This is a genomic window from Pseudoclavibacter sp. 8L, from assembly GCF_902506465.1.
In the GTDB taxonomy this organism is placed as follows: Bacteria; Actinomycetota; Actinomycetes; order Actinomycetales; family Microbacteriaceae; genus Pseudoclavibacter.
In genome coordinates, this window is record NZ_LR733186.1 from 287546 (window position 1) to 508119 (window position 220574).

At 66.5% G+C, this 220574-nt stretch carries 238 protein-coding genes, 5 tRNA genes and 1 other RNA gene (1 of these 244 cut by a window edge); 76 read left to right on the forward strand and 168 right to left on the reverse strand.

The genetic code is table 11. The features are described 5' to 3' along the window. The first annotated feature begins 101 nt into the window (after positions 1–101). The gene (locus tag GV007_RS08005; RefSeq protein WP_104241289.1) at positions 102–1334 is read left to right on the forward strand and encodes a DUF349 domain-containing protein; all 1233 of its coding nucleotides are present in this window, start codon (positions 102–104) and stop codon (positions 1332–1334) included. Positions 1335–1374: 40 nt separating this feature from the next. Beyond that, positions 1375–1950, forward strand: a complete 576-nt coding sequence (locus GV007_RS08010; protein WP_160071803.1) for a hypothetical protein — start codon at positions 1375–1377, stop codon at positions 1948–1950. Here GV007_RS08010 and GV007_RS08015 read toward each other — a convergent pair. The 14 genes from GV007_RS08015 to GV007_RS08080 form a co-directional block, all read right to left on the reverse strand. Beyond that, positions 1937–4171: a RelA/SpoT family protein gene (locus GV007_RS08015; protein WP_104241291.1), complete on the reverse strand. Its 2235-nt coding sequence runs from the start codon at positions 4169–4171 to the stop codon at positions 1937–1939. The genes GV007_RS08010 and GV007_RS08015 overlap by 14 nt on opposite strands. 85 nt (positions 4172–4256) lie before the next feature. Beyond that, on the reverse strand, positions 4257–5327 hold the full coding sequence (secF, locus tag GV007_RS08020; protein ID WP_160071804.1) for a protein translocase subunit SecF: 1071 nt from the start codon (positions 5325–5327) through the stop codon (positions 4257–4259). After that, the gene (gene secD / locus GV007_RS08025; protein ID WP_228502687.1) at positions 5327–7090 is read right to left on the reverse strand and encodes a protein translocase subunit SecD; all 1764 of its coding nucleotides are present in this window, start codon (positions 7088–7090) and stop codon (positions 5327–5329) included. Before secD ends, secF begins: the two co-directional genes overlap by 1 nt. 58 nt (positions 7091–7148) lie before the next feature. Further along, on the reverse strand, positions 7149–7544 hold the full coding sequence (gene yajC / locus GV007_RS19185) for a preprotein translocase subunit YajC (protein WP_160071806.1): 396 nt from the start codon (positions 7542–7544) through the stop codon (positions 7149–7151). Positions 7545–7669: 125 nt separating this feature from the next. Next, on the reverse strand, positions 7670–8704 hold the full coding sequence (gene ruvB, locus GV007_RS08035; RefSeq protein WP_104298771.1) for a Holliday junction branch migration DNA helicase RuvB: 1035 nt from the start codon (positions 8702–8704) through the stop codon (positions 7670–7672). After that, on the reverse strand, positions 8701–9324 hold the full coding sequence (gene ruvA, locus GV007_RS08040) for a Holliday junction branch migration protein RuvA (RefSeq protein ID WP_160071807.1): 624 nt from the start codon (positions 9322–9324) through the stop codon (positions 8701–8703). Before ruvA ends, ruvB begins: the two co-directional genes overlap by 4 nt. Positions 9325–9328: 4 nt before the next feature. After that, positions 9329–9955 carry a crossover junction endodeoxyribonuclease RuvC gene (gene ruvC / locus GV007_RS08045; protein ID WP_160071808.1) on the reverse strand — a complete coding sequence of 209 codons (627 nt, stop codon included), beginning with the start codon at positions 9953–9955 and terminating at the stop codon, positions 9329–9331. 5 nt (positions 9956–9960) lie between these two features. Next, entirely contained in the window at positions 9961–10725 is a 765-nt protein-coding gene (locus GV007_RS08050) for a YebC/PmpR family DNA-binding transcriptional regulator (protein ID WP_104241297.1), read from the reverse strand. 128 nt (positions 10726–10853) lie between these two features. Continuing rightward, a complete protein-coding gene (locus GV007_RS08055; protein WP_160071809.1) occupies positions 10854–12158 on the reverse strand; it encodes a M18 family aminopeptidase in 1305 nt (434 codons plus the stop codon). Positions 12159–12204: 46 nt separating this feature from the next. Further along, a complete protein-coding gene (gene pdxT / locus GV007_RS08060) occupies positions 12205–12801 on the reverse strand; it encodes a pyridoxal 5'-phosphate synthase glutaminase subunit PdxT (protein ID WP_160071810.1) in 597 nt (198 codons plus the stop codon). Between the two features lie 7 nt (positions 12802–12808). Next, positions 12809–13726: a pyridoxal 5'-phosphate synthase lyase subunit PdxS gene (gene pdxS, locus GV007_RS08065; RefSeq protein WP_104241300.1), complete on the reverse strand. Its 918-nt coding sequence runs from the start codon at positions 13724–13726 to the stop codon at positions 12809–12811. 118 nt (positions 13727–13844) lie between these two features. Beyond that, positions 13845–14417, reverse strand: a complete 573-nt coding sequence (locus GV007_RS08070) for an HIT family protein (RefSeq protein WP_104241301.1) — start codon at positions 14415–14417, stop codon at positions 13845–13847. Continuing rightward, positions 14414–16336: a threonine--tRNA ligase gene (gene thrS / locus GV007_RS08075; protein WP_160074150.1), complete on the reverse strand. Its 1923-nt coding sequence runs from the start codon at positions 16334–16336 to the stop codon at positions 14414–14416. The genes GV007_RS08070 and thrS overlap by 4 nt, the downstream gene beginning before the upstream one ends. A 200-nt stretch (positions 16337–16536) precedes the next feature. Next, complete coding sequence (locus GV007_RS08080) at positions 16537–16953, reverse strand: hypothetical protein (protein ID WP_160071811.1); 417 nt, start codon at positions 16951–16953, stop codon at positions 16537–16539. Positions 16954–17194: 241 nt separating this feature from the next. On the opposite strand from GV007_RS08080, the gene GV007_RS08085 reads away from it, so the two are divergent. The 5 genes from GV007_RS08085 to GV007_RS08105 all read left to right on the forward strand — a co-directional run bounded on the left by GV007_RS08085 (position 17195) and on the right by GV007_RS08105 (position 22004). Next, a complete protein-coding gene (locus GV007_RS08085) occupies positions 17195–18274 on the forward strand; it encodes a fatty acid desaturase family protein (protein ID WP_236558553.1) in 1080 nt (359 codons plus the stop codon). A 115-nt stretch (positions 18275–18389) separates the two neighbouring features. Next, on the forward strand, positions 18390–19232 hold the full coding sequence (locus GV007_RS08090) for a phosphoribosyltransferase family protein (RefSeq protein WP_160071812.1): 843 nt from the start codon (positions 18390–18392) through the stop codon (positions 19230–19232). A 51-nt stretch (positions 19233–19283) separates the two neighbouring features. Beyond that, positions 19284–20765: a nicotinate phosphoribosyltransferase gene (locus tag GV007_RS08095; RefSeq protein WP_236558419.1), complete on the forward strand. Its 1482-nt coding sequence runs from the start codon at positions 19284–19286 to the stop codon at positions 20763–20765. After that, on the forward strand, positions 20762–21391 hold the full coding sequence (locus GV007_RS08100) for a hypothetical protein (protein WP_160071814.1): 630 nt from the start codon (positions 20762–20764) through the stop codon (positions 21389–21391). The genes GV007_RS08095 and GV007_RS08100 overlap by 4 nt, the downstream gene beginning before the upstream one ends. Before the next feature lie 139 nt (positions 21392–21530). After that, positions 21531–22004 (forward strand): hypothetical protein, encoded by a 474-nt coding sequence (locus GV007_RS08105; protein ID WP_160071815.1) that lies wholly within the window; start codon positions 21531–21533, stop codon positions 22002–22004. A gap of 142 nt (positions 22005–22146) precedes the next feature. Here the strand turns inward: GV007_RS08105 and GV007_RS08110 are convergent, their stop codons facing one another. From GV007_RS08110 to GV007_RS08125, 4 genes are all read right to left on the reverse strand, one after another. Further along, positions 22147–23064, reverse strand: coding sequence for a hypothetical protein (locus GV007_RS08110; protein WP_160071816.1), 918 nt, complete (start codon positions 23062–23064; stop codon positions 22147–22149). Positions 23065–23140: 76 nt separating this feature from the next. Then, positions 23141–23215 (reverse strand) — tRNA-Val (locus tag GV007_RS08115). Positions 23216–23221: 6 nt separating this feature from the next. Next, positions 23222–23292 (reverse strand) — tRNA-Cys (locus tag GV007_RS08120). Positions 23293–23356: 64 nt separating this feature from the next. Next, positions 23357–23428, reverse strand: a tRNA-Gly gene (locus GV007_RS08125). A gap of 308 nt (positions 23429–23736) precedes the next feature. Here GV007_RS08125 and GV007_RS08130 point away from each other — a divergent pair. Further along, positions 23737–23809 (forward strand) — tRNA-Val (locus tag GV007_RS08130). A gap of 114 nt (positions 23810–23923) precedes the next feature. Here GV007_RS08130 and GV007_RS08135 read toward each other — a convergent pair. Then, positions 23924–24400: a hypothetical protein gene (locus GV007_RS08135; protein WP_160071817.1), complete on the reverse strand. Its 477-nt coding sequence runs from the start codon at positions 24398–24400 to the stop codon at positions 23924–23926. 239 nt (positions 24401–24639) lie between these two features. Between GV007_RS08135 and GV007_RS19445 the strand changes: the two genes are divergently transcribed. Together GV007_RS19445 and GV007_RS08145 are read left to right on the forward strand one after the other, a co-directional pair. Beyond that, complete coding sequence (locus GV007_RS19445) at positions 24640–24843, forward strand: HIRAN domain-containing protein (RefSeq protein WP_442960385.1); 204 nt, start codon at positions 24640–24642, stop codon at positions 24841–24843. Between the two features lie 3 nt (positions 24844–24846). Next, positions 24847–25080 (forward strand): hypothetical protein, encoded by a 234-nt coding sequence (locus GV007_RS08145; RefSeq protein ID WP_160071819.1) that lies wholly within the window; start codon positions 24847–24849, stop codon positions 25078–25080. Here the strand turns inward: GV007_RS08145 and GV007_RS08150 are convergent. The 7 genes from GV007_RS08150 to GV007_RS08180 form a co-directional block, all read right to left on the reverse strand. Further along, positions 25077–25271, reverse strand: coding sequence for a hypothetical protein (locus GV007_RS08150; RefSeq protein WP_160071820.1), 195 nt, complete (start codon positions 25269–25271; stop codon positions 25077–25079). The two genes, GV007_RS08145 and GV007_RS08150, sit on opposite strands and share 4 nt — an antisense overlap. Positions 25272–25604: 333 nt before the next feature. Next, the gene (locus GV007_RS08155) at positions 25605–26963 is read right to left on the reverse strand and encodes an FAD-dependent oxidoreductase (RefSeq protein WP_160071821.1); all 1359 of its coding nucleotides are present in this window, start codon (positions 26961–26963) and stop codon (positions 25605–25607) included. 43 nt (positions 26964–27006) lie between these two features. After that, positions 27007–27165, reverse strand: a complete 159-nt coding sequence (locus tag GV007_RS08160) for a hypothetical protein (protein ID WP_328809449.1) — start codon at positions 27163–27165, stop codon at positions 27007–27009. Positions 27166–27625: 460 nt separating this feature from the next. Next, a complete protein-coding gene (locus GV007_RS08165; RefSeq protein WP_160071822.1) occupies positions 27626–27943 on the reverse strand; it encodes a transcriptional regulator in 318 nt (105 codons plus the stop codon). Further along, on the reverse strand, positions 27940–28374 hold the full coding sequence (locus GV007_RS08170; RefSeq protein WP_160071823.1) for a hypothetical protein: 435 nt from the start codon (positions 28372–28374) through the stop codon (positions 27940–27942). Before GV007_RS08170 ends, GV007_RS08165 begins: the two co-directional genes overlap by 4 nt. 161 nt (positions 28375–28535) lie before the next feature. After that, positions 28536–30335, reverse strand: a complete 1800-nt coding sequence (locus GV007_RS08175) for an HSP90 family protein (RefSeq protein ID WP_160071824.1) — start codon at positions 30333–30335, stop codon at positions 28536–28538. Further along, on the reverse strand, positions 30332–31867 hold the full coding sequence (locus tag GV007_RS08180) for a hypothetical protein (RefSeq protein ID WP_160071825.1): 1536 nt from the start codon (positions 31865–31867) through the stop codon (positions 30332–30334). Before GV007_RS08180 ends, GV007_RS08175 begins: the two co-directional genes overlap by 4 nt. Here GV007_RS08180 and GV007_RS08185 point away from each other — a divergent pair. Beyond that, positions 31850–32764: a hypothetical protein gene (locus GV007_RS08185; RefSeq protein ID WP_160071826.1), complete on the forward strand. Its 915-nt coding sequence runs from the start codon at positions 31850–31852 to the stop codon at positions 32762–32764. The genes GV007_RS08180 and GV007_RS08185 overlap by 18 nt on opposite strands. A gap of 208 nt (positions 32765–32972) precedes the next feature. Next, positions 32973–34130, forward strand: a complete 1158-nt coding sequence (locus tag GV007_RS08190; RefSeq protein ID WP_268893487.1) for an MFS transporter — start codon at positions 32973–32975, stop codon at positions 34128–34130. Here GV007_RS08190 and GV007_RS08195 read toward each other — a convergent pair. Next, a complete protein-coding gene (locus GV007_RS08195) occupies positions 34121–34300 on the reverse strand; it encodes a hypothetical protein (protein WP_160071828.1) in 180 nt (59 codons plus the stop codon). The genes GV007_RS08190 and GV007_RS08195 overlap by 10 nt on opposite strands. Here GV007_RS08195 and GV007_RS08200 point away from each other — a divergent pair. Further along, positions 34299–35348, forward strand: coding sequence for an HNH endonuclease family protein (locus tag GV007_RS08200; RefSeq protein WP_160071829.1), 1050 nt, complete (start codon positions 34299–34301; stop codon positions 35346–35348). The genes GV007_RS08195 and GV007_RS08200 overlap by 2 nt on opposite strands. A 111-nt stretch (positions 35349–35459) precedes the next feature. Beyond that, entirely contained in the window at positions 35460–35792 is a 333-nt protein-coding gene (locus GV007_RS08205; RefSeq protein WP_160071830.1) for a hypothetical protein, read from the forward strand. 72 nt (positions 35793–35864) lie between these two features. On the opposite strand, the gene GV007_RS08210 is transcribed toward GV007_RS08205, so the two are convergent. From GV007_RS08210 to GV007_RS08230, 5 genes are all read right to left on the reverse strand, one after another. Then, entirely contained in the window at positions 35865–36947 is a 1083-nt protein-coding gene (locus GV007_RS08210) for a hypothetical protein (RefSeq protein ID WP_160071831.1), read from the reverse strand. A gap of 119 nt (positions 36948–37066) precedes the next feature. Then, complete coding sequence (locus GV007_RS08215) at positions 37067–38128, reverse strand: hypothetical protein (protein WP_160071832.1); 1062 nt, start codon at positions 38126–38128, stop codon at positions 37067–37069. Positions 38129–38223: 95 nt separating this feature from the next. Continuing rightward, the gene (locus tag GV007_RS08220) at positions 38224–39330 is read right to left on the reverse strand and encodes a hypothetical protein (RefSeq protein WP_160071833.1); all 1107 of its coding nucleotides are present in this window, start codon (positions 39328–39330) and stop codon (positions 38224–38226) included. Between the two features lie 1400 nt (positions 39331–40730). Further along, complete coding sequence (locus GV007_RS08225; RefSeq protein WP_160071834.1) at positions 40731–41270, reverse strand: hypothetical protein; 540 nt, start codon at positions 41268–41270, stop codon at positions 40731–40733. 1281 nt (positions 41271–42551) lie between these two features. Further along, positions 42552–43241 carry a hypothetical protein gene (locus GV007_RS08230; protein ID WP_160071835.1) on the reverse strand — a complete coding sequence of 230 codons (690 nt, stop codon included), beginning with the start codon at positions 43239–43241 and terminating at the stop codon, positions 42552–42554. A gap of 87 nt (positions 43242–43328) precedes the next feature. Between GV007_RS08230 and GV007_RS08235 the strand changes: the two genes are divergently transcribed. Further along, the gene (locus tag GV007_RS08235) at positions 43329–43535 is read left to right on the forward strand and encodes a hypothetical protein (RefSeq protein ID WP_160071836.1); all 207 of its coding nucleotides are present in this window, start codon (positions 43329–43331) and stop codon (positions 43533–43535) included. A 19-nt stretch (positions 43536–43554) separates the two neighbouring features. Here GV007_RS08235 and GV007_RS08240 read toward each other — a convergent pair whose 3' ends face one another. Together GV007_RS08240 and GV007_RS08245 are read right to left on the reverse strand one after the other, a co-directional pair. Continuing rightward, entirely contained in the window at positions 43555–43881 is a 327-nt protein-coding gene (locus GV007_RS08240; protein ID WP_160071837.1) for a hypothetical protein, read from the reverse strand. 68 nt (positions 43882–43949) lie between these two features. Next, a complete protein-coding gene (locus GV007_RS08245; protein ID WP_160071838.1) occupies positions 43950–44192 on the reverse strand; it encodes a hypothetical protein in 243 nt (80 codons plus the stop codon). A 165-nt stretch (positions 44193–44357) separates the two neighbouring features. Here GV007_RS08245 and GV007_RS08250 point away from each other — a divergent pair, with 165 nt between their 5' ends. Next, on the forward strand, positions 44358–45248 hold the full coding sequence (locus GV007_RS08250; protein ID WP_160071839.1) for a DUF5996 family protein: 891 nt from the start codon (positions 44358–44360) through the stop codon (positions 45246–45248). Positions 45249–45291: 43 nt separating this feature from the next. Here GV007_RS08250 and GV007_RS08255 read toward each other — a convergent pair whose 3' ends face one another. Continuing rightward, positions 45292–45510 (reverse strand): DUF3263 domain-containing protein, encoded by a 219-nt coding sequence (locus GV007_RS08255; RefSeq protein ID WP_160071840.1) that lies wholly within the window; start codon positions 45508–45510, stop codon positions 45292–45294. Positions 45511–45597: 87 nt separating this feature from the next. After that, positions 45598–46161: a hypothetical protein gene (locus GV007_RS08260; RefSeq protein WP_160071841.1), complete on the reverse strand. Its 564-nt coding sequence runs from the start codon at positions 46159–46161 to the stop codon at positions 45598–45600. A gap of 143 nt (positions 46162–46304) precedes the next feature. Here GV007_RS08260 and GV007_RS08265 point away from each other — a divergent pair, with 143 nt between their 5' ends. Then, positions 46305–46508 (forward strand): hypothetical protein, encoded by a 204-nt coding sequence (locus GV007_RS08265; protein ID WP_160071842.1) that lies wholly within the window; start codon positions 46305–46307, stop codon positions 46506–46508. A gap of 87 nt (positions 46509–46595) precedes the next feature. On the opposite strand, the gene GV007_RS08270 is transcribed toward GV007_RS08265, so the two are convergent. Then, a complete protein-coding gene (locus tag GV007_RS08270; protein ID WP_160071843.1) occupies positions 46596–48998 on the reverse strand; it encodes an ATP-dependent DNA ligase in 2403 nt (800 codons plus the stop codon). Between the two features lie 93 nt (positions 48999–49091). Here GV007_RS08270 and ku point away from each other — a divergent pair, with 93 nt between their 5' ends. Continuing rightward, entirely contained in the window at positions 49092–50075 is a 984-nt protein-coding gene (ku, locus tag GV007_RS08275) for a non-homologous end joining protein Ku (protein ID WP_160071844.1), read from the forward strand. 143 nt (positions 50076–50218) lie between these two features. Here the strand turns inward: ku and GV007_RS08280 are convergent, their stop codons facing one another. The 4 genes from GV007_RS08280 to zapE form a co-directional block, all read right to left on the reverse strand. After that, complete coding sequence (locus GV007_RS08280; protein ID WP_160071845.1) at positions 50219–51097, reverse strand: hypothetical protein; 879 nt, start codon at positions 51095–51097, stop codon at positions 50219–50221. Positions 51098–51209: 112 nt separating this feature from the next. Beyond that, positions 51210–51710: a DUF456 domain-containing protein gene (locus GV007_RS08285; protein ID WP_160071846.1), complete on the reverse strand. Its 501-nt coding sequence runs from the start codon at positions 51708–51710 to the stop codon at positions 51210–51212. A 123-nt stretch (positions 51711–51833) separates the two neighbouring features. After that, positions 51834–53066 carry an ammonium transporter gene (locus GV007_RS08290; protein WP_160071847.1) on the reverse strand — a complete coding sequence of 411 codons (1233 nt, stop codon included), beginning with the start codon at positions 53064–53066 and terminating at the stop codon, positions 51834–51836. A gap of 205 nt (positions 53067–53271) precedes the next feature. Beyond that, on the reverse strand, positions 53272–54258 hold the full coding sequence (zapE, locus tag GV007_RS08295; protein ID WP_160074154.1) for a cell division protein ZapE: 987 nt from the start codon (positions 54256–54258) through the stop codon (positions 53272–53274). 169 nt (positions 54259–54427) lie between these two features. Between zapE and GV007_RS08300 the strand changes: the two genes are divergently transcribed. After that, positions 54428–54871 (forward strand): SufE family protein, encoded by a 444-nt coding sequence (locus GV007_RS08300; RefSeq protein ID WP_160071848.1) that lies wholly within the window; start codon positions 54428–54430, stop codon positions 54869–54871. Here the strand turns inward: GV007_RS08300 and GV007_RS08305 are convergent. Further along, the gene (locus tag GV007_RS08305) at positions 54868–56049 is read right to left on the reverse strand and encodes an alpha/beta hydrolase (protein WP_160071849.1); all 1182 of its coding nucleotides are present in this window, start codon (positions 56047–56049) and stop codon (positions 54868–54870) included. The two genes, GV007_RS08300 and GV007_RS08305, sit on opposite strands and share 4 nt — an antisense overlap. A 104-nt stretch (positions 56050–56153) precedes the next feature. Between GV007_RS08305 and GV007_RS08310 the strand changes: the two genes are divergently transcribed. The 4 genes from GV007_RS08310 to GV007_RS08325 are packed head-to-tail and all read left to right on the forward strand — an operon-like array spanning position 56154 to position 61424. Beyond that, entirely contained in the window at positions 56154–56759 is a 606-nt protein-coding gene (locus GV007_RS08310; RefSeq protein WP_160071850.1) for a DUF3000 domain-containing protein, read from the forward strand. Then, a complete protein-coding gene (locus GV007_RS08315) occupies positions 56749–57975 on the forward strand; it encodes a ribonuclease D (protein WP_160071851.1) in 1227 nt (408 codons plus the stop codon). The genes GV007_RS08310 and GV007_RS08315 overlap by 11 nt, the downstream gene beginning before the upstream one ends. A 60-nt stretch (positions 57976–58035) precedes the next feature. Next, a complete protein-coding gene (locus GV007_RS08320; RefSeq protein ID WP_160071852.1) occupies positions 58036–59277 on the forward strand; it encodes a thiolase family protein in 1242 nt (413 codons plus the stop codon). 47 nt (positions 59278–59324) lie between these two features. Next, positions 59325–61424, forward strand: coding sequence for a 3-hydroxyacyl-CoA dehydrogenase NAD-binding domain-containing protein (locus tag GV007_RS08325; RefSeq protein WP_228503347.1), 2100 nt, complete (start codon positions 59325–59327; stop codon positions 61422–61424). Positions 61425–61502: 78 nt separating this feature from the next. Here the strand turns inward: GV007_RS08325 and GV007_RS08330 are convergent, their stop codons facing one another. From GV007_RS08330 to dut, 5 genes are all read right to left on the reverse strand, one after another. After that, a complete protein-coding gene (locus GV007_RS08330; protein WP_160071854.1) occupies positions 61503–62654 on the reverse strand; it encodes a glycerol dehydrogenase in 1152 nt (383 codons plus the stop codon). Between the two features lie 153 nt (positions 62655–62807). Next, positions 62808–65624 (reverse strand): aconitate hydratase AcnA, encoded by a 2817-nt coding sequence (gene acnA, locus GV007_RS08335; RefSeq protein ID WP_160071855.1) that lies wholly within the window; start codon positions 65622–65624, stop codon positions 62808–62810. A gap of 119 nt (positions 65625–65743) precedes the next feature. Next, positions 65744–66493 (reverse strand): DUF3159 domain-containing protein, encoded by a 750-nt coding sequence (locus tag GV007_RS08340; RefSeq protein WP_160071856.1) that lies wholly within the window; start codon positions 66491–66493, stop codon positions 65744–65746. Then, positions 66490–67245: a DUF3710 domain-containing protein gene (locus tag GV007_RS08345; protein ID WP_160071857.1), complete on the reverse strand. Its 756-nt coding sequence runs from the start codon at positions 67243–67245 to the stop codon at positions 66490–66492. The genes GV007_RS08340 and GV007_RS08345 overlap by 4 nt, the downstream gene beginning before the upstream one ends. After that, on the reverse strand, positions 67232–67693 hold the full coding sequence (gene dut, locus GV007_RS08350) for a dUTP diphosphatase (protein ID WP_201297641.1): 462 nt from the start codon (positions 67691–67693) through the stop codon (positions 67232–67234). Before dut ends, GV007_RS08345 begins: the two co-directional genes overlap by 14 nt. A gap of 75 nt (positions 67694–67768) precedes the next feature. Here dut and GV007_RS08355 point away from each other — a divergent pair, with 75 nt between their 5' ends. Continuing rightward, the gene (locus tag GV007_RS08355; protein WP_104241347.1) at positions 67769–68233 is read left to right on the forward strand and encodes a DUF3093 domain-containing protein; all 465 of its coding nucleotides are present in this window, start codon (positions 67769–67771) and stop codon (positions 68231–68233) included. Positions 68234–68346: 113 nt separating this feature from the next. On the opposite strand, the gene GV007_RS08360 is transcribed toward GV007_RS08355, so the two are convergent. Continuing rightward, complete coding sequence (locus GV007_RS08360) at positions 68347–68643, reverse strand: DUF4193 domain-containing protein (protein ID WP_104241348.1); 297 nt, start codon at positions 68641–68643, stop codon at positions 68347–68349. A gap of 214 nt (positions 68644–68857) precedes the next feature. Between GV007_RS08360 and sepH the strand changes: the two genes are divergently transcribed. Then, positions 68858–69958, forward strand: a complete 1101-nt coding sequence (sepH, locus tag GV007_RS08365) for a septation protein SepH (protein WP_160071858.1) — start codon at positions 68858–68860, stop codon at positions 69956–69958. 8 nt (positions 69959–69966) lie between these two features. Here the strand turns inward: sepH and GV007_RS08370 are convergent, their stop codons facing one another. Next, positions 69967–71115: an alkaline phosphatase family protein gene (locus GV007_RS08370; protein ID WP_160071859.1), complete on the reverse strand. Its 1149-nt coding sequence runs from the start codon at positions 71113–71115 to the stop codon at positions 69967–69969. A 52-nt stretch (positions 71116–71167) separates the two neighbouring features. On the opposite strand from GV007_RS08370, the gene GV007_RS08375 reads away from it, so the two are divergent. Continuing rightward, positions 71168–73705, forward strand: a complete 2538-nt coding sequence (locus tag GV007_RS08375) for a DNA gyrase/topoisomerase IV subunit A (RefSeq protein WP_236558421.1) — start codon at positions 71168–71170, stop codon at positions 73703–73705. 84 nt (positions 73706–73789) lie between these two features. On the opposite strand, the gene GV007_RS08380 is transcribed toward GV007_RS08375, so the two are convergent. Continuing rightward, on the reverse strand, positions 73790–75889 hold the full coding sequence (locus GV007_RS08380) for a DNA gyrase/topoisomerase IV subunit B (RefSeq protein WP_160071860.1): 2100 nt from the start codon (positions 75887–75889) through the stop codon (positions 73790–73792). 220 nt (positions 75890–76109) lie between these two features. On the opposite strand from GV007_RS08380, the gene GV007_RS08385 reads away from it, so the two are divergent. Beyond that, positions 76110–76790: an alanine racemase C-terminal domain-containing protein gene (locus GV007_RS08385; RefSeq protein ID WP_160071861.1), complete on the forward strand. Its 681-nt coding sequence runs from the start codon at positions 76110–76112 to the stop codon at positions 76788–76790. Next, entirely contained in the window at positions 76787–77839 is a 1053-nt protein-coding gene (locus tag GV007_RS08390; RefSeq protein WP_160071862.1) for an alanine racemase, read from the forward strand. Before GV007_RS08385 ends, GV007_RS08390 begins: the two co-directional genes overlap by 4 nt. Before the next feature lie 77 nt (positions 77840–77916). Here the strand turns inward: GV007_RS08390 and GV007_RS08395 are convergent, their stop codons facing one another. Next, positions 77917–78675 (reverse strand): type 1 glutamine amidotransferase, encoded by a 759-nt coding sequence (locus GV007_RS08395; RefSeq protein WP_160071863.1) that lies wholly within the window; start codon positions 78673–78675, stop codon positions 77917–77919. Further along, positions 78672–79955 (reverse strand): Mur ligase family protein, encoded by a 1284-nt coding sequence (locus tag GV007_RS08400; protein ID WP_228503356.1) that lies wholly within the window; start codon positions 79953–79955, stop codon positions 78672–78674. The genes GV007_RS08395 and GV007_RS08400 overlap by 4 nt, the downstream gene beginning before the upstream one ends. A gap of 228 nt (positions 79956–80183) precedes the next feature. Here GV007_RS08400 and GV007_RS08405 point away from each other — a divergent pair, with 228 nt between their 5' ends. Beyond that, entirely contained in the window at positions 80184–80423 is a 240-nt protein-coding gene (locus GV007_RS08405; RefSeq protein WP_160071864.1) for a DUF7455 domain-containing protein, read from the forward strand. A gap of 87 nt (positions 80424–80510) precedes the next feature. Here the strand turns inward: GV007_RS08405 and GV007_RS08410 are convergent, their stop codons facing one another. The 3 genes from GV007_RS08410 to GV007_RS08420 all read right to left on the reverse strand — a co-directional run bounded on the left by GV007_RS08410 (position 80511) and on the right by GV007_RS08420 (position 84381). Beyond that, positions 80511–81917, reverse strand: coding sequence for an RNA polymerase sigma factor (locus tag GV007_RS08410; RefSeq protein WP_160071865.1), 1407 nt, complete (start codon positions 81915–81917; stop codon positions 80511–80513). A 131-nt stretch (positions 81918–82048) separates the two neighbouring features. Further along, positions 82049–83365 (reverse strand): MFS transporter, encoded by a 1317-nt coding sequence (locus GV007_RS08415; protein ID WP_160071866.1) that lies wholly within the window; start codon positions 83363–83365, stop codon positions 82049–82051. Positions 83366–83466: 101 nt separating this feature from the next. Further along, positions 83467–84381, reverse strand: coding sequence for a proteasome assembly chaperone family protein (locus GV007_RS08420; protein WP_104298722.1), 915 nt, complete (start codon positions 84379–84381; stop codon positions 83467–83469). Positions 84382–84483: 102 nt separating this feature from the next. On the opposite strand from GV007_RS08420, the gene GV007_RS08425 reads away from it, so the two are divergent. From GV007_RS08425 to sucB, 3 genes are all read left to right on the forward strand, one after another. Continuing rightward, positions 84484–85950, forward strand: coding sequence for a leucyl aminopeptidase (locus GV007_RS08425; RefSeq protein WP_160071867.1), 1467 nt, complete (start codon positions 84484–84486; stop codon positions 85948–85950). Between the two features lie 91 nt (positions 85951–86041). Beyond that, entirely contained in the window at positions 86042–87442 is a 1401-nt protein-coding gene (gene lpdA, locus GV007_RS08430) for a dihydrolipoyl dehydrogenase (protein ID WP_442960374.1), read from the forward strand. A 32-nt stretch (positions 87443–87474) separates the two neighbouring features. Continuing rightward, on the forward strand, positions 87475–88956 hold the full coding sequence (sucB, locus tag GV007_RS08435; RefSeq protein WP_104241359.1) for a 2-oxoglutarate dehydrogenase, E2 component, dihydrolipoamide succinyltransferase: 1482 nt from the start codon (positions 87475–87477) through the stop codon (positions 88954–88956). Between the two features lie 5 nt (positions 88957–88961). On the opposite strand, the gene GV007_RS08440 is transcribed toward sucB, so the two are convergent. After that, positions 88962–90695: a hypothetical protein gene (locus GV007_RS08440; RefSeq protein ID WP_160071869.1), complete on the reverse strand. Its 1734-nt coding sequence runs from the start codon at positions 90693–90695 to the stop codon at positions 88962–88964. Between the two features lie 116 nt (positions 90696–90811). Here GV007_RS08440 and GV007_RS08445 point away from each other — a divergent pair, with 116 nt between their 5' ends. Continuing rightward, a complete protein-coding gene (locus tag GV007_RS08445) occupies positions 90812–91531 on the forward strand; it encodes a DUF4191 domain-containing protein (protein WP_104298719.1) in 720 nt (239 codons plus the stop codon). A 36-nt stretch (positions 91532–91567) separates the two neighbouring features. Here the strand turns inward: GV007_RS08445 and GV007_RS08450 are convergent, their stop codons facing one another. Then, on the reverse strand, positions 91568–91993 hold the full coding sequence (locus tag GV007_RS08450) for an RDD family protein (RefSeq protein WP_160071870.1): 426 nt from the start codon (positions 91991–91993) through the stop codon (positions 91568–91570). Positions 91994–92159: 166 nt separating this feature from the next. Between GV007_RS08450 and glnA (GV007_RS08455) the strand changes: the two genes are divergently transcribed. Continuing rightward, positions 92160–93584, forward strand: coding sequence for a type I glutamate--ammonia ligase (glnA, locus tag GV007_RS08455; protein WP_068492563.1), 1425 nt, complete (start codon positions 92160–92162; stop codon positions 93582–93584). Here glnA (GV007_RS08455) and GV007_RS08460 read toward each other — a convergent pair. The 5 genes from GV007_RS08460 to GV007_RS08480 all read right to left on the reverse strand — a co-directional run bounded on the left by GV007_RS08460 (position 93572) and on the right by GV007_RS08480 (position 99721). After that, entirely contained in the window at positions 93572–94078 is a 507-nt protein-coding gene (locus GV007_RS08460) for a tyrosine-type recombinase/integrase (RefSeq protein WP_160071871.1), read from the reverse strand. The genes glnA (GV007_RS08455) and GV007_RS08460 overlap by 13 nt on opposite strands. 566 nt (positions 94079–94644) lie before the next feature. After that, complete coding sequence (locus GV007_RS08465; RefSeq protein WP_160071872.1) at positions 94645–94848, reverse strand: helix-turn-helix transcriptional regulator; 204 nt, start codon at positions 94846–94848, stop codon at positions 94645–94647. A gap of 493 nt (positions 94849–95341) precedes the next feature. After that, positions 95342–97483 (reverse strand): hypothetical protein, encoded by a 2142-nt coding sequence (locus tag GV007_RS08470; RefSeq protein ID WP_160071873.1) that lies wholly within the window; start codon positions 97481–97483, stop codon positions 95342–95344. Positions 97484–98094: 611 nt separating this feature from the next. After that, the gene (locus GV007_RS08475) at positions 98095–98790 is read right to left on the reverse strand and encodes a DUF4145 domain-containing protein (protein ID WP_160071874.1); all 696 of its coding nucleotides are present in this window, start codon (positions 98788–98790) and stop codon (positions 98095–98097) included. A gap of 328 nt (positions 98791–99118) precedes the next feature. After that, on the reverse strand, positions 99119–99721 hold the full coding sequence (locus GV007_RS08480; RefSeq protein WP_160071875.1) for a hypothetical protein: 603 nt from the start codon (positions 99719–99721) through the stop codon (positions 99119–99121). A 342-nt stretch (positions 99722–100063) separates the two neighbouring features. Here GV007_RS08480 and GV007_RS08485 point away from each other — a divergent pair, with 342 nt between their 5' ends. Beyond that, positions 100064–100378, forward strand: coding sequence for a hypothetical protein (locus GV007_RS08485; protein WP_160071876.1), 315 nt, complete (start codon positions 100064–100066; stop codon positions 100376–100378). 51 nt (positions 100379–100429) lie between these two features. Here GV007_RS08485 and GV007_RS08490 read toward each other — a convergent pair whose 3' ends face one another. From GV007_RS08490 to GV007_RS08530, 9 genes are all read right to left on the reverse strand, one after another. After that, a complete protein-coding gene (locus GV007_RS08490; protein WP_160071877.1) occupies positions 100430–100810 on the reverse strand; it encodes a hypothetical protein in 381 nt (126 codons plus the stop codon). Further along, the gene (locus GV007_RS08495; RefSeq protein ID WP_160071878.1) at positions 100810–101367 is read right to left on the reverse strand and encodes an ImmA/IrrE family metallo-endopeptidase; all 558 of its coding nucleotides are present in this window, start codon (positions 101365–101367) and stop codon (positions 100810–100812) included. The genes GV007_RS08490 and GV007_RS08495 overlap by 1 nt, the downstream gene beginning before the upstream one ends. Before the next feature lie 154 nt (positions 101368–101521). Continuing rightward, the gene (locus tag GV007_RS08500; protein ID WP_160071879.1) at positions 101522–101818 is read right to left on the reverse strand and encodes a holin; all 297 of its coding nucleotides are present in this window, start codon (positions 101816–101818) and stop codon (positions 101522–101524) included. Positions 101819–101822: 4 nt separating this feature from the next. Further along, on the reverse strand, positions 101823–102149 hold the full coding sequence (locus GV007_RS08505) for a hypothetical protein (RefSeq protein ID WP_160071880.1): 327 nt from the start codon (positions 102147–102149) through the stop codon (positions 101823–101825). Between the two features lie 7 nt (positions 102150–102156). After that, a complete protein-coding gene (locus GV007_RS08510) occupies positions 102157–102591 on the reverse strand; it encodes a hypothetical protein (RefSeq protein ID WP_160071881.1) in 435 nt (144 codons plus the stop codon). A 4-nt stretch (positions 102592–102595) separates the two neighbouring features. Next, the gene (locus GV007_RS08515; RefSeq protein WP_160071882.1) at positions 102596–103285 is read right to left on the reverse strand and encodes an N-acetylmuramoyl-L-alanine amidase; all 690 of its coding nucleotides are present in this window, start codon (positions 103283–103285) and stop codon (positions 102596–102598) included. A gap of 81 nt (positions 103286–103366) precedes the next feature. Further along, complete coding sequence (locus tag GV007_RS08520) at positions 103367–105508, reverse strand: hypothetical protein (protein WP_160071883.1); 2142 nt, start codon at positions 105506–105508, stop codon at positions 103367–103369. 268 nt (positions 105509–105776) lie between these two features. Then, positions 105777–106160, reverse strand: a complete 384-nt coding sequence (locus GV007_RS08525; RefSeq protein WP_160071884.1) for a hypothetical protein — start codon at positions 106158–106160, stop codon at positions 105777–105779. Between the two features lie 447 nt (positions 106161–106607). Then, entirely contained in the window at positions 106608–106949 is a 342-nt protein-coding gene (locus GV007_RS08530) for a hypothetical protein (protein WP_160071885.1), read from the reverse strand. 28 nt (positions 106950–106977) lie between these two features. Here GV007_RS08530 and GV007_RS08535 point away from each other — a divergent pair, with 28 nt between their 5' ends. Further along, entirely contained in the window at positions 106978–107820 is an 843-nt protein-coding gene (locus GV007_RS08535; RefSeq protein WP_160071886.1) for a hypothetical protein, read from the forward strand. Here the strand turns inward: GV007_RS08535 and GV007_RS08540 are convergent. The 7 genes from GV007_RS08540 to GV007_RS19195 form a co-directional block, all read right to left on the reverse strand. Beyond that, entirely contained in the window at positions 107810–108634 is an 825-nt protein-coding gene (locus tag GV007_RS08540; RefSeq protein WP_160071887.1) for a hypothetical protein, read from the reverse strand. The genes GV007_RS08535 and GV007_RS08540 overlap by 11 nt on opposite strands. Further along, the gene (locus GV007_RS08545) at positions 108634–109140 is read right to left on the reverse strand and encodes a hypothetical protein (protein ID WP_160071888.1); all 507 of its coding nucleotides are present in this window, start codon (positions 109138–109140) and stop codon (positions 108634–108636) included. Before GV007_RS08545 ends, GV007_RS08540 begins: the two co-directional genes overlap by 1 nt. Beyond that, positions 109065–109985, reverse strand: coding sequence for a hypothetical protein (locus GV007_RS08550; protein WP_160071889.1), 921 nt, complete (start codon positions 109983–109985; stop codon positions 109065–109067). Before GV007_RS08550 ends, GV007_RS08545 begins: the two co-directional genes overlap by 76 nt. A gap of 58 nt (positions 109986–110043) precedes the next feature. After that, positions 110044–110583, reverse strand: coding sequence for a hypothetical protein (locus tag GV007_RS08555; RefSeq protein WP_160071890.1), 540 nt, complete (start codon positions 110581–110583; stop codon positions 110044–110046). Positions 110584–111158: 575 nt separating this feature from the next. Beyond that, a complete protein-coding gene (locus GV007_RS19190) occupies positions 111159–111392 on the reverse strand; it encodes a hypothetical protein (RefSeq protein WP_236558422.1) in 234 nt (77 codons plus the stop codon). Positions 111393–111419: 27 nt separating this feature from the next. Continuing rightward, entirely contained in the window at positions 111420–112058 is a 639-nt protein-coding gene (locus GV007_RS08560) for a hypothetical protein (protein ID WP_160071891.1), read from the reverse strand. A 73-nt stretch (positions 112059–112131) separates the two neighbouring features. Next, positions 112132–112248 (reverse strand): IMP dehydrogenase, encoded by a 117-nt coding sequence (locus tag GV007_RS19195; protein WP_236558423.1) that lies wholly within the window; start codon positions 112246–112248, stop codon positions 112132–112134. A 36-nt stretch (positions 112249–112284) separates the two neighbouring features. Between GV007_RS19195 and GV007_RS08570 the strand changes: the two genes are divergently transcribed. The 4 genes from GV007_RS08570 (at position 112285) to GV007_RS08585 (ending at position 113637) form a co-directional block, all read left to right on the forward strand. Further along, positions 112285–112668: a hypothetical protein gene (locus GV007_RS08570; protein ID WP_160071892.1), complete on the forward strand. Its 384-nt coding sequence runs from the start codon at positions 112285–112287 to the stop codon at positions 112666–112668. A 376-nt stretch (positions 112669–113044) separates the two neighbouring features. Continuing rightward, on the forward strand, positions 113045–113248 hold the full coding sequence (locus tag GV007_RS08575; protein ID WP_160071893.1) for a helix-turn-helix transcriptional regulator: 204 nt from the start codon (positions 113045–113047) through the stop codon (positions 113246–113248). Next, positions 113245–113457, forward strand: a complete 213-nt coding sequence (locus tag GV007_RS08580) for a hypothetical protein (RefSeq protein WP_160071894.1) — start codon at positions 113245–113247, stop codon at positions 113455–113457. The genes GV007_RS08575 and GV007_RS08580 overlap by 4 nt, the downstream gene beginning before the upstream one ends. 42 nt (positions 113458–113499) lie before the next feature. After that, positions 113500–113637 carry a hypothetical protein gene (locus GV007_RS08585; RefSeq protein WP_160071895.1) on the forward strand — a complete coding sequence of 46 codons (138 nt, stop codon included), beginning with the start codon at positions 113500–113502 and terminating at the stop codon, positions 113635–113637. A gap of 152 nt (positions 113638–113789) precedes the next feature. On the opposite strand, the gene GV007_RS08590 is transcribed toward GV007_RS08585, so the two are convergent. Further along, positions 113790–114275, reverse strand: coding sequence for a hypothetical protein (locus GV007_RS08590; protein ID WP_160071896.1), 486 nt, complete (start codon positions 114273–114275; stop codon positions 113790–113792). A gap of 707 nt (positions 114276–114982) precedes the next feature. Then, a complete protein-coding gene (locus GV007_RS08595) occupies positions 114983–115528 on the reverse strand; it encodes a hypothetical protein (RefSeq protein ID WP_160071897.1) in 546 nt (181 codons plus the stop codon). A gap of 51 nt (positions 115529–115579) precedes the next feature. On the opposite strand from GV007_RS08595, the gene GV007_RS08600 reads away from it, so the two are divergent. Together GV007_RS08600 and GV007_RS08605 are read left to right on the forward strand one after the other, a co-directional pair. After that, positions 115580–115792, forward strand: coding sequence for a hypothetical protein (locus GV007_RS08600; RefSeq protein ID WP_160071898.1), 213 nt, complete (start codon positions 115580–115582; stop codon positions 115790–115792). A 291-nt stretch (positions 115793–116083) separates the two neighbouring features. Then, complete coding sequence (locus GV007_RS08605; protein WP_160071899.1) at positions 116084–116410, forward strand: hypothetical protein; 327 nt, start codon at positions 116084–116086, stop codon at positions 116408–116410. A gap of 37 nt (positions 116411–116447) precedes the next feature. Here GV007_RS08605 and GV007_RS08610 read toward each other — a convergent pair whose 3' ends face one another. After that, entirely contained in the window at positions 116448–119465 is a 3018-nt protein-coding gene (locus tag GV007_RS08610) for a bifunctional [glutamine synthetase] adenylyltransferase/[glutamine synthetase]-adenylyl-L-tyrosine phosphorylase (protein ID WP_160071900.1), read from the reverse strand. Positions 119466–119468: 3 nt separating this feature from the next. Continuing rightward, positions 119469–120806, reverse strand: coding sequence for a type I glutamate--ammonia ligase (glnA, locus tag GV007_RS08615; RefSeq protein ID WP_104241365.1), 1338 nt, complete (start codon positions 120804–120806; stop codon positions 119469–119471). Between the two features lie 75 nt (positions 120807–120881). On the opposite strand from glnA (GV007_RS08615), the gene panB reads away from it, so the two are divergent. Beyond that, the gene (panB, locus tag GV007_RS08620) at positions 120882–121709 is read left to right on the forward strand and encodes a 3-methyl-2-oxobutanoate hydroxymethyltransferase (RefSeq protein ID WP_228502331.1); all 828 of its coding nucleotides are present in this window, start codon (positions 120882–120884) and stop codon (positions 121707–121709) included. 33 nt (positions 121710–121742) lie between these two features. Here the strand turns inward: panB and GV007_RS08625 are convergent, their stop codons facing one another. Beyond that, positions 121743–121931, reverse strand: a complete 189-nt coding sequence (locus GV007_RS08625; protein WP_104241367.1) for a hypothetical protein — start codon at positions 121929–121931, stop codon at positions 121743–121745. A 12-nt stretch (positions 121932–121943) separates the two neighbouring features. Between GV007_RS08625 and map the strand changes: the two genes are divergently transcribed. Together map and ppgK are read left to right on the forward strand one after the other, a co-directional pair. Next, positions 121944–122816, forward strand: coding sequence for a type I methionyl aminopeptidase (map, locus tag GV007_RS08630; RefSeq protein ID WP_160071901.1), 873 nt, complete (start codon positions 121944–121946; stop codon positions 122814–122816). Between the two features lie 40 nt (positions 122817–122856). Further along, positions 122857–123639, forward strand: a complete 783-nt coding sequence (gene ppgK, locus GV007_RS08635; protein ID WP_104242077.1) for a polyphosphate--glucose phosphotransferase — start codon at positions 122857–122859, stop codon at positions 123637–123639. A gap of 91 nt (positions 123640–123730) precedes the next feature. Here ppgK and rnpB read toward each other — a convergent pair. Then, positions 123731–124096: RNase P RNA component class A (gene rnpB, locus GV007_RS08640), an RNA gene on the reverse strand. Positions 124097–124417: 321 nt separating this feature from the next. Here rnpB and GV007_RS08645 point away from each other — a divergent pair. From GV007_RS08645 to GV007_RS08655, 3 genes are all read left to right on the forward strand, one after another. Next, on the forward strand, positions 124418–125734 hold the full coding sequence (locus GV007_RS08645; RefSeq protein ID WP_160071902.1) for an ABC transporter substrate-binding protein: 1317 nt from the start codon (positions 124418–124420) through the stop codon (positions 125732–125734). A gap of 111 nt (positions 125735–125845) precedes the next feature. After that, entirely contained in the window at positions 125846–126976 is a 1131-nt protein-coding gene (locus tag GV007_RS08650) for a carbohydrate ABC transporter permease (protein WP_104241370.1), read from the forward strand. Continuing rightward, positions 126973–127935: a carbohydrate ABC transporter permease gene (locus tag GV007_RS08655; protein ID WP_104241371.1), complete on the forward strand. Its 963-nt coding sequence runs from the start codon at positions 126973–126975 to the stop codon at positions 127933–127935. The genes GV007_RS08650 and GV007_RS08655 overlap by 4 nt, the downstream gene beginning before the upstream one ends. 197 nt (positions 127936–128132) lie before the next feature. Here the strand turns inward: GV007_RS08655 and GV007_RS08660 are convergent, their stop codons facing one another. From GV007_RS08660 to GV007_RS08670, 3 genes are all read right to left on the reverse strand, one after another. Further along, positions 128133–129281: an ABC transporter ATP-binding protein gene (locus tag GV007_RS08660; RefSeq protein WP_104241372.1), complete on the reverse strand. Its 1149-nt coding sequence runs from the start codon at positions 129279–129281 to the stop codon at positions 128133–128135. Between the two features lie 149 nt (positions 129282–129430). Continuing rightward, a complete protein-coding gene (locus GV007_RS08665) occupies positions 129431–130165 on the reverse strand; it encodes a zinc ribbon domain-containing protein (protein WP_160071903.1) in 735 nt (244 codons plus the stop codon). A 101-nt stretch (positions 130166–130266) separates the two neighbouring features. Continuing rightward, complete coding sequence (locus tag GV007_RS08670) at positions 130267–131091, reverse strand: Nif3-like dinuclear metal center hexameric protein (RefSeq protein ID WP_160071904.1); 825 nt, start codon at positions 131089–131091, stop codon at positions 130267–130269. A 174-nt stretch (positions 131092–131265) separates the two neighbouring features. Here GV007_RS08670 and GV007_RS08675 point away from each other — a divergent pair, with 174 nt between their 5' ends. Continuing rightward, a complete protein-coding gene (locus GV007_RS08675; protein WP_160071905.1) occupies positions 131266–132252 on the forward strand; it encodes a LacI family DNA-binding transcriptional regulator in 987 nt (328 codons plus the stop codon). 2 nt (positions 132253–132254) lie between these two features. On the opposite strand, the gene GV007_RS08680 is transcribed toward GV007_RS08675, so the two are convergent. From GV007_RS08680 to GV007_RS08705, 6 genes are read right to left on the reverse strand one after another with little or no spacing between them, the layout of a single operon-like run. Beyond that, entirely contained in the window at positions 132255–133193 is a 939-nt protein-coding gene (locus tag GV007_RS08680) for an aldose 1-epimerase family protein (RefSeq protein WP_160071906.1), read from the reverse strand. 30 nt (positions 133194–133223) lie between these two features. Then, the gene (locus tag GV007_RS08685) at positions 133224–134651 is read right to left on the reverse strand and encodes a phytoene desaturase family protein (RefSeq protein WP_160071907.1); all 1428 of its coding nucleotides are present in this window, start codon (positions 134649–134651) and stop codon (positions 133224–133226) included. After that, positions 134648–135175, reverse strand: coding sequence for a hypothetical protein (locus tag GV007_RS08690; protein ID WP_160071908.1), 528 nt, complete (start codon positions 135173–135175; stop codon positions 134648–134650). The genes GV007_RS08685 and GV007_RS08690 overlap by 4 nt, the downstream gene beginning before the upstream one ends. Beyond that, on the reverse strand, positions 135172–136002 hold the full coding sequence (locus GV007_RS08695) for a glycosyltransferase (RefSeq protein ID WP_160071909.1): 831 nt from the start codon (positions 136000–136002) through the stop codon (positions 135172–135174). Before GV007_RS08695 ends, GV007_RS08690 begins: the two co-directional genes overlap by 4 nt. After that, positions 135999–137486, reverse strand: a complete 1488-nt coding sequence (locus GV007_RS08700) for a bifunctional PIG-L family deacetylase/class I SAM-dependent methyltransferase (RefSeq protein WP_160071910.1) — start codon at positions 137484–137486, stop codon at positions 135999–136001. Before GV007_RS08700 ends, GV007_RS08695 begins: the two co-directional genes overlap by 4 nt. Next, positions 137483–138553 carry an acyl-CoA dehydrogenase gene (locus GV007_RS08705; protein ID WP_160071911.1) on the reverse strand — a complete coding sequence of 357 codons (1071 nt, stop codon included), beginning with the start codon at positions 138551–138553 and terminating at the stop codon, positions 137483–137485. Before GV007_RS08705 ends, GV007_RS08700 begins: the two co-directional genes overlap by 4 nt. 209 nt (positions 138554–138762) lie before the next feature. On the opposite strand from GV007_RS08705, the gene GV007_RS08710 reads away from it, so the two are divergent. The 4 genes from GV007_RS08710 (at position 138763) to GV007_RS08725 (ending at position 143259) form a co-directional block, all read left to right on the forward strand. Continuing rightward, complete coding sequence (locus GV007_RS08710) at positions 138763–140571, forward strand: glycoside hydrolase family 15 protein (protein ID WP_160071912.1); 1809 nt, start codon at positions 138763–138765, stop codon at positions 140569–140571. Further along, entirely contained in the window at positions 140561–141451 is an 891-nt protein-coding gene (locus GV007_RS08715; RefSeq protein WP_160071913.1) for an SMP-30/gluconolactonase/LRE family protein, read from the forward strand. Before GV007_RS08710 ends, GV007_RS08715 begins: the two co-directional genes overlap by 11 nt. A 61-nt stretch (positions 141452–141512) precedes the next feature. Further along, positions 141513–142313 (forward strand): SDR family NAD(P)-dependent oxidoreductase, encoded by an 801-nt coding sequence (locus GV007_RS08720; RefSeq protein ID WP_160071914.1) that lies wholly within the window; start codon positions 141513–141515, stop codon positions 142311–142313. A gap of 52 nt (positions 142314–142365) precedes the next feature. Continuing rightward, positions 142366–143259, forward strand: a complete 894-nt coding sequence (locus GV007_RS08725; RefSeq protein ID WP_160071915.1) for an SDR family oxidoreductase — start codon at positions 142366–142368, stop codon at positions 143257–143259. 35 nt (positions 143260–143294) lie between these two features. Here the strand turns inward: GV007_RS08725 and GV007_RS08730 are convergent, their stop codons facing one another. After that, on the reverse strand, positions 143295–144326 hold the full coding sequence (locus GV007_RS08730; RefSeq protein WP_160071916.1) for a sensor histidine kinase: 1032 nt from the start codon (positions 144324–144326) through the stop codon (positions 143295–143297). A 64-nt stretch (positions 144327–144390) separates the two neighbouring features. Between GV007_RS08730 and GV007_RS08735 the strand changes: the two genes are divergently transcribed. Then, the gene (locus tag GV007_RS08735) at positions 144391–145071 is read left to right on the forward strand and encodes a Pr6Pr family membrane protein (RefSeq protein ID WP_160071917.1); all 681 of its coding nucleotides are present in this window, start codon (positions 144391–144393) and stop codon (positions 145069–145071) included. A gap of 90 nt (positions 145072–145161) precedes the next feature. Here the strand turns inward: GV007_RS08735 and GV007_RS08740 are convergent, their stop codons facing one another. Next, positions 145162–145368 carry a hypothetical protein gene (locus tag GV007_RS08740; RefSeq protein ID WP_160071918.1) on the reverse strand — a complete coding sequence of 69 codons (207 nt, stop codon included), beginning with the start codon at positions 145366–145368 and terminating at the stop codon, positions 145162–145164. Positions 145369–145715: 347 nt separating this feature from the next. Between GV007_RS08740 and GV007_RS08745 the strand changes: the two genes are divergently transcribed. From GV007_RS08745 to GV007_RS08770, 6 genes are all read left to right on the forward strand, one after another. Further along, complete coding sequence (locus GV007_RS08745) at positions 145716–146378, forward strand: hypothetical protein (protein ID WP_160071919.1); 663 nt, start codon at positions 145716–145718, stop codon at positions 146376–146378. An 84-nt stretch (positions 146379–146462) separates the two neighbouring features. Beyond that, the gene (locus tag GV007_RS08750; protein ID WP_194676990.1) at positions 146463–146921 is read left to right on the forward strand and encodes a MarR family winged helix-turn-helix transcriptional regulator; all 459 of its coding nucleotides are present in this window, start codon (positions 146463–146465) and stop codon (positions 146919–146921) included. 2 nt (positions 146922–146923) lie between these two features. Next, complete coding sequence (locus GV007_RS08755; protein WP_160071920.1) at positions 146924–147346, forward strand: organic hydroperoxide resistance protein; 423 nt, start codon at positions 146924–146926, stop codon at positions 147344–147346. A gap of 2 nt (positions 147347–147348) precedes the next feature. After that, on the forward strand, positions 147349–148326 hold the full coding sequence (locus GV007_RS08760) for a zinc-binding dehydrogenase (RefSeq protein ID WP_160071921.1): 978 nt from the start codon (positions 147349–147351) through the stop codon (positions 148324–148326). A gap of 109 nt (positions 148327–148435) precedes the next feature. Then, on the forward strand, positions 148436–149482 hold the full coding sequence (locus tag GV007_RS19025; protein WP_201297643.1) for a hypothetical protein: 1047 nt from the start codon (positions 148436–148438) through the stop codon (positions 149480–149482). A 6-nt stretch (positions 149483–149488) separates the two neighbouring features. Next, positions 149489–150001, forward strand: coding sequence for a DUF1990 family protein (locus GV007_RS08770; RefSeq protein ID WP_160071922.1), 513 nt, complete (start codon positions 149489–149491; stop codon positions 149999–150001). Positions 150002–150188: 187 nt separating this feature from the next. Here GV007_RS08770 and GV007_RS08775 read toward each other — a convergent pair whose 3' ends face one another. Continuing rightward, positions 150189–150728, reverse strand: a complete 540-nt coding sequence (locus GV007_RS08775; protein ID WP_160071923.1) for a hypothetical protein — start codon at positions 150726–150728, stop codon at positions 150189–150191. A gap of 150 nt (positions 150729–150878) precedes the next feature. Here GV007_RS08775 and GV007_RS08780 point away from each other — a divergent pair, with 150 nt between their 5' ends. Next, positions 150879–151661, forward strand: a complete 783-nt coding sequence (locus tag GV007_RS08780) for a hypothetical protein (RefSeq protein ID WP_160071924.1) — start codon at positions 150879–150881, stop codon at positions 151659–151661. An 83-nt stretch (positions 151662–151744) separates the two neighbouring features. Next, the gene (locus tag GV007_RS08785; RefSeq protein ID WP_160071925.1) at positions 151745–151993 is read left to right on the forward strand and encodes a hypothetical protein; all 249 of its coding nucleotides are present in this window, start codon (positions 151745–151747) and stop codon (positions 151991–151993) included. Positions 151994–152017: 24 nt separating this feature from the next. Here GV007_RS08785 and GV007_RS08790 read toward each other — a convergent pair whose 3' ends face one another. Both GV007_RS08790 and GV007_RS08795 read right to left on the reverse strand, forming a co-directional pair. Further along, a complete protein-coding gene (locus tag GV007_RS08790; protein WP_160071926.1) occupies positions 152018–152539 on the reverse strand; it encodes a hypothetical protein in 522 nt (173 codons plus the stop codon). Between the two features lie 52 nt (positions 152540–152591). Further along, on the reverse strand, positions 152592–153122 hold the full coding sequence (locus GV007_RS08795; RefSeq protein ID WP_160071927.1) for a hypothetical protein: 531 nt from the start codon (positions 153120–153122) through the stop codon (positions 152592–152594). A 100-nt stretch (positions 153123–153222) separates the two neighbouring features. Here GV007_RS08795 and GV007_RS19450 point away from each other — a divergent pair, with 100 nt between their 5' ends. Then, complete coding sequence (locus GV007_RS19450; RefSeq protein WP_442960375.1) at positions 153223–153366, forward strand: variant leucine-rich repeat-containing protein; 144 nt, start codon at positions 153223–153225, stop codon at positions 153364–153366. Positions 153367–154046: 680 nt separating this feature from the next. Continuing rightward, positions 154047–154253, forward strand: a complete 207-nt coding sequence (locus GV007_RS08800) for a hypothetical protein (RefSeq protein ID WP_160071928.1) — start codon at positions 154047–154049, stop codon at positions 154251–154253. A 229-nt stretch (positions 154254–154482) separates the two neighbouring features. On the opposite strand, the gene GV007_RS08805 is transcribed toward GV007_RS08800, so the two are convergent. Then, complete coding sequence (locus GV007_RS08805) at positions 154483–155265, reverse strand: hypothetical protein (protein WP_236558424.1); 783 nt, start codon at positions 155263–155265, stop codon at positions 154483–154485. Between the two features lie 654 nt (positions 155266–155919). After that, the gene (locus tag GV007_RS08810; protein WP_160071930.1) at positions 155920–156288 is read right to left on the reverse strand and encodes a hypothetical protein; all 369 of its coding nucleotides are present in this window, start codon (positions 156286–156288) and stop codon (positions 155920–155922) included. Between the two features lie 1198 nt (positions 156289–157486). On the opposite strand from GV007_RS08810, the gene GV007_RS08815 reads away from it, so the two are divergent. The 4 genes from GV007_RS08815 (at position 157487) to GV007_RS08830 (ending at position 159798) form a co-directional block, all read left to right on the forward strand. Then, entirely contained in the window at positions 157487–157744 is a 258-nt protein-coding gene (locus GV007_RS08815) for a hypothetical protein (RefSeq protein ID WP_160071931.1), read from the forward strand. Between the two features lie 395 nt (positions 157745–158139). Continuing rightward, complete coding sequence (locus tag GV007_RS08820) at positions 158140–159018, forward strand: tyrosine-type recombinase/integrase (RefSeq protein WP_160071932.1); 879 nt, start codon at positions 158140–158142, stop codon at positions 159016–159018. After that, positions 159015–159200 carry a hypothetical protein gene (locus GV007_RS08825; protein ID WP_160071933.1) on the forward strand — a complete coding sequence of 62 codons (186 nt, stop codon included), beginning with the start codon at positions 159015–159017 and terminating at the stop codon, positions 159198–159200. The genes GV007_RS08820 and GV007_RS08825 overlap by 4 nt, the downstream gene beginning before the upstream one ends. A gap of 115 nt (positions 159201–159315) precedes the next feature. After that, positions 159316–159798: a hypothetical protein gene (locus GV007_RS08830; protein WP_160071934.1), complete on the forward strand. Its 483-nt coding sequence runs from the start codon at positions 159316–159318 to the stop codon at positions 159796–159798. A gap of 121 nt (positions 159799–159919) precedes the next feature. Here the strand turns inward: GV007_RS08830 and GV007_RS08835 are convergent, their stop codons facing one another. The 58 genes from GV007_RS08835 to GV007_RS09120 all read right to left on the reverse strand — a co-directional run bounded on the left by GV007_RS08835 (position 159920) and on the right by GV007_RS09120 (position 199485). Continuing rightward, positions 159920–160393, reverse strand: coding sequence for a hypothetical protein (locus GV007_RS08835; RefSeq protein ID WP_236558425.1), 474 nt, complete (start codon positions 160391–160393; stop codon positions 159920–159922). 4 nt (positions 160394–160397) lie between these two features. Beyond that, positions 160398–160721: a hypothetical protein gene (locus GV007_RS08840; RefSeq protein ID WP_160071935.1), complete on the reverse strand. Its 324-nt coding sequence runs from the start codon at positions 160719–160721 to the stop codon at positions 160398–160400. A gap of 4 nt (positions 160722–160725) precedes the next feature. After that, the gene (locus tag GV007_RS08845; protein ID WP_160071936.1) at positions 160726–161163 is read right to left on the reverse strand and encodes a hypothetical protein; all 438 of its coding nucleotides are present in this window, start codon (positions 161161–161163) and stop codon (positions 160726–160728) included. Between the two features lie 2 nt (positions 161164–161165). Next, positions 161166–162515: a GH25 family lysozyme gene (locus GV007_RS08850; RefSeq protein ID WP_160071937.1), complete on the reverse strand. Its 1350-nt coding sequence runs from the start codon at positions 162513–162515 to the stop codon at positions 161166–161168. A 66-nt stretch (positions 162516–162581) separates the two neighbouring features. After that, the gene (locus tag GV007_RS08855) at positions 162582–163424 is read right to left on the reverse strand and encodes a hypothetical protein (protein WP_160071938.1); all 843 of its coding nucleotides are present in this window, start codon (positions 163422–163424) and stop codon (positions 162582–162584) included. After that, positions 163421–163756: a hypothetical protein gene (locus tag GV007_RS08860; protein WP_160071939.1), complete on the reverse strand. Its 336-nt coding sequence runs from the start codon at positions 163754–163756 to the stop codon at positions 163421–163423. The genes GV007_RS08855 and GV007_RS08860 overlap by 4 nt, the downstream gene beginning before the upstream one ends. A 13-nt stretch (positions 163757–163769) precedes the next feature. After that, on the reverse strand, positions 163770–164630 hold the full coding sequence (locus GV007_RS08865; protein ID WP_160071940.1) for a hypothetical protein: 861 nt from the start codon (positions 164628–164630) through the stop codon (positions 163770–163772). A 3-nt stretch (positions 164631–164633) separates the two neighbouring features. Next, positions 164634–165122: a hypothetical protein gene (locus tag GV007_RS08870; RefSeq protein ID WP_160071941.1), complete on the reverse strand. Its 489-nt coding sequence runs from the start codon at positions 165120–165122 to the stop codon at positions 164634–164636. Further along, complete coding sequence (locus GV007_RS08875; RefSeq protein ID WP_160071942.1) at positions 165122–165979, reverse strand: hypothetical protein; 858 nt, start codon at positions 165977–165979, stop codon at positions 165122–165124. The genes GV007_RS08870 and GV007_RS08875 overlap by 1 nt, the downstream gene beginning before the upstream one ends. After that, positions 165976–166548, reverse strand: a complete 573-nt coding sequence (locus GV007_RS08880; protein ID WP_160071943.1) for a hypothetical protein — start codon at positions 166546–166548, stop codon at positions 165976–165978. Before GV007_RS08880 ends, GV007_RS08875 begins: the two co-directional genes overlap by 4 nt. Then, complete coding sequence (locus GV007_RS08885) at positions 166545–167003, reverse strand: hypothetical protein (protein ID WP_160071944.1); 459 nt, start codon at positions 167001–167003, stop codon at positions 166545–166547. Before GV007_RS08885 ends, GV007_RS08880 begins: the two co-directional genes overlap by 4 nt. Then, complete coding sequence (locus GV007_RS08890) at positions 166996–167208, reverse strand: hypothetical protein (RefSeq protein WP_160071945.1); 213 nt, start codon at positions 167206–167208, stop codon at positions 166996–166998. Before GV007_RS08890 ends, GV007_RS08885 begins: the two co-directional genes overlap by 8 nt. Further along, complete coding sequence (locus GV007_RS08895; RefSeq protein ID WP_160071946.1) at positions 167186–167647, reverse strand: M23 family metallopeptidase; 462 nt, start codon at positions 167645–167647, stop codon at positions 167186–167188. Before GV007_RS08895 ends, GV007_RS08890 begins: the two co-directional genes overlap by 23 nt. Continuing rightward, complete coding sequence (locus tag GV007_RS08900; protein ID WP_160071947.1) at positions 167647–168993, reverse strand: M23 family metallopeptidase; 1347 nt, start codon at positions 168991–168993, stop codon at positions 167647–167649. Before GV007_RS08900 ends, GV007_RS08895 begins: the two co-directional genes overlap by 1 nt. Beyond that, positions 168994–170160: a hypothetical protein gene (locus GV007_RS08905; RefSeq protein ID WP_160071948.1), complete on the reverse strand. Its 1167-nt coding sequence runs from the start codon at positions 170158–170160 to the stop codon at positions 168994–168996. Positions 170161–170193: 33 nt separating this feature from the next. Then, positions 170194–171000, reverse strand: a complete 807-nt coding sequence (locus GV007_RS08910) for a phage tail domain-containing protein (protein WP_160071949.1) — start codon at positions 170998–171000, stop codon at positions 170194–170196. 8 nt (positions 171001–171008) lie between these two features. Then, positions 171009–174707 (reverse strand): tape measure protein, encoded by a 3699-nt coding sequence (locus tag GV007_RS08915; protein WP_160071951.1) that lies wholly within the window; start codon positions 174705–174707, stop codon positions 171009–171011. An 18-nt stretch (positions 174708–174725) separates the two neighbouring features. Then, a complete protein-coding gene (locus tag GV007_RS08920) occupies positions 174726–175058 on the reverse strand; it encodes a hypothetical protein (RefSeq protein WP_160071953.1) in 333 nt (110 codons plus the stop codon). 26 nt (positions 175059–175084) lie between these two features. After that, complete coding sequence (locus GV007_RS08925) at positions 175085–175423, reverse strand: hypothetical protein (RefSeq protein WP_160071955.1); 339 nt, start codon at positions 175421–175423, stop codon at positions 175085–175087. A gap of 81 nt (positions 175424–175504) precedes the next feature. Continuing rightward, a complete protein-coding gene (locus GV007_RS08930) occupies positions 175505–176320 on the reverse strand; it encodes an IPT/TIG domain-containing protein (RefSeq protein ID WP_160071957.1) in 816 nt (271 codons plus the stop codon). 67 nt (positions 176321–176387) lie between these two features. Continuing rightward, a complete protein-coding gene (locus GV007_RS08935) occupies positions 176388–176807 on the reverse strand; it encodes a hypothetical protein (protein WP_160071959.1) in 420 nt (139 codons plus the stop codon). Continuing rightward, positions 176800–177081 (reverse strand): hypothetical protein, encoded by a 282-nt coding sequence (locus GV007_RS08940; protein WP_160071961.1) that lies wholly within the window; start codon positions 177079–177081, stop codon positions 176800–176802. The genes GV007_RS08935 and GV007_RS08940 overlap by 8 nt, the downstream gene beginning before the upstream one ends. Continuing rightward, a complete protein-coding gene (locus GV007_RS08945; protein WP_160071963.1) occupies positions 177074–177427 on the reverse strand; it encodes a hypothetical protein in 354 nt (117 codons plus the stop codon). Before GV007_RS08945 ends, GV007_RS08940 begins: the two co-directional genes overlap by 8 nt. Beyond that, positions 177424–177795, reverse strand: coding sequence for a hypothetical protein (locus GV007_RS08950; protein ID WP_160071965.1), 372 nt, complete (start codon positions 177793–177795; stop codon positions 177424–177426). The genes GV007_RS08945 and GV007_RS08950 overlap by 4 nt, the downstream gene beginning before the upstream one ends. Before the next feature lie 16 nt (positions 177796–177811). Beyond that, positions 177812–178186, reverse strand: a complete 375-nt coding sequence (locus GV007_RS19030) for a hypothetical protein (protein WP_201297645.1) — start codon at positions 178184–178186, stop codon at positions 177812–177814. Then, complete coding sequence (locus tag GV007_RS08960) at positions 178186–179106, reverse strand: phage major capsid protein (RefSeq protein WP_236558427.1); 921 nt, start codon at positions 179104–179106, stop codon at positions 178186–178188. The genes GV007_RS19030 and GV007_RS08960 overlap by 1 nt, the downstream gene beginning before the upstream one ends. An 8-nt stretch (positions 179107–179114) precedes the next feature. Next, complete coding sequence (locus GV007_RS08965; protein ID WP_160071967.1) at positions 179115–179480, reverse strand: DUF2190 family protein; 366 nt, start codon at positions 179478–179480, stop codon at positions 179115–179117. Between the two features lies 1 nt (position 179481). After that, the gene (locus GV007_RS08970) at positions 179482–181188 is read right to left on the reverse strand and encodes a head maturation protease, ClpP-related (protein ID WP_160071969.1); all 1707 of its coding nucleotides are present in this window, start codon (positions 181186–181188) and stop codon (positions 179482–179484) included. Beyond that, positions 181185–182675 carry a phage portal protein family protein gene (locus GV007_RS08975; RefSeq protein WP_236558429.1) on the reverse strand — a complete coding sequence of 497 codons (1491 nt, stop codon included), beginning with the start codon at positions 182673–182675 and terminating at the stop codon, positions 181185–181187. The genes GV007_RS08970 and GV007_RS08975 overlap by 4 nt, the downstream gene beginning before the upstream one ends. A gap of 9 nt (positions 182676–182684) precedes the next feature. Next, positions 182685–184367 (reverse strand): terminase, encoded by a 1683-nt coding sequence (locus GV007_RS08980; RefSeq protein ID WP_160071971.1) that lies wholly within the window; start codon positions 184365–184367, stop codon positions 182685–182687. A 17-nt stretch (positions 184368–184384) separates the two neighbouring features. Further along, positions 184385–184744, reverse strand: coding sequence for a terminase small subunit (locus GV007_RS08985; protein ID WP_160071973.1), 360 nt, complete (start codon positions 184742–184744; stop codon positions 184385–184387). A gap of 149 nt (positions 184745–184893) precedes the next feature. After that, a complete protein-coding gene (locus GV007_RS08990) occupies positions 184894–185253 on the reverse strand; it encodes a hypothetical protein (protein WP_160071975.1) in 360 nt (119 codons plus the stop codon). Continuing rightward, positions 185250–185396, reverse strand: a complete 147-nt coding sequence (locus GV007_RS08995) for a hypothetical protein (protein ID WP_160071977.1) — start codon at positions 185394–185396, stop codon at positions 185250–185252. The genes GV007_RS08990 and GV007_RS08995 overlap by 4 nt, the downstream gene beginning before the upstream one ends. A gap of 99 nt (positions 185397–185495) precedes the next feature. Continuing rightward, the gene (locus GV007_RS09000; protein WP_160071979.1) at positions 185496–185924 is read right to left on the reverse strand and encodes a hypothetical protein; all 429 of its coding nucleotides are present in this window, start codon (positions 185922–185924) and stop codon (positions 185496–185498) included. A 34-nt stretch (positions 185925–185958) separates the two neighbouring features. Further along, positions 185959–186609 (reverse strand): hypothetical protein, encoded by a 651-nt coding sequence (locus tag GV007_RS09005; RefSeq protein ID WP_160071981.1) that lies wholly within the window; start codon positions 186607–186609, stop codon positions 185959–185961. 17 nt (positions 186610–186626) lie between these two features. After that, the gene (locus GV007_RS09010) at positions 186627–186950 is read right to left on the reverse strand and encodes a hypothetical protein (RefSeq protein WP_160071983.1); all 324 of its coding nucleotides are present in this window, start codon (positions 186948–186950) and stop codon (positions 186627–186629) included. A gap of 131 nt (positions 186951–187081) precedes the next feature. Further along, a complete protein-coding gene (locus tag GV007_RS09015; protein WP_160071985.1) occupies positions 187082–187942 on the reverse strand; it encodes a hypothetical protein in 861 nt (286 codons plus the stop codon). An 88-nt stretch (positions 187943–188030) separates the two neighbouring features. Then, on the reverse strand, positions 188031–188180 hold the full coding sequence (locus GV007_RS09020; protein WP_160071987.1) for a hypothetical protein: 150 nt from the start codon (positions 188178–188180) through the stop codon (positions 188031–188033). Between the two features lie 80 nt (positions 188181–188260). Beyond that, positions 188261–188677, reverse strand: coding sequence for a hypothetical protein (locus GV007_RS09025; protein ID WP_160071989.1), 417 nt, complete (start codon positions 188675–188677; stop codon positions 188261–188263). A gap of 80 nt (positions 188678–188757) precedes the next feature. Next, positions 188758–189039, reverse strand: a complete 282-nt coding sequence (locus GV007_RS09030) for a hypothetical protein (RefSeq protein ID WP_160071991.1) — start codon at positions 189037–189039, stop codon at positions 188758–188760. A gap of 498 nt (positions 189040–189537) precedes the next feature. Then, the gene (locus tag GV007_RS09035) at positions 189538–190140 is read right to left on the reverse strand and encodes a hypothetical protein (protein WP_160071993.1); all 603 of its coding nucleotides are present in this window, start codon (positions 190138–190140) and stop codon (positions 189538–189540) included. After that, complete coding sequence (locus GV007_RS09040; RefSeq protein WP_160071995.1) at positions 190133–190627, reverse strand: hypothetical protein; 495 nt, start codon at positions 190625–190627, stop codon at positions 190133–190135. Before GV007_RS09040 ends, GV007_RS09035 begins: the two co-directional genes overlap by 8 nt. A 28-nt stretch (positions 190628–190655) precedes the next feature. After that, complete coding sequence (locus tag GV007_RS09045) at positions 190656–191045, reverse strand: hypothetical protein (protein ID WP_160071997.1); 390 nt, start codon at positions 191043–191045, stop codon at positions 190656–190658. A gap of 32 nt (positions 191046–191077) precedes the next feature. Then, positions 191078–191341: a hypothetical protein gene (locus GV007_RS09050; protein ID WP_160071999.1), complete on the reverse strand. Its 264-nt coding sequence runs from the start codon at positions 191339–191341 to the stop codon at positions 191078–191080. Further along, positions 191334–192173 (reverse strand): hypothetical protein, encoded by an 840-nt coding sequence (locus GV007_RS09055; RefSeq protein WP_160072001.1) that lies wholly within the window; start codon positions 192171–192173, stop codon positions 191334–191336. Before GV007_RS09055 ends, GV007_RS09050 begins: the two co-directional genes overlap by 8 nt. Then, positions 192170–192799: a hypothetical protein gene (locus GV007_RS09060; protein ID WP_160072003.1), complete on the reverse strand. Its 630-nt coding sequence runs from the start codon at positions 192797–192799 to the stop codon at positions 192170–192172. Before GV007_RS09060 ends, GV007_RS09055 begins: the two co-directional genes overlap by 4 nt. Further along, on the reverse strand, positions 192796–192996 hold the full coding sequence (locus tag GV007_RS09065) for a hypothetical protein (RefSeq protein ID WP_160072005.1): 201 nt from the start codon (positions 192994–192996) through the stop codon (positions 192796–192798). Before GV007_RS09065 ends, GV007_RS09060 begins: the two co-directional genes overlap by 4 nt. A gap of 101 nt (positions 192997–193097) precedes the next feature. Beyond that, on the reverse strand, positions 193098–193622 hold the full coding sequence (locus GV007_RS09070) for a hypothetical protein (RefSeq protein WP_160072007.1): 525 nt from the start codon (positions 193620–193622) through the stop codon (positions 193098–193100). Continuing rightward, positions 193622–194251: a molecular chaperone DnaJ gene (locus GV007_RS09075; protein WP_160072009.1), complete on the reverse strand. Its 630-nt coding sequence runs from the start codon at positions 194249–194251 to the stop codon at positions 193622–193624. The genes GV007_RS09070 and GV007_RS09075 overlap by 1 nt, the downstream gene beginning before the upstream one ends. Further along, complete coding sequence (locus tag GV007_RS09080; protein WP_160072011.1) at positions 194251–194454, reverse strand: hypothetical protein; 204 nt, start codon at positions 194452–194454, stop codon at positions 194251–194253. Before GV007_RS09080 ends, GV007_RS09075 begins: the two co-directional genes overlap by 1 nt. Then, a complete protein-coding gene (locus GV007_RS09085; protein ID WP_160072013.1) occupies positions 194451–195806 on the reverse strand; it encodes a ParB/RepB/Spo0J family partition protein in 1356 nt (451 codons plus the stop codon). The genes GV007_RS09080 and GV007_RS09085 overlap by 4 nt, the downstream gene beginning before the upstream one ends. A gap of 24 nt (positions 195807–195830) precedes the next feature. Then, the gene (locus tag GV007_RS09090; protein ID WP_160072015.1) at positions 195831–196634 is read right to left on the reverse strand and encodes a helix-turn-helix domain-containing protein; all 804 of its coding nucleotides are present in this window, start codon (positions 196632–196634) and stop codon (positions 195831–195833) included. 259 nt (positions 196635–196893) lie between these two features. After that, the gene (locus GV007_RS09095; RefSeq protein ID WP_160072017.1) at positions 196894–197517 is read right to left on the reverse strand and encodes a hypothetical protein; all 624 of its coding nucleotides are present in this window, start codon (positions 197515–197517) and stop codon (positions 196894–196896) included. A 338-nt stretch (positions 197518–197855) separates the two neighbouring features. Beyond that, positions 197856–198200 carry a hypothetical protein gene (locus GV007_RS09100; RefSeq protein WP_160072019.1) on the reverse strand — a complete coding sequence of 115 codons (345 nt, stop codon included), beginning with the start codon at positions 198198–198200 and terminating at the stop codon, positions 197856–197858. Beyond that, on the reverse strand, positions 198193–198588 hold the full coding sequence (locus GV007_RS09105; RefSeq protein WP_160072021.1) for a hypothetical protein: 396 nt from the start codon (positions 198586–198588) through the stop codon (positions 198193–198195). The genes GV007_RS09100 and GV007_RS09105 overlap by 8 nt, the downstream gene beginning before the upstream one ends. Further along, entirely contained in the window at positions 198585–198995 is a 411-nt protein-coding gene (locus GV007_RS09110) for a hypothetical protein (protein WP_160072023.1), read from the reverse strand. Before GV007_RS09110 ends, GV007_RS09105 begins: the two co-directional genes overlap by 4 nt. Further along, the gene (locus GV007_RS09115) at positions 198992–199201 is read right to left on the reverse strand and encodes a hypothetical protein (RefSeq protein WP_160072025.1); all 210 of its coding nucleotides are present in this window, start codon (positions 199199–199201) and stop codon (positions 198992–198994) included. Before GV007_RS09115 ends, GV007_RS09110 begins: the two co-directional genes overlap by 4 nt. Beyond that, the gene (locus GV007_RS09120) at positions 199198–199485 is read right to left on the reverse strand and encodes a hypothetical protein (protein ID WP_160072027.1); all 288 of its coding nucleotides are present in this window, start codon (positions 199483–199485) and stop codon (positions 199198–199200) included. Before GV007_RS09120 ends, GV007_RS09115 begins: the two co-directional genes overlap by 4 nt. A gap of 471 nt (positions 199486–199956) precedes the next feature. Here GV007_RS09120 and GV007_RS09125 point away from each other — a divergent pair, with 471 nt between their 5' ends. Further along, positions 199957–200184 (forward strand): hypothetical protein, encoded by a 228-nt coding sequence (locus GV007_RS09125; RefSeq protein ID WP_160072029.1) that lies wholly within the window; start codon positions 199957–199959, stop codon positions 200182–200184. 436 nt (positions 200185–200620) lie between these two features. Here the strand turns inward: GV007_RS09125 and GV007_RS09130 are convergent, their stop codons facing one another. Beyond that, a complete protein-coding gene (locus tag GV007_RS09130; protein ID WP_236558431.1) occupies positions 200621–200890 on the reverse strand; it encodes a MerR family transcriptional regulator in 270 nt (89 codons plus the stop codon). A 117-nt stretch (positions 200891–201007) separates the two neighbouring features. On the opposite strand from GV007_RS09130, the gene GV007_RS19455 reads away from it, so the two are divergent. Continuing rightward, positions 201008–201262, forward strand: a complete 255-nt coding sequence (locus GV007_RS19455; RefSeq protein ID WP_442960386.1) for a helix-turn-helix domain-containing protein — start codon at positions 201008–201010, stop codon at positions 201260–201262. Here the strand turns inward: GV007_RS19455 and GV007_RS09140 are convergent. Both GV007_RS09140 and GV007_RS09145 read right to left on the reverse strand, forming a co-directional pair. Next, positions 201222–201294, reverse strand: a tRNA-Val gene (locus GV007_RS09140). The two genes, GV007_RS19455 and GV007_RS09140, sit on opposite strands and share 41 nt — an antisense overlap. Next, entirely contained in the window at positions 201285–201827 is a 543-nt protein-coding gene (locus tag GV007_RS09145; RefSeq protein WP_236558434.1) for a redoxin domain-containing protein, read from the reverse strand. The genes GV007_RS09140 and GV007_RS09145 overlap by 10 nt, the downstream gene beginning before the upstream one ends. A 120-nt stretch (positions 201828–201947) precedes the next feature. On the opposite strand from GV007_RS09145, the gene aceE reads away from it, so the two are divergent. The 6 genes from aceE to GV007_RS09175 all read left to right on the forward strand — a co-directional run bounded on the left by aceE (position 201948) and on the right by GV007_RS09175 (position 209697). Then, positions 201948–204692, forward strand: a complete 2745-nt coding sequence (gene aceE, locus GV007_RS09150; RefSeq protein ID WP_160072033.1) for a pyruvate dehydrogenase (acetyl-transferring), homodimeric type — start codon at positions 201948–201950, stop codon at positions 204690–204692. 40 nt (positions 204693–204732) lie between these two features. Continuing rightward, positions 204733–205977, forward strand: coding sequence for a PucR family transcriptional regulator (locus GV007_RS09155; RefSeq protein WP_160072035.1), 1245 nt, complete (start codon positions 204733–204735; stop codon positions 205975–205977). A gap of 78 nt (positions 205978–206055) precedes the next feature. After that, complete coding sequence (locus GV007_RS09160; RefSeq protein ID WP_160074172.1) at positions 206056–206979, forward strand: ACP S-malonyltransferase; 924 nt, start codon at positions 206056–206058, stop codon at positions 206977–206979. A 39-nt stretch (positions 206980–207018) separates the two neighbouring features. After that, complete coding sequence (locus tag GV007_RS09165) at positions 207019–208029, forward strand: beta-ketoacyl-ACP synthase III (protein ID WP_160072037.1); 1011 nt, start codon at positions 207019–207021, stop codon at positions 208027–208029. A gap of 90 nt (positions 208030–208119) precedes the next feature. Next, positions 208120–208365, forward strand: coding sequence for an acyl carrier protein (locus GV007_RS09170; protein WP_068479114.1), 246 nt, complete (start codon positions 208120–208122; stop codon positions 208363–208365). A 90-nt stretch (positions 208366–208455) separates the two neighbouring features. After that, complete coding sequence (locus tag GV007_RS09175) at positions 208456–209697, forward strand: beta-ketoacyl-[acyl-carrier-protein] synthase family protein (RefSeq protein ID WP_104330882.1); 1242 nt, start codon at positions 208456–208458, stop codon at positions 209695–209697. Positions 209698–209831: 134 nt separating this feature from the next. Here the strand turns inward: GV007_RS09175 and GV007_RS09180 are convergent, their stop codons facing one another. From GV007_RS09180 to GV007_RS09210, 7 genes are all read right to left on the reverse strand, one after another. Then, on the reverse strand, positions 209832–210338 hold the full coding sequence (locus GV007_RS09180; protein WP_104241409.1) for a DUF3145 domain-containing protein: 507 nt from the start codon (positions 210336–210338) through the stop codon (positions 209832–209834). A gap of 177 nt (positions 210339–210515) precedes the next feature. Then, complete coding sequence (gene glgP / locus GV007_RS09185) at positions 210516–213065, reverse strand: alpha-glucan family phosphorylase (protein WP_160072039.1); 2550 nt, start codon at positions 213063–213065, stop codon at positions 210516–210518. Positions 213066–213117: 52 nt separating this feature from the next. After that, positions 213118–213588: a hypothetical protein gene (locus GV007_RS09190; protein WP_160072041.1), complete on the reverse strand. Its 471-nt coding sequence runs from the start codon at positions 213586–213588 to the stop codon at positions 213118–213120. 94 nt (positions 213589–213682) lie between these two features. After that, positions 213683–215002: a glutamate-5-semialdehyde dehydrogenase gene (locus GV007_RS09195; RefSeq protein WP_160072043.1), complete on the reverse strand. Its 1320-nt coding sequence runs from the start codon at positions 215000–215002 to the stop codon at positions 213683–213685. Positions 215003–215034: 32 nt separating this feature from the next. Then, positions 215035–216180 carry a glutamate 5-kinase gene (gene proB / locus GV007_RS09200; RefSeq protein ID WP_160072045.1) on the reverse strand — a complete coding sequence of 382 codons (1146 nt, stop codon included), beginning with the start codon at positions 216178–216180 and terminating at the stop codon, positions 215035–215037. A 104-nt stretch (positions 216181–216284) separates the two neighbouring features. Then, positions 216285–220010: an efflux RND transporter permease subunit gene (locus GV007_RS09205; protein WP_236558436.1), complete on the reverse strand. Its 3726-nt coding sequence runs from the start codon at positions 220008–220010 to the stop codon at positions 216285–216287. Positions 220011–220198: 188 nt separating this feature from the next. After that, positions 220199–220574 carry the 3' portion of a ScbR family autoregulator-binding transcription factor gene (locus tag GV007_RS09210; protein ID WP_160072049.1) on the reverse strand. The gene runs 236 nt beyond the window's last position, so the window shows 376 of its 612 coding nt (coding positions 237–612); its start codon lies off the right edge, out of view; its stop codon occupies positions 220199–220201.

Consider the following 220574-nt stretch of genomic DNA (forward strand, 5'->3'; position numbering starts at 1 on the left):
GAGACTGGGCATGCCCTGGTGAACGAAACGCCCGCAGTGTCCTAGCATGGGGAGTCAGTCGCGCAAGCTGCGCAAACGCCTACCGTGAGGGAATACTCGCCATGTCTGCACTCCCCCAGAATCCGTGGGGCCGCGTCGAAGAAGACGGCACCGTGTACGTGATCGAAGATGGAACTGAGCGCAAGGTCGGCCAGTACCCCGATGGCACGACAGAGGAAGCCCTCGCGTACTTCGTTCGCAAGTTCTCCGACCTCGAAGGCCAGGTGTCTCTCCTCGAGCAGCGCGTCAAGAACGGAGCTCCGGCCTCTGACATCGCCAAGTCCGCCAAGCACCTCAGCGCACAGCTGAGCGACGCGAACGCGGTCGGCGACCTCGCCGCACTCCGTTCGCGTCTCGAGGCGCTCGGCGGCACCGTCAGCGAGCTCACCGAGCAGCAGCGTGAGGCGCAGCAGGAAGAGATCGCAGGTGCGCTCCAGGAGCGCGAAGCGATCGTGGTCGAAGCCGAGCGCCTCGCCGCCCAGCCTCCTGCCTCCATCCAGTGGAAGCAGACGACGGCCAGCATCGACGAGCTCTTCGCGAAGTGGAAGACCCACCAGCAGGACGGGCCCCGACTGCCGAAGGCAGAGGCCAACGCACTCTGGAAGCGCTTCCGTGGCGCGCGCAGCACTCTCGAGCGCGAGCGCCGAGCTTTCTTCGCGGAGCTCGATGCCAGCCACAAGACGGCTCGCGATGCCAAGACGAAGATTCTGGAGCGGGCGGAGGCGCTTGCCCCCCGCGGCGCCGACGGCGTCGCTGAGTATCGCAGGCTCCTCGACGAGTGGAAGGCCGCGGGCCGTGCTGGCCGCAAGTACGACGACGCGCTCTGGAACCAGTTCAAGGCCGCCGGAGATGTGCTCTTCCAGGCGAAGGGCGAGGTCGACGCAGCAGAGAGCGTCGAGTACTCCGCCAACTACGAGGCCAAGGCTGCGCTGCTCGAAGAGGCGACCCCGATCCTTCAGCTGACCGACCGCCGGGCGGCGCGAGAGAAGCTCGCCGATATCCAGCGTCGCTGGGATGAGATCGGTCGCGTGCCCCGCGAGAACTTCAAGGCCACGGAAGACCGCCTTCGCGCCATCGAGCAGCACGTCCGCAAGCTCGACGACGATCACTGGCAGAAGTCCAACCCCGAGCGTCAAGCCCGGAGCCAGGGCATGCACAGCCAGCTGACCGAGGCCATCGAGAAGCTCGAGGCCGAGCGTGCAGACGCCGAGGCGCGAGGTGACAAGCGCGCAGTCAAGGAGGCCGAAGAGGCCCTCGAAGCCCGCCGCGTCTGGCTCGCCGCCATCGGCAGCTGAGCTTGAGCGTCACTCCACAGCGGTCGAGACCGTCTGCCGTGTGAGCCGTGAAGTGGGGCAGGATGCGAGCGTGCATCCTGCCCCACTTCGTCTTCTGCCCTTCGCCGAGCTCCAGGTCATGGAGCGAGACGGTGAGATCTTCCGCTTCGGGCATGCGTGTGCCGTGGGATACGCCTCCATTTCTGGGCAGCTCACGGCGGAGGACCGGGCTTCGACGCTCGCGCGTCTCGTGACCGGCAGCTGCGCTGTGGGTGGCGCGTCAGCGATCTGGGTGCATGCGGGCGGACGTCCGCCGCAGCAGGTCACGCTGGCATCCCCGCGTGGTGCGCGACCGCCGCGGCGTCAGCGATCGGGCGTGAGGTACAGGTCCACTGCTCCGCCGGAAGAGGCTGTCGTGCTCGTCGGTGGGGTCCGGGTCGTCGGAGCCGATCTCGCGCTCCTGGATCTCCTGTATGACCCGGAGAGCAGCCAGGTGTCGATCGACCACGCGGTGCAGCTGCTCGCCAGGGACCCGGTGGAGCTCCTCGCTGACTATCCCAGCCACCGGAGACCATTCGTCTCCCTCGCGAGGCACCGCGCGACACTGGCGCGCTCTGCGAGCGCTACTGCGTCTTGACCCGATACACGTCGTAGACACCGTCGATCCTGCGGACGGCGTTGAGCACACGGTCGAGGTGCGTCGTGTCGCCCATCTGGAACGAGAACTTGCTGATGGCTAGGCGAGCCTTCGAGGTGTGCACGGTTGCGGACAGGATGTTGACGTGGTGCTCGCTCAGCACGCGAGTCACGTCGCTGAGCAGTCCGGAGCGATCGAGCGCCTCCACTTGAATGTTCACGAGGAACACGCTCGAGGAGCTGGGGGCCCACTGGACCTCGATCATGCGCTCGGGCTCGCGCCGGAGGCTCGCGACGTTGTTGCAGTCCGCGCGGTGCACGGAGACGCCCTGGCCGCGTGTGACGAAGCCAAGGATGTCGTCACCTGGCACGGGGGTGCAGCACTTCGCGACCTTGACGAGGATGTCCGGTGCACCCCGGACGAGGACGCCGGAGTCGCTCGTGGTCGGGATCGTCGTGCCGGGGGTGAACTGCGGCGCTTCATCCGCGGCGGGGACGTCCTGCTCCTGGCGGAGGGCGGCCTGCAGCTTCTCCATGACCGACTGGGTCGAGACGTGCCCGTCGCCGACTGCGGCGTAGAGGGCGGTCACGTCGAGGTAGCGGAGGTTCGAGGCGACCGAGGAGAACGCTTCTTGGACGTGGTCTTTGTTGAGCGGGAGACCGGCCTTCCGCAGCGCCTTGGCGACGGAGTCCTTCCCCTGCTCGATGGCCTCGTCTCGGCGCTCCTTCGAGAACCACTGCCTGATCTTGTTCTTGGCTCGGGCGCTGGCGACGAAGGTCAGCCAGTCCTGCTTCGGCCCGGCATCCGGATTCTTGGAGGTGAAGACCTCGACGACATCGCCGTTCTGCAGCTTCGAGTCGAGGGGCAGGAGGCGCCCGTTGACCTTCGCGCCCATGGTCCGGTGACCGACGTCGGTGTGGATCGAGTACGCGAAGTCGACGGGTGTGGCACCCGCGCTCAATCCGATGACCTTGCCCTGGGGCGTGAAGACGTAGACCTCTTTCGCGCCGAGGTCGAAGCGCAGGGAGTCGAGAAACTCTCCGGGGTCGGTGGTCTCCTGCTGCCAGTCGCTCAGGTGCTTGAGCCACGCCATCTCGGTGCGGGTCTCGTCAGCCTTGTCCTGCTTGCCGGACTGGGCGTTCTGCTTGTACATCCAGTGTGCCGCGACGCCGAACTCTGCGCGCCGGTGCATCTCGATCGTGCGGATCTGGATCTCGACGGGTTTGCCGTCCGGTCCGATCACCGTGGTGTGGAGCGACTGGTACAGGTTGAACTTCGGCGTCGCGATGTAGTCCTTGAAGCGCCCCGGCATGGGCGTCCACCTGGCGTGGATGGCACCGAGGACGCCGTAGCAGTCCCGCACCGAGTCGACGATGAGGCGGATGGCCGTGAGGTCGTAGATCTCGTCGAAGTCGCGGCCCCGCACGATCATCTTCTGGTAGATCGAATACAGCTCCTTGGGGCGCCCGTAGACGTCGCCCCGCATCTTCAGCTGCCGGAGGTCCGACTGCACTTCGGCGATGACCCGCTGCACGTACTTCTCGCGCTCGGGCTGCCTGTGGGCGACGAGATTCTTGATCTCGGAGTAGATCTTGGGATTGATGACGGCGAAGGAGAGATCCTCGAGCTCGTTCTTCATCGCCTGGATGCCCATGCGGTGCGCGAGGGGCGCGTAGATCTCCAGCGTCTCCTTGGCCTTGCTCTTCGCCTTCTCCGGGGACATAAAGCCCCACGTTCGAGCGTTGTGCAGGCGGTCGGCGAGCTTGATGACGAGGACACGGATGTCCTTCGACATCGCCACGACCATCTTGCGCACGGTCTCTGCCTGCGCGTTGTCGCCGTACTTGACCTTGTCGAGCTTCGTCACGCCGTCGACGAGCATCGCGATCTCGTCGCCGAAGTCGGATCGAAGCTCGTCGAGCGTGTAGTCGGTGTCTTCGACGGTGTCGTGGAGGAGCGCGGCGGCTACGGTGATCGAGCCGATGCCGAGATCGGCGAGGATCTTGGCGACGGCGACCGGGTGCGTAATGTAGGGCTCGCCGCTGCGGCGGAACTGCCCCTCGTGCGCGTCCTTCGCCACCTCGTAGGCTCGCTGCACGAGTGCCGTGTTCGCTCGCGGGTCGTGCTTCCTGAGCGACTTGAGAATCGGCTCGAGGACGTGCACCGGCTGCTTCGCGAACATTCGCGGCATTCGCCAGCGCAACGAGGAGACCTCACTCATGCAGCACCTCCATATGCATCATCACCCTGGCCTGCGTGGGTACGCGGACCAGGGTGATGACAAGTTATCACCGTGCGGGGTGTCCTCAGGACGCGGAGGCCCTGGGTGCCGGCTCGGACTCCGAAGCGGCTGCCTCTTCGTCGTCTTCGGCATCCGCATCGGCCTCGTCGCGCTCCTTGAGCGTGCGTGCGCGAGCCGCGAGGATGCGCTTGTCCGTGCGCGCGATCTCCGGTTCGCGTGAACGCAGCCCCGCGTACAGCGGGCCCGCGACGAAGATCGTCGAGAGCGCTCCGACGAAGATTCCGATGAACAGTGCGAGGGCGATGTCCCGCAGCGTGCCTGCGCCCATCAGGAAGGCGCCGATGAACAGGATCGCTCCGACCGGGAGCAGTGCCACGACCGAGGTGTTGATCGAGCGCACGAGGGTCTGGTTGATGGCCAGGTTCACGAGCTCGCCGAAGGTCCGGGAGGATTCCGCGTTGTAGTCCTCGGCGTTCTCACGGATCTTGTCGAAGACCACGACGGTGTCGTAGAGGGAGTAGCCGAGGATGGTGAGGAAGCCGATCACGGCCGCGGGGGTGACCTCGACGCCGGTGACGGCGTAGACGCCCGCTGTCACGACGAGGTCGTGGGCGAGGGCGACGAGTGCCGCGATCGACATCTTCCAGGTGCGGAAGTACAGCGACATGAGGATGGCGGCGATCGCCACGAATACGCCGAGGCCGATCACCATCTGACGGGTGATGTCCTGCCCCCACGATGGACCGATCGTGGAGAGGTTGACGTCCTCGACAGGCACGGAGTACGCCTCCGCGAGCTGCGCACGCAGCTCCGTGTTGGCGTCCTCGGAGAGGGCGTCGGTCTGCACGCGGATTCCGCCGTCGCCGAGGACGGCGACCTTCGCGGGGGTTGCCGTGAACTCGGCGGCGGCCGCGATGGCCGGCTCCTGCTCGTCGGTCGCCGGCTGCGAGACCAGGAACTCGGAGCCACCGGTGAACTCGATGCCGAGCTCGAGGCCTCCGCGAAGGATCGGCACGAGGATCGAGATGAGCACCGCGATTCCCGCGATGGAGAACCAGATCTTCCGTCTGCCGACGAAGTTGAACGAGCGCTCCCCCGTGTACAGATCGTTGCCCAGGGTCTGGAACTTGCTCATCAGGCCTTCTCCCCATTGCTCGTGGTCGACGTCTGATCGGCATTGGCCGACCCGGCCGCCACGAGGTCATCGCCACCGGCCTTCTTGGCGGCTTCTGCCTTGCGCTCGGCGAGCGTCTGTCGTCGCTCAGCCTCGCGTGTTGCGCCGCGCTTCTTCTGCTCCGGGGTGCGGAACGTGCCGCGCCCGCGGTACACCGCGCCAAGAGATCTGGGATCGAGGCCCGAGGCGGGGTGTCCGTCCGCGAAGAACGGGGTCCGAGCGAGCAGGCGCATGAGGGGGTGGGTGAAGAGGGTGACCACGATGATGTCGATGATCGTCGTGATGCCGAGTGTCAGCGCGAAGCCACGCACGTTGCCGACGGCCACGAACAGCAGCACGATGGCGACGAGGAAGTTGACGGCGTCGGATGCGAGGATCGTTCTGATGGCGCGTGTCCAGCCGCCTTCGACGGCCGAGACCAGCCCCTTGCCGTCTCTCAGCTCATCCTTGATGCGCTCGAAGTAGACGATGAACGAGTCTGCCGTGATGCCGATGGCGACGATGAGGCCCGCGACACCCGCCAGCGAGAGCCTGTACCCCTCCTGGTTGGAGAGATACGTGACGACGATGTAGGTCAGGGCCGCAGCGATCACCAGCGAAGCCACCGTCACGAGTCCGAGCGTCCGGTACTGGAACAACGAGTAGACGACGACGGCCGCGAGGCCGATGAGACCGGCGATGAGGCCGTTCACGAGCTGCGAGCTGCCCAGGGTCGCCGAGATCGTGGAGGTCGACTGCGCGACGAAGTTGAAGGGCAGCGCACCGAACTTGAGCTGGTCCGCGAGGGCCTTGGCGCTCTCCTCGTTGAAGTTTCCGGAGATCTGCGGCTTGCCGTCGGTGATCGCCGCGTTGGTGGTCGGAGCCACGATGACCTGGTTGTCGAGCGTGACGGCGAAGCGGTTCTGGTTCTCCGTCAACCCGACGAGCCGCTCGGTCACGGCAGCGAACTCCTGCGTGCCCTGTGCATCGAACTCGATGTTCACGGCCCACTGGTTGGTGGTCGCGCCGGTGCTCGTGGTGGTGAGGCCGCTGGTGGCGTCGGCGATGCGCTCACCGGTCACCTCTACCGGCCCCAGGACGTACTTCTCCGTCCCGGAGTCGTCACAGGTGATGAGCGGCTGGGTCGGGTCGATGTCGGCAGCGGGTGCGAGGTCGGCGCAGTTGAACTGCAGGAAGTCGACGTACATCTGCTCGGTGACCCAGTTGATGTCGCTCGCGTTCGTCGGCTCCGCTGTGGGCGTCGTCGAGAGCTCCTCCGGCAGCTGGTCAGCCGGGATGGCCTGGCTGTTCGCGGCCTGGTCGGCGACGAGCACGGCACGGAACTCGAGCTTGGCCGAGTTCTCGATGCGGTCTCGCGTGAGCTGGTCCATCTCACCTGGGACGGAGACGACGATGTTCCGTCCGCCCTGGGTGGTGATCTCCGCCTCCGAGACGCCGGACGCATCGATGCGCTGGCGGATGATCGAGACCGCCTGCTGCATCTGCTCGGACGACGGGTCTGCCTGGCCCTCCGGCAGCTGCGCCGCAAGGACGACCTGGGTGCCACCCTCGAGGTCGAGCGCGAGGCGAGGCGTCCACTGACCGCCCTGCGTGGCGACGGCCAGCCAGTTGAGGCCCACGAGGGCAAGGATGAGGATCAAGAGCCACGTAAGCGTGCGCCAGGCGCGCTGGACGATGCCAGCACCCCGACCACGACGCGCCGATGACGTTGTCGACTTCGCCAAGAGAGTTCTGCCTTCTGACCTCAAGACGAGGCCCGTGCGTGAGAGGTGAGGGAGTCGCCTACGCCTTGTTGATGTTCGGTCCGGACTCGGAGCCGTTGTCGCTGTCGCGGCGCTCGGACTCTGCCTCGGCCTCGAGCTCGGGACGCTCTTCGACGGCCTCGTGCTCGGCGAGCGCGGAAGCATCGTCCGGAACAGCCGGCGTGAGGATGTTCGCGACGGTCATCGAGTGGACGCGCAGACGGGTGCCCGGCTCCGACTCGATCGTCGTGATGTTGTTCTCCTCGTCGATGTCGACGATCGTGCCGTAGACGCCGCTCTGCGTCATGACATCCGCGCCGATGACCGCGCTGCTGCGCATCTCCTGCTGCTGCTGAGACCTCTTCTTGTTGCTGCGCCACATGAAGAAGATCATGACGCCGAGGAGGACGAGGGGAAGGAGAAGCGTGAGATCCATTGTGGGTGCCTTTCTGGCAGTCCGTACTACGACTATGCACGCCCGGAACGACGGCAAACGCATCTAGTGTACGTCGCGGTCGTCCGGTTGTCGCTCAGCAAGAGCTGGAGGGTTGATGGTGGTTCCTAGATGTCGAGAGCTGACCGCTGGGGTGCTCCCCCGCCAGGAAGGGTGCGGCCGAGATGCGCGTAGGCCTGCTGCGTCGCGACGCGGCCCCTCTGCGTGCGGGTGACCAGGCCGGTCCGGACGAGGAAGGGCTCGACCACGCTCTCGACGGTTTCCGCCTCCTCGCCGACGGAGACGGCCAGCGATCTCACGCCGACCGGTCCCCCGGCGAAGCGATCGATGAGCGCCTGCAGGACGGCGCGGTCGAGGCGGTCGAGGCCAAGCGCATCCACGTCGTAGACCAGGAGTGCGTGCTGCACGGCCTGCTCGTTGGCGTCGGTCTCGTGGACCAGGGCGTAGTCGCGCACTCGCCGGAGGAGTCGGTTCGCGATTCGCGGTGTACCCCTGCTGCGGGTCGCGATCTCGGCGAGGGCCGCATCGTCGACGCGGAGATCGAGCAGGCGGGCCGCACGGGCGAGGACACGTTCCAGCTCGGCGTCCTCGTAGAACTCGAGGTGCGCGGTGAAGCCGAAGCGGTCGCGAAGTGGGTTCGGGAGGAGGCCCGCTCGGGTGGTGGCGCCGATGACGGTGAACGGGGCCAGCTCGAGCGGAACGCTCGTGGCGCCTGCACCCTTGCCGACCATGATGTCGATGCGGTAATCCTCCATGGCGAGGTACAGCATCTCCTCGGCCGTGCGCGCCATGCGGTGGATCTCGTCGATGAACAGCAGCTCACCCGGCACCAGGCTGGAGAGCACGGCCGCAAGGTCGCCCGCGTGCTGCAGCGCCGGACCGCTCGTGAGCCGAATGGGCTGCCCCGTCTCCTCGGCGACGATGAGAGCAAGCGTCGTCTTTCCGAGGCCTGGGGGGCCCGCGAGCAGGATGTGGTCGGGGGTGCGACTCTGCAGGGCGGCGGCCTTGAGGAGCAGCTCCAACTGCACCCGCACCTTCGCCTGGCCGACGAACTCGGCGAGGTTCGCCGGTCTGAGGGCTCCCTCGAAGGCGATCTCCGCCTCGGACTCGGGTGCTTCCGGGATGTGCGAGGCGTCGGTCACGACCGGCTCCCAGCTGGCCCGAGCAGCTTGAGGGTGGCCCGCAGCAGCTTCGCGACGTCCTGGTCTTCGCCCTCGAGGGCCTTGGCGGCGTCTCCGACCGCAGGCGCAGCCTGCCGTTCTGCGTAGCCGAGGCCGAGCAGCGCTTCGACGACGTCGCGGCGCACCGCTGCGGCCCCGCTGTCGGAAGAAGGCTCCCCCGTGGTCGTGCCCGGTGCAGGCGCGAGCGCGATCTTGCCCGCGAGCGAGAGGATGATGAGCTTCGCGGTCTTGGGGCCGATGCCGCTCACTGCCGTGAAGGCCTTGACATCCTCTTCACCGACCGCGCGGGCGACCTGCTCCGGCTCGAGATGCGCGAGCACGCCGAGCGCGGACTTGGGGCCGACTCCGGTGACCGTGATGAGGTGCTCGAAGATCTCGAGCTCCTCGGGTCGCTGGAACCCGTACAGGGTCCAGGCGTCTTCGCGGACGACGAGGTGCGTGCGCAGCAGCACCTCGGTGTCGAGGCGGAGCTGCATGGCATGGGCTGGGGTCACGAAGACCTGGTAGCCGACACCCGCGGCCTCGATCGTGACCGTTGTGGCGGTCCGGTACAGCACCTGGCCGCGGAGGGAAGCAATCACCGGTCTACCGTACGCGGCGGCCGCGAGATTTCGCGGCACGCTCGGCGGCGAGCCACGCGCTCTGCGCGGTTGTCGGCGCGTCCGAGGGCCGCCCGGCTGACGCGACGGCTCGCTGCGCTGGCGTCTGGCGCCCCGCGGGCTTGAGCGCGTCGAGCGGGGATTTCCATGCCGAGCAGATAGCGAGCGCCAACGCGTCGGCGGCGTCGGCCGGTTTGGGGATGTCGTCGAGTCGGAGGATGCGCTGCACCATCGTGCCGACCTGCTTCTTCTCGGCTGAGCCGTAGCCGGTGACGGCGGCTTTGACCTCCGACGGGGTGTGCAGGACAGCTGCGATGCCTCGACGTTCCGCTGCGACGAGGATCACTCCGGAGATCTGGGCGACCCCCATGACGCTCGGCAGGTTCTGCTGGGCGAAGACGCGCTCCAGGGCGATGGCATCCGGCTTGAACTCGTCGAGCACGGCCTCGATGCCGTCTGCGAGGAGTCGGAGGCGCCGCTGCAGCTCATCTCCGGGAGCTGAGGTGACCACCGAGACGTGCACGAACTCGACACGCTGTCGGCCGTGCGCGTCGACGATGCCGAGGCCGCAGCGCGTGAGGCCGGGGTCGATGCCCAGGATTCGCCGCGGCACTCGGACTACTCGTCGTCTTCGGAGAGCTGCTGCTGCACCTCGGCGGAGACGTCGATGTTCGTGAAGATGTTCTGCACGTCGTCGCTGTCCTCGAGTGCGTCGATGAGGCGGAACACCTTGCGAGCGGTGTCGGCGTCGGCCTCGACCTTGACGTTCGGCACGAACTCGGCGTCGGCGGAGTCGTAGTCGATGCCCGCGGCCTGCAGGGCCGTGCGCGCGCCGACCATCTCGCTGGCCTCCGTGCGGATCTCGAACACGTGCCCGTGGTCGATGACCTCCTCGGCGCCGGCGTCGAGGACGACCTCGAGCACGTCGTCCTCGGTGGGGGTCTCCTCATGAGGCACGACGATGACGCCCTTGCGCTCGAAGTTGAACGCAACGGAACCCGGGTCCGCCATGTTGCCGCCGTTGCGGCTCATGGCCGTGCGCACCTCGGCCGCAGCGCGGTTCTTGTTGTCGGTCAGACACTCGATGAGCAGCGCGATACCACCGGGGCCGTAGCCCTCGTACATGATCGTCGTGTAATCGATCGACTCGCCGGTGAGGCCCGCGCCGCGCTTGACGGCCCGATTGATGTTGTCGATCGGGACACTGGTCTTCTTCGCCTTCTGGATGGCGTCAGCAAGCGTGGGGTTGCCAGCGATGTCGGCGCCGCCGATCTTCGCCGCGACCTCGATGTTCTTGATGAGCTTGGCGAACGACTTCGCGCGACGCGAGTCGATGATGGCCTTCTTGTGCTTGGTCGTCGCCCACTTGGAATGTCCGGACATCTGTTCTCCGTTGTTCTCGCGCGTCTCACCTACGGTGGGCGCCTGCTGCTGGTCGTATGCACGCTGACACCGTGGCCCGAGAGGTGGACGCCACTGGTCGCCGTCGGCGAGCGGTCTCTTCGTCTAGTTTACGCGTGCTCCGGCCAAGCACCCGCGAGGAACACAGCAAGTGCGCGTTCGAGGGCCTCGATGTCGGCGATCGCTGCCAGCTCGCGGGCCGAGTGCATGGAGAGGATGGGGATGCCGACGTCGACGGTCGAGATGCCGAGCTCTGTGGACGCGATCGGGCCGATCGTCGAACCGCACGGGAGCGAGTTGCTCGACACGAAGGCCTGCACGGCCACGCCCGCGTTCTGGCAGACGCCGGTCCAGAGTGCGCTTCCGCGCGCATCCGTCGCGTAGCGCTGGTTCGCGTTCAGCTTGAGGAGCGTCCCCCGGCCCGCGATGGGCCGGGTCTCGTCGTCGTGCTTCTCCGGGTAGTTCGGGTGCACGCTGTGGCCCAGGTCGCTCGAGACGAGCCACGAGGCGGCGAGTGCGCGCCGCTGCTGGGCGGGCCCCGCGCCGAGGCCCTCTTGGATGCGTGCGAGCACGTCGCCGAGGAACGGGCCGGCCGCGCCGGAACGGCTTGCGGAACCCACCTCTTCGTGGTCGAAGGCCGCGATGACGGGGATCACGCCGCTCGGCACGGTCTCGACGAGTGCCGTCGTCGCGGCGTGGACGCTGACGAGGTTGTCGAGGCGTGCCCCGGCGAACAGCGCCTCGCCGTGTCCGAAGAGCTGGGCGTCCTGGGCATCTGCGAGGAAGAGGTCGAAGCCCGTGATCGAATCCGGGTCGACCCCGGCGTCGGATGCGAGCGCCGCCACGACGCCTCCCGCTGCCTCGAGACCGAGGACGGGGTGGGTGTGGCGCTGCGGGTCGAGGACGAGTCCGCGCTCGTTGACGCCCCGGTCGAGATGGATCGCGAGCTGCGGGATGCGCGCGATGGGCCCGGAAGCAGCGAGCACGGCGGTGCCGTCAGCGAGGGCGAGACGGCCCGCGACACGCAGCTCGCGGTCGAGCCAGGAGTTCAGCAGTGGCCCGCCGTAGACCTCGACCTCGAGGCGCTGCCATCCCTGCGACGTCGACTCGGGGGTCGGCTTGAGCTTGAACCCAGGCGAGTCGGTGTGCGCTCCGACGATCGCGAACGGCGTGGTCGGCGACGTGGACTCCGGCACTCGCCACGCGATGACCGCGCCGTCGCGGACGACGACGTAGCCACCGGCCTCCTCGGGCCACTCGTCGCGCTCGTCGAGTGACGTGAAGCCGGCGTCCTCGAGCCGCCTGGCGACCTCAGCCGCCGCGTGATACGAAGAAGGGGCGTCGCGGATGAAGGCCGCGAGGGACTCGCTGACCTGCTTGCTCCTTGCTGCCTTGCTCGGACGGCGTCTCGCCATGTTCTGCTCCTGGTTCTCTGTCGAATCGGTCGGTGCGTGGCGTCGTTCAGCCGGCTTGCTCGGCGACCCGGTCGAGGAAGTACCTGTGGAACCGGGTCTCGCCGTTCATCTCGGGGTGGAACGACGTCCCGAGGAGATTGCCCTGCGCGACGGCGACCACTCGACCGTCCGGGAGAGCCGCCATGACGCGAGCACGGCTCCCGACGGCATCCACGACGGGTCCGCGGATGAAGGTGGCGTGCACGGCCGGCCCGCCCAGCTCCGGAACCTCGATCTGCGTCTCGAACGACTGGTTCTGGGAGCCGAAGGCGTTCCGCCGCACCGACACATCGAGGCCGCCGAAGCTCTGCTGCCCCCTGATCGCGTCGACGACGGTGTCGGCGAGCATGATCAGGCCGGCGCACGTGCCGAAGACCGGCATCCCTGCTGCGATTCGCTCCCGGATGGGCTGAGCGATGTCGAAGATCCGAGACAGCTTGTCGATGACGCTCGATTCGCCTCCGGGGATCACGAGTCCCGAGACAGCCTCGAGCTGCGCCGGGGTCCGCACGAGCACCACCTCGGCGCCGAGGTCCGTGAGCACCTGCTGGTGCTCACGGACGTCGCCCTGCAAGGCGAGGACGCCGACTACGGGAGTCGCCAACGCCTCGCTACCAGCCGCGCTCAGCGAGACGGTGCGGGGCCGCGAGGTCGGAGACGTTGATGCCGACCATGGCTTCCCCGAGGCCCCGCGATGCGGCAGCGATCACGGCAGGGTCGTCGAACGCGGTGGTCGCCTTCACGATGGCGGCGGCGCGCTGGGCCGGGTTGCCCGACTTGAAGATGCCGGAGCCGACGAAGACACCGTCTGCACCGAGCTGCATCATCATCGCGGCGTCGGCCGGGGTCGCGACGCCACCCGCGGTGAACAGCACGACGGGCAGCTTGCCGGTCTCGGCGATCTCGCGCACGAGCTCGTAGGGAGCCTGGAGCTCCTTCGCGGCGACGTAGAGCTCGTCGCGGGTCATGGAGGTGAGCGCGGCGACCTCGCCGCGGATCTTGCGGATGTGCTTGGTCGCCTCTGACACGTCGCCCGTGCCGGCCTCGCCCTTCGAGCGGATCATGGCGGCGCCCTCGTTGATGCGGCGCAGCGCCTCACCGAGGTTCGTGGCACCGCAGACGAACGGCGTCGTGAACTGCCACTTGTCGATGTGGTTGACGTAGTCGGCGGGGCTCAGCACCTCGGACTCGTCGATGTAGTCGACGTCGAGCGCCTGAAGCACCTGCGCCTCGACGAAGTGCCCGATGCGAGCCTTCGCCATGACGGGGATGGAGACCTCGGCGATGATGCTCTCGATGAGGTCGGGGTCGCTCATGCGGGCGACGCCGCCCTGCGCGCGGATGTCGGCCGGGACGCGCTCGAGGGCCATGACGGCGACAGCGCCGGCATCTTCGGCGATGCGCGCCTGCTCTGCGGTGACGACGTCCATGATCACGCCGCCCTTGAGCATCTCCGCGAGGCCGCGCTTGACCCGGTTGGAGCCTACGGTCCCGTCGGCGGCGACGAGGGGTGCAGTGCTTTCGCTCATGATGTCCTTACTTTCCGCGTGCAGAGAGTGCATGGCGGTTCGGAGGTGAATTGGCTCAAGTGTAGACGCGCGTGCGTCCTGGCTTGATTGGGCGACTGCCCAATCGAATCGCGGTCCGTCAGGCCTTCGGCCAGGCGTCGGCGAGGGCTTGGCGGGTCTCGCCGAGCAGCGATGGGAACGCCTTCGTCTTCGCGATGATCGGGAAGAAGTTGGCGTCGAACTGCCAGCGCGGCACGATGTGCTGATGCAGATGACCGGCGATGCCAGCTCCGGCCAGGCGTCCCTGGTTCATCCCGATGTTGAAGCCGTCGACGTTCGAGACGGCGCGGAGCACGCGCATCGCTGTCTGCGTCAGATGCGCGATCTCGAGCACCTCGGCCTCGGAGGCCTCGTCGTACATCGCCACGTGCCGGTACGGGCACACGAGCAGGTGACCGGAGTTGTACGGATAGAGGTTCATGACCACGAACGCGTGCTCGCCCCGGGCCACGATGAGCGACTTCTCGTCGTCCATCGTGGGCCCGACGCAGAACGGGCAGGCATCCTGAGCGGGGTCCTGGCCATCCTGGATGTAGGCCATCCGGTGCGGCGTCCAGAGCCGCTGGAAGGAGTCGGGCACCCCGGCGAAGTCAGCCGAGCGCTCGATATCGAGGCCGTCGAGCTCGCCTTCGGGGAACCCGAGCGCGCTCATGCCAGGTCTTCTGCCGTGTTCACGAGCAGGTGCTCGTCGACGGCGCCGCGGACGAGACGGATCGCGTCCTCGATCGGAACGCCGTTGCGCTGGGTTCCATCGCGGAAGCGGAAGGACACCGTCTTCGCGGCGCGGTCATCCTCGCCAGCGATGAGCTGGAACGGCACCTTCGCCTTCGTGTGGTTGCGGATCTTCTTCGGCATGCGGTCGTCGGACGCGTCGAGCTCGGCTCGCACGCCGTGGGAGCGCAGCTCATCGACGATGCCCTGGAGGTAGTCGCCGTACTGCTCGGCAACCGGGATGGCGACGAGCTGCACGGGCGAGAGCCAGACCGGGAAGGCGCCGGCGTAGTGCTCGACGAGCACGCCGAAGAAGCGCTCGATCGAGCCGAAGAGGGCGCGGTGGATCATGACGGGACGCTGGCGCGTGCCATCCGGAGCCGCGTACTCCATGTCGAAGAGCTCTGGCAGGTTGAAGTCGAGCTGGATGGTCGACATCTGCCAGGTGCGGCCGATCGCGTCGCGCGCCTGAACGGAGATCTTCGGGCCGTAGAACGCGGCTCCGCCCGGATCGGGGACCAGGTCGAGTCCGGACTCGGTGGCCACCTCCTCGAGCGTGCGCGTCGCTTCCTCCCAGGTTGCGTCGTCGCCGACGAACTTCTCGGGGTTCTTCGTCGACAGCTCGAGGTAGAAGTCGTCGAGGCCGTAGTCCTTGAGCAGCGAGAGGACGAACTTGAGGGTGCGGGTCAGCTCGTCCCGCATCTGGTCGCGCGTGCAGTAGATGTGGGCGTCGTCCTGGGTGAAGCCGCGTGCGCGGGTCAGGCCGTGCACGACGCCGGACTTCTCCATGCGGTAGACCGTGCCGAACTCGAACATGCGCAGTGGCAGCTCACGATAGGAGTGCGCGCCCTGGTTGTAGATCAGGTTGTGCATCGGGCAGTTCATTGGCTTCAGGTAGTAGTCCTGGCCCTGCTTGGTGACGTTGCCCGCCTCATCCACTTCCTCGTCGATACGCATGGGCGGATACATGCCGTCTCGGTACCAGTCGAGGTGCCCGGAGATCTCGTAGAGACGCCCCTTCGTGATGTGCGGGGTCGAGACGAAGCTGTACCCCTCCTGCACGTGGCGCTTTCGCGAGTGCTCTTCCATCTCGAGCTTGATGATCCCACCCCTGGGGTGGAAGACCGGGAGCCCGGAGCCGAGCTCGTCCGGGAAGCTGAACAGGTCGAGTTCGCGGCCGAGGCGCCGGTGGTCGCGCTTCATGGCCTCCTCGATGCGCTCCTTATAGGCCCGCAGCTCGTCCTTCGTCGGCCAGGCCGTTCCGTAGATGCGCTGGAGCTGCGGGTTCTTCTCGGACCCGCGCCAGTAGGCGGCCGCCGAGCGAAGGATCGAGAAGCCGTTGCTGAGCATCCGGGTCGAGGGAATGTGCGGCCCCTGGCAGAGGTCCTTCCAGTAGACCTCTCCTGTCTTCGCGTCGACGTTGTCGTAGATCGTGAGCTCACCAGCGCCCACCTCGACCGATTCGTGGTCGGCGTTCGCGCCGCTGCCCTTGAGCCCGATCAGTTCGAGCTTGTAGGGCTCGTCGGCGAGTTCGGCCCGTGCCTCATCGTCGGTCACGACCCGGCGAACGAAGCGCTGCCCCTGTCGCTGGATGCGCTGGGCTTCCTTCTCGATGGCCTTGAGGTCTTCCGGCGTGAAGGGGGTCTCGACGTCGAAGTCGTAGTAGAAGCCGTCGGTGATGGGCGGGCCGATACCGAGCCGTGCATCTGGGTTGATCTTCTGCACGGCCTGCGCGATGACGTGGGCGGCCGAGTGGCGGAGGATGTTGAGCCCGTCGGCGCTGTCGATCGTCACTGGTTCTGCGATCGCCCCGTCCGGCACCGCCGTGGCGAGGTCGACGAGCACACCGTCGAGCTTCATCGCGACGACGGAGCGGTCTGTGAAGAGCTCGAATCCGGTGGTCGTCGCGCCGCCGTTCTCGTGCGGGCGGGTTTCGGTCTCGAGGTCAACGGGATCGCTGGTCACGATGCTCCTTGTCGTTAGGCATGAACAAGCGACCACTTTATCGCGCGACTGCCTCCGCTCGGCGCAGAGAACCCGCTCCCTGAGGAGCGGGACGCCTACTTCTTCCGACGCCCTTCGCGGGGCGTGAACGTGCCGATGTCCTCGGGTGCGTCAGAATCGGAGGGTGTCGCGGAGGGGCGGGGGCCTCCGCTTGCCGACTTCGCGTCGCCGGCGCCGGCTGAGGCCTTGGATTCCGACTCGGCCTTGCCATCCTTGCCGAGCGTGTCGACCAGGCTGTTCAGGGCGAGGAGCGCCAGGCGGATCTTCTGGTGGTGTCGGCCCTCGGTCTTGACGTCGAGCTTCTCGGCGAGCTTCACTGCCTGATTCTTGATGACGCTCTCTCGTCCGGTCACGACCTTCTTCAGCCCCGTGTGCACGGCCTGGACTCGCGCGCCCGAGTTCGCAGACTCACGCATCCGCTCGCCCCTCGCTGAACCCGTGCTGTCGCCTGCGCCGCTGCCCGTCGAAGCCATGATTCCTCCAAGTGCGCCGACCGGCGCGATCCGTGATGGCATCAAGATACGCGCAATCGCGATACATCGCGTGTGAAGACGCTGGGTGACGACTCGCACAGATACACAGCCAACAAAGCAGCTCATCCCGCTAGCCTGAAGTCAGCGATCGGCGCACTGCCTTTGGCGAACGAAACAACCAAAGGTTGCCGACCGAGGGGATCCTCACATTACGACTTCATCTTCTGCGCTCCCCCAGGGCATCGGCCGGATCCGCACCACCAAGCCCCGCACCCCGGGAGCGAAGTCCGTAACACAGAGCTACAGCGCCGTGTCGAAGGTCATCCGTGAGATGGGCCTGCTCAAGCGCACTCGCTGGTTCTACGGGATGCTGGCCGCTGGTCTCATCCTCGCACTGGGCGGAGCCATCACCGGGTTCATCCTGCTCGGCGACAGCTGGTTCCAGCTGCTCATCGCTGCCGCCCTCGGCGTCATCTTCACCCAGTTCGCCTTCATCGCCCACGAGGCCTCGCACCGACAGGTGCTCGAGTCCGGCCCAGGCAACGACCGCCTCGGTCGCTTCCTCGCTGCTGGCGTCGTCGGCATGAGCTACAGCTGGTGGATGACGAAGCACACGAAGCACCACGTGAACCCGAACAAGATGGGCAAAGACCCCGACATCGACTTCGACACGATCTCCTTCACGGAGGAGGATGCTCGGAAGCAGACCGGCCTTCTTGCACTGATCACGCGGAAGCAGGGCTACCTGTTCTTCCCGCTGCTCACCTTCGAGGGCTACAACCTGCACTTCCGCTCGATCAAGTCCCTCTTCACTCGCCAGCCCATCAAGGGACGCTGGGTCGAGTTCACGATGATCACGGTTCGCTTCGCGATCTACCTCGGGGCCATCTTCTGGCTGCTCCCCCTCGGCATGGCGTTCGCCTTCATCGCCGTCCAGATGGCCGTCTTCGGCGTCTACATGGGCGCATCGTTCGCCCCGAACCACAAGGGCATGCCGATCATCCCCGCCGACGTGAAGATGGACTTCTTCAGCAAGCAGGTCCTCACCTCGCGCAACGTCAGCGGTGGCTGGTGGGCGAGCGCGCTCATGGGTGGCCTCAACTACCAGGTCGAGCACCACCTCTTCCCGAGCATGCCCCGCCCGCACCTCGCCAGGGCTCGCGAGATCATTCGTGAGCACTGCCAGAACCTCGAGGTCCCGTACACCGAGACGACGCTGATCAAGTCCTACGGCATCGTGATCGACTACCTCAACAGGGTCGGCCTCCAGGCTCGCGACCCCTTCGACTGCCCGCTCGTCAATCAGTTCCGCCGCGTCTGACCTGACACGTGCGCAGAGGCCCATCCGGTTTATCCGGGTGGGCCTTTCTGCGTGTTGCCTGCATCTCCCGAAGAGAGCTATTCGTAAATCTACGAATAGCTGATACAGTCGACGCATGAGCATCCACTTCCAAGCACAGATGCCTTCCGGCTGGAAGGCCACAAGCGCCATCCGAATCCTGCGATTTCCCGGAGGCGAGATCACCCTCGTCGTCCCCGCGGATCTCGACGAGAAGCCCGCCTACGCCACCGTCACGGGCGCCGATCCGAGTGACCTCATCACCCTCGGGCTCTGGGCCGACTACGCGCACCAGCTCGGCCAGCGCGCGATCGCAGTCCTCCCCTACCTCCCGGCGGCACGTGCCGACCGAGGCATGCCCTTCGGCGCCAAGGTCTACGCCGAGCTGATCAACAGCTTCGGACTCGACCAGGTGATCGTCTTCGACCCCCATTCCTCGGTCGCTCCCGGCCTGATCGACAACGTCAAGGTTGTCGGCTCGGCCCCCTACGTGCGGCGAGCGACGATCGGACGCGTCGGATCAGCACACGACTACGTCGGTGTCATCGCACCGGATGCAGGTGCCGTCGGCCGAGCGCAGGCCGCCGCGTCCGCGCTGCACCTCCCTCTCTTCCGCGCCGAGAAGCACCGTGACTTCGAGACCGGGAAGCTCTCCGGCTTCAGCTGCGAGGCTCTCCCCCGTGACGGGCGCCTCCTCGTCGTCGACGACATCTGTGACGGGGGCGGCACCTTCAGGGGCTTGGCAGAAGCCACCCGACTGCCGAAGGAGCGCCTGACGCTCTACGTGAGCCATGGGGTCTTCTCGGGTGATGCCCCCGCCCTCCGACAGCACTTCGGCGAGATCATCACCACCGACTCGCACCCCGGCTCCGCACGCGAGGGCGTCGCGACCAAGGTGCTCTCGATCCGGAACATCCTCGCCCCCTACGTCGAGTACTGAGTCGCGGCCGACGCGATCTCGACGCCACAAGCTCCCCCGAAAGGAATGACCATGGACTACACATCTGTTGCTCCCCTCTTCCAGACCGATGCCTACAAGCTCGGCCACCTCCAGCAGTACGGCCTTGCCGGCGACGTCACCGGCGTCTACTCCAACTACACCAACCGCGGTTCCCGCATTCCGGACATCGGCGCGGTCGTGCACTTCGGACTCCAGGCGTTCCTCGAGCGATACGCGCACAGCTTCCGCGTCTTCTTCGCCGCCGACGAGGATCAGGTCTGCCAGGCCTATGAGGCTCGTCTCGCGAGCATCCTCGGGCCGAACACGATCGGCAGCGCCCACATCCGCGCGCTGCACCGCCTCGGCTTCCTCCCCCTGCGGTTCTGTGCCGTGCCGGAGGGCACAGCAGTACCGCTCCGTGTTCCGAGCTTCACGATCGAGAACACGCACCCCGACTTCTTCTGGCTCACCAACTACATCGAGACGGTGCTCAGCGCGGAGATCTGGCAGGCATCGACGACCGCGACGATCGCCAAGGCGATGCGCGAGACGCTCGAGATAGCGGCGACGAGAACGGGGACACCCCTGGCAGCTGTCGACTGGCAGGGCCACGACTTCTCCTACCGAGGGATGTCCTCCAACGAGACCGCCGCGATGAGCGGCGCCGCGCACCTGCTCAGCTTCACCGGCACCGATTCACTCGTCTCCATCGACTGGATCGAGCGTCACTACGGCGGAGCCTTCGTCGCCGGCAGCGTGCCAGCCACGGAGCACTCGGTCATGTGTGCGGGTATCGCGACGGTCGGCGAGCGTGAGCTCTTCGAGGGGCTGCTCGGCCTCTACCCGAGCGGCATCGTCTCCGTCGTCTCCGACACCTTCGATCTCTGGCGAGTGCTCACCGAGTACCTGCCGGCACTCCGAGAAGAGGTCCTTGCTCGGGACGGGAAGCTCGTCGTCCGGCCGGACTCCGGGAACCCCGTCGACATCCTCTGCGGGGTGGAGGAGGGTGCTCCGGATGCCGGTCCGGCCGAGCGGAAGGGTGTCATCGAACTGCTCTGGGACACGTTCGGCGGAACGGTGAATGCGGCTGGCTACAAGGAGCTCGACCCCCACATCGGGGCCATCTACGGTGACTCCATCACCCGCGAGCGGGCGGTGCTGATCACCGAGCGGCTGGCCGCGAAGGGCTTCGCTTCTGGAAACGTCGTCTTCGGCATGGGAAGCTTCGGATACCAGTACCAGACCAGAGACACGTTCATGTCGGCGATCAAGGCGACGTGGATTCAGGTCGACGGTCGCGGAGTCGACATCCGGAAGGACCCTGTGACTGACAGCGGAACGAAGAAGAGCGCGACGGGCCGCCTGGCGGTGGTGACCGACGCCGATGGCCGCATGCGCCTGATAGAGCGGGCCACGCCTGCTGAGGAGGCGGAGTCCCTGCTGCAGCCCATCTGGGAGGATGGCTCCTTCGTGCGGCGGCAGACGTTCCCCGAGGTTCGGGCGGTGCTCGCGAAGCAGACGGTGCTGCGTTGACCGAGTCCTACGACCAGCCGCTCGTCGCGATGGATGCACTCGCTGTGCGCTATCGCGACGAGCGGCTGGAGTTCGGCGTCGCGGTGCGCGAGAACGCGCCACACGCCGGCGTGGAGGCCATCCCCGGCGTGCTGCTGCTGTCCGGGGAGCACGGGGCTGGCCCCGTGCTGCGTGCAATGCGGACGAAGGCTGGGATACCGGACGATGATGTGCGGCTGACGCGCCAGCTCGGCTGGTTCGATGGCACGATGCGCGACCCGCGCAGTGCCACCATCTCGCTCGCCAGCCTCGTCTTCCTGCGCGCGGAGGCGGGCGACGGGGAGCTGCGCTGGCATCCGCTCGACAGTGCGCCCCACCTTCCCTTCGACCACGCGCAGATCGTCGAAGCGGCCCGTGTGCGGCTCGGTGAGATCGTCTGGCGCGACTGGGCCGTCACCCGAGCCCTGCTCGGCGAGAAGTTCACCTCAGGGATGGCTCTGGCGCTCGGGGCAGCGCTCGATGCGGAGCCCTTCGACCGACCGAACTTCCGCCGGTGGCTGGAGGGGACGGGAGTCGTGCGTGTCACCACTGACACCACTGGGGTGAAGCTCCGAGGTCGGACCACAGTCTGGGAGTGGAACAGCTGAGGTTCGGCTGTGACCGCTGTTCGTCCGCTGGTGGGGAGAACTCCCCCGTTTCGAATCACGGCCTGTCCGCGCTGTCCTCCTAGGCTGGCGAGAGTCGGACGAGCAGAAGGCTCGGGCCATCGCTGTCGAAGGGACCCCCATGAACCGCCGTATCGCCGTATTGACCATCGCCGCAGCCGCCATGCTCGGCCTCAGCGCCTGCTCGGGGTCACCCGCTTCGGAGCCCGGCGGCACGGCAGACTCCGGCACGGCGGCCGAGAGCACCACGAGCGACCAGTCGGTTGCAGATGCCTGCGCCGTCGTGCAGACCAAGATGCAGGCGGCCTCGACGGCCCTGTCTGAGATCGACATCACCTCGACCACTTCGGACCCGCAGACCACGATCGACGCGTTCAGCGAGACAGTCGACGGTATCGGCGACGCCGCCGAGTCGGTCTCCAATGACGAGGTCAAGACAGCCACCACGGCTGTCCACGAGGACTTCGTGACCGTGCGCGACCTGATGCAGAAGGTGCTCATCGACCAGGACACCTCGGTGGCTGAAGAGCTGAGCACTGCAACCGCGGAGATGCAGACCTCTGGGAACGAGCTCAACACGCTCTGCACCAGCTGACGCGACGCAGCCACGAGGCGCCCCTCGACTGCAGCCTTCGCTGCGGACGACGGGGCGCTTCTCTGTCCGGCAGCGACTGCGCACCCCACGAGACTGGGGGTCGCTGGCTCGCGCCGGGCGGACTCCGCCACCGTGGCGACGATCAGGCGTTTGGCGGGATTTGCGAGGCCGCCTTCTCGAAGACCCAGATGGCTTTCGTCTCCGGGAACCACGGGGTGCCGTCTTGCTCGAGCACGGACCAGGCGGCCAGGTGCTGTCGGTACCCGGGCTGCACCCAGGCCTCCCGGTGCACCGGCGTCAGGCCGGCACCAAGCGCTTCGACGACGTCGACCAGCTCGTCCAGCTCGAACTGACAGTACTGCTCCTGCGTCTCGCGCGGCAGCGACTCTGCGCCCCAGTTCACGGTCAGCAGCGCCTCCGTCACCACGCGAGCTGTGCCGGCGAAGCGATGCTGGCCGAGGCTCTCGAGGCGCCTCAGCTCGAGGAGGGGAACGCGGTCGAGGTAGGCGCTGAGGAGCTCGTCGCCGTCGTGGCCGGGGGTGACGAGCGTCGTCAGGCGATCCGGTCGAGCGGGTGTCACGAAGTCGCGGATGACGAGAACCCCGCCTGGGCTGAGCGCCTCGGCGATGATCGCGAGATTCGCCGCGATGGTCTGACGCCCGTTCTCCGGCCCGTTCGGGCCGTACGACGCGATCTCGTGCAGGACCGAGCTCATCACGATGCCGTCCAGATCGCGCAGGCCGAGCACCTCCAGTTGGTCCGCGGAGCCTGAGAGCACCGTGATGCCGGGCATCTGCTCGAGATGCGCGATCGCATCGGCGGAGTCGTCGAGTGCGATGGTCTCTTCGATGTCAGGGAGCACTGCGATTCTCGCCGCGAGCTCTCCTCCCCCGGCACCGATGTCGAGGACCCGGCCGCCGCGCAGCCAGTCCGTGAGCTGAGTTTTCTCGTCCACGGCGGCAGCCATGCGGCGGAAGTAGCGTTCCTCGAGTTCGGGGCGGGCAGTGCTGGTGCCGGCCGCCGAGAGCACCCGGGTCGCTGCGTGTTCGGGATTCATCACGGGCCTCACGCCTTCCGATCAGGACTTCGACGAGACGCGAAGAAGGCCCCTGATTTCTCAGGGGCCTTCTCCTCAATGGTGGGCGATACTGGGATCGAACCAGTGACCTCTTCCGTGTCAGGGAAGCGCGCTACCGCTGCGCCAATCGCCCATTGCGAGGTGACGACGGGATTCGAACCCGTGTGGACGGCTTTGCAGGCCGCTGCCTCGCCTCTCGGCCACGTCACCGTGTTGTGGGTTGAAACCCGTGCAAACTCCTTCTGGTGTTTACCACCAGACTGAGTCACACTCGAGCGGATGACGAGATTCGAACTCGCGACCCTCACCTTGGCAAGGTGATGCGCTACCACTGCGCCACATCCGCATTGCGCTTGTCTCGGGAACTTCCGTTCCGGCTTGACCAGCGCGAGAATGACTCTATAGGAACTCGGGCCGCGATACAAAATCCACCGGTGTAATTCGAGGAAAGTCCTGGTCAGGTCGGCAGGTCGCGATTGCGCCTGCGCAGCTGCACCGCTCTCCCGCTGCTTGCACGATGGGGCGAACGCCGTCGTAAGGCGTCGCGAGCTTGCCGTGCGGGTCAGAGCCTGCCGGAGTAGCAACACGCAACACCCGCGCGCGCGTGGGTGATCATCCACAGCCCGAATCTGTGGCATGATTAGTCCTCGTCGCGGGTGATTGGCGCAGTTGGTAGCGCGCTTCCTTCACACGGAAGAGGTCGTGGGTTCGAGTCCCGCATCACCCACTAGAGAAAGCCCCGATCTGACGCGTAAACGTCGGATCGGGGCTTTCGTCTTGCTCGGGAAGTTGGCGCAGAGTTGGCGCAAACCTGTTTCGGTGCCGGCTCGCGAGGCCTGAACTAAGACACGTCGGCCGCTTCGTAAACGTCGACACAGGCGCCGAGGAGTGCAGTGGCATCCGGGCCCACCGACGTCGTGATCGTCGTGTTCACGCCTGTGTCGTAGATCTGCTGCAGCGCGTGGATTGGCTCGTGATACGCGACGAGTGCTGTCCTGAGTTCGGGAGACGCCCACCCCTCGAAGCGGAGCAACTTCTCGTCCAAAACTGCGAGCTTGAGGGGATCGATCCCTCCCCCGCTGGGGTCATCGGTGATGGACTCGACCATGGCGTCACTCTCGAGAGCGACTTCGCCGGAAGCAGGGATCATCAGCTCGCAGATCTCAACATCCGTGAGCGGTTCAACCGTCGGTGTCGGCGTCGGTGTCGGCTGGGCTGACGCCGAGGGAGCAGTCGCGTCGCTGGTATCGGCGGCGCAGCCGGTGAGGGCCAGGGCAAGTGCAGCCGCGGCGACGATGGGGAAGATCCTCCTGCGCATGCGCGAATCTTACGGTCGACCACGGACATATGGTGCCCCGGTGTGGTGCCAGAGAAGGCCAGCACTGGCATGATCAGCCCACGACGCATCAGGCAGGTGTCCACCGAACGGACCGCGACTCGATCTACCTGCACTCTTCACGTTGGGATGAGCTCCTCAAGTCCGTGGATGCACTCCGAGTCGGGCCGCACGGAGGCGAGCGGTGGCTCTACGAGGTCACTACGAGGAAGCTCGTCAACATGGGGTGCCGGAACTTGCTCGCTTTGGAGCTTTGGACTGCACAACTTCGGGGCCTCAAGTACTACCAAGAGCGTCGCGCTGACACACGGCCGGGCCGAATCGCGACTCTCGTGCGCGAGCCAGACAATGAGCACGACCCCTTCGCGGTAGCTGTCTTCGCTGACGCCGTGAAAGTTGGGTATCTGCCCAAGATGATGGCGTGACGAGTGGCCAAGCAACTCGACGTGGGCATCGTCTTGCATGCGATTTTCATTGCTGGCGCGCGTTCAGCAGTGGAAGCCGGTCGCGTACGCGTGATTGCCGCGAAGCGCGAAACTCTCGAGTTGCTGCAAAGTACTCCCCCACGAGCGCAACTGACAACCTCGATGGCTACTCAAAAGCACGTGCCGGAACCTGAGGGAGATTTCTGGTCCCGCGTCAAGCGCGCGTTCTTAGGCTAGAACGACGTCAGTCTGTCGGTGGCCTGTGCGAGCATCCACGGCATGAACGAGCCAGCCATCAAGGTCACTGCCGAAGTCGCCCTCGAGTCGCTGGCGTTGCGCTGAGAGACGGTCCGGGAGCGGGTCGACTCGCAGTGGACGAAACGCATCGTCTGCTGGCGTCCGGTGGCGACGAGGCCCGTCGACGGCATGACCTGGCTTCTCTGGGGGTGGCTCTCCCCCGCTGCGGGACGTCGACGTCGAACTCGTCCCGGCGCCGGACACAGTCGACGGCGACCGTCTGATGCTTCGGGCGTATCCCACCAGCCAGACGAGTCGACCCAGTCGATTCTGCTCGGAGTGGAGCAGAAGGCGATCGCAGCTTGGTATGGCGGCGGCCCGCACGCCCTCAACCGAGGCTCCGTTCGACGCTGTGTGCCCCACGCGGCGTCCGAGATGGTGCCGTAGTGATCCCGACACCGGCGGGGTGCGTGCGGAACGCCCCCTTGGGTCCATCGCGAACTGCAGTCGGCACGGGTATGCGGTCACCGGAGGCCTTCCATCGTCTGGTCCCGCTGCGCATGCGTGAGCATCTCCGCGCGGTTGACGATTTTCGTCCGCTCGCGCCCGCGTTCAGCACCGGCCGCACGCTCGGCAGCATTGATGCGCAGCCAGCCGTCGAGGTCGACCGCGTGAGCAAGATGCGCGGTCGGATCGTCTTCGCGCGGGGCATGCTCGACAATGGCGAGATCGTCGATGAGGTGGCGGACGGTCTGCCCCGCGTCGGACTTCGTCGCGCCGATGAGTCCGACTGGTCCGCGCTTGATCCAGCCCGTCGCATACAGCCGCGGGATCGGGACACCTTCGGAATCCACGACGCGGCCCTCGACGTGCGGGACCACGCCCTGGGTGGTATCGAACGGCACGCCTGGCACGGGAGTTGCACGGTATCCCACCGCACGATAGACCGCACCAACGTCGTACCGCAGTAGCTCGCCGGTGCCGACCATGCGGCCAAGTTCATCGGATGCGGTGCGCTCCATCTCGATGCCGGTCACTCGTTCGGTGCCGAGTACCCGCACGGGCCGCTGCCGCAGGTGCAGGTGGATGCGGCGAGAGGCGGTGCGCTCCGAAGGATCGCGCGCACCCCACTCAGTGAGCGTGCGCACGATAATGCGGCGCTGCGAGAACTGGGCAATCATCCGTTCGGCGTGATCGTCCAGGGCGAGTTCCTTAGGGTCCACGATCACGTCGACGTCGTCCTGCTCGGCGAGTTCGCGCAGTTCCATCGCGGAGAAGCGAACATCTGCAGGACCGCGCCGAGCGAACAGGTGCACGTCGCGCAGCGGGCTGGCGGCGAGCGGCTCGAAGACGGAATCGGGTGTGTCGGTGTCTGTGAGCGCCGAGGCGTGCTTGGCGAGAATCCGGGTAACGTCGAGCGCGACGTTACCCGCGCCGAGCACGGCAACCGACTCCGCTTCGAGCGGCCAGGTGCGTGACACGTCGGGATGCCCGTCGTACCAGGCCACGAAGTCGGCGGCGCCGAACGATCCGGGCAGGTTGATGCCGGGAATGTCGAGGCTGACATCGAGGTCGGCGCCGGTTGCCACGATCACGCCGTTGTACGCCGCACGGAGTTCGTCGATCTCCATGTCGACTCCGATCTCGACGTTGCAGCGGAGGCGGATGCGCGGGTTCACGAGCACATCATGGAGGGCATCGACGATCTTGCGGATGCGCGGATGATCGGGAGCGACGCCGTACCGGACCAGGCCGTAAGGCGTAGGCACCTTTTCGAACAGGTCGATCGAGGCTGACGGTGCAAGTCGGAGGAGGATGTCGGCAGCGTAGATACCAGCCGGCCCAGCCCCGACGATGGCGATCCGCGGTTCGATAGCGGTCAAGAGTCTTCCTCCTGAGGTGCGAGTGCCGCGATGACCGGCTGGTCTAGAGCGACCATCTCGCCTTGGCGGCACATATTCCTGAACCGAATTCGTCGAACGACTCGACGTTGGCCTTGTAGCCGTCCTGCAATTCATCGGGCAGGACGTTGTCGGAGGAGATGCCCCAGACGGGATATTCATCGATGATCGCCGTGTCCTTCACGTCGACGCGATCACGTACGTCATCGCAGGGTCATAATTCGGGTCACGATGTCCTCGCTCGTCTCGACGGGCCACGCCGGGGCCACTCCACGACCGTAAAACCTCAACTGGACTTGAGGTCAAATCCAGGAGACGGGCAGGCAGCCGATGAACCGTCATAGACCAGAGGAGTCGGTGGCGACCGGCGAGATACCCCGAAGCGCGTGAGTTGCCGCATCCGCCCAGCACTTTCCGAGACCCGCGGCCTTATCGCCTCTACCCCCACGTCAGGCAATTAGTGTCGCTATACCCGGTACATGCCTGCCACCCACGCCCATCACTGATTATCGGGTCGCCGACTGGCATGGCGGCTCAACTACGAATCGGCACTCGGCTCAGCTCAGCCCAGCTCGGCCGATCAGGGCAGTTGGCATCTGCATCCGCGGCGCCGCCGACGTCCAGCCTCAAGCAGAGAAAGGTCCTCACCCTCGAGCTGATCGGACGATTTCTTCAAGGCGCCGTAGGTAGGCGTCGAAGGACTCCCGTCCGGTACCGGTGAGTGCAATGCGCCGGGCTCGCCTATCGGCAGGGCTGTTCGTGACGGCGACGACCCCGGCTTCAGTCAGAGCGGACACATGCTTCGACAACGCCGATTTGCTTACCCCGACGAGGCCGAGGAGCACGGAAAAATCGATGTAATCCGTTGGGGCAAGGGCAGCAAGGATCGCCAACCGCACCGGCTCATGCAGCAGCGGGTCAAGACGGAGAGCTGCAGCATCTCCCGCTGGCACGTCGCTCATCGCCTCTTCCTGGATTCCACCACCGTGGAGGCGCTCGCGAGGCGCTGCAGGCCAGCTCGGCAGAAGACAAGGATCACGATCACGGCAGCGAGAGCACCGATCGTGTTCGGGGCAATCCATCCCGCCGCACGTACCGGAAACTGCACGGCGATGTATGCCGCGAGAGCCAGGGCGGCGCCGCCCCAGACCAGCCACGCACCGCGCCTGTCGGTCCACGTCAGCCGCGGCCGAATCGACCGGATCGACAACAATCCCACCGCGGCCAGCACAACGAGTCCCGATAGATAGATCATGTCAAGATCGAGCACTGCCCCGATGAGCAACGCGGCGCCAGACACAAGGAGGGACGTGACCCATGCGCCCTTCTTGGATGACAGACGATTGACTCGATGTACCTCAGCGAGGCGGTCTGCAGCTTCGTTGCTATCCATGGTTCCCTCCATCGTTTTGTTTCCTTACTGGAAACTAACATTTAGTTTCCCGATGGGCAACCACCTGTGCGAGGTGACGTGAGCTCCCAGCGCACGACGGACGTAAGAGGATGACGACTTCGACCAACTCTGGGGTGTCCCACGCGGCAGCGACGGTTTGTTCACTCGGTCTCGGTATCTCCCGCCGCGGTCATCAGCGCCTGCAGGGCCCGGTTGAGGAGCACCGCATCTTGTGGCTGGAGGCGCTCCCCCGCGGTGAGCCTGCCGATGACGTAGAGGCCGGCGATCGCCTCCTCTCGGACGTAGCGATCCTTGATCGTCCCGAACGCGCGCACAGAAGTGCTTCCGACGTTGACGACCAGGCGTGGGCCGTGCGGCGCAGACGACTCAGCTGGCGTGACGAGATCGCTGAGGAGGTCGCCCCAGGCGTCATCGCCGTCGGCTTCGTCTTCGCCGGCTGCGCCGAACTCAGCGTCCCCGGAGGCGCCGACGAACAGCACCGGCACCGTGACGGGCGAGAACTCTCGGAGGTCGAGCGCGACCCCGAGTTGTTGCAGCACCGGGCGCGCCTGCTCCTCAAGTAGCTGGGCCGCAGTGTCCCCGGCAAGCGGACGCTGAAGCTCATCGATGAAGCGCCCCGCATCGAAGGCTCGCAGCCGTGCCCCTCGAAGCGGACGCTCGACCAGACGTCGCAGGATTTCACGTCCGTAGACATAGGAGGCGTTCACGAGTGGTGTCCCGCGCGCGGCGAGAATCGGAGCGAAAGCCGTGAAATCGGTCATCGAGGTCGTATAAAGCACCACCTCCGTGCGGCGCCGCATCTGCGCCAGGGTCTGGTAGCCCTCGTTGGTCTCCCACTTCACGCTCTGCGACACGAGATCGAGCATGTCGTCGTCGCTGACCGCCATCGCCATCAAGCCTTTGGCGTGAACATCCAAGAACCTAGAGAACCCGGCAGGATCGTTCTCGGCGAAACGCTCGATGCCTTCCCGGATCTGTATGCCCACCTGCTCTTTGACGGCGTCGATGGTGACCGAATCTTGAAGGGCCTCGCGGGATGCCGTGAGCGGCAGATCACCGGCTTCCACGACGAGGCGCACAAAGTACGCCCAGGATGGAACCAGCTGCACGCTGCTGTCGGTGACGAACATGCCCTTCGAGTAGACAGTGTCACCTCGACGCGTGCCAACCTGACCGGGGCTATCAGCGATGAACGCGAGCCCACGCAACCCCGCGCCGGGCACAGCGACCGGGAGGATTGCGAGTGGCCGGAATCCCAGCTCCTGGTGCGCCCAGTCCTCCATCTCCTGTGCGCTGCCCCGCCAGGGCTGCGTCCGCTGGCTGACGATCTCAGCGGGCAAGATGGGGCCGCGATGGAGCGCGACGGGCAGCTCGAGCAGTCCCGCGAAGCGCTCTGCAAGCAGTCGCACTCGATGCGGTTGGGTCCATTCCCACTCGTCGGGTCGGGCCTCTACGCGCACCTCCGTGCCTGGCTCAGCGAGGGGTTCGGTGGCGGGGCTGATGGTGAACGTGCCGTCCGCGCTTCCTACCCAGCTGATCGTGGCCGCATCCGCAGTCCGGGCGCTGCGAGAACGCACCTCGATGCGGTCCGCGATCAGGAAGCAGGACAGCAGCCCGATGCCGAACTGTCCGAGGTACTTGCGCCGGGTCCGAGCGAAGTCCTCGCGCTTGCTCGACGCGCCGATGGTCGCGAGTACGTCGCGCATTTCCTGTTCGGTGAGGCCAATGCCCTGGTCTCGGACGATCACCGCCCCGGAAGCTTCGTCGACGGTGATGCTGATCTGCTCTGGTGAGTCCGGATCAATCTCGTGCCGTGCAACCACCGCATCCCGAGCGTTCTGTATGAGCTCACGCAGGTAGACCCTCGGGCTTGAGTACAAGTGGTGGGACAGGATGTCGACCAGTCCGCGGAGGTCGACGAGGAAGCGCTCGTCGCTCATGCTCGCGCCCCGAAGACCCGGTCCTCGTTCAGCCAACGGTCGTGAAGATGCGTGCTCCACCCGTTGTGGCCGTTGCGCTCGTCGAGACGGCGTGCGATTCTCTCGACGTCATTCCTCAGTTTCGCTCCCCGCGGGTCAGTCGGGGCTCGGTCTTGGAGCACTCGGCTCGCGGCCGCGAAGAGTTCGATTTCCGTGCAGTCACCCTCAACTGCCTCGGTGAGGAGCGCGTCCACGACCGAGACGAGATCGACATCTGCGTCTGTCAACGCCTCGAGCATCGCCCAGCCGGGCAACTGCTCGATCTCCTCGGTGGCACCACCGACCGACTCGAGCAGCGCAGCCAGTTCAGTCGCGCCGGAAGGGTCACCGTCGCGCACCCGCATCCAGCACAACCAGCCTGCCGCACCGCGGCGCTGCAGCTCGTTGCCTGCTTCCGCGACGCGGGTAGCCGCCTTCCGGGCGATGTCGGGGAGGGGCAGTGCGGTCTGCCGGACTGCGACGAGGTCGAGGATGTTCCGATCAAAGGGCTCCTCATCGGCAGCGAGGCTGGCGAACATGCGGTCGGTGCGTTCGCGCAGCTCCACTAGGTCGCCGTTGTGGGCGGCGATCTCGGCTCGAGCGAAGTGGACTCGAGCCTCGGAGCCGCCGGTCCACGTCCGGAGCTGATCCTCGACTTCGATGACCGCGTCGACCTGCGCCCATGGCACGCTGGGCGTGGAGACACCGTCGAGGAGCGCGAGGAGGAAGGCCGAGGGCGCGAACCCGCGGTACGTGGCGTTCACCGCCGTCGGGTCGGTCGCCAGGGAACGCTGCGCACGATGGTAGAGGTCGACGACCTGGCCGTTGGCGCCGAGCATCGACGACTGCAGTGAGTGAAACAGCGGGACACAGAAGCGTGTGGTTGCGCAGTGAAGGCGTTCTCCTTCAGCCTCGAGCTCGGCAGCCAGCGCATTCGTCTCTTCCATACTCGCTGTTGCCATGAGCTCACGGAATCTGTCGAACAGAGCCGTGTATCTCTCCCATAGGGACAAGGGGATGCGGTCTTCGCGCACCGAGCCTTCCCTTGTGAGCCACCCAGCGGAGAGGATCAGCAGCGCACGCTCACTTGGGTCTCCCCAGGTCTCGTCGTCCTGGACCGCACTCGGCGTGGGCCGGGACTCAAGGCCCGCCCACCAGAAGTCTGCGAGCTCACGGATGTGCATGTCGGTCGCACCGCGCCGGTCGAGGGCAGCTGCAGCCTGCTGCGCGAGAAGTCGGATCAAGCCGCCCTCGTCCCCATCAGGGTCGGCGAGGAGTCGATTTCGCGCCACCGCGGCCAAGGTCTCCGCGTCGCTCTCGTCCAACGACAGATTGCGCAAGACGTCGTCGACAACGAAGAGGGCTGCGTCGGGACGATGCTCCAGGATGGGGATGAGCTGGCAGGCCACTGCCTCGCGGACGAGGACCTCGATGCCGACGCCATCGAGTAGTTGATCGGCGATGGCGCGGGCCTCAGCGACGTTGCCGGAGCGGAGATGGAAGAACGCGAGCATAGCGAGCACAGGAATCGCTTCGATGCGCTGCTGAATGTCGAGTCGATCACGGTCGATGCCCACCATCCGAAGTCGCTGCTCGAGTGTCTCGGTGGCGCGCTTCAGGTCGAAACTCGCAATAAGCGGCAACTCGATTTGGATGACACCGAGATCGTCCGCTCGCCATTCCTCACTCGCCTCGGAACGCCACCGCTCGATCCAGTCGGCTGTTTCGCGGCCATCGCCGCGGGCCGAGGCAATCGCTGCTCTGGCGACCAGGACGCCAACCGGGTCGGTGCCTCGCCTGCGAACTTGAGCCTCGACCAGATCGATGACTCGCGTGAGCTGCTCGAGTGGCAGTGTCGGATCGTTCAGCATGGTGAGGGTACTCGTGGCCACTGCGTTGAGCATGCGGGTGACGTTGCTTGGATGAACCAGGTCGCCGTAGCGGTCGAGGTGACGCATGAGTCGAGCGAAAGCTGTCAGCGCTTCGCGTGTGAGACCGCCGTCACCGTAGGTGACGTGCAGGTCGAAGAGCGCGCTGGCGATGAGGGGCGGCAACTGCGCACGTTCACAGTCACCGATGAACTCCTCAAGGGCGTCAACCTTGCCCATATCGTTCGGGAGCGCCCAGAGGCGATGACTGCGATCGTAAAGCGCCTGAACGCGCTCGCGCTGCTCCCCCTGAAGATCCTGCAGGTCTGCGTAACCGATCATGTGGTCCTCCGAGTACGAGTACGTTTCGACGCGTTCCTTGAGCCGAATGAGATGCCTCGGATCAACCTAGCCGCTGTCGACGAGGCCACTCATCATCCGAAACCAGTCGGCCACTCCTCACGCATCGTCGAGTGGTCACGCGACCTTCGGGGCCCCGACCACGGACGGCCCCCGAGGCGCCATGTCGACCTCGAGTCATGAGGGCAAGGGCGGTGGTGCGAGAACCGCGGGGCGCTGGGATGACGCTGCAGGCGGAGCGCAAGGATCGACTGCTCGCGGGCGATTGCCAACGTCGATCTGCGATTCTCGGAACCATGTTGAGCAGCAGGCTGCCCCGCGCACGAACGACTCCCCCAAGACGATGAGTGACTTCTCTGACGCGGAGCATCGGCAGGTCTATCGGAGATTGATGCGAGACCGGCGAGTGGTCGGTCAGCTCGCCTCGGTGTTGTTCTCAACAGTGCCTCTGGGAATGTTCCCGGTCGCCGTGGTCATCACCGTTCACGCCTGGACCGGGTCCTTCGTCATCGCGGGTTGGACGAGCGCCGCGTTCACGTGCGGTACCGCAGTCGGCCTGGTCGGCCAGGGATACCTCATCGATCGGGTCGGACCACGCAAGACCATCACCGCCGCAGCTGCGACGTTCCTCATCGCGGTCCTCGCGCTCGTCCTCTCTGGCCGCTCCGCTTCTTCCTCGACTGCGGCGTTGCTCATCGCAGCCCTTGTCGCAGGGGTCTCACTCCCGGAGGTCATGACGGCGGTCCGAGTCTGGCTCGCAAGATCCTCGCTCGGTCCAAGAGAACGCGTCGCGAGCTACTCGCTGCTGGGGGCCTCCTTCCAGACGGGCCTGGTCTTCGGGCCGCTCCTCGTGAGCATGTTCGTTTTCGTCGCCAGCCCGGACGTCATCATCTTGATGATCGGCGGTATCGGCGTGCTCGGCGCCGGGTACTTCCTGCGCATCGCTCGTCGTGACAGCGTGATCACGGCAAGCGATGGATCACGCGGACCTCTGAAGTGGCAGCACGGCCCGATGCTGTCGATCCTCACCGTCGCTGCGGCTACGGGAGTCGTCGGAGGAGTGTTGATTCTTGCCATCCCCCGGGTTGCCGAGGCAAACGGCTCCATCGACGCATCAGGATTCTTGTTCGCCGCGTTGGCCATTGGTGAGGTGGTCGGTGCGGTCGCGTACGGCGCCGTCCGATGGTCCGTACCTCCGAGCGTGCAGCTGATGTCGGCTCTTGCGTTCACCGGAGTGATGCTCACGTTGTCCGCATTGACGCTCGAGAACCTGTGGCTGTTCGGGCTGCTCCTCTTCTGCATCGGCGCGGCTGCCGGCCCCATCGCCGTGCTCCTGGCGTCAGCGACGGAGAACGCCGCCGACGCGGGCTCCATCGGAAGAGCCTCCGGTCTTCGGATCAGTGTCTCGCTCGCGGCTTCAGCCGCAGGAAGCGCGTTCGCTGGCGGCACCAGCGCAGCACTCACGGCCCCTGCAGTGCTCCTCATTCTCGCTTTGGTGCTGGCCGTCTCGGCAGCACTCCCCCTCTTCGCTCGACGGGTCTACGTGTAGGCCCAGGTCTTGGTCGCACGCCACGGGGACCTCACACGGAACGAGCACGCCTCGCCGAGCAGGCAGGTCCACGCAGCGAGACTTGCGAGCTGCGCCGGCGCCTCCTGTCCCACTCCGCGCGCGTCCGCCGCGAAGAGCAGTGAGCCGCCCATATTCTTGCTGACAAGCATGCCTTTCTCCTCCCTCCTCCGCTCGGGCGCCGCTAGCGCGTTGCTCGCCATAACCGCAACCACCGCCGTCGCCTCCCCCGCTCTGGCCGCACCGGACACCGTGCACGTTCCGGTCGCGCTCGACGTGGCGAAGAGCAACGTCGCGCCGCTCATCGACGCGGAATTCGCGTCTCAGGTGGACGACGCCTGGTACGTCGACGGTGCTGCGGTCGCGGCTGCCGCCGAGGGGCTGCGGACGGTGAACTCGTCACAGACGGGCTACGACCGCGACCTGTTCAAGCACTGGTCCGACCCGGACGGCAACGGCTGCGACGCCCGCAACGACATGCTCCAGCGCGACCTCACGAACGTCGTCCTCCGCGACGGCAGCGACTGCATCGTCGAGCGAGGAACCCTCAACGACCCGTACACGGGCGAGGCGATCCCCTTCACCCGCGGCGTCGCCACGTCCGGTGCCGTCCAGATTGACCACATCATCCCGCTCGCAGCGGCCTGGACCGGTGGCGCGAACGAGTGGGACGCGACTCAGCGTGAGGCCTTCGCGAACGACCCGATGAACCTGCAGGCCGCCGAGGGTCGGGCCAACTCAGCCAAGGGCATGCGGCTCGCGTCCGAGTGGATGCCGACCAACACCGCCTTCCACTGCACGTACCTGGCCCAGATGACGAACGTGCTCAAGGCGTACGACCTCGGGATCACCCCCATTGACCAGGACGCCATCATCAACGGCGGCACCATCAACGGCGTCTCGTTCGCCGGGGTGAGCTCGTGCGCCCTGCCTGCGGGCGCGGTCGTGACCGCGCCGTCGGCCACGACCGTCGAGACGGTCCAGGTTACCGCCGCCCCTGAATCGACCAGCACTACAGTTCCGGTCGGGGCTGAGACACCCGCCGCCGTCGCGCCCACCGAGGCCGCGCCCGAGGTCGAGGCTGAGTCCCCCGTCCTTGCGACCACCGGCGATGCGGCACTGCCCTGGACGCTGGGGCTGGCCGGCGCAGCGCTCGTCGCGCTGACCGCGCTCGTGCTCCAGCACCGCCGCAGGGCGTAAAAATGCTGGACAACGCGTTCGTCTCGTCCCGTCGCTTCATGCGCCTGGCGGGGTTCGCCGTCGTCCCCGCATAGGTAGTCACAACGACCAACCAGACCTTCGGAGCCTCCGATGACCACCGCGACACGCAGAATCCCAGCTCTCAATATACCAATCGAGCTCGAACCTACTGTTGATCACGAGTTCGCAGAGTCCGTCTCATTCGGACGGGGGCTGGCGTTCGGGCTAGTTGTGGCTATCGCGTTTTGGACGATGGTGATCGAAGTTGAACGGCGACGCGCTGACGGTTGCGGACTCCGCCGTGATCTGCGTTTGCCCGGTCGCTTCCACGCCAGCAAGCAGTCGAAGAAGGCTCTCACGAACCCGCTATTCGTAAACCTGGAGTTTCCGGACTCGGGGTTCGGGTTCGAGTTCGAGTTCGAGTTCGAGTACACACTGGAATGATGTGATGTCGCTTCAACGGCAACGACCGAGGCATCAGGCATCCCCGACACCTCGGTCGTTCTTCGTGTGGCGTTACCCGACTGACTTACCGTAGACGTACTGAGCCGTCGCGGTGGGCGTGAAAAAGCTGACCCCGTAGACGTAGTTGCCGCCAGTGATGCTCCCGACAGCCTTGACGTCCTGTGAACCGGCGATCCAGCTATAGGCGGGTCCTCCGCTGTCACCTTGGTCTGTGACCTTGCCGTTTCCATTGTTGCCGACCTGCCACAAACTGCAGATGGTGATCCACTTCGCAACCGTCTTCTTTGGCTGGAACACGAAACAGCCGGCACACATCGTCGAGGATCCAGGTACCTGACTGATACCGTGTGCGGTCCATGATCCGGTCCAGTTGCCGCTGAATCCGATATCTGCTCCGGTAGAAACTCCCGTGGTTCCGCGCGTATTCGTCACGTTGCTGCCGACTGCCTGGGGGCCGCGGTACATCTTCGTGGCGAAGTCGCCGAATATGTTGACCGGCTTCAGAACCATGAGGTCGATGGCAGCAGCAGAGCTCAGCAGATTTGAGCTGCTGTCGCCGATTGTCGCAGCGATTACGGAATTCGTGAACCTAAAACCGTTCATGCCCTGGTAGTTCCCGTTCATCGCGCAATGTCCAGCGCTCAGGCCTCCGACTCCGTGGACCTTGGAGCCCAAGCTGTAAGGAAGCCCGGCGGAATCTGTCAATCCCGCTCCTGCTTTGAACGGCGTAGTGTCGTGGCCCCTGTCGTAGTGGAGTTCACCGATCAGCCCAGTGATGACAGCGTCCACCGGCGGCGTTGCGTAGCCGGCCTCGCGGGTGCCAGCGGTGACGACCACCTGTGCCCGAGCTGTCACTGCTTTCGAATCTGCGGTTTCATTGATTGTGACCACAACGCTGCCGCGGACGATGTCGATGTTATAGCCGAGAATTTCTGGAGGGGTCTCCCGTTCCGGGGGGAACAAGGCCGATGTCGTCGATTGCGAGCAGACCCTGACACAGGGGCCCAAGAACCCACTCGAGATGGGCAGGTAGATCCGGTTCTTCGAATCGAAGTTTCGGGCCTGGCTCAGGACGTTGTTATCCGGAGCCAACGAGGGCGAGGCACGATCACCAGGCTCAGGAATGGTAAGCATCGCTCACGAGACGAGGCTGCGACGTCCTCTCCGCAATGCTCCGAGACAGCAGCATCGACAAACCATTCCTTGTCATTGCCGCTTGGCAAGAATCATAGGGACACCCTTCACAGAGTGTCCTACGGCAGCAGGTGAGCCAGCAGCTGCGATGCGGCCGTTCCGACGTAGATCGTGTCCGCGGACACTGCAAGCGACGTTGGTGCTGGCGCGTCGACCGTGACGACTCGCTGGAAGGTCACTGCGCCGTCCTCAGATCGGAACACCGCCCCCCGCGTGAGCGTGAACAGCTCGGAGCCTCGCACGTCAAGGTCCAGTACCGGTAACCCGTCTGGCATCTGCACTGCGCGAAATGCCCCGTTCTCGGTGTCGAGAATTCGCAACCCCGAACCGCTCGCGCTGACAATCTGTGTCCCGAGCACCTGCAGGTGCTGCGGATTTCCCGACGCGTGCAGCTCGCTCACGCCCCCGGGTAGTGAACGCCAAGCGCCTGACGTGGAGTCGAAGAAGCGGAGGGGTTTGACCGTGGATGACCCCCGCGCCTGGATGTAGGGCACACCGCCCACCACGGCGATCCAGTAGTAGCGATCATTGCCGATGGCAGGATCGTTGTCTCCCTGGAATGAGACCTGCCAAGGGCCCGCGCCAACGCGACGCCAGACGGTCGGGGCCCCATTCCCGCCCCCCGCTGCCGCTCCGACAGCCCACTGACCAGACGACGATTGCATGGCAACGTCATAGACGTGGTACGACGGCCCAATCGGTGACTGGTTCCAGGTGAGCCCGCCATTGTCCGTCCAAGAGAACCCTCCGTTGGGGTCCAACGGGTCCAGCGGAACGTCCTGGAGCGGGTCGATGTTCGGAGCGACCAGCCCCCAAGGGGCTGGCCGGTAGACGGCGATCTGGTGCGTGTAGGCGTTGTGGCGGACACCGAGGAACATTCGCGAGTCGAGGTCAAACGGATTGATTGAGATCGGCCCGGTATTCGCGTTGTAGTCGCCGAATCCGGCGTAGAGGGCATTCTCGAAAATCTCCAGCTCGATGATCCGTCGTCCAAGCGACGTCGGCTGAGCAGCTGCCTGCGGGTGGACTCCGAGGAGAGTCCACCCTGCAGAGGGCTGCGACGCCGACGCCGCAGGGACAGCGGTCGCCGATGCGATGATCGGCACGGACCAGATCGCCACGCCGCCCATCGTTCGCCTGGTAAGAGTGCTCGGCTGGTGCGTCCGCAGGGGCCCGCGACCGGTCGTTTCACGCCTACCGTGACCCGCATCGTGCACTAGACGCACCAAACAACGCGGACATACCCGGGGTGCCCGCGGCCGGTCCCGGGCGCCAGTCCGGCGGAGATCAAGCTGGCCTGCGTGACACTCAGCGTTCCGCCATTCCCAGTCGGGTCGCTGCCGGGGCGCGCGAAGGAGGAGCCTGCTGCGCCGCTGCCAGAGCCAATCTGAAGGAAGGTTGAACCCTGGAAGTTCGCACCAGCGAGGCCGCCTCCGCCGCCGCCTGCGAACCCACCGCCACCTCCGCCGCCCGCTGCACGGAACTCGTCCCCGTTGCTCAACCGAGCAGAGCCATTGCCGCCGTTGCCGCCGCCTTGCGCGCCCGTGCCGTTGTTGCCGCCGGCACTGCCTGCGTTGCGCACGACGCCGGTCCAGTTGCTGTTCGCCGCGTAATTGGATGCCCCGCCGCCGGCACCGCCCGTCGCGCCCGACCCGCCCAGAGCTGGACTGACGGCGAAACCGACCCCCGCTGAGGCGGTGCCTCCAAGGCCAATGGCCCGCCCGTTGCGGTTGACGCCGTCGGCGTGTCCGTAGGCGAACCCGAACTCGGGGGCTCCAAGTGCTCGCTTCATGTCAGTAGTCCCCACCGTGAATTGGCTGACGCCGCCACCGCCACCGCCGCCTGCGACTACGATCGGGGAGTTCGTGGAGAACAGGATCGCCGAGCCACCGCCACCTCCACCGGGGCCCCTATCTACTTCATTGCTCCGGGGACCAGGTGTTGAGTTCCCACCGTTCCCGTATCCCGTTCCGCCGGCCGCAGTCGTGCCGTCGGTGGTGATGGCCCCACCCTGCCCTACCACGATGCGCAGTGAGAGGGTCGAGGTGAGACCGCTGAGGTTGATTCGGCCCACCGATCGAGCGCCGGGATTCGGTCCGCCGCCGCTCGCACCGCGCACCTCGAAGTCGAGATACCCGGTCCCCGGCGACACTTCGAGCGTGTAGGTGCCAGGTACGCTCCAGTCCAGAGCACCCGGTGTGCAGCCCGACGCAGAAGCAAGCGGGGCTGCGACGGCGGCGGCAAAGACCGGCACACTCCACGCTGCGCTCTGCACCATCGTGCGACGGTCGATGTTGCGTGTTCTGCCCTGATGTTGATTCATGAGGATTCCTTGCTTTCATGCTCTGTGTGGACAGACCGGGAAAGAGCATCGGTTGCCGCTCGTTGAGCCGGGTCCGTCGTGGCGATATCGGCGAGGATTTTCCCCGCCTGTGGGCCCACGCTAGGGGCCGAGGAATCCCGCGCATCATCCGAACGCACATCGAGGCCGCTTCTGCGTCCTATCGCCCAGACTGTGCGTTTTCCGTAATCTCCGACGGCCGTCGCAGGCCCGAGCAGGCCCCGTCAGCGGCCCGGCTCAGTGGCCAGCTGCGTGGGTCGCGACTGCGCGGTGGTGGTCCTGGGATGCCAGGCGCGGATGCTCCGAGTCGTTCGAAACCTCGGTTCTGAAAGCTCAGGCCATCGCGGACACACGCGGATGATTTCCGCCACAGAGACTCACTCGAGGGTGCGCGCCCAGAGGGAGCGAACTCGGTCAGTGGCCTCACTCCGGGATCGCCAAGCGGCGGGTTCAGCCCCGAATGCTCACGGGAGAGCAGTCCTGGCTCGTGCACCTGCCCGCAATCGACCATCCGCAGCAACCTGAACGACGACCACACGACGACTTCGAAGCGTCGGCACTCGATGGGAGTCGACCCCTTGCGACCGCCCCCTCTCCACGCGCGCAGCAGACTTCCTCAGCTCTTCCAGCACTGCGGCACCCGCGAGGGAGGGATCACAGGCAGCACCCTCAGCGAGGTCCGAACGCGAGTCAGTGGAATTCACCCGGACGGACAACGCGCGCTCGACGAACGCATCGTCTCTCCCCTCAAGCGCCTCGACCCCGTATGGGGCGAGAGCTCTCAGACCGAAGCACGTCATCGTGCCAGGCCTACGGAGCGCTGCCCAGAGGTGCCCGCGGCTGAGCTGCGCCGACGCGACCGGAGACGCGCTTTCGCCTCCCTCCTTGAGGGCGCCGACGGCCCCAGCGAGGAACGCAGAACGCGATCTGCTGGGGCCTGTGGTGAGAGGCAGGAATCCTTGTCGAACTCGACGGCCCAGGCCCCTGTGGGACAGTGCGAAGCACCGGTCCGCTGTCCGCGGACTGAGCGTGTCCGTCTCGCGGACACCGGATACTCCAGCGGCGGCCCCATTGCATCAGATGTCACCAGGCGCGCTGCGAACGGCTGCTGCGAGTCGACGACGACGGTAGCCCAGGTGTGCTCAGGAGAACGCAACGATCAACTTCCGCAGAGCCGAGGCAGCTTCGGCAGAACCGGCTCGGACCGAGACATCGTTCACCGCTGCAGATTCCGGTGTCTCGAGAACGCCTCATTCGCTTGGGTTCGAATGTAGCCCTCGCTTCCCGGGATTGAGAGATGCTCACTGTTCGCTCGGGCCGCACCCCCTGCAGTACCACAAGGGACGTTGCTCAGCACGCCGAGCACGCCAGGTGACCTGTCTCTAGCAGGCTCCCGGAGCGGTGAAGGAGAGCGCGCTGATGGTCACGTACTGCCATCCGAACGGGTCGCCACCCACGTAGTCCAGGCGCGTTCCGGTTGCCGGGACCGCGCCCAGGTCGAAGGTGTCACGGTAGAACGTCGTGGGGCTGCCAGCTGGAACGTCATTCGTGTTCACTCGACGGAATGGATCCCCGATCGTTCCCGTGCCCGACGAGTTGCCGTAGCTCGCGACCACGGTTGCGGGCGAATCCACGAACGCGATCTGGTCGTCGTGATTCGGGGACTTATTGATGTCGTCGAGCGTGATGCGGAAGTTCGTGACGTCAACGGCCACGCCGGCCGCGTTGATGATCTCGAAGCTGATCCGTTGGAACACCGGAAGTGCAGTGCTGCCTGCTGGGCGTCGCTGGTTCAAGATGAGCTGACCGGCCGGGCCGGGGACCGTGGACAGCTGATCATTGTTGGTCCAAGTACGGGCGCTCTGCGAGAAGTTGTAGAAGCTGGATGCAGTTCCGAACTGGGCGTTTGCGGACTGTGCCATCGTGACCCGCACACGGTAGGCCGGGGTTCCGGTTGCGAGCGTCACGCTATTGACCGCCGACGGGAAGCCAGTCGAAGAACTGGTGCCATTCGTGGCAACCCTGGTGAAGTCAACGCTGGCGTTGCACAGCTGACTCGCCGAGGCATGAGGCACTGCGACTGCGGCCGCAATGACCGGCAGAGACCATGCCACGCTCCCGACCACGGTGCGGCGGGGGATCTGGTTTGAAGATGATTCGGACATGGGTTCCTTCTGGTTGCGAAGAGGGGGACGACCGGGCAGGGCACACGCCCAGGTCAAAAAGTGGCACTCAGCAAGAGGTGTCGTCCAGACGATAGGTGTTTGGCTCGGTATCCGAGCAAAAAACTGGCACGTTTGCGCTTTAGTGCACCAATCGTTCGTAAATCGGTCGACCAGACTTCGCGCCAGTTGATACCCGGGCGTGAGAACGGGTTTCGGGTCCTGGTTCGGCCCGGACCTCGCATCGAGCTGGGCAGCCTCGCACGCACAACCACACACTGCGGCGGTGTTCACCCTTGCCACCGGACGACAGGACTCGAAACTCGGTGTCTCGTCAGATCACCCGCCGTCCCCGGCGATCACCGGCCAGACATCGGAAACGACGCCGACTTCGGCAGACTCGGCCGACGCTCGTCGCATGACACACGGAAGAGAACCTCGATCCTGCCGTCACTGCAGTTGACGGCAGGGATGGGTTCTGGGCTTGCAGGGCATGCGCAATCGATATCGGCTGCGCCTGATGTCGGCCACGATCGTGTCACTTTCAGCGCTGAAGCGCAGTTGCAGTCTGCGTTGCGACTCCGTGAGGCGCTTGGCCACGGTCCCGGCTTCAACTCCGGATCGGCGGCGTAAGACGAACGTGCGCCCTGGGACGCCAGGTCTTGGGGACCGGCCGTATCGGATGGCAGGCCGATGGGCACGAGGACGACGTTGTCCCGCTCTGCTTCTGCCACGGGCTCGATCGTGGATACCCGGGTGCAACCGCTGCGATGTCGTCCCGGGAGAGCGACGCGGTGCTCGGCCCGCACTCACAGTGCGGGTTGCACTGTTCGAGAACACGAAGGACGTGCGCGACGCCGAATGGGCTTCGACCCGCAGCAGGCTGCAGCTGGTCGGCGCAACGTTTGCCGAGACGGCGACGAAGGAGGGAGCTCGCAGTGCGGTGAAGCTGACTGGCTGGTCGCGGTCGGTGCGGTTCACGGGGACGCAGCTGGAGACTCTGCGGGCGACGCCGGCCAGCGGCTCGGTCGACGACGAACTTCAGGTGAGCTCCTGGAGGATCCTCAAGAGCAGAAGGACAAGCGTCACGATAGTCCCGAGCACGGACACGCTCGCTGCGGCGATACCCAGTCGGCGCCCACGACCGCGCGGCACGATCGCGAAGACAGCCATGATCGATGCGGCGAATTGGAACGGCCAACCGAGGACGAATACCGGCGGAATGCAGCTGAAATAGAGGCCGGTCAACGCCAGGAAGAGTGCGGCCAGCGCGAGGCGGGTTCTGTCCGGACCGAGTCCTCGGCTGGCCGTCGCGAGTTCACCCCTCGGCGCATTCAAGGGCTGCAGATGAGCAGGGTAGGGGTTTCCGGGTCGAAGGGCTTGCAGGGCGCGGATTCGATCGGCGTCGAGGGTGCCGTCACGTGCCCGTGCAGCATCGCTCATCGCAAGAGCGTCGTTCCCGTGTCCTGCTGCCTCATGCTGCATGATCGCCCAGGCGAAGAGAGCTCGCTCGAGAGGGGTCGACCTTGTCGCCGTGTCGAGGGTCCACCCGAATGTCGTGAGGAGCGCGATGCCGATGAGTGCGAGGAGCACCGCCCCTCCCGGCTCATCCGGCTTGACGACAAGAAGGACATAGCTGGTGCCAACACTCCCGGCACCAAGCAACGCGCTCACGGCGATCTGGGTGCTCCAGTACCCGTTCCCCGTTCGTGCGTTCGCAACTTTTGCCATGGCGCGATCCTAGGCGGATGACGCGGCGGGACAGCGTCCCCGTAGTGCTCACAGCCACGAGGTTTGCTGCCGAGCAAAGATACGTGGATGACCTTCCCGTTATTCGGCCTCATCCTCGGCGCCGTGGTGCTTCTGAGTGGTGTTCTGCTCCTCACGCCGCTCGGACGAAAGCGCCGAGCTGTCGTGACGGTCGCGATCGTCCTGTTGAGTGCGGGAGCACTCGCCGGCCTCGAGGTCACGGCAATGCTCTTCGACGTCGTCTTCAGCTCGGATTGGCTGCCCGATCAGGGTTAGCGACTCGGGGCGGAGAGAGTCAGAACACCGGTCGGTCAGCCGTGGAGACGACAACGGCTGCGACCACGGCAAGAACTGAGACTGCGCCAGACGCAGCCCAGGTCCACCGCGGCACGGTGCGTCGCGCGACAAGCAGGAGCTGCGCGAGAAGCGCTAGGGCGGCGAAGGCAGCAACCACGGTCCCGACAATCGCCGGCTCGAACACCGCGAGCTGCTTCGTGGCGACCCCAGTGGCACCGGGCGCCGAATACCACGTCACGCCGATCTGGCTCGCGACGACGACCAGCGAAAGCGCAGCGATGAGAAGCAGGCCGAACGAGAGGATGACGCGCTGGGCCCGGGGCATGGCCTCAGTATGCAGATGTCCATGCCCGGCGTGCAACGGCGCGCAGGAAAAGACGTGCGCGCATTCGCTCATGCGCCGGTGTCAGTACCAGCATCTCCGTCATCGTCCGCGCCGGCCTTGCCGCGGACCGCAAGAGACCAGACGATTCCGATGAGGATGCCGGCCAGAGCTCCGATGCCGAGACCGATGGACCAGCTGTCCAGGATGAGTGCGAGAGTCACGCCGATCAGGAGGCCGAGGGATATGCCGACGCTCATCTGCGTCGATCCGTTCACACCACTTCTGGCACTTCCGCGTTCTGCGTCGTCCATGTCGTCTCCCTTCGTTGCTCTCCAAGCTATGCGCTCCCAGCCGGCCCACCATCGCCTGTGAGGGGGAGATCACTCACCCCTCTGCATGAGACTCTGCTCACCCCGAGAGGGAGGTCAGTCGCATGCGTCTGGCCGCGGCGCGGTCGCCTCGGCTATCGTCATGGCGTGACCGACAGACCTCTGCTCACCGTCGACAGCTGGACCGACACCCGAGACACCCTCCATCGTTGGCTGCAGATCGTCGGAAAGATCCGAATGGTGAGCACGCCACATGTCAACCACTGGTGGAACGTGACACTGCACGTCACCCCGCGCGGGCTGGGCACGGGCTCGCAGGTGCACGGTGACGCGATCTTCGACATCGAGTTCGACTTCACTGCGCACCTGCTCGTCATCCGTCACAGCGACGGTGCCGAACGCAGGCTGCCGCTCGTGCCGATGACGGTGGCTGAGTTCTCGGCTGGGCTCTTCGAGCTGCTCGCCGAGCTGAACCTGCACCCTCGCATCCACGGGGCCCCGAACGAGGTCGAGCTCGCGATTCCGTTCGCCGAGGATACGAAGCACTGCAGCTACGCCCCAGACGCGGCGCACGCGTTCTGGCGGCAGCTCGTCGACGCCGACCGCGCGCTCTCGCGATTCAGGGCCGAGTTCACCGGGAAGGTGAGCCCAGTGCACTTCTTCTGGGGTGCCATGGACCTCGCCGTCACGCGTTTCTCCGGACGAGAAGCCCCCGAGCATCCGGGCGGCGCTCCGAACTGCCCCCACGAGGTCATGATCGAGGGCTACTCGCACGAGATCTCGAGCGCGGGTTTCTGGCCCGGTGGCGGGCGCGAGGGCGCCTACTACTCGTACGCGTACCCCTCACCAGCAGGCTTCGCCGAGGCGCAGGTTCCGGACGGCGCGTACTGGGACGACACGCTCGGCGAGTTCCTCCTGCCCTACGAAGCGGTGCGGGCATCCGCTGACCCGGATGCGCTTGTGCACGCCTTCCTGACCGCTACCTACAACGCTGCGGCTGCGCTCGCCGAGTGGGAGAGCATCACTCAGAACGCGTAGCCTCGGGCACCAGTGCGTCGGAGCACGGGCCCAGCTGTGGATCTCAGCGGCGGGATGCCTGCCCGCGCCGCTGGTTCCAATAGCGGTAGACGAGCTCGGGATACTCGGCCATGACGTCGACGTCGGCGACGAGCTGTTCGAGTCGGGCCTCGTAGCCGTCAGGGGTCAGGCCGAGCGCTCGGATCTTCTCCAGCTTCGAGACGTTGCGCTCAGGATTCGCGGTCTCGAAATCGAGGAGCGCCCTTGCTCGTGCGGTGATCATCTCCGCAGGATAGGTCACCACATAATCAAGGCTCCAGTTCTTGATTTCCGCCAGCGTTTCGTGCATGCGGGGAACCGGCAAGCAGTCCTAACCCGCGACGGGACGAACGCCGACGAACTGCATCCGGTCTTCGCCGTAGAAACACGACTGCAACGCGAAATCGCCTTGCAGCCCGATGAGGGCCTCAGTCGTCTCCCAGTGCTTTGCCGTGTGCCGCACGTCGACGACCTCGAACGTTCCGGGTTGCCCTTCGACCTCGAACTGCGTGCCGACCTCCCAGTTCAAGACGACGTCGCCCCCGCAGTTGTTGTGCGCCGCGTAGACGGCTGGTACTCCGACGGTGTTCCGGTACGAGGTCATCTCGATGAAGGAGCCGTCGCACACGTCGAGTTCGGCTTGTCCGCCCTCGACGCCGAGTCGCACCGCCGGGAGCTGCACCTCAGCCGCGACGTCGTTCACTGCAGCTTTGACCTGACCGTATCCGCGTTCGACCGTGGTCGGTGCGAAGAGCGACGCCGCGAGCACAGCCGCCCCAGCGAAGATGAGGGCCGTGCCGAGCACGCCGAGCACGATATTGCCGAGTGAGCGTCGCCGGCGTCGCTGCGACGCCGCTCGTGCGTGGGCAGGCGGCGCGGGCCGGGTGCTCGTCATAGACAGCGGTCTCCTCAAGGTCGGGCGATGCCGATTCTCCACCAGCACCTTATGGTCTCCGTGTGAACGGATGCGCGACCAGCGCTGGAGGGGCCCGTCGCGCACTCATCTTCGTCTCGGCTGGTATGCGTACGGTCGATGTCATGTCAGATCAGCACGCGAACCCAGAGTCCGAGAACGACGCCGCCCTCGAAGAGACCAACGAGCGGCTCGAAGCCGAGTCGATCCAGGGCCTCGGCACCGGCGAACCGAACCAGGAACGACCCGACCAGCCGCCGACGCAGGTCCGCGACGACGCCGCACAGCACCGCGACGACACAATTCCGCCCGCCGGCGTCAACGGCTGAACGGTCACGAAGGCCGGGTCCGCGTTGGCGGGCCCGGCCTTCGTCGTCCTCAGCCCAGTTGTCACCGTGCCGTTTCACAAGCGGAGCTCAGTCCCCCGCAGGCTCCACGTCGGCGGGTGATTTGTCGGGTCGCCATCCTCGCCAGCTCGGCTGCCGGAGCCGTCCGCCAGTGGTCCACTCAGCGAACTCGACCTCGCCGACGAAGACCGGAGCTACCCAGACGGCACCCCTCGCGTCCGACGCCGGAATTCCCTCGAACGGCGGCGTATCTCTCACCTCCGGGTCGAGCTTGCCGAGCGCTCGCTCCAGGTCTTGGTCGCTGAAGCCGGTGCCGACCCGTCCGATGTAGCGAAGCCCGTGGGCCCCGGGAACGCCCAGGAGCAGTGAGCCGATTGCACCCGACCGGCGGCCGCGCCCCGGTCGCCACCCGCCGACGATCACCTCCTGGGACCTGTGGTGCTTGACCTTGATCCAGCTATCTGAGCGCCGCCCTGGCTGGTAGACGCTCTCGAGACGCTTCGCCATGATGCCCTCCAGCCCGAGCTCTGCACTGCTGGACAGGGCGAGTCGGGCGTCGCCCGTGATCGCCGGTGGCACCCGAAGGCCGTGCACTTCCCGCACGGCCTCCTCGAGCAGTGCACGGCGCTCGACGTATGGCCGACGAAGCAGGCTCTGAGAGTCGACTTCGAGCAGGTCGAAGGCGAAGTACTCGACGGGCACGTCTTTCGCACCCTGTTCGATGTCCCTCGGCGTTCGCAGGCCCATCCTCGCCTGCAGTCGACCGAAGTCCGGTCGTGCCCTACGGTCGAGCGCCACGACCTCGCCATCCACAACCACCGACCGGCCCACCGTGCTCGCCCTCAGCGCATCGACGACTTCCGGATAGACCGTCGTCACGTCGTTGCCGTTCCTCGTGCGCAGACGGATGCCATCCGGCTGCACGGTGGCGACGATGCGGATGCCGTCCCACTTCATCTCGAAGGCCCACTCCTCCTCGTCCTCGAAAGTGCCCTTCTCGCGAGGCGTTGCGAGCATTGGCGCTATCGAGCTCCCGGCGCCACCTTCCTTACCGGGGCCGTGTCGCTTCGTCTTCGGAGTCTTCGTCGAAGGGCTTTCACGCTCCATCCGGTGCAGCAGCCAGGTGTCCTTCTCGTCGTTGCTCCCCCGTGTGCGGATGAGGGCCACCCGTGTCGGCTGGCCGAGCCCGCCCGCGGCCGCGCCGTGGAGCGTGACGATGACCTCCTCGCCGTCCCGCCACTTCTCGAGATCGTAGGTGCCGGAGTCCCAGAGATGCACCTCGCCTGCCCCGTACTCGCCTCTCGGGATCGTACCTTCGAACGTGGCATATTCGAGCGGGTGGTCCTCGGTCTGGACCGCGAGGTGGTTGCGCGTGGTCTCGGGGGGAATGCCTTTCGGGACTGCCCAGGACACCAGCACGCCGTCGCGCTCGAGGCGGACGTCGTAATGGAGCCGCCGCGCGTGGTGCTCCTGGATGACGAAGCTCCGCCCGTCCGAGGACGGTGGGGCTGCCTTGGGCATGGGCTCGGTCGTCTTCGCGGCATCGCGCATCGATCGGTAGCGCAGCAGCCGGTCCTCCTGGCCCGCCTCGGCAACTGGGGCGAGGGGATCCGGGCTCGTGCGCATCCGCTCCAGCACCTCGGCGAACTCCAGCTGCCTAAGCCTGCCGGAGGTGAGCTCTCGCCACGTGCGCGGAGCGGCAACCGTGGGGCGTGCGCGCCCGCGAAGCGAGTAAGGAGCGATCGTGGTCTTCGCTGCACTGTTCTGGCTCCAGTCCACAAGCACCTTGCCCGCCCTCAGAGCGGTTCTCATCTCGCTCACGACAAGCTCGGGGTGGTCAGCCTCCAGCGCTCTCGCGAGCTCGTGCGCGACCTGCGATACCTGTTCGGAAGTGTGGGTTCCGTCAAGGGCCGTGTAGAGGTGGATCCCCTTGCTGCCGCTTGTCACCGGGACCGGGTCGAGCCCCATATCCCTCAGGATGCGGCGCGAGAGTCGCGCAACCTCGGCGCACTCCAGGAGTCCAGCGCCCTCCCCCGGATCGAGGTCGAGCACCATTCGGTCCGGATTCAGAACTGCGCCGTGAGCCGAGAAACGCCACTGCGGCACGTGGATCTCGAGCGCCGCGACCTGGGCGAGCCACGTCAGCGTCGCGACATCACGGACGATCGGATACTCGTTCCTGTGGTCCCGGTGATCGATAGCCTCTCGCGGCACCCAAGCCGGCGCGCTCGCCTCGAGGTCCTTCTGGAAGAAGACCTTCCCGGGATGCTCTGCCGTGCCGACGCCGTCCACCCACCGCTTCCGAGTCACCGGTCTCTGCCGGATGTGCGGAAGCATGAAGGGCGCGATCTCCGCGTAGTACGCGAGCACCTCGGCTTTTGTCGTGCCCGACTCGGGGTACAGGACCTTGTCGAGGTTCGTCAGGGTCACCCGGTGCCCCTCGACCACCACCGTCTGCTGGGACGTCGCCATCGGCCCAGGATGCACCCGACTCCTGAATCGCGGAACGGTGAATACACAGCCTCGACCCGGTTTCCGGCGTGACTCGTCGGCTGTACTGGGCGCATGAGATCCATCTGGAAAGGCTCGATCGCCTTCGGCCTCGTCAACGTGCCCGTGAAGCTGTACAGCGCCACCGAGGGCCACGACGTCCACCTGCACCAGGTCCATGACAAGGACGGCGGGCGCATCCGCTACCAGCGACGTTGCGAGGTCTGCGGGAAGGTCGTGGACTTCGAGCACATCGACAAGGCCTACGCCGAGGAGGACAGGACCGTCGTGCTCACGGAGGAGGACCTGAGCTCGCTGCCGGAAGAGCGTAGTCGTGAGATCGACGTCGTCGAGTTCGTGCCGAGCGAGCAACTCGACCCGATCATGTTCGACCGCAGCTACTTCCTCGAACCCGATTCGAAGTCGGCGAAAGCGTACGTGCTGCTGCGCAAGACACTGGAGAAGACCGACAGGACCGCCATCGTGCACTTCTCGCTCCGGCAGAAATCACGACTGGGCGCGCTTCGGACCCGAGGCGACGTGCTCATGCTGCAGTCCCTGCTCTGGGACGACGAGGTGCGCGAGGCGAAGTTCCCGGCCCTCGACGAACGTGTGAGGATCTCGGCGAAGGAGCTGAAGATGTCGGCGTCGCTCGTCGAGTCGTTCGCGGCCGACTTCGCGCCGGATCGCTTCACCGACGACTACCAGGAGCAGCTGCAGCAGCTCATCGACGCGAAGCTCGCGGAGGGGGACGCCCTCGACACGGCGGCGACCTTCGGCGAGTCCGAGGACTCGGAACCAGGCGGCGAGGTGATCGACCTCATGGAGGCGCTTCGCAGGAGCATCGACAAGGGCAAGACGACACCTGCGAAGAAGGGCACCACGGGGAAGGCGAGGTCGGACGCGGCCTCGGCGGGAAAGAGCGGCACGAAGAAAGCAGCCGCGAGAAAGGGCGGTGCCAGCAAGACGACTCCCAAGAAGGCTGCTCCCAGGAAGTCGAAAACCACCAGGTCGAAGCCCAAGAGCTCTGTCACAGCGAAGAGCTCGAAGACCGGGTAGGCGGGTTCCTCGTCAACCGGAGCGGCGCACGTGCCTGATTTGGCAGACGCGCACCAACTCGGCCGTGCTCGGCACGGAGGGCCGGCGGCAGTGCATCACCGCAGTGCCGCTGGCTCTCCGGCATCCGGGCGTGCGCCCGAACGTCAGGTGCTCGGTGTGCTCCCCGATTCGGAGGTGGGCGTCGGCTCCCCCGTCGGTTGCGGCTCGCTGGGACCCTCGGTCGGCTCCGGAACGGGAGGATCCGTCGGCGCCGGCGTCTCTTCGGGCTCCGTCGGGGGCGTGCTGCCACCAGGACCGTCCGGGACGGGCTGGGCCGTCAACGCCGGTGGTACTGGCTCGGACGGTGCTGGGGCCTGGGTGGGCTCGTCTTCTCCAGAATCGTCCAGCGGAGGCTCCGGTGCGTTGGTGTCCTCCCCCTGCTGGGAGTCGACAGCTGCGCTGTGGGAGCTCTGAGCTGCGGTGCCCTGGCGCACGACCGCTGAGATGCCGCTCGTCCGGGCACGGTCGTCGGCGGCGTCACCCAGTTCGATGAGCGCTGCGTCGTAGGCCGTGAGGATGTCCGCCGATGCGAGCGTCACCTGCAGGCGATGCTCACGACCCAGCGCGAGCGTGCTCGTGGCCATCCCGCCCACTGCGTTCTGGAGCGCCGTGTATGCCGTCTGCAGCGAATCTGCTTCCGAAGTGGTCGCACTGAGCGCGTCCTTGACCTGCTTGAGGGCGTCCTCCAGAGCAGTCTTCTGCGCAGATCCCACGCGCTCAGCGGGCAGGCTGGCAAGCGGCTGCGCGAGCATGTGCAGGTTCACGACATCGCTCGAGTTCGCCGTCGATGCAGCCATACTCGTCGTATCAGGGACAGCGACGGTGTCGATCGGCTCGGCGACGTTGGCACCCTGACCGCTCGAGACCGTCAGCGCAGCGACCACTGCCCCCACGGCGATGACGCTCATGGTCGCCGCGGCGAGCTCACCAGGGCGCTTCTTCACGAACGCCAGTACGGCGTTCGAGGTCTCCCCGTTCGACATACGGCTCCTCCGAACACGATCTGCTCTCGCGCTCAGAACGCGGACAGCTTCACCCAGGGTATGGGGATCTGCGCAAAAGGCGAAGTCAGACCTGCCCGCGAGTTCAGGAAACTCAGAGCCAGACGAAGTGGACGAAGATCGAGATCGCGAGAATCGTAGTGGCGACGAGCGCGCACATGAGCTCGATGACCATGCCGAGGCCCAGCGCCTTCACTGCGGTCCAACTCGAGTCGAGGGCTGCGCGGAACTCCCGCACCCTCCAGTACTCCGACGCCACGAGACCGACGGCGAACCCGATCGGAAGCCCGAACGCCGGCAGCACGAACAGCCCGATGATGCCGACGCCGAGCCCGATGAGCACGGAGCGATTCGGGACCTGCTTCTTGCGCAGGCCGCGCCCTGTGAGCACCCAGCCGATGATCATGCCCGTTATGAGCAGTGCGGCGCCGACCGCGAACGCAGCCCAGACCGGCCAGGAGCCGGCGAAGATCGCCCAGACGAGGAAGCCGATGACGATCGTGATGCTGCCTGGCAGCACGGGAACGATGATGCCGATGATGCCGATGATGGCGAGGATCACGGCGACGATTGCTGCGATCACAGGTGCGCTCATGCTCTCAACCGTATCGGGTCGCCGAGCCCCTCCCTTGGGAGAGCAAGCCCCGGGCGAGAAACGAGAACGGGGGCCGTGCATCCACAGCTGTGGATGCACGGCCCCCGAAGGCCGTCCGCGTGATCAGCGGGACAGCGCGTAACCGGTTTCGCCGTGCACGACCACGTCGACGCCGGCCACTTCGTCCTCGTGGCGCACCCGGAAGCCGATGGTCTTCTGGATGACCCAGGCCACGAGGAAGCTCACTCCGAACGAGTAGAGGAGGACGCCGAGGGAAGCGATGAGCTGGACGATGAGCTGCTCGAATCCGCCACCGGTGAAGAGACCGGTGTCGAAGGCGAAGAGGCCAGGCCAGATGGAGCCGACGAGGCCGCCGACGAGGTGCAGGCCCACGACGTCGAGCGAGTCGTCGAAGCCGAGCTTGAACTTCAGCTCGATCGCGAAGGCGCAGAGGACACCGGACACGAGGCCAAGCAGCAGCGCCCAGCCTGGCGTCAGCACGGCGCAAGCCGGTGTGATCGCGACGAGGCCTGCGATCGCACCCGAGGCGGCGCCGATCGAGGTCGCCTTGCCGTTGCGCAGCTTCTCGACGATGATCCAGCCGAGGATACCCGCGGCGGGAGCCGCGATGGTGTTGATGAAGAGCAGTCCGGGTCCCGGGAACTCGGTGCCCTCAAGGTCGCCCCAGGCCGCGCCGACGTTGAAGCCGAACCAGCCGAACCAGAGGATCGCGGTTCCGAGGAGGACAAGAGGAACGTTGTGGGGCTGCGTGATGCCCTTGCCGAAGCCGACGCGCTTGCCGAGGACAAGAGCGAGGGCCAGCGCGGCCGCTCCGGCGTTGATGTGCACCGCCGTGCCACCCGCGTAGTCGATGACCTCGACGCCCTCGAAGCCGAGCTGCGCACCGAGCTGCATGATCCAGCCACCGCCCCAGACCCAGGCAGCAACTGGGAAGTACACGAACGTCGCGAAGATACCGGCGAAGAGCATCCAGGCACCGAACTTGGCTCGGTCCGCGATGGCTCCAGAGATGAGGGCTGTGGTGATGATGGCGAAGGTGCCGCCGTATGCCGCACCGGCGGTCGCGTTGCTGTCCTGGATCAGGTTGGTCAGCGCGAAGTCGGAGAAGGGGTCACCCGCGAACTGGAAGAAGGAATCTCCCGAGACAGCGGACATGTTGTAGCCGTACAGGATCCAGAGCACTGCGACGAGGCCAAGGGCCCCGAACGAGAGCATCATCATGCTCACGACGCTCTTTTCCTTCACCATGCCGCCGTAGAAGAGGGCGAGTCCTGGTGTCATGAAGAGCACAAGCGCTGCGCTGATCATCAGCCAGGCGGTTCCACCGGTATCCATTGCATCCTCGCTTTCGCCACCCGTGCTGCGACCTGGAGGTCGCGTCGTCGTGACACGGGGTGGGGAGATGCAATGAGTCTGCGCAAGGCGCGTGTCAGCAATGGGGCGGGACCGTTTCCATCATGTTTCGGAGCGGCCAGGCGTGTTACGAGTCTGTGTCGCGAGCGTCGATGCCCCACCGGAGGCGCGGCAGGAGACGCACCCGTCACACGGAGGCGGTCTGCTCCTGCGCGGTCGAGGCGATGAGCCTGGAGACGCAGCGCAGGTACTTCTTGCGGTAGCCGCCGTCGATCATTCCACCGCCGAAGATTCGGTCGAGGGCGAGACCAGATGCTGCGATGGGGATCTGCGCGTCATAGACGCGGTCGATGAAGGCGACGAAGCGGAGGGCCTCAGCCTGGTCGGTCAGCTCGTGCACATCGCGGAGGGCGAGGAGGTCGACGTCCTCGACGAGCCGGACGTACTTGGACGGATGCACGGTAGCGAGGTGCTGCACGAGATCGTCGAAGCCGTCGTACGCGACAGACCTGCCGTCGGCGACCGCGTCGTCCACCAGCGAGTCGAGGCGCTCCGGCGGCGTGACGGCGGCATGGCCGGACATGTCGCGGCGACGGTAGTCGGTTCCGTCGATGCGGAGAGTGTCGAAGACGCCAGCGAGCTTCGTGATCTCGCGGAGGAAGTCCGAGGCGGCGAAGCGCCCCTCGCCCAGTGCGTTCGGCGGGGTGTTGCTCGTCGCGGCGACGCTCGTACCCGAGTCGACGAGCTCACCCAGGAGTCTGGACATGACCATCGTGTCGCCCGGGTCGTCGAGCTCGAACTCATCGATGGCGATGAGGCTGGTTCCGCGCAGGGAACGGACGGCTTCGGCATAGCCGAGAGCGCCGACGAGCGCGGTGTACTCGATGAAGGTGCCGAAGTACTTGCGGCCAGGATGCGCGTGCCAGATCGAGGCGAGCAGGTGCGTCTTGCCGACGCCGAAGCCACCGTCGAGATAGATGCCGGGCTTGACCGGCGGTGCCTTCTTGAGGAACCCGAAGAGGCCCTTGCTCCCGGAAGCGGGGGCCGCCTTGACTCCCGCGAACCGCTCCCCCGCCTCGACGGCGGCGGCCTGGGATGGATACTCGGGATCGGGCCGGTAGGTGGCGAACTTGGCGGCGTCGAACTGCCTGGGAGGCACGAGGTCCTTCACCATCTCTGCCGCCGTGACGGTCGGTGAGAGTTCGGTCAGGTGCAGCAAGCGGCCTACGCCCACGGAGTCCTCGTACTTTCCAGTGAGTAATGCCCGGTGCGGGCTCCTGCAGATCCTACCGCCAGCCGCTCAGCTGCGCGTCGCCAGGGCACCTGCCCGGTACCGTGGTGGCATGCACGACGTCACGCTTCCGGAATCCCTCGATCTGCTCCGCGAGGAGCTGCTCGAGGTGTCGCCCCGTGATCGCCTCGAGCTCCTTGCCGAGATCGGTGCAGAGCTCCCCGGCGTCGACCCCGGCGACGCCGAGTCGTTCGAGCGCGTGATCGAGTGCCAGTCACCGGTCTTCTTCGACGTCTCACTGACGCCGGAGCGGCGTGTGCACCTGAGGATCTCAGTTCCACCCGGCGCGCCGATGACGCGGGGCTTCGCGGCTGCGCTCGTCCAGGGCGTGGATGGGCAGGAACCGGAGGCTCTCCTGCGACTCCCCGAGGACCTCCCGAGCGCTCTCGGTCTCACGGACCTGGTCTCGCCGCTGCGACGAAGCGGCATGGTTGCCCTTCAGGCGCGGGCGAAGCGCCAGCTGCTCGAGCGCCTCTCCGCGGCCGGACTCTCCTAGAAGGTCGCTAGCCACTCGTCCAGCGACTGCTCCCATCTTCCGCTGTCGACGTTCCAGAGCCGCGTATGCAGCGCTCGTTCGAACTCCCGATAGGTGACGAGGTCGGGGCGCCGCCTGGCGAGCTCGCGGCTCGCCTCGACCGGCACCACCGTGTCACCGCTCGAGTGGAAGAGCAGGATCGGCACCGTCAGCTCTGCGAGCCGATCGAGGATCTCCAGCTTCGAGAGCGGAATCGGCGCCTCCAGTCCGAGGAGCGGCCGGGCGAGCGGGCTGCCGATGAGCCAGATGCCGAGGGCGGTGACGAATCGAGGGAGCCGCATGGCCGACCCTTGATATCGAAGGATCGATCGCCAGCTCAACGCCGGAGACTCGAGGAAGATGCCCGCGATGAGCTCCCGGTGTCGCGCGTTGAGGGCCGCCTGCATCACCGTGCCCCCGCCCATCGACCAGCCGACGAGGATGATGCGCCGTGCACCCCTGGACACGGCCCAGTCCATCGCCGACTCGACATCGCGCCACTCCGTGGCTCCCAGACCGAACTTGCCGTCTGGCGAGGGCGGCGCCAGAGCGTCGTTGCGGTAGCTCACGACGAGCGAGTTCCAGCCTCGACCGCGGAAGAGCGGAACAGCGCGAAGGGGCTCCGTCATGACCGCGCCTCGACCGTGGACGTGGATCGCCCACGAGTCGCTGGCCTGGGCCGCGGGAATGAGCCAGGCTGGCATCGCACCGAGCGGCGTCTGCACATCCACCCAGCGCCAGGGCAGGTTGAGGTCTCGAACCCAGAGCTGCGGAGCAGATGCCAGACGCACGGACCGCACGCGCTCGAGCTGCGCACCCTGCTCGCCCCAGAAGCGCCTCGTCACGGTGCGCTCCGACTCGTCGACCACGGCACCCACGTTGGCGCGACCCGTCTCGGCCGCGAAGACGAGGCTGTAGTGCCCGGGAGCGGCCGTCTCCGGCGTGCGCGCGAGCGTGACGGTCCCCGCCTGCTTGTCGACGCCGAGCAGACGGACCGGATCCTTGCGGCGGCGCGGCGGGGTGACGACTGCGCGCGCGACCATGGTCGACGCGGTCGCGACGACGGCCCCGAGTCCCACGACGAGAGCGCCGAGCGAGGCTGCGGCGAGTTTCGTCGCCGACGACGACGACTCGGTTGAGGCACGTTTTGCGGCACACATCACGTCGATGATGACGCAACCCGGCCGTGAACACGCCGGACGGGCGACGTTCCGACACGGCGCGCCTGATCTGCGGAGCCGAGGGCCAGGCCTAGTCTCGTCGCGTGGTTGTCCCGTTGCATCGATCCGCCCCGGAGTTCGAGGCCGCCGTAGAGGCGGTCCGTGCGGCCGAGTTCCGCTCTGCCCTCACGGTGAGCGAGATCCGGCCCCCGGCGAACCTGGCCCCCGAGTCGCTCGCTCTCTCCGGAGACGTGCGACCTACTGCTCACGCGAGCGATTCCGAACTCGGAACCGGCAGGTTCATCCTGCTGCACGATGAGAGCGAGCCAGAAGCCTGGCGCGGCGCCTTCCGCGTCGTGTGCTTCGCACAGGCTCCCCTCGAACCCGAGATCGGCGTCGACCCCTTCCTCGCACCCGTTGCCTGGTCGTGGCTCATGGATGCCCTCGAGTCCAGAGGTGCGGCCTTCGAGCACCCGTCCGGCACGGCAACGACCATCAACGGTCGGGGCTTCGGCGAGCTCGAAGAGCAGGGCGAGGGTGCCCAGATCGAACTCCGAGCATCCTGGACTCCACGGGAGACGGACCTCGCGGCTCACGCCGAGGCCTGGGGCGAGCTGCTCTGTCTGCTGGCGGGCATGCCCCCGGAGACCGAGGCCGACGACGGGGTCCAGGTTCTTCAGCACTTGAGGAAGGCGAAAGATGGGGCTTGATGCCGACCGTCTGAAAGCTGGCGGACTGGAGGTGATCGAGACCGAAGCGCAGCTGCAGGCGGCACTCGATCGTCTCGCCGCCGGCACGGGACCCGTTGCTGTGGATGCGGAGCGCGCATCCGGATACCGATATTCCGAGCGCGCCTACCTGGTGCAGCTCTACCGGCGAGGGAGCGGCACGCTCCTCATCGATCCGATCGCGACGGGATCACTCGCGCGGCTGCAGGAGATCATCGGAGACGAGGAGTGGATCTTCCACGCCGCGACACAGGATCTTCCGTGCCTCCGCGAGCTCGACCTCGACCCGAGCCTCATCTTCGACACCGAGCTGGCCGCGAGGCTCCTGGGGTACGAGAGAGTCGGGCTCGGCGCCGTCATCGAGCGCCTGCTCGGCATCTCACTCGAGAAGGCGCACTCAGCGGCCGATTGGTCGACTCGCCCATTGCCGGAGACCTGGCTCGCGTACGCGGCGCTCGACGTGGAGCTGCTCATCGACGTCAGAGACCAGCTCCACCAGGAGCTCATCGACGCGGAGAAGCTCGATGCCGCCCGCGAGGAGTTCGCGGACATCCTCACTCGCGAGCTCGGGGTCAAGAAGCCCGACCCGTGGCGACGCATCGGCGGCATCAGCCGGCTTCGCAGCCCGCGGGCCCTCGCTGTGGCGAGGGAGCTCTGGCTCTCTCGCGACGATGCGGCGCGGACTACCGACACCGCTCCTGGCCGACTCTTCCCCGACCGAGCACTCGCAGCGGTCGCGACGGCCATGCCCCGCACTCGAGGCGAGCTGGCTCGTCTGAAGGAATTCACCGGACGCGCATCCCGAACCCAGCTCGATCGCTGGTGGGGTGCCGTCGAGCGCGGCCTCACGACCGAGGAGCTGCCTCCGCAGGCCCCACGAGACCCGGACCGGATGCCGCACCACCGCCAGTGGGAGCAGCGCTCCCCCGAGGCGGACCGCCGGCTCAAGCTCGCACGCGAGTTCCTCGTGGCCCACGCCGAGACTCTCCACATGCCCGTCGAGAACCTCCTGACTCCTGAGCTCCTGCGGCGAGCCGCCTGGGTCCCTCGCCAGCCTGTCTCCGCCGACGCCGTCGCGGAGCACCTGCGCGAGCTCGGCGCACGGGCCTGGCAGACCAGCGAGGTTGCACAGGGAATTGCCTCGGCTTTTGTAGAAGCTGACCAATTGACTTCCGGTCCGGACGACGAGGATTCGTAGCTTCACACGACGCATTGGCTTCCGATCAGGCGAGCATCCATAGGATGACCGAGTCAATAGATGCTTGGAGGCAGTGTGGCCAATCGAGAAGTGTTGTTCATCGACGGCGTTCGAACCCCATTCGGACGTGCGGGCGAGAAGGGCATGTACTGGAAGACCCGTGCGGATGACCTCGCAGTCAAGGCGATCAAGGGTCTCCTCGACCGGAACCCGCAGATCCCGCACGAACGCTACGACGACGTCGCCATCGCCGCGACAACCCAGCAGGGCGACCAGGGACTGACGCTCGGCCGATCCACGGCGATCCTCGCGGGACTTCCGAACACCGTTCCCGGCCTCGCCATCGACCGCATGTGCGCAGGTGCCATGACGGCCGTCACCACCATGGGGTCCGGCATCGGCTTTGGGGCCTACGACGTCACAATTGCCGGCGGCGTCGAGCACATGGGCAGGCACCCGCTCGGCATCGGCGCAGACCCCAACCCGCGCTTCGTCGCCGAGCAGCTCGTCAGCGGTGACGCCCTGAACATGGGCAAGACCGCCGAGCGACTCCACGATCGATTCCCGCAGCTCACGCGCGAACGCAGCGACCGCTACGCGATGCGCAGCCAGCAGAAGGCCGCTGCCGCCTACGAGAACGGCCAGCTGCAGCCGGACCTCATCCCCGTCGCCATCGAATCCGACGCCGGCTGGGGCCTCGCTACCCGCGACGAGACGCTCCGACCCGAGACGAACATGGCGACGCTCTCGACGCTGAAGACTCCATTCCGCCCGCACGGTCGCGTGACGGCCGGAAACGCCAGCGGACTCAACGACGGCGCGACCGCCGCGATCCTGGCCTCGAGCGCTGCCGCGAAGGAGTTCGGTCTCGCGCCGAAGATGCGCATGGTGACGTTCGCGTTCGCCGGAGTCCAGCCCGAGGTCATGGGTCTCGGGCCCGTGCCCTCGACCGAGAAGGCCCTCGACCGTGCCGGCATGACGATCGACGACATCGGACTCTTCGAGCTCAACGAAGCCTTCGCCGTCCAGGTGCTGTCGTTCCTCGACCACTACGGCATCGACGACGACGACCCCTCGGTCAACCCGTACGGCGGAGCCATTGCCATCGGCCACCCCCTCGCATCCTCCGGTGTTCGCCTCATGACACAGCTCGCGAAGCAGTTCGAGGAGCACCCGGAGGTCCGCTTCGGACTGACCGCGATGTGCGTCGGACTCGGACAGGGCGGCACGGTCATCTGGGAGAACCCGAACTGGAACGGCAAGTCGCACGCACGCCGAGGCTTCGGCAAGAAGGGACGCTGAGCACCATGGCAACCGATCTTCGAGCACGCTACGCTCCCCTGCTTGCAATGAGCACCGACGAGGTCGTGACGCACTCACTCGTCCGTGACGTCACACTGCCGAGCGGCCGCACGCTGGCCCTCATCACCCTCGACAACGGCCACGACTACACGCGCCCGAACACGCTCGGACCGGAGACCCTCGCCCAACTCGGCGAGGTCCTCTCCGGCCTGCGCGCTCGCGCCTCCTCCCATGACATCCACGCGGTTGCGATCACGGGCAAGCGATTCAACTTCGCAGCCGGAGCCGATCTCTCCAACGTGGGATCGATCCCGAGCCGAGAGGTCGCGCTCCTCCTCGCGAGGCTCGGACATGAGGTACTCGGCTCCCTCGGCAAGCTCGGCGTACCGAGCTTCACGTTCTACAACGGTCTCGCGCTCGGAGGCGGCGTCGAGATCGGGCTCAACTCCGACTACCGCACGGTCGACGCGACTGTTCCTGCGTTCGCCCTGCCCGAGACCTTCCTCGGTCTCGTTCCAGGCTGGGGAGGCGCGAGCATCCTCCCGAACCTCATCGGCATCGAGAACGCCCTCAAGGTCATCATCGAGAATCCGCTCAAGCAGAACAGGATGCTCAAGGGACCCCAGGTCGCGGAGCTCGGCATCGCCGACGCGATCTTCCCGAGCTTGAACTTCCTTGAGGACTCGCTGGCGTGGGCCGACAAGGTCATCGGCGGAGACATCGAGGTCAAGCGGCCGAATGCTCCCGGACGCCTCGAGCGCCTCGCGAAGTGGGATCTCGCGATCAGCATCGCGAGGAAGTCGCTCGAGGAGAAGCTCGGCACCGTCGCACTCGCTCCCTACCGGGCGCTCGAGCTGCTCAAGCTCGCGAAGGGCGACGACCGCGAGAAGGGCTTCCCCGCGGAAGACGAGGCCCTGGCCGACCTCATCTCCGGCGACCAGTTCGTGGCATCGATCTACGCCTTCAACCTCGTGCAGAAGCGCGCGAAGCGCCCCGCAGGAGCCCCGGACAAGGCGCTCGCTCGCCGCATCGACAAGGTCGGCGTCATCGGTGCCGGACTCATGGCGACACAGTTCGCGACGCTCTTCGTGCGTCGCCTCAAGGTCCCGGTCGTCATCACCGACCTCGACCAGGCCCGCGTCGACACGGGAGTCGCGGCCATTCGGCGCGAGCTCGAGAAGCTGCACGAGAAGGGGCGGATCGAGAGCGACGAATACGGCCGACTGATCGGCCTCGTCCACGGCACGACCGACCGGGGAGAGTTCGCGGACTGCGACTGGGTCATCGAGGCGGTCTTCGAGGAACTGGGCGTCAAGCAGCAGGTCTTCGCGGACTTCGAGAAGATCGTCGGACCGGAGACCGTTCTCGCTACGAACACCTCCTCGCTCTCGGTCGCGGAGATCGGCGCTCAGCTCGAACACCCGGAGCGCCTCGTGGGCTTCCATTTCTTCAACCCCGTGGCGCAGATGCCGCTCATCGAGGTCGTGCGGACCGACAGCACCGACGACGCGACGCTGGCGACGGCGATGGCAACCGCCAAGAATCTCAAGAAGACGGCCGTCATCACCAGGGATGCGCCAGGATTCGTCGTGAACCGCGTCCTCGCCAAGGTCCTGGGCGAGGCCATGAACGCGGTCGACACCGGCACCTCGTTCGAGACCGTGGACCACGCGCTCGACAGGATCGGCCTCCCGATGACACCGTTCGAGCTGCTCGAGCTGGTCGGGCTCAAGGTCGGCGCCCACGTGCTCGACACGCATCACAAGGCGTTCCCTGAGCGGTTCTTCGAGTCGGAGAACCTGCACAGGTTGGCCGACTACGGCAAGCTGTACGACCGCGACGGCAAGGGACGTGTGAAGGGCTTCGACAAGAAGGCCGTGCAGATCGTCGCCGGGGGCAAGACACCGATGACCGCCGCCTCGTTCGCGGACCGTGTCGAGGTCGGTCTCGCCGACGAGATCAAGCGGATGCTCGATGAGAAGGTCGTTGCGGCGCCCGAGGATATCGACCTGTGCCTCATCCTGGGTGCTGGCTACCCGTTCCAGGCAGGTGGCATCACGCCGTACCTCGACCGGGTCGGAGCCTCGCAGAAGGCGTTTGGAGGCACCTTCCACACGCCGCCCATCCGCGGAGCCGCGTCGCACTGATCGATCCTGCCAGCTGACGACGAAGGCGCCTCCTCCCCCGAAGCTCGGGTGAGGAGGCGCCTTCGTCGCGTGGCGTCGTCAGTGCTTGGCGTGGTACTTGACCGGCTCGGGGAGCCCGGCCTCAGCACGGATACGGCGCGAGAGCCGCTCGAGCGAGGTGAGCGCGGCGATGACATCGTCGGACGACACCGCGAACGGCATGTTGTGGATCGTCTCCCCCGCCACGGTCGCGGCCTCGGCGACGAGCCGCAACTCGTGCTTGTCGTCGGTGGAGAGCCCGATCTCCGTGAGCGTCGTCGGCAGTCCGAGCTTCGTGGTGAAGACGATGAAATCGCGGATCTCCTCCGCGGGCGCCCCTTCCAGGATGAGCTGAGCGATCGATCCGATGTTGACCTTCTCACCGTGCTGCAGGCCGTGCGTCTGCGGTGCGGCCGTCAGACCGTTGTGGATCGCGTGGGCGGCGGCGAGTCCACCGGATTCGAAGCCGAGCCCCGAGAGCAGCGTGTTCGCCTCGATGGCCCGCTCGAGAGCTGGCGTCACGACGCCGTCCTCGACGGCGTCGAGCGCGATCGCCGCGTTCTCCCAGAGGACGTCCCAGCTGAGCTTCGCGAGGGCCGTGCCGGTCTGCGTGGGCAGTCCGCCCGCCATCGTGCTCGCGTTGGAGCGGCTTGTCGCACGGGCCTCGAGCCACGTGGCCAGCGCATCGCCGAACCCCGCCACGAGGAACCGTGCGGGTGCATCCGCCACGAGCTGGGAGTCGATGAGCACGAGGTCAGGGTTGCGAGGGAAGAAGCGGTACTCCTCGAACTCCCCCGCCTCCGTGTAGATGACGGCGAGCGCCGAGGTCGGCGCGTCGGTGGATGCGACCGTGGGGACACTCACCCATCGGACGCCAGCGAGGTAGCCAGCGGCCTTCGCGGCGTCGATCGTGCTGCCCCCGCCGACGGCGACGATCACATCGCTGCCGCTCGCCTTGATGACCTCGACGATGCGATCGATCTCCCCCGAGGAGGCGACGCCATTGAAGCGCTCGCGCGGGACCTCGGCCTCTCCCCCCGTGAACGAGGTCGCGAGGCGCTCCCCGAGGAGGTCCCAGACGAAGTCGTCCGCGAGCAGCAGCGGGGTCGACCCGATCTGCGCGACGAACTCCCCGAGCCGTGCGAGCGCGCCCTTGCCCTGCACATAGCGGCCGGGGCTCAGTACGGTGCGGATGGGAATCTCAGTGCTCATGCGGAACTCCTTCGTCGTGGGAAATCGCTCCAACGGTATCGACCGGAGATGCATGCGCACAGCGACCGCTCTCAGCGAGTGAAAGCGCGAATCGTGTACGACGCCGAAGGGCGGAGCCTCTCGGCTCCGCCCTTCGGTTCTGCACTGCGCCTGCTACGCCGTGGCGAGTTGGCGGAGCACGTACTGCAGGATTCCGCCGTTGCGGTAGTAGTCGGCTTCACCTGGGGTGTCGATGCGAACGACAGCGTCGAACTCGATCGTCTGCTTGCCCTCGGGCGAGTCAGAGGTGGGCTCCGCGATGACGTGCACCGTCTTGGGCGTGAAGCCCTCGTTGAGCTGCTCGATGCCCTGGATCGAGATCGACTCCGTGCCATCGAGGCCGAGCGATGACCAGCTCTCGCCTGCCGGGAACTGCAGCGGGACGACACCCATGCCGATGAGGTTCGAGCGGTGGATGCGCTCGAAGCTCTCGACGATGACGGCGCGGACGCCGAGCAGGCTCGTGCCCTTGGCAGCCCAGTCGCGAGAAGAGCCGGAGCCGTACTCCTTGCCACCGAGGACGACCAGCGGCGTGCCGGACTCCGCGTAGTTCTGTGCGGCGTCGTAGATGAACGACTGCGGTCCATCGGGCTGCGTGAAGTCACGCGTGTAGCCGCCCTCGACGCCGTCGAGGAGCTGGTTCTTGAGACGGATGTTCGCGAACGTTCCACGGATCATGATCTCGTGGTTGCCGCGACGCGAGCCGTAGGAGTTGAAGTCCTTGCGACCGACGCCGTGCTCCGTCAGGTACTTTCCGGCGGGGCTGTCTGCCTTGATCGATCCAGCAGGGCTGATGTGGTCGGTCGTGACCGAGTCGCCCAGCTTGGCGAGCACTCGCGCGCTCTTGATGTCGGTGACCGGCGTGAGCTCCATGACCATGCCATCGAAGTACGGGGGCTTCCGGACGTACGTCGACTGGTCATCCCACTCGAACGTCGCGCCGGTGGGCGTGGGGAGCGAGCGCCAGCGCTCGTCGCCATCGAAGACCGCGCCGTACTCGCGCGTGAACATGTCCGTGTCGATCGACGTGTCGATCGTGGACTGCACCTCGTCTGCGGTCGGCCAGATCTCGCTGAGGAAGACGTCCTTCCCGTCCGAGTCCTTGCCGAGCGCCTGCGTCTCGAAGTCGAAGTCCATCGTTCCGGCAAGCGCGTAGGCGATGACCAGCGGCGGCGACGCCAGGTAGTTCATCTTCACGTCGGGGTTGATGCGACCCTCGAAGTTGCGGTTTCCGGAGAGAACGGCAGTGACGGCGAGGTCGTTGTCGTTGATCGCTTCGGAGATCTCCTCGTTGAGGGGACCCGAGTTGCCGATGCACGTCGTGCAGCCGTATCCGACCGTGTAGAAGCCGAGGGCCTCGAGCGAGTCGGTGAGTCCGGCCTTCTCGTAGTAGTTCGTGACGACCTTCGAGCCGGGGGCGAGCGTGGTCTTGACCCACGGCTTCGCCTTCAGGCCGCGCTCGCTCGCCTTCTTGGCGAGGAGGCCGGCCGCGAGCATGACCGAGGGGTTGGAGGTGTTGGTGCAGCTCGTGATGGCCGCGATGGCAACGGAGCCGTGGTCGATCGTGTAGCTCTGGCCATCCGCACCCTGCACCTGAACCGGCTTGCGGTCGTGCGAGAAGGTCGGCGCCGTCTGCTGCTCGCGGACGTCGGAGTCCTCGGAGGTCGGCGTGAGCTTGGCGGGGTCGGATGCCGGGAAGCTGTCCTCGCCGGCGACGTCGACGAGTCCGAAGTCTTCCGCCGTGTAGTCGTTGAGGTCGGCGCCGAACTGGCCCTTGGCCTTGGACAGCTCGATGCGGTCCTGCGGGCGACGGGGGCCGGCGATCGACGGGACGACGGTCGAGAGGTCGAGCTCGAGGTACTCCGAGTAGGAGAGCTCCTTGCTCGGGTCGTGCCAGAGGTGCTGCTCCTTGGCGTACGCCTCGACGAGCTTGACCTGCTCCTCGCTGCGGCCCGTGAGGCGCAGGTAGCTGAGGGTCTCGTCGTCGATCGGGAACATGGCGGCCGTCGAGCCGAACTCGGGGCTCATGTTGCCGATCGTGGCGCGGTTGGCGAGCGGCACTGCGCCGACGCCCTCGCCGTAGAACTCGACGAACTTGCCGACGACGCCGTGCTTGCGCAGGAGGTCGGTAATCGTGAGGACGACGTCGGTCGCGGTGACGCCCATGGGGATCTGGCCCTTGAGCTTGAAGCCGACGACCTTCGGGATGAGCATCGACACGGGCTGGCCGAGCATGGCCGCCTCTGCCTCGATGCCGCCGACGCCCCAGCCGAGCACGCCGAGTCCGTTGACCATCGTGGTGTGGGAGTCGGTGCCGACGAGGGTGTCCGGGTAGGCCTGCAGCACGCCGCCCACCTCGCGGACGAAGGTGACGCGCGCCAGGTACTCGATGTTGACCTGGTGGACGATGCCCGTTCCCGGGGGGACGACCTTGAAGTCTTCGAAGGCGGTCTGGCCCCAGCGGAGGAACTGGTAGCGCTCGCCGTTGCGCTGGTACTCGATCTCGACGTTGCGCTCGAGCGCGTCGGCCTGACCGAAGAGGTCGGCGATGACCGAGTGGTCGATGACGAGCTCAGCGGGCGCGAGCGGGTTGACCTTCTCGGGGTCACCGCCCAGCTGGGTCACGGCCTCGCGCATGGTGGCGAGGTCGACGATGCAGGGAACACCGGTGAAGTCCTGGAGGACGACACGCGCAGGCGAGAACTGGATCTCGGTGTCCGGGTCTGCCGAAGGCACCCACGAACCGAGCTTCTGGATCTGCTCTGCGGTCACATTCGCGCCGTCTTCGGTGCGGAGGAGGTTCTCGAGGAGAACCTTGAGGCTGAAGGGGAGTTTCTCGAACCCCTCAACCTTGTCGATGCGGAAGATCTCGTACTCGGTGCCGTCGACACTGAGCGTGTCTTTGGCTCCGAAGCTGTTGACTGCGGTCACGTCTCGGCTCCTTCTTTGCAACTCTGGGTGCGCGGCCCGCGCCCAGCAATCATCTCGCGTCTCGCCGTGGCTTGCCTCGAAGGTGATCCTGAGTTGATCGAGACGCTTTTATCTTGACATCAAGATACTTTACCTGGTTCACTCTGCGTTCCCGACCGTGACGCACTCAGGAGCGCCCGGACGAAGAGCACCGTCACGACGAGGACGACGGCATACATGGGGGTTCCCATGAGCAGTCGAGCGAGGCCGAGCGCCTCGACGTTGCCGGCGAAGTAGAGCGGCAGCTGCACGACGAGTCGCAGCGCGAAGAAGCCGACCCAGACGAGCGTTATGACGGACATCCACCGCAGCATCGCGCGGTCCTGGCGCCAGCTCGACCCCTGCCCGGTGATGAGCCCCGTGACCAGCCCGATGACGGGCCAGCGGACGAGGACCGAGACGAGCAGAGCCGCACCGTAGGCGGCGTTGGTGTAGAACCCGACGAGGTAGAAGTTCTCGCCTCTGCCCGTCGTCATAGCGAGGATGCCGGAGATCAGGAGCGCGACGAGGCCCGAGATCGCGGGCACGACGGGCTCCTTCTGCACTGCGCGGACCACGATGAACAGGAGACCGAGGACCGCCGGCGCGAGGACGGCGATCCACAGCTCGGTACCGAGGGTGAACAGCACGAGGAACACGATGCCAGGAAGGAGCGTCTCGATCAGGCCGCGCACGCCGCCCATGGCAGCGAGGAGCGACGCACCAGAAATGCCGCCCTCCGTGAGTCTGCCCAGCGACGACGACTTCGCGACGTCTTCCAGCTTGCGCCTGTTCGGCGCGTCGGCGGAGGGCTCCGCCTGCTCGGGCCGGTCGTCCTCGGGCAGCGTCATGCCTGCTCTGCCTCCCCGGATGCGGCGTCCTCGGTTGCCGTCTTCGACGTCGGGTCGGCCATTGCCTTGGGGACGACGAGCGTGAGGAGCTCGCGCGGAGGCAGCGGGGCTTCACCGCGGACGACGACGACGCTCCTGAACAGCTCCACGAGCTCGACACGGGTGGCCTCGTCGCGCAATGCCTTGCCCGTCAGGACGCCTCGGAGGAACCAGCGCGGACCATCGACGCCGAAGAAGCGCGCGGACCTGGTCTGGTTCGACGCGGCTCCCTTGATGACCACCGGGATCTTCGTGTCGAGGACGGGGCCGAGGATGCCCTCCACCTCTTCCGCCGTTCCGCCCTGCTTGCGGACCTGTTCTGCGAGCTGAGCCATGATCGAATGCCAGAGTCCGGTGGATCGAGGCGCAGCGAACGCCTGGATCTGCATGGTCGACTCCTTGTAGTCGAGGGCGACGGCGACGAGTCGCTTCGTCTTCTCCTCGACCTCGAGCCGGAGCCCGAGTCCTTCACGAGCCGGGATGCGCAGCGCGCCCAGGTCTACGTAGCGCTTCGCGGGGCTCGCCTCGGAGATGTCGAACGGTCCGCGGGTCTCGCGATCGTCAGGCGCGGACTTCGCATCCATGTCATCGTCGTCTTCGAGATCGACCGCGTCGTCGAGCTCTTCCTCTTCGATGCCCTCGTCGTCGACGGTGAGCTTGTCGGCCTTCTCAGGCTTCTCTTCTTCCTTCTTGAGGAAATCAAACAGTCCCATTGGGTGCCTCCTGGTCAGACGAATAGCCGGTGGAGCCGAAGCCGCCTTCTCCACGCTGCGAGGCGGAGAGCTGCTCGGTCTGGATGAAACGCACTGGCGCGAGCTGCATGACCACGAGCTGCGCGATCCGATCGCCTGCCGCGATGGCGTAGCTCTCGGACGAATCGGTGTTGAGCATGATCACCTTCACCTCACCCCGGTAGCCCGAGTCGATGGTGCCAGGCGCGTTGACGAGCGTGATGCCGTGCTTCGCGGCCAGCCCCGAGCGCGGCATCACGAAGCCGACGGTTCCCGCCGGAAGCTCGAGTCGAACCCCCGTGCCCACGACGGCGCGTTGGCCGGGGGCGAGAGTGACGGATTCGGTCGCGATCAGGTCGGCCCCGGCGTCGCCTGGCTGGGCGAACGTGGGGAGGACGCCCGAGACGGGCACATCTATGGCAATGCTCACCGTACGAGCCTAGCCGAGGCGTGACCGGATCGTGATCTGACAGCGGCGCACGACAAAGCGTGATGCAATATCTCCATGCCTGTCTTCCACGAGCGCTTGTGGCCAGCCGCCTGGGTGTACGCCGTCGGCTTCCTCATGGTGCCCGCCGTCATCCTCGTGTTCACGCCGATCAACTTCTGGATCGGCGCGGCCATCGCGGTGACGCTCTACGCCGCGTTCCTCACGCTCGTCCTGGCTTACTCGCCCATCATCGAGGTCACGGCGACCCAGGTCCGGGTCGCGGGCGCCCACGTGCCGCTGAGCTTCACAGGTCAGTGCCTCCCGCACACGACCCGTGAGCGTGCTCGTCTCGCCGCGGGTCCCCAGCTGGACCTGCGTGCATGGCTGTGCATCCGTGGCTGGATCCCGACCTCACTCACGATCGAGATCACCGACGACGCAGACCCAGTCCCCTACTGGCTGATCTCCACGCGTCGACCCACCGAGCTCGCGGCCGCCATCACCGAAGCCCGGGCTGTGAACAGACGTCAGACGAGCTGATGCGGAGAGACGCGCCGGTCGCACGACACTGAGCCGCGTTCCCCTGTCTCACCGACAAACGACCGAAGCCGCACCCCTCGGGATGCGGCTTCGGTCGTGTGCTCTGCCTACGATCAGGCGGTTGCGCAGTCGTGGCAGATCGGCCCGAGGGCCGAGCTCTTCTCGAGCTGCGAGCGGTGCTTGACGAGGAAGCACTCGACGCAGGTGAACTCGTCGGCCTGCGGCGGGATCACCACGGTCTCGAGTTCAACGTCTGCTAGGTCTGCCGCAGAGAGGTCGAAGCTGCCGGGGTTGTCCGCATCTTCGGCGTCAACGCTGCCGGAGAGACGATCCGGCACTCGCTCCTTCAGCGCCTCGATGGACTCTGCGTCATCGTCGGTCTTGCGAGGTGCGTCGTAGTCGGTCGCCATACCTATCCAAATCTCTTCAATGGGGGGGAACTCCCCCAGGCGCGGCAATTGTGCACGACTCAGGGGTGAAACTCAAACCGAAGTGAGCAGTGTTCGCGCGGAGCGAGATCGAATCCACGCCTGAGTTGGACGGCGCGCCCCGGGGCTCCCCGATTCCACCCTCGTCGCGTGTGATGCTGTGGCCCAGGAATCGGCAACGCCAAGGAGTACGAGCATGCATGAGCTCAGATTCATCGACCTGGATGAAGGTGCCCTCGTCGTGTCCGGAGATGACGGCCAGCGCTTCCGCGTCGTGATCGACGAAGCGCTCCGTGACGCGCTGCGCCCGCGCATCTCCACTCGCGTCGACGCGCCGAAGGTGCCTCCGCGCGCCATCCAGCAGCTCATCCGCGCCGGGAAGACCATCGACGAGGTCATTGAGCTCACGGGGGCAGCCCGTGAGGACGTGGTCCGCTTCGAGGGACCTGTTCGCGCCGAGCGCGACTACCTCGTGCGCCAGGCGCGCGCGGTCACCGTTCGATTGAAGACCGACACCGACCCCCTTGGCCAGGACGGAACGAGCTTCGGCGAGGTCATCGACGACCGCCTTGAGGCGTCCTCTGCTGCCGCAGTCATCTGGGATGCCTGGAAGGACGATGAAGAGGGCTGGAGAATCGGCCTGTCCTTCGCCGTCGACGAGATCTCACGGGAGGCGCTGTGGGGCTTCGAGCCGAAGACTCAGGCGCTCACCCCCCTGAACCCGACAGCGACGATGCTCTCGCAGCAGGGTGAACCCGCGTCGCTCGGCAGCCCGCGGCTCCGCGCCGTCATGGAGTCCCCGCAGCGTGAGCCCTCACCAGCTCCCTCCGTGGAGCCGGTGAGCAAGGAGCCGGTCTCCTGGATCGGTGCCGCGGCGTCGCGACTCGAGCGAGCGACCGAGCAGCAGCACCACGAGACGGCCGATCTCCTTGAGGCCCTCCGGCGGCGTCGCGGAGAGCGCGTCCCGCAGTCCTTCGAGGATGACGCCGAGGACGGCGACGACCAGGGCTCAGCGCAGGATGGTGACGATGATCAGTCGCCAGCGTCCGAGCAGACGCCCGTCAAGCTCTTCGCTCCCCGAGTTCGGGACGAGGACAGCTTCGAGACGGAGACCATCGAGCCGAGCGATCTCGGCTCAGGTGGGGTGCGGGCGGTCGACGTGCCGCTCGACGGACTCGATGACCCAAAGCACGAGGCGAACGAACCAGCACCGTCGAAGCACTCGCCGAAACGCTCAGGGCGCGCCGCGATGCCCAGCTGGGACGAGATCGTCTTCGGGACCCGCAGCGACGAGTAGGTGCGCGGCTAGCGGGTGAAGGCTCCGGCACGGATGAGCGGAACGATCGTCTCTTCCGGGGTGATCGATCCATGCTGTCCGACAACGAGCCTCGCACCTGACTGCATCGAGGTGGCGTAGAACGTGACTCCCTTCGTCGCCGCGACGACGACATCGCCGATGCGCTCGGCTGCGACGGGGTCGACGTTCGGGCCGTACCACCCCTCGGAGACCGCCTCCTGCCGCGTGACGATCGTGGCGCGTGCACCCTGGGATGCGGTCCACCTGTCGCGCAGTTCTCCCGCCGCGTCCGCCGGCGATCCCGGCTCGAGGTAGAGGTGGCGGAGCCGTGGCTCGCCGGCCATGGCGAGTACGCCGTCGAAGAGCGGGTCGTCGTCGTCGACATCGATCTGCCGATGCCTGGGGATGTCGATCATGCCGTGATCGGCGGTGACGAGGATGCCGGTGCCGGCATCTACTCCCCTGGCGAGTCCGTCGAAGGCCGCGTCGAGCTCCTCCAGGCGTGCCAGCCAGGCGTCCGACTCCCAGCCGTGGGCGTGCCCCGCCTGATCGAGCTCCGCGTTGTACAGGTAGATGAGCGCGCGCGGGTGGTCGTCGAGTGCCCGCAGCGTCACCTCGACCCGCTCCTGCATCGTGCCGCCCTCGAGGTAGAGGGCACCGCGAAGGGAGGCGTGCGTGAGGCCTGAGTCGCGGTATTGCGGCATACCCACGACGATGCTCTGCACTTCGGAGCCCCCGTCACGCAGCTCCTCGAAGATCGTGCGGCGCAGCTGCCAGGTCGCGGGGTCCATCCCGTCCCCCCAGCCCGAGAGCTGGTTGCGGATGACACCAGCAGCCCGGTCGAAGAGGGAGTAGCCGAGCAGCCCGTGCTCACCAGCTCGAGTCGCCGTCGTGAGCGAGGTGATCCCGGCGACGGTGGTCGATGGGAACGAGAAGGCGGTGTCCTTCTTGCGCCAGTCCGCCGTGAGGCGCCTGGCGTGCCCGGTGCGGGCGCGGAGCATCGAGGCTCCGAGCCCGTCGACGAGCATGACCACGACCGAGCGGGTCTCCGGCAGCCCGAGGGAACCGGTCTCACCCCGCAGAGAAGCGAGCGAATTCGGCAACACGTCGGAGAGCGTCGGGCGACCGCTCGCCGCGCTGAATAGCATGGACGACATCCGTCCCAGTCTCCCACAGGGGCGCCGAAGCACGACCCTCCCGACAGGTGACATGAGTACAACACGCAACGACAGCTCCGCTTCGATGAGCGAGCAGCGCATCGAGGACATCGACGTCTCGACAGAGATGCAGTCCTCATTCCTCGAGTACGCGTACTCGGTCATCTACGCGAGAGCGCTCCCGGATGCACGCGACGGCCTCAAGCCGGTCCAGCGGCGCATCCTCTACCAGATGGCTGAGATGGGGCTTCGACCCGACCGGGGGCACGTCAAGTCGGCGCGCGTCGTCGGCGAGGTCATGGGACGCCTCCACCCACACGGCGACACCGCTATCTACGATGCGCTCGTGCGCATGGCCCAGGGCTTCGTCCAGCGCGTGCCGACGATCGATGGGCACGGCAACTTCGGTTCGCTCGATGACGGCCCTGCAGCCCCGCGATATACGGAGGCGCGCCTCGATGCCGCCGCCCTCGCGCTCACCGCGGAGCTCGACGAGGACGTCGTCGACTTCGTGCCGAACTACGACAGCTCGACCACGCAGCCCGAGGTGCTTCCCGCGGCCTGGCCGCACCTTCTCGTCAACGGAGCGAGTGGCATCGCGGTGGGCATGGCCACGAACATGGCGCCGCACAACCTCGGAGAGGTGATCGCCGGGGCGTTGCACCTGCTCGAGAACCCCGGTGCGACGCTCGAGGAGATCATGCAGTTCATCCCGGGCCCGGACCTCCCGTCCGGCGCGCGGATCACGGGCCTCGATGGCATCCGGGATGCGTACGCGGGAGGTCGCGGATCGTTCCGGACGCGTGCCACCGCGAGTGTGGAACGCGTGACGGCCCGCAAATCGGGCATCGTCGTGACCGAGCTTCCCTACATGGTCGGCCCCGAGAAGGTCATCGAGAAGATCAAGGACGGCGTCCAAGCGAAGAAGCTCGCCGGCATCAGCGACGTCGCCGACCTCACCGACCGCAAGCACGGCCTGCGCCTCGTCATCGAGATCAAGACCGGATTCGACCCAGATGCCGTGCTCGAGCAGCTGTACCGGCACACGCCCCTCGAGGACATGTTCCACATCAACAACGTGGCGCTGGTCAACGGGGGTCCGCAGACGCTCGGGCTCATCGAGCTGCTCCGCGTGTACCTCGACCACCGCATCCAGGTGGTGCGGAGGCGAAGCGCCTTCCGGCTCGCGCGGAGGCTCGAGCGCCTGCACCTCGTCGAAGGCCTCCTCGTCGCGATCCTCGACATTGACGAGGTCATCCAGATCATCCGGTCGAGTGACGACGCCTCGGCGGCTGGCGAGCGACTGCGCATCGTCTTCGACCTCTCGGAGCTGCAGTCGGACTACATCCTGGAGCTGCGCCTGCGCCGCCTCACGAAGTTCTCGCGCATCGAGCTCGAGTCGGAGCGCGACCAGCTCAAGCAGGAGATCGCCGAGCTCGAGCGTCTGCTCGGCGACGAGAAGCTGCTGCGCGCGCGGGTCGGCACCGAGCTCCAGGAGACCAGCGATCGCTTCGCAACACCGCGACGCACGCTGCTCACCGAGGGTCAGGGCGCCCCGCCGAAGCGCGGCAAGGCGGTCGAGACCACGCAGCTGCAGCTCGCGGACTCGCCCACCCAGGTGCTGCTCTCGACCACGGGGCGGCTCCTCAGGGTCGACACGGCCGACGCCGATGCGCGCCTCCAGCAGCCGTCGCGGCGCAGCAAGCACGACGCTGTGCGCTCCCACGTCACCACGACGGTCCAAGGCGAGCTCGGCGCTGTCACGAACCTCGGGCGGCTGATCCGCGTACCCGTCGTAGCCCTCCCCTCCAGCCCCCAGGGGTCGGTGCTGCTCTCCGCCGGAGTCAAGGCACACGACTTCATCGGGCTCACGAGCCCCAAGGAGCAGGTCGTCGCGCTCGTGCCCATAGACCAGGAGACGCCGATTGCGCTTGGGACGAAGCTGGGCGTCGTCAAGCGGGTGACGGGCATCGACTTCGGCAAGAACCGTGAGCTCGAGATCATGACGCTCAAGGCAGGGGACGAGGTCGTCGGAGCCGCGCTCGCGTCAGACGAGGATGAGCTCGTCTTCGTGACCGATGACGCGCAGCTGCTGCGCTTCTCCGGGAAGCTCGTTCGTCCGCAGGGCCGTTCCGCTGCCGGCATGGCCGGCATGAAGGTCTCCGAGGGCGCCGTGGTCCTCGCGTTCTCCGTCGTCGCGGCCGCCAACGTCGAGATCTGCGAGGTCGCGAGCGTTGCGCGCAACGAGGACGCCCTCGAGGGCACCGACTCGGGCACGGCGAAGGTCTCCAGCCTCAGCGAGTTCCCGGCGAAGGGACGCGCGACCGGCGGGGTCCGGGCCCAGCGGCTCCTGCGCGGGGAGCGACGCCTCAGCGCTGCCTGGGTCGGCCCGGGCGCCCCGTTCGGCAACGCGCGTGACGGTGCGATCCGCGCCCTCCCGACGGGCGGCGCGAAGCGCGACGCGTCTGGCACGCCACTCGACCAGGTCGTCGACCTCATCGGACGCGGCATCGGAGACCCGACGCCGGTCGCCGACGCCGCCGACGCGTCGTCAGCCCAGAGCAGCCCCGAGACACCGGCGACAGACTGAGCTGCTGCGCGCAGTATGCATGAGGCCGGCCCCGATCGGGTGCCGGCCTCTTGCTCACGGCGTCCTGGCCGCCGAGACGTGCAGCTAGACGTCGATGTCCGCCCGAGCCACCTGCTCGGATCCTTCGATGATGAACTCCTTGCGAGGTGCGACCTCGCTGCCCATGAGCAGATCGAAGACCCGCTCGGCGTTGTGCGCGTCCGCGTTCGTGACGCGCCTGAGCAGGCGCGCGCTCGGGTCCATGGTCGTGTTCCAGAGCTGGTCCTCGTCCATCTCGCCGAGGCCCTTGTAGCGCTGGATCGGGTCCTGGTACCGCTTGCCCTGCTTCTCGAGCTTCGAGAGCAGCGTGTGCAGTTCCTTCTCCGAGTAGGTGTAGACCGTCTCGTTGGGCTTCCTGCCCGCATGCATGATGACCACCCTGTGCAGGGGCGGAACGGCCGCGAAGACGCGACCCGCGTCGAGCATGGGCCTCATGTAGCGGAAGAAGAGGGTGAGCAGCAGCGTCCTGATGTGCGCGCCGTCGACGTCGGCGTCGCTCATCAGGATGACCTTGCCGTAGCGAGCCTGGCCGATGTCGAAGCTGCGTCCCGACCCGGCACCGACAACCTGGATGATCGACGCGCACTCCGAGTTGGAGAGCATGTCGGAGACTGAGGCCTTCTGCACGTTGAGGATCTTGCCGCGGATGGGGAGCAGCGCCTGGAACTCCGAATTCCTCGCCGGCTTCGCGGTGCCGAGCGCGGAGTCACCCTCGACGATGAAGAGCTCGCTCTGCGCGACATCGTTCGATCGGCAGTCGACGAGCTTCGTCGGCAGTGAGGAGCTCTCGAGTGCGTTCTTGCGTCGCTGCGTCTCCTTGTGGGCGCGAGCGGAGAGGCGTGACTTCATCTCCTGCACGACCTTGTCGAGCAGGAGGTTGGACTCGGCCTTGTCCTGGCGCTTGGTCGACGAGAACTTCTCGGTCAGGCCTGCTGTTACGGCCTTCTGGACGATCGCCCTGGCCGCTGGCGTTCCCAGGACCTCCTTCGTCTGCCCCTCGAACTGGGGCTCCGGGATGCGGACCGTCACGACGGCAGTCAGGCCCGCCAGGACGTCGTCCTTGTCGAGCTTGTCGTTGCCGACCTTGAGGCGCCGCGCGTTCTTCTCCACTTCGGCGCGGAAGAACCGGAGCATCCCCTGCTCGAACCCGGCGAGGTGAGATCCGCCCTTGGGCGTCGAGATGATGTTCACGAAGCTCTTCACGGTGGTCTCGTAGCCGGTGCCCCAGCGCAGCGCGAGATCGACGTGCATCGTGCGCGCGACTTCCTTCGTCACGAGCTGAAGGCCCTCGTCGTCGAGCACCGGGATGGTCTCCGTGAACTCCCCGCTCCCCTCGATGCGCCAGGTGTCGGTCGTCGGAGCGTCCGGTGCCAGGAAGTCGGCGAATTCCGTGATCCCGCCGTCGAAGCGGAACTGCTGCGTCGTGGGCGCGACCGAATCGTCGCGGGCGTCCTCGATGACCATCTCGAGGCCCGGCACCAGGAACGCCGTCTGCCTCGCGCGCTCGGCGAGGTCGTTGGTCTGGAAGCTTGCCTCGCGGATGAACACCTGCGGGTCAGCCCAGTAGCGAACCCGCGTGCCGGTGACGCCGCGCTTCGCCTTGCCGACGACGCGGAGCTCGCTCGTGTCGGTGAAGGGGACGAAGTTCGACGTCGGGCTGGGCCCGCCGGCACCATCCTCGAAGATGCCGGGCTCGCCGCGGCGGAAGCTCATCGCGTAGGTCTTCCCACCCCGGTCGACCTCGACGTCGAGGCGCGCGGAGAGCGCGTTCACGACCGAGGCGCCGACACCGTGGAGGCCTCCCGCCGACCCGTAGTTGCTCGCACCGAACTTGCCACCCGCGTGGAGCTTCGTGAAGACGACCTCGACGCCGCTGAGACCGGTCTTCGGCTCGATGTCGACGGGGACGCCTCGCCCGTCGTCATCGACGCTGACGGATCCGTCGCTGTGCAGCTGGACTCGGATGCGTGAGCCGTGACCGGCAAGAGCCTCATCGACTGAGTTGTCGATGATCTCCCACAGGCAGTGCATGAGGCCACGCGAGTCGGTCGAGCCGATGTACATGCCCGGCCGTTTCCGGACCGCATCGAGCCCGTCGAGCACCGAGAGGTGTCTGGCTGAGTATGCGTCTCCGGAATTCGCCACCGAGGTCCTCGTCCTTCTTCTGCGTCATCGTGCCTGTGATCTCGGCCCAACCGCGTTCAGCGGCAGGCCACCTTCGAGCGTAGACCGGATGCGGGCTTTCTCGCGGCTCCCACACCACAGCGCCCCCCACGCGCGCCTCAGCGGCCCCCGGAACCGCCGGTGCTAGCCTGACCACGCCAGCGACGACCAGAGAGGGCACAACGTGCAGACTCCCGAGCCGGTGCGCAGACGCATCCACATCGACCTCCGCGCGATCCGCGAGAACTCGACCCGACTCCTCGGTTCGGAGACGGCGAGCTACGCCGACCTGCGCGCCGACGCCTACGGCCATGGTGCGCTCCGCGTCGCTGAAGCACTCGACGGCGAGGGATACGACGGCTTCATCGTCTCCCCTGGGCTCGACCGCGCCTCCCTGTCGCATCTGAGCACGAAGCTGCTCGACGCGGACTCCGTGAACTCCGACAGGATCACGGGCGGCTCCCTGTTCGGGCTCACCGATCGCGCCTACCGGCCCGCGATGCGCGTGAGCGCGGAGATCCTGGCCGTGAAGGATGTCGGAGCCGGCGAGGGCGTGTCCTACGGGTACAGCTACGTCACGACGGAGGCGACGCAGCTCGCACTCGTCGGCGTCGGCTACGCCCACGGGGTCGTCCGCCGCGCCTCGAACACCGCGTCTGTGCTCATCGGCGGGAAGACGCGCACCATCGTCGGCGCCATCTCGATGGACCAGTTCTCCGTCGACCTGCTCGGCGCAGAAGCGCAGCCAGGCGAGCTGGCGACCCTCTTCGGCGACCCGGCCGTCGGCGAGCCGAGCATCCTCGACTGGCAACATGCGACCGGCCTGAGAGCTGCAGCCATCGCGAGCCGGATGAGTTCCCGATTCGAACGGAGCTACACATGAGCCGCGCAACGGCGCACGTCGATCTCGAGGCCATCAGCCACAACATCCGCGCCTTGCAGAAGCTCGCCTGCGGCTCGCAGTTCATGCTGGCCGTCAAGTCGAACGCCTATGGGCACGGCCTCCACGAGGTCGTGCGCACGGGGCTGGAAGCTGGGGTCTCGTCGTTCGGCGTTCTGGAGTCGACCGCTGGCATCGACCTTCGCGCTGCAGGCGTGGAGGTCCCCCTCTTCGCGTGGATGCATGGCCAGGACACCGACTTCGCGGCCGCGGCAGAAGCGCGAGTCGACCTCGGCGTGCAGACGTTCTGGCAGCTGGAGGCGATTGCGGCGAGCGGCGCGGCGCGCACGCCGCGAGTCCACCTCAAGATCGATACCGGCCTGCACCGCGGGGGCGCCGACCAGCCACGCTGGGCCGAGTTCGTCACCGAGGCGCTCAGGCTGCAGTCGCTCGGCAAGCTCGAGGTCGTCGCCGCGTGGAGCCATCTCTCTGACACCTCGCACAGTGCCGACCTCGCGTCGGCGGCTCTGTTCGAGGCGGCCGTCGAGGAAGCCAGAAGCCTTGGCGCGGAGTTCGAGCTGCTCCATCTCGGAGCCAGCGCGGCCGTCATCGATCTTCCTGAGGCGCACTTCGACCTCGTGAGGGTCGGCATCGCCGCCTACGGCATCTCGCCGTTCGGCGATCGAAGTGCTGCGGACCTCGGGCTGAGGCCGGCCATGCAGCTGCGAGCCCCAGTCCTGGATGCACGCCACGGGCTGGCGAGCATCGCCGTGGGCTTCGGTGACGGGATCCAGTCCGACCCAGACTCAGGCGCCTACATGGTTGTCGACGGGCACGTCGCACCGGTCGTCGAGGTGGGCGTCGACGAGACGGTCGTCGCGCTCCCGAGCGATGCAGATGGCATCTCGGCGGGCGCACCGTGCCTCGTCTTCGGCGACGGCTCGCAGGGAGAGGCGACCGCGGAGCAATGGGCAGTGTGGGGCGACACTGTCGGCGACGAGATCGTGACGGGACTCACCTCCCGGGTCCCACGGAGCTTCAGCCGCCGCTGAGCGACGCGCTGGCATGCGATGAAGCACGCCAGCGCCCCGCTCAGACGCTCAGACGCTCAGACCGTCAGGCCACTGGGTCAGACTGCTGGAGCAGAGACGCCGATTCTCCGCATCAACGCGTGGCGTGCGTTCTGCGACCAGCCGTCAAGTCGTTCCAGCTCCGCCCCGCCGTCTCCGAGCGTGCGATCAGCATCGTGACGATGCACGGCCTGCTGCAGGAGCTGGTCTGCCAGCGTGGGGTTCAAGGCGAGGATGGGGCCGTGCAGGTGCGTCCCGATCGCGCCCAGGTGCTGTACGCCCTCGACTCCGCTGTTCTCCGAAGCTGAGCCGCCGTTGCCGAAGCCACGGACAACCTCGCCGAGCGGCTCCGACCCCGCGTCGAGAGAGGTGACGGCATTGTGGTTCGCGAACCCCGCGAGGAGTCCACCCGGGGTGCGCACGACCGTTTCCGCGACGCTCTGCGCCGGCTCTCGGACAGCCCTGGAGGCGAAGACGCCGAGACCGGTGAGCTCTCCGTCGTCGTGGGTGATGCTCGATCCGAGCAGCTCCCACCCTCCGCCGATCGCGAGCAGCGGCAGGCCGGCAGCGACGAGGTCGCGGAGCTGCTCAGCGTGCTGCAGCGCGTCAGCCTGCACGGTCTGAACAGCAGCAAGGGGGCCGGAGCCGACGTGCAGCAGGTCGATGTCGCCGGGCAGCGAGGCCGCCCCACGTCCGACGTTCACCACTTCGACGTCGAAGCCGCGCACGCGCGCACGCTTCGCGAGCACCGTGACGTTGCCGACATCTCCGTTGATCCCGAGCTCCACCGGGTAGAGGTGAGCGATTCGCAGCTTCATGAGTTGACCTTCCCCTCGATACCCGATTGCCCGAGTCGTCGGCGAATCGACATCATCTGCTCGTAGTTGACGATCATGGTCTTCATGCCACGGCTGGGCTTGGGCAGCGCCAGGAACTTGTCGAGTGCCTCCCCGAGACTGGGCTCCACGAGACCGACCGGAATGTCGCCGTAGCCGAGTCTCGTGGCGATCTGCCAGGCCTTCGTACCGGAGACCACGTCGACGTGCTCGAGGCGGCTGAGATCGGCACCGAAGATCCAGGACGGGTCGGGGGTTCCCTCGTCGACGGAGACGAACACCTGCTCCGGAGCCTCCTCGAGAGCATCGAGGTTCATCTGCAGGCTCGGCGGGTTCTTCATCATGATGATCTCGATGTCCTCCCCGCGGACACTCATCACCTCACCACGGCCGTACACGGTCTGCGACTCGCCGAGCGCCTCCGCGACGAGGGCGGGAACGAAGGAATCGCCGAGAATGCGCTGAGCAGTTGCTGCGGCACCAGCAGCGTCGAGCGCGTAGTGGAGGCCACGCGCCGGGAGACGGATCTCCAGCTCCTCGTCGCCGATCCTCAGGGTCGCATCGCGCCCCTGCAGTGCCACGACCTGCACAGCGCGCTCGCCAGCAGCGACTTCAACGCTCGCGGCTGAGATGTCATCGAAGTTCGAGAGACCGTTCGGGGACTGCTCGATGAGCTCAGGAGCGACCCCGAACCAGGTCACCGGAGCATCCAGAGACACGGGAAGGCCGCGAAGCGATGCGTCATCGGCGTTCAGGACGCTGAAGTCGCCGCACGCCGCCGCGATGGTCCTGAGGAATTCAGTGACCCGAGACGGGTCGTAGAAGCGGTTCAGCTGATCGACCTGCACGTTGAGGAGCAGCACCCCGCGTGGGTGCAGGTGCGGGAGGAGGCGGGGCCCGTACGCCTCGTCGACCTCGAGGACTGCGATGTCCGCTCGCAGGTTGCCGTTGACGTCCACATCCGGAAGCATCGACGACGCTATGCCCTGCGGCAGGTTGCCGCCGGAGGAGTTCGTGAACACCCTGAGCCCGTGCCGCCGAAGCATCCGGGTCAGGAAGTGCGTCGTCGTCGACTTGCCGTTCGACCCGGAGACGAAGATGACGCCGAGCGGGAGCTTCGCCACGGCCGTCTCGAGGAAGTCCGGGGAGATGGCGAGCGCCACCCTGCCGGGGACTGCTGAGCCGCCTCCGCGGAGACGCATCGCTCCGCGCGCGCTCCGTCCGAGACCGACGGCGATCATCCGCCGCAGCTTGCCACCCATGCACACTCCTCATCCTGCGCAACCACGTGCGCGTCAGCGTCTGCGGCGAGGATCCCCCTGCTCGCCGACCGCGGCCAGTATCTCACGCGCCCACGACGGACCCCGGGTCGTCACGCGGGCGAAACACTGCTACGCGCAGGGCGAACCTGACCGCGGAAAGCACACGGGAATCCGGTGCCCGTGCTCTAATTGTCCTGATCGGCAGATCACTGAAGCTTTGGAGGCATCATGACGGAAAGCACAACGGCCCTGCGCACCGACTCGGCGCCAATTGCCGCAACAGACCGTTGCGACGCGTGTGGAGCTCAGGCCTACGTCCGCGTCCAGCTGAGCGCAGGCGAACTCCTCTTCTGCGCGCACCACGCGACGCGCCACGAAGAGAAGCTCCGCCAGCAGGCGGTCGCCTGGCACGACGAGACCTCGCGTCTGCACGGCGACAAGGCTGCGGCTGGTCAGCCGGCGGAGTAGCCGCCACCGAGACAGCACCGCGGTCCGACCGCGAACGACGAAGGCCCGGATGCATGCATCCGGGCCTTCGTCGTGCTGGGTTCGTGCCTACTCGAGGTAGTCGCGCAACGACTGCGAGCGTGACGGGTGACGCAGCTTCGCCATCGTCTTCGACTCGATCTGGCGGATACGCTCGCGGGTCACGCCGAACGTGTCGCCGATCTGGTCCAGCGTCTTCGGCATGCCGTCTCCGAGGCCGAAGCGCATGCGGATGACGCCAGCTTCGCGCTCTGCAAGCGAGTCGAGCAGTGACTCGAGCTGACGCTGCAGCATCGTGAAGCTGACCGCGTCGGCTGGAACGACAGCCTCGGTGTCCTCGATGAGGTCACCGAACTCGCTGTCGCCGTCTTCACCGAGGGGCGTGTGGAGCGAGATCGGCTCGCGACCGTACTTCTGCACCTCGACGACCTTCTCGGGCGTCATGTCGAGCTCCTTGGCGAGCTCCTCAGGCGTGGGCTCGCGACCGAGGTCCTGCAGCATCTGGCGCTGCACGCGAGCCAGCTTGTTGATGACCTCGACCATGTGCACCGGGATGCGGATCGTGCGGGCCTGGTCGGCCATGGCACGCGTGATCGCCTGGCGGATCCACCAGGTGGCGTACGTCGAGAACTTGAAGCCCTTCGTGTAGTCGAACTTCTCGACTGCACGGATGAGACCCATGTTTCCCTCCTGGATCAGGTCCAGGAACTGCATGCCGCGACCCGTGTACCGCTTGGCGAGGCTCACGACCAGTCGGAGGTTGGCGCCGAGCAGGTGGCTCTTCGCGCGATCTCCGTCGCGGGAGACCCACTTGAGTTCGCGAACGAGCTGCTTGTCGAGCTCGCCCTCCTGCTCCTTGAGCTTCTCGGCGGCGAACAGCCCCGCCTCGATGCGCATGGCGAGGTCGACCTCTTCGGCCGCGTTCAGCAGCGCGACCTTTCCGATCTGCTTCAGGTAGTCCTTGACGGGGTCGGCCGTCGCACCGGTGATCGCAGCGGAGTAGACCGGGGTCTCCTCCTCGTCGTCACTCGGCGTGAGCACGATGGCGCCCTTGACGCGCGCCTTCTCAGAGTCGGCCTTCGCGTCCTTCGGGTCGGCTGGCTTGACCGAATCGTCGTCGGAGTCGGCTGCGTCGGACGCATCCGCGTCGACATCGACCTCTTCGATCTCGCCTTCTTCGACGCCGTCTTCCGGCTCGTCGCCCTCAGCCTTCTTCTTCGTCGCCGCGCGCTTGCGGGGCGCTGCCTTAGCTGGCGCGCCCTCCGAGGCAGTCGCTGCCTTGCGCTTCGCGGGTGCGCGCTTCGCGGCAGGCTTCTTAGCGCCCGCGGCTTCGTCAGCTGCGCTCTCGGTCTCGACAGCGGCACTCGATTCGGCGCTCGCCTTCTTGACCGGCGCTGCGCGCTTGCGCGCTGGCGCCTTCTTGATGTCCTCGGTTGCTTCTGCAGTAGCCGTGGTAGCTCCCGTGCGTGTCGCCATGTTCAGACCCCTCTCGTCACGGTGCGGGCATAAGGAAGGCCCTTGTCAAGTCTGCGCAGAGGCAGACCCGCAGGGTCCATCCGTTGATTATGGCACGGTTTCGGGAGAAACCTTGGATTCACGCGTGAGATTCACATCCCACGCCTGCCCGACCCGAACCATCTCCTGCCTATTGCAACCCAGAGCGGGTCGATGATTATTCCCTCATCGCGCGCCATGCGGCCCCTCGTGCGTCGCCTGCTGAGCAGCAGGCCGCTCAGCCCGATGAGCATGATGCCGGGGATCACCCAGAACGCGAGCTTGTACTGCTGCCAGTCCACTGCTCCCGCGACGCCGATGCCGAGCCCATCCAGCGAGATGCCGATCAGGAACATGGTCGTGAAGCTGGCGACGAAACCTCCGACGTTCACGATGCCGGACGCCGATCCGAGGCTCGAAGCGGGGTTGAAGGTGCGGGCGTAGTCGAAGCCGATCGCCGAGCCCGAGCCGCCGATGCCCATCACGACGAGGAGCACGATCAGGAGCCAGAGCGGCGGCAGGCCGGGCCACAGGAGCACCGTCACCCAGACGCCCAAGATGAGTAGGGCGCAGATCAGCACGAGGTTGGAGCGCCGGAGCGGGTATCGCCCCGTGAGCACCCCGAGGAATGGGCCTAGGACCATTCCCGCGAGCACGATCACGGGGAGCAGCGACGAAGCAAGTGCCGGCTCCAGCCCCATGCCCTGCGTCATGAGCGGGAACCCCCACAGCAGGCCGAAGACCGTTCCAGGGAACTGCGTCGTGAAGTGCGCCCAGAAGCCGAGCCTCGTCCCCGGGCGGCGCGCGGCCTGGGCGACCTTCCCCATGACGCCACGGACGCTGATCGCCTCGCCGGCTCTGCGCAGCTCCGGGCTATCCCGCAGGAACACCGCGACCGCGACCGAGGTGATCAGTGCAAGGCTCGCGACGGAGAGGAACGCCGGCGTCCAGGACGTGGACCGCAGCAGGAAGCCGAACGGGACAGCAGAGAGCACCTGTCCCAGCTGGCCGAGGTTGCCGTACCACTGCACGAAGACCGGCACCCGCCGCGGCGGGAACCACGCGGCGATGATCCGGAGTCCTGAGACGAAGGTCGTCGCGTCCCCGGCCCCGACGAGCATCCGGCCCATGACCGCGACACCGAGTTCCGGCGCCAGCGCCACGATCAGCTGCCCTCCGGACATGAGCAGTGCGCCGACGAGGATGAGCCTCGACGGCCCGAATCGATCGAGCAGCATGCCGACCGGAATCTGCAGAGCGGCATAGACCGCCAGCTGCGCGACGGCCAGCGTCGACAGCGCAGCGGCCCCGACCTCGAAACGCTCACTGGCGAGCACGCCGGCGACCCCGAGTGACGATCGCTGCGTGACGGCGACCATGTAGGCGATCGCCGTGATGGCGAACATCGCGGGAGCAAGGCGGCGGTTCATCTGAGCTATTGTCTCGCGTCCCGCCGCCAGGAAACGCCACACGGCACAGACGAGAAGACCGTCACACCGAAACGGCCACCGGGAAGAACCCGGGCAGCGCCTCAGGCGTCGTCGTCGCGGCCGAGCGCCAGATAGCGCTCGATCTCCGCGGCGAGCTGGTCTGCAGAGGGCAGCTCGCCGGCCGCGTCCTCGAAGTCGTTGGTCACCGCAAGATTCTGGAGGTAGGCGTCGTGCTGCGTCTCCAGGGCGTGGATGAGCTTCTGCCCGTCGGGATTGGACTCGAGCTCGGCATCGACGCCAGCACGGAACGTGCGATCGCGCTCACGCAACGCCTCGGTTGCGATCATTCGCCCCGTCGCGCTCCCCAGAGCGGACAGCGCCGCGACTGCCCCTGCCGGCACGGAGGAGTCTGCGACGTAGTGCGGAATCAGCATCGCGAGGCTCAGTACGGGATGGCCAAGCTCCTCAGCCCGGACCTGGAAGTACTGCATGACGTGAGCCGGCGCCTCGGTCGTCGGGTTCCACACGGAGAGGGAATCCACGAGCTCCTCGCGATTGCCGGTCGCGGCGATGCGAATGGGACGCGTGTGGGGAACCGGCATGGGCACAGCGTGCACCCAGGTCGTCGACGAGACCTCGAGCGCGTCGACGGCATCCACGAGCGCCTCGCTGAAGAGCCGCCACCGGTAGTCGGGTTCGAAGCCCGAGAGGAACAGGAACTCCTGGCCGAGCTCATCTGCGACGAGCCTGAGGTCGAGACGAGGTGACGACACGGACTTCACTCGACCGTTCGAGACGGACACGATCGGGCGCCGCGCACGGTAATCGTAGAGCTCGTCGACATCGAACTCCGCGACGATCCGGGCGTCCTCGTCGAGACCGATGATCTCGTCGGAGACCTGCGCCGCCACGGCTCCGGCGTCGTGACCGCCACGCAGCGCGACGATGAGGGGCAGGCCTGCAGGGACGTCATGCCATGCGGCAGCCACTCGGAAGATGCGCTCAGTCTCGCTCATGGCTCCAATGCTAGGTCGGAAGGCTGACGTTGGTACGGGCGTTCGCGCTTGGCGCACGAGACGGCAGGCCTGGCCCCGCGCGCTCGCAATATGCTGGCCTGCATGACGCTTGCCACCCTGGAACTCGCCGAATCCGCTCCCGATGCACAGCTGCTGGTGCTCCCCGTGACCCGACTGGAGGAATCGCTCACCGTCTCGGCTCCCGCCGGTCTGCCAGACCTCGAGCCGTATCTCGAGGCCACGGGCTTCCTGGGCAAGAGCGGTGATACGCAGAAGATCGCCATCCCGGTCGACGGCGGCGTCAGAGCGGCCATCGCCCTCGGTCTCGGCGACGCGAGCGACGAGGAGCAGGCAAGGCGAGCAGGAGGCGCACTGGCTCGCGCGGTCGCCACCTCGGCCATCTCCGTCGACGTCGACGCCCTCGAACCCGCGATCCGCGAGGCGGTCCTCCTCGGCGCCGTCCTGGCCAGCTACCGCTTCACGCCATACAAGTCCGAGGAAGATGACGCCGCGCTGGCCACGATCAGCGTCGTGACTGCCGATGAGGCTCGCGCATCCGCCGAGATCGCCAGGGTGAGCGCCATCGCGTCGTCCGTCGCTCTGGTCCAGGATGCCGTCAACACGCCACCGAACGACCTCCCGCCCGCCGCCCTCGCCGATATCGCGGTGCGAGTCGCAGAGTCGAAGGGCATCGAGTCACGGGTCTGGGACGCCGAGCAGCTGCGCGACGGGGGCTTCGGCGGTCTGACGGCCGTCGGACAGGGCTCCTCGCGCGGCCCACGTCTCGTCCGTCTCGACTACCGGCCGGAAGGCGCCCAGCTGCACGTCGCGCTCGTCGGGAAGGGCATCACCTTCGACACGGGCGGGCTCTCGCTCAAGCCTGCCGGCTCGATGGTCGGCATGAAGTTCGACATGGCCGGAGCCGCGACGATCGTCGGCGTGCTGCAGGCCGCGGTGGAGCTCGACATCAAGGTCGCCATCACGGGCTGGCTCTGCATCGCCGAGAACATGCCTTCGAGCACCGCCACACGGCCCGACGACGTCGTGACGATCTACGGCGGCAAGACCGTCGAGATCACCAACACCGACGCGGAGGGCCGCATCGTCATGGCCGACGGCATCGCCGCTGCCAGCGAGGAGCACCCCGACCTCATCATCGACATCGCGACGCTGACCGGCGCCCAGATCGTCGCCCTCGGCGACCGCACCACCGCGGTCATGGGCAACGACGACGCCTGGATCAGCAGTGTCGTCGAGGCATCGCGCTCGATCGGCGAGCCCTCCTGGGCGATGCCCATCCCAGAGGAGGTCGGCGACACGCTCAAGTCCCCCGTCGCGGACCTCGCCAACATGCGCTCCGGCAACCGCTCGGCCGGCATGCTCGTCGCGGCCGCGTTCCTCGAGCGCTTCGTCGGCGAACGAGCCGACGGCGAAGGCGCCATCCCCTGGGTGCACCTCGACATCGCGGGCCCCTCGAACAACACCTCGGCCGCCTACGGCTACGTCCCCAAGGGCGCCACCGGCGTGATGGTGCGAACGCTCATCGCACTGCTCGAGTCCCGTTCCTGAGCTGGTTATTCCTGCCAGTTCGACGCGTGTAGGCTTCCCTGAGGGGTAATTTCGCCGCGCGTGGCGACCAGAAACCGGCCGCCGCTTCTCTATGAATTCCATTGAGGGAGTTTTCCGGGTGTCAGAACACAATTTCGACCTCGTCGTCCTTGGCGGAGGAAGTGCGGGATACGCCGCAGCTATCCGCGCCGTTCAGCTGGGCTCAACCGTCGCTCTGGTTGAGAAGGACAAGCTCGGAGGCACCTGCCTCCACCGTGGCTGCGTGCCTACGAAGGCCATGCTCCACGCGGCAGAGCTTGCCGACAACGCACACGAGGCATCATCGGTCGGTGTGCTCACCGAGTTCCAGGGCGTCGACATCGTGAAGGTCAACGCCTTCCGCGAGGGTATCGTCGCCAGCAAGTTCAAGGGCCTCCAGGGCCTCCTGAAGGCCAAGGGCGTCACCGTCTTCCAGGGAGAGGGAAAGCTCGTCTCCCCCACGACCGTCCAGGTCGGAGACGACACGCTCACGGGCAAGAACGTCGTCCTCGCAACCGGGTCCTTCTCGCGTTCACTGCCAGGCCTCGAGATCTCGGGCAACGTCATCACGAGCGAGCAGGCGCTCGAGCTCGAATGGCTCCCGAACCGCGTCGTCATCCTCGGTGGCGGCGTCATCGGCCTGGAGTTCGCCAGCGTCTGGCGTTCGTTCGGCGTCGAGGTCACGATCGTCGAGGGCCTCAAGCACCTCGCTCCGGCTGAAGAGGAGTCCGTCTCCAAGCAGCTCGAGCGCGCCTACAAGAAGCGTGGCATCGACTTCAAGCTCGGCGTCCGCTTCAAGGGCGTCACGCAGGACGAGTACGGCGTGCACGTCGAGCTCGAGTCGGGCGACGTGCTCGACGCCGACCTGCTCCTCGTCGCGGTCGGTCGCGGCCCAGTGACCGACGGCATCGGCCTCGAAGAGGTCGGCGTCACGACGGACCGCGGCTTCGTGCCCGTCGACGAGACGCTGCAGACCAATGTCCCCGGCGTCTACGCCATCGGCGACATCGTTCCCGGCCTCCAGCTCGCGCACCGCAGCTACCAGCACGGCATCTACGTGGCCGAGCAGATCGCCGGCCTCAACCCCGTGCAGGTCGAGGACATCAACATCCCGAAGATCACGTACTCCGACCCGGAGATCGCTTCTGTCGGCTACTCCGAGGCGAAGGCGAAGGAGAAGTTCGGCGACGACGCCATCTCCACCGCCGAGTACAACCTTGCGGGCAACGCGAAGAGCTCGATCCTCGGCACAAGTGGCACCGTCAAGCTCGTGCGCGTCAACGACGGCCCGATCGTCGGTGTCCACATGATCGGCGGCCGCGTCGGCGAGCTCGTGAGCGAAGCTCAGCTCATCGTCAACTGGGAGGCCTACCCAGAGGACGTCGCGCACCTCATCCACGCCCACCCGACGCAGGGTGAGACGATCGGCGAGGCAGCGCGTCTGCTCGCCGGAGTCCCGCTGCACGCCCTCTGACCAGCCAGAACCACTCAAGGAGAACCCACATCATGAGCGAAGACGTAACGCTCCCGGCACTCGGCGAGAGTGTCACCGAAGGAACCGTCACCCGCTGGCTGAAGAGCGTCGGCGACACCGTCGAGGTCGACGAGCCACTGCTCGAGGTCTCGACGGACAAGGTCGACACCGAGATCCCGTCGCCCATCGCCGGCGTCCTCGAGGAGATCCTCGTGGGCGAAGACGAGACCGTCGAGGTCGGCGCAGTGCTCGCTCGCCTCGGCGACGGCTCTGGCGCGTCGTCTTCCGACGACAGCGCCCCTGCGGCCGAAGAGGCTCAGGCCGAGCCCGAGGTCGAGGAAGCAGCCGAGTCGACCTCGCAGCCCGCCGCGGCTCCCGAGGCCGAAGAGGCCCCTGCAGACAAGGAAGACGAGGGCTACGCAGAGCCGGCTCCCGAGAAGGAGACGACGTCTGAGGCTCCCGCCAAGCAGGCAGCGACCCCCGCCGCTCAGACGGCGCAGCAGTCCGCTTCCGCTCCGAAGCCGCCGGCGCAGCCCAAGCAGCCTTCGCAGCCCAAGCAGGCTGGGGAGACGGCTCAGGCCGCCTCGAGCTCCGACCCCCGCTACGTCACGCCGCTCGTTCGCAAGCTCGCGGCAGACGCTGGCGTCGACCTCTCGAAGGTCCAGGGCACCGGAGTCGGCGGGCGCATCCGCAAGGAAGACGTCGTCGCCTTCGCGGAGTCGAGCAAGTCCGCAGCTCCGGCAGCGGCAGCCTCGGCCGGCACCCCCGGCGAGCCCACTCCGTTCGAGGTCTCCGAGCTGCGTGGCACGACGGCGAAGATGTCGCGTCTTCGCAAGGTCGTCGCCGAGCGTGCTGTCGCTTCGATGAACTCGACGGCACAGCTCACGACGGTCGTCGAGGTCGACGTGACTCGCATTGCGCAGCTGCGCGACCGCGTCAAGGGCGACTTCCACGCGAAGACGGGCAACAAGCTCTCGTTCCTGCCGTTCTTCACTCTCGCGGCCGCCGAAGCGCTCCAGAGCTTCCCGATCATCAACTCCACGGTCGACGGGGACTCCATCGTCTACCCGGAGTCCGAGAACATCGCGATGGCGGTCGACACCGAGCGCGGCCTGCTCACGCCGGTCATCAAGAAGGCGTCGCAGTTCGACATCGCCGGCCTCGCAGGGCAGATCGCTGATCTCGCCGAGCGCACTCGCGACAACAAGCTGCTCCCAGACGAGCTGGCGGGAGGAACGTTCACGGTCACGAACACGGGCTCGCGCGGCGCGCTGTTCGACACGCCAGTCGTCTTCCTGCCGCAGAGCGCGATCCTGGGTACCGGCATCGTCGCGAAGCGTCCGGCTGTCGTGAAGACCGCGGACGGCCAGGAGTCCATCGCGATTCGCTCGCTGGTCTTCCTCGCGCTGAGCTACGACCACCGCATCATCGACGGTGCCGACGCGGCTCGCTTCCTCTCGCAGGTGAAGAACCGCCTCGAAGAGGGCGCGTTCGAAGGGCAGCTCGGACTCTAGAGCCGTCACTGAGGAGCTGCCGCTCCTCGGACATCCCGCAGACGCCAACCGGCCTCCCCACGAGCGATCGTGAGGGAGGCCGGTGGTGTCTCTGCGGCCTGGACCGCGTCCGCTGGCCACAGATCAACCACGACGAGGTCGCCGTAGCGATCCCTGAGCGTCGCTGCTGTCAGCCCTGCGAGCTGGTCTGATGTGCCCCCACCGCGGGCGAGGTCCGCGTGCAGACCCGGCGCGTCACTCTGGTAGACCTCCTCGAGGCAACCCACCGTCGCGCTGGCTAGGCACTCGGCCCGCCGTTCGACCAGGGCCAGCACGGCGACGGTCGGATCGTCCGCCATGGTGCGTGCGCGCCAGTCAGGGGCCGCAGCTGAGTCGGCGACGGGTATCGTCTCGTTCACCGGCGGGTTCCCGGAGCTCGGAGAGTCCGGCCCAGCGGTGTGTGCGGGCCCGGCATCGCTCGTTGGCACGGTCGACGCCGAACTCTCTCCCCCACCAGGTACCTCACCGAGCAGCCCCAGGGCCGCGGCGCAGATGCACAGGACCACTGCGGCAGCTGCCGCGATGCGAAAGGGGAGCCTGATGGTGCCCAGCGTGCGGCGAAGGAAGCCGGGTTGCCGACGCGCCAGCTGCCTCCTCCTGCTTGGCCCGCCGCGAGACACCCGCCGATCGGGAGTCTCGGGGCGATCTCGACGTCTGGCTTCCCCACGGGCCTGCACGGGGTGCCCGCGGCGGACGACTCTTCCTGTTCCTGCGTCCACGAAGTCGCCGTCTGCCTCGTCTGCATCGTCGTCATCGCCGTCGAGCAGCGAGTTGGTCAAGCGGCGTGTGTCGGCACCCGCAGGATCGAAGTCATCGTGCCCGCCGGTAGCCGGAGCCACGTGCGGCAGCGTCGACTCGTGCGCCAGCAAGGCCCGACGTGGAGAGCGCTCTCCCGCAGCCGGGTCCTGGATGTCACTGGCATCGTGCCAGGCGAAGAGCGCGTCGAGCAGGCGCTCGGGCAGCTCAGCATCCACATCACCGCTCAAGCACCTGTCGAGTTCGCGCTCGAGTGCCGCCGGCAGCTCGAGCTCGGTCGGCAGCTGCGCGAGGACCAGATCGGCGAAGCCCTCGAAGGCCTTCCAGTCGCGGACGATGCCGGGCTGCAGCCGGTCGTCGAACCCCTCGAGGCGTGACAGCGTGTCCCACCTCTTGACGACGGGTCGCCCCTGAGCGGTGAGCCGAACGTCCTCGAGGCCCAAGCCGCCGAGAGCGAGGCCCGCTCGGTGAAGCTCGGCGAGCGTCTCGGCGAGCGGGGCGAGGATCGTCACGATCTCACCGGTCGCGAGGGGGTATGGCCGGTCGAGCAGCTCCCCCACGCTGGATCCGATCGTCGCCTCGAGTACCGCCACGGCCTCTCGGCGATCCGTCAGACCAATGTCGAGCAGCACGGGGATGCTCGGGGCGCTGACCTCGTCGAAGACCTCGCAGAGCTCGGTGAGCGTCGGTCCCCCGCTCGCCTCGACCTCCACGACAAGCTCAACCGTGCCGTCGAGAGCTGCGGCAGGAAGCTGCGGTTGCGAGACGTCTGCTGCCCCGGAGAGCCATTCCTCCTCATCCGGTGCCGCCTGCTCCCTCGACACCGCCAGGAGGCGATGCCAGGCGCCGGTATCGTCGAGCACCTCGACGACCCGCCAGCCCACGACGTCGAAGTACTCGGGGCGGTCGAGGCGGTCGGTTCCCGGCAGATTTCTGGCTCGCACAACGGGAGTCTGACGGTCCCCACACCAGCGGAGTGCACCAGCTTCATCGTCTGTGGAGAAGTCGTCACGAGTCCGAATGTGAATACGGGGTGAAGTGCCGGTATTCTGGATGCACTATGGCGAACTCTCCACAAGCCAGCGCAGCAGCGGAAAAAGAACCAGGTCGCTTCAAGCAGATCTGGCAAGTCCTCAAGATGACGGTCAAGTACGACAAGACCGCACCTTGGATCATGGCCGCTGCCGTGCTCGTCCCCCTGATCATCGCAGCGCTCGTGAGCATCTTCCTGCCCGGATCGAACGCGCTCATCTGGATCCTCACGATGATCCTCGGCCTCATGGTCGGCGTGCTCCTCTTCATGTTCACGCTCAACTGGCGCGCCGAGCGGGTGGCCTTCGGGCAGCTCGAAGGACGTGCCGGTGCTACCGGCCAGGTGCTCACCAGCGCCATGCGCGGAACCTGGCAGACCAGCGAGATGCCGGTCGCCTTCAACGCGAAGACGCAGGATGCGGTCTACCGTGCGATCGGCAAGCCCGGCGTTGTCATCCTCACCGAAGGCAGCAAGTCCGGCACCAAGCGACTGCTCGACGACGAGCGGCGCAAGACCGCGCGAATCCTGCCCAACGTGCCCATCCACCACTTCCATGTGGGGACTGGCGCCGACGACGTGAAGCTCGTCAAGGTGCGCAAGACCCTCAACAAGCTCCCGAAGAAGCTCACCAAGCCGGAGATCGTCGCCGTCACGAGCCGACTCAAGGCGCTCGGCAGCAACGCGCTCCCGATCCCCAAGGGCATTGACCCGATGCGGATGCGCTCGTCGCGTTCGCAGATGCGCTGATCCGCAGCATCCCCGCCAGAGACTCGCCCTGTCGCTCTACACGAGCCGCAGGGCGAGTTTTGTCATGATGTCGTGGCCTCCGCGCTGGTCGCTGTCCCAGACGAGCATGGGCAGAACGAGGGTCACGAGGAGCTGGCGGACGAGGGGACGCACGTACCCGGGTGCGGAGCCATCGAGTCTGGTCACGCGCATCCGGAACAGCAGGTGTCCCGCCGATCCCCCGAAGAGCATGATGCCGACGGAGCTCATGGAGAAGAAGAGGAGCAGGATCGCGATCGACTCGTAGTCGAAGAAGAGGAACGCAACGCCGGCAGCGAGGGCGTAGTCCACGATGAGGGCAGGGACGCGTCGACGCATGGGCCCGATCGAGCCTCGCCCTTCCTCGGGGTAGCCGAGGCGGTAGCCCGGGTAGCGGTTGTTCTCCGGCCGTGCGAACTCCGGACTGCTTGACTGTGCGGGCATCCGAACAGTTTACCTTCGCCATCCGAGCCTGCTCGGTGCCCGAGCCCCACATATCACGCTCTGCGTAACGTGCACGAAACATAACAGTGACCAAGGGGCAACAGCGAGTGGTTAGCTTGTGACAGGACCCCGTCCGCCAACACCTTCGACACGACCCGGAGAAGCCATGTTCAAAGAACCGTCTGAAGTCCTCGCCTATATCGCCGATAACGATGTCAAGTTCCTCGACATCCGCTTCACCGACCTCCCGGGTGTGCAGCAGCACTTCAACATCCCCGCGTCGACCGTCGACGAGGAGTTCTTCTCCGTCGGCCAGCTCTTCGATGGCTCCTCGATCCGCGGTTTCGCGTCGATCCACGAGTCGGACATGCAGCTCATCCCCGACGTGACGACCGCGTACCTCGACCCGTTCCGCGACGCGAAGACCCTGATCATGGTCTTCGACATCTACAACCCGCGCACCGGTGAGATCTACCACCGCGACCCGCGCCAGGTCGCGAAGAAGGCTGTCGACTACCTGTCCTCGACGGGCATCGCCGACACGGCGTTCTTCGCTCCCGAGGCCGAGTTCTACATCTTCGACGACGTGCGCTACTCCGTGACGTCGAACCAGAGCTTCTACTCGGTCGACTCCGAAGAGGGCGCCTGGAACTCCGGCCGCGAAGAAGAGGGCGGCAACCTCGGCAACAAGACGCCGTTCAAGGGTGGCTACTTCCCCGTCTCCCCCGTCGACAAGACGGCAGACCTGCGCGACGACATCACGCTCAAGCTCATCGAGGCTGGCTTCATCCTCGAGCGCTCGCACCACGAGGTGGGCACCGGCGGGCAGCAGGAGATCAACTACCGCTTCGACACGATGGTCAGCGCTGCAGATGACATCCTGAAGTTCAAGTACATCGTCAAGAACACCGCTGAGCAGTGGGGCAAGTCGGCCACGTTCATGCCGAAGCCGCTCTACAACGACAATGGCTCGGGCATGCACACGCACCAGTCGCTCTGGAAGGATGGCGAGCCGCTCTTCTACGACGAGGCCGGCTACGGTTCGCTCTCCGACACGGCTCGCTGGTACATCGGCGGTCTGCTTGCGCACGCCAACTCGCTCGCGGCGTTCACCAACCCGACGACGAACTCCTACCACCGTCTGGTGAAGGGCTTCGAGGCTCCCATCAACCTGGTCTACTCGGCAGGAAACCGCTCGGCTGCGATCCGTATCCCGATCACGGGCTCCAACCCGAAGGCGAAGCGCATCGAGTTCCGCGCACCGGACGCCTCGGCCAACCCGTACCTCGCGTTCGCCGCCCAGCTCATGGCAGGCCTCGACGGCATCCAGAACCGCATCGAGCCGCACGAGCCCGTCGACAAGGACCTCTACGAGCTTCCCCCGGAAGAGGCGAAGAGCATCCCGCAGCTCGCCACCTCGCTGCCTGAGGCGCTCGCAGCTCTCGAGGCTGACCACGAGTACCTCACCAAGGGCAACGTCTTCACGCCGGAGCTCATCGAGAACTGGATCAACTACAAGACGGTCAACGAAGTGCAGCCGCTCGCGCAGCGTCCGCACCCGTACGAGTTCGAGCTCTACTACGGGGTGTAGCTAGATACCAACGATTCCGGGCCTTGTGTCCGCACCGTGTCCGCACGAGCAGTGAACGCCTTCGCGATCGCCGCTCGTGCGGACTCGTCTGTGTCCGGCCACAAGTGGCCGTAGGTGTCGAGCGTCGTCTTTGCGGACGAGTGCCGCAGACGCGCCTGGACGACCTTCACGCTGAGCCCCTCATGGATGAGGAGGCTCGCGAAGTAGTGCCGCAGGTCATGGATGCGGAAGCCATCCGGCAGCCACTCGACGTTGACGCGCACGCGCCGGAACTCCTCCTCGATGCGGTAGGGCGAGACGGTGCGGCCGAACGCGCCGACGACGAGCGTCTCGCTCCCCCACTTCTGCGGGACTCGGTTCAGCTCGAGCGCGAGCTCGGCGGGGATCGGGATCGCGTTCTTCGACTCGTCAGTCTTGAGCGGTTCCGCCGGCCACTGGATCCCGAGTCCGTGTCGCACGAGAACGTCGACGCGCTGCTTGGGGCGGTAGGGCATGCGAACGACGTCATCCGCGAGATCATCGCGGGGGCCTCAGGCTCCTAGAGCACGCACGGAGAGCCCAGCACCCGAGCGTGCTGGGCTCTCTTCGCGTCCGTGGGGGCGAGATCCCTCTTAGCTCGGGCGGGAGCCAAACTTGTCGGTTTGAGATGTCCTCTGACTCTCGAGCCAGTCGATGTACTCCCCCCCCCACTCGTACAGCATTGTCTGCGGCGTGGGATTGAAGAACCGCGGACCGCCTGAGCGCTGGCGTTGCGAGGCGATTTTTCGCACGGTGAGCCCCGGTACGCGTTCACACGGCTGTACGGGCGAGCGATATTCCGGGGGCCCCTCTGTCGAATGACGCACTGCAGTTCACGGGCGCCCCCTATAGCGGTCAGCGCGAGTTGTCTTCGTGGAATCAAGCCACTCCAAGTACTCAGACCAGACATAGACAACCACGCGCGCGTTCGCTTTGCGGAAGGGCGGACCTCCCCCACGCGATCGCTGGGTTGCGAGCGACGCGATCGTCAGCCCGGGGATGCGCTCGCACAGCTGCTGTGGGGACAGGAACTCGGGTGCGGTCACGAGTTCTGCTCGGCGATCCATGCCTCGATGTCGCTCAGGCGGTAGCGGACGAGCCGGCCGACCTTGGTGGCCTTCGGGCCCCGGTGACCGTCGTCTTTGACGTCGAGGTACTTCCAATTTCGAAGCGTGCTCGACTGCATGTTGAGGAGTGCAGCTGCCTGCCCAGTGGTGAGGAGCTCGTCGTCGGTCAGGCGGGTCATTCCCCGATCCTGCCCCATGAGTCCGATTTCGGTGGTCTGTGCGAGCATCCTCGGCATGACTACTTCAAGATGCGCCGATATTGGTTGTCAGGAAGGCTCCGCCACATTTTCGAGACTCCCAGCGAGTCCTTCGTTCGCCAATACAGCGTCTGCAACCTACACGGAGTCGCGCTGAGCGGAGGGATGGCCTACATGGAGGCTCACGATGGCCTCCTCTTCGGCGACTCTTTGCCTACTGGGCTCATCAACTTTCAGATCTACAGCGACGGAGGCTGGACTTTCGAGCTCGGACACGACGGTGTGATCTCACAGACTGTCGTGTTTCGCCTGCCTGTCGACATCGGCAGGGACATGGCACGACTCATCCTTGACGGCGATGAGATGCGTTCACCGCTGGGAGGGAGCGTTCTAAACACACAAAACCGCCCCCACCTCTTTGAGATGGGGCGGTTCAGGCTGGGCGACTCGACGTGGGCGTCCAGTGCCGGACGTGCTAGCGAATCTCGATGGTTGTGCTGCCGGTCAGCGAACCGTCGGACGCGTGTGCAGCCACTAATAAGGCGGTAGTTGCAGCAGGAACTTGGGAGAGAGTTCGCTCGAACACCTGGAAGCCGGATGCGGAAAGCACCAGTGTGTTGCTCACGCCCGTCCCCGAGATTCGCAGCTCGGCAACAGCCTTTGGCGACGCCGGGTAGACGGTGGCCCTTAGGGAGACCTCGCTGCTGCCTCGCCGGTGCGCTTCAGCTTGGACAGGTTCGGATGCGACGTCGTTCAAGAACACGATGTTCACATCGATCTGCGTCTCGAAGAGGACTCCAACTCGATGAATGGTCCCATCGGCGATGTCAGCGACCGGCGGCGGTGAAGGATTCCGCTTGATCAACGTCCTACGCGCCGTGGGGCCATAACTGAAGAGCACGCGCTTGCCCCCGCGAGCCAAGACGAAGCTCGTCGCTTGCACCTCCAGATCGGCGTTTCCGGGCACGAAAACGGTACCGTCCGAGAATGTGATCGTGTCGCCATTCTTGAGCAGAAGGGGTAGTCGTTGCGTGCAGCTACCGGCCATCTGCGTGCGGAACGTAAACCTGAGGCCCTGGTCCCAATACCCCCAGCCCGTTACGTAGTCGGGCAACCCCGCTACTGATTGTGTGCGTTGCGAAAACAAACCCGTCTTCGAGCGAACAGCTGCCACGTTGATCTGCCCCGCGGCCGAGGTCCGATTATCGAAGAACTGCGAGGTCGAGCTCGACTGGCGCGTCGAAAAAGTGCTCAGTGGCCCCAAAGTCTCCCAGCCTTCAGGGCTTTCCGGGTCGTTCGTCCCGACAAGCACAGTGCCCATCGCCGGATTCCAGAGAGTACCAAGTTGTCGAGTCGAACGGTAAGTCTCGATCCAATCACCGAAGACACTCACTGCGTAGTACGAAGGTCGACGAACGAAGAGATACTGGTCGTTCTTCGACCCGTCCTCGATCTTGGTGAAGCGATCGTTCGTCAGCAGCGGCAGGTTCGCCTCGACCTGAGCTCGCGTGGCTTGCGGTGGCCCATCAGGAGCGAGGAGACCGTACATCCAGGTCCGAGGCGACGTCGATATCTTCGTTGGGTCTAGTTCCGTGACCGCGCTGGGGTTCTCCTTGAAACTTTTCCGAGCTGCATTCTTCTCCTCCAACGTTGGGAAGAAGAGCGCGATATCTGGGACGTGTTCCAGAAAGTGCTTTGCTAGTGCACCTCTGTCCTGCAGGTCTGCTGGGTCTCGATCCAGATTCCTTACGACATTGCGAACGTGTAGAGCTGGCACGTGCGAGAGGGTTCCCGTGTCAGGCTCACGGATCACCGCATGGCGCATGAACTCCACATACCGCTGAACGAGCGGGACGATACTTGAGTGTCCCGTCTCTCGATGCAGCCATGCCAGGTCCGGCATGGTGACCGTGAAGTTGTAGCCAAAGTCTGCGCCGTAGGGTTCGTGCAAGAAACCAGCCGGCGCTTGGCCGTTCGCGCACAGGAAGGCAGTTCGCTCGTCGATATCCGCCTGAGTCCAGGACAACGTTCCGGGGTTAAGAACTTGTAACGTTCGTTGGACCCCAACGAGGCCCGCAGCGACCTGATTGAACGCGTAGATCGGCGTGTTCCAGTGGCTCGCTGATTGGTTCATGAACCAGTTCGCCGCACGCACGAGACTGACTCGTAGCTTGACCCGGCTGGCCTCCGCCACGCCGCGGCTCCGTAGCGCGTAGTACGTATCGGCTTGGGCCACCATCCCGAACGTGGTCGCCGCAAGCGAGGGAACACCCGGACGATCTTTGTACTCCGGGTAGCCGCCATTGATGGCAGGGTCATCTGGAGCGACAAGCTGCAGATTGCAGTAGTGACGAATGGCAGCCTCGAGCCGCTTCAGGAGATTCGGGTCGTTCACGTACCCGCGTGGGGACTCGTTGTAACCTTTGTTCCACTTTGTCCAGAACGCGTAGACGTGGCTCAGCGTGACGACATGCTCCATGACGCGAGCGTTGCCTGGATGCTGGTTCCGTTCGTCCTGAGGCCGCCAACGCATACCCGCCATGAAGCCGTAGGTCTCGTCGTCGTCGTCAACGATGTCGTTCGCTATGCCTTGCACGGTCATAAGGTACTTCGCCATGACCTGCTCGTTCGGCTCGAAGAGACCACGCCCCGGTGGGGCTACGCCGATGACATCTGCAAGCGGAGGGAACGTCGACGACGCGGCCGCCGGTGCCGGAAGCGCTACTTGCGTCAGGCCACCCATTGCACCAGCGCCAAGAGCACCCCAGAGCAGCGATCTCCTAGTCAGCCCGTCACTCGATCGGTCAGGTCCAGTTTCCACAGGCGGTTCTCCTTAGTTCATCGAGCGGGGAGCTGACAACGACACCCGATACGCATCCGGCGGATGTTCGCACGACATAGACATTAGGTCCACACATGATCGACGCGCGAGAGCAACCACGTCAGGAGGACCGTGGAACGGCCTGAATGCACGAAACCGCCCCACCTCCCTGAGGAGATGGGGCGTTCCCCTTGCAAGTGGACGCCGAACAATCTCATTTGCACCACCAGGCAGGACGGCACTTCGCATCCGAAACAGCCGCTGTGATCTCGAAAGGCCGGTGCTACCGTCGAAGCATGGCCAATGAAACGCAACGGACGCTCACCAGGGGTTCTCGAGCATCTCAACGCCGATCCCGAGATCCTGGCTCACATCTCCCCGGAAAGTAGGCTCGTGCTACGTGACCCCTACGACGGGTCCGTCGACGCTTCTTGGTCGGTCGCTGCGCTCGTGGGCCTGGTGCGTGATGAAGTCACGAACTCATCAAACGGGTAGGCGCCCTCGTGGAGTTCAGCACTGAAGTCACTCCGGTCGATCCAGAGATGCAGCACCGGCGCGACGGCTGACGCTACACACTGCATGGCCACCTGCTGAAAAGCAGCATTTCTGACGGTGTCCCGCCCGGGGATCTTTGGAACCATGAAGCCGAACACGCCGCGATTGTCCGTGATCTGATCCTCGATCTCGTCAGGGTAGAAGTCCATGTCGTAGAAGCGCAGTCCGTGCTCGATCTCATAGGTCGCCGCGACATCGGCCGTCGACATGTCCGCGTCGAATCCTCGGCGGATCAAGTCATCAACGAAACGCGCTTGTTTCCCATCATCCATAGTGAGCGGCTCGATGGAGTGCGCGAACTCGTTTCTCACCTTGCGAATGAGGTGCATCCTTGCGTGGGCGGCTTGGCCGATGAGGCCTGAGGCGCGGGCGATGTCGATCTTCGCTCCGAGGTCCGCCAGCACTCCGGGTGACTCCCACAGACGGTCGTGGACTCGCGAGCTCACCTGAACGAAATGCAATCGCAGCGCTGTCTCGAGCGACGTGTCCAGGAGTGCTCCTGCCACCAGGGCGAGCTCACGGTCCCGCATTTCTCGCAGCTCAACCACGGCACGGTTGATGGCCAGCGACGTGTATGTCTTCTTCGTCATACGTGCATCGTCCCATTAACGACGAAACACGCCCCTCCCGCGCAGCGTCACCCTCGAAGGTGACGCGCTCGCCGCCGAGCGCCTTGCGTCAGAGCTCTCGATCGCGCTCCTTTACATGCAGCAACGGGCGACGCAGAAGAAAGCGTGGTGACCCCTGCACTTCGCTCAGGGTGGACAACAAGATCGGCCGGCCCAAGCATCCCATCGGTGCCCGCCGCCGAAACAGATGGGAGGCTAGCCCCGTGGTCTCGTGGCCGTGTGATCGCCGACCGAGAGGGCAGCGCGGTTACAGCACGAGGCCCACGGGAGTATTTCTAATGACAAGCCCCCGGATGACCGTCGACCCCACATGGGTCGCTGTTGGCGCGAATTTAATCCGAGTTCCGGCGATGACGCCTGTGAGCTCTGCAGTAACCAAGGGGATGTTGAGTACGTCCGTGTGACCAGCGAGGGAAGGATAGGCAGCGAAGAGTTTGTCCGCGTCGGGCCACTCCTTGAACTCGATTTTCAGCTCGTCCCCGTTCTCGTACTTAACGCGCAGGAAATTGCCATTCGGTTTGCTCTCCACGTCCGTCGGGTCCCCTGCGATCACCCAGTCGTTCGCGATCATCTGGGCGCGAGGTTCGCCTGAGGCCGTTGCCATCTTGAAACTCAAGAGCATGTGGCCCTCAGCGTCTCGGTCGAACCAGATCATTGGCTCGTCCCTGAACTGCACCATCATTGGCACGTCGATGTAACACGCGCCGCCCACGACGGCCACGATCTGACGACGCATCCACTCGAAATTGCCCGCGACGTCAGACCCTGGCATTTTCGTCTTGAGGGAGCGGCAGTGTTCGACCGTGAACGAACCTGCTTTCTCGTGATGCGTTGCGCAGAGGGCGATCATGCCCTTGGGATTGTGGTGATTTCTCACATGCCACTGCGGGTCAAAGTGGTGGTACTCAAGGTACGGATTTCGACAGTCTCGGACCGGACACCCGAACCCGACCTCTCGTCGTAGCTCGCGACGACATGGGCGGGCGGCGTCCGTCCGACTTTTGCTGCCGCGGACGTCCGTCGTTCGAGGTCATTATGCTTGGCCATGGTTGATCATAGGCAGGACCCACGAAGCAACCCGATCACGCGGCCTCTTGCTTCGAAGAAACCGCCCCCTCCCGCTAAGCGTCGTCCTGGGTTTCCGGGATCGCTTCAGCGAGAGGGGGCGCAGTCGTGCGCTAGAAAAGGGGGCATGACTATCAGCTTCGACGTGATCTTCGCTCTGCTCGCCATCCTCTGTGCGCTGCTGTTTGCGGGTCAGGCTGCGATCTACGGACAGCCCAACCGAACGCACTGCGGAGCTCCCACACGGCGCGGTGGTCCCTGCCGCAACGTCATCGCTGGCGGCCGCCGTTGCGCTGCCCGACACGCCACGAGCTGGATCGCTGGCTACTACACGTTCGCGGTACTCCTCCTGTTTACCTCCCTCGGCATCCTGCTATTCCAGCCAGTGACGAACCTCCTCGAGCTGCCCCCAGTTACCCTGCCTCTCCCGCAGAGTTCCTAGACAACACGAGGAAACCGCCCCACCTCCCGTAGGAGGTGGGGCGAGAGAGGCTTACGCGATTGCCTTGACGAAGACGAAGACGGCAGCGGTGACGAGGCCTCCGATTACCACCGATTTCACGCAGATGTCCAGCCCGAAACACAGGCGGTACCACCACTTGTGATCGGTGATCATTTTGTTCATGCGGCCCTCGGGCGTGCTGTGCTGGTACCGCCGGCTGGCTATGTGCGCGAAATAATCCATGAATGTGTGGCGCGCCAGAAGGTAACCGACTGTTTGACCGCCATGCCCGATCTCCTGCGGTGGAGGCGGCCCCGGCAGCTGTGTCTCAGGTCGAATGCTCTCCTTGGTGGCCTCGAGCTGTTGCTCGGCCTCCGCGCGCTTGCGCTCGGGTCCGTCGTCCTCCGCCAGGAGCGCCTCTGGATCTTCCACTAGATTCCGAGCACCTGCCGCCGGTACTGCAGAGCAGACAGCGAAACCCCGAAGTATCGAGCCAGAGCGACGCCGCTCGTGCCTGCGTCGAGCTGAGACTTCAGTTCGTCCTCTGGCATCAGGAGACTGCCAGCGAACTCGTTTGCGTAGACCTCGCCGGGCTTACCGCGCCCATCGTCGCTGCGCTTGTCGACCTCGACGAATCCAGCTTCGAGAGGAGCGTCAAGACTGCTCGTGCGGTCCACGTAGTGTCCGAGTTCATGGGCGCAAGAGAACCGGTAACGGTTCGGCGGTTGGTCGACGTCGAGATACATGTCGGCACCTGCTTTGGCGCTGAGCAGCATGCCGTACGTATCGTTCCCCAACTGCGCTGAGTAGACCTCGACGCCGACGGCGCGAGACACCTGCACGGGGTCGACCGGGAATCGCCCCGGGGTCCAGTAAAGGTCCATGACTGCCGCCGCCGCCTTGCGGGCCTCCGCACGAATCTCAGGGTAGGACAGATTGGAATCGACCACGTTGCCACCTCCCGCATCTAATTTGACCTGACAGTACAAGCAATGAGTGCTCATTCTACGTACCACCCTCCGAGAGTCGGCGTGCAGGAGATGTGCGCTGAGCGATTGCTTCGACCGCTGAGAGACTGAAACCGCCCCTCCCCGGGACGCGTAAGGGGCGACCGAGGAGGGGCGTAGTCGTTGGAGCCGCGGGTCACCGACCGGCGGTGAAGCTGGCGTTGCCGAGCGACGTGAAGAGGGACAGGATCGTCGCGACGGCTGTGACGGACGCGACGCCGGCCCAGTTGATGCCTTCGACGCCGACGGCGGGGATGAGGTCCGCGCCGGTTGAGACGGTGATGGCAGCGACTGCCACCTGAGTGGCGGTCTTCAGGGCGCGTTCCCCGGTGCCGCGCCAGAACGGGGCCGTCCAGATCGTGGAGTCGGACTGGTCACTGGCGAGCTTCGTGGTGCGCTCGCCGTGCGTTTCGGGTTCTGAGATGAGGGACATGCGGTTACTCCTTCTGAGTGGGGTTCGTGTCGGTGTTTGGCGTGTACTCCGGCCAGGGCGGGATCGTGCTCTCGTCGACGCACTCGGCGGCGATGAGTCGGCGGCGCAGGAGCGATGCGAACTCCTCGACCTTGCGGCGGCGACGCGCTTCGCGGTCGGTGGCCTTCCGTGCTTTCTCGACCTGCTCGTGCGCCTTGTCGACGTCGTTGCGGATTTGCTGGGCTCGGCCGGTCAGGCGTCGGTAGACGTGCTTCGTGGCGGGCCAGATGACTGATCCGACGCCGAGCGCCGTCGCGAATGTTCTGCAGGCGCGCAGCGTTTCGATGTCCATCCGGGTGCTACCTAAGTTTCGGTCGAGGCTCGTACGCGTACTTCCATGTCTGGGCGATGCGGAACGCGGCGATGATGATGCCGAAGCCAAAGAGCGTCATCTGCGCGTACCTGTTGCCGCTGCCAGTGATTTGCAGGTAGACGACGGTTCCGAGGTAGATGGCGAGTCCCAGCAGCAGGAGCCCGCAGGCGAGCTTCTCCGCCCACCACCACCCCGGGAGGACCGCCAGACTGCCGACAATGCCGGCGAGCAGTGACAGCCACCCCCATGCGGTGGTGAGGGCGGGGCCGATCTCCACCTCGATGGACGTTGGCGGAGCGATCAGCGCCGCGAGACCCAGGCCGATCGCGAGGACGTAGGCGCACAGGAACAGCGCCTTGAGGTGCGGGTGGATGGACAGCTCGCGCCACGCCCACCGCCCGAACGAGACGCGAGCAGTCACCGGGCTACTTCTTTCCGAGCGCCTTGATGACCTCATCGAGCTTGCCGATGAGGGTGTCAAACTTGTTGTTGAGCTCCTGGTCGATCGTCCACTTCTTGTGCGGCTGGAGCTGTCCGTCGCGGATGGCGTTCACCTTGTTGGCGACGTCGGCGAGCAGTGCGGCCTGTTCTGGGGTCATCTTCTTCTCTCCTTGGTTCTTCTGGTAGCCGATCGCCAGGGTGACGAGTCGGTCGAGGTTGATGCCGCCGGGGCAGGCGGTCGCGTAGCTTGCGCCGTAGCGCGAGTACAGCTCCCGATGCCCGATGACGGTGTCGCGGTTGATGGGGAAGCCGTACCGAGTGGCGCAGTCCGCGATGAGGCGAGCGAGCGACTCGTACGAGGCTTCCGAGATGGGCCAGCCGGATGCGTCGCCGGTCTGCGAGTTGCAGGTCTCGACAGTGATCGCACGGCCGTCCCAAGCCGCGGAGCCGGAGGTCCACGCGCGCTTCTCCTCGGGCACAACGCCGATGACTTGTCCGTCCTTAATGACGTAGCTGGCTGAGACTTGTCGGGAGCCGGTGCTCATCATGGAAAGCACGGCGGACAGCGACGCGGTCGCTGCGTGGTGGACGATGAACCGATCGACGCGAGCCGCGCGGTTCGAGAACTGGCCGCCGTTGCCGGACGTGCCGGTGGCGGTGTTGGAGAACGTCATGCATTGCCCCCTAGGGCATGAGGGAGGCCCTGCGCGGTGCGCGCAGGGCCTCGGAGCTCGGGAACGAGAATGGCGAGACGATCAGGCCACGGGAGTGACTTGTTTCCAGACGCCGCCTGGGATAGCGGCGAGCAGCATTGACTGACCAGGAGTCAGTGATTTGCCTGTGTTGCCGATCAGAGCTCGCCGGACAGCGGTTGATGTGTCGTGCGAGATCGACACGGTGTTCGAGGATCCGTGATGGATGATCGCGAGTCGTTGGCCGTCGAACTGCGGAGCGGGCAAGCCAGCCAGAGACCCGTTGCCGCCGCTTGGGTCGATGAACGCCGTCAGGTCTGCCTTCATGCTCCGCCCGAGGGGCGCCAGAGACACGGCCGACGCCATCGATGTCGTTCCGAGCAGCACGGCGGCTGACGACCTGGTGTTGGCCTCCGACGACCAGTCCACGTAGCTTCCGGTGACCGGAGCGGCCGCGATGATCGTGGCTGGGGCTTGTGTCAGTGCCTGGTTGTGGCACCGGACGAGGTCGCCGCCCGCCGAGTTGATGTACGCCTCGACTCGCGTCGGCGACGTCCCGGGGTGGCGGTACTTCGCTGGGCCGGATTCGAACACGGAGAACCCGAAGGTGTTCAGCTCGATCACCGTGAGGGCCGTGCCGGAAGTGTTTCGTGAGAAATCGTGTTCAATTCCTGCTCCGAGCGAGATGCGACTGTTTCGCATCGCGATGGACCCTCCTCCGTCGACCATGTCGGGCGCAGCGGAGAACAGGTAGTCGAGCAGCTTCACCGACGCGTTCCGAGCGTTGATGCCTCTGAACTTCGTGTTGCGAGTGACGAACCCGTCGATGACGAACCAGCTGTCCTGGCGCTGTTCCGCGAGTGGGTGTCCGGGCGGGTGGATCGTCACTTCCAGGTCAGTGCGGCAGTTGTCGCTCTCCCAGTCGACGATCGTGGAGTCGTAGGTTTCCCCGCCGATGGACTGGTTGAACATGCGACCGCCGACGACGCAGTTCGATGCGCGTGGACTGACGAGACGACCCATGCGACCGCGCAGTTGGAACCCAAAGTAGGAGTCGCGCGCGGTGCAGTTGATGAACTCCACGCCGTATGACGCGTGATGGACGTCGAACATGGATGCGCTCGAGCCCTGACCGCTGCCATCGATGATCTTCGCGAACATCGTCGCCCCGTAGGCGTGCGTGCTGCCCGAGTTCGCCGCAATCGCTGACGTGTCGTCGGTGTACAGATGACGGATGTTGCGACCGTGCGGCCGAACGACTCGCGTGTACGCAGACCCCTTGTCCAAGACGCCGTAGGAGTAGTTGATGCTCGGGGCGTCAATTCCGTAGTTGGCACTCAGATCGCTGATCGTGGTTTTGTAGCAGCCCTCGTTGAGGATCATCGGCCCCGTGGTTGCCTGGATCACGGGCTGCTCGATCACGGCGTTCGTGAGGTTTCGCAGGATGATGGCGTTGCGGGGCGCCCCGCTGGCCATGACCGCGTCGGAGAATCCGATCTTGCCGCACTTCATGTAGATCTTCATTGACTCGTCCATCTTGCAGAGACGGACGTTGGTCGAGAACGTATCGACCAATGAACCGATAAGCACAATGGTCGAGCCCGATATGCTGTGGAAGGGCAGGTACTCGCCGACGCGCGGTTCTCGGCCACCCGAACCAGGCTCAGCTCCCGGGATGGGATCATCCGCAATGACCTTGACAATATCTCCGCGCTTCCACTCGTTCGCGAAGGCTGTATCGGCGACGGTGAACGCGACGCCGGCAACCGAGAGAGTGTTCTCCATCAGGATGCTCGTCACCGCGACGTTAGAGACTGGACGCGGAACGGGCGTCGTGTTAAGAAGCGCGAATGGTGCCTCAGTGGAGTCAGAGATGATCTCGGCCCCCGACCAATCAATGGAGACACTCTTGCGGAAGCTATCCGGGCCCACGTTGGCGAGCGAGGAGCCGCCACTCAGGAAGAACTTTCCCTTCAAGTGCAACGTTCCACCGACTGGGGTATCCATGATTGCCTGCTGGATCGCCGCCCGACTGTTATTGACGCCGGTGGGGTCGAGGCCAGGGTAACGAGCGGTCGTCGCCCACACGTCGTAGACGTAGTCCTCAAGACTGTCAACGGACGCGGCTCGGCTCGGCTCAGGAGGCGTGGACTGGACTTTCGAGCTCTCACCCGGTGTTGCTGGGGTTGCTGTGTTCTCGGTCATGGTGGGCCTTTCCTAGTGGACTGTCCGCATCGGAGAGGTGTGTGACCCTCGCGAAGCTCGTACTTATGTACGAGAAAAGACTCGCGCTGGCCACCGACATTGGAGACTTCAGGCCCCTCGGTTCGAACTCATCCCAGGCGTGTCGCGGCGTGTCGCCAAGGGGTATCTCACTGGCCGCATTCGCTGCCACGGTCGGGGCCCACGATCAGATCCCGCGGGAATGCGAGAGGCCCCGCACGGTGAGTGCAGGACCGAGACGAAATCGGGTCTAGGTGAGGTGTGCGACGGTCTTCCACTTGAACGAGGCGGACCAGTCGGTGTTGCGTGCGACGCCCTGCCCGATGATGCAGCGGTGGCCGTTGTAGAGCGCCCCCGCGTTGATGTTCATGTTCAACGTGCCGTTTCCGACGCGAGCCATTCCGATCGTGAAGTCGTTGACGGGCGGGTTCGTCGGAGAGACGTGGAAGTTGTACTTGGCCGGGATCGCGATGCGAGCCGTGATCGCGCCAGTGCCCGTCGCGACGGTGCGCGCCTTGACGACGCACTCCACGTCGGCGCCGATGCGACAGATCAGAACCCGCGATCCGGTCGCGGAGTCGAACAGGTCCGGGTCTTGGAACTCGGTGATGTCGTCCCACACCGCAGACGGCATCTGCGCGTTCCCGATGACCCCCTGCGAGCTCCGAGAACTGGTGACTGTGTGTCGACGGTGGGAACGTGCTTGGCCGGCCCGGGAGGTTCGACCAAGCGACGGAGGCGACTGCCTGCGCGACGTACGCGCGGAGCGCCGTGTCGAGCTGCAGGTCGGCGGCGACGTACCCCTGGATGATCTGCAGCAGGGCCGCGTCGATCTGCTCCCGCATCTCAGACGTGAGCTCGTCCCGAGCTGTGTTCGCTTCGTCGACGTACGACTTGGTCACGCCTGCCGGTGGGAACTGGATCTCCGCGATGCGATCGCGCGCGTACTTCTGCGCGGCCGCGAGAGCATCCTCGTCCCACCGTTGCACCTGCTCCGCCGTCACTTCAGGCGCCCCGGCCGCGACTGGCATATCTGAGACGTCCCCAGACACGAGTCCGGCGTCGACGACGTTGCCCTCGATCATTCCGTGACCCCCTCGCCCCACGTGATGATGCCCCTGCCCGGGGAGATCGCCCCGGCAGGGCCGTCGCCCTTGACGTCCCATCGCCACTCGAGCTCGCTGAGGTCGTCGGCGAAGTCGTCGGCGGAGGGCGCCGAGATACGGAAGATGCCCTGAGCCTTCTCCGAGTCGTCCACAGTGAGCGCGACGACGCGATCGCCGTACCTCGCAGTGCCGCGGAAGTTCGACCACGCCGAGAAGTCGAACGGCTGCCCGTTGCGCTTGATCTGGAACTGACGCGACCACACATCCGAGCCGTACGCCGAGAAGCATCGGCCGAAGTCGTACGGAAAGCCCTGCATGTGATCTCCATCTCGATAGGGTTCGTTCGTGAATGCCAAGACCGGAGATCCCAACCGCCCAATCAGCAAGGCTGAGCTTCTCGATTCGGTCATCCGCGCCAGGCACCGTCTCTCGCGACACATAGATAGCCACCTCGCGGGCGACTATGCCGCGATCGACGACATCGCCGCCGTGATGCGCACGCTCTGCGCGCAGGGCAAGGGCGACGACCTTCTCCGGCGTTTCATCAAGCGATTCGAACTCGCGGACGTGCCGCTGTTCCTCTCCCAAGCCCCGGAGGCCTCGAGTGGAGTCCAAGTGGTCGTCGGCTCGTTCCCCAACCTGCGGCCCGACAACGGAGCAGTGGGCTCTTCACTTCTGAACTGGCTCACAACGCCGGCCGCTTGTTTCATTGACAAGAACGGCCGGACCACGTCCATGACATGGGCGAAGCTCATCGGCGCGATCGGCAACACTTGGGGCTCTCACGCCACCGAGCACTTCGCCCCCTGGATTGACCAGAGCGCGCTCCACGGCGTTAGCGGACTTACGTTGACCGACTTCATGCTCGAGCGCGCCGCCACGATCGTCGAAGACTGCCTCGGGGAGCTGCTGATCGCTCAGGGCTCTCCCCTGCACGCGCGGATGAAACGCATCCTCCCTGTCAGGCCGACAGACATGGGTTGGATGCGGATCATCGCGCTCCCAGGTGACCTCGTAGAGATCGAGTTCAAGGGTGGCCCATCGAGGCACGATCCCGAAGACGGCGTGTACCCCTTGGTCCGAGTTGAACGCTCTGGCGTCGTGGTCGGCACAGACCTCGTAGTCCAGCTCGGAATACCTTCGCTTCGCCCCATCCGAGTTACGCCTGGTCGAAGCGCTAGGCGATGAGGTCTGCGGGTGCACTCCACGTGTCCCCAGCCCAGCGTCCGCCGATGGAATGGCCGGCGCTGTGGACGGCGCCGGAGAGCGCGCGAGACTCCGCGTACGACCGACCCGACGACGTCAGGTTGTCGATGAAGAGGTTGTAGACGATGTACGACGGAGCCTTGTGCAGGTACGTCGCATTCACCGGACCGCCGAGCAGGAACGACTGCGCGATGTTGGTCATCGACCCGGACCCCTGCGCGGCGACGCAGAGATTCGCGAGCCCCGGCGTCGGAGAGGACGTCCGGTTGGGGAGTGGCAGGCCGAACGAGGACGTACCGGCTGACCCCTCCGAGACGCTGGCGATGTAGGTCGACGTGTTCTGCCCGAGGCGTGCCATCTGCTGCTCGGTGCCCGCGGTGCCTGCCCGCGTCACACGAACCGACATCGAGAGGAACCACCAGTCCGTCTGCTGAGTCCGCGCCCACGTCGCCAGCGCCGGCGCCATCTGCGCCTGGAAGGTCTGCGCGGCGACGTCGTTCACCTTGGAAGGCACGATGTGCAGTCCACCCTTGGCGGTGCGCTCCGTCCGACCGGACGAGCTGGTGAACGCGCTCGTGAGGGTGATGCTGGCTGGAGTGCTGGCAGCCGCGAGTGCTGCAGCGGTCTCCGCCACCAGGTTCGGGACGCTCGCCGGGACACCCGTCACGGGCAGCTCAGGGTGCGAGAGGTCCATGTAGAGGAACGCGCCGGCCGAGTCGGCGAGATCATCGACGGGTGGATCCTGGAAGCCGGGCCCGCTGAACTCGACGCCGGGGATTCGGATTTCGCGGGACATCAGTCGTTCTCCTGAATCAGGTAGGTCCAGACGAGGTTCGGGTCGGTGCCCCCGGTCGTGGTGAGGCGCAGCTGCAGCTTGTGCCGGAGGGTGAAGTTCGTCACCGTGCGTGAGAAGCGAAGGATGTTCCCGCCCGTGGGGTTGTCCGTGTTGTCAGCGATCACCTGGAACTCTCCGGCGTTCTTCCCCAGGGCCGTGAGCGCCGCGGATTGCTTGCCCCACGCAACTCCGCCCGCGACGAAGTTCGCTGTCTCAAGCTCCGAGAACGGCACCGTCTCTGGCGCCCCGAACTGTGGACCCGCGGAGTGCTCGATGACACTCAGGAATCGCGCTTCAAGCGTCCATGCGGACGGCGCCCCGATGACGCCACGGATCGATATGAGGTGCGTGACCGATCGGCCCTCGAACTCGACGTGGTTCTGCGGGAAGATCAGCCCGTTGAGGGCGCCGTCAGGGTAGAGGCGGTTTCCTTGCGTGGCGGCCGCGATGACGTGTGTTGCGCCCATGCTCCGGCTCCGATCTTGTCGTTGACGGTGAACAGGATCTCGTCAGCGAGGAGCTGCACGACGTTCTGGTCCTGGTTCAGCGAGGAGCGAGCGATGCCCATGCCCATGCCCATGTTGTTGCCGCCCGTGAACATGTCGTGCGAACCGTTGTTGAGCAGCAGGTCATACGGGATACCGGTCAGGCCACGCAGATCGAACGCCTTGCCGTTCACCTGGAACTCGAGGTAGTAGTCGCCTCCGGCGAACATTGCCGCGCGGTTTGTCGTGAGCCGAGGGTAGAAGCCGTTCGCCTTGTTCTCGTTGAGGCCCGTGAACCACACGCGGGTGCCAGAGGTCTCCACATCGGGCCGCGTCTCCGCGTTGGCCCCCGTGCCGCGTTTCCCACCCTTGAGCCACCAAGAGCAGGTTCCGTCACCGTTATCCCGCAGGGAGACCGTACCGAAGGCACGAGAGGTTCCATCGGGCAGCTGCGAGTCCATTCCGAGCCACATCTGCGAGAACGGGTACTTGCGCTCCGTCAGGAGGCTGGTCCCCGTCCCTGCACGGATCGCGAACCACCCGGAAAGCGACTGCGGGCCGACTTCCTTCGGCCATCCGAGGCGCTTGTATGCGGACGCGCCGTGGTAGCGGCTCGCCTGGTTGTAGGGAAGCTCGGACGCAGAGATTAGCAGCGCCCGGCTTCCGTGGAACGGGTGGCGGCGCGTGCGAGAGATGACCGTCGCCGCGTCCGCGTAGTGGAAGTGGTTCACCCACCCGTCTGTGCCGGTCTCGAACGTGCTGTGCGCGAGTACGGTGCCGCGCTTCTTGAGCACGCCGCTGGTCTGGTCGAAGCGTCGCGGATCCATGATGGGGCCGCCACCGCCCACCGCCCACCGCCCACCGAGAGATCCGTCGTTGTCACCGTCATGTGTTCCTCACAATCGTGAAAGTCAGTTCGTTGCCATCCACGCGGAGCCAGATGATGAAGTTGCCCGGAAGCGGGCGGGGACGCTCGGTCCGAGCTGAGATGTGGAGCGCGTTCTCGATCGCGCGGATCGTGATGCGCGCGAGACCACCAGTTGCCGAGACGCCGAGCCAGGACTTCTTGCCCGACAGGGACTTGAACATCGTGTCGCCGGGTGCAGCTTCGGAGGACTTGAGGAAGCCGGCGTCGTTGAGAGCGAGCTCCGCGGCAGCCGCTGCGGCCTGGCTGATCACCTCTGGAGAGTCGGCGAGCGCTTCACCCGTGATCTCTTTGACCTTGGCTCGTGACTCTGAGCCGTCCTTGTCGAGCGCCTTGAAGTCGTCTGTCCCGGAGTTGAAGCGAGGGCTGCTCGCGAGCGATCCATCCCATGCCTGGATATCGCCCCCGTCCGCCACCTGGTCGATGACGAAGACGAACGGTGTCTTGACGAACTCGCCCACCACTTCGGTGGGGAGTTCGAAGATCTGGATGCGTGCCATTGGAGTGTCCCTTCCATCAGACCCAGGCTTGCGAGCGGTTGCCGATCGCGGGCCTGGGCGGCTTGTTGCTGCGGCGGTTGTTGCATCCGGCGTGGGATGCGCGAAAGTTGCTCCAGTCCTCCTGGAGTTCTGGGTGCTGCTCGACGACGTAGAAGTGATCGAGCTGGAATCGCCAGTCGTTCTTCCAGTCGTTCCAGGGGGGCGTCGTAGTCGATGGGTTTGGGGCAGAGCCAGCACGGAGCGCCCACGGTGCCGTCGTCGTTGACCTGCGCGGCGCACTGCTCGCGGAACTCGGCTCGGAGCGACTTCATGCGGCGGGTGCTCTTGTGGTTCTTCCCCATCACTCCCCTCGAGGTCGGGGCCCGTCGCCTCCCCCGAGGTGACGGGCCCGCTTCCCTCTCACCGCTCGTCTGTGACACGACGCTGAGCTGGCGTCCCGCGGCCGTCCCGCTCGGCCCGGTCTCACGCGGGGGCGGGTGCACTGTCCGGATACGACGAAACCCCGGTGCGCGATGCGCTGCCGGGGCTTCTGAAACTGTGTCGATCTTTACTTTGAGAGCGGACATCTAGGCGTGTCAAACCAAATCGGGAACTTTTTCTCCACGAGCTCGAAGTTTCTTCAGCACGATGGGGTTCTGGAAGGTCATGCGCCTCCACATGCGGAGGAGTTCTTCCTTCTCGATCTCGATGAGGTGGTCGTGCACGCGCCACGCAAGACCCGCTCGACGCCATCTGCGGATCGTGCGAACGGACCTCCCGACACGGCGTGCTGCTGCACGGGTGGTCAGGTAGGTTAGTTCGGCTTCCATGGGATTGATTATCCCAGGTGAGGCGCCTCATTGCGTCGCCCCGAGAATCCCCGCGATGAGAGCCGCTACAACACCCACTGATGCGGCTCCTGACGGCAGGAGCCATGACACATTGCGAAGCCAGAAGGACGTCACTCCGATAAATTCATCCGTGCTGCGGTCCCGCACCTTGATGTCGATGAGCTTGTCGGAGACATCAACTTCCGCCGGCCCTGCCGTCACCACCGTTGCACGGCCGAGGGCCCCAGGGCGAATGAGTTGTGGGTGAATCTCCAGCAAGGCTTCGCTGCTGACAGTCGACCACGACTCCTCGATCACGATCCCGTCGGACGACGACTGGCTCGTAACGATTGCTTCGTCCGCGCCGTGCACTCTAAATTGGATGGGAACACCGGAATCGAAACTCGCACTCACGATGTCAGCGCGACTATGCGACACGACGACTATCTCGAGGAGATAAGGGTTCTGGATTCTGGTCTGACCGATGCTGACTTCCAGATTAGCGACTCCCGCGTGATTAGAAATCAAGGGCGTGACGGTCACGGCGTAACGCAGGCTTCGTCTGGGATGAGATTTCCTAAGCGAATAAATCGAAATCGGAATACCAATGAGGCCGACGACGCCCACGGCGAGTCCGGCTACGGTCAGAATCATCGTCCAGTCCACGATGCGGCCTCCATGCGTCCCACGGTTCGAAAGATCACGACCTCAGGATAGATCCGTCACTGGTTTGCTCGGGTCAGGCCGCGAGGGTGAGGGATTCGGCGCCGGCAGCGAACAGGTCGCGCGCTCCTGGTGGGGTGACGACGTTGCCGGACTGCTTGACCCGCTCGTGCTTATTGGCCGGGCAAGACACACCGAGGAGTCTTACGGACGAGGATACGCTCGCTCTATGACTGATGATGCCAACCCCGACGCCAGAACCAGTGCGGAGATCGCGAGGTCACTTAGGGATGCGACACTCGGCGCCGCCGTTGGATTGGTACTGGATAAAGCGCTCTGTGGCCTGGTCCCGCAAACGCCTGACTCACCTTGGCATCTGCGTGAGGGTGGCCCCACTCTCCTTGAACTCAAGTACATGGACGACCGGCGGCTCGTTTCACTCAAGGTGACTGCCAACCACCCGGTCCAGCTGGGAGGCATCACCGGATCGGCCCCGCCCATCGTCAAGGAGCACTGGGTGTCCATCGCTCACAAGAATGTTCGCCCGCTTCGGATCACGGTCGAGTGGGCATGGGATGACCTGGAGTTCCGCTCGTTGGATTTCGTCTACTAATTCGGAGCTGGCCGCGAAGGCCCATATCGATGCCGACTCGGGCCTCCTGCGTCGGGTCAGCTCGGCCGATTGAGCTCTCCTGCTTCTCGTAGGTGCTGCTCGGCTTCGGTGGCACGTTGGAAGTCCTTGGCTCACCAGCTTCCACGAATGGCAGGGAAACATGGGCATGGCTCTTAGCAATCAAGCTGCGCTTGGGCGAGATATCAAGGCGCACGGCGTCACGGCCGCCCGCTCCGGAGGCCGGCGCTACTACCTGGGCGTCAAAAGCGGCTGAAACACCCATCGTCGTGCGTTGCAGTGCAGCACACTGAGTCTCGGCGGCCGACAAGACCAGCATCATGGCAGGCATTACTTCACCAACGGGCATGATCAGTGCATGCCTCGACTCCCAAACGACCCGCTCCTGACGACCGAACAGGCCGCCGAGATGCTCGCGATCCGCCCCGACCTGCTGCGCGAGTGGAAGTACCTCGACGTGCGTGACGGCGGCGACCGCGGCCCGCAAGCGATCAAGCTTGGGCGGCTTGTCCGCTACCGACTCAGTGAGCTAGAGGCGTGGATCGGTGGGCACAACCCGTGAGCGACCCCGAGTTCCCGACGCCGCAGAAGCTGTGCGATCGCATCCCCGGACTCACCGTCGCCGCGCTCGCGAAGCAGCGGTCTCGCGGCGGCGGTCCGCCATTCCGGAAGGCGAACGCGCGGGTTGTGCTCTACGAGTGGAGCGAGTACCTCGCTTGGCTCGACACCACGAAGCGAGAGCAAACCGACCGGTACGGCGAGCGATTATGAAGTATGCGGAGCATCGCGAATCCCACCCATCGCCCCACTTGGATGGCTGACGAGCAAGTCTCCGAGATGATCAACGTGCCCGTGGCCACGATCCGAGATTGGCGGGTCGACCACCAGCCCCTCCCCTACTCGAAGATCGGTACGCTCGTGCGCTATGACATGAAGCTGTACATGCGTTGATGAGAGCCAACGAGGTCGACGTCGAACGTTAACTGATCGACCCGCCCTCCTGCAGTATCGGGTGCAGCATAAGCCGCTCGTCTCGACTCAGACCTGGGCCTGGTTGCGGGGCACTCCGGGCACGCGACTCGAGGTGCCCTGCTCTTGTTCGTCTAGACGAGAGCTGCACGCAGGGTCATGTACAGAGCCGTCGCCAGCTCGGCACCGTCGCGGGAGTTCAGGCCCGCGACGAACGGCGTGAAGTCGACCGTTTCGGTAACGAAGGTCGCGCGGATCTCAGCACCGCGAGGCCACGGCGTGCCGCCGAAGCTGTCAACGAAGAGCATGTGGTCGGTCGCCACATCGAGGCTCCGAATGGCTTTAAGCGGCAACACGTGCACGCTCGGGCGCTGATCAGGGGCAAGCTCGAAGGATGCCTGCAGGAGCAGCGCGCCCGTGAGCACCATGAAGCTGCTGCGCTTGCCGCTGTAGGCGACGGCCGCGGCGTGGATCTCCTCGTCTCTGGCGGCGAACGCGAGGGCGCCCTGCGTCCGCACCCACACGTCGTGCTGCGGTTCGTCCCAGGAGGGGTGCCGGCCAAAGAGCTCGACGAGCCGCTTCCCGGCCTGCATGTCGGTGAGGCGTGGATCAGTGGTCATGCTGAACTCCGTTCGTCCCGGCGCACCTGATGCGCGCAGAACAACACAGTGTCAGACGCATCCGACATTGCGTCGCTTCGCCTCTCGTGGTGGAGGCGCTCTGGAACCTACGCTTAGCTCATGAGCATGGAGAGCAGGGTGTGCACGCGCTGCGGCGAGCGGCACAAGGGTCACGTCGACGGGCCGATGCCAGCCCACGACACTAAGCACCGCATGCGATGTGAGCCGTTCCCAGCGAGGAGGCGAGACGCTCGCACCGAGCCCGAACCGCTGACCGACTTCCGCATCGTGCAGCAGAACTTCGAGGGCGGCCAGCCAGGCAGCGGCCGGCGCGCGTGACTTCCTGCGACGCGTAGCTTCAGCTCATGTCTCTGCGATTCGCGATCTGCCCCCGCTGCGAAGAGGAGCACGCGCTGCAGGCCAGCGGTGCCATGTCAATCCACCAGACCGTCGCAGGCGCCCGCTGCGCGCCGGCTTCACCCTCTGCTGAGTCGCGGAAGCCGGACAAGCTCGCTGAGCACCGCGACAGGAGGCCGCATCGGCCCGTGCCCGCCCCTGACGCCTCTCGTTCGGAGCTGCAGGAGGCGTTCAGCCTCGCCGGACAGCGAAAGAAGCCCTCACAGCGCGAAGTCCAGCGCTTCGACAGGCGGATCTATGCCACCGACCCCAGCACGGTGCGCGGCGGACTTCCGGGTCAAGGTCGTCGCTCAGGCTGAGGAAGTCGACAGCCCCAGCTCCTCCTGCATGGCAGCGTGGATGCGGAGCACCAGCCCCGGCAACTCGCGCGTGCTCGGCACTTCAACTCCTGGATCCTCCTCGACGTCCCACAGGGCATCCAGTGTGGCCCTGCACTGCGTCTGAAGGTCGATCATCAACGCAGAGAGATTGGTCGGCGCCAGAAACTCGACTTGTGACTCGAGCTCTTCAAGCGCTGACAGACGCACACCAGCTCTTCCTCGAAGCTCCTCAGCCTGGTAGTGCTGGTCGGCGGCTGCGGCTTCGGCGGTGCTGATCGCCGACGCCGTGAGTCTGGCCGACGTCAGATATTCGGCGTACGTGCTCAACTTCTGCTCTCGGTGCCAGTGCGTCAAGCGCAGTGCATCCTCACGCTCGAGCCGGCTGTCGGACGCCTTGGTCTGCATCCTCTGCACGATGATCGTGCCGAGGAAGCCAACCGCGATGCCGACGGCTCCGACGGCCAGCGTGCCGGCGTCGATGAGCACAGAGGCTTGAGCGATGGAGTGACTGAGCATGCGCCCAGGGTACCGACGATCAGCCGCCTTCTTGGCAGCTACGCTCGCTGCGTGCCTGACTCCGAACTGCTCTCGCCCGCTCAGCCCTGCGAGCGAGTCCCTGGCCTCACGGTCCGCAAGCTCGCGTCCCAACGTCAGCGCCCCGGCGGTCCCTCGTTCTACACCCCGACACCTCAGACCGTGGTCTACGACAGGGCGGAGCACCTCTCGTCGCTGCGGGCGCAGCAGCGCACGCACACTGACCGCTTCGGCGCGCGATCCTGAGGCCGTGTGTCCGAGCGGTGTCCGCAGCAGTCCCATTCCGACACTCGCACGGCCCACCACTGCCCACACCTGCACGCCCGGAATGGCGGGGCAGACGGGCACAGCCCATCATCACCGTCACCCCTCTAGGCCTTCGAGCTCTACTACGGCGTCTAACTCGTCGCGGTAGCTCCACGCCCGGCCCGTCTCGCACTCTGCGAGGCGGGCCGGGCGTTTTTGCATCTGACGGTGTGTGCGTCCGCGCCTCCGTTCCGTCCAGGTAGGCGCCGGATGGCATGGCAGGCTGGGTGGATGGATGAAGCAGAACTCCACGAGCAGGCTCTGGCCGCGATCGACCACCACAAGCGGCTCGCCGCGAGCATCCACGCCGCGGCCGTCCGTCGGCTCTCGTCCGAGCCGCAGAGCGTGGACTGGCACCGGCACAACGCCGACGTCGACAGCGCCATCGACGAGCTGCTCGCCCACGAGTTCACGACGCCGAAGTCCGCGTTGCAGGCGCTCGCCTCGCATGAGGCCCAGCACGCCGTCGGCATCGGCAGGCAGTCCGGCCTCGACGCCGTCCTGATCGCCGACAGCCTCGAGCGCGCCATCATTGAGCAGCAGTCCGAGCAGTCCTAGGTCCTCGCCCGCGTCTGCAGGTGCGAGGTGCGGGCGGCTACTCGCCGTAGAAGAGTCGCTCGAAGACACGACGAGCGCGGCGGGTCTCGCCGAGGTAGTCGTCCTCAAGATGCGGGCCCGAGCCCGGTGCGTAGCCCAGTGCGCGTGCCACGGCATCGAGCGTCGGGCCGTCCTGGGGCAGCAGGTCGGACTGCTTGTTCGTCGCCAGGTACAGCGCCGAGCGCACCCGCGAGGCCAGCAGCCAGGCGTCGCGCAGCTGATTGGCGTCAGTTGGCGTCAGCAGCTCCTCGTCCTGTGCAGCGTCGATGGTGCCGAGCGTCGACGTCGTCCGAAGGGACGTGCGGTGCGTCGCGTGCTGCAGCTGCAGGGTCTGGGCGAGCCATTCGACGTCGCTCAGCGAGCCGCGTCCGAGCTTGAGATGTCGCGTCGGGTCCGCTCCCTGCGGCAGCCGCTCGTTCTCCACTCTCGCCTTGATGCGCCGCACCTCGCGAAGGCCGTCCTCGGACAGCTCCTTGCCGTACCGGACCTCGTCCACGAGGTCCATGAACCGATCACGCACGTTGGCATCCCCGACGACGTCGTGCGCGCGCAGCAGCGCCTGGGTCTCCCAGCCGAGCGACCACCTGGCGTAGTAGCTGCGGTAGGCGGACAGCGACCGGACGAGGGGCCCGGACTTGCCCTCAGGGCGGAGCCCCGCATCCAGGTCGATCGGCATACGCGGGTCGGCCGTGAACTCCACGATCCGGTGCACCAGCGAAAGCGCTCGCCGACTCGCGAGGTCGGGGTTCTCGAAGTCGCCCTTCTCGAAGACGTAGAGGACATCGAGATCCGAGCCGAAGCCGAGCTCGCGACCGCCGTAACGGCCCATGGCGATGATCGCGAACGGAGGGTACTCGACCTTGTCGATGCGTCGGACCGCGTCGTACGCACCGTGGAGCGTCGCCGTTGCGATGTCGGAGAGACCCGCGCCCGTCTGCTTGATGTCGATGAGGCTGAGGAGACCGCCGATGGCCAGGCGCAGGACCTCGCGTCGACGGAACGTGCGAAGAGCCCTCCGGAGGGCAACCTCGTCGTCGTGTCGGCGGATCGTCGTCGCGACCTCGTCGAGCAGTGCGTTGAGCGTGCGGGGCTTCAGCTGAGCGTCGTCGTCCAGCCACTTCACCGCCTCGGGGTAGAGCTCGAAGAACTCAGCCGCGAACTTCGAGCCGGAGAGCAGCTGCGTGAGCCGCTTGGCCGCCGCCGAGCTGTCGCGCAAGAGCCTGAGGTACCAAGCGGTGTCGCCGAGCCGTTCCGAGAGCTTCCTGAAGGCGAGGAAGCCGCTGTCGGGGTCGCTGCCCTGCGAGAACCAGTCGATGAGCACCGGCAGCAGCGTGCGCTGCATGATCGCTCTGCGGGACACCCCCTTCACGAGCGCAGTGATATGCGCCAGCGCGCCCCGCGGGTCGAGGAAGCCGATGGCACGCAGGCGAGCCTCTGCCTGGTCCGAGCTCAGCGCGAACCCCTCGGTGGGCAGCGCCGCAACCGCAGAGAGCAGGGGGCGATAGAAGACCTTCTCGTGCAGACCGCGGACACGGAGCTTCACCCGCTGCCACTCGTCGGTGAGCTCGCGTGAGTTCGCGAAGCTCGCTGAGCGAGCCAAGACGCCACGTTCGATGTCGCTCGTCGGCATGAGGTGCGTGCGCCGCAGGGCACGCAGCTGGATCCGGTGCTCGAGCAGGCGAAGGAACTCGTAGTCGGAGGAGAACTGATTCGCGTCGTCGCGCCCGATGTAGCCGCCCTCGCTGAGCGCCTCGAGCGCCGCCAGCGTCGACCGTTCCCGCACGGTCTCGTCGTGCTGGCCATGCACGAGCTGCAGGAGCTGGACGGTGAACTCGATATCGCGGAGCCCGCCAGGTCCGAGCTTGATCTGCAGGTCGACTTCCTCAGCAGGAATGTGCTCGGTCACGCGCTCGCGCATCGCCCGCACCTGATCGACGAAGTCCGCGCGGCTGGCACTCGCCCAGATCAGCGGCTCGACTCGGCGCTCGAATTCCTCTCCGAGCCTCAAGTCGCCCGCCATGGCCCTCGACTTGATGAGCGCCTGGAACTCCCAGTTCTTCGCCCACCGCTCGTAGTAGCGCGCGTACGAGTCGATCGTTCGAACCAGCGCGCCGTCCTTGCCCTCTGGCCTGAGGTTCGCGTCCACCTCCCAGAGTGCCGGCTCGATGTCCGTGGAGTCGATGACCCGCATCGTGAGGCTCGCGAGCCTCGTGCCGATCTCGACGGCCTTCGGTACAGCGACACGCTCCGGGTCGGACGATTCGGCCACGAACATGATGTCGACATCGCTGATGTAGTTGAGTTCCTCGGCGCCGGCCTTGCCCATGCCGATCACCGAGAGGCGAACGCACTCGACGTCCTCGGCCGGGAAGCGTCCGAACCCGCTCGGCGGCGCCTGTGTCTCGGCGCGGGCGACCATGATGGCCGCATCCAGCGTCTCCCCCGCGAGGTCGGCAAGAGCACGACTCACCTCGCGGACGCACCCGCGCTGGTCGTCCTGGGCCAGGTCGAAGGCGGTGATGCGGGCCAGTTCGGTGCGGTAGCGGATGCGGAGCGACCGAATCGCCTCGGAGCCCGTGATCTGCGCGACGGCCATGCCGAATCCGCCGTCGGCGTCTGCCTGGTCGGCGTCGACGCCGACACTCGCCGCCATCCGGCGCTGCAGCTCGGCACGGGTCGGCAGCTCGGACTCGCCGGACTGCACGACCTCCATCGTGCGCGGGTGGCGCAGGAAGAACTCGGCTAGCCCTGTCGACGCCCCGAGCAGACGAACGACCGTCTTGGCGTTCGGTCGCTCAGCGAACAGCGAGTCGACGGCACTCGGGTGCTGACGCGCGAGATACACGAGCCACTGGAGCGCCTGGTCCGGATCGGCGACCCGCTCGTCGACGACGGAGAACACGTCGTCTGCCCGCACCCCGGTCAGCTCGGCGAGCTCCACGAGGCGCGGCTCGGCCTCACTGGGCGCGGCGAAACCCGCCCTCGCGAGGCGCGTTCGCAGACCGTCAGAGCGCACGACTTACAAGGAGTGCAGGTTCGAGGCGAGCTCGAAAGGCGTCACCTGAGCGCGGTACTGCTTCCATTCCGCACGCTTGTTCGCGAGGAAGTAGGCGAAGACCTGCTCCCCGAGCGTCTCGGCGACCAGCTCCGAGTTCTCCATGATGGCGATGGCCTCGTTGAGGCTCGACGGCAGCGGATCGAAGCCGAGCACGCTGCGCTCACGCGGCGACATCTCCCAGATGTCTCCCTCGATCTCGGCAGGAAGCTCGTACTCCTCCGACACGCCCTTGAGGCCAGCCGAGAGCAGGACCGCGTACGCGAGGTACGGGTTGGCCGCGGAGTCGATGCCGCGGTACTCGACCCGAGCCGAGCCACCCTTGTTCGGCTTGTAGGTCGGGATGCGCACAAGTGCAGAGCTGTTGTTGTGACCCCAGCACGCGTAGCTCGGGGCCTCGTCTCCGCCCCAGATGCGCTTGTAGGAGTTGACGAACTGGTTCGTCACGGCCGTGATCTCCGGCGCGTGCTTGAGGAGACCCGCGACGAAGTGCCTACCGATCTTCGACAGCTGGTACTCGGCGCCCGGCTCGTGGAACACGTTCGTGTCGCCCTCGAAGAGCGAGACGTGCGTGTGCATACCGCTGCCAGGGTGCTGCCACATCGGCTTGGGCATGAACGTGGCGTACACGCCCTGCTCGATGGCGACTTCCTTGACCACGGTGCGGAACGTCATGACGTTGTCGGCCGTGTTGAGCGCATCCGAGAACCTGAGGTCGATCTCGTTCTGTCCCGGGCCCGCCTCGTGGTGGCTGTACTCGACCGAGATGCCGAGGTCTTCCAGGATGCGCACTGCGCGACGACGGAAGTCGTGAGCGGTTCCGCCTGGCACGTTGTCGAAGTAGCCCGCGTTGTCTGCCGGCACCGGCTCGCCGCTGAGCGCCTCGTCGGACTTTAGCAGGTAGAACTCGATCTCGGGGTGCACGTAGAAGGTGAAGCCCTGCGCCGATGCCACGTCCAGCGCCCGGCGAAGCACGCGGCGCGGGTCGGTGACCGAGGGCTGGCCGTCCGGAGTGGAGATGTCGCAGAACATCCGAGCGGTCGGATCGATCTCACCACGCCACGGGAGCATCTGGAACGTCGACGGATCCGGGTGCAGGAGCATGTCGGCCTCAGACCGCCTCGTGAACCCCTCGACGGCAGAGCCGTCGAGTCCGATGCCCTCGTTGAAGGCACCCTCCACCTCCGCCGGTGCGATTGCCACGGACTTCAGTGTTCCGAGAACATCCGTAAACCACAGGCGGATGAACTTGATCCCGCGCTCCTCGATCTGGCGGAGTACGAAGTCCTGCTGCTTGTCCACTCGGGCTCCAATTCTTGTTGTGCGCCTCCCCCTAGGCTACTGGGCCTGAGGCCGCCCCGCCGTATGATGGCCTGCATGTCTCAGGCCAGTGCACCGAAGCGAGTCCGAATTCGACACTTTCAGACGGCCAAGGCCGCCGGCGAGCGCATCACCGCGCTCACGAGCTACGACGCCATGACCGCTGCGGTGTTTGACGAGGCAGGCATCGACGTGCTCCTCGTCGGAGATTCCGCGGCCACCACGGTGCTCGGTGAGACCTCGACGCTGCCCGTCACGGTCGACGAGCTGATTCCCATGGCACGCTCCGTCGCGCGCGGCGTGTCGCGAGCCCTCGTCGTCGCAGATCTTCCGTTCGGCAGCTATGAGCGCGGACCCGAGCAGGCTCTGGACACCGCGGTCAGGTTCATGAAGGAGGCCGGCGTGCAGGCCGTGAAGCTCGAGGGCGGCGTGCGTTCGCAGGCCACTATCAAGCGCATCGTCGAGGCCGGAATTCCGGTCATGGCCCACATCGGCTACACCCCGCAGAGCGAGCACGGCCTCGGCGGGCACGTCGTGCAGGGCCGAGGCGACGCGGCGGAGCGGGTTCGAGCAGACGCTCGCGCCGTGCAGGACGCCGGCGCGTTCAGCGTGGTCCTCGAGATGGTCCCGGCCGTCCTGGCCGCGGAGATCACGCGGGAGCTCGTCATCCCGACCATCGGCATCGGCGCCGGTGCCGAGTGCGACGGTCAGATCCTCGTGTGGACCGACGCGATGGGCCTCGGCACCGGTCGCATGCCGCGCTTCGTGCGCAAGTACGCCGACCTGCGGGGCATCCTCCTCGACGCCGCCTCGAGCTACCGCGACGAGGTCAAGTCAGGCGCGTTCCCATCGGAGGCGGAGAGCTTCGAGGACCAGTCCGGCTAGGGCCGCTCCGGGAACGAGAAGGAACGCCGTCGGTCAGCGGTCCTCTTCGGCCTCTTCCTCGGCCCAGGCCTTCGCGCGCTCCTGAAGCTTCTCAGGGGCGCGCTTCGCCTCTGCCTCGGATGCGAACGGGCCGACGAGCTCAGAGCCGAGGGACTGCCGTCCGACCTCGACCTCGCCCGTGCGCGAGTTGTACCAGAATTCCTGTGCATGCGTATCGGTCATAGGCTCAAGCGTATGCCGAAAGACCCGAACACAGGACTCCTCATCCCTGGCCGCAGCGCCCCGGCCAGATCCGTCCCTGCCGCCATCGCCCGCCCGCCGTACGTCGGCAAGCAGGCGCCGGACAAGTGGACGGGCGGGGATGTCTACACGCCGGAGGAGATCGCCCGGATCGAGCGGGCATCCACCATCGCCGCCGATGCCCTCGAGCACCTCGAGCAGTTCGCCGTCCCCGGCATCACCACCGATGAGCTCGACAGCATCGCGCACGACTTCGTGACCGCGCGAGGCGCCTATCCCTCGACGCTCGGCTACCGCGGGTTCCCGAAGTCGAGCTGCACCTCGCTCAACGAGGTGATCTGTCACGGGATCCCAGACGACACGGTGCTCGAATCCGGAGACATCCTCAACGTCGACATCACCGCCTACTTCGAGGGCATGCACGGAGACACGAACCGCATGTACCTCGTCGGAGACGTCGCCGACGAGTCGCGGCTGCTCGTCGAGCGCACGCACGAGGCCATGATGCGCGGCATCGCCGCTGCGAAGCCGGGACGGCAGGTCAACGTCATCGGACGCGTCATCGAGAAGTACGCGGGGAGGTTCGGCTACGGGGTCGTGCGCGACTACACCGGCCACGGTGTCGGCGCAGCCTTCCACTCCGGCCTGATCATCCCGCACTACGACTCCCCGCAGCACACCACGGTCATCGAAGAGGGGATGGTCTTCACCGTCGAGCCGATGCTCACGCTCGGAACCTCGGACTGGCGCCTCTGGGATGACGGCTGGACCGTCGTGACCTCCGACGGCTCTCGCTGCGCGCAGTGGGAGCACACCGTCGTCGTCACCTCTGACGGCGCGCGGCTCCTCACCGTGCCATCGGCCTGACGGCACGAACGGGAACCCCGCTCCCGATATGCTCACACGCATGGGCAAGAGCAGAGCCACCAAGGCCATCGGCATCGACATCGGCGGCACCGGCATCAAGGGGGCGCTTGTCGACCTCCGCACCGGCGAGCTGCTCTCCAAGCGGCGCAAGGTGCCGACGCCAGTCGGCGGTGACCCGCGCGAGGTCATCGACGCGACCATGGAGATCGTCCGCAAGATCTGGGACAAGGACCTGGACGGCGACACGGACGTTCCGGTGGGCATCAGCGTGCCCGCGATCGTCAAGCACGGGGTGACGCGCTCCGCGGCCAACATCTCGCCGCGCTGGATCGACTTCGCCGCCAGGGCGGCGTTCTCCGAGGCAGTCGGGCGCGAAGTGGCGCTCGCGAACGATGCAGACGCAGCCGGCATCGCGGAGGTCCGATTCGGCGTCGCGCACGGGCGACTCGACAGTGTCATCATGACGACGCTCGGCACCGGCATCGGGACGGCCATGTTCTACGGAGGCCATCTGTTCCCGAACTCAGAGCTCGGCCATATCAGCATCGGCGACCATAGCGACTATGAGAAGTTCGCCTCGTCGAAGGTGCGCGAGCGCGATGAGCTGTCATTCTCGGAATGGGGTTCGCGGCTCACTCCCTACTATCGCCAGCTCGAAGCCCTCTTCTCCCCCGATGTCTTCATCGTCTCGGGTGGCATCTCCAAGCAGGCAGACGAGTTCCTGCACTACATCGATGTCGAGACCCCCATCGTCGTCGCCGAGTTCATGAACAACGCCGGTATCGTCGGCTCAGCGTGCCTCGCAGCTGAGCACTGGGTTTAACAACTCCGATCCTCGGCACGCGCAGAATCGGACGGGAGCGGCCGGGCTGGAAGCCAGAACAGCTTCAAGCCCGGCATCGCGACCACGAAGGTGAGCAGGCCGACCGATACGCCGGGTTCTGTCCCGATCTGGATCGGGGGCGGCCATCTCTCTCGCGCACACGTTGCCGCGTGCATCTAGCGGCCTACCCGGGGACTCGGCGAGCAGCGTCGTCATCCCCTGTATGGCCTTGCTCCGGACGAGGTTTACCTTGCAGCGCCTGTCACCAGGCGCCCGGTGGGCTCTTACCCCACCCTTTCACCCTTACCCCAGCATCCGAAGGACACGGCGGGGCGGTCTGCTTTCTGTGGCACTGTCTCGCGGGTTTCCCCGGGTGGGCGTTACCCACCGTCCTGCTCTGCGGAGCCCGGACGTTCCTCGGCATGGCTTCCCATGACGCGACCGCCTGGTCGACCTGCTCACGCACCATCGTACTGCCTGGAGAAACCGCCGGACGTTGTCACGACAATTTGACTCTGGATGGGCAGGAGTGCTTCTTCCGGCAGTGACCAGAGCGAGGATCGTGCCACTTTCACCGCACCTGAACATCCATTGATAACGACTTAGTGAACGGCGTGGATCAACTGAGGAGTTCGTGTACGCTCCAAAAGCGCACGGCATTTCCACACGCAGCTCTCAGGAATGTCGTAGCCGAACCGACGCGCTCTCGCAGCGAATCTGGGCAATGACTGCCCAGAACGGCGGTTCGCTCGCAGTCAAGGACTTAAGGAGGAGTTCAATGACAACATCCACGAAGCGACGTGCCGCAACATCGGTTGCCGCACTCGCAGTCGCCGGTCTCGCCCTGACCGCCTGTTCCGGTGGCCCCGGGGTGCAGGACAGCTCGGGCGGCCCAAGCGACAACAAGGTCACGATCTACGGCACGATCGTCGACGCCGAAGCCGAGCTCCTCGAGGAATCGTGGGCAGGCTGGGCGGAAGAGAACGGCATCGAGATCGTCTACGAAGGCTCCAAGGAGTTCGAGACGCAGATCTCCGTTCGAGCCCAGGGCGGTACCCCGCCGGACATCGCCATCTTCCCGCAGCCCGGCCTCATGGGCGACCTCGCCAGCGGCGGCCTGCTCACGGAGGCACCGGAAGGCGTCGTCAGCAACCTCGAGCAGTACTGGTCGGAAGACTGGAAGACGTACTCCTCGTACGACGGCACGGTCTACGGGGCGCCACTCATGGCGAACCTCAAGGGCTTCGTCTGGTACTCGCCGAAGTTCTTCAAGGACAACGGATACGAAGTGCCGAAGACGTGGGAAGAGCTCATCACGCTCACCGGCGAGATCCAGGCCAAGACCGGAACCGCGCCATGGTGCGCAGGCTTCGGCTCCGACGCCGCAACCGGATGGCCGGGCACCGACTGGATCGAAGACCTCGTCATCCGCCAGCAGGGACCAGAGGTCTACGACCAGTGGGTCGCGAACGAGATTCCCTTCACCGACCCGCGCATCCAGGCCGCGTTCGATGAAGCAGGCAAGATCCTCACGAACCCCGACTACGTCAATGCCGGCTTCGGCGACGTGCGCTCCATCAACTCGACCGCGTTCGGCGACCCAGCCGCGAAGCTCGTCGACGGCACGTGCGCGCTGCACCACCAGGCTTCCTTCTACGACGGCTTCATCACCGAAGCGGGTGGCACGGTCGGTGAGGACGGCGACGTCTGGGCCTTCATGACTCCGCCCGTCGAGGGCAAGGAACTCGCCGTCACGGGCGGCGGCGAGATCGTGGGATCGTTCAACTCGGACGAGGACACGGTCAAGGTCCAGGAGTACCTCTCCAGCCCTGAATGGGCGAACAGCCGCGTCTCGCTCGGAGGCGTGATCAGCGCGAACACGGGTCTCGACCCGGCAAGCGCCTCCAGCCCCATCCTGCAGGAGTCCATCGCGATCCTCCAGGACCCGGCGACGACCTTCCGCTTCGACGGATCTGACCTCATGCCCTCGGCAGTGGGAGCAGGAACGTTCTGGAAGGGCATCATCGACTGGATCAACGGCACGGACGTCAACACCGTGACCACCCAGATCGAATCAGGCTGGCCCTCCAGCTAAGCACCGTGTTGTGGAGCACTCGGCCTCGTGTCGGGTGCTCCACACGCATTCCACCGCACGGACGACGACGTCCCCCGCGCACGTGCTTGTCTGCCACCCTGGAAGGTCACAATGGCAAGTTTCTTCACGTGGCTGGCCCAACTGCCGCCACTCCTGCAAGTCCCGATCGTCATCATCGCGTTCCTCGCGGTGGTTGCGCTCATCGTCTACTTCGTCGAGCTCGCACCTCGACCCGGCAAGAAATACACGATCCTGCGGCTCGTCGTCTGCATCGCAGTCCCAGTCGCACTCGTGTTCATCCTCGGCACCTACACCTGGGCGGCGATCGTCGCCATCCTCCTCGGTGCCCTGCTCTTCTGGTTCGACCAGAGGTCGCGTGAAGGCGCCGGCTACCTGATCGGCCTCATCGGCTTCCTCGCACCTGCCCTGATCCTGGTCATCATCGGACTCATCGTCCCGAGTATTCAGACCACCGGCCAGGCATTCACGAACAAGTCCGGCGACTTCGTCGGCCTCGAGAACTTCATCTGGATCTTCACGCAGCCAAGCGGAATCCGGACGGTCCTCAACACGATCATCTGGGTCGTCGTGACGCCGATCCTGTCGACGGTCGCGGGCCTCGCCTACGCCGTGTTCATCGACAAGTCGCGTGGTGAGAAATTCCTGAAGGCACTCGTCTTCATGCCCATGGCGATCTCGTTCGTGGGCGCATCCATCATCTTCAGGTTCATGTACACGGCACGACCAGCCGATCAGGACCAGATCGGCCTTCTCAACCAGATCATCGTCTGGTTCGGCGGGCAGCCTTACGACTTCCTCGCCGAGTCGCCCCTGAACACGTTCTTCCTCATCATCGTGCTCATCTGGGTGCAGACCGGTTTTGCAATGGTCGTGCTCTCGGCCGCCATCAAGGGCGTTCCGATGGACCAGATCGAAGCCGCATCCCTCGACGGTGCCAACCCGTGGCAGCGATTCATCAACGTCACGGTCCCCGGCATCCGTTCCTCGCTCGTCGTCGTCGTCACGACGATCTCCATCGCCTCGCTCAAGGTCTTCGACATCGTTCGCACGATGACCGCAGGCGCGAACGACACGAGCGTCATCGCCAACGAGATGTACACGCAGTTCAAGACCTTCGAGACCGGACGATCGGCCGCATTCGCGGTCGTGCTGTTCATCCTCGTGCTGCCGATCATCATCTACAACGCGAACCAGATGAAGAAGCAGAGGGAGATCCGATGAGCGCCATCGTTCCAGTCGAACTGCCCGTCGACACGAAGACGGCGGAACAGCTCGCGCGAGGCGAGAAGAGCACAAGCGGCAAGGTGAAGAAGAACCTCACCAGCCGCTGGGCCACCATCGCGGCGATCACAATCGCCGTGGTGTGGACCATCCCGACCTTCGGGCTCTTCGTCTCCTCGTTCCGGCCCAAGGCGGAGGTCGTCAGCACCGGCTGGTGGACGATCTTCCAGAACTGGGGTCTGACCTTCGACAACTACGTCGAGGTGCTCGCCTCCGGCAATACGCAGCTGACGATGGCGCAGGCGTTCCTGAACTCCATCGTCATCGCGCTCCCCGCGACGGTCATCCCGCTCGCGATCGCACTGCTCGCCGCGTACGCATTCGCGTGGATGGACTTCAAGGGCAAGAACTGGCTGTTCATCCTCGTCTTCGCCCTCCAGGTCGTGCCGATCCAGATGGCACTCGTGCCGCTGCTCCAGCTCTTCGCCCGCGGTGAGATCTTCGGTGTCCCCGTGATCGCCGCGTTCGGAGCGGACGCCGGCTTCGCGCAGGTGTGGATCGCTCACTCGATCTTCGCCATGCCGCTTGCCATCTTCCTGCTGCACAACTTCATCTCGGAGATCCCGCGTGAGGTCATCGAGGCAGCGCGCGTCGACGGTGCGAGCCACGGCCAGATCTTCTTCCGCATCATCGTCCCGCTGACGCTGCCCGCCGTGGCCTCGTTCGGTATCTTCCAGTTCCTCTGGGTCTGGAACGACCTGCTGGTCGCGCTCGTCTTCGCGGACGGTGCGGTGGCTCCCATGACGAAGCTGCTTGCCGAGATCACTGGTTCGCGTGGTCAGGAATGGCCGCTGCTCACGGCTGGGGCGTTCCTCTCCATCCTCGTGCCGCTCATCGTGTTCTTCTCGCTGCAGCGCTACTTCGTCCGCGGCCTCCTGGCAGGTTCCACGAAGGGCTAGTCACGTCGGCGCCTTCGGCGCCCGCATCACAACTGAGGGGGAGCCAGCTGGCTCCCCCTCAGTCGTGCGGTGACACAGCAGCTCGCGGTGCCCGCTCCCCTGCTCCATCACTGCGACGCGTCTCCTCGTTGGCGCAGCAGAACGCCCTCCCCAGATCAGTGATCTGGGGAGGGCGTTCGCAGCTCAGGAGAAGAGTGCTAGTTGGCGGCTCCGCTCGCGAGAGCGTCGTTCGCCTCCTGCAGGCGGATGGCCTCCGTGAGCGCACCGCTGATGCGCTGCTCGGTCTCCGGGTCGAAGATGTGGATGTGGTCGTTGTCCGTCGTGACGTAGATCGTCTCGCCAACCTCAGGGTGGCTGCGGCCGTCGACGCGAGCGACGATGTCCGTGCGCGTTCCGTCGATGATCGAGTGGCCGTACAGGTAGCCCTCAGCGCCCAGCTCCTCGACGAGGTCGACCTCGACCTTGAGGCCCGGCTTCTCCTCGCGCGAGATGATGATGTCGTCGGGGCGGACTCCGACCGTGGCGGTACCGGACTTGAGCTTTGCCAGGGTGGCACGCTCGAGCGGGATGACGTCGGTTCCGAAGCGCACGCCCTCGGAGGTGAGGTCAGCACCGAAGATGTTCATCGACGGGCTGCCGATGAAGCCGGCGACGAAGACGTTCTTCGGCTTCGCGTAGAGCTCGCGCGGGGTTCCGACCTGCTGGAGGACACCGTCCTTCAGGACCGCGATGCGGTCACCCATCGTGAGGGCCTCGGTCTGGTCGTGCGTGACGTAGACCGTGGTGACGCCGAGGCGACGGGTGAGGCTCGCGATCTGCGTACGCGTCTGCACACGGAGCTTCGCGTCCAGGTTGGAGAGCGGCTCATCCATGAGGAAGACCTGAGGGCTGCGCACGATGGCTCGGCCCATGGCGACACGCTGACGCTGACCACCGGAGAGCGCCTTCGGCTTGCGGTCGAGGTACGGCTCGAGGTCGAGGATCTTGGCGGCCTCGAGGACACGCTTGGCGCGCTCTTCCTTGTTGATGCCGGCGATCTTGAGCGCGAAGCCCATGTTCTCGCCGACCGTCATGTGCGGGTAGAGCGCGTAGCTCTGGAACACCATGGCGATATCGCGGTCCTTGGGCGGGAGGTGCGTGACGTCGCGGTCGCCGATCAGGATGCGGCCGTGGTTCACCTCTTCGAGGCCTGCGAGCATGCGCAGCGATGTGGACTTGCCGCAGCCGGATGGGCCGACGAGGACGAGGAACTCTCCGTCGTCGATCTCGAGATCCAGGCTGTCGACCGCGGGACGAGCGCCCTCGGTGTAGACGCGCGAGGCGCTTTCAAAGGTCACAGTTGCCATAGGAGTACTCCCTCATTACCGGCAGGTACGTGCCGGACGATCCGTAGTAATAGGTGAGGAGCAACGATGCGTTTCACTTCAAGCGACGCCGTCGGCGCTCCGCCACTGAGTATGTCAGAACTCAGCGGCGGGCGCTCGACTTTCTCAGATCAGAGCGCGGATTTCTCCGTGCGCACCAGGACGGCGCCTGAGTCCGGGCAGATCACGACGTCATCCGGCGCCGCGCGGCGGATCTTCTCGAGCTCGGGCCGGTCGAGGGCCACGTTGGTTCCCGTCGTGATGTTGCCGATCAGCTCGGCAGCGCCGACGCCGTAGCGCTCACGCTGCTTCTCGTACAGCGCGACGAGCTCAGCTGGCAGGCTCGCGAGGACGCTCGCCCGCTGCTCGGAGAGGACACGGTACTCGCCCTTGAGGTTGTCGCGAGCGGCGTCGCGCAGAACAGTGAGCTCCCGCGCACGGTCCTCCACGCTTCGCTGCGACTCGAGTGCACCCTCGTGAGCCGCGGTCTGCTCCTCCACGCGCTGCATGACTACGAGCTCGCCGTCCTCGAGAATCGTCCGGCGTCGCTGGAGCACCTCGATCTCGCGCTGCAGCGCCTCGATGTCCTTCCGGCTCGATGCACCCTGCAACCTGTCGTTGTCGCGCTTCAGGCGTGCCTCGACGGTCTCCACGTCCGACTCGATCTTCTTGAGTTCGCTGCGCGAGTCCTCGAGCTGCCCGAGCAGCTGCACGACCTCGGCACGGTGCTTCGTCCGCTCCTCGTCGAGGGCGTTCAGGTGGTGCTGCTCTGGCAGGTTCTTCGCGACGTGCTGCACACGGCGGCGCTTGGTGTCGACCTCGGCCAGGTCGAGCAGACGGCGCTGGTCTGCTTCGCTGGCCTTCATGCCTGGCCCCGGTTCATGTCTTGGTAGTCGTTCATAGTTCCCTCATTCTGTCGTGAAGTCGTGTGCCGCCCGAGCAGGGCGCGCATGTGGCCCGCCGCGCACTACTGGGGAATGGCGAACTCCCACGGGTCGGTGCGGAGCTCGGACACCTCGATGTCGAGCTGAGGGAATTCCGCGCGCAGCTCCCGAGCAGCATGGTCGAGCCACAGCCACTCGCTCGCCCAGTGCGAGGTGTCGATGAGTGCCGGCCCCCGGCCGCGTGCGAGTGACTGCTCGAGCGATTCCGAGGCCGGGTGGTGGCGAAGATCGCTCGTGATGTAGACGTCAGCCCCGATGACCTTCGGGTCCTCGAGCAGCGAGTCGCCGGCTCCGCCGCACAGCGCGACGGTCTCGACGAGGCGGTCGAAGGAGCCGGCTGCGCGGATCCCAGTCGCGGTCGCCGGCAGGATGCCCGCGAGAGCCCGTGCGAGCGCCCCGAGTGTCATGGGCTGCGGCAGAACGCCGACGCGTCCGAGACCGCGGTCGGGGTTGTCTGCGGACGGCACGATCGGCGTGACCTGCTCGAGCCGGAGCGCAGAAGCGAGCGCCGCCGAGGTGCCGGTCTCCACGACATCGGCGTTCGTGTGTGCTGCGAGAAGCGCGCAGTCCGCGCGGATGAGCTGCGCGAGGAGCGAGCCCTTCGCGCTCGACTCCGCCACGGTCGTGACACCGCGCAGAAGCAGCGGATGATGCACGAGCAGGAGGTCGGCGGATGTGTCGACGGCTTCACTCACGGTCAGCTGGGCGGCATCGACTGCGAGGAGGATGCGGCCCACCTCAGCGTCGAGCGCGCCGGAGACGAGACCGACCGAGTCCCAGGACTCCGCTCCTGACGAGGGCCAGTTCCGCTCTCCGAAAATGAGCACGTCGCGCAGTCGGGTCACCATGGGGCGATTCTACCGGCGGTACTGCCGTCGGGTGCCGCACTTTCCGCGTAGTGTTAGCACTCCGAAGCTCCCTCCCCCGGAGCCCTTCTCCCAGAGTTTCCCCCAGGAGACCTCTTGTCAGAGCAACAGCGTCGTGCTGTCCCAAATCCCGCAAAGCGTCCCACGATTCGCGACGTGGCGGCGGTTGCCGGCGTGTCCAAGTCGCTCGTCTCGCTCGTGTACAGCGATCCGGAGAAGGTCAGCGAGGCGAGGAAGAGCCGCGTGCTCGCGGCGGCCGACGAGCTGGGGTTCCGACCGAATCTGCTGGCCAGATCGCTGGCGACGAACATGAGCGACTTCATCGGGATTCTCGTCGCAGACCCGGTCAACCCCGTGTTCGCGGAGATCATCGACGCGGCGAGCCTGGAGTTCGACCGCGCGGGTCGGCGCGGGCTGATGACAACCGCCGTGCTGCCTGAGTCGGGGACCGTGCGCCAGCTCGACGAGGGCACGATCGCGACGCTCAGCGATCTGCGCCCGAGGAGCGTCCTCATCGCCGGTTCTCTTCCGGACGCTGCCTCGCTCGGTGCTCTCGCCGAGGATCGCCCCGTCGTCGTGGCTTCTGGCCTGGCCGAAGGGCTGCCGAACGCGGGCTGCGTGCGAACCGATGACCGCAAGGGCCTCGCGCTCCTGGTCGAGCACCTCACCTCCCTCGGCCACCGCGACATCGCGCATCTCGGAGGCCTTGCCGCCGCCGGCCGCAGCCGGGCGGAAGCGTACGAGGAAGCGATGACGGCGCACGGACTCGCAGGCCACGTGCAGGTCCAGGAGAGCGACTTCACCGAGCTCGGAGGCTACGTCGCCGCGACGAGCGTGCTGTCCCGTGCGACCCCGCCGACCGCGATCATCGCGCCAAACGACCTTGCCGCTCTCGGCGTGCAGCGTGCGCTCGAGGAGCGCGGACTGACGATGGACGACGTGGCGCTCACGGGCTACGACAACTCGTTCCTCGCCTCGATCGCCGGTGTCTCGCTCACGTCCGTCGACCCGCACAACGGAGTCATCGGACGAGAGGCCGCGAGGTGGCTCATCGACGCCGAGGCTGGCAAGGATTCGCTGCCGCAGGAACTGCTCGTCGAACCGCGGCTCGTCGTCCGCCGTTCTTCGGGCAAGGGCGTCTGAGCTCAGCTCTCGTCTGCCGGCGAGAAGCGCACTCCCCACGAGCTGCTCCAGACCTGCGCGGCGTCGAGCTCGATGAGGTCGACGCCCGAATTGAGGGCGTCCGGTGGGGACGTCATCGGCTCCGCGGCGAACGCAAGGCCAGTGCCTCCGTGGTGCCCCTCGGGGCGGGGGAAGTCGGCGGGCGTGTAGAGCTGGAGGTGCCGGAATTCGGCGTCGCCCCAGAGCTCGAGGCGGGCCCCGGCCGCGGACTCGACGGTCAGCAGCGTGCGGTCGCCGGAAGGGCGGACGCGGAAGGCGTAGTTGAGGTCGAGATCGCCCACCCTGCGACCACCACGAAGGTCGAACGTTCCTCCCGACACGACGGGCTCGGTTCCCACCGGGAGCAGTCGATCATCGAGCAGCACGCGCTCGACGAGGTCGGCGCTGACGATGAGATCGGCGATCGGCTCCTCTCCGATGCGGAAGTACGGGTGAGCACCGACTGCGAAGAGCGCCCGCTGCGTGCCGAGGTTGGCGACGGTGTGCGTTACCACGAGGCCGTCGTCGACGGCTTCGTAGCGCACCCTGTGGCGGAGCGTGAAGGGCCAGCCATGCTGAGGGAACACGGTTGCGGAGAGCTCGAGGCCTGAGCCCGTTTCTGCGACGACCGCGTACTCCGTGTTGCGCAGGAGACCATGCGAGGCATTGCCCTTGCTGGGCTCCGTGATGTCGAGCTGCTGCGTCTTCCCGTCGTGCGCCCATCGGCCATCCCTGACCCTGTTCGGCCAGGGGAACAGCGTCAAGCCGGCGCCGAAGGGCGGGAGGACGTCGTCGCCGAAGTCCTCGACGAGCTGCACGCCGCCGACCTCGAGGGAACGGAGCACCGCAGCGACCCGGCCGACCTTGACGCGGACTCGTGCGCTCTCAACCTCGTGCTGGGGACCGGTGACAGGTGGCTGCATGCGTCCACCGTAGCGGGAGGCGCCGACGGCTCAGTCGCGCCGTGCCCAATCGCGCAGCACAGCTCGTGCAGCGTGCATGCCGGGCATGCCGTGGACCCCGCCCCCAGGCGGCGTCGACGACGAGCACACGTAGAGTCCCCGTCGTCCGGCGCGGTAGGGATGCAGCGAGGGCGCAGGCCGGAACAGCTGCTGCGTGCCCGCCATCGAGCCGCCGCCGATGTCACCGCCGACCAGGTTCGGGTTCCACGCTTCGAGCGCGCTCGGCGACCACTCTCGACGTTCGAGGACCACGTCGGCGAAGCCGGGTGCGAAGCGTTCGATCTGTGCCTCGAGGGCCGGGCGCACGTCGAGCGCCGTGCCGTTGGGCACGTGTGCGTACGACCAGAGGACCTGCCTGCCATCGTGTGTCCTGCTCGCGTCGGCAGCGGATTGCTGCGTGACCATGACAAACGGCTTCTCCGGCATGCGCCCGCGGTTGATGTCGCGTTCGGCCTCGATGATCTGCCGGAACTCCCCGCCGACGTGCACGGTGCCGGCGGACGCGACCCGCGCGTCCTCCCACGGCACGGGTCCGTCGAGCAGGTAGTCGATCTTGTGCACACCAGCCCCGTACTTCCATCGTGCGAGGTGAGCGGCGTAGCGCGACTCCAGCTGCTCCGGGGCGATGCGGAGGATCTGCTTCGGCGTGAGGTCGAGAAGGACGGCGTCTGCCCGCGGGAGGTCGCGGAGGTCGGTGACCTCTGCATTGGTCTCGATGCGTCCGCCGTTGGCGAGCAGCACTCTGGCGAGTGCATCCGTGATGCTCGCCGAGCCGCCCTTCGCCACGGGCCACCCGGTGCTGTGGCCGAGGGCTCCGAAGGCGATGCCGAACGCCGATGTCAGCGGCCGAGTGAGCGGCAGCGTCGCGTGCGCCGCGGAACCGGCGAGGAGCGCCTTGGCTGCGCCGCTTCGGAAGACGAGGTTCGCGAGCGTCGCCGCCGGGAGCGCCCCCAAGAGCCCGAGCCGCGCCATGTCGACGGGATGCGGGGGGATTCGAAGGAGCGGACCCATCGCGTTCTCCACCGTCTCGAAAGGATGGTGCGAGAAATGCTCGTGCAGGCGCCGCCAGCTGGGACCGTCGACGCCGAGCTCCTGAACCGTGCGTTCGATGTCCCTGTGCAGCATCGCCGCGCGGCCGCCCGGCAGGGGGTGCGCCATCGGGATCTCGGGCTGCACCCATTCGAGCCCGTTCTGCTCGAGTTGGAGCTCGCGAAACGCCGGGCTCGCGACGCCGAAAGGATGCGCCGCGGCCCCGAGGTCGCTCACGAAACCAGGCCCGAACAGCTCGGCAGACCTCGCTGCTCCGCCGATCTGGGCGTCGCGCTCGTACACAGTGACCTCGACGCCGCGCGTCGCAAGGAGTGCCGCAGCCGTGAGGCCGTTCGGGCCCGCGCCGACGACGACCGCCCGGCGGCTCACCGCCCAGCACCTGCCCGCGGGTCATGCTCGAGGAATCGTTCCTCGACGGAGTCGCGGCTGATGCTCTGGATGAGCTCGATCTGGGTGTGCGCACGGGCTTCGAGTTCCTGCAAGCCGGAGAGCACGAGTCGCGGGTCCCGGGGCTGCACGGCGATGAGCGCCTCCCACATCGAGAGCTTCGCGCGCACCATGCCGGTGAGGGTGTCGAGTTCGAGCTGCGTGCTCGGGCGCTGCCTGAGGCGGAGGATGTTCACCGGGTTGAACGTTCCGGCCACGCGCGCCGCATTCGTGAGCCAGAGCTTCAGGAACGACTCGCGGTAGCCGAGCTGGTCGATGAGCGATGCGAGGTCCCGGCGGTCAGCCGCGATGTGGGCGATGAGCAGCCGCATCGTCTGCTCGTGCGGCGATCCGGCCCACGTCGCCTTCGCTGACTTGAATGCGCGCAGCCCCGCTTCCGAGGCCAAAAGGTGCGCGTTGAGATACCCCGCGTAGACGTCGTGGTCGAATCCGCGTGCCGTTGTCATGCCCTGCTCCTCTCGATTGCCGTGTCCCGATTGTCTCGTGGCTCGAGATTCGGGGCGCACAGGTCTTCGAGATATCCAGCGAAACCGCCCGGCGTGCGTCCGCGTCGCCGCGCCGAGGTCAGGACGGGTGAGCTGGCCGTCGAGTGCACGGCGAAGCCGCACGCGGTGACGGCGGCGGCGAGGCCGGTGTCCTCGTGTTCCCGGAGCGGAGGGAATCCGCCGGCGGCGAGGTAGGCCGAGGCCCGGACGCCGAGATTCGCTCCGTGGATGTGCGGGTGCCCTTCGATACTCGAGTAGTCCCGTCGCCACCTGGCCTCGATGTGCGGCGCATCCGTCTGCGGTTCGACGTTCACCGTCCCCAGCAGGAGGTCGGTGCCTGCGTCGGCGAACTCGAGCTGCGAGAGCAGCCAGCCCGGCGGCACGGCGGAGTCGGCATCGGTGGAAGAGATCCACGTCGAGGTCGGGTCGCCGGCTGTGGGGTCGCCCTCGGAGATGAGGCTGAGCGCGACGCTCACCGCCGTTCGTCTGGCTTTGCCGACAGAGCCGTGCAGACCCTCGATCACGTGGATGCGGGGGTCGCGCTCGGCAGCTCGTGCCGCGATCCGCGCGCTCGCGTCGCGGCAGCTGTCGAGGACGAGCACAAGCTGCACCCGCACGCCTGCGCCCGCACAACGCATCGAGTCCATCGCGACGGTCAACGCGTCGAGGCACTCAGCGAGCGTCTCGGCTTCATCGCGGGCGGGCACGACGATCCGCAGGTCGCGGATGGGCGTTCGCGAGCTCCCCTCACCGGTCGCCGGGCCGCTCACCGGACTCGCGATCGTCATCCGGCCGCGCTCGCGGACTGTTGCGCACCAGAAGCTGCACCAGAGGCGAAGCAGGAACCACCACGCGGCGGCGTCCCGTTCTCGTAGATTTCGATGAGGGTCTCCTCCTCCGAGTAGGAGGCGAGGCTGCGCATGCCGAGTCGTGCTGCGAGGGCGTGCACTCGATCGCCGTCGAGCGGCCAGCCGTCGATCGGACCACGCCAGTGGCAGAGCGCGAGCACGCCGGTCGGTGAGAGGGCCCGACGGGAGTTGGCAAGGAGCTCGCAGAGCTCGTCCTCCGCCAGGTAGTAGCCGGTCTCGGAGACGATGACGAGATCGAGCTGACCGGGCCCGAGACCGAGGCTGTCCCAGTCGTGCGGCAGAGTCGCTTTGGCCAGGTCGACCCCCGTGACATCGGCGAGTCTCGCCGCGGCGAGACCGAGGGCGGTGGCGCTCGCGTCGACGGCCAGGAGGTGATCGCACCGCTCAGCGAGCGCCGCAGTGCTCTCGCCGATGGAGCAGCCGATCTCGAGGGCGCACCGGTACGTCTCGTTGGGCAGCATCCCGACCATGAGGGCGAGCTTGCGCCGCTCGTACCAGCTGGATCGGAGGCCCCATGGGTCGTCCGCGTCTGCATGGACGCCATCGAACGTGTGACTCGCCGAGCCGGCGTCGCGGGTCGCGCTCGCTGTCACCCGGAAGACCTCGAAGCTCCTCGAGAAGTGCTCGAGCTGACTCGCCCCGAGCACCGTCTCGTCGCCGATCGCGTCGGACAGCGCGTGCAGCTGCGAGGTATGCGCCTCGAGGGCGTCCGCCTTGGCTTTGATCGCCCCAGCCGAGAGCGGCAGCCTCATCCAGTGACGCCACTCGCTGTCGCGCGCGGGGTGAGCCCAGTGCCAGAACCAGATCGGGAACTCGAGGAGCAGCGCGCCAGACTCGGCGGCGGCCCGCGCGAGCGCGGCACCGACGGTGTCGTGATCAGTGTGTCCGTCTCTCCGGTAGGGCGCGGCGATGACGACACGCTGTGCCGGCGAATCCCGGACCATCTTCGCTGCGGCGTCTGCGATGAGGTCGGTGGACTCCGAGAGCTGGCCGTCGCCGAGGCCGAGCTCGATCGACTTGATGGAGCCCGACTGCCCGCCGGTGGTCTCGGACCCCACGGGAGGATTCGCGCGAAGCCGTTTGAGCGCCTCGTGGAACTCTGCTCGTCTCAGCTCGGCGAGCGCCGGTGGCTGGACGCTCGGCGAGGCCGGGTGCGAGGCCTCGCCCCAGGTGCACAGCAGAACGCGCACGACGGCTCCGGCGGCGAGTGCCCGGCGGATGAGGCCAGCGGCGCCGAGGCACTCGTCGTCGGGGTGCGCGGCTCCGACGATGAGCAGCGTCTCCGGGCCGAGGTTATCTTCGAGCGCGAGGGTCGGCAGGTGCTCGATACCGGCTTCCCTCCAGGCTGCCTCTGGTGTCCCCGTGTCCAGATGCGTGAACTCCACCGAAGCGGCGCCGATCACGAGCCGACCCCCGAGATCGATGGGGCTTCGGAGGAGCGGTGCAGTGCGGCCGCGAGCTGCTGCCCGTGAGCTGCATCGTCGCGGGCTCCGTGATGCTGACTGAGGTACATGGTGAGATCGGCGACCCGTCGTGCGTGCGCGGCGTCGAAGGCGAGGGGGCCAGGCCCCATGGCCTCTCCGCAGAGTGCCAGCAGGCGCCAGCAGGCGGAGGCGGTGTTCCCGCGCACCCGTTGAGCAAGCGCCCAGTCGGCGCTCCCCGCGTCGATGCGGTCGGCGGCGTCGTCGAGCTGCACCTGGACGCCGTGCAGCAGACGATCCGCCTCACCGAGCCAGGCGAGCCCGAGCTGGTCCGGTTCCCTGCCGCCCACAGCGCGTTCAAGCGCACGCCCGAGGGCCACCGCTCCCCCGAACCACACGGCGGCGACCGCGATCCCACCCCAGGCGAACCCCGGACGCGAGGTGTACCAGCCGGCGTCGTCCCCTACGGCTCTGGCAGCCGCCGAGTGGAGATCGACCGGCCCGCTCGGCACTCCACGGAGGCCGGTCAAGGGGGCCCCGCCTTCGCGCGGCACCACAGCCGCCTGCCGGAGGTCGACCACGAACATCCACTCCCCCGTCGAATCCGACGCGGTGACGAGGGCGCGATCCAGTTTCGCTGCGAGCGAGCACCAGCGCTTGGCCCCGGTCAGCTCAGCGTCGGCACCCTCGGCGACGCTGTGCGAGTCCGCTTCCGGAACCCATCGGACAGCCACCGGCGACGCTGAAGCGAAGACGCCCCAGACCTCACCGCGTCCGACTTCCGCGCCCGCCTGCGCAAGGATCGCTGCGGCGTCGAAGTGCGGCTCGACGACACGGGCGGCTGTGAGATCGATCGCGGCGATGCTCGACAGCAGATGCAGCAGCGAGCGAGTGCGACCGCGTCCAGGCAACGGGACGGGAGGGAGCTCGCGCAGGACGCCGAGCATCTGCGAGGCGTCCCCTGCGCACTCCTCGGCGGCCGCGAGGAGCCGGGCGCTGCCGTCCCAGAAGTCGGCGTCGACCCCGATCCTGCCCATGAACTCGAGCACCCTGTCTCCCTCCAGCCAAACCCAACGGCGGGATGCTGCACTCCCTGGTCAACAGCACGCTACGCACGCCGACCGTGAGGTCACAGGAGGGTTGACACCAGGCGAGCGAGCCGATAACCGTACGCGCTCCCGAGTAGCGGCAGGCGCTCAGGCACGCGGAGGAAACTCCCACGGAGCAGACCGAGCCTTCCCGTAGCGTCGTGACCCTCATGACGCAGACTCCCCCCGGATTCCCCCTTCGCGACTACGCCGCCATCGGCGACGGGCGCACCATCGCCCTCGTCACGCCCGATGGACGCGTCGACTGGCTGCCGCTGCCCAACCTCGACTCGCTCCCCGTCTTCGCGCGCCTCCTCGACGACAAGAAGGGCGGGTACGTCGAGCTGACCCCCGCGGGCGACTTCACGTCCACGAGGCGGTACATCGAGCAGACCAACGTGCTCGAGACCACCTACACGAGCGAGAGCGGTGTGGCACGCGTCACCGACGCCATGGTCACGGGCGTCGCCGGGCGCCTCCCCTGGGCCGAGTTCGCCCGGCGAGTCGACGGCATCGAAGGCAGCGTCGAGTTCACCTGGCGCGTCGTTCCCGGGACGATGCTCGGCACCAGGTCCCCGTGGCTCGACCGCGTCGGTCGGCACACCATCATCCGCTGCGGCGAGCTCTCCCTCGCCGTCGTCGGCAGCGAGCACGGCCCCGAGAGCGCAGACCCGCGCAGCGGCACGGAGGAGGCCGAGCTCCGAGGCGGGTTCACGACCGTGCCCGACTCGCGACACCTGCTGGTCCTGACCGCAACCGAGGGGGAGCCCCTCCGCGTTCCAGAGCCGGAGAACGTCGACAAGGGCATCGACCGAACCATCGAGAGCTGGCTGAGCTGGTCCAAGGAGTTCTCCTACGACGGCCCATGGTCCCGGCAGGTCCAGCGCAGCGCGCTGGCGCTGAAGCTCCTCATCTACAGCCCCACAGGGGCTATCGCCGCGGCGGGGACATCGTCGCTTCCCGAGAACCCAGCCGGCGGCAAGAACTGGGACTACAGGTTCGCCTGGATCCGCGACCTCGCCTACACCGCCCACGCACTCGTCTGGTTCGGCCTCAGGGAGGAGACGCACGCGGCAATCTCCTGGCTGCTGCGCACCATCCGCGAGCAGGGCCCGGATATCTACGTCATGTACACGCTCAACGGCGAGACGTGCGCGGGCGTCGAGAAGTACGACGTCCCCGGATGGCGCGGCAACAGCCCCGTCGTGACGGGAAACCCCGCGCAAGGGCAGCTGCAGCTCGGCATCTACGGCGACCTCATCGCCATCAGCCGCACCTACGTCGACGACGGCAATCTCCTCGACGTCGAAACCGCACGACTCCTCGCCAAGGTCGCCGACAAGGCCTGTGACGACTGGCGCAAGCGAGACGCAGGAATGTGGGAGCTCGGTGACGAACAGCACTACACCTCCTCAAAGATGGGGTGCTGGCAGGCGCTCAACGACGCGATCGCGCTCGCGGAGGGCGCGCACATCGAAGGAGACGTCGATCGCTGGCGAGCGGAACGTGAGCGCATCCGAGCGTGGACGCTGGAGCACTGCTGGTCTGAGGAGCTCGGCAGCTACGTCATGCATCCCGGCTCGGATCGCCTCGACGCCTCCGTGCTGCTGCACGCGCCGAGCGGCTTCGACCGCGGTGAGCGCATGTCGTCCACCATCGACGCCCTGACCCGGGAACTCGGCCACGGCGCTCTCCTCTACCGGTACTCGGGAGTCGCCAGCGAAGAGCACACCTTCGTCGCCTGCGCTTTCTGGCGGGTCTCGGCGCTCGCCTGCGTCGGCCGTTCCTCGGAGGCGATCGCTGCGATGGACGAGCTCGTCGAGCAGACCAACGACGTCGGGCTGCTCGCCGAGATGATCGCTACCGGCGACGGCGCCTTCTGGGGCAACCTCCCGCAGGCACTCAGCCACCTGGCGCTCATCAACGCCGCCCTCTTGATCAGACAGCTCGCACCGGAGGAAGCCGCAGATGACCAGTGAACCGACCGTCTTCCGCGAGCTGCGCTCGGTGCTCGTCGAGAGCATCTGGTGGGATGCTCGCACCTCCGAACTCGCCTGGGTGGACATCACGATGGGCACCTTCCATCGGGCGAGGCTCGACGGTGCTCGCGACGGCAGCGACGACCGGGTCTCTGCTCTCCCCGCCCCAGTCAGCGCCGTGCAACCGGCCGCCGGCGGTGGCTTCGTGGCATCGCTCCAGGACCGCATCGTCGTGCTCGGGCCGGACGGGGAGCTGCAGAAGACCATCGCCTCCGTCGTGCACTCCCACGGTGGCATCCGCTTCAACGAGGGCAAAGTAGACCCGTTCGGTCGCTTCGTCGTCGGGTCGATGAACACCACGTCGCCCGCCGCAGATGGAGCCCTGTACACCTTCGACGCCGACGGCACCGTCCGACTGCTCCTCGGCGGGTTCCACACGACGAACGGCCTCGAGTGGAGCGACTCCGGCGACACGATCTTCGTGACCGACACGTCGACGCAGACCGTCTACCGGGCGAGCTACGGCCCTGGCCCCGACGACCTCGGCGAGCTGGAGCCGTTCATCCACGGGCGAAACTCGGACGGGCTGGCCAGGGACGTCGACGGCTCCTTCTGGAACGGCATCTACGGCGCTGGACGCGTGGCGCACTGGGACGCGAGCGCGTCGCCGCTGGCTGACCTCAGCCTTCCGGCGCCGAACGTCACGTCGGTCGCCTTCGGTGGCGACGGGCTCTCGACGCTGTTCGTCGGAACGGCGCGCGAGAACCTCACCGAGAGCGACCTCGTCGATGCACCGCTCAGCGGCTCGATCTTCGCCATCGAGGGCGTCGGGCACGGCCGCCCCGCCAACCTCTTCGGGGCATCCGCAAGCCCGCGGTGACCCCTTCATTCTTCTCTTCCCCAAGCACGTCACTTCTCGAACCAAGACTGGAGACACGCACATGGATCTCGGCATCACCGGCAAGAAGGCGCTCATCACCGGAGGGGACTCCGGCATCGGCTGGGAGACCGCCAGGCAGCTGCTCGACGAGGGCGCGATCGTCGTCCTGAGCGACAAGGACCCGGACGCGCTCGCGGAGGCGGCCGCCAAGCTCGAGGCGCCGGCAGGCAGGCTGTTCGCGCACGCGGCCGACATCACCCGACTCGATGAGCTCGCCGAGCTGCACGGCTTCGTCCAGGAGCACGTGGGCGACATCGACATCCTCGTGCAGTCCGCGGGGATCACCGGGGCGCAGGGCCTGTTCCACGAGATCGACGACGAGGGCTGGACGAAGACCGTCGAGATCGACCTGCTCGGTCCCGTTCGGCTCGTCCGGCAGTTCCTCCCCTCGCTCCGCAAGGGCGGCTGGGGCAGGATCGTGTTCCTCGCCTCCGAGGATGCGGTGCAGCCCTACGACGATGAGCTCCCCTACTGCGCGGCGAAGGCCGGCATCCTCGCGCTCTCCAAGGGACTCTCGCGCAGCTACGCGTCGGAGGGACTGCTCGTGAACGCGGTCTCCCCGGCCTTCATCTCGACGCCGATGACCGACGCGATGATGGAGAAGCGCGCCAAGGAGCTCGGCACGGACATCGACGAGGCGATCGAGTCGTTCCTCGACGAGGAGCGACCGTACATGGAGCTGGGCCGCCGCGGCGAGCCGAGCGAGGTCGCCTCCGTCATCACCTTCCTCTGCTCAGACAGGGCCTCGTTCGTGAACGGCTCGAACTACCGGGTCGACTCGGGCTCGGTCGCGACGATCTAGCCGCCGCTCGGCGCCCGCACACCACGACAGACACCACGTACAGGAGACGAACATGGCAAATCAGTACACCTTCACCGACCCCACCAAGCTCTACAGCGAGATCACGCCGAACTCCGACGACCAGACCGAGCCGGGCCTCGACTCGAAGCTCCGTGACACGGCGGACCTCGGCGAGAGCACCTACGAGGGATCCGGCCGCCTCAAGGGGCGTCGCGCACTCGTGACTGGCGGTGACTCCGGCATCGGCGCCGCCACGGTCATCGCGTTCGCCCGCGAAGGCGCCGACGTCGCGCTCGCCTACCTGCCCGAGGAACAGGAGGACGCAGACCGGATCACCGCCATCGCCCAGGACGCGGGCGTCAACGTAGTGCAGCTCCCCGGCGACCTGACCGACGACAAGTACGTCAAGGGCCTCGCGGATGCGGCGGTCGCGAAGCTGGGCGGACTCGACATCCTCGTCAACAACGCGGGCAAGCAGATCTTCAACGAAGACCTCACGACGCTCACGAGCGAGCAGTTCGACGAGACGTTCAAGGTCAACGTCTACGCGATGTTCGAGATCTCCAAGGCGGCGATCCCCCACCTCCCACCGGGTTCGACGATCATCAACACGACGTCCATCCAGGCCTACTCGCCCGCGGCCATCCTCGTCGACTACGCGTCGACGAAGGCGACCATCAACGCCTTCACGAAGGCGCTCGCCCAGCAGCTCGCGCCCAAGGGCATCCGCGTGAACGCCGTCGCCCCCGGACCGATCTGGACGCCACTGCAGGTCACCGACGGGCAGCCGCCGGAGAAGGTCGAGGAGTTCGGCGAGGACACGCCGCTCGGCCGCATGGGTCAGCCAGCTGAGCTTGCGCCCGCTTACGTCTTCCTCGCGTCGCCCGAGTCGAGCTATGTGCTCGGCGAGACGCTCAACGTGAACGGCGGCATGCCGACACCGTAGGGCTCACCTCTCCTACGGAAGCGGACGCCCGGGCCTCAGGCTCGGGCGTCCGTGTTCGCTTCCCGGTCTGTCTCCGCACCCGCGGTGGTCGGGCAGGTGAGGGTCACGGTCGTTCCGGTCTCGTGCGTCTCGAAGCGGATGCGGGCGTGCACCAGCGCGGCGCGCTGACGCATGGATGCGACCCCGAACGTGGTTGCCGCGAGCTCCTCGAGGGGCGCGGCTGCGCCGGTGCCGTCATCGGTGACCGTGAGCACCAGCGTGGAGGGGCGCCAGAGCACGACCACGTCGATCCGGCTTGCCCTTGCGTGCCGCCGAGCGTTCCGGATCGCCTCGACGGCGATAGCGTGGAGCTCAGCGGCGGCGGGCGCCGATACTGCTCCCCTGGTCCCGATCTCCGTGACCTCGACGGGAGCCGCGCCAGCCAGCTCATGCGCGGCGTAGTCCATGAGGGCATCCGGGAAGCCTGCGGGGGCGGGCCGTTCGAGATCCCAGGCGATCGCATCCACGAGGGCAGCGTCATCGCCGGCAAGCGAGGGGAGCACGGTCTCGCGAAGCTGGCGAGCCAACCTGAGCTCGGAGACTCGCTGGACGCCGGAGAGCTGGGTGCGCAGCGTCTCGGCGTAGGCAAGCGCACCGGGGACGAACCTGCCGAAGACACTCGAGTGCAGGACGAGTGCGACGGTCACGGTCGGCACAGGCAGGCGGTCCGCGAAGACGGGGAGCGCGGTCTCGAACAGCAGGTTCGCCGAGACGAGGGGCTGCGCGGGGTGCAATCCCTGCGACAGGAGGACATCGGCGGTCGCCTGCATGAGGCCCAGATCCATCGTGGCGGGCGCTTGCAGGTGGCCGTAGTCGCGGAGTCCGGCCAGCCTCGTCCACGCCTCCGTGAGGATGCCGACGACGTGGGCTCGGAACACCGGATCGAGCTGTCCATCCTCGACGGCGGCGTCGCCACGCTCGAGAAGCAGCGTCGTCGCCGTCTCGAGGATCTCATCGATGGCATCGGCCAACCCGGCTTCGGGCGAGTCGGGGGCTGCTTCGTCGCGAAGGAGGGAGTCGTCGGTCACGGTCCCGATCGTAGATGGGCCGGTCGCAGTCGTGTGTCAGCCGCGCGGCCCTAGGCTGACGCAGGTGACGAGCACTCTGAAGACGACGACCGCGAGGGCGCCTGCCCATGTCGCTGCGCTGCGGATCGCTGTCGGGCTCGGCATCATCGGACTGCTCGGGTTCACCTACGCGAGCAGAATCGAGGTCGGCGACGACAACCCGTTCGACTTCTTCGGCTACTTCACGAATCAGACGAGCCTGTTCACGAGCCTGCTCCTCATCGCCACCGGCGCCCTCTCGTTCCGCGGCCGCCCGGCACCGCCCTGGCTCACCGTGCTGCGTGCGGTCGCGACAAGCTGCATGATCATCGTCGGGGTGATCTACAACACCCTCGTCCCTGGAACGGGCTCAGCACCTCCCTGGGTGAGCGCCATCCTGCACGTGGTCTTCCCCGTCTACGTGGTCCTCGACTGGCTGCTCGTCGGAGATCGGCGCCCACTCCCGTGGCGAGGTATCTGGCTCGTGCTCCCCTACCCGCTTCTGTGGATGCTCGTCGTGCTGCTGCGAGGGGCGACTGACGGGTGGGTGCCGTACGGCTTCCTGCTGCCGGAGCGCGGCGTCGCTCTCCTAGCGCTCCACGTCGTTGGCCTCCTCGTCGCCCTCATCGCGGCCGCGGCGCTCGTCTGGTGGGCCTCGCGATTCCGCGGCCTGCCCTGGGCGACGGTTCAGCCCCGAGTCGGGGCGGCGATCCGTCCTCGGCGCTGAGCTGCGGACATCCCATCGCTGATGCCAGCCGCTCGTCGAACCCCCTCGCGGTCGCACGAGCACATCGAGGGAGCCGAAGGCCGCAATCGGTCAGAGCAGCCGAGTCAGGGCATCGACCAACGCCTGGACGAGACTCACAAGGCCTGCCCCGAACTGGACGCACTGCTCGAGGGTGCGCCGAGCGACGTCGGGGACGAAGAGCCACAGGATTCCGAACGTGGCGACGAGCGTCACAGCGGTGACGGCCAGCAGGAAGCCGGCCGCCGCGAGGCGGGGATAACGGAGCGACGAGGTCACGTTCGTCGGCTGCGTCCACCAGGGAGTCGCGCGGCGCGAGCTCGGCGAACGCTTCGCACGCGTCGCAGTCCGCGCGGATGAGGTCTGTCGGCGGGGCGGCTGACTCCGCTTCGCTGTCGTCGAGCCGACACGCGCCGGACGGGTCTTCCCGCTACCTGCCCGCGGGGTCGTTCGGACCCGCTTCGCTCCGCTCGATCCGGGGCTGCGACGCTTGTTCGACGACGGGCGGGCCACAGGCGCTCCTCCGTGTTGGGGAGCCATCAATCTATCCCCTCGGATCGGGCCGAACGGCTACGTTCAGGTCACGGTTCCCCGGTCGCGCAGACGGCCTTGTTATCGTGTCGCCGATGTTCTCCGAATGGAAGCGCAAGCGAGCCGCGGGGAAGGTGACCGCCGGAGACGGCCACGCGCTGAGGCGGTATCGCTGGTGGCAGCCGTTCTCGCGCGCGCTCCTCCACTTGCGGCTCGCGGAGAGCGATGGGCTGCGACATCTCTGGTCGGTCAACGTGAAGCTCTGGGGGGACTCCGACGGCGAGGTCGTCGCTGATCTGTACCGGGACGGGCACCACGTCGCCCACTCGAAGCTGCCGGCCATCTTCGAGGTGCCGGGCGGCACCATCGAGGTCGCGGTAAGCGGGTACGGGCTGAAGCGCTGCCATTTCGTCTCCTCGGATGGCAGCGAGCTGCAGCTCACCCCCGACAGGGCCTCGGCCGAGGGTCGCCGGGCCCGGCTCCGACAGACCAGGCCCGGGTTGAGCCGCCTCATCGGCGCGGCGTCGCTTGGCATGCTCGTCGTCGCGCTTGTGCTCGGACTCCCCCAGATCGTCGAGCAGGTGACGAACATCCCGCTGGTGGCGGAACGCGTCGGCACCTTCTCCTCGCCGATCCATCTGCCGTCGTGGCTCAACGTCTCCCTGCTTGTCGCTGCCCTGCTGGCGAGCTCAGAGCGCGCGCTCCGCCTGCGCTACAACTGGGTGCTCGACGGCGGACTGTTCGACGGCGATGACTGAGGGCGAGAGCTCGTCCGAGCGGAGGAACTGATCTCCCTCCGAGATTAAGTTGTGCACAATTCAGTTGTGTGCAATGCTTTCTGTATGCCGGTAACCGATGAGATGATCTGCTTCTCCCTCTACGCCGCAAGCCGCGCCACGACGCAGGCCTACCGCAAGCTGCTCGAGCCAGTCGGCATCACGTATCCCCAGTACCTCGTGCTCGTGATCCTCTGGAACGACGGCGAGCAATCAGTGAGCTCCCTCGGGGAGCTCCTACAGCTCGACTCCGGCACCCTCTCACCGCTCCTGAAGCGCATGGCTGATGCAGCACTCATCACTCGCGAACGACGTCGAGGCGACGAACGAGTCGTCGTGGTCACACTCGCCGAGCGCGGCACCGCACTGCGCGGACAGCTCTCGCACATCCCGGCCCGCATCGCAGCGGGGACCGGCCTCGACAGCCAGGAATCAGCGGCGGCGCTCCTGCGCACGCTGCAGCACCTGACTGAGACCATGCAAACCACCGCCGCACAGGCGGAATCACAAGGAAAGAAGGACTAGCTGTGGACGTGCTCTACACCGCGGAAGCGCTCTCGACCGGTCAGGGGCGAGATGGTCACGTCGTCACAAGCGACGGCACCGTCGACCTCACGATGGCCATCCCAAAGGAGATGGGCGGACCAGGCGGCGGTGCGAACCCCGAGCAGCTCTTCGCCGCTGGATACGCCGCCTGCTTTCACTCGGCATTGAACGCCGTCGCCAGGGGCAAGAAGGTCGATGTTCGTGACTCGAGCGTCGGCGGCCGAGTGCAGATCGGGCCGAACGGCGAAGGCGGATTTCAGCTCGCCGTGCTGCTGGAGGTCGTGATCCCGAACCTGGGACACGACGAAGCACAGGCACTCGCCGACGCCGCCCACCAGGTCTGCCCCTACTCGAACGCCACCCGCGGCAACATCGACGTCACGATCACAGTCTCGGAGGACTGAACATGCGCACCATCACCCACTCCACTTTCGGAGAGCCCCAGGACGTCCTGACCGTCGAGGATCACGAGCTTCCGCAGCCCGGCCCCGGCGAGGTGCGCCTGCGGATCCTCCTCTCCCCCATCCACAACCACGACCTCTGGACGGTGCGTGGAACCTACGGCTTCAAGCCGGAGCTGCCGGCGCGGGCAGGAACCGAGGCCGTCGGAATCGTCGACGCACTCGGCCCCGAGGTCGATTCGCTGGCTGTCGGTCAGCGGGTCGCCACCGGCGGATCATTCGGCGCTTGGGCCGAGTACGTGACCACCCCGGCTGCCGGCCTCGTCCCGGTACCGGATTCGGTCCCGGACGAAGCGGCCGCGCAGCTCGTCGCGATGCCCTTCAGCGCCATCAGCCTGCTCGAGTCGCTTGGTCTGGAGCGCGGTGACTGGCTCGTTCAGAATGCCGCGAATGGCGCGGTCGGCCGGATGGTCGCGCAGCTCGGAGCCGCACGGGGCGTGAACGTCATCGGCCTCGTGCGCCGTGACGAGGGCGTCGAGGAGCTGCGCGAGCAGGGCATCGAGCGCATCGTCGCGACCAGCTCCGAAGGCTGGCGGGACCGGGTCGCCGAGATCACAGGTGGCGCCCCCATCAAGGTCGGCATCGAGTCGGTGGGCGGCAAGTCCGCTGGCGAGGTGCTCTCGCTCCTCGCCGAGAACGGCGAGCTCGTCGTGTTCGGCGCCATGGCGTCCCCCACGCTCGAACTGTCCTCAGGTGACGTCATCTTCAAGCAGGCCACGGTGCGCGGCTTCTGGGGCAGCAAGGTCAGCCAGTCCATCGACGCCGGCCTCAAGCAGCGTCTCTTCGGGGAGCTGCTCCAGCACCTCGGATCTGGTCAGCTGACCGTTCCTGTAGCCGACGTGTTCCCATTCGAGCAGATCACGGCTGCGGTCGAGGCGAGCCTCGCATCCGGCCGTGTCGGCAAGGTGCTGCTCCGCCCGTAGCTCCCGCCGAGATCTTGCCCCGTCCCACGAAGTGTGGGGCGGGGCTCTCGTCGTCTGGACGCAGCTTCGCTCTCCGGACTCCTTCAAACGACGCAGGCATGCTTGAGCCATGTCGAAACTCTCACAGCTCCTGTCACCGAAGCTCCCGCCGGGGATGAGTATCCCGGACCCCCTCGAACGGGCCTGGACGTGGATGGAGACCCAGGGGTGGGGCTTCGAGAACAAGCACGGCTACTTCCTGACCCCGTACGCCGGAACGGCAGAGCTTGGCATCGTCTTCTCCCCCACCGAGACGCTCACCGGATGGTTCGAGGCAGGAGAGAACGGACACGACCGACTCTTCCCCCTTGGCCAGACCGACGGGACCGGGGGCTCCGCAGCGCTCTGGCGAGACCCCTCTGACGAGGTGCGCGTGGTCGTCCTCGGTTCAGAGGGCGAGCGACTCTACGTCGCTGACGACGCCATCGACTTCCTCCGTCTCCTGGCCGTCGGCTACCTGGAGCTGAACAGCTACTCCATCGGCGAAACGCCGATCGACGACGATGAGGAGTCGGTGGCTGCGCTCTCAGATTTCCGCGCTTGGGTCGAGCAGGAGTTCGATGTCTCCGTGCCACCGAAGTGGTCGGTCCGAAAGCCGGATCCCTTCGCCGCCTGGGTCGGTGAGGTCAAGGGCGAGGAGCTGGAAGTCCCGGTCGGGGGTCCCGCACCGGAGCCGGACCCCACCCCGTTCGTCCTGCCGTCCGTCGACATCGATGCGGTTGTCTCGGCCTGCCGGAAGCTGCTCTACGAGCCGCGTATCGACGGCTTCCGCTTCCGTCGACTCGATGGACTGCGGTTGACAACCGCGGCCTGGGGACACGAACTGGAGATCGTCAAGGAGCGCGAGCCGGCCGGGCTCGACGAAGAGACTGCCCTCGCCAGCCTGATGAGTGACGTGCGGTCCGCGTTCATCGCGGCATGGGGCGCCCCTCGGGGTGCAGCGCCAGCGAAGGACTCCTGGGTGGCAAACAAGCTGGTGGTGACGTCGATCGAGCACGTCGACCTCTGGCCAGCCGGCGACGACCTCATCGTGGCGCTGTTCACGAGCGCGACCGAGGGCCTGCAGATCGCCGCGGTCGTCTCTGAGGCCGCGGTCGACGAGCCCGCGAACTACTGACGCCCGATGTCTGAGCTCACCTACGCGGAGGTCGGCGCAACCGCCGAGAAGAGGCTGCCGAGCGGTTATCACCACGTCCGCGAGTCGCTCGTCATCGGGCACGGGCGCGGCACGTTCGAGCGGGCAGCAACCGAGCTGCTCGAAGGGCAGGCGCAGCGCCGAGCGGGAACGGACGTTCAGCTGTCGGATGTCCCGCTTCGCAAGGGTTCGCGCGTGGTCATGCGGTTGCGCATCGGGCCGCTGCGGTTTCGAATCCCCTGCCTCGTCGTCTGGGCCGAGCGCACCTCGACCTCCTGCGGCTTCGCGTACGGGACGTTGCCCGGGCATCCGGAGCGGGGTGAGGAACGGTTCGAGGTCCGTTTGACCGAGACGGGTGCGGTTGTGTTCAGCATCGTCGCGTTCTCGGCTCCGGGGCGCTGGTTCACGCGCATCGGGGGTCCGATCGCCCGGCGTGTGCAGACAAGGATGACGCGGCGGTACCTCGAGGCGCTGAGGCGTGGAGAACCACGCTTGGCCTGAATTCAGCCTTTCGGCGGTGCGCGTGCCATCTCCTCCGTCGCCATGGGATCACACGGCGAGCCGCCGAGGGACACCGTGACAGCAACGGGAGATGTCACGCCCTCCGAAGTGCTCTCATTTCGCCACCTGACGGAAGTCGAACTCCTACGAGCGCGGCTGGTCTCTCCGATCAGGGTGACAGCTACCCTCACTGATCCTGCGGAATCCCCAAGCGCTCCCTCACCTCGGGAATGTGCCACGGAGTGCTCGCGATCTCGTCGCGCAGCGTCTTGCGTGGTAGCCCCTTGCGATTGACGAGCACCTCGAGGTCGATCGTCGTGGACTCGGTGATCGCGTCGATGACAGCGCCCACCCCGGAAAGCGACGCCATCCCCGATTCGATCATGACGAGCAGTGGAGGCCCCTGGCGTTTCGACACCGCGTTCGGGTCGGCGCCGCCCGCGATGAGTCGGCCGACGAGACCCGCTTCTGTGGCGAGGTCGTGCTCTCGGTTCGAGAAGAGCAGGTGCAGCGCGTTGAGCCCCGAACCGAGCGTGACCGCTGCATCCGCGCCATCGTCGAGGAGTCGTTCCGCGATGCCGACACGGGCGAGCACATCGGCATTTATCATCGCTCGAAGGAGCGGAGTGTCGCCGGTGGACAGCGCGAACTTCGCCTCGACGGGGGTGTAATCCGCGAGGAAGTCGGCGAGCGATTCTTCCTCGGCGCGGTGTGCTCGATTCGGCATGATCTTCTCCTGAGCGGTTGCTGCCCATGCAGCTCGGTGCCACCCTAACGAAGGCCGGAAGGCCAGGACTGAAGGAGAGCCGACGATTCTCGAGCGCAGGCGGACACGTCGGTTCTCGCCACGATGCTCCATCTTCTCTAGGCTGAGAGCATGCGCCGAAGTCCAGAAGCGAGTTCTCGACGAAGCGCCGGAGCACGTCCTCATCTCTCGATCGCGTTGCTCGCAGCAGCCGTTGTGCTGACCGGATGCGCGTCGGTGACACCCGTCGAGAATCAGGAAACAGACTCCGCACCTCCCTCGTCATCCTCGCTCGTACCCCCGGCCGATTCGGCCGAGTGGGCGTCCGAGACCTTCGGAACGTTCGATGAGTACACGTCGAGCGGCACCGGCGAGCTGCGCGTCGAGCTGCCCGCCGAGGTCGCCAAGGCACGTTCCGGCATCATCGACATCGCCTATGACGGCGGCGCACCCCTGACGTTGTGGTCAGAGGATTCCGCGGGCGCGCTCGGGATGATCCTGCTCGACACGAGCATCGAGGGCTATACAGCTGACCCGACTTCCTTCAACGGCCAGACGATGTGGTGGGCGGCGAACGAGCCGCCCTCGGCACTGCTCGTCGAAGCCGACGGAGCCTGGGAGGTCACCGTTCGCCCCATCGACTCTGCGCCTCAGCTCCCCGAATCCGGGACGGGGTACGGCGCGTATCTCTACGACGGCCCGGGCGGCGCGTTCACGGGTGTGAAGCCTGACACCGGGGTCGGCATGTCGATGACGGAGTACCGCTCGGGCGCCGACGGCATCGGCGGTGGAGAGACACCGTACGAGGCTGTCAGCGAGCAGCGCAGGGATGCCGACTTCCGAGGGGAGCTCGCGGCTGGCCCTTCGCTGATCTTCGTCTCCCAGCGGGGCGAGTGGGAACTCGACCTGCCGTGATCGGACAGAGATCGAGTCCGCTCATGCCCGAGGCGCTGACTCTTCGTGAAATCCGAGTGGGTGATCGAGTCGCTTGGTCAAAGATGTTCGACTCGTACCGACAGACGGCCGGCTACTCTCCGGATGCCAGCATCAACGAGGTCGTGTGGTCCTGGATCAACTCCGACCAGGCGTCGCAGGCAATCGTGGTCGAGGACGATGAAGGGCTCCTCGGGTTCGCGCACTACCGCCGCTTCCCTCCAGCTCGACGCCTCTACGAGCAATTCGGAACGCTCTCGGAATCCGTCACCGACAACGCGATTCCGCACAGTGGTGAGGCAACTCCGAGCTAGGGCCGCACAAGGAAGTCGGCGGCGCTACCCCAAGAACGCTTGGATGATGAGCGCGATCGCAGCACCGAGGATGCACAGACCGACGACCCCGCCAGCCGTCCAGAGCCCGATCAGGACCGACCTGCTCAACCCCGGCTTCAGACCGAGCTCCTGCCCGATCCCTCTGATGCGAGCCCGTTCCTCCTCGGGACTGAACGCCACCTCGAACCCACCGGGCGCAAGGCCGAGCTGGATCACGCGGCCGTACTTGACCCGACCCGACTGGTAGGACATCGAGAAACCGAGTCGAGGGACCATTCCGGACACCCCGGCGCTCCAGCTGATCCGACGCAGGGTGTCGTTGATGCTGAACTTCCCCGCGCGCTCGTTCACTCGAACGTTGTACGTGATGCTGTCGCGAACGTCGTTGACCGCGAGGATGCTCACCCACCGGGCATCGGCGAGTGCAAAGCCGACGTCAAAGCCACCTGGCACACGGACGACCGCGAAGGGCTTGTCGGCAAGTTCGGCTTCGACGAGCCCCGCGAAACGTTCGGTGATATGCACCGGCTCAGCATAGGCCTGACGGCGTTACCGCACGGGGCAGCACAGGAATCCGTCAGAGCGTGATGATGAGGACCGTTATGACGGTGACGAGCAGCACCACGGCGATGCCGGCTCCGCATCCGATCGCTGCGATCGCCCCGTACCCGAGCCGTGAGACGCGCGCTCCGGACTGCCGTGCGGCATCGAGGAACTGCGGACCTCCGCCCACATTCCACGAGTTGGCAGCCGAGATCTGGTTCCGGAGGGCTCCGACGTCGGCTGCGGCTCCCGCAACCGGTCGGTCGAGGACGGCCGCGACGGCCCCGGCCGTACTGTACCCGAGCGCGCGAGTCACGGCATCGGGGTCAGCGAGGAGCAGGTACTGCTGTCCGCCGACGGAGAGACGGATCTTCTGAGCAGTCGACCTGACGCTCACCTCTGGTGCTTGCGCGCGAAACACAGCCGTCCAGCCGTCCGGCGTGAGAGCCCAGAGCGTCACCCAACCGTCGCCGACCTCCACGTTTCCTGGCACGTACCCGTTCCCTGCCGGGTTGACGAGGGCACCGGAGAATGTGGCTCGAGTGAACGGCATCGGAGAGGTCATCCCCATATGTTATTTACTGTGCGCTCACCGCTGGCGGTGCCCCGCGGGGAGCGCACAACGGTTCGGCTCCCGTGGGTTCGAGCAGACGACCAGGAGGGCGATGACGGACGCGGATCGAGATCGGATCGCGACGAGGACCATCGGGACACCTCCGCAGCTGCTGACCGACATCGCCATGCGCCGTCCGGATCTGCGCCCCAGCATCACTTTGACGCCGGGAGCGACGCCAGAGCTACTTCGGTGAATGAACAGTGTGCGGCCGAGCGGTCGTCCGCAACCGCTGCCGCCCCGGCGGGCGCCTCTCCAGCTGACGACTCGCCCGGGTGGTGCCCAGTATCCCCCTCTGGGTGGCGCTTTCCATGGGTCTCTTAGCGTTCGCCGGTCTCAGCGCAGTCCTTGGCCTGAGCGACTCAGACACCGCCCCGAGCCTCTCGGTGCAGACCTACCCGGAGAGCACGGATGCAACCGAGATCGCCGCGCACCTGGAGCTCTACGAGCAGGAGCGGACGAAGATCGCCGAGCTGTCAGTCGCTCTCGACGAGAACCCGGTCAAGCCCCTCGTGAACCTGTTCGACTGGATGGAGGAACAGGACGCCAAGATGACGGACCCGAGCCTCAGCGTGCATTCCGCCGAGAGCATCGTCACCCAGACAAGCACGTTCCGCTCGGAGCTGGAGCAGAGCGTTGCCGATGCGCAGGCCCTTCGAGTGAATGCGAGCGGGTCTGTCAGCGAAGGTATCGTCGACGCGGCTGGAAACGGATTCATTGACATTCAGTGGGATGCGGCGACAGCCTGCAAGACCGACTCGAACGCGGAGGAGGGCTGGCGAACCACCGGATGCGTCAACGGCGGCAGCCCCCTCACGGTGCGTCTTCCCCCCCCCCGAAGCCGAGCTCGGCGCATGGCACAGCAGAATGACGACCGTGCACGAGCTCGCGCCTGTGTTCCAGAAACCAGACGACATCCGTTACACGGACGACAGCGGCGGCTATCAACCGCTCCTCCTTCAGGGCCTGTCCCAGGGCAGCAAAGAAGTCATGGCCGACTGCTACACGCTCATGTACTTCGATGAATGGACTCTGAGCGATGGGATCACTGAAAGCGCCTCGGCACATCTGCGGCGACAGTGAGCGTCAGGCGATCCGCAACTGGGCGACCAGTGTGAACGCGCCCCTCGGGTGACGGGTGGGCCGCCTGCATGAGGCTTCGCCTCACTCCGTGTCATCCGCTCGAGTGGCGAACGCCACGTATGCTCTCGAGCCCAAGCCCGAACTGCACTTGCGGTCCAGGCCGGTCACGGCTCATCGCTGAGCGCGCCGTGGCCCATGCCGTCCTCGATACTCGTGCCATCGTTCAATGTCAGTCGGGGAATTCGGCGAGCGCGCGCCGCAGGCCCCGAGCCGAGGCGAATCCCGACCGGGAGGCGATCATCGATGCGGCGAGTGACGGATCCTGCTTCCAGATGCTGTGCGCGATGACCGCGCGGCTTCTCCGAATGGCGGAGACGACGGTGTCGCCTTCCTGGTTGTAGCGAAGTTGCAGTTTGCGAGGCGAGACTTTGAAGCGATCTGCGAGAGACACGGGGGTGAGGTTGGCGTCAGCAGCATGCAGACGGATGTGCCTCAAGGATGCCAGGTAGAGGTCAGGCTCCTGCAGGTGAGCCATGCGCGCCAGCAAGCCTCGGGCGAGGGTTGCGGCCGCGTGTTCAAGGGTGTCGGCGGTCGCTTTGGACACCGGTGCTGGTGCCTGGGCAAGGCCATAGCACGCGGTGAAGACGAACGTGTTGAGCGTCGGGTCGACGAGTCGTGTGATGCCCTCTACGGGAGAACCAGAATCGCCGCGACCGGCCACCGGCAGGTCGATACTGAACAGGATGACCTCGGTCCGCTCACCCGCGGCGACGAGCTCGATCGTTGAGCTGCCCGAGGCGACGGCGGACACCTCTCCGCGGGCGAGCGGCACCGTTCGCCCGTCCACCCCGACGTGGACCTGACCAGCGTTCGCGAAGACGAACAGCGTCCGCGACTCGAGCGAGGTTCCCGTCCGATGCACTCGGTAGCTCGATGCGGGGACGCTCGCCCACGCACAGATGAAGGATGGACCTCGGAGCGCAGAGATGCTGTAGCTCTCGGCGCGTTCCATGTCGACCAGCGTGATCCCGGTGCTGTTGAGCAGCGCAGCAAAGTGAACGTCGTCTTTGGATTCTCGAGCCTGAAGACGGGCGTACCCGAGTGGGGATGATTTGGGCACGTGGAACTCGTTTCGCTCTCTTGTGCACGAGTCCAGCACGCAAGAGACTTCTCCAAGCTGCCCTGTCGCAGGATAGAACCTCCCTGTCGCGGGATCGACGTGAAACTACCTCAGCTCAGAGCGGGTCGGGAAGTGAACGACCAACTGCCGCGCATTCCATCGTTTTCCGCCGATCGAGCCGGACGGGATCTTCGATCACCGAGGGCCCCGGGGCGCAGCGAGGCACGATGAATGCCACGCGGGGTGGTGCACCCAGATCCGCGTGGCCTCCATCGACACGCGCCCCAGGATCTGTTCCCCAACATCCTGGGAGAGTCCCCGACTCTCAACGCCGAAGCGTGCGCGATCACAGGCAACTTACGTGCTCTTCTGCCAACCGCTCCGCAGTCAGTCCTAAGCTGACGCCAAATGACCTCAAGTCGGCGCTAAATGTGCGTTCGCATGGGTCCGAGCGGCCAGTCCCCGCCTGTCTCGCAGTCAGGCTCGACAGCATCAGCGCGACGAGCGACATGCACTGGATGGCCGCTTCTGAGCTCGGCACTCTCACTACGGGGAGCGCTGCTCGTCCGCCCGGCCCCTGGAGTCTCTGGCGATCGCCCATCGGGTGACCCCAACTGCGAGGAAGAATGGCACGCCGCAGAGGGCGAAGACCAGGACCCTCAGCCACCATGCTTCGACGAGCGGCACGAGGAAGATGACTGCCAGCACGGACACCAGAGCCACAGCACGGAATATCCCGGCGCGGCGTCCGTTCAACAAGAGTCCCATTCCGTGGCGTTCCGGGACTCGCTCCCAGGCGTCGATTCCCGCCCTCCAGACGATGCCTGACGAGTCGGTGCGTTTTGTCCCCACCGGCACCGAAGAGTGAGGTGGCAGGTCTGGGACCGCGTTCTCTGCCCCCGCCTCGAGATCCATGCTTCGACGGTACAGGTCGGATGTCCGAAGCGAGTAGGGGTGCCCCATGAGCTTTCTCCTTCGGGGTGCCATGGGTGTGTGCGCGCCGCTGTCACGGCCGGTCCTGTGCGCACAGTCGCGGTCCTCAGCGCGATCTCCGTCAGGCCCGAGTAGACGACCGCGCTGGGGTGCAGGGAAATCGCGGAGAGGTCGTCAAGGTCAGCCGTGCACACGGCTGGGGTCGACTCCTGTCCCCGGAGAGACCCAGCGTCGTCGGCTGCGCGAAGCTCAACGAGCCAGAACGTGATGGCCTGTGCGACCTGGGCCGCGGTCTTACCGGCACTCATCGCGAAGTCGCGGGTGATGAGCATCAGCGGGCCTCGAGACGCGGGGCCGGTCTTCGTGAACGCACGCGACAGCCGGGCCGCGTACCGTCGAGGAGATGACGGCAGACCAAGCATCGCTCTCGGCAATCTGGTTCAGCATCGCTCTGCTCGCAGCTGCGTATGCGCGCTCGCGAAATCGGTCAGCGTGGACTTGGTGCCTGCTCACCCTCTTCACCGGTCCAATCGCGGTGTTCCTCCTCGTCGTGTGGCCTGCGCGGGAGCTCAAACCGGACGCGCCGCGAAGTCACCATCACTGAGCGCACCTAGATGTCGGTGTCCTGTAGCCACCCGGTGAAGCCGTCCCAGTCGCGACTCGCGAGCGCCATCGAGGCCTCGTCGCCGGTCTTGTGGCAGGTCGCGACGAGACAACGCCCTTCCCCTTGAACGCGGCACTCCGTGCCAGATGGAGCGTTGGCAGGCGTCTCTCGCCCCAGGAACGAGGTGAGGCGCACCGCCTGTGGCGCGCGCCGAGCAGTCGAGGATGGCGTCCATGTCTTGCTGCTCGCCGGCAATTCGGAGGAACGTCAAGCCCTCTTCGATTGGCAGTTCCAGCGTCCTCGGCCTGGGCGGACGCCGGTGATGAGGCCGACATCGCTGGTGAGGTTGCAGCCGTTCTCGAGCGGCATCTTCTCGAGCAAGTTCATGCGGAGCGGCCTTCCAAACGACAACAGGGGCACGACCAATCCGCCGCGCCCTGCCCTACGCGCGGTGTCCCAGAAGTCGAGGCAGGCTCCGGGCGAGTCCCCAGCGGAACGGGCAGAACTTCCCTGGCGACGGATCGCTGGGCGCCGATATGGTCGTGGCGCCAGGACAAAGCCGAGTGAGGAGACACGATGGGACCCACAACAAAGAAGATCGTCGGCGGGGTCGTTGGAGCGATCATGCTCGCTGCTGGCGCAGTCACCGCCGCGGCCCCCGCGCAGGCCGGAGTCGCATACGCCTACGTGACGGGCCCCTCGTTCCAGCTGTGCGAGCACTACGCCGACCGCTACATGGCCAGCCAGGGCGGCAACGGCTACGACGCCGCGTTCCGATCGACCTGCGCAAAGAGCGGCAACGTGTGGAAGTCCAAGGTCACGCTGTCCTACTAGCCGACAGCACCACGACAGCGCCACCGACTCTCACCTGTTGAGCCATCGGCGCTCTCGTGTTGAGAGGGCCACGGCTCTGGCCGTCCAGGGTGCACTCCTCTGCGGAGTGAAGTCGATGTCAGGTTCCTCGACCGAGGTCACGTTCCCGCTGGCGACCATCGCTGCGCTACTCAAGTCGACGGAAACGCAGATGATCCTGACCAAGGGAAAGAAGTGGTGGGCCCTGCCGGGATCGAACCGACGACATCCACGGTGAAATTCGGGCGGTTCGGCCAGTCTGCCACTGAAACCCAGGAACACCCGGCCGAGGTCATCCCGTTCCCCACCATGGCGGCTAGCGCATCGTGACCTACAAAGCCGAAGACAGGGCCATGCGGGCGTGGTACCCGGTGACCATGTCACTACTCAACGAATTCGCAATCTACGAGCGGTCCCAGGATCTCGCCGAAACCACCATCAAGAACCGCGAGAGTATCCTCATCACGTTGCAGCAGCAGGCAGGCGCGCCGCTCGACGAGCTCACCGTCCGTGATCTCCGGGTTTTTATGGGACGCGAGGGTATCTCGCCGAACACGCGAGTCACCACGCGCACGGTACTACGAGCCTTCTACTCGTGGCTGGTCCTCGACGGGCTGCGCGACGACGATCCGTCGCTACGGCTACCGACCGTGCGGGCCGTCAAGGGCGAGCCCCGGCCATTCACGACGGCGCAGATCGAGTCGCTGCTCTTCTCCGGTTCCTACACTCGCACCCGCATCATGATCCTGCTTGGCTACCGGCAAGGCTTCCGTGCTTCCTCGATCGCCCGCGTGCACGGCAAGGACATCGACCGCGATTCCGAACTCATCCGCACGATCGGCAAGGGCGGCAAGGATCGACACCTCCCGCTCGACCCGCTGATCGCCGAGATCTCGCTCTACATGCCCCAAGACGACTGGTGGTTCAAGGCCCGCGGCGGGCGGCAAGGGCAGGGGCACATCCTGTCCGCATCCGTGACGAACCTCATCACCCTCGCCAAGAAACGAGCTGGCATCACCGACCCGACCCTCACCCCTCACTCGCTCCGGCACAGCTACGGCACCGAGCTCGCCGAGGCCGGCATCGACTCCCGCGTCATCCAAGAGCTCATGATGCACGAGAGCCTCCAGACGACGCAGATCTACACCGGCGTCAGCCTGCGCCGCAAGCAAGAGGCGAAGCACCTCCTGCCGCTCGTCCGCATCCCCGAGCGATCCGGACGACCACTCGCGACCGAGAACAGGAACGCAGCATGAACACCTACACGAACACACGGCCCGCCGAGACGATGCCAGGCGTCGACATCACCATCGAAGCCCACTCGGACGGCGACTACGTCGCGATCACGTGGCAACGCAGCAACCGTGACGCGCCGCCCCTACTCCTCGCACTCACCCGCCACGAGATCCTCGGCATCGCCGCCGCTCTCACGTCGTAGCCGAACGCCCCGCAACCGCGGGGCGTTCGCGCATCCCGGGACAACGATGTCCCAAGCATCGGTAATCTGTCACCACCGGCACCCGGGGCCGGTGACAATCAACAAGGAGCCGACCATGCCGACCCCATCACCCCGCCTCGCTGTCGCCGGCGCTGTCGCCGCAATCGCCCTCACCCTCGCCGGCTGCAGCGCCTCCAACGAGGCAGCCCCGCCCGCCGCGACTGCGACACCAGCTGCGGAGACGGCCGCACCGAGTGTCACGCCGTCAGAGGTCGCGGAGCCCACCTACGCCGAGCAGGTCGAGGCCGCTTGGCTCGAAGGGTGGGGTATGCAGGAGTTCAGCGACATCGTGCAACCCGAAACCGGCACCCCGAAGTACGCCGGCTACATCACCGAGGTCCGCTCCGATGCTCCCGGTGAAGTGACGGCAGTGCTCGACGCCGCGGCCCCTATCGACGCCGACGCGCTCGGAAGGTTCGCCACCGAAGAGTACCGACTCATTCAGAACGTCGGCACCGTTGAACTCAACAAGCTCACCGTGACCACGGCCGATGGATCGGTCACCGTGGAGGCGGATACGAGCGATCCCTACGCTTGATCTGACCACGGCGAAATCGCCCCCTCCCGCATGTGCGGGAGGGGGCGAAGTCGTCTTACATCGCTGGTCATATTATGAGCAACGCGCGTGTACTGGTCATATTATGACCTGCCTTGAAGGGTCAGGCGATGTGCTTGGACGTGCCGAGATCCTGCACCGCGGCGCTCGTGCCGGTCGGCTTCCAGAAGCCGTAATGCGTGGCCACCGCGATCACGAACGTAGGCAGGAAGAGGAACAGCCCCTGACCGACGTCGTACGCCGTGCCCGTCTGCGCAGCGTTCAGGATCTCCAGGAGCAGCGACGACACGAGCGCGAGGAACGCGAGCAGGATCGCCTTCGTGCCGGCGTTCGTGGCCTTCGTCGTGACGATGCCCACCACCACGGGGATCAGGACTCCCGTGGCGAGCTGCAGGAACAGCACCCACGAGAACGTGAAGCTCAGCTGCGGGGCGTCGCCGGCGGCCGTGACCGCGTCCGCGGCCGCGAACGGGGCCAACGCGATCGTGAGCAGGTAGAGCAGCGCGAACGCCGCGAGCGCGAGCAGGACGCGCGCGCCTCGGGATGCCCGGCGAGCAGGCTCAGAGATGAGGGACATGGGGTTACTCCTTTGTGGGGGTTGGTTCTGTGTCTGGCGGGTATTCCGGCCAGGTGGGGATGTCGGCGACGTCGAAGCAGTCGGACGCGATCATGCGCTTCGTGAGCCAGCCGGCGTGCTCCTCGAGCTTTCGACGCAAGCGCGCCTCTCGGTCTGCGGCTCGACGAGCCGCGTTGACCTGCTTGTAGGCCTCGTCTACCTCGTCGCGGACGTGACGAGCTCGACCAGTGATGCGCTGGAAGATGTGCTTGGTGGCGGGCCAGATGACGGACCCGACGCCGAGCGCCGTCGCGAGAGTTCCCCAGGCGCGCAGCGTTTCGATGTCCATCCGTTCATGACTCCAACTTCGTTCTCGGCTCGTAGGCGTGCTTCCACGTCAGGGCGATACGAAAGATCGCCGTGAGGATTCCCCAACCGAACAGGGTCATCTGTGCCCATCGGTTCCCAGTCGCGGTCATCTGCAGATAGACGACCGTGCTGAGGTAGATGCCGAGCCCGATGAGGAGCAGACCGCAGCAGAGCTTCTCCGCCCACCAGTACCCGGGAAGGATGGCGGCCGCACCGACGACGCCAGCGACGAGCGCCAACCACCCCCAGGCAGTCGTGAGCGCAGGGCCGATCTCCACCTCGATCGACGTCGGCGGTGCGAGCAGCGCCGCCATCCCGAGGCCGATCGCCACCATGTAGCTAGCAAGGAAGTAGGCCTTGAAGTACGGATAGGCAGCGAGCTCGCCCAGCGCCCACCGCCCGAACGAGGGGCGAGCAGACAAGGTCAGCTCGCGAGCTTCGGGGCGGGCCCGAGGTCGGTGTAGAGCTTGAGTGTCCACGCCGCGTTCTGCGGGTGCATGTCCGTGATGTTGCCCTTCACGTTCGGGTCCGGAACGATACCGAGCTGTGCCATGGCCGCGAGGTCCCTTGGACTCTCGACGTGCATGTACGAGCCGGAAGCTTCGTTGATCGCGAACACCTTGCCGTTGGAGACGTCGCGGATGAGGCGGATGTTCTTCTTGTTCTTGAGGTCGTTGATCGCGTTTACGATCTGCTGCACGTCGGCCATGCTGAGCTCTCCTTCTTCATGGTTGAACACGCCGGGCTTGGCGCGGTTGAGGTCGAGGCCACGCGCCCAGCCGGGCATCGTGCCCTTCTGTGTGTACTGGTGGATGGACCAGGCAGACCAGCTGCCAGTGCCGGGGTTCGCGTTCGAGAGGGTGCCGTTGTCGGCGCCATAGTTTGCGAGCCAGAGGAGCACCCCCGCCTTCTGCAGGGGCGTCCAGTCGTGCACCCCGGCGAGGGCCGTGTTCATGTACGCGTAAACGGGGCCGGAGTAGGACTGCCGCACCCGGTTGATCCAGGCGAGCGCCTGCGTGGGCGTCCACGCGGTGTAGCCATCGATGGTCTCGATGTCGAGGACGACCACGTCGTCGGCGTCGTCGCGGAGGTTTGCGAGGAAGTGCTCGGCGTCCTTGACGGGGTCGCCGGCGCCGTTCATCCAGTACGAGCCGACGGGGACCCGGTTGCGGATGCCGGTGGCGTGGTTCGCGTACTGCGAGTCCGTGTATGCGGATCCGGTGTTGGAGCCGCCGGCCTTGAGAATCACGAAGTCGACGTCGCCGGAGAGGACCGCGTCGTACGGGAGGCCCGCCTGGTGGAACGAGATGTCGATGCCGTGCGTCTCCTCGAGGCCACCGGGTCGCTCGATGCTCTCGAGGTGCCCACCACCCTGGTACTCCCAGTGCCATGGCTCGATCTGACCGAACGTCCCACCGGCCCACCACCACCCGTAGGCGGCAGCGGTGGCGCGCATCCACACGTGCTCGTCGCTGTACCGGTTGTCGAGTGGCGAGCCGAAGTCGATCGCGACACCCCAGCCATGGTTACTGGTGCCGGGCACTGCTGCGAGGTTGCCCTTGCCTGCCCGGTACAGATCCCAGTAGTGCTGCTGCATGGCGATGGACCGCATACCCTCGAGCGCGCGGATGTCCCGCCCGAAGCGCTGCTTGAACGCGTCGTTGAGACGGTCGAGCGCGCGGGCAGCTTCGGGGCGCAGCGCGACCCCGAGCGAAGATCCCTGAGCGTTGCGACTGTCCCCGTTCGAGAAGCCGATGTTCTTGGCGATAGCCATAGAGGTGCCTCCTTGGGCATGGGAAAGGCCCCACACGGTGAGTGCAGGGCCGGGGTGAGTTCGGGTTTAGGTCAGGGGTGCGATGGTCTTCCAGTTGAACGTGCCGGACCAGTCAGCAGCGCGGCCGATGCCCTGTCCGATGAGACAGCGGTGCCCGTTGTAGAGCGCGAGCGAGTTGATGTTCATGTTCGTCGTGCCGTTGCCGACTCGAGCGAGCCCGACGGTGAAGTCGTTCACCGGTGGGTTCGTCGAGGAGACGTGGAAGTTGTACTTGGCGGGGATCACGACACGAGCCGTCACGGTCCCCGTGCCGGCGGTCGTGCGCCCCTTGAAGACGACCGTCACGTCAGGGCCGATCCTGCAGATGAGAGCACGCACGCCGGTCTGCAGAGGGTCGAAGCAATCCGGGTCCTGGAAGCCGGTGATGTCGTCCCACACCGCGGCCGGCATCTGGGCGTTCCCGATGACTCCGGCGAGCTCCGAGAACTGGTGACTGTGTGTCGACGGTGGGAAGGTGCTCGGTCGGCCGGGGAGGTTCGACCATGCGACCGTGCCGACGGCCTGCGCAACGTGCGCGCGGAGCGACGTGTCGAGCTGTTGGTCGGCGGCGACGTACCCCTGGATGATCTGCAGCAGGGCCACGTCGATCTGCTCTCGCATCTCGGCCGTGAGCTCGTCCTGAGCGGTGTTCGCCTCGTCGACGTAGGTCTTGGTCACTCCCGCCGGCGGGAACTGGATCTCCGCGATCCGATCGCGCGCGTACCGCTGAGCAGCTGCGAGCGTCTCCTCGTCCCACTGCTTGATCGTGTCGGGCGGGATGCCGTCGATGACCTCATCGGGCAGGGCCACTTCGGTCGTGAGCTTGACAGGCTGCTTCTCCCCCACCGTCAACTTCACGACGTCGCTCACGCGATCCTCCTGGTGACGTCGTTCGTGCACGAAACCTCGGCGCGCACGAACGTGATGGTGACGCCGTCCGATCGGACTCCCTCGATGTCGAGGGCACCGCCGTCGAGCATGGCCCGCGAGAGCGTGCCGCTGCCCTTGAGGCGCAGCGTGCCGAGCGCGGGCGAGGTGACAGGCACGTCCTCGACGTTCCCTCCACCGCGCCACTGGCAGGCCAGATCGAACGGCTCGAAGTCGAACAGACCATCCGGGCCCTCGAGCGTGTACGTCACCTCGAAGTCGTCGCCGGCGTACAGCTCGAGGACGGGTGCCTCTACAGGGAGATCGAGTTGCATGGGTGTCTCCCTCTCACACGGACGGAGTCGGCGCGCTGTCACCCTCGTAGCGGCCCCCCGTGCCGAAGGCGCCCGTCCAGAGCGCCTGATCGCGCTGCCGCACCTGGTCGAAGGACCGACCCGAGACGGTGAGGTCCTCGATGTAGACGCGGTAAAACCAGCCCGACGGCGACTTCTGTTCCTCGCCGGAGAGGCGGGCGCCGTACTGGACGATCTGCTCGAAGGCGCTCGTGACGGCGGCCGTCCATCCGCTGGACGGCGCTCCGTTTGCGGCGACCGCCTGGAAGCGATTGACGCCGACGCGAACCTCGGTCGCCCCGAGGCGACGCGCATCCGACGCTGTGGGCGTGGAGAAGAACGTCCCCGCGCCGTCGTGAGCGATGCCGGTGATGGATGCGGTGGTCGCCGACGAGGTCGGGATGATGAACGCGTAGCGCCAGGTAGTACCGGTCGCCGGATTCTTGGTCGGTCGGAACCAGAGCGACATGTAGAAGCGGTTCGCCTTGTTCGTCGCGATGTACGTGCGAATCGACTCAGGGATCGCGATGCCGAACTGGCGAGGGAACGTGCCGGCCGTCTGCGAGACGACCGTGTTGACGCCGCCCTTCGCGGTGCGCTCGACGACGCCCTCCGTGGCGGTGATCGTGTTCTTCGCGATCGCCTCCACCGCGGACGGGGCGACGCCCAGCAGCGCGGACGCCTGAGTGCGGGCGACGTTCGGAATCGTCGCGTTCTGCGCGGGCACACCCGACGCCCACGCACGCCGCGGGTGTGCTGGCTCCACGAGGAGCAGCGACCCGTTCGTGAGGATCGGGTCGGCCGGTGTCAGCTCGCCGCTGATCGACGCGCCGGGGGTCTTGATGACAACAGGCATGAGCTACTTCCTTACGGTCGCGAAGAGGTTGAGGCGGATGCCGGGGTTCGATCCACCCGTGAAGTTCAGCTCGAACACCACCCGGTGCCGGAGATCGCGGCAGCGCATCGTGCGGCGCGTGACGATCGGCAGCACGTCACCCGTGGACGCGACGACACCGGCAGCGCCACCAACCGGGGCGGCCTTTCCGGCTGCGTGCCAGCCGACTCCCTCGGCGACGTCCGACTTGATGGACACCTCGTCGAGGTCCACCCAGCGGGGGCGCTGGTACTGGAACCCGGAGGTTGTCTCGACGCAGGTCTGGAACTTGAGCTTGATCTCGTACGCGGTCGGCGCCCCGACGAGCTCGACGATGTCGACCAGCCAGGACACCTCGGAGCCGTAGGCCGCGAACTCGATGCGGTTCGGGGGCTGCACGAGGTGGATCGGGTGCCCCTCGGGGCGGAGGATGCCCTGTGACTGCGAGATCAGAATGTGGGTCTTGCCGGACATCAGTAGTTCCTCACATCGTTGAAGGTCACGACCAGGTCGTCGAACACGACCGCGTTCTCCGTGTACTCCGGCACGCGGTAAGAGCGAGCGATCGCGAGTCCCGGGTTGAAGCCGCCGGCGAAGGAGTCCATCGCCGAGCCTGCCTGCGGGGCGTCGATCGGTGGTGCGTAGGCGCGCAGGTCGAAGGTGCGGGAGTTGACCTGCAGCTCCACGTACCCGCCGAGCCCGTCAGGGCCACCCGCCAGGTCGATCGTGAGGCGCCAGTAGTTGAAGTTCCACTTGCGCTCGTTGATGCCACCTGTGATGTTGCCCGTGTTCGGGACGACGATCTGCCCCTCACGGGTGGTGATCATCCAGGCCGGGGTCGCCGAGCCCGCCCGAGTCGTCAGCGACGCCCGGTAGAAGCGACGCACGTCCGCCCACGACTGCGTGTCGAAGAACAGGCCGACGTTGTCGAATCCGACATCCTGCGAGCCCGCCGTGTTCGAGGCGTCGGAGGCTTGCGCGAAGAACCCCGAGAAGGAGACGAGGCCCTTTTCTCGGGGGAACGACAGGTTCTTGTAGGTGCCCGAGGAGTTCGAGACGTTGTCGGCGAAGTAGGGCACCGACCCCGTCGAGAGCATCATGGCGTGCGAGCCCGACATGACCGGGTACTTCGTCAGCCCGACAGCAGGGGAAGGCGAGCCTGTCCCGTAGTGGTCGCGCCACCCCTGGAAGTCACCACCCTCGAAGGTCGAGTGGAACATGACCTTGCCGCGCTTGCGCAGCAGCCCACCCTCCGGGGCGAGCACGTCGAGGTTCATCGCCTGCGCGGCAGCACCCCCGCCGCCGCCGAGGAGGCTCTCGAATCCCGTCACAGTGCAACTCCCTTGATGTCGATGAGGTTCCCGAAACCGTCGGTCTCGAACCAGATAGCAGGCCGCCCAGCGGGCGGCTCCGGGGGCAGATTCGGCCCCATGTGAATACCGAGGAAGCGATGCAGCACGTCAATCACGTCCGACGTCGGCAGGCCATTCGCGTTCGCCTGCAACCACGTCGGGTTGCCGTCCGCGTCACCAACGGCCACCTCGTAGTCACCGGCCGCAGGCGTAGCGGTCGGGACGCCCTTGCTCTCGAGCGCGGCGATCGCGTCAGTGGTTGGGGCGCCGGCCTTGTCCGCCTGCAACCACGTGATGTTGCCGTCCTGGTCCCCGACAGCGACCTCGTAGACACTGGTCGTCCGCGGCGTCGTGGTCATCACCGACGCACCAGCCAGAGCGCCCTCAACGGCACCCTTCGCTGCATCGACGACACCGGGGAACTCGGCCAAGGCGGGCGTGATGAGGTCCTTCGTCGCCTCCTGGGTGAGCGACCCCTCAGCTCGGAGCTGCTGCTCCATCGAGTAGTCGGTCGCGACCTCGATCGGCACGCGTACTGTTTCGCTCACAAGTAGGCTCCCTTCTCGAACACCAGCTCGGCCCTGCCTGCACCATCTCCGGCGATGTCCACGACGAGAACTCCCGGGATGGCTTTCGCCACTCCGCGACCCACGCGCACGACACCGGTCTCAGTAGGGAGCTCAATGAGCTCGGACAGCGTTCCGCCCCCCGGTGGCACCCTGACGGGCCAGGCAATCTCCGCCCACCCGGAAGGGACACCGTCCAGCCACTCCACCGACACGATGTAGTGGGTCTTTGGTCGGAGGGAGGTCGTTGCCGCAAGGACTGCCACTCCGATCCCCGTGATCTGGTCTATCGCAGACCAGGGCACAACTACACGGCGAATGAGCATGCCGTCAGGGCCGATGGCTCCCGGTGTCGACGGGGTGAAGACGACCTGCGCACGGAGACCACGTGTGGTCTCGAGGCCGAAGGTCTTCAGAGTAAAAGGGACGTTAGGCATCGCCGCCTCCGTTCAGATCGGCCTCGAACTCCGCGAGCGCGGCGGGTAGTCGCTCGTCGAAGAACGCTTGGATCTGGTCGGCCTCGAGCTCGACGGTGTCGACCTGCTTGCGCTCGAGCTTGCCGCCGTCGTGGTCCACGACGAAGTGCGCCTGCACGACCACGTGCGTCAAGCGGACGCGCTTACTGGGCTGTTCTGTCGCCACGGGTGGCCTCCTGGTGTTCTCTGGCGCGATCGCGCATGAAGGTGCGCGGGTTGAAGGCGACGCCCTCGACGAGCGTCATGAAGCAGAGATGCGGGCCGTCGGCGTTGCCGGACTGCCCGACTTTGCCAAGCGGCTGCCCGAGCTCCACGAACTCGCCTGCCCTCACATCGAGGGCGGCCTGCAGGTGGAGGTAGCGGGTCATGAATCGCTCGGTGTGCTTGATCCACACGGCGTTGCCTTCGCCGTCGTCGCCGTCACCCTCGACTCGGATGAGGGTGACGACGCCGGCAGCAGCTGCTCGAACGGTCGCGCCTTGTGGGGCGTTGAGGTCGATGCCGTCGTGGGCGACGATGACCGGCCCGCGGGGGCGCTTGCCGAACTCGCCCCACTGCGGAACGATCACGTCGTCAGGCTCGAAGGGCCATTCGTAGGTCAGCATCAGCTCCCCCACGCCTTCGTGATCACGTCGCGAGGGTTCACGGCCGTGTAGCCGCCCTCGTCGAGGATGTGCGTCTCGAAGTGGAGGTGTGCCCCAGTCGACGAGCCCGTGTTTCCGACGTAGCCGACCGTCGCGCCCTTCGCGATGCCGTCACCCACGGACCACGTGGGGGCGGCGTTCATGTGGCCGTAAAGAGTGCGCTTGCCGTTGGCGTGCTGGATGACGACGAAGTTGCCGAACCCAGTGCCACCGACCACGCCCGTACCGGTCTCGATGACCGTTCCCGAGCCCGCTGCCGGAATCGGTGTCCCCTCGAGGACGCCGATACCGAAGTCCATGCCGCGATGGAAGGTCGAGCCGATACCGCCCGGGCTCTCGCGCGGCCCGTACTCATCGGTGTTGGTTTCAGGATCGAAGGGCCACTCGAGGTCACCCATTGGCCCACCTACGTTCTGCGGAACCGCGACGACCTTGCCGCCAGATGTCATCCCCAGCCACCTGATTCCGGTGATGGACGACACCTCGTCGATCGCATCCATTGTGAGCTGACGTGTACCGAGGCTCTGAAAGACACCCACGGTGGCATCAAGGCCAGCAGCCGAGAGCGTCGTCGAGTTCAGGCCCGCGGTTACCTGAATGCGGTTGTTCTCGATGCGGACGCCGCCCGAGACGATCGCGCCCGACACCGTAAGCGTGTTCGAGAGGGTCGCGGCGCCCGAGATCGTGAGCGTGCTCTGGAAGCTCGCACTCCCCGTCACCGTGATCGAACCGGCCACCGTGACCGCGCCGTTCGTGCGGAACGTGTTGTTCACGACCGTCGCGCCCGAGATGGTCAGCGCTCCGCCGAGGGTGGTGTCACCGAGCGCCTCGAAGGACGACATGACCTTCGTGGCGCCCGTGATCGTGAGCTGCCCCGTGACGAAGCTATTCCCATTCAGCCGGGTCGTGCCGTTCAGGATCACGTCACCCGTGGAAGTGAACGCCCCCGTCACCGACGTGGCACCCTCGATGTCGAGCGTCCCCGTCACCCGGGTAGGGCCGGACAGGAGGTTCGTTCCCGAGAGCGTGTTCGTGCCCTGAGCAGTGAACACACCGCCCGTGCCGCCGTCGCGGCCCTTCACGGTGAGCGTGCCGGTCACGTCGATCACGCCGTCGGCATCCATGCGCCCGTCGAGACGGATGCCGCCCTCGCCCTGAACCCACAGGCCCTGCGGTGAGGCGATGCGGATCTGACCGTCCGTCACCGAGGAATACCCCAGCGGGGCCTGAGTCTCGACAACCAGCACGCGAGTCTTGAGCTCCTGGATGGGGGCCCTCGGATCGGTGAGGTTGTCGATGCGCGTCATCTAGACCTCCTGGAAATCGAGCTTGAGATCCATGCCCATATCGCCCGAGACGCCAATGACGTAGCCGTCCAGCCACTCGTCGCGGAGGATCAGCGAGTTCGAGGGCAGCACTCGCATGACCGTGCCGGGCATGATCTGCGCCGCCGTCGGCCCGAGAAGCCCACCGCTCGGCGACCCATCAGCTCGGACCGACATCGAGAACTGACGCGTCGCGTGCTTGTGCGCCTTCACGAACGCTCGGCCATGCGAGTCGAGCGTCAGCGGATCCGAGATGTGCTTGAGCGACAGGACCTTGTCGAGCAGCCAGCCAGTGCCGAGGGGCAGCTGCTCGGTCCCCCACCCGCGGCGCATGTCCTCCTCGGTGCCCTTACCGACCACGTGCGCACCAGTGGCCTGGTTCTTGGCATCGGTGATGAAGGAGACATCGGAGGCACCGTTCTCCTCGGCGCCGATCACGAACTCGTGCGTGCCGGCGGACAGGCGAGGCGAGCCTCGGCGGTCCTCCCACTCGAGGCCTTGATCGGATTCCCGCCAGCGCGGCCGGAAGTGGATGTCCGGGCCGCCCTCGTCGTCCTGGATGAGCGTGAGCAGCTGCTCGCCGTTCTGCACCTCGAAGGCCTTGACCGGCATCTCGAAGGTGCCGGGCTCAGGCGTGTACGGAGTGAGTCGCACGTCCCAGCGAGGACGGAAGTCCCACCCGTTGAGGTAGGGGCCCAGCGCCTTGCGGATGATCTGCGCGGCCGCCGTGCGCGCGTTGACGCCGAACAGCACGAAGTTCCCTCGGGTCGGATCTCCGACCGGGTGCATGAGGCGCTCGTCCATGAGCGCGCGCACCTCGACGTGGTTCACGGTGACCTTGTTCGTCGCGCCGGCGCCGACCTGGCGCTGCAGCAGCCCTGCGTACACCGGCACATCGCCCCAGCACACCACGAGCGCGGGTTTCCACCCGTCGGGGTCCAGGAGCTCCGGCCACACCGTTCGGACTTCTTCAGTGGCCGCGGAGCGCGGCATGCCGTTCGCGACGAGGCGTTCCACTTCGTCGGCCATCGAGAAGGTGTGGTTGCCGGACCCGACCCCGTTCATGAGGGTCTTCCATGTGCCGTCCTCGGGGAAGACCTCGCGGAGCTTCACGCCGGTGATCGAGTCGCAGATCCAGAACTTCCACACAGGATCCCCCGTTCCGGCGCCGGCCAGCAGTCGTTAGATGAATGGGTCGCGGAAGGTGACGCCGAGCAGCGCGGAGCCGGTGACGCCGCCGGACTCGAGCACCACGTCGTAGCTGCGGCCGTAGGGGATGTGCCAGCGATCGCCGGAGTAGATGAGGCCGTTCGTGGGGACGCCGTTGAGCGTGCAGCGCCCAGAGGCCATGTCCACCGCGACGAGGTGGCCAGTGGCGATGGCGTTCATGCGCAGGTTGCCCAGCTGCTCCGTGCCGTCGAAGAGCTTGAACTGGTAGCCGCCCATCGCGGCCGTCGCCAGGGCTGAGACGACCGGGCGCGCCTCGAAGTTGCCGCGGTTGTACACCTCGAGAGGTCCGGGCGTCGACTGCGTGAACGCTCGGCGCTCCCCGTAGGCGCGCGGGTCGCCGCACCAGAACTGGATGAGGAAGCTCGCCTTGAATCCGCCGCTCAGCTCCTGCCACTCTGGCGTCGACGCGAGGCCGCCGAAGTACTCGCGCGTGGTGCCGTCGTACAGGGTCGCGACGATCGGTGCGTCATACCCGTCCGCGAGACACCCCGCGAACTGGTCGGCCATCTTGGCGAGCTCGGCCATGCTCCGCGCCACTGCCAGGCCACGGATCGTGATCATGCGACCGTCTCGCCACCCCCTGGCGTAGAGGGTGCCGTGAGCGCCCTGCCTGCGTGCACTCTCCCGCTCGATGCCGACCCCGGCGCCGTTCAAGCCAGTGACGCCCTCGCGGACGATGAAGAAACCGTGATCCGGTGTCGCGCCGGGGTGACCGCGGAATGCGATCCCCCCGGCACGGATGGTGAGCGAGCCGATCATCCGATCTCCTATCTCATCAGTTCGCCGACGACGCGCTTGATCTCCTCGGCAAGCGCCGAGGGGCTCATGCCTTCGGTCCCCATGACCTGGATGATTATCTGCTGCAGTGGCGACGTGGCCGACGCGGTCCCGTCAGCGGAAACGCCGACCGTTGCGCGCACATCAGGCGCCTTCACGAGATCGTCGATGGAGGAACGCACGTCCGGCATGGACTTCTCCACGCCGACCGCGATGCCTTCACCGAACGGCTTGCCGATGAGGTCGCGGGTCTTCCTCGACGGTGAGTTGATGTCGAGGATGTCGCGGGCGCCATCGATCATCGAGCCGACGCCGTCCTGCACCGCAGTCACGGCCCCATCGATTGCGTCGGTGACGCCGTTGATGAGCCCGGCGATCATGTCCTTGCCGGTCTGCACCAGCCACTCCCCCGCGTTGGCGAGAGCTTCCTGGATCTTCGTCGGCAGCTCGGTGAAGAACGTCACCACGTTGTTGATGCCGTCACTCACGAATGTGCCGATGTTCGTCATCGTGTCGCTGATGAACTGCTTCGCCTGAGCGAACCCGTTCGTGATGAACGCGACGATCATGGCGATCGCCGTCGCCACGAACCCCTGAGCTCGCGCCCAGGCACCCTCGATCGCGAAGACGATGTCGTTGAACGTCTGCTGGATCTGTCCCCAGATCTGCAGGACGGTGACGGTCAGGAATCCGAGGATCCACGCCCAGGCGGTGCTGACGCCGGTCGTGATCGTCAGCCAGGCGTTCGCGAGGATGTCCATGATGAACGTCGCTGCGTTCAGGAACAGCTCCTGGATATTGGTCCAGGCGGCCGTCACGATCTCGCCGATCGCGGCGAAGTCGCCGGTGAACAGCGAGACGATCACGAGGAACGCGGCCGCGACGACCTGCTGCACAATCGCGAACGCGGTCTGGAAGATCGTCGAGATGATCGTCCAGGCCGTCTGCACGACGAGCGAGATCGCTGCGAACGCGGTCTGGAAGATCCCGGAGATGTACGCCCACCCGGCGGCGAGCGTTTCCGTGATCCCGGTCCAGGCGTCCGTGAAGAACGTCGAGATTCCGGTCCAGGCCGAGGAGACACCCTCGCTCAGCGTCGACCAGGCCGTCGAGAAGATCGCGACGACGCCCGCCCACAGCTCGGAGAAGAACGCACCGATCGGCTCCCAGAACGACTGCAGATCCCCCGCCGCCGACTCGCTGCCGGTGATGAGCTGCACGAACCAGCTGATCGCTGTCGCCACCGCCCCCACCACGATGGCCAGGACATCGGCCACCCAGGTCAGGGCAGGAACGAGCAGACCCACCAGGCCAGTCACGAGACCGAGCACCGGGTCCAGGATCACCACAAGCAGCTCGACGAGCGGCGTGAGGAGCGCTGCGATCAACCCAAGCAGCGGCGACAGCAGCCCCAGCACGGGAGCCAGAAGCCCCGCGAGCGCCGTAACGAGGGGCATAACCGCGATGAGGATCTCGCCGAGCGCTTCCGCCAGGAGGGTGATGATCGGTGCGATCGCGGTGATGATCGCGCCGAGTGACGTGCCGAGCGCCTCACCCAGCGTGGTGATGACTGGACCCAGGCTGGACAGCAGCGGGGACAGCGCATCCAGAGCTGCCACCAGTACATCTGCGAGAACAGCAGCGACCGAGGCGACGATCGGGATCAGCGATTCCAGGACTGGACCGATGATTCCGGTGATCGCAGTCGCGAGACCCGCAAGCGCAGGCCCGAGGCTCGCAAGCACCCCGCCGACGAGTCCGGTGAGGGTCTCGATCGTGGGAGCGAGAGCCGTCATGAGCTGGGTCGCGATACCGCCGAGCATCTCGAACCAGCCACCGAGAGCGGCGCGGAGTTCATCCGACGTCGCGAGGACGCCGGCGAAGAGACCAATGGCTAGACCAACCGGCCCCGTGAGCCCGGCGAATGCGCCGCCGATGAGCGGGAGCTTCGAGAGCAGCGAGGCGAGCAGTGGGGCCAGCGCGCCGACGATCGCACCCAGCGCCGGCGCGAACGCGGAGAGGGTGCTCGTGATCCCCGAAACGTCGAAGCCGGTGAACGACTCCTTGAAGGCGCGGAAGCTGTCGCCCATGCGGGTGAGCGCACCACCGACAGTCTCCGTGAGCTTGCTGCCGAACGCCGCCGTGAACGGCATGATGGCTGCGCCCGCCGCGTCGAGACCCGCCCTGATGGTGTCAAAGAGGATCTTGAACAGCGGCCAGAGGCCCCCGACGACCTGGTCACCCTCGAGCTTTGCGCCGATCATCGCAACGCCGAAGCGCTTGAGCGCGGCGGACATGTTGCGGAGCGAGACGCCCGTGGTGTTCTGCATGGCAGCGGCCATGCCGCCCGTTGCGTCGGTCACCGCGGCCTCGAGGTCGGCCGCGGAGATCTTCCCCTCGGTCGCCATCTTCTGGACTTCCTCGGTGGTGACACCGATGCGCTCAGCGAGCGCCTTCCAGATGGGGATCTGGCGGTCCGCGAGCATCGCGATATCGCCGGTGTACGCCTTCCCGTTGGCGCGCACCTTGCCGAAGATGGAACCGATCTCTGCGATCGGTCGACCCGAAGCAATCGCGGCGCCCTTGATGGAGTCCAGGTAGGCGACGAGCTCAGGGCCAGCCTGCACGCCGGAGGTGAGCGCCATCGCCGCGGCCGAGGCGAGCTCGTCCATGCCGAAGGCGGTGCCCTGCGCGGCCTGGTCGGCGATCTTCATCGCCGCGGCCGTCTCCTCAGCCGAGAGGCCAAGCCCCTTCATGCGGGCGGCAGCCGTCTCGATCGAGTTCAGGCGAGAGAAGCCGCCGGCGAATGCCTTGCCGGCGATCGCGACCGCACCCACGACCGTGCCGAGCAGCGTCGTCTGCGCGATCGTGGCCACCGACTGGAATGCCGCCCCCACAGCGACCGAAGCGCGCGCGAAGATCGGACCCATCGTGGACGCCACAGCAGACGCTGCACGGCCCACGCCGGAGAACACCGACGACGCCACCGAGGACAGGATCGGGAAGCGGGCCGCGACTGCCCCCACGGCCGACGAGAAGCGGCCTGTGATCGCGTTCGTGGCCGTGCCGACATGAGTGACCACCGTGCGCGCAAAACCGCCCACAGTGCCGCCCAGGCCCGTCAGCGAGGACTGCGCAGCGCGCGAGCTCGAGAACCCCAGCTGCACGGCCTTGCCGAACCGCTGGAACGCCGTCGTCGCGGCCGCCGTCGACGGGCCCAGGGACTTGACCGCATCCGCGAGCCGAGACTTCGCCGTGGCGAGCGATGTCGTCGCGGCGAGCGTCTTGCCCTGCGCCGTCGTCAGACCACGCTGCGCGACCGCGAGGCGCTCCTCAGCGCGCACCACAGTCGACGACCCAGCGACGCCCTTCTTGCGAGCCTCCGCGAGCGCCGCCTCAGCGACACGGACCTTGCCCGCGGCGGTCTGCTCGACGAGGCGAGCTGCAGACACAGCCTGAGCTGACTTCGCGATCTCCGCATTGAACGGGGCCAGGAACCCGCGGCGCTGCTCCGAGGAGAACGAGGAGGTGAAGGCCTTGCCCGCGTCCGAGCCGTGCTTGCCGAAGCTCTTCGAGAAGCGAGAGCCCGCCTCACGCGACGTGCCCTGCACCTCGCGGTTGACCTTGGATCGGAACCCGGGCATGACCGCGTGGACGGCAATGTGGACGGAGCCAGCTTCAACGGACAAGCCGCACCCCCTGTTGAGTTATCTGTCGCGGAACACCGACCGCTTCGCGAGCTCCGCCTTGCCGGCGGCGCGCTCTTCGGGAGTGACGACAGGCTTCTCGTCACCGCGACTCATCGGCAGCGGGAACTTGAAGCGCTCCTGGCCCTCTTCGCGGTACTTGTTCTTCTCGTGCTCGAGCAGGAGCACCGAGGCGATCTGCGGGAGCGATGCGATGTAGGAGAAGCCCTGGATCGAGGCGAACAGGTGCGAACCCGTGTCGCGCTGCAATTCGCGAACCAGGGAGATCGCTTCGCCCCAGGTGACCGCGCGGCCGACGTCGCTCCACGCGAGGTGCAGCTTGCGGAAGTCCATGCGGATCGCGTGCCTGTGCTCATCCGTTAGACGGATGAGCGCTGTGATTCCCCCACTGAGGCCTCCGTCAGCTTCGCGAACTCCTCGAAGAAGCGCATGACGACGGGGAAGCCCTCCGATAGGAAGCCGAGCTTGCGCCATTGGTCGAGCGTGTGCTCGTCCCCCATGCCCTGGAGGATGGCCGAGAACATCTCGGCCTCGCCCTGATCGCCGCCGGCGACCTTCTCCATCACTCCGGAGGGCACGTCCAAGTTGAAGACGATCTCCTCGCCGGCGTTGGTGCGGTAGTGGAGGTTGTACTCGACGACGATGAAGCGGGGCTTCTCGGGTGGAGTCGCGGTCTTGGTGGTCCTGGTGGTTGCCATGAGGTGTGTCCCTTCGTGGTGTGTCCCGGGGTTGGTCCTGTGGGGCGCAGGGGACACGCCGCGCCCCACAGGGGTCTCTGGCTACGAGCGCGAGAACGCGACCGTGGCGTTGCCGTTCGGGTGAACGAGGGTGATCTGCGCGGAGCCGGTGCTCCCTGCAGGGACGACGGCGGTGACCTGCGTCGGCGAGACGACCTCGAACGCCTTCGCGTTCGTGGATCCGAAACGCACCTGCGTGGTCCCGGTCAGGTCCGTGCCCGTGATCGTCACCGACGCGTCCTCGGCCGCCGATGTCGGGTTGACGGAAGCGATCATCGGTGCGCCTGACGTGGGTGCGGGGAGCACCCAGAAGCCGTAGTGCTTGTTGTTGACCAGGGGCGAGCGGTTGACCTTAAAGGTCACCTCGATGCCGCGAGGCGCGCCCTTCTCGCCCTTCTGCAGCTTCACCGTGGCGACGTTGCAGTTCGGGGCCTGCTTGCGCTCGATGAGGCCGTTCTTGAAGATCTCCTCGGTGAAGATCGAGTACCGCTTGGAGGTGCCGCCGCCGTCGACCTCCATGTAGCCGTTCTCGTCGAACGACTGGCCTCGGGTGATCTCGTGGGCGAGGATGCTGGACTCGGCGAGGATGATCGCGACCGTGACGTTTGCCAGGCCAGACGGGATGGAGAAGCCGTCCTGGTAGAGGTTGATCGCGTCGCCGTCTGGCTCCTCGGTCCAGTCAGGGGCGCCGTCCTCCTTCCAGAGGCCGGGGAGCTTCCAGGCGCTGCTGAGCGTGAGCTCCGGGTCGGAGCCTTCTGTCTTGGCGATCATGGGTGTGCCGAAGTCGGCGACCGCCAAGTTTCCGGAGATGGGAATCGCGACTTGTTCGAGGTTGAAGCCATCGGTGATGGGGGCCATGCTGTTGCCTTCCGTGAAATGGAAAACGCCCCCATCTGGGAGCGCTGGTGGATGCCGTGGATTCGGGTTACAGCTGCTGCCCCACGACGGACAGGCCAGCGGTCTGGTAGGCGCGGTGGAGGTCGTTGTCCTCGTCCACGAGGTACGGGCCGCGCATGTCTTCGTCGGGGACGTTCACCACCGGGCTGCCCGCGCCGATGCGCGCGGTGCGCTTGAGGAGCGCCTGCGTGATGCGAGCGACGCGCTTCACGAGCGCCAGGTCGTCGCCGATGACCGAGACGCCGATCTGCAGGTCCTGCAGGAGCAAGTCGTGGCGAGGGCCGGAGTCGTCGCGGACGATGACGTGCAGCTCACCCGGTTGGGCGGGCTGGCGGCGTTCCTTGTTCGAGACCCAGACGACGGCGCCGCACTCGGGGTGCTCGGCGTACTGGGCTCGCAGGTCCTCGCAGAGCCAGAGCTCGATGTCCTCGTGGACGACGTCAACCACGAGCGGACCTCGCGGCGCGCGCCATGTTGCCGGTGCGAGCCTCGATGATGAGCGACTTCGGGTCTGTGGCGGTGACGCGCTTGACCTTGCGGTACTGGGCCTGCTTCTCGCGCATCTCGATGCCGCGCTCGTAGTCGCCCTCGTCGTAGGGCGCCGTGGCTTTCGCGGTGCCCATGACACCGGCAGCGACGGTGTCGACGCGGTTGTCGACGACGGGCATGTTCAGGATCGTGCGGAAGACGTCCTCGTTCCAGTCCATCTCGCCGTCAGCCATTGCTCCCCCTCAGGATCGCGGTGGCCGCGAGGGTGTCGCCGGTGAACGGGTTTGTGTCTCGTTGGATTTCGCCGTCGATGGTGTAGACCTTGCCGCCGTACTCGATGCGGTCGGTGTCGACGACGTCGGCTGTGGGCGGCAGTGTGAGGTTCTTGGTCGAGATGACGCGCTTGCGGAGCGGGTCGGCTGGGTCGGTGCTGTTCACCGTGAGGACTGCGGCACCCGCGATGACCTCGCGGTCCGGGTTCTTCCAGTCCTCGCCGACGGGCGCCTTGCTGTAGGGGTCCGTCTTGGTCTTCGCTCGGAGCCGCACGACGCCCGGCGCGAACGGCATGTGCAGGCTCATCGGCAGCTCCCGTCTTCTTTCCAGATGCTGGTGATGAGACCGGCCTTGGGAAAGCTGCCGATCGGATGCGCGCCGCTCGGGGTGCTCTTCGACTCCGCCAGGCACAGCGCCCGGAGCGAGGAGCGGTCGTCGCGGGTGAACCACGAATCGGTCGGGGTGTAGTCGACGCGGGCGCCGGCGACCGACTGTGACTTGATGCCGCGGCGGATCACGGCGGCATCGTCAGCCACGCCTTGCAGGATCGCGATCGCTTCGGCGCGGCGTTCGCCGGTGAGCGTGTCGAGAGCTGGGGCGATGGAGCGAGCCGCCGAGAGCACGCGCCGCGCTAGTCGGGTTTCGACTCCGGTCAGTGCTTCGTAGGTGATCACTCCATCGCCCCTCTCGCTACTTCTTGCTCGGGTTCTTCGGGATGCCGACGAGGCCCACGGAGACGGCGTGCGCGACGCCTTCCGCCGTGAAGCCCTCGCCGACGGGTGTGCCGCGGTAGACGTACCGCTCGCCCCCTGCGACGAGCGGCAGCACGGCGACAGGTCCGATGACCTGCAGGACCGTGGCAGCCTCCTCGGCCGCCGCTACCCGGGCGGCTTCGGTCGCCGCAGCAGCCTGAGCTGCCTCGGCGCGCTCCTGCGCCTGACGGTCGGCCTCGGCCTTGTCCTGTGCTGCCTTGGCCGCGGCGGCCTCGGCCTGCTGCTCCGCTGCCTTCTGGTCGGCAGCGGCCTTCGCGGCTTCTGCCTTCTGCTCAGCGGTCGGCGCGGCCATCAGCTGATCCCCGTTCCGAGGAGCTGCACGCCGGCAAGCGGCTCAGTGACGACGGGCACCGTGACACGGCGGCCGCGGACCTTGTAGCCTTCCTTGTCGTCGTCACGGATGGACTTCACCTCGACGCCGAAGGTGCCCGCGGAGGCGTACCCGGGGCCGCCGATCTTCTCGTCGGCCATGCCGCCGAGGTTGTCGCGATCGAGCAGCAGCGGGTTGCTGCCCTGGAAGTGCGGCGTCGTGGCCCAGGTGAGGCCGAGGGCGTTCACCGGCAGGTTGCCCTGGATGGCGGTCTCGCCCGATTCACGCGGGAGCGACTTGTCATCGATGAGCATGCCGATGATGCGCGCGTACTGCGCGGGACGGAGAACGACCGTGTCGAGCTCGAAGCCGAGACCGAGCTCCGTGCGCTCCGCCTGGATCGTGAGGATGGACTCGACGGCGTTGCCGGCAGAGGTCCACTCTCCTGCAGAGGTGAACGTGCTCGTGACGCGCGAGGCGATGACGGCCATCGCGATGCGATCGACGTGGCGAATGATCGTGTTGCTGACACGGAGGATGCCGCGGTCGACGGGGACTCGGCCCTGACGGGCGATCTTCTCGTCGGAGATCATCGTGTCGAGACCCCACTTGTCGGTCTTGGCCGACGCGATGGTGCCGTCGTCGAGGACGACGAGCGGGTACTCGCCGAGCGGACCGATCGACGCGGGGTCGTCGCCGGCGAAGACGGGCTCGCCGGTCTCGTAGAAGATGCCGCCGCCGGTCGCGTCGAAGCGGCCCTGGAGCAGCCAGTCGGCGATGAACTTCATCTTGGTGATGTCGGCCACGCGGCGGGCGATGAGGGCCTTGTTTGCGAGGAACAGGTGCAGCTGTTCCTTGGTGAGCGTCCCCGTGGGGTGCGCCACCGGGTAGGTGTAGGACACGTCTTCTCCTAGATGAACAGGACGTCGATGACGTCGTCGGCGGCGGCGGCGGCTTCGAGAGCCAGACCGATGGGATTGGTCGTCGCGCCGACCGTCTGGGCCTTCCCGGCGGCAGCCGAGGAGACCTTGGCGCCCGCGGCGATGGCGCCGGACGCGACGAGCCGCTGAACTCCGCCGGCGCGGGTGAACACGGTCACGCGCTCGCCCGCCTTGGCGTCGAAGCCGGCGACGCCGACCACAGCCGAGGAGTCGGCCGGCGCGTTAGCGACGGAGTCGTTGCCCGAGATCGCGACGAGGCGACCTCCAATCACGTCTGCGGAGGCGGTGAAGGTAACCGCAGCCCCCGGCGTGTACTTGGGCAGGTAGTCAGCCATCTCAGGCCTCCTCGGGGGTCGAGCCGTACACCTGGGCGTACAGCGAGTCGTCCGCGTTCGCGTGCGGGTCGGAGTGACCGAGCTCGGCGACGGGGATGGAGTTCTTGGGGAGGGTCGAGAGCAGCGCGGATGCGCTCTCCTCGTCCTTGCCGAAGCTCGCGAGCCAACGGTCACGGTTCACGGGTGCGATGCGGCCATCGTTCACCGCGGCCGTCACGAGCGCCTCGTGCCGGCTCGTGACCTGCTCCTCGCGTGCAGCGCGTCCGGCGCGGGCATCAGACTGCAGCTGCTCGAAGACAGCCGCGTCGACGACGAGCGTGCCGTCCTGAACAGCGGCACGTGCGGGGGTGGTGGGTTCGACCTGCTCAGCGAGCACCTCGTCGACGGCAGCGAGAAGCTGCGTGTCGGAGGCAGCGGCGTCGGTGAGGCCGAGCCGTTCGCGGAGTCCAGCCTTAAGGTCGTCGTAAGCCACGACGTCCTCCTTTCGGGTGGGTTCACCCGGCTCGGACGAGCTCGGGAGTTCAGTGCCCAGGACTGGCCTGGAAGTCATGACGACGACGCGCGCCTTGGCGCTGGCGTCTTCGTCGTCCTCGTCGGGGATCACGAGCGTGTCGGCGTCGTCGTCCTCGCCGACCGTGGTCGCCTCGCCCGCGTCGGGGATGACGGCGGTGCGATCTGCGAGGCCCATGTCGACGGCCTGAGCAGCCGTGAGCCATGTCTCGTCGGCCAGGAGCGTGGTCCAGTCCTTCTCACCGGCCTTCGCGGTGTAGATCTCGACCATGGAGGCCTCGATGCCGTCGAGCACCTCGGCCTGCTTGCGCAGCTCGGCGGCGTTGCCCCACATGATCACCGAGGGTGAGTGGATCATCATCTGCGTGCCGGGCGACATGACCGTCTCGTCGCACCCGGCGGCGATGATCGACGCCGCGGACGCTGCCCGCCCATCGACGACCGCCGTCACGGAGGCCTTGTGCGAGCGCAGCATGTTGAGGATCGAGACGCCCTCGAACACCTCGCCGCCCGGGGAGTTCACGCGCAGGTTGATCTGCGTGACGGTGTCCGGGAGCGCGTCCAGGACCGCGCCGACATCCTTCGCCGAGATGCCCCAGAATCCGCCGTACGAATCGATGGGCCCGTAGAGACGGAGCGTGGCGACCGTCCCCGTTCCGGCGGGTGCCGGCGCGGTGACGGCGTTGAAGAACTCCGCCTTCGTCTTCGGGAGGGACACGTCGCCCCAGTAGCGGTTCCCGCGTGGGTTGTCGCTCGCCATGATGGTCCTTCCGGTGGTCGCTGAGACCGTCGTCGTGCTGTCAGGGAGTTCGGGCGGGTTCGCGTACCACGCCCGGATCGCGTCCTCGGTGCCCTCTGGTCGGTCGTCGTCCTCAGCTCGCTCGAGGCACACCGACTCGCCCGGATCGAGGAGCACGAACTCCGCGCCCGCGTCCTCGTAGGTGCTGATCTGCTCAGCCGACGGCGATGTGTGCAGAACCCACGAGCCTTGCGAGGTGTCGAGAGCGACCCCGATTGCGGCCTCGCGAGCTGCGAAAGCTGCCTCTCGGATCGCCCCCGTCGCTGCGTGTGCTGTTGAAGATCCGAGGGCCTGCGCCATGCGGTCGTAGTCCACGACGAGCTCCGTCGTAGTGCGGGTGGCCCATGCGTAGGTGGACTTGCCGGCGCATGGCGGGCCCACGACCACCGTCGCCGTCATGGCGTCTCCTCGGTCTCTTCGCTGGGGTCAGCGAGCTCTTGTGTTGGGAGCGGGGGCGGTGGCTCAGTGCCCAGCACGACCCCGGCACGACGCACGAGCTCGCGCCCCTCGTCCTGGGTGAGCAACTTGCCGCTGACGCCGAGGTAGACCTTCTGGACGGTCTCGGCGGCGAACCGTGCGGCTCGGGCGTCGGTGCCCACGTTCAGGTCATCGCCCTGCTGCTGGGGTGTCCCGTCGTCCGTCACGGGAACCACCTCGGCGTCCTTCGGCTTGACGGGCAGCTGGTAGCGCGTGCGGAGGTAGGCCTCGAGGCCTTCATCGGGCGTGAGTGCCCCGCACTCGATCAGTGCCTTCACGGCTTCGGCAGTCGCCGGCTGCTCCTCGCCGATTACCGACGGCACGAGTCGAGGCGCTGGCTCGTCCGGGCCCCAGTTGATGTCAACCAGGTCTTCGACAACGTGCTGCTGCGTCACCGCCGCGATGTGGTCCGCGACAGCGTTGAGCGAGTCGGTGAAGAAGTTCGCGAACGTGGAGCCGAGCGCCCAGGATCCCGTCTCGGTGCCGAGGTTCAGGAAGTGCGCGAGCACCGCTCGAGCGATCTGCTCGTCGTGGTAGCGGATGGGCTGGTCCGTGTCGGGGAGCTTGCCCGTGACGCCCTTGAGCTCGAGTGTGGCGCCGTGCGGGATGGAGGCACCGGCGGCGTCTCCCGCCCGGAAGCCGGTCGCGAGCTTGAGGCCGGCTTCCTTCTCGGACTTGTTCCACGCGTCGTGGTCCTCGATCTGCGCGGCATCCGGGACGGGAGCGCCGGTGTAGACCGGGACGCCGAGGCCGTTGCGTTCGACGGTGAGGGCCTGGGCGCGCAGCATGCGGTCCTTGAGGAGCCAGTTCTTGTAGGCGTTGCGAAGCAGGCTGAGGCCGACCCAGTTGCCGCCCTCGCGCTCGTTCACGTAGACGACCAGGCGGTCCACGGGAATGCGCACGTCACCGGTCTGCACGCCGTGCTGCTCGATTGCCTCGAGGCCGCCGTCGCGGGCGACGTTGAACGTGGAGATCGTGCGCGGGGGACGCCAGGCGAGCTTGTGCAGGCGCGCCTTGTCTCCTTCTGGCCGGTAGACCTGCTCGAACACGGAGTGCCCGAACACGAGCTCGAGGAGCGCGAGACGGAGGTGTTCGTCCCACGAGAAGGATCCGCGGGTGCGCAGTTTCGGCTGCTGCTCGCGGCCCTTGATCTTGAGGCCGAGGTCGGTGGCGACGAGCTCGACCACCTCGTCTCGTGCCCCGTTGGGGTCGATCTGCCACGAGGTGGAGCGGATCGGCATCGTGACAGCTCGGAGCACTGAGCCGACCTGGGAGTCCTCGCGACGCATCTTGTCGAACACGTCGATGGACATGGGCCAGCGCAGTGCCGGGTTGGTCTCGTGCGCGTCCTGGCCGAGCTCGTCCCACGAGGCGAGGTTGCCGCCGGTCTGGTAGCCGATCTCGGTCACGGACACCTCCTAGAAGTCGACCGTCGCCAAGTTGGCGTCGGAGGGTGCTACGTCGGTCCGCCGCACCATCTCCGCCTGTGGCGGGGGTGGTGGGATCACCTCGGGTGGAGGGGGCGCGAACATCTCGAATGCGTAGAGCGCATCGCTGAGCGCGGCGACCGGGGCGACGTCGACGGGCGAATCGAAGAGATCCCAGACGGGCATCTTCGAGATGAGCTTCGTCGTGCCGTTGGCGATCGCGAGATTCACGGGCGGCTGGCTGAGATGCCGGAAGCCGGCCCCGCTCGTGCGGTCACGGAAGCGACCGGCGGCGTTGAGCAGCGCGGTCTTCGAGATCGCGTGGACCGTGAAGCCCTTGTCGGTCAGCGGCTTGATGAAGTCCGCTGCAGGGCATCCGGATGCTTGGATCGCGATCTCGGTGATGCCGGTCTTCTCGCGGATCCGGACGGCGTAGTCAACGACCCAGAGATTGCCAGAGCCCTGCTCGACGAGCTCGAGGTGCTTGATGCCGTCCGAGCGTTCACCGACCAAGCCGATGAAGCTCATAGATCGGTCGCCGGACTGGGAGATGCCCAGCACGCGGCGCGTATTCGGCGCGAGCGTGGACCCGATCTGCTTGGGCGCGCCGAGCTCGTCGAGGACCAGCTCGCCGTCCTCGTCCAGCAGGGGTGGGTCGGCGAGGTCGTTCCACTCGTCGTTATCGATGAACGGCTTCACGCGGGAGGTCACCCACTGGCACAGCACCTCGGTGCGGTATCCGGCCTCGTCCATGTTCGGCGGCATGTCCGCGAGCGCGGACTGGACCGTCATGGCGCCGTAGCCGATGGAGGGGTTCGCTTGGAGGATGCCGTCGACGTCGTCGAGGGCGCAATCCTCGGGGGCGGACCATTCGAACAGGCCGAGGCTGCTGTCGTTGGAGTTGGCCCACTCTTCGGCGGACATGATGCCGTCGTCGACGTACTTGGCCCAGGAGTCTTGAATGGCGAGGCCGGCGTCGCGCTGCGCCTTGAGGACGATCGCGTCGGTGGCGCCGGCGTTGGAGATGCCCCAGAGCTGTCCGGCCCAGAACGCTTTCAGGGTCTGGGAGACGGCGTTCCAGGCTTCCCACGTCTTCTGCTCGCGCATCTCGTCCATGAGGACGCGGGCGGCGGGCTTGCCTCGGGCGTTCTTCGCGGCGCGCACTTCGTAGTGAGCTCGCGAGCGGGCGATGATGCTGAAGTTGCCGTTCGTCTCGAGCGCCTTCGCCGTCGCCCGCTGCAGGGACGGGATCGCGAGCTCGGCTTCTTCTTTCGTCTCCGGGTCCGGGTCGACCCACGTCTTGACGGCGTTCCAGGGCTCACGGGCGATGTCGAGGTTCTGGGCGACGCCCACGACCTTGAACTTCATCGGCGGCACCCGGTCGGGGTGGCGGGCCGAGTCCGCGTAGAGCCACCATGCGGCGAGTACCGAGGCGAGTGTGGTCTTCCCCTGCTGGCGGGCGACGAGCACGATGACGCGGCGGAAGCGGTACTGGCCATCCTCGAGCAGCTCGAGCGCGTGGATGAGCAGCCACTGCTGCCAGGGGTACAGCGTGACGCCGAGCATGACGGCCGCGAACTGGATGACCTCGAAGCCGCGGGACGTCTCCGGGGTGAGCTCGCGCAGCGGCTTGGTCCAGAGGCGCGGTTCGGTGCGCCCGTAGTGGATCGCCACGGGCCCTCCCGTCTACTTCACGCGATGCCGTTCAGCCGTTTGAATTCGGCGAGGTCATCGACCGGCGCAGCCTTGGGCGCGGCGCCCTTCGCTGTGCCGTCCGGCCGCCAGTCCGGGGTGAGGCCGAGCGCCTCGAGGTAGCGGAGGAACGTCGGCAGGGAGACGTTGTCGATCGGCGGGAGCTTCACGTCCTTCTCGGGGTCCGCTGTCTTCATGCGCTCGAACACGAGGTCGCGCAGCGTCGCTTCCGAGTCGATCTTCTTCGCGAGGAACCGGAGCGCCGCGACAGCTGCACCATGCTCTGGTTTGAGGTGATTTGCGGCTCGAATTGCCTTGTTAGTGGCGTTATAGATCGCATTTGAGGCTCGTCTAGCCAAGGTGATACCTCCTATCGCGCGCGCGACCCCCCTCAGAGAGCCGGGGAGAGAGGACCTGCGGAGGCGGGAGCCGGGCCGCGGAGCCGGGGTCGCTGGATTTTTTGACGATTCGAGGTCACGCGAGGCCGTAGACCATCGATTGCAGGCCCTCAGGCGGTCACTCGAAGCCTGCTGAGGCCCGCGGGTAGGTTGCTAGGTCGCAAGCATTCGAAGAGGTGCAGGAGCATGCTCGTCTCGAGCGTGTGGGCGGCGATGACCACGGCATCCAGGTGCGTGGTCCTCAGCGCGTGCGACTGTGCGTTCTGGAAACGCAACCATCCACCGTTGCCGTACTCGATGCGCTGGCCACCGTTGAGGTGAGACACCCGGTGAGCATCGGGGGCGAGCTCGACAGCGGCGAGGAAGGCCGCGTGCGTGCCGCTCGAGCGCTGGTCCAGCCACAGCACGCGATGCCCCTCGCGTGCCATGTCGACGGCTGCGGCCATGTCGCGGCGGCGGCGCTCGCTCATGCCTGCATCCCCTTAGCCCGCGCACGCAGCCAGATGAGCCTGCGCAGCATCCACCAGTTGCGATGGACCGAGGCACGATGCAGCAGCACCGAGAGCACCAGCTGCCTGACTCGCCAGAGGATGACCCTGTCCAGATCACGCATGTCGGTGCTCCTCTCCCTTGACCGCCACCTCGTGCACACGCTCGTCGGTGTGGGTATCGCACACCCAGTAGCGCCAGGCCCTACCAGTGAAGGCGGCAGTCATGGCTGTCGACCCTGGTAGGGCTGGGCCACGCAGATGGACAGGAGCGTCGGCTTGACCCCGAGTACCGAGAACAGCAGCATCTGCGTGTCGTCGACGGCGAACTCGATGGCGGGGTCGCTCTTCTCCGCGTCGAGACGCTTCGAGTTCCACGATCGGATGCGGTCGTCATTGCCACGCAGGCCAAGCTCACGCTTGAGGTGTGCGGCGTACTTCTCATCCGCCACGAGGAGGACGCGCTTCACGCCCTCGGGTGGGTGCATGAGCCAGTCGGTGACGAGGCGAGTCTTGCCCTCTGCCCTGCGGCCGAGGATGACGTGCTCTGGGCCGTCCGAGAAGTAGTTGTCCCATTCCACGAACGAGGGGTCGTTGCGGAATTCGTCGAGGAAGGCCTCGCGCTCTGGTGATGGAGCGACGTCGAGCGCCATGCCGAGCATGCGATGAGGCAGACCGGTAATCCGGTCACTCACCGGTGTGCCCCGCGACGTGCAGTGCTCGGGCGAGCAGCGAGAAGTTGACCACGCCTTGCGGGATGGCGGACAACTGCACGTGCTGCGGATCGACGCCGAGCGCGTCACCCAGTGCGTCGAAGATGGCTGGACCATCTTCAAGCTGCCAGATCAAGCTCGCGTCGTGCACGGTGAGGCGATCAGACGACTTCGTACGCGACCGCACTGCCGCGATCGTCGCCTCGTCTGCCCCGTCCTGCAGATGATCGATGGCCTTCTGCAGAATGCGGATGGTGTCCGCCCGCACGTCGACGGCAACACTCGCGGTGTCCCCCACTGCCGCGACCTCGACCCCGAGATCCTGCGAGGCAGTCATGATCTCGACGTCGGAACCGCCCAACACGCGCGCGCTGATCCGGATGTGCAGTTCGTTGGACAGGCCGAGGAGGACGAGGTCGCTGGTCTCGTCCGCGTACTTGACGACCGCGTGAGGCGGAAGGTCGCGGATGTCGACCCCCTCGGTGAACACGTCGAGGGTGACCCGCTTGAGGTCGGTCGCGACCTGCGTAATGGTGACGGCTGGGCCAATGGCGGGCAGCGGGGTGCCGTCAACGTTCGGCTCGGAGCTCAGAGTGATGAGCTTGGCGATGTTGTTCTGTGTCATGTGGAGTGTCCCTTCCATCAGACCCAGGACTGCGACCGGTTGCCGATCGCGGGTCTGGGCGGCTTGTTACTGCGGCGGTTGTTGCACCCGGCATGCGAGGCGCGGAAGTTGTCCCAGTCCTCTTGGAGCTCGGGGTGCTCGTCGACGACGTAGAAGTGATCGAGCTGGAAGCGCCAGTCGTTCTTCCAGTCGTCGTAGGCGGCGTCGTAGTCGATCGGCCTGGGGCACAGCCAGCAGGGCGCGCCGACACTGCCGTCGTCGTTGACCTGCGCTGCGCACGCTTCCCGGAACTTCGCCCGGAGCGACTTCATCCGGCGGGTGCTCTTGTGGTTCTTGCCCACAGCACCCCCTCAAACGACGAAACCCCCGCACATGGCGGGGGTTTCGGATCGAAGCGACTCAGCGAGCGACAGGCAGTAGGCCCACCACTCGCACAGGTGCACCCTATCCCAGAAGTGGTAAATGACCACCATCACGTACCCGCGTGTGCGCGCACGCGCGGGAGGCCACTCAAGACGAACGGCACCTCGAGCGGCTTGCACTTGACTCGGAGCTGGGCCATGAGGGCCGCGTAGTCGCGCACCTGGTCGCGCTCGACCATGCGGCGGCGCTGCGCGTCCTTCCGCATCGGCAGAGCGATCAGCGGCGAGTGCGGGCGAGCTATCCAGTTCTGCACGGTGTGCACGGTCACCCCCTGGCGCTCGGCTGCTTCCTTGATCGGCAGCCACAGCTCCGGTCGGTAGGTCCACTGGCAGGAGTAGCACCGGATGCCGTCCTCGTCCTCCGACCAGCCATCGGCGTACACCTGCAGACGCTCACACTCAGGGCAGGGCCTCGGCTTCACCGGCACCGGTCGGCGCCCTTCAAGTGGCCAGCGCGCGGGCATCTTGACCGCCCACTCCTCGAGCTCGGCCGCGAACGCGGGCCACCCCGGATCCCGGGCGACGTCGGGCCAGAAGACCACGAACCTGTTGACCAGCGTCTGAGCCCAGACCTTCACCTGCTCGGACCAGCGCTCGTCGGTCAGAATGCCTCGAGGATGGAGCGCACCCTCGGTCCAGTCGCCCCACTCGTCGAAGCTCACCATGTACGCCGTGTCGATCAGGTCGCGGCGCCCGAGACGCTCTCGCCACACCCGCTCCGCTCGCCACAGGTCGATGAAGATCTGCGAAAGGTCATCGAGCGGGACCAGGCGCACGGGAGTCGACTGCATGTCACGCGAGACCGGCAGACCGTCCGCCTGCTGTCGAGTCGGCTGGGCGATAGCCGCGAGGTGGACGAACAACTCCGGCAGCGCCTGGAGCTTCGCGAGGTACAGCTCAGGCGCCCTCATTCGTGCACCTCGCCGACGATTCGTGCGCCCACCGCGAGCGCGGGACCAGCCATCATGCGTGCCTGGTGTGGTGTTGCGGTCGTGCTCATCACGATGACCCTCCAAGATCGACGCCCAACACGATCAGGCGCTTCTCGAACAGCTTCCACTGCTCCTCCGACAGGGACTGGGCGGCCATGGCCGCGATCACCGCCGCCTCCCTGCGCCCGCGCTTCTCAAAGACGTTCTTCGTGTCCATCGCAAATCGGATCGGCTGACGCAGATAGCGGGCACGACGACCAGCGGCTGTCTCCGGGACCGAGCCCCGAGCCTTGCGCCTCATCGGTACTCCGTCTCGTTGTACGTGTTCGGCTGCCCGCGGCGCAGCTTCCCGAGCTCGTGATAGCGAGCCTGGTTGTGCTCGATCGCGGCTTGCTCAGCGGCGGGCAGTGTCCAAACGTTCGCCATGGGTGAGTCGAGCGGTGCCGGTGGGAAGCTCTGGATCTCGTCGATGAACACCGCCCCTGCCCCGGGGCCGCGGGGCGCGGGCATCAGGGCGAAGTCGGAGCGCTTGGGCGGGTCAATCGCATCCGCCATATCGCTCAACCCGTCCCCGAAGACACCGAAAACTTCGCCTGCCGCCCGCAGCGCCTCAGCCGCAAACCCCTTGAACGCCTCCCCCAGCAACACTCCAAGCTGAAACGAACCGCCCGAGGCGCCCAACCTCAAGAAGCGCTGCACCAGCTCACGCTGCATCCGCTCATGACGAGCCCTCGCCCGACCCCGGTACTTCATCCGAGGGAACTCCGCCGGCACACGACGCCTCTGACCACTGCTCATGACACCCTCCTCGGGATGAACGCTGCTTCGAACCCCTCCGACGAGTACGACGACACCTGCCCACTCGCATCCCGCACGATCCAGTCCCCCTGATCGACCCGCACCTCGCCCGGCCCCTCAGCGGCGAACAGCACCAGGAAATTCGGCGCATGCTCCTCGATGTATCCCCCATCGCGCTCCCGATCAGTGCGCAGGTGATGGTCATAGCCACGCGGCACGAACGCCGAACGCACCCAACGCTGGATCTCCGTCGCGTTCTGCCACCCCTTGAACTGCATAGCCTCCACCACCACCGGCACTGACTCGAACTCCCGCGGCCGACTCCCCTCCGCGAACGCCACCTCTGCCGCCTTCAGCCCACTACCCACGATCCACCAACCCATCCGCGGCCCGAGCCGCTTCTCGCTCCTGCTTCCTCCGCGCAGCCCGGTTCGGCCGGACTCCACTCCCATGCCTGCTGCGGTGAGCATCAGACAGGCCCCAGTTCGGTGTCATCGGCACACCGAGACGGAACGTCACCCTGAACGACTTGAAGTTCATCTGCCGCTCGTTCTGCGCCTGCTGCGCCTCAATCACGGAACAACCCCCGCCACTCAGCAGCCCGCCACAGAGCGCAACCACCCCAGACCAGGGCGAGCGCCACCGCAACCGGCCACACCGGGGCCGCCAGCGCGAGCCGCGCCGGCCAACGCCTCGGCACACCCGGCTCTCCGTGCAGGAGCAGAGCTGCAAGCCAGCAAGCGACCGCGATCCCCCCGTACAGCAGCAGCACCCACTCAGGCACGAGACTTCTCCTCGGGCACCCAAACCACCCGAACCGGGAAGACGATGTCATCCGCCAGCGCCCCGCTGTGATGCTCGTCACGGCCCACGAACGGGTTCTCCTCCGGATCGAAATGCTCCGCGTCTTTCTGAAAGAATGAACCTCGCGCGTCAATGACCTTGGTTCCATCGACCAGAGCCATGAACGTCTCCAGATCAGCCACCAGAGACTCGTGCCCCCGAATCTCCATGCCCACCGCAGTGGCGAATGATGCGACAAGCGACTTCGGAACCTGCAACTCTCCACCCCTCGAGACACCGAACAGATAAGCTCCGTCCGGCTCGAGGTCAATCTCCACAAGCCGCGCTCGGCCGGTGACCACGATGGCATCGGAAGCGGGCACCATCCAGTCGTCGGGAAGGCGCGCCTCGGCGATAGCAGCGGCAATCTGCGCCGGGTCGACTCGCTTCGACCTCCCGGCGTCCCTGACCTCCGCGGCGGCCCGGAGAGCCGCACCGATAGCCTCGTGACCGCCCGTCACATCACCCGATGCCCAGAACGCCTCGTGGGCCGCTCGGATCTCTGCCTCGGTCGGCGTGTACTCCTGCTCAGCCACGACGGGCCTCCTCTCGGTCGGTCTTGAGTACCTGCCACATGGCTTCGATCGGCGAGCCCAGCTCGCTCTCCTTCTCGAAGCGCGCCAGAGCAGCTGCTGTCTCCTCGTACGTGACCTCCCCGGCCTCGACCACAGGCCCCCGATCGAACGGCCCACTCGGTAAGACGAGCAACCCCTCAGGGACAGGCCACGTGAACCGCTCGCCGATGGATGTGCGCGCGACCGGTGCAAGACCTTGCACAAGATGCAGGTGCAGATGCGGCTCGACCCCACCGCGAGCGCGGGAAGAGTCATCCTCTGGTGCGGGCGGCGGCGAGAGGAAGTCGCACGCCGCCTCGAACTGCTCCGCCGACGGAGCCCCCGCAGCGGCCAGCACCTTCACCGCATCAAGGTCCTCCTCCGAGATCCGCGCGAGCTCCGACCGCCACACGAACCCGTCATCGTCAGCCTTGGCCACCAGATCAGCGACCAACTGCTGCGCGATCACTTGACGAGCGAACTTCACCTTCTCCGGCTCAGGCATCGACCTCCACCTCCGTCGCGAGCTCATTGCGGAACGTGAACCGCTCGCCCACGTCGGCGCCGCGGTTCGCTTTCGAGCAGCGGATGGTCGTCCACGTCTCGCTGGTGCGCAGGACCACACCCTCGATGTACCCCTTCCGGGAGTGCTGCCACGCCTGCACCCGCTCCTCCACCTCCGAGATGTAGACACCCGTGCGCCGGCGCAGCTCCTCACGGTGAGCCTCACTCAGACGCCCCTCCCGCATCTCAGCCACGATCGGATCCAGATTCGCCTTCGCCTCATCACGCAGATCACCCCGCAACGGGCCATCCACGTAGCCAGCCAGCTTCGCCAGCGACCCCTTCGTCTCCCACGGCTCGCCATCATCACCGCGGTTATCCATGTCCCGCAGCCTGTACGTCGTCCCCTGCACGGTCATCGTCCTTCCCTCGCAATCGTCTCGGCCCGTGACAGCCCGTTGATGTAGGCGTCGAAGTCGATGCCATCCCCCGCGTCGAGGCGCTCCGCCTCGATCTCCTCGGCCACCTGCACCCGCTCCGCGAGCCGCGCCGTCTCCTTGATCGCCTCGATCGCACGGCGGGCCATGTCGTCGCGGTCGCGTTGCTGCTGCCCGGATGCGCCGAGCTGGCCGTAACCGCGGACGAGCTCCTCCTCTGTCAGCACACGGGGCTCAGGCACGGTCATCACCACCCGCGAGCACGAGAGGCTCGGTGCAGACGTCGCACGCCCCCTCGGGTCCCTCTATGCGAGTGCCCATGCCGTGGCCCGCCGAATAGCCGGAAGACTCCCAGTGGTCGTGAACCTGAGGAGCAGGCCCGCACGGATACGGCTTGATGTTGTCGAGCTCCACGCCGTAGTGCATCGCGCGCTCGTAGACCAGCTCGCCCGACTCCTGCCCAGCGTGTCGTTGAGCCCACACCCAGGCCTCTTGCCCAGCCATGCCCTGCAACAGAGCATCAGCGAGGAACGCGAGACGCCGCGTCTCGATCAGGATGTGCAGCCGGTCCAGGTACTCGTTGCCCGCTTGCCGCCAGCCCGTACCCCAGACCTCCATGCCCTGGGCGCGAGCGAGCAGGTACTTCACCTCAACCTCGAGCGGTCGTGTCTCGTGCTCCGCGCCGTGAGGGTAGATTTCGTGCGCGAAGCGACGGCGAGTGCGACGAGCACCCGGCAGCAGGTCCGGCCTACCCGTCATAGGCACCGCCGGAACTCCGAAGACCACGCCGTACGAGGTGAGCGTCGTCGAGGCAGCCTCATGCGAGGCGCGACGCAGCGCGGCGTCCCCACCCGGAAGCTCCTCGAAGTACCAGCCGGTCCCCACCTGCGCCGACGCCGTGGCCAGGGCCTTCAGCTCATCGACGAGCTCGGTCGGCGTCGAGTCCAAGAGCCAGCGGGCAACCGCGTCGCGAGCCATAGCCTCCGACGTCGCACCCAGCACTGCGTACGCACCGCCATCCTCGCCAAGCGGGAACACCTCCACACCCCTCAGCTGCTTCACGTTGTCCGTCATCGTCCCTCTCCCATCTCCAACAGCTCGGCACCAAACCGGCGACCGAACACCACACGAACCGGCCACACCCACCACCGCGAGCGCAGCAGAGCGTTGACCTGGGCGAGCGCGAACCTGCGAGCGTCTGCGCGGGCCGGCGCGAGCGCGGCGCGAGCCTGCGCCAGGTCGCCCTGCAGCAACGCGACCTCGACGTTCGCGTCCATCGCCAAGGTGCGGAACTCCCACCGCTCAGCTCTGACCTCTTCCAGGACCGACGCCCGCACGTAGTGCTCGAGCTCACCCAACTCGCGCACCTCCGCGTCCGAGAGTGGCGTCCCGACCGTGTCGATCGAGCGCCACCCCGTCGACGTGCGCTCGATGACCTCGTGGTCCGGGTCCTCAGTCGTGTAGTAGCCGAGCGCTCCCGGCAGCGGCGGATGCACGCGGTACACCCAGTAGTCCGCGAGCGCCGCCAGCGGGACCGGAAAACTATCCGGCCCGATGCGCACGACGAGCTCACCCTGATGGCGGGCAACCTCACCGCGATCAGCTCGCGGCCCCGGCTTCATCCCCCGCATCACGACGGCGACAGTCCACCCCTCGAACAGGTCGTCGAGGTCGACCCGCTCGAGCACCTCCCCGCTCATCGCCGAACCGCCCGACGAGACGCACGCGACGCGTGGATGAGCTCCTGAGCCGCAGCGACCAGACGATCAGCCGTGGCAGCCGCCGGCGACTCCTCATCCGGCCGCATCATCACCGGCAGACCCTCGTGATAGCGGGCGAACTCCAGCAGCTCATCTTCCGAGAAGACCAGCGCCACCGTCGCCAGAGGCGTCACCACGCGAGCAGCGCACAACCCGTCGTGCCCCTCCCCGCGCTCACACGCCAACGACACCCGACAGCGACCCACCAGCGACTGGCGAGGCTCCACCTGATCCCCGCTCACGCCGACACCTCCAGCACGGGCCACCCATTCCGCTCGTTCAACGTCGCCGCACGAGCCAACGACACGTTCGCCGCCGCAACGTCCTTCGCCGCCATCGGCACCCAGTCATCCGGGAAAACCAGCTCCACCCGACGTACCTCATGCACCCGGAACCAATCCCCCGACTCCGGCGACGCCAACGCACACACCACGTCAGCAGCCCTCAAGCCATGCGCGTCACGGAACGCCGCCGCATGGAAGCGATTGCCCACCACCAGGAACACCGGCAGCACCGGACGGAACAGGTAGCCGAGTTTCGCCGGCCGCGGGTGATGCGCCAGCGCAGACTGCGCCAACGCCACGAAGCGCTCCCCCGCCTCCCGCACCTCAGCGACCGCAGCGAACTCCGCATCGCTGCTCTCCCCCTCAGCAGCACGCTCCGACTTCGCGATCGCCCGCTGGAAGACCGCGAGCGCGGAAGCCAGATCAGTCGACAGCACAGCGACCTCGGGGGTGGACTCCGGATAGACGTTCTCGACCATCAGATGACTCGCTTCTCTCGTAGGTACTTCTCGGCTTCGGTGACACGTTGGAAGGCCTCAGCGTTGCCACCGGCGTCCGGATGGGTCCGACGCTTTGCCCGGCCCAGCGCGTGGCGTGCCTGGGGTTCACTCGGGCGCCAACCTGCAGGTGTGGGCTCGTCGTGGGCAGCGAGCCAGATCGCGGCCAACGCAGCATCGATTCGCTGGGCCGGCGACACCTCGAGGGCAAGGAAGCCGCGGTACTGCTCACCACCCCTCGTCACCCCGTAGCGATCCACCTTGCGGAGCGCCTCGAGGGCCAAGGCGATCGCACGGACGTTGTCCTGCCAGTCGTCGAAGGTGTCGCATGGGTAGCTCAGCGCTCCGTGCTTCGAATCCAGCGTGAGGATCACGCCAGGGTGCTCGGCCTTGGCAGTCGCACGAGGTCGACCATCGAGACGGAAGTGCTGCGGCGGGATCGCGACCTGCAGACGCACGTTCTTGCCGCCGAGCGCGCGCGTCTCACGATCGAGCAGCTCGAGTGTCGTCGTCCACGTCGAGCCGAACGCGGAGCGGCGGCGAACGGGCGTCAGCTTGCCGGGCCACTCCCCGACTGGATCGACGGTGAGCTCGTCAGGCCAGGCGCCCATCAGCCTTCGTCCTTCGTGATACGGCGGGCAAGAGTCGCCACAGGCGGGCGGACCGGGCGCCCCTGCTCGGCGTCGTGCACGGCCTGGTTCAGCTCCACGATCGCGAACATGCGCAGCGTGGTCGAGGTCGCATCCGTCGACCGCGTGCGGCGAAGTACGTCACGGGCGGCGTGGACGACCTGCAGCTCGGATGGCTGGCTCATGACTCCCTCGCCATCTCCACGACCAGGCGCTCGACGTCGGAGAGCGTGTACCCCCACGCCTCGATGCGCTCGAAGTACTCCGCGACGAACGACGACTTCGTGCGCCACGTGCTGCGACCCGTCGTCGACTCGATACCCGCGAGCGCCACAGCGACCAACACCTGCGTCGCCTTGCTCGGAGCCGTCGACACCAGGGCGCCCAGCAGATCCTGCCCGCCGTGCTTGCGCTCGATACTCATCAGCCTGTGCGCGAGGTCGTTGCCCGTCGCCATGCCGGCCTCGAGGTTGCGGTGCATGCGAGTGGAAGCTATCGCCACGAACTGCAGGGCGTCGGTCGGGAACTTCGTGCGGCCCAGGAACTCCGACAGCCACGCACGACGCACGACTTCCGCCGAGTCCCAAGCCTTGTTGTTCGCGACGACCGTGCGGCGCTCCTCGAGCTGCGCCTCCGACATCGGGCCCTTGGCCGCGGCTGCCGAACCTGCCGTGAGCTTGAAGCCCTCCGGAAGATCCCGAGGCAGATAGTGCTCCACGCTCGCGTCCTCGTTGCCGCGATACGACATGACGTGCACCGCGACGCCGGGTACTCCGGCGAGATCAGCGGCCTTCACCTGCGAGCCATCCTCGCGTGCCACCTCGTACGTGCGAAGCCAAGCCGACCCCGAGTAGTGCGGGCGCTCCACCAGGATCTCGAACCCCTCGGCGCGGAGCTTCTCCTCCGCCGCTTCCTTGACGATCCGGCGGGCGCGGTCGTCGCGCTGGCGCTGCAGCTCGTGCTCGAACTGGCCAGGCGTGCGCGAGACGACATCGGTCAGGGTCGCCAGCACCTCGGCGTCGTCCTCGAACTCGACCAGCGCCTCAGCCTGCTCGAGCGTGAGCTGGTGCTCCGCCGTGATCTTCGACGCCGCATCCGAGTGAGCCACCGCCAGCGCCGTCTTCACCGTCGACGCCTTCGCGCCGGTTCGCTTCGTGATCGTGCGGAGCGAGAGGCCAGCGAACTCGAGCTGCTTGTACGACGCGACGCGCTCGGCCGTTGTGAGCTCCTCGCGCTGATCGTTCTCCACCAGCTGCTGCACGATGCGCTCCGTGACCTCGTCGCCCGCCTCGACGGCGTACACCGGGATCGTCTCCAGGCCCGCCTCGCGGGCCGCGAGGGTGCGGCGCTGACCCGCACGCACCACGAGGACACCATCGCGGCGATGCGCCAGCACCGGGGTGATGACGCCGTTCTCCTTGATGCTGCGAATGAAATCGGGAGTGAGCGGCGCCGACTGGCGGACGTTCTCCTCGATCACCAGGTCGGCGGGAGCCACATGCTCGAGCGTGCCCGGAGGGGTAGTCGTAGGGGTCATGGTCATGTCCTTTCGTTGCGCCGGCTAGGCGGCTTGAGTGGTCTTGCTTGCTGAGTTGGTCAGTTCACTGCGGAGACGGACGACAGTGCGCGGCGTGCAGCGGAGCAGGTCAGCGATCGCGGACGAACTCCACCCGCTCTCCGTGAGACGACGCACGCACTCCCGGCGCTCCGGCGTCGACAGGCGGACAGCGTCACCCGCGAGCGCGAGGATGACTGCTGCGGCGTCGACGTCGTTCGTGTCCGCCTCCGCGACGGGTGGCTCTGGGTCGGTGTCGATGTCGTCCCAGGCCATGGGCGGGAGCCACCGGTGCGCGGCCGCGTAGTTGAGGGCTCGAGAGCGGGTGGCACGCTGCGTCGGGGTATCCGTCGGCGGCTCGACGTTCCAGACGCGCTCGTAGACCGCGACGATGGCCCGATGGCGACGAGCCGTGATGTGAGGTGTGCGGATGCTCGTGACGAAGTTCCCCAGCGCCTCATCCAGCATCTGAGCGATCAACGTGAACGACCAGCCACGAGCCACCAGAGCCTGCACACGGCGCTGAGAACCGACCGCCGACACCAACGCACCATCCGCGAGCGCCGCAGTCTCCACCGGCACGGCGAGGATCGCCGCCGACGTCTCCCGCTTGACGCGATGCACCACCTGGCCAGCTCGAGGACCCGACCCCTGACGCCCATAGAGGATGTTCCGCACCGACGTCTTGCTCACACCCGCGAGCTCGGCAGCTCGCTTGTAGCCGACACCCGCCTCACGAAGCCGCAGGAGGTGGGCACGAGCCGGGGCAACATCCGTCAGGCCTGTGTCGAATCGGCCGTACGCCTCCAACCGCGACCGCTCAGCAGCACGCGCAGCGTGCCCCTTCCGGCACGGCGTGCACCGGCACCGATGCGCTCGGTAACAGGTGGTCGACTCGGCGTGCTTGTGCTCAGCAGGACACACGAACGATGCCTCTACGGGTGCGTGCTTCGGGTGCTGCTCGAGGTCACCCTGTCTCCACGCCTGCTGGTAGTGCGCTCGACACAAGCCACGGCCCACCGCAGGAGATCCACACTCGTCCATCGAGCAGGAGCGCATGACTCGGTGATCAGAAAGCTGGGACGTCGGAGAAGTCATCGTCGAAGGCATCAGCTGGACCTTCCAGGTGCGAGTTGTCCCTGCCTGCGCGGCGGAGCAGCTCCCATTGACGGTTCTTCGAGCGAGCAGTGCCGCAATGTCTGCAGTCGTATTCGGCCCCAGCGGGGTGACGATGGCAGAAGGGCTCCGGTGGGAGCCTCACGCTCTCGCGCTCGCCTCCCCCTCGCTCGCTCCCGAACTCGACCCGCCCGCTCTCCCTCTCCCCTAAGCCACGATTCGCGACACGATTCGCGAACGAATTCGCGAACGAATTCGCGAACGGGGGCTCCGGGTACGTCGACGGATTGCGCCGGTCCACCGTGCCCAGCAGATCCGGAGCGATCTGGAACAACGACCGGCCATCCTCGTCCGCCCACAACAGCAGGAACCCGGACTCGGCGAGGTGCAACATGACCTCCTCGATCCGATCCGGCGACACGACGTCGTCGTCCGACAACATCTCCCGCTGCATCCGGCGCGGCAGAACTTCCCCCCGCCCGTGATCGTCCGCCCACGCCATCAACGCGGTCGCGAAGAACCTCATCCCCATCGGCACCGCCGTCACCCGCGGATCGCGGAAGAACGAGGGCTTCACCGTCCTCTGCCTCCGCATCTGCATATGCCTGCGTTCCCTTCAAGATCAAGTCGATAGCGCGGTCAATCTGCCGAGCCGAAACGTGAACGCACTCCGACCAGCCATGACCGCGAGGCATGTGCTCCCACGCGTCGAGGTTGTCGCGGAACGCGGGCTCGAAGACGCGACGAAGCTCGGCAAGAGCAGCCGCCTCCCACGACGCCGGCGTGCGCCGGAACGCGAAGAGGATCCGCGCGCCGTGCTCCACGAGCTCACGGATCCGCGAGCCGCTCGGCACCGCGCGCCCTACCTTCAGCACGCCCGACTCCGGCCACCACGCCACGTAGGTCGTCCGCAGATCAGTCCTGGACATGGCGCACCCGCTCAGCAGCAGCGAACCCCGCGAGGACAAGCTCCGTGTACCCCGCCTCCACGACGTCGGTGTACCCGGCGTCGTGCTGGTCAGCGTTCAAGTACGGCGAGCGGTTCTCGTCGTACATGGCACGAGCCGCGGCCGCGATCGCGGCGTCGGATGCGGGGCGAGGCTCGACGTCGTCGGCCAGCTCGCCCGTCGCGCGCAGCGAGTGCGCCTGGCCACGAAGCCACGCGAGCGCCTCCCACATCGTGTCGAGCTGAGTGTCCCCAAGGAGGTCGGCGGCGTCGTCCAGAGCCTCGGCCTTCACCAGCGCGTCACGATCAGCCACGAGGCACCCCCTCAGCAGGGCACGTCGACTCGCCGTAGTGCTCGTTGAACGGGTGCACATGCGCCCACTCCGGACGAGACGCGAGCGGGATCACCCACACCCGAGAGCCACGCTTCGGCGCCGTGCCGTAGTTCGTGCCGTACCCGCGAGTGCCCGACGCCGTGCGCACGTTCGCCTCGTAGATGTCCGGCACCCGGGCAAACCTGACCGTCAGCACATCCGCGGTGACCGTGTAGGTGCCAGCCGACCCCATGCACACCGTCTCACCTCGCGGGCTCGACGCGGATGCCGCCGGCGTGGCGATCGCCACAGCGATCACCGGCACAGACCAAGCACCCGTCCTCATCACATCGCGGCGGGACGCGCTCGCCTTCATCGTCTCGGTCATGCGGCCAGTCCCCACTTCTCGTACTCGACGCGGCCGTAGACCGCGTGCATCATGGCGAGCGCATCCGCCTCAGTGATTCGGATGCGCTCGAAGTCATCGAGGCGGAACCAGACGCCGAGGTGCGCGTAGAACACCGGCACGTCCTGGCATCGCCCCTGCTGCTGCACCCAACGGCGTACCTTCCAGCCGTGCAGCAGCGCCTTCGTCTGCAGGTCGCGCTCGGTGCGGTCGTTGCACTCGAGGCAGAGCGTCAGTCCCTCGACGACGAGCGGCATGATCTTGGATCCACCCATGCCCACCGCACCGCGGTGCTGGAAGGTGAGCAGCGCGTGGGTGCCGCACGAGGCGCACTGGTTGCCGTCCCGGAAGTAGGTCTCTGCGCGGACGTCCGACGTCGGCGCGATCACTTCCCCGCCGCCTTCGCTTGCGCGTTGCGATCGACAGACTCGGCCTTGAGGAGTCGCTTCCACGCCTTGTCCTGCAGCGCGAGCTCCTCGGCCGTGGGGTATCCATCCTTCGGGCGGGCCTGCTTCGCGAGCGCCTGGATCTCGGCCCGTGTGAAGAACACCGCGACCTGGTCTGCAGCGGCGTGCTGCTCAGCTGCCTTGGTCATGCGAGGGCTCCGATCTTCCGGGGCCGAAAGGCACGGACCATCGCCTCATCTCGCGAGCGGCCGAAGACCGCCTCGGAGTCCGAGAGACGAACCATCCACGTGCCGGGCCTGAACTCGACCGGCTCACCGATCGGTGACGTGTGCATGACGTCGCGCTCTGCGAGCGCCGCCTTGTGGGCGGCTCGCATGCGCACGATCCTGCGAACCCGAAGTGCGAGCACGACCATGGCGACGATCAGGAGCACCTGCGCCGCGCCGTGCAGAGGAGAGTCGACGTAGCTCATGCGAACCACCGACCGAAGAAATCCTCGACGCGCGTGATCAGCGTCCAGCGGTGAGCGTGCCGCTTCCTGCGGCGATCGATCTCGATCATCGGGACACCTCCTCGCGGTGTGCTTCCACCCAGGCCGCGAGCCGCACACGAGCCGCATGGCATTGCCGGCACGTCTTCGATGCCTGCGACCACGAAAAGTGCGCAGCGCACGAAGCGGGAGGCTGCTTCGGTGCGGGCGGCGCGACCCTGCGAGCGATCCGACGCAACGCACCAGCGGCCTGCGCGGATTGAATCAACACCGCGAGCGCGAGAGCACCACCTGCGATGTTGCCGAGACCCGCCAGATGACGGACCCTTCGGCTAGAGTTCCTGCAGAAGGACATTGGATTGCCTTTCGTTCAGAGCCTCCGCGGTTGCACCCGCGGGGGCTCACTTCTTTGGTCAGCTAGTGAGGTGCTCCAGCGCTGGATAGGGTTCGCGCATGGAACCCATCGACTTGACGTGGCTGCAGTTCGTGCCCGTCGCCGCGCTCGTGTCCGCGAGCGTTACGTTGCTCATCCGGCATGCAGACAAGCCACGACCCGTGATCGTGCTCGAGTCGCAGCTCGAGCAGCGCGAGCACTCGTACAGCGCCGAGAGGGCCGGCGACTTCGAGGTGGGGGGTCATCGCCATCACCAACGCTGGCGACGGCGACGCGTACGACTTTGAGATGTACGGGCACCTCTGCGAGGCGGCCTTCGAGGGAGAACGACTCGCGCCAGGCCTCGCCCCGAACTGGGCACAGCGGCGCCCGGTGCTCAAGGCTGGGGAGACCGTGCTCGCCCGAGTACTTTTCCCCACGTCCGTTGTCGCCGGTGATCCCAGCGCAAAGCTCGTCATTCGCTGGACCCCTTGGCCTGGCCGCTGGTGGACTGCAGCCACTCGGCGTAGCCGCGAGGTGTCGTTGTCGGAATTCGATTCAGCGATGCCTCTGCCAGTCGGCATGATCGAACCCACCGAGCTACCTCGCGTGTTCCGCCGATGGAGACGACTAGCGCTCCACACAGAGCGAGGACGACAACGAACGGCAGCAGTCCAGAGGGCGCAAGCAGCAGAGGCAGAACGACGAACACCAGAGCAATGAGCACGAGTGCGACGGTGAGGCTCACGATGCGGCCACCCCTGAGGTCGTCGCGTGCTGAGCATTCGCGAGTTCGACGATCTCAGCGCGAACATAACGTCGATGCCCGGACGGCAATCGCACGAAGCCGACGCTCCCTTGATCTGCGATACGCTGCACGGTCTTCGTCGAAACGTGCAACGCCTCGGCAGCTTCCTTCGGAGTCATCAACTCCGGTTCGGTAACTACATGCCGTTCTGTCATGCGATGACCATACATGCCAAAATGGGCTAAGTCGACCAAGTTGCCGTCCACTTGCACATCTTGTCCGTTTTGTCCTACTATCGGCACATGCCTACCAGCACGGAACTTTCACCCCAGTCAGTCGAAGAGTCGCTCGACGTCGTTGTGGGACGCACCGTCCACATGCTCATGTGGGACCAGAAGCTCAAGCAGGGCGACCTCGCACCCGTGCTAGGCATCCAGCAGACCGCTCTGTCTCGCAAGCTCCGTGGCGAGCGCAAATGGACGCTCGACGAGCTGCGCACCGTGGCCCGCGCCCTGAACACCACGACTTCGTACCTGCTTGGGGAGACAGAAAACCCCCGACCAGGTGGACCAGTCGGGGGAATCGTTGCTGCGGGAGTGGGCCCTGCCGGGATCGAACCGACGACATCCACGGTGTAAACGTGGCGCTCTACCAGCTGAGCTAAAGGCCCTCGGCGAACAAGTGTAGCGCGGCCGCGTGGTCCGATCGAACGCGAGCCTCACCCGGGCGAGCGGATGCGGCGACCCGGTAGCTGCCGTCAGCCCTGACGAGGAAGGAGCGTCGCGTCGCGGTGCCAGCAGCCTCGTCGAACGCACCATACGCACGGGCGGCCGAACCATGCGGCCAGAAGTCGCTGCAGCCGGTGAGGATTGCATCCGCGCCAAGCTCGACGAGCCACGCTCGCAGCGCAGCTGAGCTGTCGGTCGAGACGACGAGCACCTCGGGAGTCTCGGGCGCGGAGCCCCACTCGCGCCGATCGCGGGCCTCACTCACCAGCTGGGCGAGGTCGGATATCTCGTCGGCGCACACGGGCGTGAACGCCATGGGAACGAACACGACCAGCCGTGATGATGGTGCCGGCCCGGCCACCACGCCCATCCCACCCCGGTGGTCGACCAGAGAAATCGACTCAAGCGGCGGCGCGAATTCGCTCACGATCAGGCCCTCTCCGCCGGCGATGTTCGGTTGTGCGCGCTTCGACAAGCATTCACGCCAACCTGCGTGTGCATCGCACAAACCAAAGATAGGCTAGCCGGTGGACTGCGCGTCATAACCTGGCGCGCGCCATAGACGTGACGAACCCGGAACGAAATGAGGTCGACGGTGGCTGTTAACAACCAGGATCCGTACTCAGAGCATTACGTTGACAGCGACCCCGAGGAGACCGCCGAATGGCGCGAATCGCTCGATGCGGTCGTAGACGCGCAGGGACACCAGCGCGGGCGAGACATCATGCTCAGCCTTCTTGAGCGGTCTCGGGAGCGCCACCTCGGCGTTCCCATGGTTCCAACCACCGATTACGTGAACTCGATTGCGCCCGAGGACGAGCCAGAGTTCCCAGGTGACGAGTCGCTGGAGCGCACCTACCGCTCGTGGATCCGCTGGAACGCGGCCATGACGGTGCAGCGCGCACAGCGCGAAGGGGTCGCCGTCGGCGGCCACATCTCCTCCTACGCCTCGCAGGCGACGCTCTACGAAGTGGGTCTGAACCACTTCTTCAAGGGCTACGACCACGCGGATGGGCCCGACCAGGTCTTCTTCCAGGGGCACGCTTCCCCCGGCAACTACTCGCGCGCCTTCCTGCAGGGTCAGATCAGCGCCGAGCAGCTCGACGGCTTCCGCCAGGAGCAGTCCGCTGCCCCGCACGGCATGCCGTCGTACCCGCACCCGCGCCTCATGAAGGACTTCTGGCAGTTCCCGACGGTCTCGATGGGTATCGGACCGCTCAACGCGATCTGGCAGGCGCAGTTCAACAAGTACCTCACCAACCGCGGCATGAAGGACGCCTCCGGCTCGCACGTCTGGGCATACCTCGGCGACGGAGAGATGGATGAGGTCGAGTCGCGAGGACAGCTGCAGGTCGCAGCCAACCAGAACCTCGACAACCTCACCTTCGTCGTCAACTGCAACCTGCAGCGCCTCGACGGCCCGGTTCGCGGCAACGGCAAGATCATCCAGGAGCTCGAGAGCTTCTTCCGCGGCGCCGGCTGGCACGTCATCAAGGTCGTCTGGGGTCGCGAGTGGGACTCCCTCCTCGAGCGCGATGACAAGGGCGCGCTGCGCACCCTGATGAACGAGACGCCAGATGGCGACTTCCAGACGTACAAGACCGAGTCGGGCGGGTTCGTTCGCGAGAACTTCTTCGGACGCGACCCCGAGGCGCTCAAGCTCGTCGAGAACTACAGCGACGACGAGATCTGGGGCCTCAAGCGAGGCGGCCACGACTACCGCAAGGTCTACGCGGCGTACAAGGCGGCGACCGAGCACAAGGGTCAGCCGACCGTCATCCTCGCGCACACCATCAAGGGCTACGGTCTCGGACCGCACTTCGAGGGCCGCAACGCGACGCACCAGATGAAGAAGCTCACGCTTCCGGACCTGAAGGCGTTCCGCGACCAGCTGCACATCCCGATCTCGGATGCAGCACTCGAGGCCGACGTCTACCAGCCCCCGTACTACAACCCGGGCCCTGACAACGAGGCTATCCAGTACATGCAGGAGCGCCGCCGTGAGCTCGGCGGGTTCGTGCCGGAGCGTCGCTCGAAGTTCACGCAGATCGCCGTGCCGGACGACAAGACCTACGCATCCATCAAGAAGGGCTCCGGCACGCAGGAGATCGCTTCGACGATGGCGTTTGTCCGCCTGCTCAAGGACCTCATGCGGTCCAAGGACTTCGGGTCGCGCATCGTCCCGATCATCCCGGACGAGGCCCGCACCTTCGGCGTCGACGCGTTCTTCCCGACCGCGAAGATCTACAACCCGAACGGCCAGCACTACATGTCGGTCGACCGCGAACTGCTCCTCGCCTACCGCGAGAGCGAGCAGGGGCAGATCAACCACGTCGGCATCAACGAGGCCGGCGCCATGGGCGCATTCACGGCAGCCGGATCGTCGTACTCGACGCACGGCGAGGCCATGATCCCGATCTACATGTACTACTCCATGTTCGGGTTCCAGCGCACCGCCGACGCCATGTGGGCGGCGGCAGACCAGCTCACGCGCGGCTTCCTCATCGGAGCCACGGCTGGGCGCACGACGCTCGCCGGCGAGGGCCTGCAGCACATGGACGGCCACTCGCCGATCATCGCAGCCACGAACCCGGCAGTCGTCACCTACGACCCCGCCTTCGCCTACGAGCTCGCACACATCATGCAGGCGGGTATCGAGCGGATGTACGGCCCGGATTCCCAGTCGGAGAACCCGAAGCAGGACCCGAACGTCATGTACTACCTCACGGTGTACAACGAGCCGATGGCCCAGCCAGCTGAGCCGGAGAACGTGGACGTCGAGGGCATCCTCAAGGGCATCTACTACCTCAAGGGAACCGAGGCGCAGGGACCGCGCGTGCAGCTGCTCGCCTCGGGTGTCGGTGTGCCGTGGATCCTCGAAGCGCAGGAGCTTCTGGAGAAGGACTGGGGTGTTGCGGCTGAAGTCTGGTCGGTCACGTCCTGGAACGAGCTCCGTCGCGACGGCCTCCGTGCCGAGGAGTACAACTGGACGCACCCGAACGAGGAGCCCAAGGTCCCGTTCGTCACGGACAAGCTCCAGGCGTCGGAAGGCCCCGTCATCGCCGTGAGCGACTTCTCGCACGCGGTTCAGGACCAGATCCGTCCGTTCGTGAAGAACGACTTCACGACGCTCGGTGCCGATGACTTCGGCATCTCCGACACGCGTCCCGCCGCACGTCGGTACTACCTGATCGACAGCCACTCCGTCGTCGTTCGCGCTCTCGAGCGTCTCGCGACGCAGGGCAAGATCGACCGTTCCCTCGTGCAGGAGGCCATCGACAAGTACGACCTCCACAACCCGAAGGCCGGCACGAGCGGCAGCGCGGGCGGAGACGCCTAACAGCGCTCCACCCCTGCTCGCCTCCTCACAGTTCGGAATCATGCCCGCTCCACGCACGAAGGAACAGACGCTCAACTGGCTGCGATCGATCTCGGGAGAGCTCTCGACCGCAACAGTGAAGCGCTTGGAAGACACCCTTCCCTGGTTCGGTGACATGCCCCCTGGGCGACGCAGTGCCGTAGGCCTCGTCGCCCAGTCGGGCATCTCATCCTTCATCGCCTGGTTCGAAGACCCGACAGCCACCCCATGGGTAGCGGCCGACGTCTTCGACTCGGCGCCTCGAGAGCTCCTTCGTTCGGTGAGCCTGCAGCAGACGCTGCAGCTCATCCGGGTGGTCGTGGAGGTCGTCGAGGAGCGCACGAAGCTGACCGACGGCGACGTGCGTGAAGCGGTGCTGAAGTACTCGCGAGATATCGCCTTCGCCGCGGCCGACGTGTACGCACGCGCAGCCGAGGCGAGAGGCCTGTGGGATGCGCGCCTTGAAGCGCTTGTCGTCGACTCGATCCTCACCGGCGAGCACGACGACGAGCTCCCGAGCCGTATCGCCGCGCTCGGCTGGCATGGGCACGGCGAGGTCAGCGTGCTCGTCGGGACGACTCCGAGGATCCTCGAGGTCGACCAGATCCGCCGGACGGCCCGCCACAACAAGGTCGACCTTCTCGTTGGCGTGCAGGGAGGCCGGCTGGTGCTCGTCATCGGCCGGGCTCACCCCGACGGCGAAGGTGACGAAGCCGAGCAGGTGCCCTTCATGGAGATCGCCGAGCGGCTCGAGCCCAGCTTCGGCGACGGCCGACTTGTCCTCGGCCCACCCGTGCCGAGCGTGGTCGAGGCCTCTCGCAGCGCCCGCGCCGCGCTCGCCGGCTTCGCCGTGGCGGGCGCGTGGAGGAAGGCGCAGCGCCCCATGCTGGCCGACGAGCTCCTCCCAGAACGTGCCCTCGCCGGCGACCCGCTCGCACGCCAGACGCTTGTCGCGAGGGTCTTCAGGCCACTCGCGGATCACCAGAGCGATCTGCTGACGACGCTCTGGTGCTATCTCGACAACGGACGTTCGCTCGAGGCGACGGCCCGCGAGCTCTTCGTACACCCCAACACCGTCCGCTACCGCCTCAAGCGCGTCAGCGAAGTCATCGGCTGGGACGCCACCGGACCGCGAGAGGCGCTCATACTCCAGTGCGCGCTGATCCTCGGGAACATCGCCGAGCCGAAGCAGCCAGAGCCCCGCCGCCAGCCGAGCGGCACCCCTGCCAGCAACGTGGCTCGACGCAGCCGCCGCACCTCGCACTAGAAAACCTCTAATGATCTTTCGACTTCTTGGGACTGTTGCTACAGGGCTGAACGCCCAGGTGCTGTCATGATGGAATCCATGATTGTCGTCACCTGCCCAGGCCAGGGTTCACAGACTCCAGGCTTCCTGCTCCCCTGGATCGAAGACACCAGGAACCGAGACACCCTCGAGCAGCTGTCCGCATCCTCCGGCATCGACCTCGTCAAGCACGGCACCGAATCTGACGCAGACACGATCCGCGACACCGCAGTTGCGCAGCCCCTCATCGTCGCGGCCGGCATCCTCGCCTGGAACTCCCTCATGGAGATCCCCGGCGCAGCAGCGGCGATCGGTGGGGTCGCTGGCCACTCCGTCGGCGAGATCACGGCCGCCTACGCGGCGGGCATCTTCGACGCCGACACCGCGATGCGCTTCGTCGCGCGGCGTTCGCAGCTGATGGCGCAGGACGCCGCCGCCACTCCCACCAGCATGAGCGCTGTTCTCGGCGGTGACGAGGACGCGGTCCTCGCACGTCTCGCGGAACTCGACCTCACCCCCGCCAACTTCAACGGCGGCGGGCAGATCGTCGCGGCCGGCGCACCCGAAGCACTCGCAGCACTCCGCAGCGAGCCCGCACCGGGAACACGAGTGATCCCGCTCAAGGTGGCTGGTGCCTTCCACACCCGCTACATGGAACAGGCCCGCACGACACTGACCGCGGATGCTGAGCACTTCGAGGTCCGTGACCCCGTGCGCACGATCTGGTCGAACGAAACCGGCTCGGTCGTGACCGACGGAGTCGAGTTCCGTGCCGCCCTCATCCGACAGCTCGCGCAACCAGTGCGCTGGGACGCCTGCATGCGCGCGTTCGCCGACGCCGGCGTCACCTCACTCATCGAACTCGCACCAGCCGGCACCCTGAGCGGACTCGCCAAGCGAGCGCTCAAGGGAACCCCGACCCTCGCACTCTCCACTCCCGCAGACCTCGACGTGGCACGCGAACGCATCGCGGCCGACGTCTGAGAACACCGAACTGCCAAGAGCATCCTCGAGAGGACTCGCATGACCACAGCAACACCGACCCTTGTGCAGTCGACGGGCGCGCAGTACACGCGCATCCTCGCCATGGGTGCCGCCCGCGGCGAGCGCGTCGTCCCGAACTCGGAGATCATCGAGCCGATCAACTCGTCTGACGAGTGGATCCGCCAGCGCACGGGAGTCATCACCCGCGTGCGAGCAAACGAGGATACGAGTGCGCTCGACCTCGCTGTCGACGCCTCACGGGAGGCCATCGAACGCTCGGGCATCGATCCGAACCGCATCGGCGCTGTCATCGTCGCGACGATCAGCAACGAGATGCAGACCCCGTCGCTCGCCGCGCGCCTCGCCGACCTCGTCGGTGCGACGCCGGCAGCTGCCTACGACCTCAACGCCGCGTGCGCCGGCTACTGCTACGCCGTCGCGCAGGCGGATGCCCTGGTTCGCACAGGAGTCGCCGAGCATGTCCTCGTCGTCGGCACCGAGAAGCTGTCGGATCTCATCGACCCCACGGACCGCACCATCTCCTTCCTGCTCGGCGACGGCGCGGGGGCTGCGATCATCGGCCCGAGCGACTCTCCCGGCATCTCCAAGTCGATCCTCGGCTCCGACGGGTCCCGCTGGGAAGCGGTCTCCATGAACGCGAGCCTGCAGGACTACCGCCAGGGCGGCTCCGAATGGCCGACGCTGCGCCAGGACGGGCCGAGCGTCTTCCGCTGGGCTGTCTGGGACATGGCGAAGGTCGCGCGACGCGCGCTGGAAGAGGCTGGCGTCACTGCCGATCAGCTCTCCGCCTTCATCCCGCACCAGGCGAACATGCGCATCGTCGACGAGTTCGCGAAGCAACTCGCGCTGCCCGACCACGTCGTCATCGCCCGTGACATCGCGACGACCGGCAACACGTCGGCCGCTTCGGTTCCCCTCGCGACGCATCGCCTGCTTGAGGAGAACCCCGAGCTGTCGGGCGGGCTCGCCCTCCAGATCGGCTTCGGCGCGGGCCTCGTGTACGGCGCTCAGGTCGTTGTCCTGCCCTAACGGGCACCCAGAAGTCCCCGCACGCCTCCCCCACGCACCCCCGCCGACCAATACACTTGGCTCGGTCATTGACAATCAAGGAGAAACACCATGGCACTTACCAACGACGAAGTTCTCGCGGGACTCGCTGAGCTCGTAAACGACGAGACCGGAATCGCGGCTGACACGGTCACCGTTGAGAAGTCTTTCACCGACGACCTCGACATCGACTCGATCTCCATGATGACGATCGTCGTCAACGCTGAAGAGAAGTTCGACGTCAAGATCCCGGACGACGAGGTCGCAAACCTCAAGACCGTGGGCGACGCCGTCAACTTCATCGTCGCAGCGTCCTAAGGACGATCCTCCACTTCGAGTGGGCGGCTTCTGCCGCCCACTCTTAGTGACTGTCTCACCTTCGCCCCAGTTCATTCAGGAGCAGTTGTCATGACCAAGAAAATCGTCGTCACCGGCATCGGTGCGACTTCCCCGCTGGGCGGCACCGCCCGCAGCACCTGGGAAGCGCTCCTCGCCGGTGAATCAGGAGCTCGCACACTCGAGGCCGAATGGGTCGCGAAGTACGAGATCCCCATCGAATTCGCCGCGACCGCAAAGGTCCCGGCAAGCGAGGTACTCCCCCGCCACGAAGCCAAGCGCCTCGACCCCTCAAGCCAGTTCGCGCTCATCGCGGGCCGTGAGGCCTTCGCCGATGCAGGCCTCACCGTCGGCGACATCCCCGCCGAACGCCTCCTCGTCGACTGGGCAACCGGCATCGGCGGAGTCTGGACGCTCCTCGACGCCTGGGACACGCTCCGCGAGAAGGGCCCACGCCGGGTCATGCCGCTCACCGTTCCGATGCTCATGCCGAACGGCCCAGGAGCTGCGATCGGCATGGACATCAAGGCCCGCGCCGGTGTCCGCACGGTCGTCTCAGCGTGTGCATCCAGCACGGAAGCCATCGCGGATGCCTACGAGCACCTCCAGCAGGGCCTCGCGGATGTCGTCGTCGCCGGTGGCTCCGAGGCGGCTATCCACCCACTCCCCGTCGCCTCCTTCGCGGCGATGCAGGCCTTGTCGAAACGCAACGACGACCCATCGCACGCGTCACGACCCTATGACGTGAGCCGAGACGGCTTTGTCCTCGGAGAGGGTGCCGCAGCTCTCGTGCTCGAGACCGAGGAACACGCGCTCGCTCGCGGCGCGCGCATCTACGCCGAGCTCATCGGCGGGGGCGTCACGGCGGATGCACACCACATCACGGCACCGGACCCCGAGGGCACCGGCGCGGCACGCGCAATCACGGCCGCACTCGGCCAGGCCGGGGTGTCTGTCGAGGACGTCACCCACATCAACGCGCACGCCACCTCGACACCCGTCGGCGACATCGCGGAGTTCACGGCACTCAAGTCGGTCTTCGGCGAGCACCTCGCCTCCATCCCCGTCTCCGCGACCAAGGCGTCCACCGGCCACCTGCTCGGCGGCGCGGGAGCCCTCGAGGCCATGTTCACCGTGCTGGCGCTCTCTGAGGGAACACTGCCCCCGACGATCAACCTCAACGAGCAGGACCCTGCGATCCACCTCGACGTCGTCACCGAGCCGCGCCCCTTCGACGCATCAGGCAAGGTCGCCATCTCGACCTCGTTCGGCTTCGGCGGGCACAACGCCGTCGTCGCGTTCCGCGGAGTGTAGACACTCCTGCCGGCCGCTTCGACGGCCTGCAGCAAGAACTGTGGCCCCTCAGGTGAGAACCTGAGGGGCCACAGTCTTGGAGTGTCGAGAACAGCTTCCGGTCCACCTCTCAGCGGACCATCCGCATGGCTGACCTAGCCGACTCGGTGGTGCATCCACACGACGGGACTCTCGTCGCCGGCGATGCGGAATGGCTCCAACTCGTCATCCCAAGCCTGCCCAAGCGCGAGGCGCAGCTCGCGGTGGAGCTCGGAGGCATTGCCGCCAGCGATCTCCATCGCGTACCGAACGCGATCTTCCGGAACCACGACGCCGCCAGAGGCATCCGTCTGGGCGTAGTAGATACCAAGCTCAGGCGTGTGCATCCAACGACCGCCATCGACGCCAGGACGCGCGTCCTCGGTGACTTCGAAGCGAAGGTGGGCCCAGCCGCGCAGGTGCGACGCGATAGCCGCCCCAGCGCCAGGCTCGCCTTCCCAGGTGAACTCCGCACGCAACTGCCCTGGAATGACCGGCTGGTCGATCCAGGGAAGGTTGACGGCGTACCCGAGGGCGCGACCGACACCCCACTCGACGTGCTGGCAAAGCGCCTTAGGAGAGGAGTGCACGTAGAGCACCCCTCCTGCGTTCGGTGCAACCATGAGTTCTCCTCCATTCGTTTGGTGATTCGTCTTCCCCAACGATCACGTGATGAATGGATGCGAACTGCATCGTTTACCAGACGTCGACATTTCTGTCGTCACTTGAATTATGCCCGACGACGACGCCGAATGACAAGCCTGTCATTACTTTCGGCGCCGCCGTCCAGGAGCAGTCTCCTACGCGGGGAGACGGACCAGCCCGAGCTCGGCCGAAGCCTGCAGGAACGAGTGCTTCGGCTGCACCCGGACGGTGTAGCCGAGCCGTCCAGGCTCGTCGATCGGGACGTCGACGACGAACGTGGATTCCCCCTCGTGGGCAGGCCGCATCTCGACGATCCGAGTGCTCAGCAGCTCACCCTCGGCGTCGGGAGTGCCTACGACGGCTTCCACGAGGACATCGTCGGTGCTCAACCGGCCGAGTTCGACTCTCGCCGAGAGACGCACGCTCTCCCCCGCCTTCGGCTCGCGGTTCTCCGCGACCACGGACTCGACGCGGACGCTCGGCCAGGCCGCGCGCACGTCGCCGAGCCAGGTCGCGAACTCGCGGGTCAAGACGAGGTCGGACGCCACGCGTGCCGAACGCCCCGCGGGCAGGTAGAGGTCGGTGACGTAGTCCCGCACCATGCGCTCGGCCGCGACCTTCGGGCCGACAACCGACACGGAGCGGCGGACCTTCTCCACCCACTCGATGGGGAGGCCCCGCTCGTCGCGCGCGTAGAACAGTGGTGCGATCTCGTGCTCGAGGATGTCGTAGAGCGCACCGGCCTCGAGAGCGTCACGCGTGCGCTCATCGACGCCGCTGGTGTCAGGAATCGTCCACCCGACGGCGTCGTCCGCCATCTCGTCCCACCAGCCATCCGAGATCGAGAACGTCAGGCATCCGTTCATGACGGCCTTCATCCCGGAGGTTCCGGAAGCCTCCTGCGGGCGCACGGGATTGTTCAGCCACACATCGCTGCCGGCCACGAGGTGCTTCGCGATCGTGACGCTGTAGTCGGGGAGGAACACGATGCGGTCGCGAACCCCTGCCTCATCGGCGAAGTTCACAAGCTCCTGCAGGAGCTGCTTGCCGCCCATATCGGCGGGATGCGCCTTGCCCGCGATGACGAACTGGACGGGGCGATCGGGATTGTTGAGGATTCGGGCGAGCCGATCTCGGTCCTGCAGCATGAGGGTGAGGCGCTTGTAGGTCGAGACTCGGCGAGCGAAGCCGATCGTGAGCCGCTCGGGATCCAGCACGTCGCGGATCCAGCCCAGTTCCGCGTCCTGTGCGCCTCGCGCCTTCCACGAGGCGCGAACCGATTCGCGGGCCCGCCTGACGAGCTCGGCCCGCAGCTCGCCGCGGATGCGCCAGAGCTCCTCGGCGCCGACTGCCTCCGGGTGGTTCCACATGCCGGAGGTCGCGAGGTCGCGTCCGCCGTTCATAGCCTCGATGACACGGAGCATCGACGGCCGGGTCCAGCTCGGGATGTGGACGCCGTTCGTGATCGAGCCGATCGGGACTTCCTCTGCAGCCACACCCGGGTACAGCTTCGCGAACATGCCTCGGGACACGACGCCATGCAGCTTCGCGACGCCGTTGGCGTACTGCGCGAGGCGGAGACCGAGGTGCGCCATGTTGAAGCGGCCAGGGTCGTCTTCGGCCCCGAGCTCCATGATGCGTGGCAGCGGAACGACAGGCACCAGGGTCTGGCCGCCGGACGAGCCGAGGTAGCGCTGCACGAGATGCGCGTCGAAGCGATCGATGCCAGCGGGGACCGGCGTGTGCGTCGTGAAGACGGTGCTCGAGCGAACTGTGGCGAGTGCGGTTTCGAACGTCTCACCGCCAGCCATGAGCTGGCCGATGCGCTCGACGCCCGAGAAGCCCGCATGCCCCTCGTTGAGGTGGAAGACCGTCGGCTGACGGCGCCCGGAGAGTTCCGCATACGCCTGCACGGCGCGCACCCCACCGACGCCGAGCACCAGCTCCTGCCGGATGCGATGCTCGGAGTCTCCACCGTAGAGCCGATCCGTGATCGCGCGGAGATCCTCGGGGTTGTCCGGGAGGTTCGTGTCGAGGAGGAGCAGCGGCACACTGCCGACCTGCGCTTCCCAGAGTGCGATCTCGAGCGTCCGCCCGTCAGGGAAGGCGAGCGAGACACGGGACTGGTCACCAGAAGCGTCCAGCACGGGATCGACGGCGAGGTCCTTCGGCGGATGCTCCGAGTAGGCCTCCTGCTGCCAACCCTCGCGGGACAGTGTCTGCGAGAAGTACCCGTAGGTGTAGAGCAGGCCGACGCCGATGATCGGCGCGCCGAGATCGCTGGCGCTCTTGAGATGGTCGCCCGCGAGCACACCGAGACCGCCAGAGTAGACGGGGAGTGACTCCGTGATCCCGAACTCCATCGAGAAGTAGGCGACGCTCGTCGCCTCGTCGGCGGTACCCCGCGTGTGCTTGCGGAACCAGCGGTCGCTGTCGAGATAAGCAGAGAGATCCTCAGCTTCGTGGCTCAGCAGCGCGACGAACTCGGGGTCGGCCGCGAGCTCGGCGACGCGAGAGGCCGGAAGTGAGCGGAGCATCACGATGGGATTGCGGCCGCATGCTCGCCACAGCTGCTCGTCGATGCCGGCGAAGAGCCGTTCGGCGCTCGAGCGCCAGGACCAGCGCAGATTCTTGGCGAGAGTGCGCAGCGGCGCGAGCTCAGGAGGGAGAACGGTGGATACGGACAGCGAGTCGTAGGCCTTCACGCGGTACAGCGTAGCCCCGAAACGCGGCGCCGCCGCGTCGCCGAGATGAACGTCAGCGAATGGTGGAAGTTACTGACGCGATGAGCTCCCGCGCGGCGGCCGCACGACCCTGGAGGTCCTGCCAGATCCAGGCAGCAGAGCGCGCATCGACCGGCACGAAGCTCGTGAGCGTTCCGGTCGGATTCGAGATGCGGACCTCGTATCCGCCGACGACGCGATCCTCCTTCACAAGCAGGAAGAGGAGGCTGAAGATCGTCAGGACGAAGAACCCGGCGATCGCGACGATGATCGCCCACGTCGGAATGGCACGCTCGACGCGCGACATGTTCGTGACGAACACGGTCGAGCCCTCCGTCGGGAGGGAGCCATACGGACCCGAGATGCGATCTCGGGACACCTCGAGCTCACCGAGGAAGACTCGGTCGAGGCCCTGGGGACGTTCCGCGGTCGGCTTCTGGGGGAAGGCGTCGTGCTGGTCGAAGTTCGACGGCTGGTTCTCGATGGGCAGTGGGGTGCTGGTCATGATCGTCCCTTCAACGTCTCCGATGAGGCTACGCGGCGAGCCTGACGGACCGCGTCATCACCTGGTCTGATCTTCGCGCAGGAGGTGCCGCAGCTCAGGCGCGAATCTGGCCGTCGCCCGTGACAACCCACTTCGTCGTCGTGAGCTCTTCGAGCCCCATCGGCCCACGAGCGTGCAGCTTCTGGGTGGAGATGCCCAGCTCGGCGCCGAGCCCGAACTGGCCGCCATCCGTGAAGCGCGTCGACGCGTTCACGATGACGGCTGCGGCGTCGACCTCAGCGGTGAAGCGCTCAGCGGCCTGCAGAGAGCTCGTGACGATCGCCTCGGTGTGGCCAGTGCTGAACTCGCGGATGTGCACAAGCGCCTGATCGAAGTCGTCGACGACCCGCACTGCGATCTCGTAGTCGAGGTACTCCGTCGCCCAGTCTTCGTGTGTCGCCTCGAGCACCTCGACGCCCTGCGGCGCGATGGCCCGAGTGCGGTCGTCGCCATGGATACGAACCCCGCGCTCAGCAAGCGCCGCGAGGGCACCAGGGAGGAATGCCTCCGCCACGTCCGAGTGCACCAGCAGGGTCTCCGCTGCGTTGCAGACGCCGACCCGGTGCGTCTTGGAGTTGATGAGGATCTCGAGTGCCATGTCGAGCTCGGCGGTGCTGTCGACGAACACGTGGCAGTTGCCGACTCCCGTCTCGATGACGGGAACGCGAGACTCACGGACCACGGTCTGGATGAGACCGGCACCGCCACGAGGGACGACGAGGTCGACGTGGCCGCGGGCGCGCATGAGTGCGCGAGCCCCGGGGCGGCCGTGCTCGTCGATCGACTGCACGAGATCGGCGGGCAGCCCGTACGCGTCCAGTGCCGCCCTGAGGGTGCCGATGATGGCCGAGTTGGAGTTCTCGGCGGCGGATCCGCCGCGGAGGAGCACGGCGTTGCCGCTCTTCAGCGCAAGCCCGGCGACGTCGACGGTGACGTTGGGGCGGGCCTCGTAGATGACACCGATGACCCCCATGGGGACACGCAGCTGTCGGAGTCGGAGCCCATTTGCCAGAGTCGATCCTCGGACGACCGCGCCGACCGGGTCGGGCAGCGCCGCGACCTCGAGCAGAGAATCGGCGATCGCCCGAATGCGGGATTCGTCCAGCGCGAGACGGTCGAGGAGGCCCTCGGACATGCCCGAGACACGACCGCGCTCGAGGTCCTGCGCGTTGCCGGCGAGGATCTCGGGCGTCGCACGCACGAGGGCCTCCGCGAGGGCGACGAGCGCCCCGTCCTTCTGCGCACGCGTCGACCGAGCCAGCACGCGCGACGCCGCCCGTGCTCGTCCGGCGAGCTCGATGATGGCGGTGCTCGCCAGCTCGTCCGCGTCGCCCTGGTCCGCCGTGTCCGCGCGCTCACCCTGCAAGATCGTCATGACAGAGCATTCTACGCCGCGAGCGGTCGCCCTCAGCCGACGCGGATCCCCTTCGGGCGCACGAGCACCAGGTCGTCGCGATGGATGACCTCGCGGTCGTACCCGGTCCCAAGCGACTCGCGCAGCGAACTCGACGACTGCCCGAGCATGTCGGGGATCTCGACGGCATCGAAGCCGCTGAGGCCTCGTGCGATGACGAGGCCCTCCTTCGAGACCAGCTCGACCGGGTCGCCGGCGACGAACTCGCCCTCGACGCCCACGATTCCCGCCGCGAGCAGCGAGGCTCGCCCACCGAGCACGGCGTCGACGGCGCCGTCATCGAGCACGATCTTGCCTTGCACCCGTGCGGCGTGGGCGATCCACAGCCGCTTGCGCGACGATCGCTTCCCGGTCGGTGCGAACCACGTGCCGACACGCTCGCCGTCGATGGCCGCGCGAGCGTTCTCCGCTTTCGTCAACACGACGGGCATGCCCGACCCCGTGGCGATGGAGACCGACTCGAGCTTGGTGAGCATGCCACCCGTTCCGACGTCGCTGCCCCTGCCGGAAACCTCGATGCCTTCAAGGTCGCTCGGACCGAGCACCTCGGAGATGCGCCGCGTGCCCTCGCGGCTGGGCGGACCGTCGTACAGACCGTCGACGTCGGTGAGCAGGACAAGCGCGTCGGCCCCGACGAGCTGGGCGACCAGCGCTGCGAGCCGGTCGTTGTCGCCGAAGCGGAGCTCATCGGTCACGACCGCGTCGTTCTCGTTCACGATCGGAACGACCGCGAGCCTGAACAGGCGCTCGAGCGAGCGCTGCGCGTTCTTGTAGCGGGTGCGGCGTACGGTGTCCTCTGCCGTGAGCAGGATCTGCCCGACCGTGATGGCGCGATCCGCGAACGCCTCTGCGTACCGGGCTACAAGCATCCCCTGACCGACGGAGGCGGCAGCCTGGGCTGTCGCCACGTCACGCGGCCTCGACGGGAGACCAAGCGGCCCGATGCCGGCGGCGACCGCGCCCGAGGTGACGAGGAGCGTCTGGAGTCCCTTGTCGTGGCGATCCGCGATGACCTGCACAAGCGAGCGCAGGGCTTCGAGGTTCAGGTGCCCGTCGGCGCCCGTGAGAGATGAGGAGCCGATCTTGACCACGATGCGGTGGGCGGTCGCGAGCTGGGCACGGGCGGCTATCGGATGCATCCGGCTATTCTCTCCCGATCCTCGGAGCTTGCCGAATTCTGGCGCCGGCTCGCGTCACATCGGGCGCTGGGTGGCGCCGCGCGGCTGCGCGGCGCCACCCTGCGTCAGCTTCCGGCGGGAGCCGCGGCGAGCGCGGTCTTCTCGGCGGCCGCCTCGGCCTTGCGCTCCTTGCGAGCCGCGCGCTTGGCAGCCCGTCGATCGTTCCGGCGCTCGACGCTGGAGTAGAGGACGGGAACCAGCACCAGCGTGAGCAGCGTCGAGCTGATCAGGCCGCCGATCACGACGATGGCGAGCGGCTTGGAGATGAACACGCCGCCCCCGGTCAGCCCGAGCGACATCGGCACGAGCGCGAAGATCGTCGCCGCAGCGGTCATGAGGATCGGTCGGAGGCGCAGCCTCGTCCCGTGCACGATTGCGTCGTGCACGCTCGAACCACGTTCCCTGATGTGGTTGATGAGGTCGATGAGCACGATGGCGTTCGTGACCACGATCCCGATCAGCATGAGGAGTCCGATGAGCGACGGCAGGCCGAGCGGCGTATCCGTCAGCAGGAGCAGCGCCACCGCGCCCGTAGCGGCGAACGGCACCGAGACGAGCAGGATGAGCGGCTGCATCAGGCTGCGGAAGGTCGCCACCATGATGAGGAACACGAGCACGATGGCGAAGAGCATCGCCATGCCGAGCTGCTGGAACGACTCGTCCTGATCGGCGGACGCACCGCCGACGACGAACGTGACACCGGCGGGAAGCTCGAGACCGTCGGTCGCCGCGTAGACGGCCTGCGTGACGGTTCCCAACTGGCCCTCTGCCGGAGTGACCGAGACCGTGACCTGGCGTGCGCCGTCGTTGCGGGTGATCGCGCCAGGGGTCGCCTCCTCGCGGACCTCCGCGATGTCTCCGAGCCGGATGGGCGTCGCCTTCGTGTCGGCGAGCCCTTCCTGCCTGGCCTGCAGCTCCTTGGCCTCGAGCGACTGAGCTGCCATGTCCTCCTGAGCCTTGACGGCCGCGTCGACACCGGCGTTGGCCTGCTCGATGCCCGATTCCGCCTGCGCGATCGCGTCGGTTAGGGCGGAGATCTGCGCGTCCCGTTCCGCCTGCGCCGCCTGCTCCGGAGTCATGCTGGAGCCGGCGTCGGGAACCGCTGGGGTCAGCGGCGCCGTCTGCAACGTCGCGAGCTGCGTCTGCAGCTCGCCGAGCTGCGCGGACACCGTGTCCCGAGCCTCGACGGCATCGTCGACGGTCTCCTGCATCTGCGCGACCGCCTCAGCCTCCTGCTCCTCGGCCTTCGTCTCCTGTTCCTCGGTGAACGCATCCGTCGCGTCCGTGATGGCCCGCTGCTGCTGCACCGCTGTCACCGGAAGCTGCATGAGGGCGAGCTGATCGAGAGCGACTGGACCCTGCGTCGGCGCGATCACGATGTCACGGTCGACGCCTTCGAGGCGCACCGTGCCGAGCGGGGTACCGGTCAGCGCGGCGGAGACCGCCTGGCCGACGGTTGCCTGCGTGTAGCCATAGCCCGCCGCCTTGCTGCGGTCGACGTCGACCATGACCACGTTGCCGCCCGTGCTCAGGTCGTTCGAGACCGCCGTCACACCGGGGAGGTCCTTGACGGCATCGCCGAGCTGCGTCGCCGCCTGGCTCAGCGAGTCTGCGTCGTTCCCCTGGATGGCGAGTTGAACGTCCGACGCCAGAGCCGAGGAAGCGGCCGTGGTCACGGTCACTTCGCCGACGTCGCTGAGTCCGCCGAAGTCCGCGCGCAGACTGTTGGCGACCGTCTCAGCATCCTGCCCCTCTGCGGGGATCACGGTGATCGAGGTGCTCTCTGCGCCACCGCCCCCGAATCCGCCGGCGCCTCCGGTCCCGATGGAGCTGACGAACGTCTCGACGCTCCCCTTCGTGGCGAGGACGGCCTCAAGCTTCTCGGCGCCCGCCAGGCTCTCGTCGATGGTCGTGCCCTGCGGGAGCTCCTGCTGGACGAGGACCGTCTCATCGCCCATGCTGCCGAGGAAGTCGCTGCGGAGCGCGGTAGCGCCGATGCCAGTGAGCAGCAGCAGGGCGAGCGCGGCGGCGATCGTGCGGCGCGGGTGTCGCAGGGTCGCGTCGAGGATGGGCACGAAGGCTCGCTGCAGCCCGTCGTAGGGCGAGCCCTCTTCGCCATCGCCACGTGCGGCAACGACACCGGGCGCGGCGCCGGGCACCGGCAGCGCTGACTTTCCGCGCTGCTCCCGCTTCTCGTTCTTCGCCTCGAGCTTCGCCGACTGACGAGCCCAACGGGCTTCGGCTGCTTCCTCCTGGCGTGCAGTCCAGGCGGCCTGGGCTGCGCGGGCACGGACGAATCGCTCGCGCTTCATGGGCTTCGAGGGGCGACGCAGCATCCAGTACGCGAACACCGGGACGATCGTCAGTGCGACGACGAGGGACGCGACCAGCGCGATGGAGACCGTCACCGCGAACGGTCGGAAGAGCTGGCCGACGATGTCCCCGACAAACGCGATCGGGAGGAAGACCGCGACCGTCGTGAGCGTCGAGGCCGTGATGGCGCCCGCGACCTGGCCGACGGAGCCCACGATCCCCTCGATCGTCAGAGCCCCGTTCCCCTGCCGACGCTTGATGTTCTCGATCACGACGATCGAGTCGTCCACGACTCGTCCGACCGCGATGGTGAGCGCTCCGAGGGTCAGGATGTTGAGCGAGTACTCCCCCACGTTCAAGCCCACCATCGTGATGAGCAGGGACATCGGGATCGAGATCGCCGCGACGATGGTCGACCGGAACGAGGCGAGGAACAGGAAGATGACCAGCACAGCGAAGATGAGGCCGAGCCCGCCCTCGACCGAGAGGTCGTGGATGGACTGCTCGATGTAGGGTGCCTGGTTCTCGATCTCCGTGAACACGACGTTCGAGGGCAGCGCGGGCGTGACCTCTGCGAGCTTCTCCGTGACGCCGTGCGCGACGGAGACCGTGCTCGCGTCGGACGCCTTCGTGACGCTCAGCGTCAGGGTCTCCGCGCCGTTGACCCGGGAGATGGAGGTCGCGGGGATCTCCTTGATGTCGACATCCGCGAACTGCGAGAGCAGCACGGTCGAGTCCTCCGTCGTGAACGGGAGGGCGCGGATGGCATCCAGGGAGCTGAGCTGCGAACCGACCTGCACGGAGATCTCACCGGTGCCGCTCGTGACGTCTCCTGCGGGGAGCACGATGCCAGCGGCAGAGAGCGTCGGCTCGATCGACGCGGTGTCGATCTTGAGCGCTTCGACGTCCGCCTGTCGGAGGCTGATCTCCACTCGCTCCTCGCGGGTGCCGGAGACTTCGACGTTCTGCACTCCATCGACCTGCGAGAGAGCGGGCAGCACGGAGTCGGTGAGCGTCTTCGAGAGCGTCGCAGTGTCTGTGTCGGAGGATGCGCCGAGCGTCAGCACGGGCAGCGCATCGAGCGAGAAGGTGTTGAGCTCTGCCGTGGAGGACTCGGGGCGGAGCGACTTCGTCGACTCGACGGCGGATCGGAGTTCGGCCTCGACCTGCGTCTTGTCGGCGTCGAAGCTCCAAGAGACGACGATCTGGGCGAACCCCTCAGACGTCGTCGACGTCACGGACTGCACCTCCGAGACGCCTCGGAGTGCGTTCTCGATGGGCTCGGTGACCTCGGTCACCATGACGTCGGGCGAGGCCCCAGTCAGTGTCGCCGTCACGAACCCCTGCGGGACCTCCACCGACGGCATGAGCTCCTGCTTGAGCTGCGCCGTCGAGATGATTCCGGCCGCAGCGATAGCCGCGGTCAGCAGTCCGATCAGAATTCGATACTTGAGACTCAGACGGGTGAGCACAGACACAGAGGGACCTTTCGACGCGACAGGGCGCCGGATGACGACCCGACGCTCTCCCATACTGTCGCCCGTGAAGATCCTCGGAATCACCCGAAAGGACTGGTTCCGGGAGTTTCATGCCCTACTCGAGACTGATCTTTGTCCGCATCGCTGGCTCCTGGCGACGAGGTCAGCGCACCATCTCGATCACATGTTCACGACGACGCGACGTCAGCCGTTCGGCCCGGGTTCGCGAGTGTCACGCGGTGGACCGCCCACATCTCTCGAACGCGCTCGACGATGCTCCTGCCGTCGTTCAGGTCCTGCATGAGCATCTGGATGCCGACCAGGTTCGCGAGCACCTGCCAGGCGGCCGCGTCGACGTCGATGTCGTCGCGGAGCACCCCCGATTCCCGCGACGCCTGCAGCGCTTCCTTGGTCACTTCGAGCCAGGCGTCGAAGGGCCTCGGAAGCTCTTCCTCGATGAGCTCGCGCTCGCGCACCAGACGGATCGTGGCCCGCATGAGCGAATCGGACTGGAACCGCTCTGCGATCCGGATCATCAGTGACTCGAGCTCGTCGAGCGAGAGC

Excerpts from the sequence above, each read along its gene's own strand:
- GV007_RS08390 (WP_160071862.1), top strand. The coding sequence starts at position 76,787 with ATGAGCCGCGCAACGGCGCACGTCGATCTCGAGGCCATCAGCCACAAC.
- GV007_RS08715 (WP_160071913.1), top strand. The coding sequence starts at position 140,561 with ATGACCAGTGAACCGACCGTCTTCCGCGAGCTGCGCTCGGTGCTCGTC.
- GV007_RS08550 (WP_160071889.1), bottom strand. The coding sequence starts at position 109,985 with ATGGATCCGCGACGCTTCGACCAGACCAGCGGCGTGCTCAAGAAGCGC.
- secF (WP_160071804.1), bottom strand. The coding sequence starts at position 5,327 with ATGAGCAAGTTCCAGACCCTGGGCAACGATCTGTACACGGGGGAGCGC.
- GV007_RS08525 (WP_160071884.1), bottom strand. The coding sequence starts at position 106,160 with ATGCCGTCTGCGGTGTGGGACGACATCACCGAGTTCCAAGACCCGGAC.
- GV007_RS09000 (WP_160071979.1), bottom strand. The coding sequence starts at position 185,924 with ATGGCGCTCGACGTCGCTCCATCACCAGAGCGCGAGGCCTTCCTCGAC.
- GV007_RS08725 (WP_160071915.1), top strand. The coding sequence starts at position 142,366 with ATGGCAAATCAGTACACCTTCACCGACCCCACCAAGCTCTACAGCGAG.
- GV007_RS08575 (WP_160071893.1), top strand. The coding sequence starts at position 113,045 with ATGCCTCGACTCCCAAACGACCCGCTCCTGACGACCGAACAGGCCGCC.
- GV007_RS08815 (WP_160071931.1), top strand. The coding sequence starts at position 157,487 with ATGGGACCCACAACAAAGAAGATCGTCGGCGGGGTCGTTGGAGCGATC.
- GV007_RS08505 (WP_160071880.1), bottom strand. The coding sequence starts at position 102,149 with ATGGACATCGAAACGCTGCGCGCCTGCAGAACATTCGCGACGGCGCTC.
- GV007_RS08290 (WP_160071847.1), bottom strand. The coding sequence starts at position 53,066 with ATGGATACCGGTGGAACCGCCTGGCTGATGATCAGCGCAGCGCTTGTG.
- panB (WP_228502331.1), top strand. The coding sequence starts at position 120,882 with ATGTCTCAGGCCAGTGCACCGAAGCGAGTCCGAATTCGACACTTTCAG.
- GV007_RS08170 (WP_160071823.1), bottom strand. The coding sequence starts at position 28,374 with ATGGATAGCAACGAAGCTGCAGACCGCCTCGCTGAGGTACATCGAGTC.
- GV007_RS08260 (WP_160071841.1), bottom strand. The coding sequence starts at position 46,161 with ATGACGAGCACCCGGCCCGCGCCGCCTGCCCACGCACGAGCGGCGTCG.
- sepH (WP_160071858.1), top strand. The coding sequence starts at position 68,858 with ATGCATGAGCTCAGATTCATCGACCTGGATGAAGGTGCCCTCGTCGTG.
- GV007_RS09190 (WP_160072041.1), bottom strand. The coding sequence starts at position 213,588 with ATGACCAGCACCCCACTGCCCATCGAGAACCAGCCGTCGAACTTCGAC.
- GV007_RS09155 (WP_160072035.1), top strand. The coding sequence starts at position 204,733 with ATGCCCGCTCCACGCACGAAGGAACAGACGCTCAACTGGCTGCGATCG.
- GV007_RS08760 (WP_160071921.1), top strand. The coding sequence starts at position 147,349 with ATGCGCACCATCACCCACTCCACTTTCGGAGAGCCCCAGGACGTCCTG.
- GV007_RS08520 (WP_160071883.1), bottom strand. The coding sequence starts at position 105,508 with ATGACCGAGAACACAGCAACCCCAGCAACACCGGGTGAGAGCTCGAAA.
- GV007_RS08370 (WP_160071859.1), bottom strand. The coding sequence starts at position 71,115 with ATGTCGTCCATGCTATTCAGCGCGGCGAGCGGTCGCCCGACGCTCTCC.
- GV007_RS09160 (WP_160074172.1), top strand. The coding sequence starts at position 206,056 with ATGATTGTCGTCACCTGCCCAGGCCAGGGTTCACAGACTCCAGGCTTC.
- GV007_RS08930 (WP_160071957.1), bottom strand. The coding sequence starts at position 176,320 with ATGGCCCCCATCACCGATGGCTTCAACCTCGAACAAGTCGCGATTCCC.
- proB (WP_160072045.1), bottom strand. The coding sequence starts at position 216,180 with ATGCATCCGATAGCCGCCCGTGCCCAGCTCGCGACCGCCCACCGCATC.
- GV007_RS08210 (WP_160071831.1), bottom strand. The coding sequence starts at position 36,947 with ATGCTTACCATTCCTGAGCCTGGTGATCGTGCCTCGCCCTCGTTGGCT.
- GV007_RS08395 (WP_160071863.1), bottom strand. The coding sequence starts at position 78,675 with ATGAAGCTGCGAATCGCTCACCTCTACCCGGTGGAGCTCGGGATCAAC.
- GV007_RS08785 (WP_160071925.1), top strand. The coding sequence starts at position 151,745 with ATGTTCGACTCGTACCGACAGACGGCCGGCTACTCTCCGGATGCCAGC.
- GV007_RS08220 (WP_160071833.1), bottom strand. The coding sequence starts at position 39,330 with ATGAATCAACATCAGGGCAGAACACGCAACATCGACCGTCGCACGATG.
- GV007_RS08860 (WP_160071939.1), bottom strand. The coding sequence starts at position 163,756 with ATGCAACTCGATCTCCCTGTAGAGGCACCCGTCCTCGAGCTGTACGCC.
- GV007_RS08180 (WP_160071825.1), bottom strand. The coding sequence starts at position 31,867 with ATGCTCGCGTTCTTCCATCTCCGCTCCGGCAACGTCGCTGAGGCCCGC.
- GV007_RS19450 (WP_442960375.1), top strand. The coding sequence starts at position 153,223 with ATGACGGACGCGGATCGAGATCGGATCGCGACGAGGACCATCGGGACA.
- GV007_RS08150 (WP_160071820.1), bottom strand. The coding sequence starts at position 25,271 with ATGCCGTCGACGGGCCTCGTCGCCACCGGACGCCAGCAGACGATGCGT.
- GV007_RS08650 (WP_104241370.1), top strand. The coding sequence starts at position 125,846 with ATGGCAAGTTTCTTCACGTGGCTGGCCCAACTGCCGCCACTCCTGCAA.
- GV007_RS08230 (WP_160071835.1), bottom strand. The coding sequence starts at position 43,241 with ATGGCAAAAGTTGCGAACGCACGAACGGGGAACGGGTACTGGAGCACC.
- GV007_RS09020 (WP_160071987.1), bottom strand. The coding sequence starts at position 188,180 with ATGGACACGAAGAACGTCTTTGAGAAGCGCGGGCGCAGGGAGGCGGCG.
- lpdA (WP_442960374.1), top strand. The coding sequence starts at position 86,042 with ATGAATTCCATTGAGGGAGTTTTCCGGGTGTCAGAACACAATTTCGAC.
- GV007_RS08375 (WP_236558421.1), top strand. The coding sequence starts at position 71,168 with ATGAGTACAACACGCAACGACAGCTCCGCTTCGATGAGCGAGCAGCGC.
- GV007_RS09165 (WP_160072037.1), top strand. The coding sequence starts at position 207,019 with ATGACCACAGCAACACCGACCCTTGTGCAGTCGACGGGCGCGCAGTAC.
- GV007_RS19445 (WP_442960385.1), top strand. The coding sequence starts at position 24,640 with ATGGGGTGCCGGAACTTGCTCGCTTTGGAGCTTTGGACTGCACAACTT.
- GV007_RS08015 (WP_104241291.1), bottom strand. The coding sequence starts at position 4,171 with ATGAGTGAGGTCTCCTCGTTGCGCTGGCGAATGCCGCGAATGTTCGCG.
- GV007_RS08360 (WP_104241348.1), bottom strand. The coding sequence starts at position 68,643 with ATGGCGACCGACTACGACGCACCTCGCAAGACCGACGATGACGCAGAG.
- GV007_RS08820 (WP_160071932.1), top strand. The coding sequence starts at position 158,140 with ATGTCACTACTCAACGAATTCGCAATCTACGAGCGGTCCCAGGATCTC.
- GV007_RS08585 (WP_160071895.1), top strand. The coding sequence starts at position 113,500 with ATGGCTGACGAGCAAGTCTCCGAGATGATCAACGTGCCCGTGGCCACG.
- GV007_RS08690 (WP_160071908.1), bottom strand. The coding sequence starts at position 135,175 with ATGACAACGGCACGCGGATTCGACCACGACGTCTACGCGGGGTATCTC.
- GV007_RS08655 (WP_104241371.1), top strand. The coding sequence starts at position 126,973 with ATGAGCGCCATCGTTCCAGTCGAACTGCCCGTCGACACGAAGACGGCG.
- GV007_RS09105 (WP_160072021.1), bottom strand. The coding sequence starts at position 198,588 with ATGACCGAGACGATGAAGGCGAGCGCGTCCCGCCGCGATGTGATGAGG.
- GV007_RS08205 (WP_160071830.1), top strand. The coding sequence starts at position 35,460 with ATGACCACCGCGACACGCAGAATCCCAGCTCTCAATATACCAATCGAG.
- GV007_RS08090 (WP_160071812.1), top strand. The coding sequence starts at position 18,390 with ATGAGCATCCACTTCCAAGCACAGATGCCTTCCGGCTGGAAGGCCACA.
- GV007_RS08465 (WP_160071872.1), bottom strand. The coding sequence starts at position 94,848 with ATGACCCGCCTGACCGACGACGAGCTCCTCACCACTGGGCAGGCAGCT.
- GV007_RS08570 (WP_160071892.1), top strand. The coding sequence starts at position 112,285 with ATGACTGATGATGCCAACCCCGACGCCAGAACCAGTGCGGAGATCGCG.
- GV007_RS08270 (WP_160071843.1), bottom strand. The coding sequence starts at position 48,998 with ATGGCGACGTCCCAGCAGACGGTGGTGGTCGAGGGGCACCGGGTGACC.
- GV007_RS08830 (WP_160071934.1), top strand. The coding sequence starts at position 159,316 with ATGCCGACCCCATCACCCCGCCTCGCTGTCGCCGGCGCTGTCGCCGCA.
- GV007_RS09175 (WP_104330882.1), top strand. The coding sequence starts at position 208,456 with ATGACCAAGAAAATCGTCGTCACCGGCATCGGTGCGACTTCCCCGCTG.
- GV007_RS08095 (WP_236558419.1), top strand. The coding sequence starts at position 19,284 with ATGGACTACACATCTGTTGCTCCCCTCTTCCAGACCGATGCCTACAAG.
- GV007_RS08775 (WP_160071923.1), bottom strand. The coding sequence starts at position 150,728 with ATGCCGAATCGAGCACACCGCGCCGAGGAAGAATCGCTCGCCGACTTC.
- GV007_RS08545 (WP_160071888.1), bottom strand. The coding sequence starts at position 109,140 with ATGGGCGCAACACACGTCATCGCGGCCGCCACGCAAGGAAACCGCCTC.
- GV007_RS08005 (WP_104241289.1), top strand. The coding sequence starts at position 102 with ATGTCTGCACTCCCCCAGAATCCGTGGGGCCGCGTCGAAGAAGACGGC.
- GV007_RS08990 (WP_160071975.1), bottom strand. The coding sequence starts at position 185,253 with ATGAGCGAGCGCCGCCGCCGCGACATGGCCGCAGCCGTCGACATGGCA.
- GV007_RS08660 (WP_104241372.1), bottom strand. The coding sequence starts at position 129,281 with ATGGCAACTGTGACCTTTGAAAGCGCCTCGCGCGTCTACACCGAGGGC.
- GV007_RS08555 (WP_160071890.1), bottom strand. The coding sequence starts at position 110,583 with ATGGCACGCATCCAGATCTTCGAACTCCCCACCGAAGTGGTGGGCGAG.
- thrS (WP_160074150.1), bottom strand. The coding sequence starts at position 16,336 with ATGAAGCTCGACGGTGTGCTCGTCGACCTCGCCACGGCGGTGCCGGAC.
- GV007_RS08415 (WP_160071866.1), bottom strand. The coding sequence starts at position 83,365 with ATGAACCGCCGCCTTGCTCCCGCGATGTTCGCCATCACGGCGATCGCC.
- zapE (WP_160074154.1), bottom strand. The coding sequence starts at position 54,258 with ATGGTGAAGGACCTCGTGCCTCCCAGGCAGTTCGACGCCGCCAAGTTC.
- GV007_RS09170 (WP_068479114.1), top strand. The coding sequence starts at position 208,120 with ATGGCACTTACCAACGACGAAGTTCTCGCGGGACTCGCTGAGCTCGTA.
- GV007_RS08590 (WP_160071896.1), bottom strand. The coding sequence starts at position 114,275 with ATGACCACTGATCCACGCCTCACCGACATGCAGGCCGGGAAGCGGCTC.
- GV007_RS08605 (WP_160071899.1), top strand. The coding sequence starts at position 116,084 with ATGGATGAAGCAGAACTCCACGAGCAGGCTCTGGCCGCGATCGACCAC.
- GV007_RS09115 (WP_160072025.1), bottom strand. The coding sequence starts at position 199,201 with ATGACCAAGGCAGCTGAGCAGCACGCCGCTGCAGACCAGGTCGCGGTG.
- GV007_RS08410 (WP_160071865.1), bottom strand. The coding sequence starts at position 81,917 with ATGGCGACACGCACGGGAGCTACCACGGCTACTGCAGAAGCAACCGAG.
- GV007_RS08240 (WP_160071837.1), bottom strand. The coding sequence starts at position 43,881 with ATGCCCCGGGCCCAGCGCGTCATCCTCTCGTTCGGCCTGCTTCTCATC.
- GV007_RS09025 (WP_160071989.1), bottom strand. The coding sequence starts at position 188,677 with ATGCAGCGTGAGCTGGTGCAGCGCTTCTTGAGGTTGGGCGCCTCGGGC.
- GV007_RS08885 (WP_160071944.1), bottom strand. The coding sequence starts at position 167,003 with ATGCCTAACGTCCCTTTTACTCTGAAGACCTTCGGCCTCGAGACCACA.
- GV007_RS09180 (WP_104241409.1), bottom strand. The coding sequence starts at position 210,338 with ATGGTTGCACCGAACGCAGGAGGGGTGCTCTACGTGCACTCCTCTCCT.
- map (WP_160071901.1), top strand. The coding sequence starts at position 121,944 with ATGCCGAAAGACCCGAACACAGGACTCCTCATCCCTGGCCGCAGCGCC.
- GV007_RS08530 (WP_160071885.1), bottom strand. The coding sequence starts at position 106,949 with ATGCAGGGCTTTCCGTACGACTTCGGCCGATGCTTCTCGGCGTACGGC.
- GV007_RS08805 (WP_236558424.1), bottom strand. The coding sequence starts at position 155,265 with ATGGAACGCGCCGAGAGCTACAGCATCTCTGCGCTCCGAGGTCCATCC.
- GV007_RS08445 (WP_104298719.1), top strand. The coding sequence starts at position 90,812 with ATGGCGAACTCTCCACAAGCCAGCGCAGCAGCGGAAAAAGAACCAGGT.
- GV007_RS08965 (WP_160071967.1), bottom strand. The coding sequence starts at position 179,480 with ATGGCTGACTACCTGCCCAAGTACACGCCGGGGGCTGCGGTTACCTTC.
- GV007_RS08190 (WP_268893487.1), top strand. The coding sequence starts at position 32,973 with ATGCGAGACCGGCGAGTGGTCGGTCAGCTCGCCTCGGTGTTGTTCTCA.
- GV007_RS08265 (WP_160071842.1), top strand. The coding sequence starts at position 46,305 with ATGTCAGATCAGCACGCGAACCCAGAGTCCGAGAACGACGCCGCCCTC.
- GV007_RS08305 (WP_160071849.1), bottom strand. The coding sequence starts at position 56,049 with ATGTGTGCCGCAAAACGTGCCTCAACCGAGTCGTCGTCGTCGGCGACG.
- GV007_RS08255 (WP_160071840.1), bottom strand. The coding sequence starts at position 45,510 with ATGATCACCGCACGAGCAAGGGCGCTCCTCGATTTCGAGACCGCGAAT.
- GV007_RS08300 (WP_160071848.1), top strand. The coding sequence starts at position 54,428 with ATGCACGACGTCACGCTTCCGGAATCCCTCGATCTGCTCCGCGAGGAG.
- GV007_RS08680 (WP_160071906.1), bottom strand. The coding sequence starts at position 133,193 with ATGCAGCCACCTGTCACCGGTCCCCAGCACGAGGTTGAGAGCGCACGA.
- GV007_RS08750 (WP_194676990.1), top strand. The coding sequence starts at position 146,463 with ATGCCGGTAACCGATGAGATGATCTGCTTCTCCCTCTACGCCGCAAGC.
- GV007_RS09075 (WP_160072009.1), bottom strand. The coding sequence starts at position 194,251 with ATGGGCGCCTGGCCTGACGAGCTCACCGTCGATCCAGTCGGGGAGTGG.
- GV007_RS08850 (WP_160071937.1), bottom strand. The coding sequence starts at position 162,515 with ATGGCTATCGCCAAGAACATCGGCTTCTCGAACGGGGACAGTCGCAAC.
- GV007_RS08235 (WP_160071836.1), top strand. The coding sequence starts at position 43,329 with ATGACCTTCCCGTTATTCGGCCTCATCCTCGGCGCCGTGGTGCTTCTG.
- GV007_RS08835 (WP_236558425.1), bottom strand. The coding sequence starts at position 160,393 with ATGTCCCTCATCTCTGAGCCTGCTCGCCGGGCATCCCGAGGCGCGCGC.
- GV007_RS08825 (WP_160071933.1), top strand. The coding sequence starts at position 159,015 with ATGAACACCTACACGAACACACGGCCCGCCGAGACGATGCCAGGCGTC.
- GV007_RS09055 (WP_160072001.1), bottom strand. The coding sequence starts at position 192,173 with ATGACGGACAACGTGAAGCAGCTGAGGGGTGTGGAGGTGTTCCCGCTT.
- GV007_RS08325 (WP_228503347.1), top strand. The coding sequence starts at position 59,325 with ATGAGCACCGACGAGGTCGTGACGCACTCACTCGTCCGTGACGTCACA.
- GV007_RS08515 (WP_160071882.1), bottom strand. The coding sequence starts at position 103,285 with ATGACGTTCTCCAACACCGCCACCGGCACGTCCGGCAACGGCGGCCAG.
- GV007_RS08200 (WP_160071829.1), top strand. The coding sequence starts at position 34,299 with ATGCCTTTCTCCTCCCTCCTCCGCTCGGGCGCCGCTAGCGCGTTGCTC.
- GV007_RS08710 (WP_160071912.1), top strand. The coding sequence starts at position 138,763 with ATGACGCAGACTCCCCCCGGATTCCCCCTTCGCGACTACGCCGCCATC.
- GV007_RS08195 (WP_160071828.1), bottom strand. The coding sequence starts at position 34,300 with ATGCTTGTCAGCAAGAATATGGGCGGCTCACTGCTCTTCGCGGCGGAC.
- GV007_RS08940 (WP_160071961.1), bottom strand. The coding sequence starts at position 177,081 with ATGGCTGACGGCGAGATGGACTGGAACGAGGACGTCTTCCGCACGATC.
- GV007_RS08925 (WP_160071955.1), bottom strand. The coding sequence starts at position 175,423 with ATGGCAACCACCAGGACCACCAAGACCGCGACTCCACCCGAGAAGCCC.
- GV007_RS09045 (WP_160071997.1), bottom strand. The coding sequence starts at position 191,045 with ATGGATAACCGCGGTGATGATGGCGAGCCGTGGGAGACGAAGGGGTCG.
- GV007_RS08810 (WP_160071930.1), bottom strand. The coding sequence starts at position 156,288 with ATGGATCTCGAGGCGGGGGCAGAGAACGCGGTCCCAGACCTGCCACCT.
- GV007_RS08225 (WP_160071834.1), bottom strand. The coding sequence starts at position 41,270 with ATGGCACAGTCCGCAAACGCCCAGTTCGGAACTGCATCCAGCTTCTAC.
- GV007_RS09195 (WP_160072043.1), bottom strand. The coding sequence starts at position 215,002 with ATGACGATCTTGCAGGGTGAGCGCGCGGACACGGCGGACCAGGGCGAC.
- GV007_RS08315 (WP_160071851.1), top strand. The coding sequence starts at position 56,749 with ATGGGGCTTGATGCCGACCGTCTGAAAGCTGGCGGACTGGAGGTGATC.
- GV007_RS08460 (WP_160071871.1), bottom strand. The coding sequence starts at position 94,078 with ATGCCCTACCGCCCCAAGCAGCGCGTCGACGTTCTCGTGCGACACGGA.
- GV007_RS19455 (WP_442960386.1), top strand. The coding sequence starts at position 201,008 with ATGTGGGACCAGAAGCTCAAGCAGGGCGACCTCGCACCCGTGCTAGGC.
- GV007_RS08720 (WP_160071914.1), top strand. The coding sequence starts at position 141,513 with ATGGATCTCGGCATCACCGGCAAGAAGGCGCTCATCACCGGAGGGGAC.
- GV007_RS08050 (WP_104241297.1), bottom strand. The coding sequence starts at position 10,725 with ATGTCCGGACATTCCAAGTGGGCGACGACCAAGCACAAGAAGGCCATC.
- GV007_RS08540 (WP_160071887.1), bottom strand. The coding sequence starts at position 108,634 with ATGTCCCGCGAAATCCGAATCCCCGGCGTCGAGTTCAGCGGGCCCGGC.
- GV007_RS08405 (WP_160071864.1), top strand. The coding sequence starts at position 80,184 with ATGACGGAAAGCACAACGGCCCTGCGCACCGACTCGGCGCCAATTGCC.
- GV007_RS08900 (WP_160071947.1), bottom strand. The coding sequence starts at position 168,993 with ATGACGCGCATCGACAACCTCACCGATCCGAGGGCCCCCATCCAGGAG.
- GV007_RS08970 (WP_160071969.1), bottom strand. The coding sequence starts at position 181,188 with ATGACGGCGACGGTGGTCGTGGGCCCGCCATGCGCCGGCAAGTCCACC.
- GV007_RS08340 (WP_160071856.1), bottom strand. The coding sequence starts at position 66,493 with ATGACGCTGCCCGAGGACGACCGGCCCGAGCAGGCGGAGCCCTCCGCC.
- GV007_RS08135 (WP_160071817.1), bottom strand. The coding sequence starts at position 24,400 with ATGCGCAGGAGGATCTTCCCCATCGTCGCCGCGGCTGCACTTGCCCTG.
- GV007_RS08245 (WP_160071838.1), bottom strand. The coding sequence starts at position 44,192 with ATGGACGACGCAGAACGCGGAAGTGCCAGAAGTGGTGTGAACGGATCG.
- GV007_RS08185 (WP_160071826.1), top strand. The coding sequence starts at position 31,850 with ATGGAAGAACGCGAGCATAGCGAGCACAGGAATCGCTTCGATGCGCTG.
- GV007_RS08105 (WP_160071815.1), top strand. The coding sequence starts at position 21,531 with ATGAACCGCCGTATCGCCGTATTGACCATCGCCGCAGCCGCCATGCTC.
- pdxS (WP_104241300.1), bottom strand. The coding sequence starts at position 13,726 with ATGAGCGAAAGCACTGCACCCCTCGTCGCCGCCGACGGGACCGTAGGC.
- GV007_RS08480 (WP_160071875.1), bottom strand. The coding sequence starts at position 99,721 with ATGATCGCCCTCTGCGCAACGCATCACGAGAAAGCAGGTTCGTTCACG.
- GV007_RS08670 (WP_160071904.1), bottom strand. The coding sequence starts at position 131,091 with ATGGTGACCCGACTGCGCGACGTGCTCATTTTCGGAGAGCGGAACTGG.
- GV007_RS09085 (WP_160072013.1), bottom strand. The coding sequence starts at position 195,806 with ATGACCCCTACGACTACCCCTCCGGGCACGCTCGAGCATGTGGCTCCC.
- GV007_RS08280 (WP_160071845.1), bottom strand. The coding sequence starts at position 51,097 with ATGTCGAACGGGGAGACCTCGAACGCCGTACTGGCGTTCGTGAAGAAG.
- GV007_RS08920 (WP_160071953.1), bottom strand. The coding sequence starts at position 175,058 with ATGGACTTCCGCAAGCTGCACCTCGCGTGGAGCGACGTCGGCCGCGCG.
- GV007_RS08500 (WP_160071879.1), bottom strand. The coding sequence starts at position 101,818 with ATGTCCCTCATCTCAGAACCCGAAACGCACGGCGAGCGCACCACGAAG.
- GV007_RS08070 (WP_104241301.1), bottom strand. The coding sequence starts at position 14,417 with ATGAGCGCGCTCGGGTTCCCCGAAGGCGAGCTCGACGGCCTCGATATC.
- GV007_RS08330 (WP_160071854.1), bottom strand. The coding sequence starts at position 62,654 with ATGAGCACTGAGATTCCCATCCGCACCGTACTGAGCCCCGGCCGCTAT.
- ku (WP_160071844.1), top strand. The coding sequence starts at position 49,092 with ATGAGATCCATCTGGAAAGGCTCGATCGCCTTCGGCCTCGTCAACGTG.
- GV007_RS08895 (WP_160071946.1), bottom strand. The coding sequence starts at position 167,647 with ATGCTGACCTACGAATGGCCCTTCGAGCCTGACGACGTGATCGTTCCG.
- GV007_RS09070 (WP_160072007.1), bottom strand. The coding sequence starts at position 193,622 with ATGGTCGAGAACGTCTATCCGGAGTCCACCCCCGAGGTCGCTGTGCTG.
- sucB (WP_104241359.1), top strand. The coding sequence starts at position 87,475 with ATGAGCGAAGACGTAACGCTCCCGGCACTCGGCGAGAGTGTCACCGAA.
- GV007_RS08625 (WP_104241367.1), bottom strand. The coding sequence starts at position 121,931 with ATGACCGATACGCATGCACAGGAATTCTGGTACAACTCGCGCACGGGC.
- GV007_RS09125 (WP_160072029.1), top strand. The coding sequence starts at position 199,957 with ATGGAACCCATCGACTTGACGTGGCTGCAGTTCGTGCCCGTCGCCGCG.
- GV007_RS09015 (WP_160071985.1), bottom strand. The coding sequence starts at position 187,942 with ATGAGGGCGCCTGAGCTGTACCTCGCGAAGCTCCAGGCGCTGCCGGAG.
- GV007_RS08055 (WP_160071809.1), bottom strand. The coding sequence starts at position 12,158 with ATGGCGAGACGCCGTCCGAGCAAGGCAGCAAGGAGCAAGCAGGTCAGC.
- GV007_RS08870 (WP_160071941.1), bottom strand. The coding sequence starts at position 165,122 with ATGTCCGGCAAGACCCACATTCTGATCTCGCAGTCACAGGGCATCCTC.
- GV007_RS08355 (WP_104241347.1), top strand. The coding sequence starts at position 67,769 with ATGCCTGTCTTCCACGAGCGCTTGTGGCCAGCCGCCTGGGTGTACGCC.
- GV007_RS08450 (WP_160071870.1), bottom strand. The coding sequence starts at position 91,993 with ATGCCCGCACAGTCAAGCAGTCCGGAGTTCGCACGGCCGGAGAACAAC.
- GV007_RS08945 (WP_160071963.1), bottom strand. The coding sequence starts at position 177,427 with ATGAGCCTGCACATGCCGTTCGCGCCGGGCGTCGTGCGGCTCCGAGCG.
- GV007_RS09120 (WP_160072027.1), bottom strand. The coding sequence starts at position 199,485 with ATGAGCTACGTCGACTCTCCTCTGCACGGCGCGGCGCAGGTGCTCCTG.
- GV007_RS08285 (WP_160071846.1), bottom strand. The coding sequence starts at position 51,710 with ATGAGCGCACCTGTGATCGCAGCAATCGTCGCCGTGATCCTCGCCATC.
- GV007_RS09080 (WP_160072011.1), bottom strand. The coding sequence starts at position 194,454 with ATGAGCCAGCCATCCGAGCTGCAGGTCGTCCACGCCGCCCGTGACGTA.
- GV007_RS08470 (WP_160071873.1), bottom strand. The coding sequence starts at position 97,483 with ATGGCGAAGTACCTTATGACCGTGCAAGGCATAGCGAACGACATCGTT.
- ppgK (WP_104242077.1), top strand. The coding sequence starts at position 122,857 with ATGGGCAAGAGCAGAGCCACCAAGGCCATCGGCATCGACATCGGCGGC.
- GV007_RS08420 (WP_104298722.1), bottom strand. The coding sequence starts at position 84,381 with ATGAGCGAGACTGAGCGCATCTTCCGAGTGGCTGCCGCATGGCATGAC.
- GV007_RS08770 (WP_160071922.1), top strand. The coding sequence starts at position 149,489 with ATGTCTGAGCTCACCTACGCGGAGGTCGGCGCAACCGCCGAGAAGAGG.
- GV007_RS08840 (WP_160071935.1), bottom strand. The coding sequence starts at position 160,721 with ATGGACATCGAAACGCTGCGCGCCTGGGGAACTCTCGCGACGGCGCTC.
- GV007_RS08320 (WP_160071852.1), top strand. The coding sequence starts at position 58,036 with ATGCTTGGAGGCAGTGTGGCCAATCGAGAAGTGTTGTTCATCGACGGC.
- GV007_RS09030 (WP_160071991.1), bottom strand. The coding sequence starts at position 189,039 with ATGCAGTTCAAGGGGTGGCAGAACGCGACGGAGATCCAGCGTTGGGTG.
- GV007_RS19190 (WP_236558422.1), bottom strand. The coding sequence starts at position 111,392 with ATGGAAGCCGAACTAACCTACCTGACCACCCGTGCAGCAGCACGCCGT.
- GV007_RS09005 (WP_160071981.1), bottom strand. The coding sequence starts at position 186,609 with ATGACACAGAACAACATCGCCAAGCTCATCACTCTGAGCTCCGAGCCG.
- GV007_RS08695 (WP_160071909.1), bottom strand. The coding sequence starts at position 136,002 with ATGACGATCGCGAGTCCGGTGAGCGGCCCGGCGACCGGTGAGGGGAGC.
- GV007_RS08910 (WP_160071949.1), bottom strand. The coding sequence starts at position 171,000 with ATGATCGGCTCGCTCACCATCCGTGCCGGGGGGATCGCATTCCGCGGT.
- GV007_RS08175 (WP_160071824.1), bottom strand. The coding sequence starts at position 30,335 with ATGAGCGACGAGCGCTTCCTCGTCGACCTCCGCGGACTGGTCGACATC.
- GV007_RS08745 (WP_160071919.1), top strand. The coding sequence starts at position 145,716 with ATGTTCTCCGAATGGAAGCGCAAGCGAGCCGCGGGGAAGGTGACCGCC.
- GV007_RS08595 (WP_160071897.1), bottom strand. The coding sequence starts at position 115,528 with ATGCTCAGTCACTCCATCGCTCAAGCCTCTGTGCTCATCGACGCCGGC.
- GV007_RS08165 (WP_160071822.1), bottom strand. The coding sequence starts at position 27,943 with ATGAGCGACGTGCCAGCGGGAGATGCTGCAGCTCTCCGTCTTGACCCG.
- yajC (WP_160071806.1), bottom strand. The coding sequence starts at position 7,544 with ATGGATCTCACGCTTCTCCTTCCCCTCGTCCTCCTCGGCGTCATGATC.
- GV007_RS08780 (WP_160071924.1), top strand. The coding sequence starts at position 150,879 with ATGCGCCGAAGTCCAGAAGCGAGTTCTCGACGAAGCGCCGGAGCACGT.
- GV007_RS08645 (WP_160071902.1), top strand. The coding sequence starts at position 124,418 with ATGACAACATCCACGAAGCGACGTGCCGCAACATCGGTTGCCGCACTC.
- GV007_RS08400 (WP_228503356.1), bottom strand. The coding sequence starts at position 79,955 with ATGGGTGGCAAGCTGCGGCGGATGATCGCCGTCGGTCTCGGACGGAGC.
- GV007_RS08665 (WP_160071903.1), bottom strand. The coding sequence starts at position 130,165 with ATGAAGGCCAGCGAAGCAGACCAGCGCCGTCTGCTCGACCTGGCCGAG.
- glnA (WP_068492563.1), top strand. The coding sequence starts at position 92,160 with ATGTTCAAAGAACCGTCTGAAGTCCTCGCCTATATCGCCGATAACGAT.
- GV007_RS08425 (WP_160071867.1), top strand. The coding sequence starts at position 84,484 with ATGACGCTTGCCACCCTGGAACTCGCCGAATCCGCTCCCGATGCACAG.
- GV007_RS08080 (WP_160071811.1), bottom strand. The coding sequence starts at position 16,953 with ATGGCTTCGACGGGCAGCGGCGCAGGCGACAGCACGGGTTCAGCGAGG.
- GV007_RS09060 (WP_160072003.1), bottom strand. The coding sequence starts at position 192,799 with ATGAGCGGGGAGGTGCTCGAGCGGGTCGACCTCGACGACCTGTTCGAG.
- GV007_RS08795 (WP_160071927.1), bottom strand. The coding sequence starts at position 153,122 with ATGACCTCTCCGATGCCGTTCACTCGAGCCACATTCTCCGGTGCCCTC.
- GV007_RS19030 (WP_201297645.1), bottom strand. The coding sequence starts at position 178,186 with ATGGCCGCGCCGACCGCTGAGCAGAAGGCAGAAGCCGCGAAGGCCGCT.
- GV007_RS08865 (WP_160071940.1), bottom strand. The coding sequence starts at position 164,630 with ATGCCTGTTGTCATCAAGACCCCCGGCGCGTCGATCAGCGGCGAGCTG.
- GV007_RS19025 (WP_201297643.1), top strand. The coding sequence starts at position 148,436 with ATGTCGAAACTCTCACAGCTCCTGTCACCGAAGCTCCCGCCGGGGATG.
- GV007_RS08485 (WP_160071876.1), top strand. The coding sequence starts at position 100,064 with ATGACTATCAGCTTCGACGTGATCTTCGCTCTGCTCGCCATCCTCTGT.
- GV007_RS08345 (WP_160071857.1), bottom strand. The coding sequence starts at position 67,245 with ATGGGACTGTTTGATTTCCTCAAGAAGGAAGAAGAGAAGCCTGAGAAG.
- GV007_RS08995 (WP_160071977.1), bottom strand. The coding sequence starts at position 185,396 with ATGCGTGATCTGGACAGGGTCATCCTCTGGCGAGTCAGGCAGCTGGTG.